Source organism: Rhizobium sp. LjRoot30, from assembly GCF_964253915.1.
GTDB lineage: Bacteria > Pseudomonadota > Alphaproteobacteria > Rhizobiales > Rhizobiaceae > Metarhizobium.
Map to the genome: position 1 here is coordinate 56,578 of NZ_CAXUSG020000004.1, position 225,434 is coordinate 282,011.

The following is a 225,434-nucleotide window of genomic DNA, read 5'->3' on the forward strand; positions in this document are numbered from 1 at the left end:
TTCGCTGCAGCCTTCGCTGTCGGCGGCGCAATGCGGCTTGACGCTCAGCTGCAGCGCGCCTGCGCCAGTGCGCTTGACTGCACTCTGGAAGACCACCGTTCCGGCGCTCTGTTCGCTGTTTTCGCGGTAATAAAGACCGCCTTCGGGCGAAAAAGTGCCGCCGTCAAACCCGTCCACTAGATTCTGCTGGAGCGGATCCGCCAGGGCCGACCCGCTGGTCACAAGTGCAAAAGCAAGAAGCAGAGCTCGGCCCGGGTGTGCGATCATTGAAGCAGTGTCTCCAGCATGTCGTTCGATTTCTGTTTGCGGCTGTCGCGATACAGCAGCATGACGCGCTCTGCTTCCGACTGCAAGTCGCGGCTGTCCTTTTCTATCGCCTCGGCCGGATCCACCTTCAGGTTGCCTTCACCAGGCAATAGCACGGTTACCTTCTGCCGCAGGCCGCGCAGCCGTTCCTGGCCAAGCGTCACCCAGTCGCCGCCGCAATAGGTGGCAAAGGCCTGGCTGGCGATGACCGGCTGGCTGAATTTTTTGGTCAGGCCCTGCAGGCGTTCGACTTCGTTGACGGCGCCGCCGAAAGCGGAGAAGGTCAGGCGGTCCCTGAGGCCGACATTGCCGAACATGACGTTGCCGATATGCAGGCCGACGCCGTAGCGGATTTCGCCGACACCGGCTCTCTTGCGCTCTATGTTCAATTCCTGCATGCGCAGCGAGGCCTGGCGTACGGCGGCCATGGCCGCACGCGTCGCCTTCTGCGACGGCTCGCGGTGACGCCCGCAGGGGTAGACCGCCAAAAAGCCGTCGCCGATGAAGCTGAGGATCTCGCCGCCATTGCGATTGAAGGGCGTGGCGATGGCATCGAAGAACTGGTTGAGCGTGTCGATATAGACCTGCCGGCCTTCCTTCTCCGCGAGCAGGGTCGACTGGCGCATGTCGGCCATCACCAGGGCGGCGCGGATGGTTTCGCCATCGCCGCGGCGGATCTGGCCGGAGAGCACGCGTTTGCCGGCATTGCCGCCGAGATAGGTGGTCAGCATGTTGTCGGCGAGCTTGCCAAGCACCGCCATCTTGGCGGCCACGGCGAGGCTGTTCTGGATCTTCAGCAGAGCCTCGATGACATCGTCGTTGAAGCCGCCTGGAATGTCGGTCGTCCAGGAGCCCAGCATGCCCTGGCCGGTGCCGTCGCCGAAGGATTGCACGAAGGCAAGATAATCGGTGGCGCCGAGCTGCTTGAGGTCGTCGAAAACAGGAAATTCCGAAGGGGTCGCCACATCGATGCGGCGGCGGAGATATTCGAGATTGTTGCTCAGCAGATAAAAATAAGGGCTGCGCAGGATGCGCTCGGAATCCGGACCTTCGAGAACCTTGCGAAAACCCTCGACCGTCACGCCCTTGCCGCGCTGCCATGTGAAGCCCAGGGCATCGTAGAGCGGATGTAGCATCGAAAAACTCAGGTGGACACGCACCAGCGGCAGGCCGGCGGCGGCGAGGCGTTCACAGAAACCCTTGATCAGCGGTTCGAGATTTTCACCATCCAGAGCGGCCTTCTTCAGCCATGCGCTGACGCGGTCGATGAGAGTGGTGGATACGTTTGCGCGATACATGTTCATCGCATGTCCTTGTCGTGCCGGCTGAAAGCCATCCTGGCTGAGGCGCCGGCGGTAGGAGAAGATCTGTGCGGACTCGATGATCGACCCGGGCTCCCAATATATGCACGGCGACGCACAAAACCAGATTGCCAAAGCGACAAATTTGACGACAGCGGATTTCCGATCCTGCCGTCCGCATGGTTTCGAGATCCTTGACAGCCGGCTTTTTTGCCCCCAACTGGACGGCCATTCCTTTCGAAGGGCAGATATGTTGGATACCGTGACACGAGCGAACGCTCTCCGAGACGACCTCCTTTCCCGTATAACGCAACGGTCCGCCACGGTCGGTATCATCGGCCTCGGTTATGTCGGGCTGCCGCTGGCGATGACGATTGCGCGCTCCGGCTTTACCGCCACCGGGTTCGATATCGACCCGTCGAAGATCGTCGCGCTGGATGCCGGTCGCTCCTATATCGAGGCCGTACACGATAATGTGTTGTCGGCGGAAAGTGCGGCCGGCCGGTTCCGGTCGACCACCGACTTTGCCCTGCTTGCCGATTGTGACGTCATCATCATCTGCGTGCCGACGCCGCTGACGCGGCATCGCGATCCGGACCTCTCCTTCATCGTCAAGACCTCCCGGCAGATTGCCAAGACGCTTCGGGCCGGACAGCTGGTCGTGCTGGAATCGACGACCTATCCCGGCACCACCGACGATGTCGTGCGGCCGATCCTGCAGGAAACCGGGCTTGTGTCCGGCACGGACTTCTTCCTCGGCTTTTCGCCGGAGCGCGAAGATCCGGGCAATCGCGATTTCTCCACCTCTAGCATTCCCAAGGTGGTTGCCGGCGACGGCGAGGCCGCGTCTGCCGTGATGCGCGCTTTTTACGCGGCGGCGGTGACGACGGTCGTTCCGGTCTCCTCCAATGCGACGGCGGAAGCGGTAAAACTCACCGAAAACATCTTCCGTGCCGTCAATATCGCCCTCGTCAACGAGTTGAAGGTCGTCTACGAGGCGATGGGCATCGATATCTGGGAAGTGATCGAAGCGGCCAAGACCAAGCCTTTCGGCTACATGCCGTTTTATCCCGGTCCCGGCCTCGGCGGCCACTGCATCCCGATCGATCCCTTCTATCTCACCTGGAAGTCGCGCGAATACGAACTGCCGACCCGGTTCATCGAGCTTGCCGGCGAAATCAACTCGGCCATGCCGCGCCATGTCGTCGGCCGGCTTGCGGAAGCGCTGGACAGGCGGGCCGGCAAGGCGCTCAGCCGCTCGAAGATCCTGGTGATCGGGCTTGCCTACAAGAAAAACGTGCCGGATACCCGCGAAAGCCCGTCGCTGAAACTGATCGAGCTGATCGAGGAGCGTGGCGGCGAGACGGGTTACCACGACCCGCATGTCGACGAAATTCCGCCAACGCGGGAATACGCCTTCCTGCGGGGGCGTAAATCGGTCGCGCTCAGCGAAGAAGCGGTCAAGGGCTTCGATGCGGTTTTGATCGCCACCGATCATGACGGTGTCGATTATGCAGCGCTTGCCCGCTGGTCGCCGCTGATCGTCGATACCCGCAACGTTTTTCACAAACGCGGCCTGGGTGGCCCGAACATCGTCAAGGCGTAAGCGCTGCCTTCGGCTGTGACTTGCTCTTGAGGGCGCTGGCGGCTGCGGCATAACCGCCTGCAGCGCCGTCGATGAAGTGCATGTGGTCGCGCTGCAGCGGGGTCGGCACCAGGCAAGTCATCAAGGCCGATTCCTGCTGGTGTAGTCCATAACGGCAGATGCCGGCCTGCGATGCCGCCTCCAGCCGGTCGGTGATGCGCCGAAGCCGGTCGGCATCGACATCGATCGTCATCTTCAGCCCGTCGTCGAACTTGCGGAAATCGCTGTTGTCGGCGAGGTCGCGCTTGTAGCGGGCGGCGTTGAAGCGGCCGAGGCTGAGGCCGGTGCGGTAAAGGACGACCATCAAAAGGTGCTCCACCAGAATGCGCAGGCGCCGCTTCAATGTCATGCTACCCGGCACAGCCGCCTTGATTTCCGCCCGGACGCCGGCGCGCGACAGGCCGATCTGCGGTCCATCCTCCGGAACGGGGTGACCGTCACGCTCCTCGCCGGCGGCCAGCGCAATGATGTCGGTGACCAGGGCACGAAAGGCCGGGCCATCTTCGGTTGCGCCGGGGATGGCGATGATCGAGACGATGTGGCCGTGGCGGGAGCGGATCGGGTTCCAGCGGCAGGAGAGGCCGCTGAGGTCGGGGCGGGTGCCGGCCGGTGCCGGTGCGATGGCGAAAAGCCCTTCCTTCATGCGGGTTTCCGCCCAGCTGGCGCCGCCGCCGGCAAACATAGCGTAGGTCACGTGTTCGCTGGCCTGGAAGCGGGCGACCCGAACATCCTGGCCGGCCTCGCGGATATCGGCGACGGCGATGATGGCGGCGCGCATCGTCAGGTCGAGTTCGTCGCCGACCCAGCGCTGCGTGGCGGCCAGCGCTTCGGTGGCGGTCGCAACCCCCGAGGGCGGCACGGCAACCATGGCGCCATCGCCGCCGAAGACGAAGGGCAGATCGTGGCGGTCGAGTGCATTGAGGATGGCCGAAATCACGGCGGCGCCGGCCATGTTGACGTCCTTGTACCGACCGGCGGCGATGGCGCCGGTGGAATCGACGATATCGGCTACCGCCAACGCCCAGCCGGAGGGCAGCGGCACATAGTTGCCGATGTCCGCAACACCTTCGAATTGCGTGAGGATCGGTGCGTCGAATGCGTCTGTCGCGGATGCCTGGATCATGCCGTCAGGCTTATCATAGTCCGCTTGCCGGTGCGATGGCCAATCAGCTGAGGCCGGCCGGCGGCAGCAGCAGGATATCGGCCTGCCTTTCGATCGAGACGAGGTCGCCGATGGCGACCGGCCGGCCGCCATCCTCGTCGAACAGCATGCAATCGCCATAGAAGCGCGAGAGCAGGCTGACGAACTCTTCCGTCCCCTGCCTGCCGTAGAAAACCGGCGAAAACTCCATGTAGAGCGGCACCTGCCGCGCCATCAAAAAGCTCATCGAGCGGCAGGCGACGGGTTCGTACCCTTCGATATCCATCCAGACGAGGCCGATATCTTCGGCGGCGACATTCGCCATGGCGAGGATCTCGTCCACCGGCCGCACCGGCACGCTGATCTGGATGTCCTTGGCGCTCTGGCGCAGGGCGCTGCTCTTGCCGTGGTTGTTGCGGTGCTGGAAGAAATCGATCTCGCCGTGCCGTTCGCCGACGGCGAATTGCAGCGGTGTGATCCGGTCTTCGAGCCCGTTCTGGGTGATGTTGGTCTGCAGCAGGCGATAGTTGCGCGGATCGGGCTCGACGGCGACGATATGGCGAAAGGCGCGCGCGAGGCTGAAATAGACTGTCTGGGTGCCGATGTTGGCGCCGAGTTCCAGCATCGCCCGACCCTCGATGGATAGGCCGCGTTGCCGCAGCACCGCCAGCAGGCGCTCGACATTCGGTCGCTCGAAATGCCCCTTGCGAAAAATCTTGGTGCCGATGTAGTCGCCCGGATCGAAGGTCATCGCATGGTCGCCGCAGTCGACGGTCATCGTCCGGACGCGACCACCGATGGCGCTGATCAGCAGTTCGCGGCCGTAGCGGGTGTCGAAAAAACGCCGCGCCAGAGCGTTCCGGAGTTTTTTCAGCCGGCGTCGCAACGTTCGGGTGGCCGCCGACAGGCGATTCTCGTGTGTATGGTTCATTGCCTGCGCCATAGCATGCCGGCGACATGGCGTCTTCCCCCGGGAAGCGGAGGCCGGCGGAGCGACTTTTCCCCATATGATGCTGCAATGCACCATTGCCGGACAAAAACGGTCTTGCGGGCGAGGTGTGGTGTTTTTTGTGATGCCTTTCTTCGGCGAGGGTATATGCAGCAGCATCATGTCTCTTAAAACCCGCGGCTATATCTTCGCCTTCGTGGCGATCGTGATCTTTGCGATGCAGGACGGCATTTCGAAGCATCTCGGCGGCGCCTATCCGCCGATCTTCATCACCATGCTGCGGTTCTGGGCCTTCGCGGTGTTCGCCGTCGTGCTGGCCACGCGCGCCTCCGGCAGCCTCAGGAAGGCGGCAGCGACGAAACGGCCGTTGCTGCAGATTTCGCGCGGCGTCCTGCTCGCGGTACAGATCGTCATCGCCATCACCTCCTTTGCCGTCGTCGGGCTTGCCTATACGCAGGCGATCTTTGCCTCCGGGCCGCTGATGGTCGCGCTGCTTTCCATGCCGTTGCTCGGCGAAAGGGTCGGCTGGCGGCGCTGGACGGCGATTTGTGTCGGGCTGATCGGCGTGCTGATCATCCTGGCGCCGCAAGACGGCGTTCCGCGCCTGACGGTGTTCATTCCGCTCGTCGCGGCGCTGATTTTCGCGCTCTACGTGATCACCACCCGCATGGCGAGCCGTGACGATCCGGCGATGACCAGCTTTTTCTACACCGGCGTCGGCGGGGCGGCGGTGATGACGCTGATCGGACCGTTCTTCTGGACGTGGATGTCGCCCGGCGACTGGCTGTGGATGCTGCTTCTGTGCATGACCGGCATTTCCAGCCATTATTTCCTGATCCGCGCCTACGACATCCTCGACGCGGCCGAAGCGCAGCCGCTGATGTATCTGCAGCTCGTCTTCGCGTCGATCATGGGCACGACGGTCTTCGGCGAAACGTTGACGATCAATATGGTTGCCGGATCGATCGTCGTGGTCGCGGCCGGTATCTTCACCGTATGGCGCGAGAGCGTCGTCGCACGCCGCAAGGCCGCCGAAGCCAGGCGCGGCTGAGCCGAGGGGCCTTCCGGCCCCCGGCTTGCAGCCTCAACTCATCCTTCCGAAAATTTTACGCACATCGGCGTGCCGATCTCGATTGCCTTGCCCGTATCCGTCAGCTTTCCGGTTTCCGCATCGCGGGCAAAAATCGAAATGCGGTCGGCATTCTGGTTGGCGGAAAACAGGTGGCGGCCGGAAGGCGTCAGCGCCAGGTTGCGCGGCGTCGCGCCACCGCAGGGGAAGAAGCCGACCGTGGTCAGTTTTCCGGTTTCGCCATCGACGGCAAACACCGAAATGCTGTCGTGTCCGCGGTTGGAACCGTAGAGGAACCGTCCATCCGGCGAGATCTGGATATCGGCGCAATGGTTCGAGGCGCGGGCCTCCGCGGGCACGGCCGGCTGTTCGTCGATCGCGGTCAAAACGCCGGTCTGCGGATCGAGGCCGAAACTTGCGACGGTCGAATTCAGCTCGTTCATGAGGAACAGCAGGTGGCCGTTCGGATGCAGCGCCACATGGCGCGGGCCGGCGCCGGCGGCCGTGCTGGTCCTGGCGACTTCGGCCAGGGAGCCATCGGCGTTCATGCGATAGGTGGTCAGCGTGTCGGTGCCGAGGTCGGCAACGACCGCGAGATTGCCGGACAGAAGCTCGGTAACGCTGTGGGCGTGGCTGCGCTCCTGCCGGTTTGCGTCCGGGCCGGTGCCGTGCTGGGCGATGCTGCCAATCGGTGGCGTCAACCCGCCATCGGCGCGGATGCCGTAGACGACGACAGACCGGTCCGGCCCGCCTTCGCCCATGCCGTAATTGGCGACCAGAAGTTTTGTGCCGTCACGGCTCACCATGCTGTGGGCGGTGATGCTGCCGAGCGACGGCTGCATATTGATGTAATCGAGCCGGCCGGCTTCCCGGTCGAAACGAAAGGCTGAGACGAGACCTTCCTTCCAGCCGAAGATTTCGGAGTTGGCATAGACAACAGTGCCCGCCGCATTCACCGAAAGGAAGGTCGGGTTTTCGATCTCCGGCGCTTCGGCCAGCCTATTTACCGAAAGTGTCTCTTCATCAAAGCTGAAGACGGCAAGGCCGTTGCCGCGTGCGCCCTGAAAATAGGGGGCCTCACGGTTCAGCGTGCCGACAAAGGCAAGATAAGTCGCGCCCATTTTTCCTCCCAATCGAACCGGCCGAATCAAGCTGGCCGCGGAACCGTTTCTCCCCCGCCGCGGCGCATTTGAACAGCCACATATTCATGGAGAGGTCTTGCAAATGCAATCCATATGTGAAAATAATCTTCACATAAAAAGATTTCAGGAGGAGAGGAAGCATGGAAAGCCATCGGGCGACCGTATGGCGGAAGCGGCATATATCCCGTCTTTCGCAAGTGGCCGGAGTTGCGGCATGAGTGCGTCCGTGCCGACCGTCGGCGTTTCCTCCACGCATCCGAAGAATATGCCGGCCGAGCATGCTGCCTTGCCGGTGTGGAATGCCGAGAACTGGTTTTACGAGGATTGGCCGGTCGGCCAGAAGATCCGTTCCCTGCGCCGCACCATGGCGGAAGGCGACAGCCACCTGTTCAACACGCTGGTGACGGATATCCATCCCTATGTTCAGGATCAGATGTTTGCCGAAAGCGAAGGCATCTTCGGCCGGCGGCTGATCGCCGGCGCCTTCGTCTTCTCCGCCGGCCTCGGCCTCGTCGCCACCAATTGCATCAATGCCTTTTCCTACGGCTACGACAGGCTGCGTTTCATCAAGCCGGTGTTTATCGGCGACACGATCTACGCGATCCGCACCAACCTCGACAAGCAGCCGAAATACAAGGAGATGGGCCTGATCCGGGCCAGCTACGAAGTCTTCAAGGGCGAGGGTGAACTCGTCCTCTACTGCGAGCACCTGCAGACGGTGAAGTACAAGAATCCGGCCGATTTCATCGGCAAAACCGAGAAGTAAGAGATTATGACTGCCGAGAATGAATTGCCGTTGTCCGGCCTTGTCGTCGTCGACATGAGCCAGTTCCTGTCCGGGCCCTATTGTTCGCTGCGGCTGATGGACCTGGGTGCCCGCGTCATCAAGATCGAGCGCCCCGATGGCGGCGACCTGTCGCGTCGGCTGTATCTGAGCGACACCGAGATCGGCGGTGACTCGACGATCTTCCACGCCATCAACCGCGCCAAGGAAAGCCTGGCGATCGACCTGAAGAATCCCGATGATCTCAAGGCTTTGCGGACGCTGATCACCAAGGCGGACGTGCTGATCCAGAATTTCCGCCCCGGCGTCATCGAGCGCCTCGGCCTGCATTACGAGGCGGTCAAGGAGATCAATCCGAAGATCGTTTATGCCTCGATCAGCGGTTACGGCGAGGATGGTCCCTGGGTCAAGCGTCCCGGCCAGGATCTCCTGGCGCAGTCCCGCTCCGGCGTCATGTGGCTGAATGGCGATGAGAGCCAGGGTCCGGTGCCGTTCGGCCTGGCGATCGGTGACATGCTGGCGGGTGCTGCCGCCTGCCAGGGCATCCTGGCGGCACTGGTTCGCCGCGGCATCAATGGCAAGGGCAGCCATGTGGAGACCAGCCTGCTGGAGGCGCTGGTCGACTTCCAGTTCGAAGTGCTGACGACCCACCTGAACGACGGCCGGCGTTTGCCGAAGCGGTCGAACGTCCGCAGCGCCCACGCCTACCTTTCGGCGCCTTACGGTGTCTATCATGCGGCCGACGGTTACCTGGCGATTGCCATGACGCCGATCCCGAAACTCGCCGCCCTGCTCGATATGGAGGAGGCGCTGGCTGCCTATAGCGACCAGCCGTCCACCTGGTTCACCGCCCGCGACGAAATCAAGGCGCTGATTGCGGCGCGCATCGCGATGAAGACCATCGACGAATGGCTGGCGATCCTCGAACCCGCGGATATCTGGTGCGCCAAGGTCTTGAATTGGAACGAGCTTCTGGAAAGCGACGGTTTCCAGATCCTCGACATGCTGCAGACAGTCACCCGCGAGGACAATGTCTCGATCCTCACCACCCGCTCGCCGATCCGCGTCGATGGCCAGCGCCCGAAATTCGATCGTGCCGCTCCCCGTGTCGGTGAGCAGAGTGCGGCCATTCGCGAGGAGTTCGGCCTGTGAGCAAAGTAACGCTGAAAGGCATGACCTGGAGCCATCCGCGCGGTTACGATCCCATGGTCGCCTGCTCGAAACTCTGGCTGGAAAAGACCGGCGTCACCGTGGAGTGGGACAAGCGCTCGCTGCAGGATTTCGAGACCTATCCGGTCGAGGAGCTGGCCCGCGCCTACGACATGATCATCATCGATCATCCACATGTCGGCCAGATCACCAATGAAAAATGCCTGATGCCGCTGGATGTCGAAGGCCGTGAGGCCGAACGCAAGGCGCTGGCCGATGCCAGCGTCGGCGCGTCCTATCCGAGCTACAACTGGCAGGGCCGGCAGTGGGCGTTCCCCGTCGATGCCGCCACCCAGGTGCAGGCCTTCCGGCCGGACCTGATCGATGCCGCGCCGGCATCCTGGAACGACATGCTGGCGCTTGCCCGGCAAGGCAAGGTGCTTTTGCCGCTGCGCCCGCCGCACACGCTGATGACATTCTATACGCTGAGCGGCAATCTCGGCAAAGCCTGCGCCACCGAAGGGCCGGGCGATCTCATCGATCTCGAAACCGGCACGACCGTCTTCGAGATGATGCGCGAGATTGCGGCATTGATCGATCCGGCCTGCTTCGAGATGGACCCGATCGCCGTGTTCGAGGCAATGGCCGAGCCGGGCTCGAGCATCGCCTGCTCGCCGCTGATCTACGGCTATCTATCCTATTCGATCGCAGGTTTCCGGCCGAAACTGATCAAGTTTGCCGATATCCCGGTTGCCGGTACGCTCGGCCCCGCGGGCTCTGCACTTGGCGGTACCGGCCTTGCGGTTTCCGCCTTCAGCAAGTCGCCGAAGGAAGCCCTGGATTTCACCTACTGGATCGCCAGCGGTGACGTGCAGAAAGGCCCCTATGCCGCAGCCGGCGGACAGCCCGGCCATGCCGCGGCCTGGGAGGAGGATACCGTCAACGCCGCGACCAACGATTTCTACCGCGGCACGCGGGCGACGCTGGAAGCGTCCTGGGTTCGTCCGCGCCATGACGGCTACATGGAATTCCAGCAGGCGGCATCGGACCGCATCAATGCCGGTCTTCTCGGCAAGGAGAAGGCGGGGGATGTGGTGACGGATCTGAACCGGCTGTTCGGCGAAAGTTTTGCAGCAAAGTAATCCCGGCGGAGGCCCGGATAAAGTGGAGGAGAAAAACATGAAGACGTTGATGCGCGGCCTTTTGGCCGCGACAGCCATCCTGACGATGGCACCATTTGCGCAGGCGCAGGATGTGAACGCGGTGATCCAGGGTCTGCCGGATCTCCTGAAGGCGCAATATGACGGCGCGCCGCAGAAGGTTCTGCCGTCGGCCTGGGGAAGCTTCACGCCGCCGGCCAAGCCGTGGAAATGGTGCCATTCGGAATCCTACCAGGGCAATCCCTGGCGCGTGACCGTGACGGCGGAACTCAAGCGCCTGGTCGACGGCCTGATCGCCGACGGTACGGTCGCAAGCTTCGAGGTGTCCGATTCCAACAACGATGCCAGCCAGCAGATCAACCAGATCCGCGCCTTCATCGACAAGGGTTGCTCGATCATCACCTCGATCCCGGGTTCGGCGACGGCGCTTGACGATGCCGTCGATGCCGCGGCGAAAGCCGGCATTCCGTTCATCACGGCCGCCGGTTCGGTCACCAGCCCGAACGCCATCAACGTCGATTCCAACTATGCCCGCTGGGGCTACGACATGATGACGGCGATCGGCAAGGAGCTGCCTGACGGCGGCAACGTGCTGCTGGTCGAAGGCATTGCCGGACACCCGATCGTCGTGCAGGAGCGTGAGGGCGGCGACAAGGCATTGGCCGAAAACGACAAGCTCAAGGTTTCCCGGAGCGTCAACGGCAACTGGACGGCCAACGTCACCAAGACCGTCGTGCTGCAGGCGATCGCCACCAACCCGGCGCAGATCGATGCCGTCTGGACGACGGGCAGCGAAAGCCGCGTCGTGGCCGAAGCCTTTGCCGAAGCCGGTCGTCCGGCGCCGGTGATCACCGGTTCGTTGACCGGCGACGCGCTCGGCTACTGGAAGGCCAATCCGGACAAGTACCGCTTCGAGGGCCATGCGCTTCTGCCGCACTGGACCGCCCAGACGCTGTTCCGCGTCGGCGCCCGCCTGCTCGACGGCCAGAAGCCGAAGCTGAATACCCTGTTGATCCCGATCCCGGCGGTTCACAATGCCGATCTCGGCAACTGGTACAAGGACTGCATGACGCCGGACGCCGTATCGGTATTCCCGGTCCCGCCGCAGGACCCGATGCCGGAAGAGCTGATGGACGCCTATTTCGACGGCGCCAAGCCGACGATCGGCTGGGATTATTCCAAGACGCCGGACGCCTGCGCCAAGTAAGCTGACGAGGGCCTCCTTCTCATGGAAGGAGGCTGAAATGAAAGGCTTCCGCCTGCCCCTTCTCTCCAGCGGGGAGAAGGGGTAACGGCGACGCCTGGAAGACAATGTGAGGACCGACCGTACACACGGCCGCCTCCAGACTGGAACTGCGATGCTAGAAATCAAAGATCTGTCGAAGCGCTACGGCGAGACGGTGGCCCTTTCGGGGGCGACGATCGCTTTTCGCGCCGGCACCGTTCATACGATCCTCGGAGAGAATGGTTCGGGCAAGAGCACGCTGGTGAAGCTGCTCTCCGGCATCGTCCAGCCTGATGGCGGAACCGTCACGCTCGACGGACGCGCTTTTTCCGGTCGCGGCCCTTCCGATTTCCAGGCGGCCGGTTTTGCCACCGTGTTTCAGGAGGTGCTGATTGCGCCGGACCGCACGGTCACCGACAATATTCTCCTTGGCCTCGATGGCCTTGTGCATCGCAAGGTGCCGCGTGAAAAACGCCGTGAAACGGCGGCTGCGGCGCTATCCCGTTTTGCTGTCACCGATGTGCCGCTCGACGCACTGGCAGGCCAGGTGCCGCTGGCTGCGCAGCAGCTGATCGTGCTCGCCCGCGCCGTCGTCCGCCGCCCGCGCATCCTGATCCTCGACGAGGTTACCGCAGCGCTCGATTATGCCGACCGTGAATCCGTCTTCAAGCTGATGCGGCAGCTGGCGGCGGAAGGATCGTTGCTGCTGTTCATCACCCACCGCATGGACGAGGTCATGAGCCTCTCCGACCGCATCTCGATCCTGCGCGGCGGCAAGGTCGTGCGCAGCGAGGACAAGGGTGTCTCCACGCCTGCCGAACTGCTGAAAGCCATGGCGCCGCAGACTGCCGCGGAGCTTTCCCATGCCTGATGCATTGACGCTTGATGTCCGCAATCTTTCGCTTCACAAGGGCGCTTCCGCCTTTTCCCAGGCCATCCGACCCGGAGAAATTGTTGGCCTTGCCGGCCTCGACGGCCATGGGCAGGAGCGTTTCCTGGAAGTGCTGGCCGGGTTGAAGACGCCGGTCGCAGGTGACGTCCTGCTCGACCGCGCTGGCCGGCAAACGAAGATCGATGCGTTTCGCACGGCGGTTGCCAATGGCATCGCCTATCTGCCGCGCGACCGGCGCGCCACCGGCATTTTCCCGACGCAATCCGTGCTCGACAATTTCGCCATCTCGACGGTGGAACGTGATGCGCGTTTCGGCCTGATCAGCGCGCAGAGCCGCAAGCAGCGGTATGAAGTTTATCGGCAGCGGCTGTCCATCGTCGCGCCGCGGCCGGATGCGGCGATCACCACGCTCTCCGGCGGTAACCAGCAGAAGGTGCTTCTGGCCCGCGCTCTGGCGCTGGAACCGGGCGTGCTGCTGCTCAACGATCCGACGCGCGGCGTCGATGTCGCGACGCGGCATGTTCTTTACGATGTGTTTCGCGATCTGGCCCGGGAGGGCATGGCGCTGGTCATCCTGTCGAGCGAAATCGAGGAGATCCTGCTGCTGTGCGGCCGGGTGCTGGTGTTCCGCGACTATGAAATCGCGGCGGAAATGACAGGAGAGGCGATGACCACCGACAGCGTGATCGCGGCAATGTTCGGGCGGGCGGCATGAGTACGGGCGGTTTTTCTTCCAGGTCGGCGGCGCTCTGGCGCAGCATGGGTTTTGCCGCGCTGCTGCTGGTCGTGTTGCTGGCGATCAATCTGGTGCTCAATCCGGCGCGGTTCCATCCGGCTGCCTGGGGAGCATTGATCGGGCTTGCGGCACCGCTGATTGGCGCGGCGCTGGCTTCGGCGCCCGTCATTCTCGGCGGCCGTGGCGGTATCGACATTTCGGTCGGTCCGACCATGGGTTTCGTCAATGCCATCGTCATCCAGGTGATATTTCTGAAAGCCGGGATTTCTTCGCCCTTCGTGCTGGTGCCGGCTGCACTGCTGACAGGTGCGGCGATCGGGGCGATCAACGGCTTTCTCACGACCATCGTGCGCATCCAGCCGATCGTTGCAACGCTCGGCACCTATCTTGTGCTGACCGGTATAACGCTGACGATCCTGCCGGCACCCATCGGGCCGGCGCCGGCCTGGCTGAAATCCATGTCAGGCCCCTTGTCGATCCTGCCGCTGGCGGCGATCTTCCTCGCCTGGTGGGGCATCCGGCGTCTGCCTTATTACGACCAGCTGATGGCGATCGGCAGCGATGACCGCGCCGCCTATACGGCCGGCGTTCCGGTCACCAAGGTTCGTTTCATTGCCTATGTCATCACCGGCACCTTTGCCGGCGTTGCCGGCCTGATGCTGACAGCGCTGATCGGTTCGGCTGATCCGAATATCGGCGCGACCTACACGCTGATTGCGGTTGCCGCCGTGGCGCTTGGCGGTGTCAGCCTTGCCGGCGGGCGGGGAGGGCTGCTCGGCGCGGCAATCGGCGCGATCGATATCTTCCTGCTGCAGAGCGTGCTGACCTCCTTCAACGTCTCCACCTATGTATTGCAGATCGCCTACGGCGCCATCCTGGTTGCCGCCGTCATCCTGACGGCCGTGCAGGAACGGGCCGCCAAGCGGGAGAGGGCATGATGGCCAAACTCAAGACATTTCTCGGCAGCACCAATGGCCGCGTCTTCGGCGCCTTTCTCATCGCCGCACTCCTGCATCTGATCGGCACGCTTGCCATTCCCGGCTATTCGTCGCCCTTTGCAATCCGTGCCATGCTGGTGATTGCCGCGCTTTTGGCGGTCGCCTCCATCGGCCAGACGCTGGTGGTCATCCTCGGCGGCATCGACCTCTCCATTCCCTTCGTCATCGGTTTTGCCAATGTCGTGGCGGCGCAGCTTTATGGCGACGGTTGGAATTTTGTCCTCGTCTGCCTGCTGGTTTCGGTAATGGCGGCGCTGATCGGCGCCTTCAACGGCTATGTGTCGAGGAAACTCGATATCCATCCGCTGATCGTGACGCTCGGAGCCGGCATGGTGGTGCAGGGCTGCGTGCTTTTGTGGACCAAGGGTTTCCCTTCCGGTTCGGCGCCATCGGCCGTTTCCGCCTTCGTCTCCATCGGCGGGTCGGCCGGGCCGTTGCCCGTTCCGTGGCTGGTGCCGAGCCTTGTCGTGCTGGCAACCCTGATCATATTGATGATGGCACGCTCGCCTTACGGCCGCAGGCTGTATGCGCTCGGCAGCAATCCGGGTGCCGCACCGCTGGCGCTGATTGATCCCGTCAGGATGTGGGTGATCACCTTTGCGCTCAGCGCCTTCTTTGCCGCCGTTGCCGGCGTGCTGCTGCTCGGCTTTACCGGCTCTGCCTATGGCGATGTCGGCCAGCCCTACCTGTTCCAGACGATTGCAGCCGTCGTTGTCGGCGGTGCGGCGCTGGTGGGCGGGCGTGGCAGCTATCTCGGCACCATTGCCGGCGTGCTGGTGCTGACGGAGATCAATACGCTGCTGATCGGCCTGGGTTTCCAGCCGGCGATGGTGCAGGCGGCGCTTGGCCTTATCATCATCTTGCTCGTCTCGCTCTATGGGCGCGAGCGGCACGTCAGCGCGACGATCTGAATGGACGGCGGCTCCATCATTGAGAGCCGCCCGCCTTCGTCAAAAATTAGCCGAGCGACCAGATCCGCCGGGCATTGCCGGAGAGCAGTTTTTCCCGCTCGTCGGCACTTGCGCCGGCGATCAGCGCATGCGTCGTCGCCACCCATGTGGAAAGCCCGCCACCCAGCGTGCACACCGGCCAGTCGCTGCCCCAGACGACACGATCCCAGCCGAAGGCGCCGATGGTGTACTCCACATAGGGGCGCAGCGTTTCGGCAACCCAGTTTTCCGCATCCGCATAAGCGACGACACCGGAGATTTTTGCCGTGACGTTCGGACGCCGGGCGATGTCCGTGATGTTTTCGCGCCATGGATGCTGCGCTTCGGCACGAATGTCCGGCACGCCGCAATGGTCGAGGATGAACTGCACGTCGGGCATCAGATCGGCAAGGGCGGCGGCAAGCGGCAATTGTCGCGGCAGGACACAGAGATCGAAGGTCAGGCCGGTGCCGGAAAGTCGCTTCAGGTTTTCGCGAAACAGCGGCTGCTCGGAAAGCTCGTCCGGCATCACATGCAGCACGCGGCGAAAGCCCTTGACGAAGGGATTGGCCTGCTGGCGTTCGAGGAAAGCGACGAAGCCGTCCCCCTCCGGCCGGCAGGCGGAAATGGCGCCCTTGATCAGGCTGCCGTCTTCGGCGGCCACGCCCCGGACATAATCCGTCTCCTTCTCCTGTTCCGCCGGATCGACATCGACCTCCATATGCAGGGTGGTCGAAATGCCGACGCGTTTGGCTTCAGCCGCGTAGGTCCGGTAGAGGAAATCGCGATCGAGCGGCGGCGCGGATGACAGCCATGGATAGGTGAGAGCTGCCTTGTCGATGATGTGCAGATGCGTGTCGATGATCATGGCAACTCCTCCCAGCGTTTCCAGGTCGTTATCTCACATAGGAATGATTTATTCAAATAAGAGTTTTTTTCGCGAGGGCGCAATTTTTCAGCAATTTGCCGCTTGAAATTGCAGGTCTTTTCCCTCGCGCCCAAATATGAAGTTCATTTTTCAGCCGGTGTCGGCACGTCCGAACCGGCGAGCAACGACAGCTGCGACGCGGTTTCCTGCAGCAGGGAAATGGTGCGGCTGATGTCCGGCGCGCCGGGAGCGTTGACCAGCGTGATATAGGGCACGGTCAGCGCGGCGATGCCGCGTCCATCCGGGCCGAGGATCGGCGCCGAGAGGTTGTAGACGCCGGCGGTCTGGGCGCTGGCCATCATTTCGTAGCCGCGTTCGCGGATCTGGTCGAGCCGGGCGTAAAATTCCGGCGTCAGTTTTACGTCCTCGCGGCTGCGCACATGTTCGGAGATCATCATTTCGCGCTCTTCCGGAGAGCGGAATGCCAGGAGGACATGGCCGGAACCGGTATCGAAAAGGCTGATATGCGAGCCGACACGGATGGAAATGCCCCAATAATCCGGCGCTTCCTGCTGCGCAATGACAACGGCGGCGCCGCGGTCGAAGACGGCGAGCTGGTTGGCCTGCTTCGATTTCTGCGCCAGGTCGCGCATCAGCGGCGTGGCATAGGAGGCAAGCCGCCGCACCGGGGCATGCAACTGCGCCAGGCCGAACAGTTTCAGCGTCAGCGAATAACGGTCGCCATCGATTCGGGTGACGTAGCCGCGGCGCACCAGCCGGTCGAGCATGCGGTAGAACTCGTTGGGGCTGCGGCCGAGGCGCTTGGAAATCTCCGCCTGCGTCAGGCCGCCGTCCACGCCGGCAAGGAGTTCAAGGATGTCGAGGCCCTTGTCCAGCGCCGGTGCGCGGTAGCGGTCGTCATCGTTCTCCATGCTCGTTCCTCCTCCTATGTGAATATTCATTTCCATATACGCATAATTTCTCGCCGGGAAGCGAAAGTTCAGGCTTGACGCAAACGGCATTTCTTGTTTTGTATATAAATGAAGTTCTCACAAATGAGAATATGGGAGCTGACCCGTGCAATCACGCACGGTGGGATGAGGAGGAGCCAGATGAAGAAGTTGCTATCCGGCGTTGCTGCCGGCGCTGTTCTGTTGGCCTGCGGTATTCAGGCGGCCTTTGCCGCGGATTTGCCCGGGAAATTCGACGGCGTCACGATCGATGCCAAGCTGATCGGTGGTCAGCAGTATGAGCCGCTTTACGCGCGCATCGCCGAGTGGGAAAAAGCCACGGGCGCCAAGGTCAACGTTCTCTCGAAGAAGAACCACTTCGAGCTGGACAAGGAAATCAAGTCGGACATCGCTTCCGGCACGATCAGCTGGTGCGTTGGTTCCAACCACTCATCCTTCGCGCCGCAGTATCCGGATCTCTATGCAGACCTGAATGGCCTGCTGCCGGCTGAGGTTATCGGCGAGTTCGTCGACGCCAACATCAAGTCCTCGACGATCGACGGCAAGCTCGTCATGCTGCCGCGCGCGCAGTTCGACGTTTCGGCTCTTTATTACCAGAAGAGCCTCTATGCCGACGAAGCCAAGAAGACGGCATTCAAGGCCAAGTATGGCTATGACCTGACGCCGCCGGACACCTGGAAGCAGGTTGCCGATCAGGCCGAGTTCTTCTCCGATCCGCCGAACTTCTACGGCACACAGTTTGCTGGCAAGGAAGAGGCGATCAACGGCCGCTTCTACGAAATGCTGCTCGCTGAAGGCGGCGAATACCTCGATGCAGATGGCAAGCCGGCCTTCAATTCCGAAGCTGGCGTGCGCGCGCTCGACTGGTTCGTGAACCTCTACAAGGCCAAGGCCGTTCCGGCCGGCACGACCAACTACCTCTGGGATGAACTTGGCGCAGGCTTTGCCTCCGGCACCATCGCCGTCAACCTCGACTGGCCTGGCTGGGCGACCTACTTCAACGACCCGAAGTCGTCCAAGGTTGCCGGCAATGTCGGCGTGAAGGTTGCTCCGGCCGGTTCGTCCGGCAAGCGCACCGGCTGGTCCGGTCACCACGGCTTCTCGGTTACCGAAAGCTGCGCCAACAAGGAAGCTGCCGCTTCGCTCGTCTGGTTCCTGACCAACGACGACTCGCAGAAGATCGAAGCTGCCAACGGCACGCTGCCGACCCGCAAGGCTGTCTGGGAGTGGGATCTGCAGCAGGCAGAATCCGATCCTTACAAGAAGGAAGCCCTGACGGCCTTCCAGGAAACGGCAAAGGGTGCTTTCGCCGTTCCGCAGACGCCGTCGTGGATCGAGATTTCCAACGTCGTCTATCCTGAGCTCCAGGCCGCCATCCTCGGCGACAAGACCTCGAAGGAAGCGCTCGACGCTGCCGCCGAAAAGGCGCTGCAGGTGCTGCAGGACGCCGGCGAACTCTAAATCGCTGCTTTCCATGGATGCCCGCGGCCTTGCCGGCCGCGGGCATCTGCCGATGAACAGGAACGAGCATTCCCGTCGCAGCCGTCCCCCGGGATAGAGCTGTGCATCCTTGGTTGCTCCGGCCAGAGCCGCAGCCCAAGATCTGATTGCCATCAGAACACGTCGGGATGGGTGTCAAACATGTTTCGAAAAATATCTCCACCGGTCCTGCTGCTGCTTCCGGCCATCATGGTGCTGGTGGCAGTCGTGCTGTTCCCGCTGCTTTTGTCGCTTTATTCCAGTTTTACGCCGTTCCGGCTGACAAAACCCGCCTCGCTGTTCATCTGGGCCGGTTTCCGCAATTATGAGCGGATCCTGACGGACTGGGTTTTCTGGGCGGCGTTCCTGCGCACCGTCGTGCTGTTGACCATCGCACTGAACCTCGAAATGCTGCTTGGCCTCGGCCTTGCCATGCTGGTCAACAAGGCCACCTACGGCAAGCGGGCGCTGCGCACGGCGATGATGTTCCCGATGATGTTTTCGCCGGTGCTGGTCGGTTTCCAGTTCAAGTTCATGTTCAACGACAATGTCGGCCTGATCAACAACGCGCTGCAGTCTCTTGGCCTGACGGATCAGGCGATCCCGTGGCTGATCGACGGCAACCTGGCACTGTTTGCGATCTCGGTCGCCGAAATCTGGTCGTCGACCTCGGTCTTCGCCATCCTCATCCTCGCCGGCCTGCTCGCCATGCCGCAGGAGCCGGTGGAAGCGGCGCGTGTCGATGGCTGCACGCCGTGGCAGACCTTCCGGTATGTCACCTGGCCGTTCCTGATGCCCTTCGCCTATATCGCCATGACCATCCGCTCGCTCGACATCGCGCGCGCCTACGACATCGTCAAGATCATGACGGATGGCGGCCCGGCGCGGCGTACCGAGCTGATCTGGACGCTGGTCGGCCGCACCGCCTATGCCGATGCGCAAATGGGGCTTGCCACCGCCATGGCCTACATTTCGATCATCCTGTCGATCGTTTTCACCATCTATTTCTTCCGGAAGCTTGCCGCAGCCCGGACCCAGATCGGAGCGGAGTGGTAAGATGGACCGCAATTCCAAACAGCGCCTGAAGCGCCGTGTCCTCAAGGTCTTCTATCTCGTCGGCCTGTTCCTGGCGATGCTGGTCATCTGCCTTCCCGGTTTCTGGATCGTGCTCAGTTCGCTGCGCCCGACCGTCGAGATCATGGCGAAGCCGCCGGTGTGGATCCCCAACGAAATCACCTTCGAAGCCTATACCGCCATGTTCAGCGGCGTCGGCAAGGGTGGTATCCCGGTCTGGGATTATTTCCGCAACTCGCTGATCATCTCGGTCACCTCCACGGTCATCGCGCTCGCCATCGGCATGTCCGGCGGCTACGCCTTCGCGCGCTTCCGCTTCAAGGGCAAGTCCGGCGCCTTCCTCGGCCTGATGCTGACGCGTTCGGTGCCCGGTATCGCGCTGTCGCTGCCGCTGTTCATCGTCTATTCGCGCCTCGGCATCATCGATACGCATTTCGGCCTGATCCTCACCTATGTCGCGCTCAACGTGCCCTTCACCATCTGGCTGATCGACGGTTTCTTCCGCCAGGTGCCGAAGGATCTCGCCGAGGCGGCGCAGATCGACGGCTGCACCCGCTGGCAGGCCTTCTGGCAGGTGGAATTCCCGCTGGCCGGCCCGGGCATCGCGTCCGCAGGCATCTTCTCGTTCCTCACCTGCTGGAACGAATATGCGCTGGCCTCGCAGCTGACCCGCTCGATCAATTCGAAGACGCTGCCGGTCGGCCTGCTCGACTACACGGCCGAGTTCACCATCGACTGGCGCGGCATGTGCGCGCTGGCCGTCGTGATGATCGCACCGGCGCTCGCACTCACTTTCATCATTCAGAAGCACCTCGTCTCCGGTTTGACGTTCGGTGCGGTCAAGGGTTGATCCGTCATGGCTCAGGTTTCTCTCAAAAAACTCGTCAAGCGTTACGGCGCGCTGGAAATCGTCCACGGCATCGACCTCGACATCAAGGACAAGGAATTCATCGCGCTGGTTGGCCCGTCCGGTTGTGGCAAGTCGACGACGCTGCGCATGATTGCCGGCCTGGAAGACATTTCCGGCGGCGAGATCTTCATCGGCGATACCGTCGTCAACGACCTGCCGCCGCGTGACCGCAACATCTCGATGGTCTTCCAGTCCTACGCGCTGTATCCGCACATGACCGTGCGTGAAAACATGGGGTTTTCGCTGAAGATCGCCAAGAAGTCGCAGGCGGAGATCGACGAGCGCGTCAACGAGGCGTCGAAGATCCTCAGCCTCGAAGCCTTGATGGATCGTCGCCCGGCACAGTTGTCCGGCGGCCAGCGCCAGCGTGTTGCCATGGGGCGCGCCATCGTCCGCCAGCCGGATGTCTTCCTCTTCGACGAACCTTTGTCGAACCTCGATGCCAAGCTGCGCACCCAGGTGCGCACCGAGATCAAGCGGCTGCATGCCAAGGTGCAGTCGACGATGATCTACGTCACCCACGATCAGGTGGAGGCGATGACGCTTGCCGACCGCATCGTCATCATGCGTGACGGCCATATCGAACAGGTCGGCACGCCGGACGAGGTGTTCAAGAAGCCCGCGACGCGCTTTGTTGCCGGCTTCATCGGCTCGCCGCCGATGAATATCGAGGAGGCCAAGGTCGAGGCGGGCAAGCTCGTCTTCAAGAACGGCGACAGCCTGCCCTTGCCGACCCAATTCAAGGATCGCGTCAAGGATGGCCAGCAGGTCGTCTTCGGCTTGCGTCCCGATGACATCTTTCCGACGGGCCACGGCCTGCACTCCGGTGAAGACGCGGCCGTGCACCACAACGAGGTCTCGGTGGTCATCACCGAGCCGCTCGGCAACGAGACGCTGGTCTTCGTCGAGTTCGCCGGTCGCGAATGGGTGTCGCGCATGCTGAACCCGCGGCCATTGAAGACTGGTGAACGGCTGCAGATGAGCTTCGACTTGTCGCAGGCGCATCTGTTCTCCGCCGAGACCGGCACGTCGCTGGCGCTTTGATTAGGGAGGAACGATCATGGCCCGTATTGAAAAAATCGAATTGCGGATGGTGGACCTGCCGCCGAAGGTGAAGCGCACGGATGCCATCCAGAGCTTCGTCAGCCAGGAAACGCCGATCGTCACCATCACCGATTCCGACGGCGCCGTCGGCATCGGTTACTCCTACACCATCGGCACCGGCGGTTCCTCCGTCATGCGGCTCCTGTCGGATCACCTCGTGCCGCTGCTGATCGGCGAGGATGCCGACCGCATCGAGGCCTTGTGGCACAAGATGGAATTCGCCACCCACGCCACCACCATCGGCGCGATCACCGCCTTGGCGCTGGCCGCCGTCGATACCGCACTCTGGGACCTGCGCGCCAAGAAGCAGAATCTGCCGTTGTGGAAGCTTGCCGGCGGCGCCAAGGACAGCTGCCCGCTCTACACCACCGAAGGCGGATGGCTGCATATCTCCAAGGAAGCGCTGGTCGAGGATGCGCTGCAGGCCAAGGCCAAGGGTTTTTCCGGCTCCAAGGTCAAGATCGGCAAGCCGCACGGCTCCGAGGACTACGACCGCCTGTCGGCGATGCGCAAGGCGCTCGGCGACGGCTTCGAGATCATGACCGACGGCAACCAGGGTTTTACTGTCGACGAGGCGATCCGACGCGCCGCGCGGCTGGCCGAACTCGACCTCGCCTGGATCGAGGAGCCGCTGCCGGCCGACGATCTCGACGGCCATATCCGCCTGACGCGCTCGACGGCAACGCCGATCGCCGTTGGCGAATCGATGTATTCGATCCGGCATTTCCGCGAATATATGCAGAAGGGCGCCTGCTCGATCGTGCAGGTCGATGTCGCCCGCATCGGCGGCATCACGCCGTGGCTGAAGGTGGCGAACACCGCTGAAGCCTTCGACATTCCGGTCTGCCCGCACTTCCTGATGGAACTGCATGTCAGCCTTGTCTGCGCCGTGCAGAACGGCAAATATGTCGAATACATCCCGCAGCTCGACGACCTCACCACTAAGGGCATGGAAATCCGCGACGGCCGAGCAATCGCGCCTTCCGAACCGGGTATCGGCATCGCGTGGGATTGGGATGCGGTGAAGGCACGCAGCATTGCCGAATTCACCCGCGAATTCACCGGTAACTGAGGAGCAGAACGATGCAGCGCATGGGCATGGTGATCGGCCTGCAGCCGGAGAAGATTGCGGAATACAAGGCGCTGCATGCGGTGGTCTGGCCGGAGATCCTGGCGCTGATCTCCGAATGCAACATCACCAACTATTCCATCTTCCTCAAGGAGCCGGAAAACCTGCTGTTCGGTTATTGGGAGTATCTCGGCAGCGATTTCGAGGCCGACATGGCCAAGATGGCGGCCAGCCCGAAGAACCAGGAATGGTGGTCGGTCTGCATGCCGTGCCAGAAGCCGCTTGAGACTCGCAAAGAGGGCGAGTGGTGGGCGATGATGGAAGAGGTTTTTCATCATGGCTGAAATGCTGGCATTCCCTTCTCCCCAGCGGGGAGAAGGTGGCCCGAAGGGTCGGATGAGGGGGTGTCGGCTCCTCAGATTGCGCCCGTCGTTGGCGCTCCGGTCGTTCGCGGCCTGCGCCGCTCACCCCCTCATCGCCTCGCAGGCTCGGCACTTCTCCCCGCTGGGGAGAAGAGGGAGAAAAATGCATGATCTTTGACCCAAAATCCCTGCAGCAGTGGTGGCCGAAGCCTGAGACGCCGCGGCCGATCGTGATTTTCGGTGCCGGTTCGATCGTGGGTGACGCGCACCTGCCGGCTTACAAAAAGGCCGGGTTCCCCGTCGCCGGCATCTACGATCCGAACCGTGAAAAGGCGGAAGCCTTGGCGAACCAGTGGGGCATTCGCGCCTTCCCCTCGCAGGAAGAAGCCGTTGCCGTCGAAAATGCGGTCTTCGACCTGGCGACGCCACCGGCCGCGCATGTGTCCATCCTGAAACTGTTGCCGAAGGGCTCCTTCGCGCTGATCCAGAAGCCTATGGGAAGTGATCTGGCCGGTGCAACCGAGATCCTGAACGTTTGCCGCGAACGCGACATCAAGGCCGCCGTCAATTTCCAGCTGCGCTTTGCGCCGATGATGCTGGCGCTGAAGGATGCCGTGGCAAAAGGCCTGCTCGGCGAGGTCGTCGATTTCGACGCATGGCTGGCGCTGGCGACACCGTGGGGGCTCTGGCCGTTCCTGAAAGGCCTGCCGCGTATCGAGATCGCCATGCACTCGATCCACTATCTCGATTTCATCCGTGGCCTGCTCGGCAATCCGCTTGGCGTACATGCCAAGACCCTCGGCCATCCGAACCACGACGTGGCGCAAACGCGCACCGCCGCGATCCTCGATTACGGTGACAAGGTCCGTTGCGTCGTCTCGGTCAACCACGACCATGATTTCGGCCGAAAATTCCAGGCCTGCGAATTCCGCATCAGCGGCACCGAGGGGGCCGCCTACGTCAAGCTCGGCGTCAACCTCGACTATCCGCGCGGCGAACCGGACGAACTCTGGATACGCCCGGCCGGCGGCGAGGACTGGGTGCCGGTGCCGCTCGAAGGCGCCTGGTTCCCGGATGCCTTCGAAAACCGCATGGCGAACCTGCAGCGATTTGCCACCGGCGAGGACAGCGAACTGGTCGGCTCCGTCGAAGACGCCTGGCAGACCATGGCCCTTGTCGAGGCCGCTTATGAATCCAGCGCCAGCCCGGCAACGCCGCTGGCCAAACTTCCGGAGGCCTGAGGCATGGCGGAACAGACCATTCACTACGAAGACTACGAACTCGGTCACGAGCGCATCACCACCGGCCGCACCATCACCGAGACGGATTTTGTCGTGCATGCCGGCCATACCGGCGATTTTTTCCCGCATCACATGGATGCCGAATTCGCCAAGACGCTGCCCGGCGGCCAGCGCATAGCCCACGGGACGATGATCTTTTCGATCGGCGTCGGCCTGACGGCGTCGCTGATCAACCCGGTGGCATTTTCTTATGGGTACGACCGGCTTCGCTTCATCCGTCCCGTCCACATCGGTGATACGATCCGCACCCGCGTGACCATCTCGGCCAAGGAAGACGATCCGAAACGGGCGGAGATGGGTCGCGTCATCGAACGTTGCGAAGTGCTCAATCAGCGAAATGAAGTCGTTCTGGCAGCGGATCACATCCTGCTCGTCGAGCGCAAACAGAAGTGAAGGATGAAACCATGACGGACTATCTGGTAGGCAAGACCGTACTGATCACCGCGGCCGCACAGGGTATCGGCCGGGCCTCGGTGCTGGCTTTTGCCAAGGCGGGCGCGAAGGTTGTCGCGACCGACATCAACATGGACCTGCTCAATGAGCTGGCGAGCGACAACATCGCCGTCAAGAAGCTCAACGTGCTGGATGATGACGCCGTCAAGGCACTGGTCGCCGAAATCGGCGCCGTCGACGTCCTTTTCAATTGCGCCGGCGTCGTTCACGGCGGCAACATCATGGAAATGCCGGACAAGGATCTCGAATTCGCCTTCGATCTCAACGTCAAGGCGCAGATCCGCCTGATCCGCGCCGTGCTGCCGGGCATGCTGGAGCGCAAGGATGGCGCCATCGTCAACATGGCTTCCGTCGCGTCCAGCGTGAAGGGCGTGGCGAACCGCTTTGCTTACGGCGTCACCAAGGCGGCCGTCATCGGCCTCACCAAGGCGATTGCCGCCGATTACGTTGCGCAGGGCATTCGCTGCAACGCGATTTGCCCCGGCACGGTCGAAAGCCCGTCGCTGCAGGAGCGTCTGCGCGCCCAGGGTGACTACGAGACAACGCGTGCCGCCTTCGTCGCCCGCCAGCCGATTGGCCGCATCGGTACGCCGGAGGAAATCGCCGATCTCGCCGTCTACCTTGCCGGCGCCACCTACACGACCGGTCAGGCCTACGCCATCGACGGCGGCTGGACCATCTGACCGAGACTATCACCACATCCGCGGCCGTTTGCAGGGAGCGACGGCGATAGGCCGCCGTCACTCCGATTTTTAGAGGTTACCATGACCCGTATTACCGACCTTCGCGTCTTCGACCTGCGCTTTCCCACATCCCAGAGCCTTGATGGCTCGGATGCCATGAATCCGGATCCGGATTATTCGGCCGCCTATGTCATTCTCGATACCGACAAGCCGGGCCTTGCCGGCCACGGCCTGACCTTCACCATCGGCCGCGGCAACGACATCTGCTGCATGGCGATCGAGGCGATGCGCCATCTGGTGGTCGGCACCGAGCTTTCCACGGTGCTGGAGAACCCCGGCAAATACTGGCGCCATCTCACCAGCGACAGCCAGTTGCGCTGGATCGGCCCGGACAAGGGCGCCATGCACCTGGCCACCGGCGCTGTCGTCAACGCCGTCTGGGATCTGCTCGCCAAGGAAGCCGGCAAGCCGGTCTGGCGCCTGGTGGGCGACATGACCCCGGAACAGATCGCCGATATCGTCGATTACCGTTACCTCACCGACGTGCTGACCCGCGACGATGCTCTTGCCATCCTGAAAAAGGCCGAGGCCGGCAAGGCGGAGCGCATCGCCACGCTCGAGAAGGACGGTTACGCCTGCTACACGACGTCTGCCGGCTGGCTCGGTTACGACGACGACAAGCTGCGCCGCCTCTGCCAGGAAGCCATCGATGCCGGCTTCAACCATGTCAAGATGAAGGTCGGCCGTGATCTCGAAGACGATATTCGCCGCCTGACCATCGCCCGCGAGGTCATCGGTCCGGATCGTTACCTGATGATCGATGCCAACCAGGTCTGGGAAGTCGACCAGGCGATCGACTGGGTGAAGAAGCTTGCCTTCTGCAAGCCGTTCTTCATCGAGGAGCCAACCAGCCCGGACGACGTCGCCGGCCATCGCAAGATCCGTCAGGCGATCGGCCCGGTGAAGGTCGCAACCGGCGAGATGTGCCAGAACCGCATCATGTTCAAGCAGTTCATCGCCGAAGGCGCCATCGACGTGGTGCAGATCGATTCGTGCCGCATGGGCGGCCTGAACGAGGTGCTGGCGGTGCTTTTGATTGCCGCGAAGTACAACCTGCCTGTCTGGCCGCATGCCGGCGGCGTCGGCCTCTGCGAATATGTGCAGCATCTGTCGATGATCGATTACATCGCCGTGTCCGGCACCAAGGAGGGCAGGGTCATCGAGTTCGTCGACCATCTGCACGAACACTTCATCGATCCCTGCGTCATCCAGGACGCGGCCTACATGCCGCCGTCGCTGCCGGGCTTTTCCATCGAGATGAAGCCGCAGTCGATTGCGGATTATACCTTCAAGGGGTGAGGGTTGCCTGAGAAGGTCAGCGGCATGTTGCGCGGTTTGCCTTCAGGCTGCTGGAAAATCGGAAGACCTCTCCTTCGTCATGCTCGGTCTTGTGCCGAGCATCCAAGCACGCCAGACATCGCCGTTACCGTCAACGACTTGGTAGGCGTCGGCAGATTCTCGGGACAAGCCCGAGAATGACGTATTGGGGCATGGCGGTTGTCGCCAACTTAAAGGCCCGCTGCAGAGTATGCAGCGGGCCTTTCAATTTTCCGGAAAGTGGCGCCGAGGCTGCTCAGATCGGCTGCATCTTGCGGATGTCGCTCAACTGACGCTTCATGCGATGGATACGAGCCTGCTCCTCCGGCGGGCGGCGCATCGAGACGCTGGTGGACAGAATGTCGATGACGACGAGGGCGGCGATGCGCGAGATCGTCGGCGTATACATGTTGGTGTTTTCCAACGTCTCGACGACCAGCGGCACGTCGCAATAGGAGGCGAGCGGCGAATCCGAGCCGGTCAGCCCGATGACAGAGGCGCCGTTCTCGCGGGCGATGCGGGCGATTTCGATGATCGAGCGTGTCGTTCCCGTATTGGAGATCAGGAAGGCGACGTCGCCGGGGTTCATCATCGTCGCAACCATCACCTGCTGGTGCGAATCAAGTTGCGCGCCGCAGGGCACGCCGAACAACGGAAATTTCTGCTGCGCGTCACGCGCAACGATGCCGGAGGCGCCGAAGCCGAAGAATTCGATCGAACGGGCGGCGGCGAGGATATCGATCGCCTTGTGCAGCGCCGCCTTGTCGAGGCGCGAGCGCGCCCAGTCGAGGCTGGTCATGGTGTAGTCGAAGATCTTTTCCGCCACGACTTCCGGCTCGTCGGTGTCGAGCAGCACGGAATGGGTCGCCGGCGTGCCGAGCGCCAGGCTCTGGGCCAGCCGGATCTTGAAATCCTGAAAGCCGTTGCAGCCGATGGCGGTCGAAAATCGCAGGACGGTCGGCTGGCTGACTTCGGCCAGCGCCGCGGTCTCGCCCACCGTGGCGTTGAGGATGCGGCGCGGGTCTTCCAGCACGACATCGGCGACCTTGCGGTCGGACTTGCGCAGGTCCGGCCGCAGAGTCCGGATGACCTCGATGATGTTGCGGTTGGGATTTCGGATATCCGCTCGCGTATCCGTGTCCATGCTCATGCCTTGCTGTTCCCCGTCGTGCCGACGCTTTTGCGCTCAACCTAGAGGCCGGCCCATTCGAAAGCAATCGCTTCCCGGGCGCGGTACACAACCGGAGAGACGCTTGACCGGGCCGCAGCGTCGATCTCTTCCGGCGCGGCGGTGTTGAAGTCGAAAAGCCCGTAGTGATGGGCGATCATCGCCGAGGCACCGATGGCGCCGGCAAGCGCTATCGCCTCGCCGAGATCAAAATTGCCGGGCACGCCGTTTTGCGAAAGCTCCGGCCGGCGGCCGTTGACCGGCAGCAGGGCGATGGCGGATTTCAGCGCGGCAACCTCCTGTTCAAGGCCATCGAAAGGAATGCAGTCGCCGGAATGCCAGATGCGGCAATCGCCTGACGCAATGACATAGCCGAGAAACCTGTTGTCGCCCTGGTCGTCCGTTTCCAGTGTTTCATGCGCGGCGCGGGTGGCGGTGACCTTGAGATCGGCGCTGACATCAAGCGTTTCGCCGGCGCCAAGCAGGTCGAGCCGGTCTTCTGCGACACCGCTGCGCTCCAGCGCCTGGGTCCGCATCGCCCGCGGGGCGACCAGTCGGGCTTGCGGGTTGGCGGCAAGCAGCGGTTTCAGCGTTCCCGGGTCCATATGGTCGGTATGGGCGTGGGTGCAAAGCACACGGTCGATGGGGCCGAGTTCAGCGACCGTGACCGGCGGCGGCATCATGCGTACATGCGGCCGTGCCGTGCCCTTGTATTTTTCAGCCAGACTGTCGGAAAGATAGGGGTCGATCACCAGCCGCCGGCCGGCGATGTCGAGGACAAAACCGGCCTGGCCGAGCCAGTAGAGCGTCGGCCGTTCGGCGATGCCCGCCTGAAGCCGGCGGGCAAGGGAACCCTCGAAGGGCGTTTCGATGAGGCCGCGCATGGCCTTCCTCACGCCTGCAGGGCGGCAAGCAGGTTGTTGGCGGCGATCTTCGTGGCGCGATCGACGCTTTCGGCGGTAAAGCCGCCGATATGGCTGGTGGCGATCACCCGGCGGTTGGTCGCAAGCCGAAGGTCGACCGGCGGCTCCGGCTCGAAGACATCGGTGGCGTAGCAGGCGATCTGGCCGGCATCCAGCGCTTCAAGCAGTGCTTCCTCGTCGATGAGGCGGGCGCGGGCAGTATTGATCAGCACCAGGCCCGGCTTTGCGGCAAACAGCCGCTCGCGGGTGAACAGCGCCGAGCCGTCGCGCGGCATCGGGCAATGCAGCGATACCACTTCTGCCTCGGCAATGATCTCGTCGATCTCGGCATAGGAGAAAGAGGCGCCGGGCAGGTCGAGGTTCGGCCGCATCGGGTCGTAAGCGATGACTTTCGCACCGAGGGCAACGACCATGCGGGCGACCTCGCGGCCGATGGCGCCGCAGCCGATGATGCCGACGGTGCGGCCGTGGATTTCCAGGCCGCGGGTGCGCGGCCAGCCGCCGGCCTTGATGCCGGCATCGGCGGCCGGGATGGCGCGCATGGCGCTGAACAGCAGGCCGATCGTCAGCTCGGCGACGCCCATGGAATTGGCGCCCTCGGCAATCATGATCTTGACGCCACGCTGCTGCAGGATCTCGACCGGCAGGTTATCGACGCCGACACCGTTGCGGCTGATGACCTTGAGGTTGCTGGCCGCTTCGACGATCTTCGGCGTCACCGGCTCGACGCCGGCAAGCCAGCCGACGCAGCCGGGAACGAGCGACAGGAGTTCGTCTTCCGTCGGCATGGCGCCGGGTGTCGAATAGACGATTTCGAAGCCACTGTCCTTCAGGCGCTCGACATCCGGATGTGGTTCGGCGGTCAGCGAGCGGGGCGTGACGAGGATGCGCTGGTTCATCGTGTTTATCTCCCGGCTGCCTTCAGGGCGATTTCGGAAATCTGGTCGAAGGACGGGCCCGAGGTCGGGATATCGATATGGAAGACTTCGGCGATCACCTGCGTCCAGCCGTGCAGGAAGTAGGTCCAGCCATCGACGATCTTGAGATCTCGTTTCGCTTCCTGGCTGCGGGCCTGGTCGAGAAAGATCAGGTCGCCGCGATAGTTGAGGTCCCAGGCGACCGCCTTCTTCGGGAAAACGCAGGCGTTGGAGAGCGGCGAACCCGGCGCATCCTTGCCGAGGCCGGTGGCGTTGATCACCAGCGAACCGGGCTTCAACGTCGGCAGCACGGCATCGTTGTCCTCCGGCTTCGGTGCCAGCACGTATTCGATCGGCACGTCGGTCTCGACCTGCGCGTGAATACGGCGGATCTCGTCGAGGCGATGCTGGCTGCGATTGGAAACGATGATGCGGCCCGGCACGTTCGTGCCGCGCGAGCGGCGCATCAGATGCCAGGTGAGCGCGATGGTCGATCCGCCGGCGCCCATGGAAAACAGGTCGGCGCCGGTTTCGGCGAAATAGTTTTCACCGAGGAAACCGTCGATGGAGAGGCCCGACGAAATCGGGTCCTTGGCATGGCAGATCAGCTTGCCGTCGATCTTCGAGATGCAGCTCGTCTCGTCCATCAGCCTTGCATGCGGGTCGATGACGTCGAACATGTCCTTGCAGGCGGCGAAGAGGTCGATCTTGTGGGTCGTCACCAGGGCGCCCATCGACATCGGATCGTCGCGGATGAAGGCGACGGCTTCGCGATAGGCGACCGGATCGTCATGCAGCTTGAAATCCATGCCCTTGATGACCGCGTCCTTGAGGCCGAGATATTCGGCCCAGGCCGGAAACACCTTCATGATCGAGCTTTTGCTGGTGGTGACGCCGATGAAATAGAGGGTCGGCCGAGTTGCCGGTTCGTACTTGCTCACGCGCGTTTCTCCAGCGCTTCCTTCGCGGCCTTGACGGCACCTGCGGCATTCTTGGCTATCTCGGCGAAACGGCCTTCGCGAATATCCTCGGTCTTGGCGATCCAGGTGCCGCCGACAGCAACAACTTGTTTGATCGACAGCCATTCGCCGATGGTGCCTTCGGTGACGCCGCCGGTGGGGATGAAGCGCACGCCGAGATGGGCGAAGGGAGCGGCGATGCCGGAAAGCGCCTTCGGGCCGCCGGCAACGCCGGCGGGGAAGAATTTCGCCAGCCGCACGCCACGCGCCGTCGCCTGCGTCAGGTCGGTCGGCGTCATGATGCCGGGGCAGAAGGGAAGGCCGGCGGCCTTGGCGGCGTCGACGATGTCAGGATCGTAACCCGGCGCCAGGCCGAAGCGGGCGCCGGAGTCGATGGCGCGCTTCAGGTTGTCCTTGTCGAGGATGGTGCCGGCGCCGATGCACAGTTCCGGCCGGGCATCGCGGATGGCGGCCAGCACATCGGCTGCGGCGGCCGTGCGAAACGTGATTTCGGCGACCGGCAGGCCGCCTTCCAGCAGCGCATCGGCCAGCGGCACGGCGTCGGAGGCTTTTTCGATGGCGATGACGGGCACGACGCCCAGGCTGGCGATAAGGTCGATCGGATTGTCCATGATCCCTTGTCCTTCGATTTGGAGCGGTGCTTCGATCAGGCGTATTGTTTCATGAGGGCCGCCACCGTTTCCGGCTGGCGCGGCGTGTAAGCAGGATTGTCGATCAGCTCCCAGCCGCCGCAATCCTTGGCGACGACGCGGTGACGCATACCGTTGGAGGCTTCGATGATGCCGTAGTCCTGGCCGCTGTCGGAGGGGTAGGCGAAAACCATCACAAGATCTTCGTCGCCGACATTGATCGAGCGGTGGATCCAGAAGGGCGGCACGTAACAGATGGTCTGCGGGCCGATTTCGACGATGCGCGTTTCGCCATCAGGCGATTCGAGCTGCATCAGGCCCTGGCCCTTCTGGCCGTAGTAGATCTCGGGACGGTCGGCCTTGGCGTGGATGTGGCCGCGGGTCAGGAAAAATTCACGGCCGACGCGGCCGGGATTCATGCGGGTGACACCGTAGATAAGGTCGCCGCTGTGGGCGCCTGGCCGAAAATCCTCGACATCGTAGACAACAGGATCGGCAAGCTCTTCAACAAGCGCCTGATGGGCGGCAGCGTCTTCATAGAGGCCGGCAAGATCGCTCAACCGCTTCTCGTAACGCCCTGTGTTTCCACTCATGCCGCCGGTCTCGGGGCTGACGAGGCTGGTAACGGGTTCTCGCAACATTGGATCCTCCATGCTTGTAGTGAAATTACATAAATAATCGTCGAAATACAATCAAGTGGAAAATTTAGGCGCAAAATTACGAAAACGAGCATGGTTTTGATGAAAAATTATGTTGACGTGGAAAAATTCGGTAATTACGCTACATATCAGCCATACAGAAGCTGGCTTGGATGACGCATTCCCCTGTGGAGGAGAAAATCATGACTTTCGTAAAGCGCACTGCCCTGAAGCTTGGCCTCGCCGCCGCCGTTTCGCTCGCAGCCCTTTCGGCTGCCCAGGCCGCCGATTGCAAGATCGGCATCTCCATGAAGACGCTCGATGCGCCCTATTTTGCCGCTCAGGAAGTTTCCGCCAAGAAGCAGGCTGAATCGCTCGGTTGCGAAGTTCTTTCGTCCGATGCCCAGAACGACCTGAACAAGCAGATCGCCGACGTCGAAGACATGGTTGCCCAGGGCATCGGCGCCCTGATCATCAACCCGCGCGACAGCAAGGGCCTGGTCGGCGCCGTCAACGCTGCGACCGCCGCTGGCGTCAAGGTGTTCGTGATCGACTCCACCATTGACCCGCAGGCGAACTTCGTGACGCTCGTGCAGTCTTCCAACAGCCAGAACGGCCTGCTCGTCGGCCAGTATCTCGCCGACATCACCAAGGGCAAGGATCTGAAGATCGCCCTGCTGTCCGGCGACAAGGGCAACGAAGTCGGCCAGGAGCGTCGCCTCGGCGTTCTCGCCGGTCTGCTCGAAGGCCAGCTGCGCAACGAAGGCCGTGCCCGTTTCGAAGTCGTCGGTCAGGGCTGGGGCCTCTGGGGTCATGAAGGCGGCCTGAAGGCCATGGAAGACCTGCTGGTCGCCAATCCGGATATCAACGTCGTGCTCGGCGAGAACGACTCCATGGTTCTCGGCGCCAAGATGGCTCTGGAACAGGCCGGTCGCCTCGAAGGCGTCACGCTGATCGCCGCCGCCGACGGCCAGAAGGAAGCGCTGGCGATGATCAAGGAAGGCTCTTACGCCGCAACCGGCCTGAACGATCCGGCGCTGGTTGCCGCAACCGCCGTCGATCTCGCCAAGAAGGCGATCGACGGCTCGCTGCCGGCCGATATCTCCAAGATCACCTACACGACGCCGACCGTGATCAACAAGGACAACGTCGAGACCTACTACAAGGCTGACGCCGTATTCTAAGACCGGTTCCTCCCTGCGGCCGGCATCGCCTCAGGGCATGCCGGCCGTTCACCGGATCGATACGGAATGACGGGCGCCGGACGGTTGACGCAACTGTCTGGCCGTCCGCGTTGAAACGGTCCGTCATGCTTTTCCAGGACGTCGCCTCATGGATCAACTCGTAGAACTGACAGGCATCCGCAAGAATTTCGGTGGCGTGAAGGCGCTGCAGGGCGTCGATTTCGCGCTTCGACCGGGTGAAGTGCATGCGCTGCTCGGCGAAAACGGCGCCGGCAAGTCGACGCTGATGCGTGTGCTCGGCGGTGAATACGTACCGGAGGCCGGCACGGTGAAAGTCGGCGGCGAGGTCCAGCAGTTCCGCCGCCCGTCCGATGCGCTCGAAAAAGGCATTGCCATCATCCACCAGGAAATGGCGCTGGCGACCGACCTGACGGTGGCCGAGAACATCTTCCTCTCCGAAATTCCCTCGATCATCTCCTGGTCGGACCTCAACCGCCGGGCTCGCGAGCTGATCACCAGCCTCGGCTTCAACATCAATCCGGGTGAGACCGTCTCCGACCTGTCGGTCGCCCACCAGCAGGTGGTCGAGATCGCCAAGGCGCTGTCGCGCAACGCCCGCGTCATGGTGTTCGACGAGCCTACCGCAGTGCTTTCCGTGCAGGATGCGGAGCGGCTGCTCGGCATCATCCGTTCGCTGCGCGATCGCGGCGTCGGTGTCATCTACATCTCCCACCGCCTCGATGAAGTGTTCCGCATCGCCGATCGCATCACCGTCATGAAGGACGGCGCTTCGGTGCAGACGGTCGAGCGCTCCGAGGTGGAGATCGACGACGTCATCCGCATGATGGTCGGCCGCTCCCTGAAGGCACTGTTCGGCGAGGATGTCGTCCGCACGCCGGGCGAGGAAGTGCTGCGCGTCGAAAAACTGTCCGACTGCAACCGCGTCAAGGGCGTGTCGCTTGCCGTGCGCGCCGGTGAGATCATCGGGCTCGGCGGCCTCGTCGGCGCCGGACGCACCGAACTGGTGCGGCTGATCTTCGGTGCCGAGCAGGCGAAGTCGGGCCAGATCTTCATTCACGGCAAGCCAGTCAAGATCCGCACGCCGGTGGATGCCGTCAATGCCGGTATCGGCCTGGTACCGGAAAGCCGCAAGGAGCAGGGGCTGATTCTCGACTTCCCCATCCGCGTCAACGCGACGATGGCGAAGCTGGCGCCGCTGGTGAACATGTTCGGCTTCATCCGCCGCGCGGCGGAAAAGGCGACCGTTTCCGATCTCGCCGCCAAGCTGCGCCTGAAGGCCGGCAGCCTCAACGACCCGGCCTCCAGCCTGTCGGGCGGCAACCAGCAGAAGGTGGTGCTGGCCAAGTGGTTCCACGCCAATGGCGACATCCTGATCTTCGACGAGCCGACCCGCGGCGTCGATGTCGGCGCCAAGACGGAGATCTATTCGCTGATCAAGTCGCTGGCTGCCGAGGGTCGCGCCGTGCTGGTCATCTCCTCCGAGCACCTGGAACTGTTCGGCCTCTGCGACCGGATCCTCGTGATGCGTGAAGGCCAGCTGACGGGTTCGCTGGAGCCTGAAGACTATACCGAAGAAAAACTGTTGAAGCTGGCCATGGTCGCGCCCAAGGCCCAGCCCCTCTCCAACCATTGATCGGGTTATCGCCGTGACCGAATTGACCGAAACACCCCGCCGCTCCCTGAATGTTGGCCAGATCCTGCAGCGTTACGGCACCATCGCCATCCTCGTTGCACTGGTGATCGTCGCAACCTCGATGTCGAACGTCTTCCTGACCGAGCGCAACCTGCTCAACGTGCTGCGCCAGATTTCCGGTACCAGCCTGATGGCGGTCGGCATGCTGTTCGTCATTTTGACGCGCGGCATCGATCTCTCCGTCGGTTCGGTCGCTGCTCTCGGCAGCGTGCTCTCGGCCCTGCTGGTGGCACAGTACGGACCGGGCGTGTCGATGCTGGCGGCACTTGTGGTCGGCGGCATCTGTGGTCTCGTTTCCGGCGTGCTGATCGCCTTCCTGAAACTGCCACCTTTTGTCACAACGCTGGCGATGATGACGGTGGCGCGTGGCCTCGCCTTCATCGTTTCGGCCGGCCAGCCGATCATGGTCGGTGAGCCGGGTGCGATCATCACCGCTTTCGGCGCCGGCTTCCTGTTCGGCATTCCTTATCCGGTCGTCCTGATGGCCGTCGTCTTCCTGGTCGCCGGTGCGGTCCTGGTGTTCACCCGCTATGGACGCCTCGTCAAGGCGATCGGCTCGAATGTCGAGGCGGTGCGGCTGTCGGGTATTCCGGTCGCCTGGTACACCATGTCGGTCTACGTCATCTCCGGCGTTCTGGCTGCCGGTGCGGGCATCGTCTCCACCAGCCGCACGGGTGTCGGCTCTGCCAATATCGGCGTTGGTGCCGAGCTTGATGCCATCGCGGCGGTCGTTATCGGCGGCGCCAGCCTGATGGGCGGCCGCGGCGGGGTGTTCAACACCTTCATCGGTGTGATTGTGCTTGGCATTATCGCCAATATGATGAACCTTGCGCGCGTTCCGGGTTACCACCAGCAGGTCTTCATGGGCTGCATCATTGTCGGCGCCATGCTGCTGCAATATGCATCCAACTGGTTCCGGAAGTAACCGAACGCAACGTCTAGACAGGGCATGACCATGGCCGACGATCTTTTCCTGGCAATCGATGTGGGCACCGGCAGCGTTCGCGCTGCACTGGTGGACGTGAAGGGGAAGATCCTGTCGATCGCTGCCCGCGAGCACGAGCAGATCGTGCCGCAGTTCGGCTGGTCGGAGCAGCGGCCCGCGGACTGGTGGCAAGGCGTTGCGGCGGCGATCCGCGAGATCCTGGACACGGTGGCGGATGCCCGGTCGCGTATTTCAGCTGTTTCCGCCTGCGGCCAGATGCATGGCACGGTGCTGGTCGATGGTAACGGCGTGCTGACGCGCGAGACGGCGCCGCTGTGGAACGACAAGCGCACGGTCGATTACGTCACGGCTTTCGAGCGCGCCCATGCACCGGCGGAATATCTGGCCGAAAGCGCCAATCCGCCGACGCCGGCCTGGCCGGGCTTCAAGCTGCAATGGCTGCGCGACAACGACCCGTCCGCTTATGCGCGCACCGCCGCGGTGCTGATGCCGAAGGATTACATCAATCTGAAGCTGACCGGCGAGATCGCCATGGACCGCACCGACGGCGGTGCGAGCTTCCTGATGAACCCGCAGACCGGCGAATGGTCGGACAAGATGGTCGGCCTGCTCGGCCTCGACAAGAGCAAGCTTGCGCCGCTGCGCAATCCGGTCGAAATTCTCGGACATGTGACGGAGGCTACCGCCCTGGAGACGGGGCTGCGCGCCGGCACGCCGGTGCTGGTCGGCGGTGCCGACTATCCCGTGGCTCTGCTCGGCTCCGGCGTCTGCCGTCCGGGCATCGGTTCGGAAGTGATGGGAACCTCGGCGATCATCACCGCGATTGCCGAAAAGCCGCTGCTCGATCCGTCCGTATCCAACGTCGGCACGGTGGAAGGCAATTGGGGGGCCTTCATGCTGCTGGAATCCGGTGGCGATGCGATGCGCTGGGCGCGCCGCGCCTTCCACGAAAAGCAGCTGTCTTATGCCGATATCGTCGCGAAGGCGGCGGAGGCGCCTGCCGGCTCCGACCGGCTGTTCTTCATGCCCTACCTTGTCGGCGAGCGGCTGGGCGACCATCGCAACGCGCGGGCGCAGTTCTTCGGTATCGGCGCTGGCCATGGCCTCGCCCATATGCACCGCGCCGTGCTCGAAGGTGTGGCCTTCGCGGTGAAGAGGCATATCAACATTCTTGATGGTATCTCGGGTTCGAAGCTGGAGCGCGTCATCGCGTCCGGCGGCGGTGCCAAGACGAAACTCTGGATGACGATCAAGGCGAGCGTCTACAACATCCCGATCCTCGTTCCTGATGAGGCGGAATGCGGCCTCGTCGGCTGCGCCGCCATGGCGGCTGCGGCGACCGGCCGTTTCTCCAGGGTCGAAGATGCAGCCGACGCTTACGTTTCCTTTGCCGAAGAAATCCGTCCCGACCCGCGCTGGGTGGACGTTTATGCCAAGATGCAGCCTTTCTTCGAGAAGCTTTATGCGCATAGTCAGGCGCTCTACAACGATCTCGATGGAATGGCATCATGACACGCAAGGCAGTCCTGTTCGACATGGACGGAACCCTCGTCGACAGCGAGGAAACGCATTACGAGACCATGGCAGCAGCCGTGGCCGAACACGGTTATTCCGTGCCGCCGGGTTTTGCCAAGGCGATCACCGGCATGACGATGGCCGATTGCCACACCTATCTCGTCAAGCTCATCGGTCTGCATCTCAGCCTCGATGAGTTCGTGGCGGCGAAATATGCCCACTACCTGCGCCAGGCGCCGGGCCTGAAGATGCGCCCGGGGGCACGGGCGGCCATCGACCTATTGCGGGCGCGCGGTGCGGAGATGGCGATTGTTTCCAATTCCGACCGCATGCTGGCCGATGCCAATCTGCGTGCCGTCAGCCTGCAATGGCCCGACCTGATCACCGTCACACGCAACGACGTGCGCTTGGGCAAGCCGCATGCGGAACCTTATCTGCGCGCCGCCTATCTGCTCGATTTGAAACCCGAGGACTGCATCGTCGTCGAAGACAGCGCGCCGGGCGCCAAGGCCGGCCTTGCGGCCGGCATGCGCGTCATCGCCTGGCCGGAAAAGCACCGGCCGGACATCGTTTTCCCCGAGGGCGTGGTGATGGCCGATCCGGACGATATTGCGCCGGTACTTGCCGCCTGCCTTTCCGAAACATTCGTGCCGCAACTTTAAACCATCCAAGGAGGAGGCCGTTTCCATGTATCTCGATCGTTTCAAACTCACCGGCAGGATTGCCGTGGTGACGGGAGCCGCGCAGGGCATCGGCCTTGCGACCGTCGAGGCTTTGGCCGAAGCCGGCGCCACCGTCGTGCTCACCGACATGAAGGCCGAGCAGCTGAAAGCATCCACCGATGCCATGCGCGAAAAGGGGTATGCCGTCGATAGCGAAGTGCTCGACGTTACCAACCCCGCCGCCGTACAGGCCGCGCACGATGCGATCGTCGCCCGCCACGGCCGCGTCGATATCCTCGTCAACAATGCCGGCATCGCCATCTCCAACCGTCCGGCCGAAACCATGGACGACGAGGTCTGGAACAAGGTCATCGACGTCAACCTCAACGGCGTCTTCTGGTGCTGCCGCTCCTTTGGCAAGGGCATGCTGGAGCGCGGTTCCGGCTCGATCGTCAATGTCGGCTCGATGTCCGGCGTCATCGTCAACCGGCCGCAGGAGCAGGCGAACTACAACGCCTCGAAGGCGGCCGTGCACCACCTCACCAAGTCGCTGGCCGCCGAATGGGCTGCGCGCGGCGTGCGCGTCAACTCCGTGGCGCCGACCTACATCGAGACCGAACTGACGAAATACGTCTACGACGATCCGGAAATGTTCAAATACTGGGTTGGCAGCACGCCGATGCAGCGCATGGGCCGCACCGATGAAATCGCCTCGGTCATCCTGTTCCTCGCCAGCGATGCCGCCAGCCTGATGACCGGCTCGATCGTCCTGGCCGACGGGGGTTACATATGCTGGTGAATGCGATTTCTGCCGGCACCATGCGCGGTGCACGTTTCCCCGGCCGGTACATCCAGGGCGCGGGCGTCATTTCGGTGCTGGGCAAGGAAGCCGGCGGATACGGTCGCAAGGCGACCGTTCTGCTGGACAACGGCGTCTTCGATTTCCTCAAGCCGGATATCGAAAAATCCTTTGCGGGCGGCATCGATGCCGAGATCATCCGCCATGGCGGCGAATGCTCGCGTGATGCGGTCGATGCGCTGGTAGCAGCTGCAAAAGCTTTTGGCGCCGAAGTGATGGTCAGCGCTGGCGGCGGCAAGGCGCTGGATACGGCGAAGGCGGCGGCTTTCGAACTGAAGCTGCCGATCATCGTCGTGCCGACGATTGCCGCCTCGGATGCGCCCTGCAGCGCGCTCGCTGTCATCTACAAGCCGGACGGCAAGGTCGATTACGATCTGTTCCTGCCGAGCAATCCCGACCTCGTGCTGGTCGATACGGCACTGATCGCCAAGGCGCCGGCACGGTTCCTCGCTGCCGGCATTGGCGATGCGCTGGCGACCTATTACGAGGCAGAGTCCTGCCGTCGCAGTGGCGCTTTCAACTGCATGAAGATGCCAGGCGTCAGCCTCGCCTTCGAGGTTGCCCGCTTCTGCCGCGACACGATTTTTGAATTCGGCACTGCCGCCCTTTCGGAGAATGACGCGAAGACGGCTGGCAATGCCTTCGAACGGGTGGTGGAAGCCAATATCCTGCTCTCCGGCATCGGTTTCGAATCCGGCGGCGTGGCGGCGGCGCATGCCATCCATCACGGCCTGTGCGAACTGGATGACGTTCATCATCACCTGCATGGCGAGAAGGTGGCGATCGGTGTGCTGGCCGGCCTGAAGCTGCATGGACTGGACGACGAGTTCGAGAAGGTCAGGGCCTTCTGCGCTTCCGTTCGCCTGCCGACGAAGCTTGCCGACATCGGCATTGCCGAGGTGACGGAAGAGAAGCTGGCGATTATCGCCAGGCGCGCCTGCCGCCCCGGCGAAATCATTCACAACGAGCCGATGCCGATCACCGAAGACATGGTGATCAAGGCTTTGCGGACACTCATCTGAGTGTCCCTTTCCCGAGCGCTTCCGGACGAACCGGCGGCGCTCCCCATTTTTGTTTTACCAATCCATTCGGGAGGAAAAGATGAAGGAAGTCGAGGCTTTCAAGTCCGGTCTTTTTGCGGGAAAAACGGTCGTCGTTTCCGGCGGCACCAGCGGCATCGGCCTGTCGCTTGCCAAGGGTTTTGCCGAAGCCGGCGCCACGGTGATCGCCACCGGCAGTTCCGAGGCGCGGCTTTCGGCAGCCAAGGGTTCCGAGGCAGCCAATCTCAGCTTTCGCCGGCTTGACGTCCGCGGCGGCGCCGCCGTCTCTGCCTTCTTCGACGAACTGGATCGCCTCGACGTGCTGGTCAATTGCCAGGGCGTGGCGCGGCCGGATGCGGAGTGGGAGGAAGAGACGTTCCTGGATGTCATGGACATCAACCTCAACAGCGCCATGCGCCTGTCGCGCGCCGCTTTTCCGCTGTTGAAGGTTAGCCGCGGCAGCATCGTCAACCTCGCCTCGATGTTGAGCTACCTCGCCGACGAGACCGTGCCGTCCTACACCGCCAGCAAGACCGGCATCGTCGGCCTGACGCGGGCGCTTGCCCATAAATACGGCCGTGACGGCGTGCGCGTGAATGCCATCGCGCCGGGATACCACCGCACCGAAATGACCAAGGCCCTCTGGTCGGTGCCGGAAAGCGAAGCGAAGATTTCCGAACGTTCCGCCGTCAAGCGCTGGGGCACGACGGAAGATCTGGTCGGCCCGGTGCTGTTCCTGGCATCGCCTGCCGCGGAATTCGTCACCGGCATCACGCTGCCGGTCGATGGTGGTTATCACATCGGCTGACAGCTGTTTTACAGCATTCGATTCCTGTAAATATGATTACAAACTTATTTGCAGGAATCGAAACTGAAAGAATATTGACATCGCCTCAGGGCAGGCACTAGGCTCCGATGGAATGGTCGACGGCGAAATTTTGGTCATGCCCAATCCGTCGGCACATCGCCCCACGGATGCGAGGAGAGAGCCATGTCCGATGCCGTCATCAAAACCGTTCAGGATGAGATCGAGAAGGATCGCGACTGGGTCATCGACCTGACGCAGAAGATGGTGCGGACGCCGTCGGTCAATCCGAAGTTCCATGTTGACGCGGCGCAGAACCGCGAAGCCGACGTGCAGGCGCTGCTGGATCCTATCCTCCGGGAGGAAGGGTTCAAGACCGAGCAGTGGGATGTCTTTCCCGGTCGTCCGAACCTCGTGGCCGACAAGGCCGGCGACGAGGAGCGCAGCCTGATCCTGTGCGGCCATATCGACGTCGTGCCGGTGGGCGATCCGCGCCGCTGGAATGTCGATCCCTTCGGCGGCGAAATCAAGGATGGCCGGCTTTACGGCCGCGGGGCCATCGACATGAAGAGCGGTGTCGCTGCCTGCATCGCCGCCTCCCGGGCGATCCGACGCGCCGGCATCGATCTTGTCGGCCGCCTGTCGATCCATACGGTCGTCGATGAAGAAGCTGGTGGTTTCGGCGCCATGGATGCGGTAAAGCGCGGCAAGCTCGCCAAGGCCGTGCTGGTGGCGGAGCCCACCTGGGGCGATGTGCTGCCGGCCGAAGGTGGCCTCGAATGGGCGCGCGTGACAATCCGTGGCCGCAACGCCCACTCCGCCTGGCGCTACAACGAGATCTATCCGCAGCGCCATGAACCGGGCCGCCTGGAGCCGGGCATGAACGCCATCGAACTCGCCGCCCGCTTCATCCAGGCACTGCGCAACTACGAACTTGATCGCACCCGCGCCCGCTCGCATCCGCTCTTGCCGGTCGGCATGAACACGATCAACATCGGCGTCATCCATGGCGGCGCCGGCCTCGGTACCAATGGCCTGCCGATCACCATGACCAACCCGGCGATCATTCCCGATACCGCCGTCATCGACCTCGACATGAAGTTCCTGCCGTCTGAAACCTCTGCCGAATACCGCAAGGATTTCGAGGCCTTCGTCCATCATTTCGCCCAGACGGACGCCTGGCTGCGCGCCCATCCGCCGACGATCGAATGGGAACTGGGCGGCCTGTATTTCCCGCCACTCAACACCTCCGTCGAGCATCCGCTGGTGCAGTCGCTGGTCAGGCAGAAATCGAAGATCGGCAAGGCGCCCGACATCAAGGGTTTCGTCGCCGTCTGCGACGCTGCCCATTATGCCGGCGCCGGCATGGACGGCGTGATCTACGGTCCCGCCGGAGACGGTTTCCACGGTGAAGACGAGTATGTCGACATCGAGTCTCTGGTCGAGACCACCAAGGTCATCGCCGCCAGCATCATCGAATGGTGCGGGGTGCGGTAAGCGACAATTTCCATACAAACGGAAATGGCGGGCAGTGCCCGCCATTTTTGTATTCAGTTTGCGCTTTTCGCCCTGCGGAACACCCCGTTCCAGCTCGACTGGATGAACCCCGCAAGCCCCGTGGGGTAGACCAGCATCACGCCGATGATCAGCAGCGCCGTGATGATCGGTCGCCAGGCACCGAGATCAGCCATGGCTTCGGCGAAGATCGTCAGCACGAAGGAGGCGAGGATGGCACCGTAGATCGTGCTGGTGCCGCCGAGCAGCACCATGGAGAGGATGATGGTCGCCAGGCTCATGCCGAAGACGTCGATGGAGGCGTTGCGCTGGTAGGCGGCGTAGAAGGCGCCGGCGACGCCGGTGAAGAAGGCGCTGGCAGCGAGCGTGACGATGCGCTGGCGGACGATCGAGACGCCACGGCTGACGGCATATTCCTCGTTGTCGCGCAACGCGACGATGCCGGCGCCGATGCGCGAGCGCACCAGCGCCCGCAGGAACACGGTGGAGAGGAACAGCATGGCGAGCGCGATGTAGAAATAGGCGAACTTGCCGTCGCGGATCATGTTGTGCTCGCCGAGATACAGCGTCTGGATGCGCACCATGCCCTGCGTGCCGCCGGTATAGTCGGACTGGCTGAGGATCACCTGCATCACCAGCTGCGCGAAGCCGAAGGTGACGAGGATGATGTAGATGCCTTTCAGCCGCAGGATCGGGATCGTCACGACGATGGCCGCGATGGTGGCGATGATGCCGCTTAGCGCCATGGCGACCCAGGGGTCGATGCCGGCGAATTTGGTCAGAAGCCCGTAGGCATAGACGCCGATGCCGAACAAAGCGAGGTGACCGAAGTTGAAGACGCCGCCGTATCCCAGGCTCAGGTCCCAGTTGGAGGCGACCACCGCATAGATGAAGGCCATGATCAGCACGTGGCGGCTGTAGCTGTCGGTGACGACGAAGGGCAGCAGTGCCAGAACGGCGAAGGCGATGAGGACGGCAACCGCTTCCTTCTGCCAGGAGGCTCGGCCCGGGGATGCTGGAATGGCAGAAGCGGGAATGGGAGCGGTCATGCAAGGCCCCTCGACTTGGATCCGAAAATCCCTTCCGGACGGATCATGAGCGTCACGATCAGCACCGCGAAGAGCAAGGCGGGCGTCCAGTAGAGACCGAAATAATAGCTGCAGATGGCTTCGAAGAAGCCGATGAGATAGGCGGCGAAGATCGGCCCGGAGACGCTCGACAGCCCGCCGAAGACGACGACGATCAGCGCCTTCAACAGCGGATCGGCGCCCATGACCGGCGACATGAAGCGGTAGCCGCCCATGAAGATGCCGGCGAGCGCAGCCAATGCCGCCGAGATCGCGAAGGCGAGGCCGTAGAGCGCCTTGACGTTGAGGCCGACAAGCAGGCTGGCATCCTCGTTTTGTGCGACGGCGCGCAGCGCGAGGCCGAGCCGCGTGCGGTTGAGGAAGAACCAGAGTGCTCCCAGCACCACCGGGGCGATGACGATGATGGCGATCTGGTGCAGCGAGACGCCGACGCCAAGGATCGTCGTGTTGCCGGCGATCAGCGGCGGCAGCTGCTTCGAACGCGGTCCCCAGAGTTCCAGCGTGGCGTTCTCGATCAGCGAGGCGGCGGCAAGCGTGGTGATGACAACCACGAGCACGATGTTTGGCCGGCCGATCAGCGGCCGCACGACGCTTGCCTGCAGCGCCCAGCCGACACCGGCCATCACCACGATGACCAGCGGCAACACGAGCGCGAAGGGCAGGCCGGTTTCGGCAAGCGTCCAGGCTATGTAGGCGCCGAGCATCATCATCACGCCGTGGGTGAAGTTGAAAACGCCGATGGTGGTCCAGATCAGCGCCAGGCCGACCGCCATCATGGCGTAGAGCGAGCCCTGGAACAGGCCGCCGAAGAGGATTTGCGCGGTTGCGTCCATGTCAGTTCGCCCTTTGCTTGGCTGTCAGGCGCGGGGAGGGGAAGGGTGTCATCGCCTTGCCTCCTATTGGCCGAAATAGAGGGCCATGATTTCCGCATGGTCCATGGTTTCGCCGGGCTTGATCTCGGTCGCGACTTCGCCGTGGTTGATGAGGTAGAGGTGCTGCGACAACTCCAGCAGGAATTCGACGTCCTGCTCGACGACGATCAGCGGCACGCCGCCCTTCGAGATGTCGAGCACGGAGGCGCACAGCTCTTCCTTGATCTTCGGCGCCAGGCCGAGCGTCGGCTCGTCGAGGATCAGCAGTTTCGGGCTGCCCATCAGCGCCGTGCCGATCGACACCATCTGCCGCTCGCCGCCGGAGAGCGTGCGCACCTTCTGGCGCCAGCGCTCGGCAAGCTTCGGGAAGATCTTGACGACCTTTTCGCGGTTGGCGGCCTCGTCGGCGCGGGCGCGCTTGGTATAGGCGCCGAGCGTCAGGCATTCGGCAATCGTCAGATCGGGAAACAGCCGGTTGCCCTGCGGCACGTGGATCAGCCCCATGTCGACGATCGAGCGCGGGCTGGCATTGGCGATCGATTTGCCGTCGAAGGTGATCGAACCGCTCTTCGTCTTCAACAGGCCGGAAATGGTGCGCAGCAGCGTCGTCTTGCCGTGGCCGTTCGGGCCGAACAGGCCGACATTGCCGTGGTTGCCGACGGAGATGCTGAGGTCGTGCAGCACGTCGATGCGGCCGTAACCGGCGGTCAGCGACCGGACTTCGAGAAGCGCACTCATAGGTCGGGCTTCCTTGTTCCAAGATAAGCTTCGACGACGCGCGGATCTGATATCACCGTCTTCGGATCGCCCATGGCCAGCATCTGGCCCTGGTTGAGCACCAGCAGGTGCTGCGACAGCGTCATCAGGAAGGTCAGCACGTGCTCGATCAGCACGATGGTGATGCCGCGGGCGGCGATCTTGCGGATCAGGCCGATGGAGGTCTCGATTTCCGGCTTGGTGAGGCCGGAGGCCGGCTCGTCGAGCAGCAGGATGCGCGGCCCCATGGAAACGGCCGTCGCCAGCATCAGGCACTTGCGGTCGAAGACCGACAGCTCTTCCGCCAGGCGACCGAAATCCTTCGGCGCGATGCCGACGACATCGAGGGCTTGCGCCGCGTTTTCGCGCTGCGCCTTCGGCGTTGCCTGCCGGCCGCCATAGGTGGCGCCGATCATGGCGTTTTCGAAAACGGTCAGCTTGTCGAAGCTGGTTTCGCGCTGGAAGGTGCGCGCCAGGCCCATGCGGGCGATGTCGTTGCCGGATTTTCCCTGGATCTCGGTGCCGTCGAGCAGCACCGTGCCGCGATCGGGACCGAAAGGAATGCCGGTGATGGTGTTGAACAGCGTGCTCTTGCCGCTGCCGTTCGGGCCGGCAATGCCGAAGATCTCTCCGGCATTGACGCTGAAGGAGACGTCGTCCAAGGCCTTCAGCGAACCGAAGGCCTTGCCGACATTCCGGACGTCCAGAAGCGCCATGGCGACTTACTGCATCCAGGGCTGGGTCTTGAAGTCGCCGACCTTGTAGGCCTCGGGCGAAATCAGGGTGCGCTGGCCATCCCAGATCTGGAAGAAGGTGATCGGGATGAAATCGTCGCCCTGCATGGCGAGGTGGGTCGCCGGGTCGAACTTCAGGCGGCCGGCAACGACCTGCTTGTCGGTCTCGCCGATGGCCTTCATGATCGCCTTGTGATCGGCAGCGTCGCCGACCTTCTTCAGCGCGTCGGCATAGAGATAGACGATCTCATACAGCGCCAGGCCGTAGGTGCCGCTCTCGACGCCATACTTGTCCTTGAACTTCTTGGCGACCTCGTCGGCGCGCGGGTTCTTCGGTGAAACCAGCGGGCCGCCGAGCAGGTTGTAGATCACGCCGTTCGACTTTTCGCCGGTCAGCTGCACGAATTCCGGAACGCTGGGGGCGTATTGCAGGAAGACGAGGCTCTTGGTCGGCTGTTCCAGGAACTGGTTGAGGAACGAGGCGGAGTTGCCCGGCAGGTAGTCGGTGTTGATGACCAGGTCCGGCGGGTTTTCACGCACCTTGGCCAGGATCGAGCGCCAGTCGGTGACTTCGCCGAAGGGCACGAGCTCGTCGACGGTGATCGTCCAGCCCTTTTCGGTGAAGGTCTTCTTCATGCCTTCGGAAATGGTCTTGGAATAGGCGTTGTCGGAGGAGATGATCGCCACCTTCTTGGTCGGCAGCGTCACCTTGCCTTCGGCTGCGAGCTTTTCGACGAACGAGGTCACGTCGGTGTTGTAGGCGTCGAAGGACGGCGTCCACGACCAGCAGCAGTCATACTTGGACGGATCGGGCGCGATGATGTCCTTGGTCTGCTGCGAGGTGGCGGCGAGCACGTAAGGCATTTCCGCCTCGGCCATGGCGTCGATCTCGAAGTTGGTCAGGCTGGCGTAGCCGGTCAGCATAAAATGCACGTCGGTGTCGCCGATCAGGCGCTCGACGGCAGAGGTAACGTTCCCAGCCGACATGTCCTTGACGTCGCCGACCGAGAGTTCCAGCGTGTTGCCGTCGATGCCGCCGGCGGCGTTGATCTCGTCGATGGCGAGCTGTGCGCCGCGCTGGTATTCCTGGCCATCGGCGCTGGCCGGGCCGGTCAGCGGTGCGAGAAGGCCAATCTTGACGGTGTCGGCATGCGCGGCAGCGGCGGCGCTCAGCGACAGGGCGGCCAGCATGGTCGCCGTTTTTGCATAGCGTGTCAGGCGCTTGGTCAGTGATGTCGGGCTCATCCCGTATCCCCCTTAATTTTAGTGGTTATGGAAAAGTGGAATTTCTTACAATTTAGGCACACTCCGCATCTTTTGAAAAGAACATTTCATTGACGAGTCGTAAAAAAGGGCTAGTTTGTGAGCATGCAAATTATTTAAGCATCTGCTTTTACAGCGGCCTTTCGCTTAAAGCGGCGTGCGGAGAGGGAGATCGGAATGAGCGTCAAGGAATATAGCCTGGAAACCAGCCATGGCACGATCGCGGTGCGCGAGAGCGAAGGCGCGGGCATTCCCGTCCTGCTCGTGCATGGCAATTCCAGCGCCGGCGCGGTGTTTCGCAACCAGCTCGAAGGCGAACTCGGCAAGACCTTTCGCCTGATTGCGCCGGATCTCCCCGGCCACGGCAATTCCTCCGATGCCATCGACCCGGAACGCAGCTACTGCATGGAAGGGTATGCCGATGCCATGGCGGAGGTGCTGCGGCTGCTGAATGTCGAGAAGGCCGTGGTCTTCGGCTGGTCGCTCGGCGGCCATATCGGCCTCGAGATGATCAAGCGTTTCCCCGGCATGCTCGGCCTGATGATCACCGGCACGCCACCAGTTGCCGCCGACGAGGTCGGCCAGGGGTTCAAGCCGAGCAAGCACATGGGGCTTGCCGGCAAGGAACAGTTCACCGGCGAGGATGTCGAAAACTATGCCCGCAGCACCTGCGGCGAGCCGTTCGAAGCCTTTTTCCTCGATGTCGTCGGCCGCACCGACGGCCGGGCGCGGCGCATCATGTTCGAGAAATTCGCTGGCGGCACGGGGGATAACCAGAAGGATATCGTTGCTACCGCCAAGGTGCCGCTCGCCGTGGTCAACGGCATCGACGAACCCTTCGTCAACCTCGATTTCGTCTCGAAGGTGAAATACGCCAACCTGTGGGAAGGCAAGACCTACGGCATCGCCAATTCCGGCCACGCGCCCTTCTGGGACAAGCCGGCCGAATTCGATCCTTACCTGAAGCGTTTCATCACCGACGTTTCAGCCTGATCGTTCAGGCCCTCAACGCTGCGGCCGGTGATTGCCGATAGGCGAGAACGGCCGGCAGCGTCGCCAGCAAGGCGGCGAAGCCCATGAGCAGGCCAAGCGTCGCCAGATCGCCGCGCGCGAACGAGACCGGCAGAGTGATGCCGCTCTCGGCGGTGAACAGCCCCGACAGGACCTGCGCGGCGGCATAACCGATCAAGAATCCCAGTCCAATGCCGATGGCGATCAGCACGAAAAGCTCGCTCCAGACGATGGCGAAGACAGACAGCCGCGGCGCGCCAAAAGCCCGCAAGGCGCCGATCTGCCGCCGCCGCTGGCCGACATGGATGACCGTCACCAGGATCAATGAGGCGGCGACCAGCCCCTGCGCGCCGCTGGCGACGGCGATGAGGATCCGCTTGGCATCGCCGAGCGTGGCGTAAAGATTGGTCAGGACCTCGCCGGGGAAGACGGCGAGCGTATTGCCCTGCCGGTATTCCTGGCGCAGGCGATAGGCATCGGCAATCGTCTTCGGCTTGACGAGTATGGCCGGCAGGCCGGGTGTGCCGGCACCGAATGTTTCATCAAGCGCCGCGTGGGCGTCGGCATGATGGCCATGATCGTGGTCGTGGCCGGCATGATCGGCTTCCCCAGGCTCGCCCGCTGGCTTCTCGCCCCCGGCATGCGCTTCCGTTTCCGCCGCATGATCGTGATCCGCGTGCTCTTTCGCGCCTTCGCCGAGGCCGTGGATATGCCAGACGGCCTGGATCGGTACCAGGATGGCGCGGTCCCAGGCGGTGCCGGTCGGCTGCAGCTTGCCGGTGACGCGGTAGGCAAGTTCTGTGTGCGTATGGCCGCCCTCCAGCGGGCCGCCATGCATCGGCTTGACTTCGTCGCCGACGGAGAGTGCCACGGCGGAACCGATCACGGCTTCGCCCTCGGCATCGAACATCTGTCCTTCGGCAAAACCGCCGGCCGTATTGGCGATCAGCGCCGTCGTCGTACCGACGATCGGATAGCCCTGAAAAGAATCGCCGAACCCGATCGGCGCAGCCCAGGCGACGCGTGGATCGGCGGCGAGCTTGGCAAGCACCTCGCCCGGCATTAGCGGCAAAGGCGAGGCCTGCAGGAAAACGGAGGAGAGGACAAGCTGCGTTTCGCTGCCGGCCGCGCCGATGACGAGGTCGAACTTGTCGGCGGCACGGGCGCTGCCGAGGCGCAGCGATCGCTCCTGCAGCGTCACGGCGATGCCGAGCGCGGTTGCCAGCGCCACCAGCAGGATGACTACCATCGATCCGAGCCACAGACGTTTCAGGTCGGCAATAATGAAGCGGATCATGCCGGCACTCCATCCCTTGCCATTGCCGATGCAGCCTGCGTATCGCCGATGATGCGGCCGTTCGCCAGTTCGATGCGGCGCGTCAGCCGCTGCGTCAGCCGCGGGTCGTGCGAGACGACGATCAGCGTGCTGCCTTCGGCCTCCGACAGTTCGAGCAGCAGACGGCCGACGATCTCGCCGCTTTCCGGATCAAGGCTTGCAGTCGGTTCGTCGGCGACGATCAGGCCCGGCCGTCGCAGCAGGGCGCGGGCAACGGCGACGCGCTGCATTTCACCACGCGACATGGTCTCGATCTTCTGCTCGGGCCGCGAAAGGCCGGTGCGCTGCATCAGTTCGCGGGCGCGGCCGACATGGTCTGCGGTTGCGACCCGCGCCAGCCGGGCTGGCAGCAGGATATTGTCGAGCGCCGAAAGGCCGGGAAACAGATGAAAATCCTGCATGACGAGGCCGACATTTATCCCGCGCCAACGGTCGCGGGCACTTTCGGAGAGTTTTGTGAGATCGGTGCCGCTCCAGTCGATCCGGCCGCTGCGGACAGCTTCCAGGCCGGTAACGATGTTGACGAAGGTGCTTTTGCCCGAGCCGGAAGCCCCGGTCACGGCGACGCGTTCGCCGGCGGCAATCCCGAGCCGGTCGATGACGAGCACCGGAGACAGCAGGCCGGGATAAGAAATGGCGATCTGGCCGAGGTCAAGTGCCAGCATCGGGATCAGACTGTCGCATAGCTTGCCTGCCGCAGGCGCAGCAGGCTGAGGAAACCGGTCTCCGGATCGGTCCAGGAACCCATTTCAAGTGTGCCGCGCACCTCGATCGGGGCGCTGGGCTGCACGAAGGTCTGCTTTTCTCCAAGGTAGACGACAATGATGTTATCCGGCCAGTCGGCATCGGTGGAGCAGAACGGGCAGATCGACATCGGGATTTCGGTCAGCACGAAAAAGGCGGCCTCCGCCTTCAGCGGCGGGGCCATGAAGCCGCGGATGGCAACGTCCTTGCCGGTGAGCTGCTTGACCTTGTCGGAAAATTCGAGGCCGAGCACGCCGAACTTGCTGTAGAGTTCGTTGAAGCCGAGCGTGTCGGCGGCACGAGCGGCCGACGATCCGAACAGCGCGGCTGCGCTGGCGAGCACAAGCGTCTGGCGGCGGGTGAGAAGCGGAATGGTCCGGTCTGGGGTGCGCATGACGACCTCCGGTCTGGCAGCGTTTCCTCGAAAACGCCTTGAAACGGAAACGATCCGGGCAGGGTGAACCGCCCGGATCGCGATGTCCAGAAGAGCTTACTGCGTCTGCTTTACGCCGAGGGCGAAAGTGTCGGCGAGGACGCGGTAAACGTCGCTCTGCTCCATGTAACCCTTGAAGCCTTCCGAGCCCGGGCCGGTCGACTGAAGGACGATGTCGTCGACGGCGTGTACGCCGGTGTCGCCTTCCTTCGGAATATTGCCCTGAACGAACACGGCGCCGGGAACATCCTTGTAGGCTTCGTTGGCGACATATTCCTTCTTTTCGTTCTGAACGGCCGGAACGAACGGGCCGTCAAGCTTCGGGCGGAAGGTCTCGTAGTGGTCCGGACCGTTGTTGGCGCTGAGGAACAGGCGGCGGGTCACGTCGATCTTGTCCGGAAAGCCGTCACCGTTTTCGTCGGTGTAGTTCGGGAAGCCGGCAGAGGCGTAGGTGCCGACCTTCTCGCGCATCTCGGTGCCTTCCTTCTCGTCATCGACGGTGCCGATGATCGAGACGCCGTGGGTGTGGTCGCCGGTGACGACGATCAGCGTGTCGGGGTTCTTGGCAGCGAATTCGCGGGCAACGCCGATGGCCTGGTCGAATTCGATGGTGTCGACGACGGCGCGATCCCAATCGAGCGGATGGGACATCTTGTCGATGTTGGCGGCTTCGACCATCAGGAAGAAGCCTTCCGGGTTCTTCGACAGTTCGCCGAGCGCGGCCTTGGTCATGTCGACGAGGCCCGGCTGGTTCGGGAATTTCTCGACGGTGCCCTTCTTCAGGAACTCGCGGTCGAGCGTCGAATCCATGTTGCCGGTGTGGAACAGGCCGAGGATCTTGCCGGTGTTGGTGCCGGCTGCCGTCTCAAGCTCGGCCTTGTCGGTCGCCAGCGTGTAACCCGCGTCCTGGAAGAGCTTGATGTAGTCCTTGTCGTCCTTGCGCTTCGAGCCGGGTGTGTCCTTGCCCAGGAAGTAGGCGGAGCCGCCGCCGAGCAGCACGTCCGGCTTGACGCCGAGCAGCATGCCGACGATCTCTGCCTTGTCGCCGCGCTTGCGGGTATGGGAAACGACGGCGGCCGGGGTGGCGTCTTCGACTTCGGCCGGCGAAACGATGCCGATCGACTTCTTCGTCTGGCGGCGCAGGGCTTCGGCAAAGGTCTCGACCTTCGGGTCGTCGAGGCTGTCCGGCGTGCGGTCGGCGTAAACGCCCAGCGCGTTCACGGCCGTCTTGTGGCCGGTCATGTAGGCGGACATGGTGTTGGCGCTGTCGGTGGCGACGGCATCGGTGGCCGAGGTGCCGACGAAGGCCATGCGGTCCATCTCGTCCATGTTCAGGCGGCCGTTCGCCTTGCCTTCGGTCATGCCCTTGGACATGATGCGGGCGGCGGTGCGGTGGGCAACGGAGAGGCCGTCACCGATCAGGAAGATGATGTTCTTGGCCTTCGGGGTTTCCGAGGTGCCGTAGACGTCCCAGGTCACCGACTTGGTTTCCGAACCGGCCGAAACTTCGACCGTGTAGGCGCCGGCATTGGCGATGGTCAGGCCGCGGAGGACGAGGGCGGAACCGAGGACCTTGTCCTCCTTGCCCTTTTCTTCGGCAACGAATTCCGGCTCGGAACCGAAGACGGTCTTGTAGTCTTCACCGTTGACGGTGACCTTGACGTCTTCCGGCTTGACCACCGACTTGAATTCGACCTTGAAATCGAAGGGCGAGCCGGTCAGGACCGTGGCGCGGTCGAGCGGATAGATGGTCGTCGCCTGGGCGGCGCCGGCGAGAAAGGTCGTGGCGATGAGAGTCGCGAACAGATTGCGCATGAGAGCCTCGCTGTTGGAGCAGAGTGAAAAGGCGAGGTCTCGATAGCCCCGGGGTATGACACAGGCATGACGGCGGTGGCAGCAGCGCATGCTTGCCGCTTGCGCGCGATATTGCTAGAGAAGCCGCGTGCGGAGGCGTTTCCCGAGGCCGAAAGACGGCTGCGTATGGATGTCTGTCCACCGGTGATGCGCGCTCGAAATGGCGGCATCTTCGCACACTGGTTTCGATCATGCAGCCGCGTCCGGGCCTATCCGGCGCGCCGAGGTTCCGGAGTTCAATTGAAACGCCTCTTCGATTTTACGGTGGCATTGTTCGCGACCGTCATCCTTGTTGTGCCTGTCGTCGTTGTCGCGCTTGTCGTGCGCTTCACGTCACCGGGACCGGTGCTCTACTGGTCCGAGCGGGTCGGGCGCAACAACCGCATCTTCCGCATGCCGAAATTCCGCAGCATGCGCATCGACACGCCGCAGGTCGCGACGCATCTTCTGGCCGATCCGGCAACCTATCTGACACCCGTCGGTTCTTTCCTGCGCCGCTCCAGCCTCGACGAGTTGCCACAACTCTGGTCGATCCTGACCGGCGACATGAGTTTTGTCGGGCCGCGGCCGGCGCTGTTCAACCAGCATGACCTGGTTGCGCTCAGGACCGAACGCGGCGTTCACGTCCTGACGCCCGGCCTGACCGGATGGGCGCAGATCAACGGCCGCGACGAACTGTCGATCCCGGAGAAAGTGCGGCTGGATGAGGACTATCTGCGCCGCCGCTCCTTCATGTTCGACCTGCAGATCCTGTTCATGACGTTCTTTCGCGTCGCGGGCCGGTACGGTGTGGCGCATTGACGAGGTCGCTGCGGCTTTTCGGTCGCTTCGGTGAAAATTCGGCGGAGTTCATCTTGGATTCAGCCGCGCCGACGCAATTTAAACGGGATGGCGGCGTTGTGTCGCTTGCTGGAACCGCAGGAAAGGCCGATAAAGGCCGCTTGTCGGTGGGGGGCAGGCCGGGCATTGCCTTTGTTTTCAGCGGTTCCGGCTTGGCCGAACAGTCATACGAGTAGAATTGCATGCCTGCGGAGATCTATGTTGCGCCGTTCCTGGCTTTGCCGCGCTTTATAAAGCGCCTGCTCGCCGTTTCCGTCGATGCCAGCCTGTGCGTGATCACGGTGTGGCTGGCCTATTGCTTCCGGCTGGACGGCTGGGTGGCGCTGAGTGGCATCCAGTGGCTGCCGGTCGCCGTGTCGCTGATGCTGGCGTTGCCGATCTTCGTAGTCATGGGGCTGTATCGGGCGATCTTCCGCTATGCCGGCTGGTCGGCCTTCATGACCGTCATCAAGGCGGTCGCCATCTACGGGCTGATCTTCATCACCCTGTTCACGGCGATCAGCGTTCCCGGCGTGCCGCGCACCGTCGGCCTGTTGCAGCCGCTCCTGCTTTTGATCGCCATCGGCCTGTCGCGCATGTTCACCCGCTATTGGCTGGGCGACGCCTATCATCGGCTGCTGCGTCGCAATTCCATGTCGAAGGTGCTGATCTACGGGGCTGGCAATGCCGGCCGCCAGCTGGCAGGCGCTCTTGCCAACAGCCTGGAGTTGAAGGTTGTCGGTTACCTCGACGACGACCGCAAGCTGCAGGGCTCGATCATGGGCGGGCTGCCGATCTACAATCCCGACGATTTGCCCAGCCTGGTGCCCGCCTTCGATATCGGCGACATCCTGCTCGCCGTTCCCTCGGCCAACCGCAACCGGCGCAACGATATTCTCGACAATATCCGCAAGGCCAAGGTCAACGTCCGTACCCTGCCGGACCTGACGGCGCTGGCGCAGGGCCTCGTGACGGTCTCGAACCTGCGCGAGCTCGATATCGAGGACCTGCTGGGCCGCGATACGGTGGAGCCCCGCCGGGATCTCCTGGAGAAGAATATCCACGGCAAGACGGTTCTCGTTACCGGCGCAGGCGGGTCCATCGGCAGCGAGTTGTGCCGACAGATCATGAAGATCGGCCCGGCGACCCTGCTTCTGGTGGAGCAGAGCGAATTCGCGCTCTACGAGATCCAGGCGGAACTGACGAAGATCTGCGACGGCCGCGATATCCGCATCGTTCCCGTCCTCGCCTCGGTGCGCGACGGGGTGCGTTTCCGGCAGATTCTCGAGGCCTGGCGCCCCGAAACCATCTATCATACCGCCGCCTACAAGCATGTGCCGCTGGTGGAATACAATCCGGCCGAAGGCATCCGCAACAACGTCATGGGCACGGTCACCGCAGCGCTTGCAGCGCGCGAGGCCGGCGTTTCCGATTTCGTGCTGATCAGCACTGACAAGGCCGTGCGCCCGACCAACATCATGGGCGCCAGCAAGCGGCTGGCCGAGATGGCGCTGCAGGCGCTTGCCGCCGAACGGGTCGAAAGCGGCAAGGCGACGACGTTCACCATCGTCCGTTTCGGCAACGTGCTGGGTTCGTCGGGATCGGTGGTGCCGCTTTTCCGCCAGCAGGTGCGCGAAGGTGGGCCGGTGACGCTGACGCATCCGGATATCACCCGCTATTTCATGACCATTCCGGAGGCTTCCCAGCTGGTGATCCAGGCTGGCGCCATGTCCGAAGGCGGCGATCTCTTCATCCTCGATATGGGTGAGCCGGTAAAAATCCTCGATCTCGCCCACCGGATCATCGAACTGTCCGGCTTCACCGTACGCGATGACGACAATCCGCAAGGCGATATCGAACTGGCGATCACCGGGTTGCGGCCGGGCGAAAAACTCTATGAAGAACTGTTGATCGGCGACAATCCGATGGGGACGCAGCATCCCCGTATCATGAAGGCGCGAGAGGATTTCCTGCCCTGGAGCGAGTTCCAGCGACGGCTTTCGATGCTGGAGTCCATCCTCGACCAGAACGATATCCTGGCGGCCCGTTCGTTCCTCGAAACCCTGGTGTCCGGTTATGTGCCGAACGGCGAGGTGGTGGATCTCGTTTATGTCGAGAACAGCACCCATGTCCCCGCCGGGCAGGGACACGCCGCCTGAAGCCGCAAGCGATGACGGTCGCCATGCCCTGCCGGCCTCGGGATGTTTCTAAACCGTCTGCTGAAGCGGCAGAACGCTTTCCTGGGGCAGGCTTGAGCGGTCCGGGCTCATCCCCTGTGCCCCCAGCTGCTTCCTGAGCAGGTCGGCGGCAATCAGGCTGGAGATGGCGACGGCGCCGACGAGCAGGAAGAACATCTCGCCGATCGCCAACCGGTTGTTGGAATTGCTGAGCAGCGTCACGCAGAAGAAGATGATCGTCGCGTAGTAGCAGTGCAAGGCCGGCAGGGAAATCAGCGATAGCTTTTGCGCGTTGCGCACAGCCGAAAGGAAGCCTGCCAGCAGCACGAAGAAGACGGTAAGGCCGAAGATGCCGTGGCGGATGGCGATTTCCATGTAGCCGTTGTGGATCAGCGTATAACCGACCTTTGAATAACGCGTCAGTTTCCAGCTGTCGAGCCAGTGGTTGCCCTGTCCGAACAGCGGCGCGGCGCTGAACACTTCCCACGCGTTCGACCAGAGCTGCAGACGCTCGTTCATCGAGAGCGGCGTCTGGTCGGACGCGATGGTATCGTTCATCATCTTCGAAATGTCGCCGCCGGCGGCGTATTCGTTCCAGCCGGCGCCGATGGCCGACAGGGTCGGCCCTGTCGTCGCGATCAGGTTTTGCCAGAACAGGGCGATCCCGCCGATCAGCACGGCAAGGATCGCCAGCGACAGACATCGCGCCGAAAAGGCGCGCATGTAACTCTGCGCCAGCAGGAAGATCACCGGAAAGGTGACGGCCGTCGCCAGCCAGACACCCTTCGATTTCGAACCGTAGATGTTGAGCAGCGCCAGGGTGATGATCACCGGTGCCGCAGCCATCGCGAATTTTGCGATGGCTCCCGAGCGCATCTCACCGCGGGTATAATGCATCAGCCAGAAGAAGGCGCAGATCATGATCAGGCCGCAGGCGACGGCGCCGTGGATACGGTTCTTCTGGATCAGCGGCGTGATCGCTTCTCCAGCGAGAATGGGAAGATACTGGGTGGTGGCCAGCAGGAAGACGAGGACGATGGCAAAATAGATGGCAACGATCTTTTCCACATGCGGCCGGAAGATAAACAGCGTGATGCCAAGCAGGGGGAAGAAGATCGGGAAGATGTAAAGCCACTCGGAGGCACCTTTCTGGTGCACCGGTCCATCGAAATAGAGGATGAGGAAGCGGGCCGTGGCATAGAGGCCCCAGGCGATGCACAGCCATCCCGCCCAGTGCAGGCGGACGAAAGACCGGTATTTCCAGAAATAGAAGAGCCCGGCGGCGACGAGAATCATCGTCACATACCGATAGGCGTCCGATTCGATCATCGTCGGCGTCAGCAGGACGAGCCAGAGGAACGAGCCGATGATGGCGACGAAAAATCCCGGTCGCGGCGCCTCGCCAACACGCATCAGGTCCGGCACAACGCGTCTCCCTGGCCAGGAAGGCAAGCAGGATCCAGTAAAAAAAGGCGCAGATACTTCAATGCCGAATCATCCAGCGAATATTTGTCCAAGGCGATCATGTCTTGTCGCACCGCGAAACGGCGCTTGTCCCACCACCGTTCGATCCCAAATCATCAGAAATTGGTTTCGACAGGTCAATACGTGCAGAAGAGCACGATCAAACGGCTATCACAGGCTTTTGACAGGGTAAACACCGTAAGGGTTAACAAAGAATTAGCTTCCACCCGGTAGAGCTTCCAACAGAGCGGCCGGGCGACGATTCGAGAGGTTTCGGCCCATGGTGCCGCAGGTTCGAGGCTGCGGAGCAAGACCGTGCGAATTGCGACGACGGAAACGCTGAAGGACAGGTTCATCATCGCCGCCGTCCTGCTGTCGGTGGTCTACAATGCCGTGCTTGCCATCATCAATGCCCATGTGATGCGCCTGGGGTTTGCGCATGTCGCGATGAGCGAAGTGCTGATCCTTGCGTTGGCGCTGTTCTACCTTCTGCGCCACGGCCTGCGGCAGGAGGATTTTTCGCTTCTCTGTTTCCTGATGTTCACGCTGCTTCTGGCGCTTTACGTCTCGGCGCTCAACGGCAAGGTCTATATCGATTATTTCCGCAACATCCTGATCATCTTCTGCTTTGCGGCGCTCGGCACCCGCGCCAACGACAAGACCGTCAGGACGGCCTTTCATCTGGCTTGCCTGGCGGTCATGCTGGTGCTGGTCTGCGAGATCGTGTCGCTGCAGCTTTACGCCGGCATCTTCAGGCCCGGCTCCTATTTCGAAGCCACCCGCGGGCTGAAGCAGCCGGACTATGACGGTTCCGGCCTGTTCGGCAATGCGCTCGGTTTCAAGGGGCGCCTGACCTTCGGCCTCATCGGTCACCGCGCCTCCTCGCTTTTCCTCGAGCAGGTGTCGCTGTCGAACTTCGCCGGCGTGATGATGATGTATTGCCTGTTTTTTTGGCCGGAGCTGAAGCGCCGGATACGGCTTCTGCTGCTCTTGAGCATCGTGCTCATTCTCCTGACCACCGCGTCGCGGACGATGCTGATCTTTTCCGCCGTCTGCCTCTGCGGATATTTCGTCTTTCCTTATATACCAAAGATCCTCAACCTGCTGGTCATGCCGCTGATCCTCCTGGCCGCGCTCGTGATCTTCATGCTGAAGCCGGAGGCGACGGGTGACAATTTCATCGGCCGCGTGGTGCTGACCATGCGGCATATGTCCGGTATCGACCTGCCGGCGATCCTCGGCCTGTCCATCGGCGAAGCGGCCGGTTTCGTCGACAGCGGTTACGTCTACATCGTTTATGCCGGAACCATTTTCAGCCTGGTCGCCTTCTGGCTGTTCGTGACCTTGTATCCTTCCGGCGAAACGCCGCGGCAGCGGCGGCTGGCGCATGCGCTGCCGGTCTTTCTCTTCCTCAACCTTATGATCGGCGCGACGCCGATCTTCACCGCCAAGATCGCCGGCTTGCTGTGGCTGCTGGTGGGGCATGCGAAATTCAACGATCGTCCCGGCCGGCAGCCCGCCCGGACGCGCCCTTCGATGCGATCTGTGGACGGTCGCCGGCGGATGGGCGCGGGGCAGGCAACGCCCGGTTCGGTTCTGGCGCGCAACACCGGGCAGGAGGTCTTTTGATGCACAACACCCTTCGAACGGCGCTGGCTGCCCTTCTTCTCGCTATGACCGGCTCGCCAGCGGCCGAGGCGGCGCCGCTGTGTTTCCGGGGCGTCAACCTTGCCGGCGCCGAATACGGGGAAGGAATCGGCACCTACGGCAAGGATTACATCTATCCTTCCGAAAAGACGGTTGCCTATTTCGCCGCAAAAGGCATGGACACGATCCGTCTGCCGTTCAAATGGGAAAGATTGCAGCCGCAGCTGGGCGCCCGGCTCAACGGCGCTGAATTGCAGCGTCTCAAGGATGCGGTCACCCTGATCCGCAAACACGGCATGCGCATCGTTCTCGATCCGCACAATTACGCCTATTACGGCGGCAAGCAGATCGGCAGCCGCGACGTGCCGTCTTTTGCCTTCGCCGAATTCTGGGCGCGCCTGTCCGTCGAGTTTGCCGGCGAAAAGGATGTGGTGTTCGGTCTGATGAACGAGCCGCACGACATTGCTGCTTCCGATTGGCTGGTTGCCGCCAACGCGGCGATCCGGGCGATCCGCACGGTGGGTGCGAACAATCTTGTCCTGGTGCCGGGCACGGCGTGGACGGGGGCGCACAGCTGGGCGGCGGACCGGCCGGGCGGCTCGAACGCGACGGTGATGCTCGGCATCGAGGATCCGGCCGACAATCATGCCTACGAGTTTCATCAGTATCTCGACAGCGATTATTCGGGCACCCATACCGCCTGCGACAAGGCCGAGAATGCGGCCGCAGCCCTACTGCAGGTGACGGACTGGCTGAAGACCAACCGTAAGCGCGGCTTCCTTGGCGAATTCGGGGCGGCTGCCAATCCGCAGTGCCTCAAGGGCCTGGAAAATATGCTCGACGTCGTCTCGGCCAACGGCGACGTCTGGCTCGGCTGGACCTATTGGGCGGCCGGTGACTGGTGGCCGGCCGACGAACCGATGAACGTGCAGCCAACGGCGGACGGCGATCGCAGACAGCTGCAGGTCCTGACGAAAGCCATCCACGCTTCGGGTGGCGATGCCGCCTGCACGGGCGGCTGAGCGTTGGCGACGCTCGGAAAGACTACATTAACCAAGAGATCATAGAATTTCGCCACTGGTCGCTGAATGCCACGGCCATCGAAGGCAGGCGTGTGTCATGAGCTGGTTCAAAACCGACAAGGAGAGGGTGGTTCACGCCCGGCGTGATGCCGCCGCCGCAAAGGCAAACCCTGCCGTGTCCCGGGGGCCGGTGATCCGCGCTTCCGATTTCTCGCCCCGTCCAGCCAGCCTGCTCGATGCCGAATTTTTCCCGCAGGAGCCGGTGCAACTGCGCCGCCCGAACCAACGGCGCGAAGAGCCGGTACCGGAGGCGAAGCCGGTCGTGTTTCGTGAGCCGCCGGCGCAGTCCTTCGTCGAAGAACCGCTGGAGGACGACACACCGCTCCTCGATACCCGTTCCGTCGTGCGCGCCATCTGGCACAATGGCAAGCTGGTCATCGCGCTGGCCGTGCTCGGGGCGTTGCTGGGTGGTGCGGCAACGGTGATGTTGCCGCGCAAATATTCCGCCACCGCCAGCCTCTACTTCGACCCGCGGCAAATCCAGCTGAACGACAATCCGGCGACGCCGACTTCGTTCAGCCGCGATGCCTTTCTGGCCGTCATCGACAGCCAGACGCATATTCTCCTTTCCAAGCAGGTGCTGGAAAAGGCGGCCGTTTCCCTGCAACTGGACAGAAACCCGGCTTTCAGCGAGGGCATGGTGCCGCCGATGCCGACGGTGATCGCCAACCTGCAGAAGGCGGCGGCGATTTCGCGCGAGGACAATGCCTACGTCGTCAATCTCACCGTCGTCAGCAAGAGCGCGGTGCAATCCGCCGAAATCGCCAACCAGATCGTTTCCACCTTCCTGCGGGAGGAAGACACGGCTTCGGCCGGCATCTACCGCGATACGAGTTCGCTGCTCGACGGCCGGCTGGACGAACTCGGCCAGCGGCTGCAGGAGGCGGAAAAATCCGTCGAAACCTACAAGGCTGACAACGACATGGTCAGTGCCGACGGCAGCCTGATCGCCGACAAGCGGCTGGTGTCGCTCAATGAGTTGCTGGTGACCGCCCAGACCAAGACCATCGAGGCCAAGGCGAAGGCGGATGCCGTTTCGAAACTTCGCTTCGAGGACATGCTGGCCGGCTCGCTGCCGGACGACGTCACCTCGGCGGCGCTGGCCGACCTGCGGCGGCAATACGGTGCGACGGCTGCCAATGTCAAAAGCCTCGAAAGCCAGCTCGGAAGCCGGCATCCGCAACTGTTGGCGGCAAAGGCCTCGCTCGACGGGCTGAGCGGCGAAATCCGTCGCGAACTGCAGCGGTTCGTATCGTTGGCCAAGGCCGATCTGGAACAGGCGCAGAAGGCCGAGGCGGATGTCGCCAAGGAACTGGCGGTCCAGAAGGCGACGCAGAACAATTCCTCGATCCGCCAGGTGGAGCTCAAGGAACTGGAGCGCCGCGCCGCCGCCGCCCGCGACATCTACGAGACGATGCTCAAGCGCACCCGCCAGACCAGCGAGGAGGAGAACCTGACACGGAGCAACATCCGGGTGATCTCTGCCGCCGAGCCGCCGTTGAAGGCGGATGGCCCAGGCAACACGACGTTGCTGGTTGCCGGTATCTTCGGCGGTTTCCTCTTTGGCGCAGGCCTTGCCGTCACCTATGCCGTCCTCCGCATGATGTCGGCGCATCCCGGCTTGCGCGGCTATCTTTCCGAGCCGCCACGAACCCGGCGGGATATCGCCTGACAATCTTCGCACCCGAACAGGTCGCTTGACATCCCGCCCCGATCGTTTTCAACAATCCCGACGGATTGGAAAGGGGTGGGCGATGGCGGATGCGGCGGTAAAACTGGAGGAAAGCTGGAAACATGCCCTGGATGGCGAATTTGCCAGCCGGTACATGCAGGATCTGCGCGCCTTCCTGGTGGAGGAGAAGTCGCAGGGCAAGACGATCTTTCCGAAAGGCAGCGAGTATTTTCGCGCCATGGACCTGACCCCACTCGACGAGGTGCGGGTCGTCATTCTTGGCCAGGATCCCTATCACGGCGCCGGCCAGGCGCATGGATTGTGTTTCAGCGTTCGTCCCGGCGTGCGCATTCCGCCGTCACTCGTCAATATCTACAAGGAAATGGAGACCGATCTCGGCATTCCGCCGGCGCGCCACGGTTTCCTGGAAAGCTGGGCGCGCCAGGGCGTGCTTTTGCTCAACAGCGTCCTCACCGTTGAAGAGGGCAGGGCGGCGGCGCATCAGGGGCGCGGCTGGGAGCGCTTCACCGATGCCGTCATCCGCGCCGTCAACGAACAGCCGCATCCTGTCGTCTTCATGCTTTGGGGTTCCTACGCGCAGAAGAAGGCGGCGTTCGTCGATACCAAGCGCCATCTCGTCTTGAAATCCGTCCATCCATCGCCGCTTTCGGCCCATTCCGGCTTTTTCGGCAGCCGGCATTTTTCCAAGGCCAATGCCTTCCTCGAAGCCCATGGCCGGAAGCCGATCGATTGGCGGCTTCCCGAGCTGTGATGCAGGCAAACCACGCTGTGGGAAAAATGCGCTTTCGCTCTGCCATTGAGCATTTGCAAAGAGTGGGTCGATTGTATATCTAAAACTTGACTTTTCGAAGATAGTTTTAGCAGACTGTCGCCGACCGCGGATGCACCTGGAGACGAGACATGACCTTTCTGCCGCAGATGCAGAACAGGATATCCGGATTTTCGGTAAAGAAGGGGCCGCGGCGTCTTTCCTGGAACGGTATCGTTGCGGATCTCTGGGACGTGGAATGCGCGCCGGGCGCGGGCGGTTATTATGTCGGGCGCGATCCGCGCCTGTTCATCGCGCTCGAGGCCGAAGGCGATCGCTCCGCGAAATTCACCCTCTCTGAACGCTCCGATCATGTGCCCACGGCCTACCTGCCGCCGTGCATATCCTACATCCCCGCCGACATGGAACTGTGGGGTTATGCCGACAACATCCGTTTCGTCCGCCATCTCGACCTGCATATCAATGTGGAGACGCTGCAGCGCCGATTGATGGAAGATCTCGACCGGTCGAGCCTCGACGATCCGCGCCTGATGTTCAAGGATGAGCGCATCCTCAGCCTCGCCCGGCTGATCGCGGCCGAATGCGACAATCCCGATCCGCTGCATGAACTTTACGGCGACGGGCTGGCGATGGCGATGATCATCGATCTGCTGAAGCTTGGCCGCAAGAAGGAGCGCAAGCGCACCCAGCTTGCCGCCTGGCAGCTGAAGCGGGCGGTGGATTTTATCGAGGCGCATTGCCTGCAGCGCATTCGCCTCGGCGAGTTGGCCGAACTGACCAACCTGTCGCAATCGCATTTCAGCCACGCTTTCAAGGCCTCGACCGGCATGCCGCCGCATCAGTGGCAGATGCAGGCGCGTATCGAGCGGGTGAAGACGCTGCTGCAGCGTCCGGACCTGTCCTTGACGGCGGTGGCGATGATGGCGGGTTTTTCCGACCAGGCGCATTTTACCCGTGTTTTCCGCAAGATGGTCGGCGTCACGCCGCTTGCGTTTCAGCGCCGGCTTGCCGACTGAGCCTTGCCGGCACAGAAACCAAAAACAAACAATTCGTCGCAGGATCGAACAATCGCAGCTGGTTAACATGATATAAACAGTCATCTTAATTGCAGCAAATATACGGCGGAAAAATCCCTGACCGCCGGTGAGTGCGGGGGCGCAGTGTAGTGATCAAAACGAATGTCTTGCTAAAGAAGGCGCTGCTCGGCAGCGTCGCCATCGCGGCCCTTGTGTCGCCGTCGCTCGGTTTCGCCCAGAGTGCCAATGGCACGACGGAACTGAAACCGATCGTCGTCGAAGGCCAGCGTGATGCCCAGGCGACGACCAGCGACGAGACTGCCAAGCAGGATACTGCGACCGGCCCGATCGATGGCTACGTGCCGAAGGTGACTGCCAGCGGCTCGAAGACGGCGACGCCGATCACCGAAATTCCACAGTCGGTTTCCGTCGTCGGCCGTGACCGGCTCGACGATCTCGCCGCCAGCAAGATCGACGACGCGTTGTTCTATTCTTCGGGCGTGCAGTCCGGCCTGTTCGGCAACGATGCACGTTTCAACTGGTTCTCGATCCGTGGCGTGCGCGCCGATGCGCAGGGCATCTTCCTGAACGGCCTGCCGCTCTATCAGTATGGTTTCGGCGGTTTCTACATCGATTCCTACATGCTGGAGCGTATCGAGGTCATCAAGGGACCGTCCGGCGCGCTCTACGGTGGCGCTGCCATCGGCGGTATCGTCAACCAGGTCACCAAGCGCCCGACGGGCGAGCGCCTGCGTGAGGTCGAGGCCGGCGTCAACAGCTGGGGCAACGGCTACTTCGCCTTCGACATCGGCGATGTCGCCTCGGCCAACAATGCCATCAGCTACCGGGTGACCGGCAAGACCTCCGGCGGCGGCTGGGAAACCGACGATGCCAAGGATTGGCGCGGCTTCATCGCTCCGAGCGTCACCTGGTCGCCGGATGCGGACACCAATGTCACGCTGCTAACCTCCTTCACCAAGTTGTCGGCCAACCATACTGGCGGCTTCTGGCCCTATGTCGGCACCGTCGAGGATGCGCCAGCCTTCGGCAAGATCCCGAAAGACCTGTTTTACGGCGACAAGGACCTCGACGACGTCACTGCCGAACAGGCGATGCTGGGCTACGAACTCGACCACAAGTTCGACAACGGCATCACCTTCCGCCAGAACCTGCGCTTCAACCACCTGAGCTCGACGGAGCGCGGCCCGTATCCCTACGGTTATGCCAGCGATACCGAACTGTTCCGTATCGGCTTCGGCGTCGACAGCAATGTCAACCTGTTCACGGTCGACAACCAGCTCGAAGGCCAGTTCGATACGGGTGGCGCGGAGCACACGCTGCTCGGCGGCGTCGATTACAAGCGTTACCATATTGACCACGAGCAGTGGACCTACAGTGCCTCGCCGCTCGACGTGACCAACCCGAACCATACCGGCGGGCGTCTGGGACCGAACAACGTCTATCTCAACGAAGACCTGTCGATGAGCCAGGTCGGCGTCTACCTGCAGGACCAGATCAAGTTCGGCAACGGTTTCATCGCGACGCTTAACGGTCGTTACGACCGCGTCTCCACCGATGTCTGGAGCGGTCCGACCGCCTATTCGACGACCTCGTCGTCGCAGGACAAGGAGTATGGACGCTTCAGCGGCCGTGCCGGTCTCGCCTATGAATTCTCCAATGGCATGACGCCTTATGTCAGCTATACGAGCTCCTTCGACCCGTCGATCGGTACGGACGGCATCACCGGTGCGCTGTTCAAGCCGGTGACAGGCGAACAGTTCGAAGTCGGCGTCAAATATGCGCCGGAGTTCTTCGACGGCCTGATCACCGCTTCCTACTTCGACATGACACGCCAGAACGTGCCGGTGGCACTGGTTTCCAACCCGTTCCTGAAGCAGCAGCTTGGTGAAGTCGGTTACAAGGGCTTTGAACTCGAAGCGCAGGCCGACCTGACGCAGGGCCTGAAACTCACCGGCGCCCTGACCCTGATGGATGTCGAGATCACCGAGGACGACAATGCCACGCTGATCGGTAACGTGCCGACACTGACGCCGGAACGGACGGCCTCGCTGTGGCTCGACTACAGCTTCCAGAACGAGACGCTGGCCGGCTGGAGCCTGGGTGCGGGCGTCCGCCACACCGGCAGCAGCTGGGCCGATGCCGCCAACTCGTTGAAGGTGCCGAGCTTCACGCTGTTCGATGCCGCTGTCCGCTACGATGCCGAGACCTGGGGGGCGTCGCTGAACGTCTCCAACATCTTCGACAAGACCTATGTTTCCGGTTGCAGCGAACCTTTCACCTGCGGTTATGGCGAAGGCCGGACCTTCACCTTGAAGGTCAACGCGAAGTTCTGATCTCGCACGGTTTGAACAACAAATTGAGGGGGCCGTCAGGCCCCCTTTTTGTTTCTGGGTATGAACAAAGTCTTTTATCGTCTACATCTAGAGAACAATCCGTTGTGAAGTGCGGCTCTAGCGGCAAAGCGTCGAACGTATCAATTATTGCTCCAGACAGAGGGCCGGTCGCCGGCCAGAAAGAGGATTGCAATGATTACTCAGATCAAGGGTCTGCACCACGTTACCTCGATGGCGGCGGACGCCCGTATCAACAACGACTTCTTCACCAAGGCACTCGGCCTGCGCCGCGTCAAGAAGACGGTCAACTTCGATGCGCCGGATGTTTATCATCTCTATTATGGCGACGAAGTCGGCACGCCGGGTTCGGTGATGACCTATTTCCCGTTCCCGCATATTTCCCGCGGCCGTCCCGGCACCGGCGAAGTCGGCACCACGCTGTTTTCGGTTCCGGAAGGCTCGCTCGGTTACTGGCAGGAGCGGCTGGCCGGCCTCGAGATCGACGGCCTGAAGGCCGACGAGGCATTCGGTGAGAAGCGGCTGCATTTTGCCGGTCCCGATGGCGACGGTTTTGCACTGGTCGAAGTCAAGGACGACGATCGCGCTCCGTGGACACATGGCGGCATCGATGCCGATCACGCCATCCGCGGTTTCCATTCCGTGTCGATGCGGCTGCGTGACGAAGGCGCCACCAAGGAACTGCTGACCTTCATGGGGTACCAGGCGGTCGAGAGCAAGGACGGCGTCACCCGCCTGATCGTGCCCGGCGGCAATACTGCGCATACGATCGATCTGGAAACGCTGCCGAGCATCAATCGTGCCGCGCTTGGCGCCGGCTCGGTGCATCACGTCGCCTTTGCCGTCGAGAACCGCGAAAAGCAGCTCGAAGTCCGCAAGGCACTGATGGATACCGGTTACCAGGTCACTCCGGTCATCGACCGCGACTACTTCTGGGCGATCTATTTCCGCACACCGGGCGGCGTGTTGTTCGAAATCGCCACCAACGAACCCGGTTTCGATCGCGACGAAGACACGGCACATCTGGGCGAAGCTTTGAAGCTGCCGACGCAGCACGAACACCTGCGGGCCTTGCTCAACAAGCACCTGCAGCCGCTGGAAGAAACCGTCCAGGCATAAGCAAGGAAAGCGATCATGAGCAAAGACAGCTATGTGCACCGGGTGCGTCCCGGTGCACCCGGTGCACCGATCCTGTTTGCCTTTCACGGCACGGGTGGCGACGAAAACCAGTTCTTCGATTTTTCTGCCCGGCTTCTGCCGCAGGCGACCATCGTTGCCCCGCGCGGTGACGTTTCGGAATATGGCGCAGCACGCTTCTTTCGCCGCACCGGCGAAGGTGTCTACGACATGGCCGATCTGGCGCGGGCAACCGACAAGATGGCGGCCTTCATCGAGGCCTATCGCAACGAAAGCGGGGCAGGGGCCGTGCTTGGCCTCGGTTTCTCGAACGGGGCGAACATCCTTGCCAACATCCTGATCGAGCAGGGTCTTTTCGATGCCGCGGCCCTGCTGCATCCGCTGATCCCGTTTGCGCCGCGCGACAATGCCGGGCTTGCCGGCCGCAAGGTGCTGATCACGGCGGGCCAGCGCGATCCGATCTGCCCTCCTGATCTGACCACCGCGCTGGCGGACTATTTTACCCGCCAGAATGCCGTGCTGGATCTCGAATGGCATGCGGGCGGCCATGACATAAGGCCGAACGAAATCGATGCCATCGGCCGTCTGGTCGAAGCCTACCGGTAAGGGCGATCGCAGCCGGGGTGCCCGGCAGTTTATGCGCAGTTGGAAGCGCTTTTGTCACAAGAGGCAAAAAGCGCTTCCACGGCGCTGTCCGTCGCCTTGCTTTGCCGGACGTTTCGCGAAACAAGTGCTCCATGAGCATTCCGACGACACATCCCTTCGCCTTCGATCCCACCTATGGCATGACGCTTGCCGACCTGCAGAGGATCGTTCCGCCGGAAGCGCCGGCGGGTTTCGATGATTTCTGGCAGCAGCGCTACCGGCGGGCGATCACCGTCGATCCAAAGCCGGAACTGAAGGCGAGCGACAGCAAGCATCCGGATTGGCAGGTGCTGGATATCGTCTACGCCTCGACGGACGATGTCAGGATCGGCGGCTGGCTGTTGCTGCCGAAGGACGGGCCGGTGCGCCGGGGGCTCGTCGTCGGACATGGCTATGGTGGCCGCGACCAACCGGATTTCGACTTGCCGTTGACAGAGACGGCGATCCTCTTTCCGTGCTTTCGCGGCCTGTCGCGCAGCCCGCATCCGCCGATCTCTCAGGATGCGTTTTTCCATGTGCTGCACGATATCGACAAGCCGGAACGTTACGTCATCGGCGGCTGCGTCGAAGACCTTTGGCTCGCCGTCTCGGCCCTGCTTGCCCTGTATCCGGGACTCGACGGCCATGTGGGCTACAGCGGCATCAGTTTCGGCGGCGGCATCGGCGCGCTTGCCATACCGTTTGACCAGCGCATCCGGCGCGGCCAGCTGACCGTCCCGACCTTCGGCGACCGCAAGCGCTGGCTCGCCCTGCCGACCACCGGCAGCGCCGCGGCGGTGCAGGCCTACCAGAAGCACCATGGAAGCGTCTTTGAGACGCTGCGTTTCTACGATGCGGCCTGTGCGGCGCGGCGGATCACCGTGCCGATGCTGGCAGCCGTCGCTCTCTTCGATCCGGCAGTGGCCCCGCCCTGCCAGTTCGCCGTCGCCAACGCATTTCCGCAATCAAAATTTAATGAAATCTTCATCCTGGACGCCGGGCATTTCGACTATCCTGCGGCAGTGCAGCAAAATGCTGCGCTTCTCGACAGGCTCGGTCATTTCTTCAAGGCGTTATGAATCGCGAATATTTTCGTTGGTACAGCCATCGTTTGCACCGGGACATGGAGTTGCTCGTGTTCGGTCACGCCGGCGCGAAGGTATTGATGTTCCCGACGAGAGACGGGCGTTTCTGGGAATACGAACAGCTTGGAATTGTCGCGAGCCTTGCGGACAAGCTGCGGGCCGGCCAGTTGCAGCTCTATTGCATCGAGGGACTGGCGAACGAGAGTTTTTACGGCCGCCACAGCCATCCGGCCGATCGCATCCGCCGCCATGCGGCGCTGGAAGACTACATCCTCCATGAAGTCCTGCCGTTGATGGCCGAGAAGAATGCGCATGACTGCACCATCGTCCAGGGTTGCAGCCTCGGGGCGTTCCAGGCGGCAAGCCTCGTCTTCCGCCACCCGCATCTGTTCCGCAAGCTCGTCGCCTTTTCCGGCCGCTACGACCTGACGATGAAGGTTGAAAGTTTTGGCGATCTGTTCGATGGTTATTACGACGATACGGTCTATTACCATACGCCGGCGCATTTCCTGCCCGGTCTGCAATGCGAGCAGCGCCTCCGGCACCTGCGCCAGGTGGACATCGTCCTGACGATCGGCAATGGCGATCCGTTCCTCGACAACAATCATCATCTGAGCCGTATCCTGGCGGAAAAGCAGGTCGACCATCGTCTGCATCTCTGGGATGGCCGCGCCCATCGCGGCAGCGCCTGGCGGCAGATGGCGCCGCTCTATATCTGAGCGCTGTTTTGGGGCGACGACGGGTCGCGGAGGAAAAACGTGCTCCTTGGCTTGCGGCGCGCCAGCACCTGCACGATAGTGCCGCCCGAAATCAGAAGCCGAGGATATTCGGCCAAACGGGAGTGTACGATGAATCATCACCAGAAATTCTTCATCAATGGCGAGTGGGTCGACCCGGTGATCCCGGCAACGCTCGACGTGATCAATCCGGCGACCGAAGAAGCCTATACGCAGATTTCCGTCGGCTCGAAGGGTGATGTCGACAAGGCCGTCGCTGCGGCAAAAGCCGCCTTCGAGACGTTTTCCCGCACGACGCAGGCCGAGCGGCTGGCGCTGCTGAAGCGTATCCTCGAGGTCTATAACGAGCGTTTCGAAGACATCGCCCAGGCCGTTTCCGACGAAATGGGCGCACCGCTGTCCTTCGCCCGTGATGCCCAGGCCTGGGCCGGCCGCGCCCACATGGAATCGACCATCGAGGCGTTGGAAAACTACGAGTTCAGCCACCAGCGCGGCAAGACCATGGTGGTCAAGGAGCCGATCGGCGTCTGCGCGCTGATCACGCCGTGGAACTGGCCGCTCAACCAGATCGTCTGCAAGGTCGCGCCCGCCATTGCAGCCGGCTGCACGGTCGTGCTCAAGCCGTCGGAAATCGCCCCGATCAGCGGCATCGTCTTCGCCGAGGTCATGGAAGCCGCCGGCGTGCCGAAGGGCGTCTTCAACCTCGTCAACGGCACCGGCCCGGATGTCGGCCAGGTGATGTCCGGCCATCCCGACGTCGACATGGTCTCCTTCACCGGCTCGACCCGCGCCGGCATCATCGTCGCCAAGACGGCGGCCGATACGGTCAAGCGCGTGGCGCAGGAACTCGGCGGCAAGTCGGCCAACATCATCCTGCCGGACGCCGATCTCGAAACGGCGGTCACCAAGGGCGTCGAAGGCTGCTTTGGCAATACCGGGCAGTCCTGCGATGCGCCGACGCGCATGCTGGTGCCGGCTGATCGCCACGACGAAGCGCTCGAAATCGCCAAAAAGGCAGCCGTACCCTTCAAGGTCGGCGATCCGAAGTCGGAAGACACCGTGCTCGGCCCGGTCGTCAGCCAGTTGCAGTTCGACAAGGTGCAGCGCCTGATCGAAAGCGGCATCAAGGAAGGCGCCACCGTCGTTGCCGGCGGTCTCGGCCGGCCGGAAGGCCTGAACCGCGGTTATTACATCCGCCCGACTGTCTTCGGCCATGTCACGCCTGACATGACCATCGCCCGCGAGGAAATCTTCGGGCCGGTGCTGTCGATCATCTCCTATAAGGACGAAGAGGATGCCATCCGCATCGCCAACGACACGGTGTATGGCCTTGCCGCCTACATCCAGTCTGGGGATATCGCGCACGCCCGCAAGGTCGCCTCGCGCATGCGCGCCGGTTCGGTTTACCTGAACTATCCGGATTGGGACACCAACTCCTCCTTCGGCGGTTACAAGCAGTCGGGCAACGGCCGTGAATACGCTGATTTCGGCATCCACGACTTCCTCGAAATCAAGAGTGTCGTCGGTTACGAGTCGTAATCGTAGCCAATCGGTGGCGCCGGCTTCGGCCGGCGCCACCTGCTCCTCTTTCCGATTTGCTGCAACTTCCGGGTTGCACTATGATCCTCATGTTTCACCGTGGAGGGACGGGACATGAAGCTGATCGTCGGATATTTCACCGCCAAGCCAGGCAGGCGCAATGATTTTCTGGCTGCGGTCGCCGAGCACGCGCGGCTCAGCCGCGAGGAGCCGGGTTGCCTCTATTTCGATCTCGTGGCCGTGCCAGACCATCCGGACCGGATGCTGCTGGCCGAGGCTTTCGTCAGCGACGAGGCGCACCGGATTCATGAAGATACCGATCATATGCGCGCCGTCTGGAAGGTGATGCCGGAACTGCTGGTGCACGCCTCGCTCGACATCGCCATTTCCGACGACATCCAGCATATCGAGGACGATTTCAGCACGCCGCCCGGCCCGAGCCACTGACGCCTAAGCGTTGCTGCAAAAGCCACACCCGAACGCAATTCATCCGGCAAGCCCGTCGACGGCTTGCCGCAACCGTGCGGTGCGGCTAACACGTTCAAGCCTCAAATAATTCGAAAGCCTTATCATGACGCTGACCGAGCAGAAGCAATATCGCCTGGGCTTGACCTATGTGGCGTTGTCGGCGCTTGCCTGGTCGTCGTCCGGGCTGTTCATGCGGGCGATCAATGCCGACCTGATGACCATCGTCGCCACCCGCGGCATCGTCTCCGGCCTCGCCACCTTTCTGTTCTTCATCTATCTTGAGCGCAGCCGGGCGTGGTCCATCCTGCGGGCCATCCGCTGGCCGACCATTGCCGCCACGGTGTTTTCCGCCGCCAGCATGATTTCCGGCCTCGGTTCGATCTATTACACCTCGGTGGCCGATGCGATGGTCATCTATGCGACCGTGCCCTTCGTCACCGCCGGTGTCGCCTATCTCTATATCGGCGAAAAACCGAGCCGTTCAACGCTGATCGCCGCCTCCGTTGCCATGGGCGGCGTGCTCGTCATGCTGATGGACGAGGGCGGCGGCGGCAGTATGCTCGGCAAGGGGCTGGCGCTGATCATGACGCTGACGGTTGCGGCACTCGCCACCATCATGCGCAAGCACCGCGACGTGCACATGCTGCCGGCGATGTTTTCCTCCGCCTGGCTTTGCTCGCTCTGCACCATCTGGTTCGCCACGCCACTCGGTCTCAGCGGCCATGATATCGGCCTGGTCGTGCTGTTTGCCGTGGTGCAGAACTCCCTCGGCCTCATCCTCTATACTTTCGGTTCCCGCTGGATTCCCGCTGCCGATGCCAGCCTGCTGACGGCGCTCGAAGTGCCGCTGACACCGCTCTGGGTCTGGATTTTCATGGACGAAGTGCCGTCGCGCGCAACGATGATCGGCGGGCCGATCGTGCTGCTTGCACTCTTCGGCCACATCTTCGCGGAGATCCGCCGGAACAAGTCGACGGAGGTGGCGGTTCACGCCTGAGGCGAGCGAATATTTTCAGTCATATGGCTGAAAAATTTTCCGTTTGACTAAATTTTTTCAATGCGTCACTTCTTCTGCAGCAACAGGGGAGCGTGACCGGCGTGGCATTGACCATCCGCGAACTGATACAGCAGGCGACGGACAATCTGACCGCCAGCGAACGCAAGATCGCCGGTGCGATCCTTGCGGATTATCCGTTCACCGCGCTGCAGACCATCCAGGATCTGGCGGCCAAGACCGGCGTCAGCGCGCCGTCGATCACCCGTTTCGTCGCCAAGCTCGGCTGCGGCGGTTTCCAGGATTTCCAGCGTCAGCTGATCGCCGAACTGAAAGAGGGCAAGCGTTCGCCGCTCGACCTCAAGTCCAGCCAGGTTCCCGTCGGCCACTCGCAGTTCCTGGGGGACTATGCCGCCCGGCTGTCCCTGGTGATAGCCGACATGGCCGAGACGGTGTCGCAGGAGCAGTTCGATGCCGTGGCGGCATTGCTGTCCGATCCAACGCGGCAGGTTTTCCTGCTCGGTGGGCGCGTCAGCGATAGTCTTGCCGGCTATCTTTCCATCCATCTCCGGCAGATCCGCGCCCGCGTCCAGCACATCCCCGCCAATCCGCAAATCTGGCCGGACGCGATGCTGCAGATGCGCAAGAAAGACGTGGTGGTGCTGTTCGATTTCCGGCGCTACCAGCCCGATCTTGCCGAACTGGCACATCGCATCGCAACGCATGCGCAGGCGACGATCATCCTCATCACCGACCGCTGGCTCTCGCCGATTGCCCGCGACAGCAGCCATGTCATCGCCCTGCCGATCGATTCGGGCACGGCGTGGGACACGGTGGTGGCGGCGATCGCCTTCCTGGAAGCGCTGATCGTAAAAGTTTCGGAAGCGGATTGGGAGGCGACGCAAAAACGCCTCCGCCAGTGGGACGGCCTACGCCTCGACCGGCCGGCCGAAGATGATATTTAAAAAGGGGAATTTTCGATGCACCGTGAAGAACTGATGGTGGCCTGCACCAACGACCTGGCCGGAAAGACGCGCGGCAAGGCGTTTCCCGCCTCCCAGCTGGAAAAGCGCCAGCATCGCGGTGTCGGCTGGACGCCCACCAATGTCCAGATCACCTGCTTCGACTCGATTTCCGACAGCCCCTTCGGTTCATTGGGTGATCTCGTGCTCATCCCCGATCCGGCCACCAGGGTGGCGATTGCCACCGAAGGAGAGGGTGCGCCGCCGGAACAGTTCGTTCTCGGCAACATCCGCTATACCGATGGCCGGCCGTGGGAATTCTGCACCCGGTCGCTGCTGGAGGCAGCGCTCGACCGCCTGAAGCGGGTTACCGGGCTGACGCTGCTCGGCGCCTTCGAGCACGAATTCCAGTTCGGCGGGCCGGTGATGGCGCCGGGCAATTCCTTTTCTCTCGCCGGTTTCCGTGTACGGCGGGCATTCGGCGAGGCACTGATCGCGGCGATGCGTGCCGCCGGAATAAACCCCGACACCTTCATGAAGGAACATGGTGCCGATCAGTACGAAGTGACGATCGGTCCGAAGGCCGGCATTCGTTTCGCCGACGAGGCCGTCATTTTGCGCGAAGTGGTGCGCAGCACGGCGCTCGCCCACAACGAAACGGTGACGTTCACGCCGATCCGGGATCCGGCCGGTGTCGGCAATGGCGTGCATATCCACATGAGTTTCCTGGATAGCGACGGCAAGCCGGCGACCTGGGACCCGGCCGGCAAGCACGAATTGTCGCCGGTCGCCGGCCAGTTCGTGGCCGGCGTGCTGAAATATCTCGATGCGATCACGGCGATTACGGCGCCGAGCGTCGTTTCCTACCTGCGGCTGACGCCGCATCGCTGGAGTGCCGCCTTCAACAATCTCGGTTTCCGCGACCGCGAGGCCTCGGTGCGCATCTGCCCGGTCTCCGATCTCTCCGATATCGCCAAGGCGTCGCAGTTCAACTTCGAATTCCGTGCCGCCGATGCCAGCGCCAGCCCCTATCTGCAGCTTGCCGCCATCGTCCATGCCGGTGTGCAGGGTATCGAGGAGGGGCTGCAGGTACCGGAAGCGACGCAGGAGGACTTGTCGCTGCTCGATACGGCCGCTCTGACCGAACGCGGCTACAAGCGCCTGCCGACGACGCTTGAAGAGGCGCTGAAGCGGTTCGGGGCAAACGACACCGTTACCGGCTGGTTCCCAGAGGGGTTTGCCGACGTCTACGTCAAGCACAAGCTGGGCGAGATCGATCATCTCAAGGGCCGCGAGTTGAAAGATGTCTGCGCCGCCTACGAAGAGGTCTATTGACCGCCGCGCCGCCGGTCAGAAGGTCGGCGGCGTGTTGATCCACAGGAGCACGGTTTCGCCGTCATGGCGGTTGCGCCAGGAGTGCTGCCGCTGGCTGGCGAAATAGAGGGAATCGCCGGGGCCGAGATCGAAGAACTGGTCGCCATCGAGCACCATCTCGATCCGCCCCGACAGAACATGGACGAATTCTTCGCCCTCATGCTTGTAGGCGCCGTCGCTGGAGGCGCCGGGGGCGAGCACGAAGCGATGGCAATCCATCATCAGCTGGCCTTCGGCCAGGAGCTGCACCGTGACCCCCGGCGACGTCGCCGGCCAGGCGCGCCACTCGCCGCTGCGCACCACCTCGCGGGCCTCGTGGCTTTCTTCGCCGGAAAGGCGGGAGACGGTGGTGCCGTAATATTCGGCGAGATCGTGCAGCACCTTGAAGGTGACGCCCTGGGAGGTCCGCTCCAGCGTCGAGAGGATGGAGGGCGCGATGCCGACTTCGCCGGCGACGTCGTCCAGCGTCTTGCCGAGGCCGTGGCGCAAGCTGCGCAGCTTGCGGCCGAGATCGTGCTGCGGCGTGTCAGTGTCGGTTACGCCGTTGTCGGATTTCGCCGGCGGATCCTCCGCCTCCAAGGCTTCACGGATGGCGGCGGGGTTGAGGCCGCGTTCGCTGCGCAGCCAGGAAATCCGCTTCAGGCGGGCGACGTCGTCGGCGCTGTATTGCCGGTGGCCGGTTTCGGAGCGGTCGGGCACGACGAGACCCTGGCTTTCCCAGAGCCGCAGCGTCGAGGCAGAAACGCCCGCCAGCCGTGCGGCTTCCGCCACCTTGTAGCGCACACTCTGCATGCTTCTCATCCGCAACCTTTCGCACCGCGTCAAAATCCTGCTTAACACAGGTTTTGCCGGAAACGGAATTGTGTTGGCGAAACGATCGGGATTTGGCTGGCTGCGATGCGGGGCGCGGACCGGGTATCTCTCCCGATCCGCATTCTTTCGGGTGTCAGATGTTGGCAAATACGCTGTCGATTGCCGCCGCGGCGGCCTTGACGACGATGTCTGCTTCTTCGCGCGTCAGGCAGAGCGGCGGCGCGAAACCGAGGATGTCGCCCTGCGGCATGGCCCGGCCGATAACGCCGCGTTCCAGCAGGGCGGTTGCGACCTGCGGGCCGATCTTTTTGCCTGGATCGAAGAAGGCACGATCGTCCTTGTCCTCGACGAATTCGACGGCGGCCAGCATGCCGTCACCGCGGACGTCGCCGACATGTTTGTGGCCGGCAAGCGCCTTCGTCAGCTCGGAGCGGAAATAGGCGCCGGTCGCGCCGGCATTGTCCACCAGGCCGAGTTCGTCGATCACTTCGAGATTGGCGACGCCGGCGGCGGCGCAGATCGGATGGGCGGCATAGGTCCAGCCATGGCCGATGGCGCCGAGCTGGTCGGACCCCTGCACCAGCACCTGCCAGACCTTGTCGGAGACGATGACGCCGGAGAGCGGCGCATAGGCCGACGTCAGCCCCTTGGCGATGGTGATCAGGTCGGGCTTCATGCCGTAATGGTCGGAGCCGAACATGGTGCCGAGACGGCCGAAACCAGTGACGACCTCGTCGGCGACGAGCAGGATGTCGTACTTGTCGAGAACCGCCTGGATCTTCTGCCAGTAACCCGCCGGCGGCGGCACGATGCCGCCTGTGCCAAGGATCGGCTCACCGATGAAGGCGGCGATGGTATCGGCGCCTTCCGCGAGGATCATTTCCTCCAGTTTGTCGGCGCAATGTTGCGAGAATTGTTCCTCACTCATCGAACGGTCCGGCCGGCGGAAATAATAGGGTGCCTCGGTGTGCAGGATCGGCGCGCGCGGCAGGTCGAAGGCATTGTGGAACAGCGTAAGGCCGGTCAGCGATCCGGTCATGACGCCGGAGCCGTGGTAGCCGCGCCAGCGCGAAATGATCTTCTTCTTTTCCGGACGGCCGAGAATGTTGTTGTAGTACCAGATGAGCTTGATGTTGGTCTCGTTGGCATCCGAACCGGAAAGCCCGAAGTAAACACGGCTCATGCCTTGCGGCGCGCGGTCGATGATCATCTTGGAGAGCGTGATCGAGGCTTCCGTGCCGTGGCCGACATAGGCATGGTAATAAGCGAGGTTCTTGGCCTGCGCGGCGATGGCATCGGCGATCTTCTGGCGGCCGTAACCGACATTGACGCAATAGAGGCCGGCGAACGCGTCGAGGCTGGTCTTGCCGCTCGTATCGGTGATGTACACACCTTCGCCGCCTGCAATTACCCGTGTCGGCGTCTCGCCGCGGGCATGCATGCCCATATGCGTCGAGGGGTGGAAGAAGTGGTCGCGGTCCCAGGCGGTGAGTTCGTTGCTTCTGTCGAGCATCGTCGTCCTCTCGGTGTCTTCGAATCGTGTTTCAGCCGGTGGCTGTGCCTGGAAAAGTCTGGCAGACCCTAAGGAGATATTGGGTCCAATCGCAGCTGTGCAACGAGAGAAATCGACCAAATTCAGCTGCTGAAAAAGAGAAAGTCTCTATGTCGGCTGGCCAGGCCCGATCAGGCTGGCAAGCGGCAGAACCGTTTCCTCCTTGACTGTCTTGGTGACGATGTAGGTGAAATAGCGGTCGATACCGAGCTGCCGGTCAAGCAGGCTGTCGACGAGGCGCTGGTAGGCGTCTATGTCGGAGGTCATGATTTTCAGGATGTAGTCGACGCCGCCGCCAAGGGACCAGCAGGCGGTTATCTCCGGAATCGCCATGATGGCGCGCTCGAACCTGTCGAAATCCGCCTGGCGGTGATTGCCGAGGGTGACTTCCATCATCACGCTGGCCACCGGCGCCAGGCGCCGCACGGCGATGGCCGCGTGATAACCGACGATGACGCCTGCCTTTTCCAGCTTGCGCAGCCGCATCCAGCAGGGTGTCGGCGACAACCCCACCTGTTCCGCCAGCGCCAGCTTGGTGATGCGGCCGTCGCGCTGGATGACGTCGAGAATGCGCAGGTCGATGGCGTCGAGTTTCATACAGGGACACTCGTGTCCGCCATGCCGCCGCCACAAAGCCGGCGTGATGCGGCAAGACCGATTTTGACCGGTGAAAAAATCATGACGCGTCGTTTTTCCTATCCATTCCCGGCCGTTGCCAGGCTTGCTACTGCCTCCAGACCAGATTGCATGTGTCGCCCGGGACGGCAAGCGTGCAACGGGCAGCGATCGGCCGGGCACCGTAAATGGTGGTCGCTCTGACGGTCGCGGCTATGCTGCCGGCCCTTTCCAGTTGCCGTTGCGGCAGGCGGTGTTTAAACAGCAAGCGTGCCGTTTTCTTTCGGAGTGTCGAGCGTCGCATGAGACCGAATATTCTTCTGATCACCGCCGATCAGTGGCGGGGTGACTGTCTGTCCGCCGTCGGCCATGCCGTCGTCAAAACCCCGAATGTCGATGCATTGGCCCGCGAGGGAACCCTGTTTCGGCGCCATTATGCCGGTGCGGCGCCCTGTTCGCCGGCGCGCGCCAGCCTCTATACCGGGCTTTACCAGATGAACCATCGCGTCTGCCGCAACGGTTCGCCGCTCGATGCCCGTTTCGACAATATCGCCTTGATGGCGCGGCGGGCGGGCTACGATCCGACGCTCTTCGGCTACACCGACACCGCTCCGGACCCGCGCCGCCTCGCCCCCGGCGATCCGCATCTCACCAGCTACGAAGGCGTGCTTCCCGGCTTCACGGCGCGGCAGTTGCTGCCGGAGCATGAAAAGCAATGGCTTTCCTGGCTGCGCGACCGCGGCCATGCGGATGCGGCGGACCGCAGCGTCCACAAGCCCTCCGCCGACCTGCCCGAGGTCAATGCCGGTGCTCCGGCCTATACGCAGGACGAAACGCAGACGGCGTTTCTTACCGGCGAGTTCATCCGCTGGCTCGGCGAACAGGAAGCGCCGTGGTTTGCGCATATCTCCTTTCTCCGGCCGCATCCGCCCTTCGTCGTGCCGGCGCCCTACAACACGATGTACGAGCCGCCGCAGGACGATGCCTTCGTCCGCCATGCCGACCGGGAGCGTGAAAAAGCGCAGCACCCCTATCTTGCCTACGATCTCGACCGCCAGCCCAAGGGTGCCTTCGTTTTCGACGCCAAGGGTGGGGTGGGCGATTGGAGCGCGCAGGAGTTTGCGACGCTGCGCGCGGTCTATTACGGCATGGTTTCGGAAGTGGACGCACAGCTCGGCCGCATCTGGCAGGCGCTGCGGGATGGGGATGCCTGGGAAAACACCATCATCGTCTTCACCTCGGACCATGCCGAGATGGCGGGTGACCACTGGTCCTTCGGCAAGAGCGGTTTCTTCGACGGCTCCTATCATATCCCGCTGGTGATCCGAGATCCTGCTTCGAAGGCGCGGGGCGGGCAGGTCGAGCATTTCACCTCCGCCACCGATATTTTTCCGACACTCTGCGAACGGCTGGGTGAAAGCCCCGCGGGACACTTTGACGGTGCCTCATTGACCGGCTTCCTCGCCGGTGAAACGCCAGCTGTCTGGCGCGACGGCGCATTCTGGGAGTTCGATTTCCGCGATATCGCCCGCGGGCGGCAAGAGGCGCATTTCGGCCTGCCGTCGAATGCCTGCAACCTCGCGGTCTATCGCGATGCGGCGTTCAAGTACGTGCATTTCGCCGGCATGCGGCCAATGCTGTTCGATCTTGGCCAGGATCCCGGCGAGTTGCACAATGTCGCCGATGAGCCGGCTTATCTTGGCACGCGGCTCGCTTATGCCGAAAAGCTCTTGTCCTTGCGGGCGCGGCACCTCGACCAGACGCTGGCTTATACGGAATTGACGGAAAAGGGGCCGGTGCAGGGGCGCCGGTAAACGCCTCGCAGGGCGAATAAAGGGGGAAAAGCATGGCAGGCATCGATATCGCCGAATTGACCGTGAGCGCGGCGCAGCAGGCTTTCGCAAGCGGTGACTTGACCGCCGAAAGCCTTGCGCGGGCCTGCCTCGACCGGATCGCCGAATTCAATCCGCATTACAATGCCATCATCTTCCTCAACGAAAAGGCGCTGGACGAGGCGCGCGACATCGATCGCCGTCGCGCGGCGGGCGAGGCGCTTGGACCGCTTGCCGGTATTCCCGTCGTCGTCAAGGACACCATGGATATGGTCGGTTTCCCGACCACCGGCGGCTGGTCGCTGCTGTCCAGCCGTGCCGGCGGCGTCGATCTTTTTCCCGAACAAGACAGCGATGTCGTCGCGCGTGTCCGCGCCGCCGGCTGCGTCGTTCTCGGCAAGACCAATGTGCCGGTGCTGAGTGCCACCGGCACCCATGCCGACGACAGCTGGGTAGGCCCGACGCTGAATGCCGTCGATGCGACGCTTGTTCCGGGCGGCAGCAGTGCCGGAACAGCCACCGCCGTCGCCGCCGGCTTCGCCATCATCGGCCTTGCCGAGGAGACGGGCGGCTCGATCCAGAATCCGGCCTCGGCGCAAGCTCTGGTCGGCGTCAAGCCGACATTCGGGTTGATCTCCAACACCGGCATCATGCCGCTCGGCGGCAGCACCCTCGATGTTGCCGGCCCCATTGCCCGCACGGTGACGGATGCTGCACTGGCGCTGGACGTCATGGCGGGTTTTTCGCCGAACGATCCGAAGACGGTCGCAGGCCTCGGCAGCAAGCCGGTAGATGGTTACGCCGCCGTTCTCAATGCGCAGGCCCTGCAGGGCAAGCGGCTCGGCCTTTTCGGTCCCGGCTGGCGCCGCCCCGGCGACAGTTTTCGCAGGTGGCCACTGCATCCGGAAATCGAGGAGAGCTATCGCCGCGCGCAGGACGAATTGCGCGGGCGGGGGGCGACGCTTGTCGAGGATCCGTTTGCCGGAAGCGGTTTTGCCGATCTGATGCGCACCTCCGCCAGCGCCGAAGATTTCGACATCCGCGGCATGGAAGGCCTTCCCCACGACCTGGAAAAATATCTGCGCCATCTCGGTCCGAATGCTGCCTTGCAAAGCTTCGCGGACTTTGCCGAGGCGACGAAGGCGGAAGATCCTTTCGCGCCCGGCGGCGTGCTCGCCTATATGCACGATCTGCCGGAATTCGTTGCCATCCTTGCCGATCCGCTGTCGCGGCCGTCGCTTGAAACATTCTTCCTGCTGCGTGATGCCTATCTGAGGATCTTCAACGCGGTGATGCAGGACAAAACGCTCGATGGCCTCGTCTTTCCGCAGATGATGGATCCGGCGCCGAAACGCGGCGCGGGCATCTCCATCCGCGAGACGACGGTGGCAGAGATCAATATTGCCGGGCTGCCCGGTGTCACCGTCCCCGCCGGCTATCTGGAGGGCGGCGAACCGTTCAACCTGATCTTCGTCGGGCGCGCCTGCAGCGAGGCTGCGCTGTTGTCCATGGCGTATGACTACGAACAGGCGACGAGGCATCGCCGGCCTGCCGCGCTTCGCCAGCATGACCTTTAAACCGCCGTCATGCTGCGCTCGTAGACAACAGGGCATAAGATAGTGAAGATGGAAGCGCCGTTTCATGGACAATGACGACGCCACCGCCGCTGGCGATACGGCAGAAAAAACCCAGGGCCGCAGGACAGGGCGCCATCTTTCGCAGATCCTTGAGGCGATTGCTGCGGATGAGAGCCGCCTGCGCATTTCGGTCGGCGATCTGTTTCACGCCCTGGGCGACCGCGCTTTCGGCGCGCTGATGCTGATCTTCGCCTTGCCGAACGTCGTGCCGACACCGCCCGGAACCTCGGCCTTGCTGGGCACGCCGCTGGTGTTCCTGGCGGCGCAGCTGATGCTCGGCTATTCACCGTGGCTGCCGCAATTCATCGCCAAACGCTCGATGACGCGCGAGGATTTCGCCGCGATCGTGCGGCGGATCGCACCCTGGCTGGCCAGGGCCGAGCGGATGCTGAGGCCGCGGCTGACCGTGCTCGTCTATCCGCCGGCGGAATATCTGGTCGGGTTTGCCTGTTTCTGCCTCGCCGTCATCCTGGCACTGCCCATTCCGCTTGGGAACATCCTGCCGGCGCTTGCCATATGCATGTTTTCCTTCGGTATTCTGGAAAGGGACGGGCTCTGTACGGTCATCGGCTGGCTGCTTTCCGTCGTGTCGGTCGTGGTTGTTGCCGGTGTCCTCTACGCCCTGTTCAAGCTTGCGGTGTTGCTGGTGGTGACGGCTTTTGCCTGAGCGCGGCCGGGCGATTTCGCGCCTGCTCATTTGACAGACCGGCATGAAGATGGCAGCAAACGGCAAGGGGACAATCTCGGACCGGGATCATGGCAAAACGATCGGATAGTGGCGGACGGCTTGACGAAGCGGCGCGGGCCGGCTGGCTGTATTACGTCGCCGGCCGTACCCAGGACGAGATTGCGGCGACCATGGGCATTTCCCGCCAGTCGGCGCAGCGCCTGGTGTCGCTTGCCGTCGCCGAGCGGCTGATCAAGGTCCGGCTCGACCATCCGATCGCCGCCTGCCTGGAGCTTGCCCGCGACCTTTCGGAAAAATTCGACCTGAAATATGTTGATATCGTCCCCAGCGATCCGGCATCGACCTCGACCACGGTCGGTATTGCCGAAGCGGGTGCTGCGGAAATCGAACGCTGGCTGAAGAAGCCGGAACCGATCGTCATGGCTGTCGGTACCGGCCGGACGTTGAAGGCCGCCGTCGACCAGCTGCCGGTGATCGACTGTCCGCAGCACCGCGTCGTCTCGTTGACCGGCAATATCGGGCCGGACGGTGCGGCCGCCTATTACAACGTCGTCTTCAGCATGGCCGATGCCATCAAGGCGCGGCATTTTCCAATGCCGCTTCCGGTGCTGGTTTCGTCCGCCGCCGAGCGGGAGCTGCTGCATGAGCAGGCGCTGGTGCGCTCGACGCTGGCACTGGGCGCACAGGCGGACGTCACCTTCGTCGGTGTCGGCGAAATGGGCCAGGAGGCGCCGCTCTGCGTCGACGGTTTCCTGGCGAAGGATGAGATGGCGAGCCTCGTTTCCGCCGGCGCCACCGGGGAAATCTGCGGCTGGATCTTCGACCGCAACGGCCAGCTGCTCGACAACCCCGTCAACGAGCGGGTGGCGAGCGTTCCCGTGCCCTCGCGGGAGACATCGGTGGTCATCGGCATCGCCAAGGGCAAGCGCAAGTTCCAGGCCATCTGCTCCGCCCTGAAGGGGCGCATGCTGAACGGAATCATCACCGACGAGATGACGGCTGAGTATTTGCTCAAATCGTGAGCATAAATTATTCCATTTGAAATCATCGACTTACCTGTTCTTTGCGGCGCTGCAGCAACGAATCCGCATTGACTTTTTTTGCGCAAAGATGAGTAATTGCCCATGAGCAAAGCGAATGCTCACTCTTTTTTCTTCTGGGAGGAAGATATGACATTGAAGACAATTCTGCTCGGCGCCTGCTCGGCGCTGGCATTTGCCGGCCTGGCTTCCGCTGAAACGCTGACCATCGCGACCGTGAACAACGGCGACATGATCCGCATGCAGAAGCTGACGGACGATTTCACCGCCAAGAACCCCGGCATCGAGCTGGAATGGGTAACGCTGGAAGAAAACGTTCTGCGCCAGAAGGTGACGACCGACATCGCCACCAAGGGCGGCCAGTTCGACATCATGACCATCGGCACCTATGAAGTTCCGATCTGGGCGAAGCAGGGCTGGCTCTTGCCGCTCGACAATCTTGGCGCCGACTATGACGTCGACGACCTGCTGCCGGCTATCCGTTCGGGCCTGACCGGCGAGGACGGCAAGCTCTATGCCGCACCGTTCTACGGCGAAAGCTCAATGGTGATGTACCGCAAGGATCTCATGGAAAAGGCCGGGCTGACCATGCCCGACGCGCCCACGTGGGAATTCATTGCCGATGCGGCACGCAAGATGACCGACAAGAGCAACGAGGTCTACGGCATCTGCCTGCGCGGCAAGGCCGGCTGGGGCGAGAACATGGCTTTCCTGACGGCTACCGCGAACGCCTTCGGCGCCCGCTGGTTCGACGAGAAGTGGACGCCGCAGTTCGACCAGCCGGAATGGAAGAACGCGCTTGAATTCTACGTCAAGCTGCTGAACGACGCCGGCCCTCCGGGCGCATCCTCGAACGGCTTCAACGAAAACCTCGCTCTGTTCCAGACCGGCAAGTGCGGCATGTGGATCGACGCGACGGTGGCTGCGTCCTTCGTCACCAACCCGAAGGAATCCAAGGTTGCCGACCAGGTGGGCTTTGCGCTCGCCCCGGATACCGGCCTCGGCAAGCGTGGCAACTGGCTCTGGGCCTGGAACCTCGCCATCCCGGCCGGCACGCAGAAGCAGGAAGCGGCCGAAAAGTTCGTCTCCTGGGCAACCAGCAAGGCTTACCTCGACCTCGTCGCTTCCAAGGAAGGCTGGGCCAACGTTCCTCCGGGCACGCGCACCTCGCTCTACAACAACCCGGAATACCAGAAGGCGGCGCCGTTTGCGAAGATGACGCTCGACTCCATCAACGCGGCTGACCCGAAGAACCCGGCCGTCAAGCCGGTGCCTTATGTCGGCGTGCAGTTCGTGGCCATTCCGGAATTCCAGGGTCTCGGTACGGCGGTCGGCCAGCAGTTCTCGGCAGCCCTTGCCGGCCAGGTGACGGTTGACCAGGCGCTGCAGAGCGCTCAGCAGCTGACCACCCGCGAAATGACCAAGGCCGGCTACATCAAGTAATAGCTCCCAAGGACTGGAACGGGGCGTTCTTCACGCGCACCGTTCCAGAGTGGGCCGCCGAGTGCCTGAGCGGCTTCGGCGGCCTTTTTTTCACGCGCGAGCGCGTGTTGCCCTCCAAGAATTTCAGATCGGGACTAGCTATGGCGACGTTACACACCCGTTCAGCCGCGCGCCTGATGATGGCGCCTTCCGTGCTGCTTCTGCTGGCCTGGATGATCATTCCGCTGGCCATGACGATTTATTTCTCCTTCCTGCGCTACAATCTGTTGATGCCGGGCATGGAGGAATATGCCGGTTTTTCCAACTACACCTATTTCCTCACCGATCCGGCCTTCTTCACGGCCATCGCCAACACGCTGTTGATCGTGCTCGGCGTGCTGCTGATCACCGTCGTCGGCGGCATCCTGTTCGCGCTCCTGCTCGACCAGCCGATGTTCGGCCAGGGCATTGTGCGCATCCTCGTCATCGCGCCGTTCTTTGTCATGCCGACGGTCTCGGCGCTGGTGTGGAAGAACATGTTCATGAACCCGGTCAACGGGTTGTTCGCCTGGATCGCCAAGTCCTTCGGCTTCCAGCCGATCGACTGGTTCGCCTCCGTGCCGCTGTTCTCGATCATCATCATCGTCGCCTGGCAGTGGCTGCCCTTCGCGACGCTGATCATGCTCACCGCACTGCAATCGCTCGACGAGGAGCAGAAGGAAGCCGCCGAAATGGACGGCGCCGGCCCCCTGTCGAAATTCTTCTACATCATCCTGCCGCATATGGCCCGCGCCATCACCGTGGTGATCCTGATCCAGACGATCTTCCTGCTCTCGGTTTTCGCCGAAATCCTCGTGACCACCAATGGCGGTCCCGGCATCCAGAGCACGAACCTCACCTACCTGGTCTATGCGCAGGCGCTTTTGCAGTTCGATATCGGCGGGGCATCGGCGGGTGGCATCGTCGCGGTGGTGCTGGCCAATATCGTCGCCTTCTTCCTCGTCCGCCTCATCGGCAAGAATCTGGAGGCCTGAGCCATGGCACGCAAGGTTACCACACGCCGCAAACTGGTCATGACCGCCATCGCCTGGGTGCTCGGCATGATGATCTTCTTCCCGATCCTCTGGACCTTCCTGACCAGCTTCAAGACGGAGGCCGATGCGATCGCCTCGCCGCCGCAGTTCCTGTTCTTCCACTGGACATTGGAAAACTATCACGAGGTGCAGTCGCGCTCGGATTATTTCAAGCACTTCTCCAACTCGGTGATCATTTCCTTCGGCTCGACGCTAATCGGCCTGATCATCGCCATCCCATCCGCCTGGGCGATGGCATTCGCGCCGACGAAGAAGACCAAGGACATCCTGATGTGGATGCTCTCCACCAAGATGATGCCGCCGGTCGGCGCGTTGATCCCGATCTACCTGCTGTTCCAGAGCACCGGCCTGCTCGACAGCCGCATCGGCCTCGTCATGGTGCTCACCCTCATCAACCTGCCGATCATCGTCTGGATGCTCTACACCTACTTCAAGGAAATCCCCGGCGAGATCCTCGAAGCGGCGCGCATGGACGGGGCGTCGCTGATGAAGGAAATCGCCTATGTGCTGACACCGATGGCGGTGCCGGGTATTGCCTCGACGCTGCTGCTCAACATCATCCTGGCTTGGAACGAGGCCTTCTGGACCCTCAACCTGACGGCCTCGAAGGCGGCGCCGCTCACCACCTTCATCGCCTCCTATTCCAGCCCGGAAGGTCTGTTCTACGCCAAGCTTTCGGCGGCATCGACCATGGCGATCGCACCGATCCTCATCCTCGGCTGGTTCAGCCAGAAGCAACTCGTTCGCGGCCTCACCTTTGGCGCGGTTAAATAAGGAAGACAGACATGGGCAGCATTTCCCTTCAAAAAGTCTCCAAGGTCTTCGGCGAAGCCAAGGTCATCCCGTCGATCGACCTCGACATCAACAACGGCGAGTTCGTCGTCTTCGTCGGCCCTTCCGGCTGTGGCAAGTCGACGTTGCTGCGGCTGATCGCAGGCCTTGAGGATGTCTCAGGCGGCAAGATCGTCATCGACGGCAAGGATGCCACCGAAACCGCGCCTTCGGAGCGGCGCCTGTCGATGGTGTTCCAGTCCTATGCGCTTTATCCGCATATGAGCGTGCGCGGCAACATCGCCTTCCCGCTGAAGATGGCCGGCATGCCGAAGGAGGAAATCGACAAGAAGGTCAGCGACGCAGCCCGCGTCCTGAACCTCACCGATTACCTCGAACGCAAGCCGCGGCAGCTCTCCGGCGGCCAGCGCCAGCGTGTGGCCATCGGCCGGGCGATCGTCCGCCAGCCCTCCGCCTTCCTGTTCGACGAACCGCTGTCGAACCTCGACGCGGCGCTGCGCGTCAACATGCGCCTGGAGATCAGCGAGTTGCACCAGCAGCTGAAGACAACGATGATCTACGTCACCCACGACCAGGTGGAAGCCATGACCATGGCCGACAAGATCGTCGTGCTCAACCGTGGCAATATCGAGCAGGTCGGCTCGCCGCTGGAGCTCTATCGCAGTCCGCGCAACCTCTTCGTCGCCGGGTTCATCGGTTCGCCGAAGATGAACCTGATCTCCGGTGCTTATGCGAAATCGCTCAATGCCGCCACCATCGGCATCCGCCCTGAACATGTCAGCCTGTCGACGGAAAGCGGCGACTGGCGCGGAACGGTGACCGTCGCCGAACATCTGGGCTCCGATACCTTCCTGCACGTCAATGCCGACAATATCGGCCCGGTGACCGTGCGTGCCGGCGGTGAATTTAATGTCACGCACGGCGATACGGTGTTCATCACGCCTGACAAGAGCCGTATCCACCGCTTCGACGACAAGGGGCTGGCGATACCAGCGACGGCCTGAATGGCGTACCGCTTTTGCCCCTCACCCTAACCCTCTCCCCGCGTGCGGGGAGAGGGGACGTGCCACACCCGACGTCGAGCATGGCGGAGAGCGTGCGGCATACCCCTTCTCCCCGTTGTGACGGGGAGAAGGTGCCGGCAGGCGGATGAGGGGCTTGTCAACAAGCTGAAGGCAACCTCTCGCCGCCTTCTCAACTACGACCAGACGACTCCTGATGAGGACCGTGACATGACCTGTAAACTTTCGCTCGCAACCCTCAAAGAGGCTTCCGCCACTGCCGCCGTGCCGGCTTATGACCGGGCCTCACTCTCCGCCGGCATCGTGCATTTCGGCGTCGGCAACTTCCATCGCGCGCACCAGGCCGTGTATCTCGATGATCTCTTCAATGCTGGAGACGATCACGACTGGGCGATCGTCGGCGCGGGCGTTTTGCCCTCCGACGCGGTGATGCGCGACAAGCTTGCGGCGCAGGACTTTCTGACGACCGTCGTCGAACAGGACAACAACAAGACGGCAGCGCGCATCACCAGCCCCATGGTCGACATCCTGCCGACGGGCGACGCCAAGGCGATCATCGCCAGGCTTGCCGACCCGCAGATCCGTATCGTCTCGATGACCATCACCGAAGGCGGTTATTTCATCGATGCGTCCGGCAAGTTCAATCCCGGTCATCCGTCCATCGTTTCCGATGGCAACAACCCATCGGCGCCGAAAACCGTGTTCGGCCTCGTCGTTGCCGGTCTCAAGGCGCGCCGGGCGGCGGGGATAACGCCGTTCACGGTGATGTCCTGCGATAACATTCCCCACAACGGCAAGGTCACCGCGGCGGCGGTGATCGGCACGGCCCGGCTTTCCGATCCTGCCTTTGCGGACTGGATCGCCGGAAACGTCGCTTTCCCGAACGGCATGGTCGACCGCATCACCCCGGCGACCGGCCAGCGGGAGATCGATTTCCTGCGGAACGAATTCGGCATCGAGGACCAGTGGCCGGTCTTCTGCGAGGAGTTCAAGCAATGGGTGCTGGAGGACAATTTCCCGAGCGGCCGGCCGCGGCTGGAAAAGGTCGGCGTGCAGTTCGTGCCCGACGTGACGCCCTACGAACACATGAAGATCCGCATCCTCAACGGCGGCCATGCGGCGATCGCCTATCCGGCAGCTTTGATGGATATTCATTTCGTGCATGAAGCCATGGAGGAGCCGCTGATCCGCGCCTTCCTCGCCAAGCTGGAGCGCGACGAAATCATCCCGGTCATCCCGCCGGTGCCCGATACCGACCTCGACGCCTATTTCCAGCTGATCGAGCGCCGTTTCCTCAACCCGAAGATCGGCGACACCATTCCGCGTCTGGCGCAGGACGGATCGAATCGCCAGCCGAAATTCATCCTGCCGTCGACTGCCGATCGTTTGGCGCGCGGTGAGGACATCGTCGGCCTGTCGCTGGTTTCGGCGCTCTGGTGCCGCTACTTCGAAGGTACGTCCGACAGCGGCAAGCAGATCGTCTTCAACGATGCCAGTGCCGAGCGGCTGCATGCCGCTGCAGTGAAGGCAAAGGACAACCCCGACGAGTTCCTGGCGCTTGGCGACATCTTCGGCGACGTCGCCAAATCGGATCTTTTCCGCAAACGCTTTGCGCATGCGCTGAAAACGCTGTGGCAGCAAGGCACGCGCAAGACGCTTCAGCTTTACCTCGACGGACAACTGGCTTCATGAGCGGGAGGTTCGATCGGCGCCATGGCGGCATCAGGCAAAAAACTGGTCATCTTCGATTGCGACGGCGTGCTCGTCGATAGCGAGCCCGTGTCCATCAGCGTGCTGGTCGAGGCCATGCGCGAGATCGGCGCCGATATCGACGAGGCCGGCGCCTATGACCGGTTTCTTGGCCGCAGCCTGGCGGCGGTGACCGATTATCTCAAGGACGAGTGCGGGCTGGCCGTCGGCCAGGCCTTTCTCGACCGGATCCGCCACAATCTCTATGACCGCTTCCGGCACGAGTTGAAACCAATACCGGGTATTGCCGAAACGCTGGATACCTTGCCGATCCGGCGCTGCGTCGCCTCTTCCAGCCAGATGGAGCGTATCCGCCTGTCGCTCACCGTCACCGGCCTGATCGACCGGCTCGACCCCGATATCTTTTCGGCGCAGATGGTGGCGCGCGGCAAGCCGGCGCCGGATCTCTTCCTGCATGCCGCCCGGCATATGGAGACGGCGCCGGAGGATTGCATCGTTATCGAGGACAGCCCGGCCGGCGTGGAAGCGGCGCGGGCGGCGGGCATGACCGTCTTTGTTTTCGCAGGCGGGACGCATGCTTCCCAGCTTTCCTACCGCAACCAGATCGAGGCGTTGCAGCCCGAGATCGTGTTTGACGCGATGCCGGATTTGTTACACCTTGTCCAAAAATACCAGATGTAGGGACGGGAATTCATCCTGATGCGTGATCACGTGGTTGCGGTGGACGTGGGCACCGGCAGTGCGCGGGCCGGCGTTTTCGATGCCAGGGGCACGCTGCTTGCCAAGGCCGAACACCCGATCCTGATGAACCGGCCGCAGGAAAACCACGCCGAACATTCGTCCGAAGATATCTGGTCCGCCGTTTGTACAGCGGTTCGTGCCGCCATGCATGTTGCGGGCCTCACTGCGGGGCGTGTTGCCGCCCTCGGGTTCGACGCCACATGCTCGCTGGTGGTGCGTGATGGAGAAGGGCTTCCGGTTGCCGTGTCTACCGGCGGCGAGAGCCGATTCGACACCATCGTCTGGCTCGACCACCGGGCGGTGAAGGAGGCGGATTATTGCACCGCGACCGCGCACCGGGTGATGGAATATTCCGGCCAGTTCATGTCGCCGGAAATGCAGATGCCGAAGCTGATGTGGCTGAAGGCCAACCTGCCGGCAAGCTGGCAGGCTGCTTGCTATTTTTTCGATCTTTCCGATTTCCTCGTCTGGAAAACGACCGGCAGCCTGTTGCGGTCGCGCTGCACGCTGACATCGAAATGGAATTATCTCGCCCACGAGGCCTCCGGCTGGCAGGAAGATTTCCTCGGGCTGATCGGGCTCGAGGATCTTTGCGAACGGGGAAACCTACCGCCGGAAACATTGCCGGTTGGCCAGAGTGCCGGCCATCTCACGGCCGAGGCGGCCGACGCGCTGGGGCTCGATACGGATTGCTGCGTCTCTGCCGGCATGGTGGATGCGTATGCCGGCGCGCTCGGCGTGCTCGGCGCTTTTGCGGGCGACCCTGACGTGCTGGATCGTCAGCTCGGGCTGATCGCCGGCACGTCGAGCTGCCTTGTCAGCCTGTCGGCGACGCGCAAGCCGACCCGTGGTCTTTGGGGGCCTTATTTCGAGGCGGTGTTGCCGGAGCGGTGGCTGGTCGAAGGCGGTCAATCGGCGGCCGGTGCGCTACTCGATCATATCGTCCGCATGCATGCCGCGGGCGGCGAACCGAACACGGCTTTGCATCAACGCATCATTGCGCGCGTGCAGGAACTGCGGCAGTCGGAAGGCGCGGAATTCGCTGGCCGCATCCATATCCTGCCGGATTTTCACGGCAACCGTTCGCCGTCTGCCGATCCGCACGCCGTCGGTGTCATCAGCGGTTTGACGCTCGATGCATCCTTCGACGGGCTTTGCCGCCTCTATTGGCGTGCCTGCGTTTCGATCGTGCTCGGCATCCGCCATATCCTCGAAACGATGAAGGATTACGGATACGAGCCCGAAACGCTGCATGTGACCGGCGGGCAGGCGAGGAACCCGCTGATGACGGAGCTTTATCCCGATGTCACCGGCTGCCGTGTCGTCGTGCCCGACATGAACGAGGCGGTGCTGCTTGGCACGGCCATGGGTGCGGCCGCCGCCAGCGGCCTGCATGCCGATCTCGTTGCTGCGGGGCAGGGCATGATGTCTGCCGGCACCGAACGCCTGCCGGATCCGCAGCGGCAGGCGTTGTATGATCGCGATTATCGCCGCTTCCTCGCCATGCTACGGCACCGCGCCGAGCTGGAAGCGATGGAGTAGCGCCGCCCTCAGGGCTTGATGTACCAGCCCCACGGCTCTTCGCTGTTGAAGCGGGTGATCTGCTTGGTTTCCAGATAGTTGGACAGGCCCCAATGGCCGAGCTCACGGCCGATGCCCGACTGCTTGTAGCCGCCCCAGGGCGCTTCGACGAAGGTCGGCTGCGAGCAGTTGATCCAGACGATGCCGGCCCGGAAGGCACGGGCGACGCGTTCGCAGCGCGCCTCGTCCTTCGACATGACGGCGGCGGCGAGGCCGAAGCGGCTGTCATTGGCGAGCCGGATGGCCTCCGCCTCGTCGCTGAACGGCTTGACGCAGACGACCGGGCCGAAGATCTCCTCCTTCCAGACGAAATTGTCTTCCGTCATGTCGGTCAACACCGTCGGCTCCAGGTAATAGCCGGTGTTGAGATCGGCCGGCCGCGCGCCACCCGTGGCAACCCTGGCACCTTCGGCTTTACCCTTGTCGATGGCGGCGAGGATCTTTTCATACTGGCCTTTCGAAACGATCGGGCCGAGCAGCGTGCCGTCGTCCAGGCCATTGCCGATCCTGATCTTCTTCGCCTCTTCTGTCAGCCGCGTCAGCACTGCATCGTAAATCGGCGCCTCGATCAGCACGCGCGAGGTGGCGGAGCAGACCTGGCCCTGGTTCCAGAAAATGCCGAACATGATCCATTCGACGGCCTTTTCGATGTCGCTGTCGGCAAAGACGACGAAGGGCGACTTGCCGCCGAGTTCGAGACTGACCTTCTTGATGTCCTCGGCGCCCGCCATCATCACCTTGCGGCCGGTCGGCACCGAGCCGGTGAAGGCGAGTTTGTCGACCAGTGGATGCTGCGTCAGCGGTTGGCCGGCTTCCGGGCCTGTGCCGGTGACGATATTGAGCACACCCTTGGGCAAGCCGACCTCTTCGGCGATGACGCCGAGTTCAAGCGAGGTGAGCGGGGTCAGCTCCGACGGTTTCAGCACCATTGTGCAGCCGGCGGCCAGCGCCGGCGCCACCTTCCACGCCACCATCAGCAGCGGATAGTTCCACGGCGTGATGGCGCCGACGACGCCGAGCGGTTCGCGCACCGCCTTGGCCGAAAAGCGCGGTTCGCCAAGCGTGATTGCCTCTTCTGCGCCGTCAAGCTCTTCGGCCAGGCCGGCATAATAGGCAAAGCAACCGGCGACGTCGTCCATGTCCCAGGCGGCTTCCGGCAGCGGCTTGCCGTTGTCCTTCACCTCCAGGCGGGCAAGGAAATCCTTCTTTTCAATGACCTTGTCGGCGATGGCGCGCAGATAGACGGCGCGCTCCTTGCCGGAAAGTTTTGGCCAGGGGCCGGTGTCGAAGGCGGCGCGTGCAGCCTTGACGGCAGCATCGATATCGTCTGCCGTGCCGGCCGGTGCCTTGTGAAACACTTCCTCCGTGGCGGGATTGATGACGTCGAAACTGCCGCCCTTGGCGGGAGCCGTCCATGCGCCATTGATGTAAAGCTTGTCCTGCATCGTCTTCCCCGATTTATGTCAGAATGGCCAGAATTTCGCTGGCGGCGCGTTTTGCGCCTGCTGCCGCCTTCATGCGTGCCGCGTTTTCCCGCAGACGGGTTTTCATGGCATCATCATCCAGAAGCGTCTGAATGGACGCTTTCAATTCGTCTTCGTTCCAGCGATAGCGGTTCAGGCTCTTTCCGACGCCGGTTTCTTCGGCGCGGCGGGCGTTGTCGTGGCCGTCCCAGCAATAGGGCATGACGATTGACGGGACGCCGAAATACAGCGCTTCGCAAAAACTGTTGTTGCCGCCATGGTGGATGAAAAGGCTGGAGCTTTCGACCACGGAAGGCTGCGGAAACCAATCGTCCAGATAGACATTGTCCGGCACAAGGCTGTAATCGTCACGCCATGGTCCGACATTGACGAGGAACCGATAAGGCAGGTCGGAGAAGGTGGCGATCATCCGCTTGATCATCGCCACGTCCATGGCACCCAGGCTGCCGAAGCTGACATAGATCACCGGCTTGTCCTGCCGGGCCGCAAAGGCCGGCATCGCATACGGCGCCTCGTGGCGCACACAGCCGTCGAGATAGACGAAGCGTTGCGGATCGAGCGGTTCGACACGGTCGAAACGGACAATTTCCGGCGACAGCAGCAGGTTGAGATAGGGCGATGCTTCCAAAAATTCGTTAGCCGGCAGGGGCTTGTGGCCGCTTTCGGCAAGGAAGCCGTTCATGCGCTTGTGCGCCGGCGCCGTTGCCTTCGTGTAGCGCTCGGAAAAGCGCTGCCAGTCCGGTCCCGGCGTTGCGGAACAACCGGAAAGGTAAGGCGGAACTTTCCTATCCGGCAGTTCCGTCTCGGCGCAGGAGATGATCCTGACCCATGGCACGCCGGCATTGGCGATCGCCGGAAACATCACGACGTTGTCGAGCACGATGGCGGCGGGTTTCAACTGCCCCAGCAAGTGCCGCAGCGGCTCCTCGACCTCGATGGCGGTATCGACGATGGCTTCCCAGGTCGGGCCGACGTAACTTTCGACCTGCTCCAGCGGGCTCTGGCGAAAGGCGTCCTGATGGCGGTTGATGAAATCCGTCCAATCGGTCGATTTCGCCTTGGCCCCGGTCGCCAGATGATATTCGGCAAAGCCGTATTCGCTGAAGATGCCCTGGAAGCCGGGGTGACAGATGAAGACGGGGCGGGCGCCCAGCCGCCGCAGTTCCTGGGCGATGCCGACGCAATTTAGCGCTGCGCCATAACTTGCTTCCGGAAACAGGGCGATGGTCTTGGACATCAATGAACCGACAAAATCCTAGCCCGCCACCTTGAAGAGCGACGGGACACCACGGCCTGCAAGCCGTGGACGCTGCGAATGGGAAAGCTGGATATGCACGCGCATCAGGTCGCCCGCAAGGTCCATCTGCCCGCGTTCGATCTGCTCGAGGATCTGGATATGCTCGATGTTCGACTGCGCCAGCCGGAAGACGTTGACATGCACGGCCAGCTGGCTGTTGCGCCGGCGGCGGTGATGGTTGAGCAGCGTTTCCGACATGAAGGGGTTGCCGCAGCTTTTCGCCACCAGCATGTGGAAATCGAAATCGGTGCGCTCGAAAAGTTTCTGGTCGAACGCCGCCTCGCCCATGCCGCGCAGGATTTCCATGGATTGCCGGAGCGAGGCAAGGGCGGCGAGATCCTTGCGAAAACCCGGCATGGTCAGCGCCAGCGGTTCGCAGGCCAACCGGAATTCAAGGCTCTTGGCCAGCGCGTCGCTGCTGATCGCAAATTGCTTCATCAGCCATTGCTGACCCGGCGCGCGTTCGACGAGATTTTCCTCGGAAAGTTTTATCAGCGCATTTTGTACCGTGCTGCGCGGTGCATTGTACCGCCGCTGCAAAGCGGCGATGGTCTGCGATTCCGGCAGGCGGCCGGCGGAAAGATCACGCAGGATGGCATTGTAGAGTTCCGCCTCCTCGTTGGAGGCTGCCTCGTCTTCCAGTCCCGGAAACGAGGCGGGGTCGATGGCCAGGACATAACCGCCATCGCTGTCTGCAGTGACGATGGAGCGTTCACCAAGCACTTGAAGTGCCTTGCGGATCGGGGTTCGGGATACATTGCAGCGAGAGGCCAGTGCCTGTTCCGGCAGGCGGTCTCCGCGTGCCATGCCGCGCTCGATGGCGATGTCCAGGATCTTCTGGGCCAGTTCGATATGGCGATGTCGTACCTTCTTGGTCTCTGCTTCCATGATGTGCCTGCCTGCTCTCGAACATGCATGCTGCCTTGTGCCGCAAAGCTCCGCAAGCGGCTCGCAGAAAAATTCTTCTGCCTGCAGAATCGGTATTGACGTATTTTTTTTATAAATAATACTGTCGCCAAAATTCGCGACCACAGACCGGAGGAACCGGCGCCGCGAATGGGAACAGTCGTCTGGTCAATCAGCAGCGGGAGTTACTCGGTGACATCAGCAATCGTATCTACGCATGCCGGCGCGTGGCGCAGGGCAGCCAAATGGGCATCCGTCGCCATGGGCGCCGTCGTGCTGCAGGCCGGCACGGCATTTTCCGCCGATCTGGTGATTTCGAATTGGGCCGGCTACATGGCGCCCGATATCGCCGCAAGCTTCAAGGCCGCCACCGGCCTCGAGATCGAGGTGGTGAACCACGCCACCAACGAAGAAATCATGGGCAAGCTGATGGCGAGCCAGGGCAAGGGTTTCGACGTCGTCTTCGTCTCCTCGCCGTTTGCCGAAATCCTCAATCATCAGGGTCTCGTAGAGCCGCTGGACAAGGCGGCCATTCCGAACCTTTCCAACCTCTACCCGGAAGCGGCGGCACTCGCCTACGATCCGGGCAATGCCTATTCTGTGCCCTATACTTGGGGCACGACCGGCCTTTGCTATCGTTCCGACGTGGTGAAAACGACGCCTGACAGCTGGATGAACCTGCTCGCTCCGTCCGACGACCTCAAGGGCAAGGTGACGATGCTGGCCACCGACCGCTGGCTGATGGCCGCCGGCCTGCTCGCCAAGGGGTATTCGGTCAACGAAGCGGATCCAGCCAAGATCGACGAAGCGAAGAATCTTTTGATCGAGGCGAAGAAAACGCTGCTCGCTTATGACGATACCACCTTCTATTCCAAGCTGGTTTCCGGCGAGGCGTCGCTGGTGCATGCCTGGGATGGCTGGTGCAACTACGGCATCACCGAAAACAAGGACATCAAGTTCGTTGTGCCGAAGGAAGGTTCCGACCTCTGGATCGACACCATCGTCGTCCTGAAGAGCTCGGAAAAGAAAGATGCGGCGATGAAGTTCATCAACTTCATCCTCGATGCCAAGAACCATGCCTGGGCAGCGCAGAACATTCTCTACAAGGTGCCGAACAAGGCGGCGATGGAAAGCCTCGATCCGGCGCTGTCGCAGCAATATCCGAATATGGCGATGAGTGCAGCGGAACTGACGAAGTACGAATTGCTGCGTGACCTTGGTGCAGCACAGCGCGACTATTCCCGCGCCGTCAGCGAGATCAAGGCCGCCAACTGAGCCGATGACGTTCGGGTGAGGGCGCAGGCCATGGCGCTCTCACTCCTTTCTCCTTTTGTTTTTCCCTGAATTTTCTTTTCTTTTCGGTCCGGCTGAGGTTGTGACCGTCATGCGGAGACGTGTCTTTGACCCATCGGGCTTCCCATCCCAATCTGCTGGTTTTGCCGGCGGTGGCATGGCTTGTGGTATTCATGCTGATACCCTGCCTGATGGTGCTGTTTTATGCCTTCCTCACCCGCGGCATCTATGGCGGCGTCGATTACATCTTCACCTTCGAAAATCTGGGCCGTGTCTTCGATCCGCTTTATGCCAAGATTTTTCTGACATCGGCGCGTATTGCCGGCATGGCGACGCTGTTTGCCATTCTGATCGCCTACCCCTCCGCTTATGCCATCTGCCTGGCGCCGAAGAAGTGGCAGCCGGTGCTTCTGTTCTTCGCGGTGCTGCCGTTCTGGAGCAACTATCTCATCCGCACCTATGCCTGGATCGTGCTGCTCAATCGCGAGGGTCTGGTCAACAATCTCTTGAAATCACTGGGGTACACCGGCGAGCCGCTGAGCCTGCTCTATAGCGAAGGCGCCGTCATCACCGGCCTTGTCTACAATTACCTGCCCTTTGTTATCCTGGCGATCTATTCCAGCCTGTCGCGGCTCAATCCGGAGCTTCTGGAGGCTTCGCGCGATCTCGGCGCCAATGCGCTCACCACCTTCTGGCGGGTGACGCTGAGGCTCACCATGCCCGGCATCGCCGCCGGCGGCGTCTTCATCTTCGTGCTGTCGATCGGCAATTTCGTCACGCCGGCGCTGCTTGGCGGTGGCCGGTTCCAGATGATCGGCAATGTCGTCTACGACCAGTTCCTGACGGCGAACGACTGGCCGTTCGGCGCGGCGCTTGGCATGGCGCTGATCGTCATCATGATCGTGCTTCTGCTGCTGCAGGCGCGCCTCACCGCCCATTTTGCCGGCGAGCGGCGGGAGGCAAGCGATGGAGCGTGACGTGAAGACCCGCTGGCCCGGAAGGCTGATCCTGCTTTTGCTGTTCGGCTTCCTCTACCTGCCGATTGCCGTGCTGGTCCTGCTTTCTTTCAACGACAGCGGCCTGCCGACATCGTGGTCGGGTTTCTCGACGCGCTGGTACCGATCGCTGATGGGGAACCAGGATATCCTGCATGCCGCCTGGAATACGCTGGTCGTCGCACTCTTCGCGACATTGATCTCCACGGTGCTCGGCACGCTCCTGGCGCTTGGCATGGAAACGCGCGCCCGCCGTTCGAACGGGCTGGAGGCGCTGGTGTTCTCGCCGATGGTGATCCCGGACATCGTGCTTGCCGTGGCGCTGCTCACCTTCCTGTCACGGCTCAACGTCACCATGGGCCTGCATACGATCATCCTCGCCCATGTGATCTTCGATCTCGCCTTCGTCTGCTCGGTCGTCCGGGCGCGGCTGAAAACCTTCGATTTCTCCATCGTCGAGGCGTCGCGCGATCTCGGGGCCTCACCGTTCCAAACCTTCTGGCGCATCACCTTCCCGGTGCTGCTGCCGGCCATCGTCGCCGGCGCGTTGCTCGCCTTCACGCTGTCGGTGGACGAATTCATCATCGCCTTCTTCACCGCCGGTGCCGGTCGGTCCTCCATCACCCTGCCGATGCAGATCTATTCGATGATCCGTTTCGGCATCACGCCGGAGATCAATGCGCTTGCCACCATCGTCATGGCGGTCAGTGCCGGAGCTTTGGTGCTGTCGCAATGGCTCAACAGAGAAAACAGATCGCAATGACCCCGTCTCCTCGTCCCATCCTGTCGATCGACGGTGCCGTCAAGCGTTTCGGCAAGACCGTTGCCGTCGACGGCATTTCGCTCGATATCCGCGAGAACGAGTTTTTCGCGCTGCTCGGTCCCTCCGGCTGCGGCAAGACCACGCTTTTGCGGATGATCGCCGGTTTCGAGACGCCGAGCGCCGGCCGCATCCTGCTCGATGGCGCTGACATCTCGCCGCTGCCGCCGGAAAAGCGGCCGCTGAACCTGATGTTCCAGTCCTATGCGCTCTTTCCGCATATGAGTGTGCGCCAGAACCTTGGATACGGGCTTGAAATGGAGGGATTGCCGAAAGCCGAGATCGCCCGGCGTGTCGATGCCATGCTGGCGACAACAGACCTTTCGGCACTCGCCGACCGCAAGCCCGACCAGCTCTCCGGCGGCCAGAAGCAGCGCGTGGCGCTGGCGCGTGCTCTTATCAAGCGGCCGAAGGTGCTTTTGCTCGACGAGCCGCTCGGCGCACTCGACAAAAAGCTGCGGGAAAAGATGCAGCTCGAATTGAAGCGGCTGCAGAACGAGGTCGGCACCACTTTCATCATCGTCACCCACGATCAGGAAGAGGCGCTGGTCATGGCCGACCGGCTGGCGATCCTCAAGGATGGCAAGGTGCTGCAATGCGGCGGACCGGAGGAGATCTACGAACGGCCGGCCAACCGTTTCGTCGCCAACTTCATCGGCGTGATGAATTTCATCGAGGGTAGTATCGAAGGCGGTCTATTCCACGCCGGCGGTCAATCGATCGAAGCGGATACGTCCGGCCTCGCCAACGGCCGGCCGACGACGCTGGCGTTAAGGCCGGAAAATATCACCATCCATTCGTCTGATGACGGCTTCGCAGGAGAGGTGGTGGACATCGCCTATCACGGTCTGGACCGGCAGCTTTATGTGAAGACGGGTCTCTGTGAGACACCACTGCAAGTGCGCGTGCCGGCAAGCAACGGCGCTTTCGCTGTCGGCGCGCCGGTATCGCTCGGTTTTGCACCAGCCCACTGCCGGCTGTTTCAGGAATAATCGAAGAATACGATAAGAGGGGAATGCCCATGAGCAAGACAATCGCGTTTTTCCCGGAAGCCGCCTTCGGGCCGGCGCTGAATTCGGTCGGCATCGCCCAGGCCGTCGAAGCGCTCGGCCACAAGGCCGTCTTCCTCTCCGATCCGGGTTTTGTCTCGGTCTATGAGGGTTATGGTTTCGAGGCGCATCCCGTAAACCTCTCCGAACCGATGCCGCCGGAGCAGATGGCGAAATTCTGGGAGGATTTCATCAACGGCCACATCCCGAATTTCCGCAAGTCGCCTTATGACCAGATCGACAACTACGTCAAGGATTGCTGGACGGCGATCGTCGACAGCGCAAAGTGGGCGCAGAAGGACCTGCCGGGCGTTTTGGCCAAGATCAAGCCGGACCTGATCTGCGTCGACAACGTCATCCTCTTCCCGGCGATCAAGCAATACGGCACGCCGTGGGTGCGCATTATCTCCTGCTCGGAAAACGAGATCGAGGACCCGAAGATCCCGCCGCATCTTTCCGGCTGCAGCGAAAGCGATTATGCCGGCCATGCGGCCTATCGCGACAAATTCAACGCGGTGATCAAGCCGATCCACGACGATTTCAACGAGTTCCTGGCGGGCACCGGTGAAGCCGCTTATCCGATCGGCCAGTTCTTTGAAGCATCGCCCTTCATGAACCTGCTGCTTTATCCCGAGCCGGTGAAGTTCACCCGCGAACATGCGCTTTCGCCGTCGCAGTTCCAGTATCTCGAAGGCTGCGTGCGCAAGGAAAAGCCCTACGAGGTGCCGACCTTCGCCGAAAACAACGACAAGCCGCTGCTCTATGTCTCCTTCGGTTCGCTGGGCGCCGGCGATACAGAGCTTCTGAAGCGAATCATCGCCACCGTGGCCAAGCTGCCCTACCGGGCGCTGGTCAATGTCGGCGACTACAAGGCTGAGTATACCGACCTGCCGGGCAACGTCATCATCGACAGCTGGTTCCCGCAGCCTTCGGTCATCCCGCAGGTCGATGCGGTCATCCATCACGGCGGCAACAACTCCTTCACCGAATGCCTCTATTTCGGCAAGCCGGCAATCATCATGCCCTATGTCTGGGACGGCCACGACAATGCCACCCGCGTCGACGAGACCGGCCACGGTTTCAAGATGCCGCGTTACGACTGGACCGACGCCGATCTCGCCGCCAAGCTCGATGCCTGCATCAACGATCCGAAGATGAAGGCAAAGCTCGCCGCCACCAGCGCCCATATGCAGGCCGAGAACGGCCCGCAGAAGGCGGCCGGCATTCTCGATCAACTCGTCAGGACGGGGAAATTCGATGGTTGAGACACTGAAATCATCCGCACCGCATATCCGCAACGCAACCGTGTTTGACGACCTCGTCGATTGGGGTGCGCAGCCGGATATGGTCGAGGGGCAATCGCATTCGACCGGACGCCTCTTGTTCAAGGGGCCGAACAACCAGCCGGAAACCGGCATCTGGGTCTGCACGCCAGGCCGCTGGCGGTTGTCGATCCCGCGTGACGAATTCTGCCATTTCGTTGCCGGTCGCGCCACCTATACGTCTGATAACGGCGAGGTGATCGAGGTCGAGCCGGGCACCGCCGTCACCTTCCTCGCCGGCTGGACCGGCGAATGCGTGGTCCACGAGACCATGCGCAACATTTACATGCTGGCCTGATCGGCTGGTAACAACGATAACGAAAGGAAACATCGATGACTGCGACACCTTTGATGCGCAAGCCGCTGGAACAGACGGAGCTGAAGGACTGGGGCATCATCCCGACGATGATCGAGGGCGAGTCGCATACGTCAGGCAAGCTGATCCACAAGGGGCCGAACGGCGAATCCGAATGCGGCCTGTGGGTCTGCACGCCGGGCAAGTGGAATTGCCATGTGACCCGCGACGAGTTCTGCCACTTTCTCGAAGGCCGCTGCACCTATGTGCACGAAAGCGGCGAGGTGATCGAGATCACCCCGGATACGGCGGCGTTCTTCCCGCAGGACTGGCAGGGTGTGTGCACGGTGCATGAGACGGTGAAGAAGGTCTATATGATCCGCTGACGCCTCCCCTTCTCCCCTAGGGGAGAAGGTGGCCCGAAGGGTCGGATGAGGGGGTGAGATACGGCAGGACTTTCCCCTGCGGCACCCCCTCATCCCGCTGCCGCGACCTTCTCCCCGAGGGGAGAAGGGGGCAAGTGGCACCCTCTCATTCCTTACCTGAAAACTCTCTCGTCTCTCAGGAGAGGTTAGGGTGAGGGGCAGCCGCCACCGCACTCTGCCAACACAAGATTCCCATACCGGAGCAAACCATGTTCGATCCCGCCACACCTTCCTACTACATCCACCCCGCTCACCACGCGGCCGGCGGAGCCAGCAAGGCGGTCATCGACCCGGCGACGATGCAGATCGTCGGCCATATTGCCGACACGACGCCGCAGGAGATCGAACAGGCGCTTTCCGCTGCCACGAGCGCGCAAAAACAATGGAAAAAGCTCGATGCCAAGACGCGGGCGACGATCCTGCATCGCATCGCCAATCGTATCGAGACGACGGACATGCGCCGCTGCGCCGAACTGATGTCGCGGGAGATGGGCAAGCCTTATCCGGAGGCGATCGGCGAAGTGGCCAATTGCGCCGGCGCGTTCCGCTATTTCGCCGAGATGGCGCGGGACGACGGCGGCAAGGTGGCTGGCACAACGCAGACCGGCTCCTTCCAGCATGCGCGCTACGAACCGCTCGGCATCAGCGTGCACATCATGCCGTTCAATTTCCCGATTCTGCTGATGTGCTGGACGGTCGCCGCCTCGCTGGCTTCCGGCAACGGCTGCATCATCAAGCCGGCGCCGGCGACGACGCTGTCGACCCTGGAATTCATGCATATCTTCGAGGCGCTGCCGGACGGGCTGATTGCCTGCCTGCCAGGCGGTGCCGAGGTCGGCGAAGCGCTGATCGCCTCACCGCAGACGCATGCGATCGCCTTTACCGGTTCGGTCGCCGCCGGCAAGGCTGTTGCCGTGGCCGCAGCTTCACGCATGAAACCCGCCGTCATCGAGGCCGGTGGCTCCGATCCGATGATTATTTCAGCCCATGCGCCGATCGATGTCGCCGCAGCCGGCTGCGTCACCGCCGCCTTTCATATGTCGGGTCAGGTCTGCACCTCCGCCGAGCGGTTTTTCGTCGTCGACAGCGTGCATGACGCCTTCATCGCCGCCTTCCTGCGCGAGACGAAAAGGCTGCGCATCGGCAACGGCCTGACGAAAGCCGAGATCGGCCCGCTCGTCAGCGAAGCGGCGCGTATTAAGGTGACCCGCCTGGTGGAGGACGCCAAGGCCAAGGGCGCCACCGTCGTCACGGGCGGCAAGATCCCAGAAAGCCAGCCGGTCGGCTGGTTCTACGAGCCGACCATCCTCACCGGCTGCACGCCCGACATGGCGATCATGCGCGAGGAATGTTTCGGCCCGGTCGCGGCCGTCATGCGTGTCGCCGATTTCGATGCCGCCATCGAAGCGGCAAACGACAGCGAGTTCGGTCTCGGTGCCTCCGTCTTCACCACCTCGCTGGAAGAGGCGATGGAGGCGGCGGACCGGCTGGAAGCCGGCATGGTCTGGGTGAACAACCCGTTGATCGACAACGACGCGCTTCCCTTCGGCGGCTGGAAGAATTCCGGCATCGGCCGCGAACTCTCGCGCCTCGGCCTCGATACCTTCCGGCGCTCGAAGATGGTGATCATCGACCACAAGCCGGTCGTACAGGGCTGGTGGTATCCCTATCCCGACGACTGGTTCTACGACGACGCCACCGGCCGCCGGCATGTTTGATTTTTTGAAAAGACAGGACCTATCATGACCACAATCACTCTTCTCGGCGGCGCCGGATTCATGGGCGCGGGCATTGTCCGCGACCTCGTGTCCGACCGCGCCATCATCGACATCACGACGATCCGCCTCTGCGACGCCTCGCGCCCGCGCATGGAAAGCCTGGCGGCGGAGCTTGCCGATCCGCGCATCGTTCTCGTCGACCTCGATGTCACCGATCCGGCGCAGCTGAACGCCGCCATCGCCGACGCCGATATCTGCATCAACTGCGTGCCGACGCTGCTCGGTTTCCAGATGGCGATCTTCGAGGCGGCTTTTGCAGCGAAGGTGCCCTATATGGATCTCGGCGGCCTCGGCACCTTCACCGTCAAGCAGATCGCCGAGCATGAACGCTTCAAGGCCGCCGGCGTCACGGCGGTCCTCGGCGCCGGTTCCGATCCCGGCATGTCGAACGTCATCTGCCGCGCCGTTGCCGACGAACTCGACGAGATCGATCGCATCAACCTTTATTGGGCGGCGGAGCTGATCGGCGATGAGAACCCCATCCTGGTGCCGCCCTACAGCGTCTCGACGGTGCTGGCGGAATATGCCCATCCGAGCACGCAGTTCCTCGACGGCGCCCATGTTACCTGCGCACCGATGACCGGCGTCGAGATCGTCGACCTGCCGGAACCGTGGGGACGCTGCGAATTCATGTATTCGCCGCATTCCGAGCAGCTGACTGTGCCGCTGGCCGAAGGTATCAGCGAAAAGGGTATCAAGGAGTTTACCTGGAAGCTGCATCTGCCGCACCGCGAGCACGAAGCCTGGGTTGGTCTCGTCAAGGCCGGTTTCGGCGAGTTCGACGATCCGGTCGAGGTGAACGGCGTGAAAGTGAAGCCACTCGACGTGCTGAGCAAGGTGATCCAGCGCAATATCGAGCGCCATGGCGACCGGATTCCGGAGCAGCAGAGCCACGAAATCCATTTCGCCATCGGCCACGGCCGCAAGAACGGCAAGCAGGTCATTGCCCGTTGTGACGTGGTGGTGACGCCGGACGCGATGTATGCGCCTTATGTCGATGCCTGCACCTCGATGAATGCCTCCATCGCCGCGCAGCTGATCCTGAAATATCCGAAGAAGCCCGGCGTCTACGCTCCGGAGAGCTATTTCGACGCCGAGACCTATTTCCCCGAACTGGATAAACGTAAGTTCAAAGTAACGAAAACGGTTGTCGAGGCCTGAGGGTGCCTCAGTTCTTTACTGCCTCGGAATAGTCAACGAGTTCGACGGCGGCGAGGATTTCCGTACCTTCCGGAAAGTCCTCGGCGTCGAAGGCGCCGTTGGGGAAGAAGGCATCGAGGGCAACGACGTCGGACAGCTTGCCGACTTCGAGGTAACGCGGTTCGAAGCTGAGATAACGCTGGCTGTCGGAGTGGATCACCACGCCGCTGACGAGGTCGTTGCCGTGGCTGTTGACCAGCGCATAGGGCTCGACGATGACGCTTGCGCCTTCATAATCGGCTTTGAAGCGCAGGCGATTCTCGATGATCTGGATAATATCGTCCGCGGATGCGTTGCCGCGGTTCTGGTTGCCGAGAAGATCGGAAATATTCAAACGAATCGACATGGCGATGCCCCTTCAATCGGTGTTCAATACGCGGCGCACGGGACCACATCGCCGCTGCTTTGGCAATTGAAACCACTGTCATACTGGCAATAGAGTTACCCGTTTCTTCGACTATTATTGGGTAGGCTGCGGTTAATGAGAAAACATAACCGTTGCAATGTACGAATTTGCTGCCTCGATTTCAGATCACCGCGCAAACCGTCTTCGTTTCCAGGTAGTTTTCCAGCCCCGGAGCGCCATTCTCGTAGCCCCAGCCGGATTCCTTGTGCCCGCCTTTCGGCAATTCCGGCGAAAAATACGAGTGGCAATTGATCCAGACGGTGCCGGAGCGGATGCCGGCGGCGAGGCGATGCGCGGCGCTGAGGTTTTCGGTCCAGACGCTGGCGGCCAGGCCATAGGGGCTGTCATTGGCGAAAGCGAGTGCCTCTTCCGGCTCGTCGAACGGTGTGACGGCAACGACCGGTCCGAAAATCTCCTCGCGCATCAGCCGCATGCCGGCGCGTACACCGGTGATGACTGTTGGCTGGAAGAAGGTGGAAAACTCGCCGTCCTGCCGCCCGCCGGCAACGATTTCCGCGCCATCGGCAGCGCCTTCCGTCACGAAGCCTGCGACCCGATCTGCCTGCTTGCGGTTGACCAGCGGGCCGAGATCGATGTCGGGGTCGAGACCGTGGCCGAGGCGCATGGCGCCTGCTGCCGCGGCAAGGCCTTCCACCACCTGCGCATGGATGGAGCGGTGGGCATAGACACGCGAACCGGCAACGCAGACCTGGCCGGCATTGGCGAAGATGCCGCGCGCCACGCCGGGGATGGCGAGCGCCATGTCGGCATCCGGCATGACGATGGCCGGCGATTTGCCGCCGAGTTCCAAGGTGAGTTTCTTCAGGTTGCCGCGGGCGGCGCCGACGATCAGCTTGCCGACCTCCCTCGAACCGGTGAAGGCGACCTTGGCGACGTCGGGATGGGCCGTCAGCGCCGCGCCGACCGTCTCGCCAAAACCGGTGACGATGTTGACGACGCCGGGCGGCAGTCCGGCTTCCAGCATCAGTTCGCCGAGGCGCAGCGCCGTCAGCGAGGTTTCTTCGGCCGGTTTCAGCACCACGGTGCAGCCGGCGGCGAGCGCCGGCGCAAGCTTCATCGCCGCCATCAGCATCGGCGAGTTCCAGGGGGTGATCGCCGCGACGACGCCGATCGGCTCGCGGGTGGTGTAGGCAAAAATCTTCTTGCCCGGCGGCTGGTAGCCGATCGATGTCGGAATGGTGGTGCCGAGGATCTTTGTCGCAAAACCGCCGAAATAACGGAACTGCTCGGCCGAGGCCGGGATCTCGCCGAAGCGGCCGGTCTTGAAGGATTTGCCCTGGTCCAGCGTTTCCAGCTCGGCCAGTTCGTCGGCATGGGCATCGATCAGGTCGGCGATGCGCCACAGCAGTTTTCCGCGGGCCGATGGCGTCATGCCGCGCCAGGCATCGCTGTCGAAGGCGGTGCGAGCTGCCGCGACGGCGGCATCGACATCCGTTGCCGTGGCTTCGGCGAGATCGGCAAGATGCTGGCCGCTGGCCGGATCGTGGCTGGCAAAGGTACCGCCGCCGCTGGCAGTGAGCCATTGCCCGCCGATCAGCAGTTTTTTGCGCTTTTCTGCCAAAAATGCTTTCGCGCCCGCCGTCTGCGGTTCGAAAAGGCGGATGGACAGGGTCATGTCAGTCTCCCGGCCTCGCGGCCTGTTGGTGTGCCTGCTGCAGCAGGCCGGCGGCGCGCAGGGCGCCACGGATGATCGAATGATAGCCGGTGCAGCGACAGAGGTTGCCTTCGAGGGCGGCGCGGATATCCGCTTCGTCGGCAAGAGGATTGTCACGCAACAGCGCCGTCAGCGCCACGACGAAACCCGGGGCGCAATAACCGCATTGAAAGGCGGCCTCTTCCACCAGCGCCTGCCGGATCGTCCGGGTTTCCGGAAAGACGTCGAGGCCTTCCGGGCTGACGATGTCGCTACCGCCGATCTGCCAGGCCATGACCAGGCAGGCATTCACAGGCACGCCGTCCTTCAGCACTGTACAGGCGCCGCAGCGGCCGATGCCGCAGGCGGTTTTCGAGGCCGACTGACCAAGATGGTCGCGCAGGATTTCGGAAAGCCGCGTTTCGGGTTTTACCACGCAGGCTTGCGCTTCGCCGTTCAGGCGGAATGTCACCGGAATGGTCGGCATCATCGTCAAGGCAAGGCCTCCATGGCATCGAGAACCGCTTCCGGCGAGAAAGGCGAGATTGGCGGCCGGTAGCCGATCGCATCGGCCACGGCATTGGCGATGGCCGGCGTCACCGCGCCGATGCCAAGCTCACCGGCGCCGCGCGGCCCGAAATCGTCGCCGGCATCCAGCCCTTCCAGCGCATGGATGCGCATGATCTGTGGCGTATCGGCAATGCCGGGCAGCATGTAGGTGTCGAGATTGGCGGTGATATAGCGGCCCTCTTTCATCGCCGCATCTTCGGAAAGCGTGAAGCCGAGGCCCTGCACCGCCCCGCCCTCCATCTGGCCGAGATAGGCGGCGACATCCATCACCGGGCCGGCGGCCGTGTGCTGCACCAGGTCGAGCACGCGCACCTGGCCCGTCAGGCGGTTGACCGCCACCCGCGCCAGGCAGGCTCCGAAGGCGAAGATGTAGCGGGCGTTGCCCTCCGTATAATTGTTCTTCGGGAATTCGTAGGCGACGGTGACGCTTGGCCGCTTCTCAGGTGGAAGCACCGCGGCCAATTCCTTGTAGGTCATCAGCAATTCGCCGCTGTTGCTCAACCGTTCGGCGATGCCGCCAGGGACGAGACGCAGGTCGTCTGCCTCTCGGGACAGCAGCCGGGCCGCAGCCTCACAGATTGCCTTTGTAAATTGCGGCGCGGCAATCTGCGCCGATTTCCAGACGACGAAGGTGCCGCGCGAGGCGGTGGTGGAGCCGGATTCGGGCGCCAGCGCCGTGTCGCCGGTCACCGGGCGGATGTCGGCGCGGCCGCAGCCGAGCTCGGTCGACACCGCGGACTGGATGGTGACGAGCAATCCCTGGCCCATCTCGTCGAGCCCGTAGGCCGCCTCGATTGCGCCGTCGCCTGAAAGCGATAGTCGCCCACCGGCCGGATCCGGCACCAGCGAGCCGAGACCGTTGCCCTGGTAGTTCATCGCCATGCCGATGCCGACGATCTCGGTGCCGTCGGCGGAAAGACCGCGCGGCTCTCGCCAGAGCGGGCTGGTTTCGGCGGCCAGCAGCATTTCATTCAGCCGTTCGGAAGGCGCGACGTCCTGGCCGAGATAACCCGGAGCGCCGACCGGCTTGAGGTTGCGGCGGCGGATCTCCACCGGCGTCAGGCCGCAGCGTTCGGCGAGATGGTCCATCTGGCATTCCAGTGCATAGGTCATCTGGTTGGCACCGAAACCGCGAAAGGCGCCGCAGGTACCGTTGTTGGTGTAGGCAAGCCGGCCGCGAGTCGAGACATTGTCGATGACATAGGGGCCGCCGGCATGTTCCAGCGCCGTTTCCAGCACGCCGGGTCCGAGCGAGGCATAGGCGCCGGCGTCAGCCAGCACGTCGACCTCCTGCGCCAGCAGCCGTCCGTCGGCATCGCAGGCGGTGCGCATGCGAATGGTCATCGGGTTGCGCTTGGTGCCGGCAAGCACCGATTCGGCGCGGCTGAGCTGCAGGCGCACCGGCTGGCCGGATTTGATGGCCAAAAGCGCCAGCGCCGGCTGCACCGTCAGTTCGTCCTTGCCGCCGAAAGCGCCGCCCGTTGGGCTTGTCACCACCCGGATCCTGTCTTCCGGCATGGCGAGAATGCGGGAGAGTTGCAACCGGTCGCGCGAGCCGTGCTGGCCACCGACGAAGACGGCGAGCGAACCGTCCGGCTCGACGCGGGCATGACCGCCCTCGGTTTCCATGAAGCCATGCATCTGGCGCGGCGTGACATAGGTGTCCTCGACGACATGCGCCGCCGCGGCAAAACCGGCCGCGAGGTCGCCGCGGGAAAAATGCAGGATGTGCTGCAGGTTGCCGCTCGCATGAATGGCGGGCGCGTCATCCGCCAGCGCCTGCTCCGGCGTGGCGACGACGGGCAAGGCCTCATATTCCACCTTGATCAGCGCCAGCGCCCGTTCTGCCGTGGCGGCATCGATGGCCGCGACCGCGGCAACGGCATCGCCGACATACCGCACCTTGTCGTAGCAGAAGGCCGGCTGATCCTGGACGACGATGCCGAAGGCATTTTCGCCGGGCACGTCGCGATGGGTGACGACGGCGGCAACGCCCGGCAGCGCTTCCGCGGCGCGCGTGTCGATGGCAAGGATCCGGGCATGGGGAATACCGGCGCGCAGGATGCGGCCGACCAGCATGTCCGGAACCCGGTGATCGGTGAGATAGGCGAAACTGCCGTTTACCTTCGGCGGCAGGTCAGGCCGCACGAACCAGCGTGCCTGCTGTTCCCGCCGATCAAGCCGGATCTCGCCAGGGAGCGGAGGAGCAAGGGGAGGAACGGCGGAAGGGAGCCAGCATCCTGGCGTTTGCCCCGATGTCGGCAAGGCGCCGGCAAGACCGTAGGCCAGGGCATTGGCGGCAGCCGTGCGGCGATAGCGGCCGCTGCGGAAATCGTCGTCGGGTGCTTCTATGGCGGAGAACAGATCGTGCCGGAGCTTTTGCCAGTCGCAGGCCGCAAGCGATTGCCCGGCAAGCGATGTTTCAACGGCACGCAGCCGCATTGGGCGGACGATGCCGCCGCCGACCGCAAGGCGCGCCGCCAAAATCCTGTCGCCGTCGATGTCGAGCATGCCGGCCACGCCGATGACGCTGGGCGTGAAGGCGGCCCGCAGCCCGATCTTGCGTTGTGTCCAGCGGCTATCCGCCGTCATCGCCGGCAGGCGGATGGCGGTGATGATCTCCGCCGGATCGACCGCCCGCGCCAGCCAATCGACAAGCTTTTCGCGAAAAGGCCCGGTGCGGCCAAAAATATCCAGCTCGGCATCCAGCGCAAGCAGAGCGGGCAGGAGACAGCCGGTGCGGCCGGCGACATTGCCACCGATGGTGCCGAGATTGCGCACGGCGGGTCCGGCCACCGTACGGGCTGCTGCCGCAAGCAAGGGTGATGCGGTTTGAATCCGGCGGTCGGTGGTCAGAACCGCCAGTGGCGTCGAGGCGCCGATATGGAGATATCCCTGTTCGACGGTGATGCCGGCAAGCCCGGGAATGCGGCCGAGATCGACCAGGGCGGACGGTTTTGCAAGGCCGCGTGCCCATTCCAGCTGAATGGCTGTTGCACCGGCGGCATAACGTCGGGTGCCGGCCGCCTCGTCCCGAACCATCGCCACGGCATCGGCGAGCGAAGCCGGGTGGAGGACGGAAAGCGCCGGCTCCTCCGCCATCAGGCCGCTCCCGCCGTCGTGCCGAAACGCACGCCCTTTTCCTTCAACCAGCGGCGATAGGCGATCGACGAGGAGTCGGCGCGCGTCGGGATTTCCGCCCGCGGTTCGAGCGGCAGCAGCAGCGGCCGCTGGTTCTCGACGATGATGCGGTCCTGCAGGAAGATCACCTGCTCGAAACGCAACAGGCTGGTGTGGCTCGATTCCCGGTCGACCAGATACATCACTGGCTGGGCGCGGCAGAGATCCTCCTCGATCGGCTGGATGAACAGCGCGATGGCATCCAGCCGGTCCGGTGCGGTCGGACAGACGCGGTAGAGCATCACAACAAAGGGCGTGGGCACACGGTAGGTCAGGTGCACGAAGGCGCCTTCGCTTTCGGTGGCGGCGATGCGCGGCTGGAAGAAGGTGCAGTTGGTCGCCCAGACCTCGTCGACATCGCGGCGGATCTCGCTGAGATAAGCCGGCACCTCCGTATGCGGTTCGGAACCGAGGATATCGGTATGCACGAAGGGGAAATGCGCCATGTCGAGGAAATTCTCGACGACGCGCAGGCCGGAGGCGCGCATCTTCACCCAGCCGCAGGGCACGAAACGGCGGTCGCTTTCGGCGGCTTCCGCTATCTCGAAGATATCCTTGTTCGGCGTGCCGAGCGTCGTCCAGATGCAGCCGTATTTTTCCTGTGCCGGCCGGGGAAGACCATACGCGCCATCGGCGAACAATTCACGCACCACCGGCTCGCCGGCCTCGTTGCGGTAAAGCTCGATGTCCTGTCCGAGCAGGCGGGTGCGTACGGGGCGCGCGGTGAGGTCCGCAGCGGTCTCGACCGCATACCATTCGTTGAGCGCCGCCTGATCGGTGGTCTTGGCCATGCTTGTCTCCCTCGTTATGCCTTGGTCCACTGCATCGTGCCGCCCTGGTTTTGTGCAAGCCATTCGGCGCGGCGGGCGAAGAGGCCGGGGGCGACGCGGTGGATCTCGGCGATGATCGCCTTGATGTCGGCGGTCTTCAGCACGCCGTCCTCCACCAGCATCTTGCCGTCGACCATGGTCATGGCGACGTCGCTGCCGCGCACGGCATGCACCAGATTGTGCTGCAGGTTGAAATAGGGACCGTCGGCGAAGAAGGGCGTCATGCGCGGCGTGTCGCACCGCACGGCGATGATGTCCGCCCGCTTGCCGACCTCCAGCGAGCCGATCTCATGGTCGAGGCCGATGGCCCTGGCGCCGAGGATGGTCGCCATGCGCAGCACCTGCCAGCTATCCATGGCGGCGGCGTCGCGATCCTTCAGCTTGCCGAGCAGCGAGGCGACCTTCATCTCCTCGAACATGTCGAAATTGTTGTTTTCCTTCTCGCCGTCCGTGCCGATGCCGACGGCGACGCCGGCCTTGATCAGGTCATCGACGAGTGCAATGCCGCTCGCCAGTTTCATGTTGCTGACGGGGTTGTGGGCCACCGAGACATTGTATTTCGAAATCATCTCGATCTCGGAGGGATCGATCCACACACCGTGAGCGATCATCGCCAGCGGCGTTTCGAAGAAACCCAGATCTTCCAGCGCGAACATCGGCCGCTTGCCGTAGCGTTTCAGGAATTCGGCGACCTCGATGTCCGCTTCGCTGCAATGGGTGTGAAAACCGGTCTTGTGTTTTTTCGCCATGTCGATGGCGCGGCGTTGGCCGGCCTCGTCGGCATAAAACAGGTGTTCCAGGCCGACCCAGACGTTGACGCGGCCATCCGCCTTGCGGTGCCAGTTTTCGATCAGCGCCTCGTTCATGTCGAGGGTGTCGAAATAGTCGTAGTCGGGATGCTCGCCTACATAGGGCACGGCGACGAGCCTGTTGCCGATCGCTTCGGCCACCTTGGCGCTGCCATCCATGTAACGCCACATGTCGACCACGGTCGTGGTGCCCGACAGCAGCGATTCGGCGTAACACAGCCAGGAGGCGGCCTCGGCCTCGTGCGGCTGCAGCATGCGGTGCATCGGGTTGATGTGCAGCGTCAGCCAGTCCCAGACCGGCAGGTGTTCGGCGGTGCCGCGCAGGAAACCGGAATGCGCATGGGCGTTGACGAGGCCCGGCATCAGCACCGTGTCAGCCGTTTTGTGGACGGCAGCGGCGGGATAGGCGGCCTTCAGGTCGGCCAACGTGCCGACGGCGGCGATGCGGCCGGCTTCGACCAGAACGGCGCCGTCGACGATGACGCGGTTGCCGGCATTCATGGTGAGCAGGGCATCGCCGGCGATGATTTTTGTCGTTTCGGTCATGGTCGTTTGCGGTCCTGTGTTTTGTCTTTTGACATGCAATTCTCAGGCCGAACCGAGAAGGAAGGCGGCGGCGCGCTCGCCGATCATGGTGGCCGGCGCATGGGTGTTGCAGGTCGGGATGATCGGGATCACCGAGGCATCGGCGATGGTCAGTCCGCCGATGCCATGAACATTCAACCGGCTGTCGACGACGGCCATCTCGCCCTTGCCCATGGCGCAGGTGCCGCAGGTGTGGAAGAAGGTGGAGCAGCCGTTGCGGATGAACTCGATGGTCTCCTGCCGGCTCAGAGGCCGATCGGGTGCGGCATAACCGGCAAAGAGATCGGCGTAAGCTTTGGTGGCCGCCAGTTCCATCACCGTTTCGACGGCGATGACAAGGGCATCGAGGTCTTCGGTTTCTGCCAAAAAATTCGGCTGGATCTCGACGGAGCCGAGCGGTTCGCCGCTCAGCAGGCGCAGATATCCCGTACTTTTCGAGCGCATCAGCCCGGCGCCGATGGAAAAGACGTCGCCGGACATGTCGTAGAGTTGGCGCAAACGCGGTTCGGCGCTGTTGCCTTGTACCGGGAAGGCATGCAGGTCAGATTGTGGCAGGCAGGCGCTGGATTTCCAGTTGATCATCGTGCCGCCGCCATTGCCGACGATGGGACCGAGCGGTTTTTTGGCGCGGAAGACGCAGGCCTGCACCAGCGGGTGATCCTGCAGGTTCTGCCCGACGCCCGGCAGGGCGCTAATGACCGGCAGGCCGAGCCGCTTCAATTCTTGCGGGTCGCCGATGCCGGAGAGCATCAACAGCCGCGGCGTATCGATGGCGCCGAGGGCGAGAATGATGCCCGAGGCGGCTCGGGTTTCGCGGACAAGACCATCGACCAGATGGCGAACCGCCGTCGCCCGGCCGTTCTCGACCGTCAGGCCGATGGCGAGCGAGCCGGTCAGCACTGTCAGCCGGCCGTTGTCGAGGATGGGATGGAGATACCCCTTTGCCGAACTCCAGCGCTGGCCGGCTGAGATGTTGAAATTGGCGGGCGTGGCACCCTCGTTGGTCTCGCCGTTGGGATCGTCGATGACGGGGATGTCGAGTTCGGCCGAGCCGCCGAGCATGGCTTCCGCCACCGGGTGGAGATCCGGAGGCCGCTCGATGCGCAAGGGTCCGCCCGCTCCGCGGAATTCCGTTTCTCCACCTTCCCAGTCTTCGCAATGCTTGAAATAGGGCAGCACGTCCTTGAAGGACCAGCCGTCGCAACCGGCATCCGCCCAGGCGTCGTAGTCCATCGGATGGCCGCGATACCACATCATGGCATTGATGGCGCTCGATCCGCCCAGCACTTTTCCACGCGGAATGCCGATGGTGCGGCCGTTGACCAATGGCGTCGGCGCGTAGTCGTAACCCCAGTCGTAACGGCTGCGGCCGAGCGGAACCCAGGCGGCGGGATTATCGATCTCGGCGACGTCGATGCCTGCCTCGCCGGCCTCGATGAGAAGGACCGTCGCGTTGCTGCCGTCGATCAGCCGCCGGGCGACGGCCGATCCGCCCGAACCGCTGCCGACGACGATGTAGTCATAGGCCTTTTCGAGCGGTCGCTGGGGGAGGAAGGGGACGGGCATCAGTTATGTTCGCTTGGGCCCATGATGACGATGCCTTCCGTCGCCTCGACATGGCGGACGAAAATATACTTGTCCTCGCGGCCGTCGGAATGCTTGCGCTTGATGTCGGGCTGCACCGTGCCGGCCACCTTGGCGACGACGATGTAAGGAACATCCGCCTTGAGGCCTGCCTCGCAATGTGCCTCGAATTCTTCCAGCGTGCGCGCCGTATAGGCATGCTCGACACCGGCGCCTCTGGCAATGGCGGCGATATCAACGCGGCCGAAGGCGGTATGGGTCGGCGGGCCGCCGATGGACTGGTAACACTCGTTGTCCCAGACGACGGTGAACAGGTTCTTCGGCTGCTCGTTGCCGAGCGTCGCCAGGATGCCGAGGTTGAACATCATGCCGCCATCGGTATCGAGCGAAATAACGCGCCGATGCGGCAGGCCGGCAGCGAGGCCCAAGGCCTGCGGCGTCACACAGCCGAGCTGTTGTTGGAACAGGCTGGCGGCGCGCATATGCGGCGCGGCATTGTACCATTCGTCGACGCTGGCGCCGAGGGAGAGGATCACCAGTTCGTCCTTGAGCCTGGCGGCGAGCTTCGTCATGCAGTCGAAACGTTTCATCGGACGATGCTCCCCCCGAGCGCGATGGCGGAGTGGTAATAGGCGTTGTAGGACCAGTTGTAGGCATCGACGATCGACTGTTCGATTGCCTCTTCCTCGCGCACGATGCGGTAGGGAATGCGCAAGGCATCCAGCACCGGCTCCATGGTGATGCCGTGCGGGATGGCCCACCAGTTGTTTTCGCCGAGTTCGCCGCGATAGCTCATCAGCATGACGACCGGGATGCCGGCGCCGAGGCCCATGCGGGCGAGCGGTTCCACCGAAGCGCGCAGGCCGGAGTTTTCCATCACCAGCGCCGCGCGCTTGCCCGACAGAAAAACGCCGCCGCAGATCGCCGCGCCTTCGCCCTCGTTGGTGACGCGGATAGTGCGTATATCAGGGTCGGCATCGAGCGCCGGATAAAGTTCCTTGAACAGCGAATCGGGCAGGTAGCAGACGATGCTCACCCCCGCCTTCTTCAGCCCGCGAATAACGGCATCGACCGCAGATTGCTTCATGGCAAAATCCTCATTTCGAAGCGAGGATCGCAGGCGCGAGGTGTTCCGAATAGTCCATCATTTCCGATCGACATGTTGCATCCTGGGCAACAACTACCGATCTTCAGCCGCGCCGATACGTTCGATGATCTGCGCCATCAGCTTGCCGAGGGCGGAGGCGGCGTCGGGCATTTCTTTTTCGGAGCGGGAGAGCAGCATCAGCTTGCGCGGATTGAACTTGGAATCGCGCAGAGGCACGAAAATCAGCGAGCCATCGTTGATTTCCTGCTCGATGCCGACACGGGTCTGCAACACCGCGCCCAGCCCGCGTTTCGCCATCTCGATCATCAGGCCGATGGAGTTGGTGCGCGAGCGGCGGTTGAGGTCGGTCAGCGAGCGGGAGAAGGTTTCTTCGACGGAACTCGACAGCATCAGGCTGGTATCGGAAAGGATCACCTTTTCCGCCGCCAGATCGAAAAGCCGCAATTCCTTCTTTTGCGCCAGTTTGCTGCCGGGAACGGCGAGCACGCCGAGCGGTAGCGAGGCCGTGGCGATGCGGCGGATGGTGCGCGGCACGCGGACGTCGAAGACCACGGCGAGATCGCATTCGCCCTCCGCCACCATGTTGGCCGCCTGCTGCGAGCCGACCACCTTGACATTGACGGTGATCGCCGGATGCCGGCCCCAGAATTCCTCCAGCGCCGCCGGCATGATGCCGCGCGCAACACTCTCGATCACCGCGACGGAGACCGTGCCGCGATGCAGGCCGTGCAGATCGTTGATTTCGTTGCAGGCGCGGTTGAGTTCGGAGAGGCTGACGCGGGCATGGTAGAGCATCAGCTCGCCGGCGCTGGTGAGTTTCAGCCGCTGCCGAACGCGTTCGAACAGCGGCGTGCCGAGCTCGTCCTCGAGCTGCCGCAGGATGCGGCTGACCGAGGACGGCGCGACGTTCAAAGCTTGCGATGCCTGCCGGATCGAGCCGAGCCGTGCCACCAGCTGGAAATAATGAATGCGGGTGGCGACCAGTCCGAGCCGGTAGGGATCCATTTACACCGCCTCGAACAGCGGCTGGATCGCCATTTCCGGCACCAGCACGTTGCCCTTGTCGGTGATGCGGATTTCCGGGATCACCGATAGCGGGATGAGGTTGAAGCCCATGTAGGCGATGGTGCAACCGGCCTTTTCCCACTCGACCTTCAGTGCCTTCACCTCGTTGGCCACGTCGTGGACGCGCTTGTCGGACAGGAGACCGGCAATCGGCAGGGCCACATGTGCCGTGACCTTGCCATCGAGCACGACGCAAACGCCGCCCTGGGTCTTGCCGATGGCCTCCAGCGCCACCTGCATGTCGGCCTCGTTGGTGCCGGCGATGATGATGTTGTGGCTGTCATGGCCGACAGACGAGGCAACGGCACCGTTCTTGAGGCCGAAATTGTTGAGCAGGCCATAACCGACATTGCCGCTCGACTTGCCGTGCCGCTCGATGACGGTAACGAAGCACAGGCCATGGCGGTCGAAATGCGTTTGCCAGTCGTTGGCCGGTTCCAGCGTGACCTTGACATGGCCGAGGGTGATGCCCGGAAGCTCGGTCTTGATCGTATGGGCGATCACCTTTTCGGTCGGCAGTTCCGGGGTCAGCTTGATTGCCTTCGGCAGCTTGACGGTGTGGTAGGCCGCTTCCGGATAACGGTACGGCTTTGAAAGTGCTGCGTCGAGAACAGGCGTGATCTTGCCGCCCTCGACCACCAGTTCACCGCCATACCAGGTGTTGACCGGCTTCAGGTCGTCGGAAAGCAGCACGATGTCGGCGCGACGGCCGCCGCCGAGGCCGCCGATCTCGTTTTCCATGCCGAAGCGAGTGGCGCCGTGCAGCGAACCCATCGCCCAGGCCTGTTCCGGCTTCATGCCGTATTTGATCGCCTCGCGGGTGACCCAGTCCATGCCGAACAGCAGCAGGTCGTCGGCGTCGCGGTCGTCGGTGCAGACGGCGATGCGCTTGTGCGAGGAACCGAGCTCGGTGATCGTCTTGATCGCTTCCGGCAGCGAATGCCACGGCGTCGTCGGCGGGCCGCCGCGCAGGAACAGCCAGACGCCGGCTTCGAGCAGGTCGTCGGCGATGTCGCGATCGATGGCTTCATGCGTGTCGCTGACGCCGGAGGCGGCGTAAGCGGCGACGAACTCGCGGCCGTAGACATGGCCCGAGACCGGCCGGCCGCGCGACAGGGCGGCGGCGAGGATGGCGTGGCTGCGCTCGTCGCCCTTGGCGACCGGCACGAAATCCATCTTCTCGCCCAGCGCCACGGCTTCCGGCCATTTGTCGAACAAAGCGGCGATCTTCTCCGGCGTCAGGTCGCCGCCGGCGGTTTCCAGTTCCGGCGAGGTGGCCGGCACGGTGCTCGGCACCGTCAGGAAGATCGACAGCGGCGCTTCGCGGGCATCCTCCAGCATCGCCTCGACGCCGGCGACGTCCATGACGTTGCCGATCTCGTGGCTGTCGCAGAAGATCGTCGTCGTGCCGTTGAGGAGGGCGGCTTCCGCATAGGCGCAGGCCGTCACCATCGAGGATTCGATGTGGATATGCGGATCGACGAGGCCCGGCGCAATGATGCCGCCGCGGGCATCGTAGAGCTTGGCCGAGCCGCCCTTGTAGGTGCCGGCCGGCTTGACAGCGGCGATACGGCCGTTAGCCACCCAGATCTCCTTGCCCGGCAGGATCCGCTCGGAATAGGTGGAGAGCACGCGGGCGTCCTTGATCACCAGGTCCGGCGCGGTACGGCCGGAAGCGACGTCGGCGAGCCGGCGTGTCATGGTCGACAGCGGCGCGACGGAAAAGCGGGTCAAACTGCTCATGGGGTCATCCAATCGGGTCAATGGTAATCGGGAATGCCCGGCATCGTGAAGAAATCGGGCAAGGCGCGAAATTTGCGAATCCACAGGCGAAGCGCCGGGAACTCGTCATGATCGATACCAAAATCCCGGCTCAAGGCGAAGGAGGGGAACAGCGTCAGATCCGCCAAACTCGGCTTGTCCCCGGCAAACCAGTCGGCACCGTCGAAATGCCGTGCGGTCATGTGGTCGTCCATGATGCGGAAGGCTTTTCGCGCCCCGGCCCGGAGGGCCGTCTCGTCGCCCGGCGTGTCGAACAGCGACTGCAGGCGGGCCTGCTTGGCGTCTTCGAGTATAGTTGCGGAAAAATGCAGCCAGCCTGCCACCCGGCCGAACCCGGCGGCATCTTCGGGCAGCCAGGTCCGGGCCGGGTCGTATGCCCTGGCAAGATAGGCGAGGATCGCCTCGGTACCGGCAAGCGTCAGGTCGCCATCGACGAGAACGGGCAGGGTGCCTTGCGGATTGACCGCCAGCATTGCCGGCCTCGTATGCTCCAGGCCGGGGAACATGTCGATGGCCACCGTCTTGTGCTCCAGCTTCAGCATCGCAAGCAACAGCCGGACGCGAAAACTGTTTTCGTCGAGATCATAATTATAGAGGGTGATTGCCGACATCATGCCATCTCCGCGACGGGTGTGGAGGCGGTTTCGAGCAGCAGGCGAAACGTTTCGGCCCAGCGGGCGAAATGTTTCTGCCCGGCGCCGCGATAGGTTTCCGCCGATCCCTGAATGACCAGATGGAGGGCCGTGCGCGTCGCGCTGAAGGGCTGGCAGGCGATCAGCAGGCGGTCGTCGCCGGTTGTGATCGCGACGATCCCGTCGACGATGGCCTCGAAGCGGGGTGCCGCATCGCCGGTGAAGGCAGGGATGTTGGCGTTTCTCAGCGCCGCAAGCATGGCCTCGAAGGGACGGTCGATGTAGATGCTGCGGACGGGCACCGCTTCGCCATCCCCGACCGGTATGTTGGCTTCCGCGGCTTCCGAGGACAGCGCCGCCCAGATGAGGCCGCCCTTTTCCGCTGCCGTGTAGGTCGGCACCTTGATGGTCTTTGGCACGTCGAGGGTGGGGTGCGCCGGGATGTACTGGCACTGGCCGGCGGTGTCATATTGCCAGCCGTGGTAAAGACAGGCGATGTGGTCGCCGCGCACGAAACCGAAGCTCATGCGCATGCCGCGATGCGGACAGCGGTCCTCCCAGACATGGGCGGCGCCTCTGGTGTCGCGCCACACCACCAGCTCGGCGCCGCCGACCAGCGTTCCCGCCGAGGTTCCCGGCTCCAGCGCGGTGGACAAGGCCACCGGTATCCAGCCCTTGTGTTCAGTCATATCAAACGCTCCATAGGCGCCGTCCGGCCGTCAATGGCCGGTGCGCACGACATCCAGAATTATGCAATCATAAGGCCCGAGGCTGCAGGCCATCTCGAAGGCATCGACCAACACCTCGTCGCCGGTGACGGAAAGCTCGATTGCCGCAGCGCTGCAGGCGCCGACCGTCAGGGCGATATCGAGCCGGCGGGCGCGGTGGCGGGCGAATTCGAGAAAGCTCTCTGGTTCGATTCGGCCGAGAAAGGTGAAGCGGGCTTCTTCCATTCTCAACAGTGCCTCAGGCCGAAGCTTCGACAGATCAATTTCATCCCATTCCCCTTGCCGCATTCATGAGCTATAAGCCTAAAAAATAGACATGCTGCTGATTTAGGCATTTTAGGCAATTGCGCGCCTGGAGTTCAAGCGGTTTTTTCGGCGAAGATGTTGCCTTTTGCGCAGCACTCTTCTGCAAGAATTGGCTCTATTGCGAACAACTCATATCTGAAACAGTTTTCCCATCGGCCGCCGACAGGCGTCAGCAAACGAAAATCCAGCGTTTTTTCGGGCGAGGCGCGTAAGCGTTTCTGCCGCCTTTAGACGTGGCCGATGGCTTTCGGTCTCGTTCAAGTTCGCGCGTTCCGGCCTGTATGAACGGTCGGGATGCGGAGTGCCGAGACTGCAGGCAACTGGCACGGTTGTTGCGTCGGAAGAGGACGAGGCTCCCGTGCCGCTTCGCAAAAGTTTTCATGTCTTGGACATCACAATCAAAAGGGGAACACATGATCGACCTGCGTAATCTCTCCCGCCGCGGCTTTCTCAACATGGGCGCTGCCGCCGGCACGTCGCTGTTGCTGCCGAGCGGCCTGATCCGTCCGGCGCGCGCCGCCGAGCCGCTGGCGGCCGTGGCGGAAGAAAACGCCGTGATCGCCTTCGGCCATACCGGCCCGGTGACCGACGAAGGCTGGACCTGGAGCCACGACCAGGGCATGAAGGCGGTGCAGGAGGCCTTCCCGAAGCTGAAGACCCTGTTCGTCGAAAGCATTCCTTATTCTGCCGACGCCACCCGCACCTTTCGCCAGTTCGTCTCCGAAGGCGCCAACATGGTGTTCGCCACCTCGAACTACGGCGATTTCCTCTACGACGTCGCCAAGCGGTCGCCGGAGGTTGCCTTCTATGAGTGCGACGGCCGCAATCCGCTCGACAACCTGTCCACCTACTATCTGTCGCACTGGTATCCGACCTATGTCACCGGTGTCGCCGCCGGCCTGATGAGCAAGACCGGCAAGCTCGGTTACGTCGCTTCCTTCCCGGTTCCTTCGGTGTTCTCCGGCACCAACGCCTTCCTGATGGGCGCCCGCTCTGTCAATCCGAACGCCACGATGCAGGTCGTCGTCATCAACTCGTGGTTCGATCCGCAGGCCGCCACCCAGGCCGGCACGGCGCTGCTCGACAACGGCTGTGACCTCCTGTTCGGCATCATGGACGAGGCCGGTTACCTGCAGGTCGCCGAACAGCGCGGCGCCAAGGCGGTGATGTGGAACACCGACATCCGCCGCTACGGCCCGAAGGCCTATGTCTCCTCCATCGTCATCGACTTCAAGAAATACTATGTCGAGCAGGTGCGTCTGCGTCTCGAAGGCAAGTGGACGCCGTCGCACACGCTGCTGACCATGGGCGCCGGCGTCGACCGCGATGCCTGGGGCGAGACGGTTCCGGAAGAAGCCCGCAAGCAGGCCGATGCCGTCCGCGAAAAGATCCTTGGCGGCTGGAGCCCGTTCACCGGCGAGATCAAGGATTCGAAGGGTAATGTGAAGGTCGCCGCCGGCCAGACCATGACCGAAGAAGAACTCTACAACTGGGATTGGTCGATCGAGGGCGTTGTCGGCCTCTAAGGCCGGCGCGATCGGAAGATCCGGAGAACAGCATGACAGCGTCTGCCGCAACACCTGCCCCCATGGAGATCGCTCCGGGAACGCCGCCGCTCGTGCTGCTCAAGGGTATCTGCAAATATTTCCCCGGCGTCATCGCCAACAAGGACGTCGATCTCGACGTGATGCCGGGGGAAATCCATGCGCTGCTCGGTGAAAACGGTGCCGGCAAATCCACGCTGATGAATATCCTCACCGGCATCTACCAGCCCGATGCCGGCGAGATCATCATCGACGGATACGCAAAGACCTTTGCCTCGCCGGTCGAGGCGATCGCCTCCGGCATCGGCATGGTCCACCAGCACTTCAAGCTGGTGAAAGCCTTCACCGTGGCGGAAAACATCCATCTCGGCTGGGGCGAGACGCCGAAACGCATCAGCGCCCAGGCGCTCGAGGCGCGCACCGCGGAGCTTGCCAAGGCGCTCAATCTCGCCGTCCGGCCGGAAGCGCGTGTCGGCGAGCTTTCGACCGGCGAACAGCAGCGTGTCGAAATCCTTCGCGTCCTCACCCGCAATGCCCGCGTGCTGATCCTCGACGAGCCGACCGCCGTGCTGACACCGGCCGAGGCGCATGAGTTGTTCAAGGCGCTGAAGGAGTTCGTCTCGCGCGGCAACGCCGTCATCTTCATCAGCCACAAGCTGGACGAGGTTCTGGAGATATCCGACCGCATCACCGTGCTGCGCGGCGGCCGCAAGGTGACGACGGAACTGACCAAGGACTGTTCCCAGAAAATGCTGGCCCGGCTGATGGTCGGCCACGACATCGTGCTCAGCAATTTGCGCGCCCGCGGGCCGGATGCGGCTCCGGTCTCGAAGGAACCGGTCATGCGCCTGCGCGCGGTTTCCGCCCGCAATGGCGACGGCAATACCGTGCTGCAGGGCATTTCGCTGGATATCCATGCCGGCGAGATCCTCGGCATCGCCGGCGTCGCCGGCAACGGCCAGAAGGAGTTGAGCCAGGTGCTGACCGGCATGCGGCCGCTGGTATCGGGTGATATCATCGTCGGCGGCAAGGATTTTTCCGGCGCAGGTGCTGCGGAATTCGCCGCCTTTGGCGTCGGCCACATCCCGGAAGATCGACTCTACAGCGGCCTTGCCCCGGCGCTCAGCGTCACCGACAATGCGGTTATCCGCGAATATATGAAGCCGCCGGTCTCCGCCGGCCGCTTTTTTCGCCCGCGCGCCGCCACCGATCTCGCGCGGCAGATCGCCGAGGCAGCCTCGGTGATGGTGCCGGATTTCGGCATGCCGGTGCGCAATCTTTCCGGCGGCAACCAGCAGCGCCTCGTCGCCCGCCGCGAGATGCGCATCGCCGACAAAGTGCTGATCGCCGCCTATCCGAGCCGCGGCCTCGATGTCGGCGCCATCAACACGATGATGCGTTATTTCGTCGAGCTGCGCGATCTCGGCGTCGGCGTCATCCTGATTTCCGAAGAGCTGGAGGAATTGTTGAACCTCTCCGATCGCATCGCCGTGATGTTCCATGGCGAAATCATGGGCATTGTCGAAACCGGCAATGCAAGCATCGAAGACATCGGCCTGATGATGGGCGGCCAGCGCGGCAGTTTCGTCGCCGCCAGCACTGCGGAGGCCTGATCGTGTCCATTCGTTTCCAGCGTTTTCCGTCAGCCCCGCCCTCCGCCGCCCTTGCCGCCCGCCTTGCTGCAATCGTGCTGGCGCTGCTCGTCGCCGGCATCATCCTCGCCGGCACCGGCGCCAGCCCGCTGAAACTGGTGGGCCAGGTGATCAAGGCCACCTTCGGCTCCAGCTTCGGGCTGGAGGATGTCGGTCTCCTGGTGACGCCGTTGATCCTCACAGGCCTTTCCGTCGCCGTCGCTCAGCGCATCGGCGCGTGGAACATCGGCGGCGAGGGCCAGTTTTATGCCGGCGCCTTTGCTGCAACGGGCGTTGCCCTGTTCATCCCCGGGCCGAGCATTGTGATGCTGCCGCTGATGTTTGTCGCCGGCGCCATCGGCGGGGCGCTGTGGATCCTGATCCCGACGCTGGCGCGCGCCTATGCCGACGTCAACGAGCTGATCACCACGCTGCTCCTCAATTTCGTCGCCACCCTGCTGGTCTATTGGGTGGCGACCGGCCCCTGGCTCGATCCGGGCGGCCAGGCGCTGGCGACGACGGCGCGGCTGCCGCACGACATTCCGGAGTTCTGGGGCATCGTCCATTGGGGTTTTCCGCTGGCGGTGGTGATCACCATTCTCGTCGCCGCCGTGCTTGCCTTCACCCGCTGGGGGTATGAGGTGCGCATCGCCGGCTCCAATCCGCAGGCGGCGAAATATGCCGGCATGCCGTTCCGTCGGCACCTGATCCTCGTCATGCTGCTGTCGGGCGCCATCGCCGGCATTGCCGGCATGTTCGAGGTGGCCGGCACCGTGCATCGCCTGCAGGGCGGTATTTCCAACAATTTCGGCTATCTCGGCATCATGGTCGCCGTTCTGGCACGCGGGTCGGCGCTTGGTGTGCTGGCGGGGGCGGCGCTGATGGGCATCATCCTCAATTCCGGCATCATCCTGCAGACGCAGGGGCTGAACGTCTCCACCGTGCTCGCCATCACCGGTCTCATCCTGTTTTTCACCGCCATCGGCGACGAACTGGCGCATTACCGCATCATCCGCACCGAACCGGCCAAGGCCTGAGGATTTTTCGTCATGGATCTTATCGCGGGCCTTATCCAGACCTCCATCCTCGCCGGCGGCGTTCTGGCGCTCGCGGCACTCGGCGAAGTGCTGGCCGAGCGGGTGGGCGTGGTCAATCTCGGCGCGGAAGGCCTGATGGCGCTCGGCGCCATCACCGGCATCGCCACCGTCGTCGCCATTCCCAACCCGGCGCTCGGCTTTCTCTTCGCGCTGCTGGTCGGCCTTTTCGTCGGCTGCATCTTCGCTTTCGTCACCGTCTATATCCGCGCCAACCAGGTGCTGTGCGGCCTCGCCTTGACCTTGATGGGCACCGGCCTTGCCGCCACCATCGGCAAGGCCTATTCCGGCATGCCGGCACCCGCCACCTTCGCGCCGATCGCCATTCCCTATCTCAGTGAGATCCCGGTCATCGGCCGCGGCCTGTTCACCCAGAACATCCTCGTCTACCTGATCTATATCGTCCTGCCGATCGCCCTGCATTACCTGATGTTCCGCACCCGCCACGGGCTGAACATGCGCGCGCTCGGCGAAAATCCGGCCGCCGCCGATGCCGCCGGCATTCCGGTGCAGAAGATCCGCTTCTGGTATGTCGCGGCCGGCTCGGCGCTCGCCGGTGGGGCAGGGGCCTACCTGACGCTCGCCTTCGTGCCGTCCTGGTCGGAGGGCGTGGTCGCGGGGCGCGGCTGGATCGCGGTGTCGCTGGTCATCTTTGCCGGATACCGGCCGCTGAATGCGGTGGGGGCGGCGCTGCTGTTCGGGTTGATCACCTCGCTCGGTTTCGTCGGCCAGGCGCGCAACTGGCCGATTGCGGCGCCGATCCTGTCGATGCTGCCCTATCTCGGCACCATCGCCTTCATCATCGTGCCGGTCGTTGCCTGGCAGCGCATGCGCCGCATCATGGCCGCGCCCGCCGCCCTCGGCGAACCCTATTACCGCGACGTGCGCTGAGGATTTTGCGATGCCGACCCTGCTGGTCAAGAATATCAGCCATCTCGCCACCTTCGACGACGACAAGCGCGAGCTGACGGATGCCGCCATTCTCGTGCGCGACAATGTCATCGAGGCTGTCGGCACCATGGCGGAACTCGGGGAAACGCCGGCCGACGCGGTGCTCGATCTCTTCGGCCACATCGTCATGCCGGGTTTGGTCAACATCCACCACCACATGTACCAGAACCTGACCCGGGTCATGGTGCAGGATGACGAACTGCTGGTTTGGCTGAAGACGCTTTATCCGATCTGGTCGAACCTCGACGATGAGGCCATCGGCGTATCTGCCAGGGTCGCCATGGCGGAACTGATCGCTTCCGGCTGCACGACGAGTTCGGACCATCTCTACATCCTGCCGAACAATTGCACGCTCGATGCTACCATCGATGCGGCACGGGATCTTGGCCTGCGGTTCCACGCCGCGCGTGGCGCCATGTCGCGCGGCCAGAGCCAGGGCGGCCTGCCGCCGGACAGCTGCGTCGAGAAGGAAGAAGACATCCTCAGGGATGCCGAGCGGCTGATCCATCGCTACCACGACAACGACCGCCATTCGATGAGCCGCATCATTCTTGCACCCTGTTCGCCGTTCTCGGTGACGCCGGGGCTGATGAAGGAGACCGCAGCGCTCGCCCGCAGCCATAAGGGCGTGCACCTGCATTCGCATCTGGCCGAAGACCTGTTCGAAGAGGTCTATTGCCATGATATCTACAAGATGCGGCCGGTCGGCTTCGCGGAATCGGTCGGCTGGCTGGGGCCGGATGTCTGGTTCGCCCATTCGATCTTCATGACCTCGGATGAAATCGACCTGTTCGCCTCAACCGGCACCGGCGTCGCCCATTGCCCTTCCGCCAACATGCGTTGCGGCCAGGGCATCGCCAAGATCCGCGAGATGCTGGACAAGGGCGTGGCCGTCGGCCTCGGCGTCGACGGTTCCGCCTCCAACGACACCTCGAACATGTTCATGGAGGCGCGGCTGGCGATGATGCTGCAGCGCGTGGCACCGAATAAATATCTTTCCGAGACGCCCGGCGGGCGCGGCGGCTTTGGCGGCACGCCTTCCGCACTGTCGGCCCGCGAAGCGCTGACCATGGCCACCCGCGGCGGCGCGAAAATCCTCGGGCGAGACGATATCGGTTATCTTGCGCCCGGCATGAGCGCCGATTTCATCGCGGTGAAGCTCAACCAGCTCGGCCTTTCCGGCACCCAGCGCGATCCCCTGGCGGCCCTGGTGATGTGCGGTCCATTCAAGGTCGACTATTCCTATATCAACGGGCGGCAGATCATCGGCTCAGGCGAATTCCGCCACACCGATGTTGAAAGCCTGCTCGCAAAACACCAGACTGTCATGGACAGGATTTACAGCCAGTAGAAAGGCAGAGGCGATGAGCACATGCACCGACAAGGCCGCTCTCGACCAGTGGCACGTCATCGACACCGAAACGCTGATCCCCTACGGCGCCTCGCGCAACCGGTTGCTCGGCACCGATCTCAACGTGATACGCATGGCGGACGGCACGATCACCATCACGCCGGAGGGCGAGGACCGGCAATTGCCGATCATCCGCCAATTCGGTTTCATCTGGACGACGCTCGGCAGTCCGAACCACGATCTCTTTCCTATCCCCGAAGCCCACGAGCCGGATCGGCGCGTCGTCAATTGCGGTGTGGTGTCGGTCAAGGCATCGGCGCTGCGCATCGTCGAGAATTTCCTCGACATGGCGCATTTCCCCTTCGTGCACACCGATATCCTTGGTGCCGAGCCGCATACGGAAGTGCTGCACTACAATGCGGAGATCCGCCGCGATGTCGACGAGGTCTGGGCGACGAACTGCCAGTTCTTCCAGCCGCAGGCGGCATTGTCGGCCACCGGCGGCCTGATGACGCAATATGTCTACCGCGTGATGACACCGTTCACGACGCTGCTCTACAAGACCTGTCCGAATTCCGAGACGCGACAGGACCTGATCTGCCTGTTCGTCCAGCCGCTCGATCCCGACCGCTGCCGGGCGCATCCTGTCATGTTCCTGATCGACGACGTCTCGACGGTGACGGAACTGGTGGGTTTCCAGCAGGTCATCTTCCTGCAGGACCGCATCATCCTCGAAAACCAGCGGCCGGTGCTGTTGCCGATGGAGCCGCGCTCGGAAATCCCGACGCGAGCGGACGCGACCTCGATCGCCTATCGCCGCTGGCTGAAGGAAAAGGGCATCACCTACGGCACGACGGCGCAGGCGGCATGAGCATGACACAGGGTGCGGCGGATATCGCCATCGTCAACGCGGTCATTTTGCCGATGGCAGGGCGACCGAAGATAGAAAACGGCGCGCTGACGATATCAGGCGATGCGATCACTGCCGTCGGTCCTGCCGCCGAGATCGATACGCAGGGCGCGGCAAAGGTGATCGATGCCAGGGGTCGCGTCGTCATGCCCGGCTTCGTCAACTGCCACACGCATATCGCCTCCAACATGCTGCTGCGCGGCCTGCTGGAAGACGTGCAGCTCTTCGAATGGCTGAAGACGATGTGGCAGCTCAAGCGCAATTTCGATCCCGACACGCTCTATTGGGCGAGCCTGATGGGGCTGGTCGAGATGGCAAAGTCGGGCATGACCACCTTCAACGAACATTTCGATGCCTATGCCGTCAGCCCGGAACTGGAGGCGCTGAAGGTCGTGCCGCTTCGGGCGACGCTCGGTTACGGTTTTGCCGACCGCGGCATCTACGAGCCGATCACCGACTGGTCGTGGAAGGCGCTGGAAACCTTTGGCGATCGCGTTTCACAATATCACCGCAGCGGCAATGACCGCATCCACCTCGCCCTGTCGCCGCACGCGCCCTATTCCTGCGGCGCGGACATGTACCGGCTGGTGCGCGAAGTGGCGGATGCCGAGGATGTCGTCATCCACACGCATCTTGCCGAGGGGCCGCAGGAAATCGCCTATGTTGCCGAGACCTACGGCACGACGCCTGTGCAATGGCTGCATTCGCTGGGTTTCCTGAAAGGCGATGTCACGGCTGCCCATTGCACCCAGCTTAACGACGACGATATCCGCATCATGGCGGAGACGGGCACGAAAATCGCCCATTGCCCCTGCTGCAACGCCAAGCTCAATTCCGGCACGATGCGGCTGCGTTGCGTGCAGGAGGCGGGTGTCACCGTCGGCCTGGCAACCGATGGGCCGGCCAGCCACAATTCGCTGGATATGTTCCAGGAAATGAAGTTTGCCGGCATGATCCACAAGGACAAGACCGGTGACGTCGAGTTCCTCAAGACCAACGAGCTTCTGGAACTCTCCACCCATGGCGCCGCCCAGGCGATGAACCGGCCGGAGGTCGGATCGCTGGTCCCGGGCAAGAAGGCGGACGTGATCATTGTCGATCTCGACAAGCCGCATTGCCTGCCGGTCTACGATCACGCAGCTGCTCTCGTCTATTCCGCTCGCGCCGACGATGTCGTCACCACCATCGTCGATGGCCGGGTGATCATGGAGGACCGGGGCCTGCCCGGGATCGACGAAGCCGAAATCCGTGCCAAATTCCGGGAAAAAGCCTTGGCGCTTCGAGACCGTAGCCTTTAACTGGGGCATGTCCCGTCGAGGCGATGCGCGTCGGCGTCGGATGATGCCATGGAAACAGATCCGGGGCGCCGCAAGCAAGCGGATTTCGCAAAAACACCCCGGCTGGCTGTCTTGAGGAAGCATAAATGACCCATCTGCGGAACAAGGCGATCTGCGCCTCCGGATTTCACTCTCCGGAGCGCGGCGTGATCGACGTTCTCGACGACGTGCTGATTTCGGTTGACGAAAACGGAACGATTGCCTCGATCCATCGCCACGGCGATCCGAACTACCGCACCATACGCGAAACCCGTGCCGCCGCCGGCGAACTGGTGACGCTGCCGGAAGGCTCTTATCTCCTGCCCGGCTTCGTCGACCTGCACGTGCATGCGCCGCAATTTCCCCAGCTCGGCAATGCGCTCGACGTGCCGCTGGAAGTCTGGCTGCAGAAATACACCTTTCCGCTGGAAGCACGATACGAGGATCATGCGTTTGCCCGCCGCGCCTATCGGCTTCTCGTCGACGACCTGATCGCCAACGGCACGACGACGGCGCTCTATTTCGCCACCATCCACCAGGACGCGACGCGTATCCTTGCCGACACCTGCCTGGAGCGCGGCCAGCGGGCGTTGATCGGCAAGGTGGCGATGGACAATCCCTTAGAGTGCCCGGACTATTATCGCGACGCCTCGCCCGAGGCGGCACTGTCCGGCACGCGCGATCTCATCGACTATATCCGCAAGCACCCCGACAATGCGGAAAAGCGGGTGCTGCCGGTGGTGACGCCGCGTTTCATTCCTTCCTGCACCGATGCGGCGCTGGAGGGGCTGGGCGCTATCGCCCGCGAATGTGGCTGCCATGTGCAGACGCATTGTTCGGAAAGCGACTGGGCGCATGGTTACGTGCTGTCACGCCATGGCATGACGGATACGGCAAGCCTCGATCGTTTCGGCCTGCTCGGACGGCACAGCGTTCTGGCGCATTCGAATTTCCTGACGGACAAGGATGTGGAGACGCTGAAGATACGACAATCGGCCGTGGCGCATTGCCCGATCTCCAACGCCTATTTCGCCAATGCCGTCTTCCCGCTGCGGGCGGCGCTGGAGAAGGGCATGAATGTCGGCCTCGGCACCGACATTTCCGGCGGCCCGAGCGCCTCGATGTTCGAGAACTGCCGGGCGGCGATCATGGCGTCGCGCATGCTGGAAAGTGGCGTCGATCCGCGGCTCGACGCGGCAACGCGCAGCACCTTCGGCCCGGCGCGCATCGATTTTCGCGATGCGTTCCATGTGGCCACCGCTGGCGGTGCAAAATCCCTCGATCTGCCGGTCGGGCAATTTTCTCCCGGTTACCGATTCGACGCAATGGTGGTCGATGTCTGTGCCGATAAAGGAGCGATTCGCCTGTGGGATGATCTCGATAGCGGTGAAACCATCCTTCAGAAGATCATTTTTGGCGCCTCGCGCGCGAATATCGCTGGTGTTTGGGTCGATGGCCGTAAGGTCGCCTGAGTATATCTGTTTATCGTCGGTGATTTCTCGCAATAGTGATCACACTGCCCGATGCGCTAAACTATCATGTACTCAGAAGTCGTAACACGGATGTAACGTGAGGAAATCAAGTCATGCCAATGGCGACCGGCCTTATTGAAACCAGCAGCGCGCTGCGTTTTTTGCAGCAGCTCTCCAAGGATTTTGGTCAGGAGGCCGCAGACGGTGACCGTGAGGTTTGTGCCGAAGCTGCCATGCCCGGAGGCGGTATCGCGCGGATGAAAGCGGATGCGCAAGGATTGACGGTCACGCTTCTCTCCGACGACCCTGCCGTCATCGCCCTGTCGAAACGCCTGATCGAAGGTTACATCGCCAATTGTCCGTTTCGCGACCAGCTCGACCACGTCGAATGGGTCGATCGTGACGGCCCTGTCGCCAGCTTCAGCGACGCATGAAATCCCCGAAAATATCCTGAAGTTCACTGATCCGCCGGGTGCGTTGGCTGATTGCCTCGCCGCCGGCGACGATGACTGATGTCAGCAGGAAGTCCAGGAGCGCGGTCAGCGGCGTAAAGCTGTCCCATATCCTCGGGCGTGTCGAGGGAAGCACCAGCGTAATGTCGGCGGCTTCCCGCGACCAGTCGCAATGCGGATCGGTGATCAGCAGCACCGTGTGGCCGGCTTTTTTCGCCGTTCGGGCCAGGGTGCGCGATTTTGAGGCAAAGCGGCGGCAGGTGATGACGATCAGCAGGCTGTTGCCGGCATCGCGGCCGAGCAGTTCGGCATAGGTGCCGTTCTGCCCGTCCATGTAGCAAACCTTGTCGCGGGCATAGGTCAGCTGCTCGGTGAAGTAGCGTGCAACGCCGCCGATATTGTGGAAGGAGGCGACAAAAACCTCGTCAGCAGAGATGATTGCCTGAACCGCGCTGGTCCAGACCGGCTGGGCGGTCATGGCATGAAGCTGCTGCAGCGCGTCGATCTGTTTTGCCATGACCTCGGCAAGCAGCTGGCCGTCCTGCATGTCCCTGTGCAGGATTTCGAGGCGATCGTTGACCTGCCATGCGGAGAAGACGGTGTTGTCGTTGCCATCGGGGCGTATCTCCGTGAGGCCCTGATAGCCGAGGGCACGCAGGAAGCGCCCGACGGTCATCGGGCTGAGATCGAGCTGCACGGCGATCGATGCGGCCGTTTCGACGGAGAGTTCGGAGAGGTGATCGGAAAAATACTTGGCAATCTTGCGCTCGGCAGGCGTCCCGCTCCTGACGTACTGCTGCAGTTTTTCGACGAGGTCTTGCACGCCCCTTTGCCTTTCGCCCGGCGTATCGAAGCCTCGGCCGATACGCATACCATCCAGACGGGCAGAAACAGGAAGCATCCCGAAAAGCGCTGGAAAATAAACGGATTACCTTGCCATCCCTGCCGTCCTCCACTTATATTAGAACCATCTTTATTTTCAAGTGTTTGTAGTAGAATATTTCGGCTTGCGGGGGATCTTCTTCCGGCGGGATTGTAGACGCGCCTCCTTGTCCGGAGGAATGCGCTTCCCTACATCTGGGCTACCCTAGAAAAGGACCGCTGCATGATCCTAGACGCCGCCAGGCTCGCCTTCTTCAATCTTTTTGCACCGCAGACGCGGTCGGTATTCTGGAAGGTACTTGGCCTGACCATCCTGGTCCTGGCCGGATTGTGGTTTGCGCTCCGCAGCCTGTTCATCTATTTCGCGTTGCCCTGGATCGACAGTTTCCTGCCGGGGATTCCCGACTGGGCGGGGTGGCTTGCTTTCGTCTTCGGCATTTTCGCCAGTATCGGCCTGGCGTTGGCACTGGGGCTGTTGCTGTCGCCGGTCACCGCCGTCATTGCCGGCCTGTTTCTCGACGACGTGGCCGAGGTGGTGGAAAAACGCGATTATCCGGCCGATGTGCCGGGCAGGCCGCTTCCGCTGGCGGAGGCGATCACCGGTTCGATCAAGTTTCTCGGTGTCGTCATCGTCGGCAACTGCATAGCCCTGCTGCTGCTCTTCATTCCAGGCGTCAACCTGATGGCATTTTTCCTGGTCAACGGTTACCTGCTTGGACGGGAATTCTTCGAGTTCGCCGTCATGCGGTTTCGCTCGCCGGCGGATGCGCGGCTCTTCCGCTCCCGACATGCCGGCACGGTTTTTCTCGCCGGCCTCCTGATCGCGGCATTCCTGGCCGTGCCGCTGCTGAACCTGCTGACACCGCTGTTTGCCGCCGGGCTGATGGTGCATCTGCACAAGCTGCTGTCGAAGCGCGATGTCGTTGCCGCACCGCGCTGACGGCAGCGGTCACTGCGGCAAGGCCGAGGCCTCATAGAGAGCGGCGAATTCCGCGCTGGGCGGGATCGGCTTGATGATGTCGATCAGCACGCCGTTCGGATCGGCGGTGATGAAATGCCGCTGGCCGAAATCCTCGTCACGGATTTCCTTGAGGATCGGCAGGCCGGCATTGCGGCAGGCCGCGTAGATGGCGTCGACGTCCTCCACTTCGAAATTCAGCAGCAGCCCCGAAACCTTGCCGCGGCCTTGTTCCGGAATGGTTTCGTGCGTGCCGTCGAGGACGGCAAGCGTTACATGGTCATCCTCGCTCGATTGCAGGTGAATGTACCAATCGCTTTCGAACAGCGGCCGGAAGCGGAAATGGTTGCAATAGAAGGCAGCCGTGCCGGCAACGTCGCCGGTCATGATGACGGGGTAATAGCTCGTCGATTTCATCTCTTTTCCTCCGGTTCATATTTGCGTACAATCTGTATGTTTTATTAAATAACATGCATACAGTTTGTACGTAAAGAGGAAAAATGAGCCGCAGCAATCGTGAACGCACCGAGGCAACCAGGCAGGCGCTGATCGCGGCCGGTCGAAGACTGTTCGTCGATCGCGGTTATGCCGAAACGCCGACCCCCGATATCGTCACCGCGGCGGGCGTGACGCGGGGTGCTCTCTATCATCACTTCGAGGACAAGAAGGCCCTGTTTCGGGCTGTCATCGAGCAGGAAGCCGCCGCGGTTGCGCTGGCGATCGAGGCGGGTTCGGCGGACGCGACGACGCCCAGGCAGGCACTGCTGGCCGGCGCTGCGGCCTATTTCGATGCCATGGCGGTGGAGGGGCGAACACGGCTTCTGCTGCTGGAGGCGCCGGCGGTGCTCGGCCCGGTCGACATGGCGGCCGTCGACGGCGACAATGCCGAGGCATCGTTGCGGAGTGGCTTGCTGGATGTGGTGAAGGGGTCCAGGTCGGAGGCGCTTCTCGGGCCGCTCACCGCACTGTTTTCCTCTGCCTTCGACCGTGCAGCCCTTGCTATTGCCAGTGGTGGCGATCGCGCCGAATACGAATCGGCGATCGCTTTGCTACTCGACGGCCTCGCCGATGAACTGCGGCGGTAGCTCGACGAGTGGGGCTGGAATATCCACCGTCTTTTCGGGCGATCGACAGAGATCGGCAATGACGCAGCGCTCGCATTCGGGGCGCCTCGCCTTACAGGTATAACGGCCATGCAGGATCAGCCAGTGATGGGCGTGATAGAGATAGTGCTTCGGAATGGTCCGCAGCAGGTTTTCCTCGACTTCATCCGGGTTCTTGCCCGGCGCCAGCAGGATACGGTTGGCGATGCGGAGAATGTGGGTGTCGACGGCCATGGTCGCCTGGCCGAAGGCCATGGACAGTACCACATTCGCCGTCTTGCGCCCCACCCCCGGCAGCATCACCAGTTCGTCACGCGTCTGCGGTACCTCGCTGCCGAACTGTTCGATCAGCATGCGTGACAGCGCGATGACGTTCTTCGCCTTGTTGCGGTAGAGACCGATGGTCTTGATGTAACCGATTACGCCTTCCTCGCCGAGCGCCAGCATTTTTTCGGGCGTATCGGCCACCTTGAACAGGCCGCGTGTCGCCTTGTTGACGCCGACGTCGGTTGCCTGCGCCGACAGTGCGACGGCGACGACCAGCGTGAACGGGTTGCTGTGCTCCAGCTCGCCCTTCGGCTCCGGACGCTGCACCGAAAAACGGCGAAACATCTCCTCCAGTTCCGCCTTCGTATAGGCAGTCTTGGTCAGGCCGGGTTTGCGACGCGGTGCCGCATTTGACTTTTTCAAGCTTTGGGTGCTGGATTGAAGCGCAGTTTTTTTCATGGACAAGCTATATCCATCCGCCATGGCAGAAGGCAACGCCGAGACATTCAACGACCAGCCGGTTTTTGCAGCCGAGCTCGTGCCCTACCGTTCGTTGGGGGGCAAGGGTTTCCGTGTGCTGTTGCTGATCACCGGCGTCATCTGCTTTGCCCACGGGATATTCTTTTGCGTTTCCGGCGCCTGGCCGGTCGGCCTGTTCTTCGGGGCGGATTTCCTGCTCCTCTGGGGTGCCTTCCTGATCAACTACCGGGCGGCGAAGGCGCGGGAAGAGGTGACGGTCTCGCGCACCAACCTATCCGTCCGCAAGTTCGCGCCGTCCGGCCGCATGGTCGAGCATCGTTTCAACCCGTTCTGGGCGCGCTTTCGCGTTCGCCGGCATTCCGAGATTGGTATCGTGGCGATGCATGTCTCCGGCGAGGGGCGGCGCACCGATGTCGGTTCCTTCCTCAATCCGGACGACCGCGAAAGTTTCGCCCGGGCGATGACCGGCGCCCTGGCCACCGTTCGCCAGCGGATCTGAACGCCGGCAAGAATCGGGTGGTTTGTTCCGGTTTTTCGTGGTTTTCTCCGGGCCAAGGAGAAAACCGATGAACATGATCGCGAACCTGAAAACCGATATCGATATCACCCCCGATGGCCCCGATTACGAGACCGTCCGCAAGGTTATCGAGCTCATCTCGGAAGATTACCGCGACCAGCCGTCGCTGGAGACGATTGCAGCAGCACTGAACCAGTCACCGACGCAGCTTCAGAAGACGTTTACGCGCTGGGCCGGGCTATCGCCGAAAGGTTTCCTGCAGGCCGTGACGCTGGATCACGCCAAGCGGCTGCTGCGGCAGGAAGAATTGCCGCTGCTCGAAACATCGCTGGAGGTCGGCCTGTCCGGCCCGGGCCGCCTGCACGACCTTTTCGTCACCCACGAGGCCATGTCGCCGGGCGAATGGAAGGCGAGGGGCGGTGGCCTGACGATCCGTTACGGTTTCCATCCGTCGCCCTTCGGCATCGCGCTGGTCATGGCCACGGATCGTGGTCTCGCCGGGCTTGCCTTTGCCGATGTCGGTGAGGAGCAGCCCTGCCTCGAAGACATGACCTGCCGCTGGCCGAACGCCGACTACATCGAGGACAGCGAGGCGACGCAGCCTTATGCTGCGCGCATCTTCCAGCCCGGGCAATGGTCGTGCGACCAGCCGCTGCGGGTGGTGCTGATTGGCACGGATTTCCAGGTGCGCGTCTGGGAAAGCCTGCTGAAGATCCCGCTCGGCCGCGCCGTGACCTATTCCGACATCGCCCAGGATATCGGCCAGCCGACGGCAAGCCGCGCCGTGGGTGCCGCCGTCGGCCGCAATCCGATTTCGTTCGTCGTGCCATGCCACAGGGCGCTCGGCAAGAACGGTGCCCTCACGGGGTATCATTGGGGGCTGACGCGCAAGCGCGCCATGCTCGGCTGGGAAGCCGGGCAGGTTTAAGCGCCCGTCAGGTCGAGGGTGCGTCAGGGACCAATGGATGCCGGCGGACAGTCCGTCAGTTCCAGCAAGGCCCTTGCGGCGCTTTCGTCGGTGATCAGCGTGTTGCAGCCGATGCGTTTGATCGTCGCTCGGATCGCCACCGCCCGGTGGGCTCCACCGGAGGACAGCACGATGTGCTTGGCCTTTTTCAGCGTATCGAGATCCACCGACATCACCCTTTGATTGATCGAGTGGTCGACGGAATTGCCGTCCTTGTCGAGGAAGTTGAACATCGTATCGCAGACGCAGCCGGCGTCGATCAACTCGTTCAATTCCGCCTTCGAGATCCAGCCTTCGGACAGGGATGTCGAATGCGGGCCGATATCGCCGCAGCTGACGATGGCGAGGTCGAGGGTTTCAGCCAGGCGGTAGATCGTGTCCAGGCCGCATTTTTCGACGAGATTGCGTTTGGTCTGGACGGAATCGACCAGTAGCGGCGCCAGGAACATGTAGCATTCGGCGCCAAGCTGGCTCGCCAGCCGCCAGGAATAATCGATCGGGTTGGTGACGTGCACGGCGACGATGCCGCCGAGAAGCGAGACGACCTTGCAATTGTCGCGCCGTGGCGGCCGGAAGCTGGAAAGCGACGCCGTCATCGTCCGACCCCAGCCGACGCCGATGGTGCTGTCGTCCGTGATCACTTCGGACAGAAATTGGCCGAGCGCCATGCCGACACCCTTGGCCAAGGTATCGACATCACAGGAAACCGGCGCCGGCACGACGATCGCCTCGTCCAGCCCATAGGCGCGCTCCAGCTGCACGGCGAGTTCGACGCAATCATCGATGCCTTCGTTGATGAAGATCTGTACCTCGGAGCGCTTCATCGCCTCGTCGAGCAGGCGGATGACGGTCGTGCGGCTGATGCCGAGTTGTGTCGCGACATCCTTCTGTGTCAGGCCCTGATTGTAATAGAGCCAGGCGGCTCGCAGGCGCAGCGAGGCGGCCTCCGAATAGGCCGTATGCGTGCCGCGTCTGAGCTTGACCACGAAGCCTCCGGGATTTTCTTCTGTCGACCACGATCGCCGATGGCTGAGATATTGAGGAGGATGGTACTTATGTCAACTCCAATGCGCAAATGTCCTTGACTTTTCGCCCCGACACTGGCGATAGTCCGGCCACGAAACCAGCCCCATGGTCGCGCGTTTATCTTATGCGCCGCAAGGCGGGTCAGAGGTTCAACAAGGGACAGAGACGATGACTTCCAAGCTTGACCAACTGCGCCAGATGACCACCGTGGTGGCCGATACCGGCGACATCGAGGCGGTTGCCCGGCTGAAGCCGGTCGATTGCACCACCAACCCAACCATCGTCCTCAAGGCGCTGGGCACCCCGATGTTTGCCGATGCAGTCAAGGAAGCCGTTGCTTGGGGCAAGTCGCAGACCGGCTCCAGCGACGCCGTGGTTGCCGCCGTTGCCGACCGCCTGGCGATCTCCGTCGGCGCCGCCCTCGTCGGCCTCGTGCCCGGCCGTGTCTCGACCGAAGTCGATGCCGACCTGTCCTTCGATACCGAAGCCTCGATCGCCAAGGCGCGCCAGATCGTCGCCGCCTACAAGGAGCGTGGCATCGGCCAGGATCGCATCCTGATCAAGCTCGCCTCCACCTGGGAAGGCATCCGTGCTGCCGAAGTGCTGCAGAAGGAAGGCGTCGACTGCAACCTGACCCTGCTGTTCAGCAAGGCCCAGGCCATTGCCTGCGCCGACGCCAAGGTATTCCTGATTTCGCCCTTCGTCGGCCGCATCATGGACTGGTTCGCCAAGTCCACCGGCAAGACCTACACCTCGGAAGACGATCCGGGCGTGCTGTCGGTCCGCTCGATCTATGACTACTACAAGACCAACGGCATCAACACGATCGTCATGGGCGCCTCGTTCCGCAACGTCGGCGAAATCGAAGCGCTGGCCGGTTGCGACCGCCTGACGATCAGCCCGGCGCTGCTCGAAGAACTCTCCAAGGCCGAAGGCACGCTGGAGCGCAAGCTCTCGCCGAAGAAGGCCGAGAAGCAGGAGCCGGTCAAGGTCGACGAAAAGACCTTCCGCTGGATGATGAACGAAGACGCCATGGCGACCGAAAAGCTGTCGGAAGGCATCCGCCTGTTCGGCAAGGATCTTGGTGCGCTGCGCGCCATGGTCCAGAAAGAACTGGCTGCCGCCTGATTTTTCCGCACGACGATTTGTCCCTTGCCCCTTCCTGCTTGCGCGGGGAGGGGTTTTGTTATGTGATCCCGGCGGAACGGCAGGGAGCGAAGGCATGGCGGACAAGAATGGGATGGAGCGCCGGGGCGGACTGCTCGTCTTCTTCCGTCGGCACCAGAGCCTGACGGTCGGCGCCGCCGGCGGCGTCGCTGTGTTCGCCTTCCTCACCTCGGCGCAGCTGACATCCAACAATCTTCTGCTTGGCTGGGTGGTGGGTGCGCTGATCTATATCGGCCTGACATGGTACCGGATGCTGACCACCGATGTGCACCGGCTTCGCCGCCGTGCCGCGGCGCTCGATTTTTCCGATATGCTCCTGCTTATCCTGGCAAGTGGTGCGGCGCTCGCGAGCATGGCGGGCATCGCGGTGGAGCTTCACGGGCTGAAGGATACCGTGCCTTCGGATATCTGGATTCGCGCCGGTGTGGCGGTGTCGACGATCCTGATCTCATGGGTGTTCCTGCATACCTTGTTCACCGTCCACTATGCGCACCACTATTATGCCGGCGCGCATGGCGGCGAGGGGCTGAAGTTTCCCGAAAATCCGCAGGAGCCGGTCTTCTGGGATTTCCTGTATTTCGCTTTCACCATCGGTGTGGCGGCACAGACGGCGGATGTCTCGATCAGCTCCATGCCGATGCGCCGGCTGGCGCTGCTGCACTCGGTGCTGTCGTTCTTCTTCAACACCACGGTGCTGGCGCTGGCGGTGAATGTCGGCGCCAGCTTCGTGTAGGACCTTATTTGCAGAGGCGCACCTTCTTCACCACCGGATTGCCGTAGGCATCGTAGCTGCGCACCTTCTTGACCCAGCAGGTGGGTACCCGGCCATAACCATCCGAAACCTGCTGGTAGGAGGCGACCGAAGAACAGTCCTGGTAGGCAGCAAGGCTGGGCGAGATGGTGGCGAGAAGGGCGACAGCAGCAAGGGCAAAAGAGGGCAGAAGACGCGACAATGATGTTCTCCTTGCGCCGTATCGGATCGGCCGGCGCTGCTCAGGTGGAGCGGATGGGCCTGTCCCATCCGTTGAGAACATAATCTCACAGGTCTGCCGCCCGGTCTGTTCCGGCCGGAACAGGCGCCGTCACGCCATATGGAAGACGGTCTTCAGCGGCACGGCCACCGGCTCGTTGTCGGCCTTGGTTTCCATGATATCGGCCATATGTGCCCACCAGCGCTGCATCACGGCGTGCGAGGGCAGATCGGCCATACGGTGATCGTCGGTGCGCCAGAGCACGCCGAACAGCAGGCCATATTCCTCATCGAGATGGATGGAATAGTCGGAAATGCCGGCTTCCTTCAGGAGGTCGACCAGCTCCGGCCAGATGGCGTCGTGGCGCGCCTTGTATTCCTCCGCCATGCCGGGATTGAGCCGCATGCGGAACGCGTATTTTTCCATGGTGGATTTCCTCATTCGATGCGAATGCCCCTCATCTGCCTGCCGGCATCTTCTCCCCGTAAAACGGGAAGAAGAGACTTTGCCGCAACGCCTGTAACTCTCTCTAACGTCGGGCGGGGCAAGTCCCCTCTCCCGTTTACGGGGAGAGGGTTAGGGTGAGGGGCAAACACCAACCCCCATCAAGCCCGCGAAATCTCGTCGAGATACCAGTTGATATACCGCAACTCGTTCTGCTCCATCGGCGCGATCGGGCCGGGTTCGTAGAAATGCGAACGGACGCCGCGGGATGTATGCTCGATGATCGCCTTGTCCTCGTCGGTGGTCACCGTCCAGAGCCAGGTCAGCTTGTCGAAATCATAGTCGACGCCGGCCTCGGCCTTTTCGTCCACCAGCCAGATCAGTTCCATCTCGCAGGCTTCGACGCCGCGCGGGATGAAGCGGTAGATCATGCCGTGGTCGGCGTAGCAGACGAGGAAGGAGGTGCCGCCGAGATGGATGGAGGTGACGCCGCCATCGAAATCGCTGAAACGACCCATCAGGGTCGAGAGCGGCGAACCATCCTTGCTGCCGGTCTTGACGCCGTCATACAGCGCATAGCGGAAGGCGTGGATCGCTTCCTTGTTGTTGTTGGAATTCTGCCAGTGGTCGCCGGAGCCGACGTCGATGCCGAGCGCGCAGGTGCGGGCTTCCATCTTGGCGTTCAGCTCCTCGATCATGTGCAGCGGCTGTTCCAGGGCGTGCGTCTCGGAATATTCCGGATGCGCCGGGCCGCAATGGTAACACTCGACATAGTTCTCGACGGCGAGTTTCCAGTTGGCATCGACCGGGTAGGTCTGGCGATGGGCGACCTTGGCCTTGCCCCAGCCATACTGGCCGGCGGTGGCATGCAGCAGGTTTTCCACCTCGGAGAAATCCAGCGGCTCCTTGGCGAAGGAGATGAAGACCAGGCCTTCGACGACGCGTACATGCAGCTTCTTCAGCCCATGGTCCTCGCGCTTGAAATCCTTCGGCATCAGCCGGGCGGCCTTCAGCGCGCCGTCATTGCCGTAGGTCCAGGCGTGGTAGGGGCAGACGAAGGCCTTGGCATTGCCCTTCGGCTTGGTGCAGACCTCGGCGCCGCGGTGGCGGCAGAGGTTGAGCATGGCATGTACCGTGCCGTCCTTGGCGCGCGTCAGAATCACCGCTTCCGAGGCGAGCTTGAAGACCTCGAAATCTCCAGGATTGGGAATGATGCTTTCATGGGCGAGACAGTGCCAGTGGCGGAAGAATACCCGCTCCAGGTCACGCTCGTAGATCTCCGGATCCATGTAGAAGGGGCGGGTGAGCGCATATCCCGGACGATGGGCGGCGACCAGCTGGTCGATGCGGTCGAGGGGCTTTTCCTGGGTTTTGATTTCGGGCGCGAGCATGATGTTCATCTCCTTGAAGACAAACCGGAAAATCCGCGTTCCGGCGCGCGTATGGTGTCTGTTGCGGGAGCCTCTTGCTCCCTCTTCTCCCCAGCGGGGAGAAGGTGGCCCGAAGGGTCGGATGAGGGGGGGCGGTTCGGCATATTCCGCCCTTCGCTTGCGCTCGGGCGTTCGCGGCTTTCGCCGCTCACCCCCTCATCTGCCCTGACGGGCATCTTCTCCCCGCTGGGGAGAAGAGGTTACATCCGCACCCGTTCCGCCTTCGGATCGTACATTGGCGCCAGCGAGGCCTCGGCCTTCACCCGCGTTCCGGCGATCTCGATCTCGTAGGCCGAACCCAGCACGTCCGCCTCGCCTTCGCCCTTGCACGGCACATAGCCGAGGCCGATGGCGCCGCCGAGGTGGTGGCCGTAATTGCCCGAGGTGATGATCGAGACGATCTTGCCGTCGCGCACCAGCGCCTCGTTGTGGAAGAGCAGCGGCTGCGGATCGGTGAGCTTGAACTGCACCAGCCGGCGGTCGAGCCCGGCCTCCTTCTTGCGCAGCACCGCATCGCGGCCGATGAAATCACCCTTGCCGGTTCTGACGGCAAAACCGAGGCCGGCTTCGAGGACATGGTCCTCGTCGGTGATATCGTGGCCGAAATGGCGGAAGGCCTTTTCGATGCGGCACGAATCGAGCGTGTGGATACCGCAGAGTTTCAGGCCGAGATCGCGGCCGGCATCCTCCAGCGTTTCGAACACATGCGCCGTCTGGTCGGAGGAGACGTAAAGCTCCCAGCCGAGTTCGCCGACATAGGTGACGCGATGGGCCCGGGCGAGACCCATGCCGATCTCGATCTCGCGCGCCGAACCGAAGGGATGGGCAGTGTTGGAAAAATCGTTCGGGCTGACCTTCTGCATCAATTCGCGGGCTTTCGGCCCCATGATGCACAGCACGGATTCCGCCGCCGTCACATCCGTGATGACGACGAATTCTTCCGGCGCAAGGTTGCGGCGCAGCCAGGAGAGGTCGCGCTGCAGCGTCGCGCCGGGCACGACGAGGAGATAAGCGGTTTCGGAAAGGCGGGTCACCGTCAGGTCGCATTCGATGCCGCCGCGATGGTTAAGCATCTGGGTGTAGACGATCTTGCCCGGCTCGACGTCCATCTGGTTGGCGCAAAGCCGCTGCAGGAAGGCCAGCGCATCGCGGCCCTCCACGCGGATCTTGCCAAAGGAGGTCATGTCGATGAAGCCGACGCCATTGCGGATCGCCAGGTGCTCGGCCTTCTGGTTCTCGAACCAGTTCTGCCGCTGCCAGCTATAGCGGTATTCCTGCTCCTGCCCCGGATTGGCATACCAGTTGGCACGCTCCCATCCGGCGACTTCGCCGAAGACGGCGCCGCGGGCTTTCAGATGTTCATGCAGCGGCGTGCGGCGCACGCCGCGGGCTGTCGCCATCTGGCGATAGGGGAAATGGTCGGCGTAGAGCAGGCCGAGCGTTTCCGTCACGCGCTCCTTCAGGTAGGTGCGGTTCTTCTGGAAGGGCTGGGCGCGGCGGATATCCACTTCCCAGAGGTCGAAGGGCGGCTCGCCGTCGTTCATCCACTGCGCCAGCGCCATGCCGGCGCCGCCCGATGAAACGATGCCGATGGAATTGTAGCCGGCGGCAACCCAGTATCCCTTCAGTTCCGGCGCTTCGCCGAGATAATAGCGGTCGTCGGGGGTAAAGCTTTCCGGGCCGTTGAAGAAGGTGTGGATGCCGGCGGTTTCCAGTATCGGCATGCGGTTGATGGCGTTTTCGAGGATCGGCTGGAAGTGGTCGAAATCTTCCGGCAGCTGATCGAAGCAGAAATCTTCCGAGATGCCGTCCATGCCCCAGGGCTTGGCTTTCAGCTCGAAGGCGCCGATCAGCATCTTGCCGGCGTCCTCCTTGTAATAGGTGCATTCGTCCGGCACGCGCAGCACCGGCAGCTGCTTCAGGCCTGATATCGGTTCGGTGACGATATAGAAATGCTCGCAGGCATGCAGCGGCACGGTGACGCCCGAGAGGTTGCCGAGTTCGCGGCCCCACATGCCGGCGGCGTTGACGACGTTTTCGGTTTCGATCGTGTAGGTTTCGCCGTTCTGCTCGCAGGTGACGCCGGTCACCCGGCCATCCTTCTTGAGTACGGCCGTCACCTTGACGTTCTCGATAACAGTCGCGCCGTTCTGCCGCGCGCCTTTTGCCAAGGCCATGGCGATGTTGGCGGGGTCGCACTGGCCGTCGAGCGGCAGGTGCACCGCCGCCTTGACGTCCGCCGTGTTGAGGTGCGGATACAGCCCCTTCACTTCATCGACGGTGATCTCACGCACGTCGACGCCGAAGGCGCGGGCAAGCGAAGCCTGACGATAAATCTCTTCCTTGCGTTCTTCCGTCAGCGCCACGGTCATCGAACCGCATTGGCGCATGCCGGTGCCGATGCCGGTTTCGGCTTCCAGCTTGACGTAGAGGTCAGCGGAATATTTCGCCAGCCGCGTCATGTTCTGCGAGGCGCGCAGCTGGCCGATCAGGCCGGCGGCATGCCATGTGGTGCCTGACGTCAGCTGCTTGCGCTCCAGCAGCACCACGTCCGTCCAGCCGAGCTTGGCCAGGTGATAGGCGACGGAACAGCCCGATACGCCACCGCCGATGATAACGGCTCTCGCCTTGTTGGGGATCGCCTTCATCTTTACGCCCTCAGCCTTTCATTTTTCGGATCCCACAGTGGCTGGTCTTCCTGCACCACCGCCGCCCGGCGTTCGCCGTAGATTTCCACGTCCACTTGTGTGCCCGGCACGGCCAGATCGGCGCGCAGCATGCCAAGCGCCACCGATTTGCCGATTCGGAAACCCCAGTTGCCCGAGGTCGTCTCGCCGACCACCTGTCCGTCATGCCAGAGCGTCGACATGTAGGGCGCATCGCAATCGCCGGCATCGACGGTGAGCGTCACGAAACGTTTCGTCACACCCTGCTGCTTTTCCCGCTCCAGCGCCGCCTTGCCCTTGAAGTCGGGCTTGGCCCAGTCGACGAAACGCTCCAGCCCGCCCTGCAGCACGGTGTAATCGGTGGAAAGATCGCCCTTCCAGGCGCGATACCCCTTTTCGATGCGCAGGCTGTCGAGCGCCTCCATGCCGAAGGGTTTCAGGCCGTGCTTCTGGCCGGCGGCCCAGACGGCGTCGAAAATCGCGGGTGTATCCTCGACCTTCGAATGGATTTCCCAGCCGAGTTCGCCGGCAAAGGAGACACGCACCAGCTGGCACCAGCGGCCGGCGATCTGCGCCGATTGATGCGTCAGCCAGCCCTTGGACAGATCCGCGTCGGTGACCTCGGCGAAGATATCGCGGGCCTTCGGGCCGGAGAGGATCTGGCAAGAGAAACCGGTGGGGACGTCGTCGATGGTGAACTTTGCGCCAACGGGAATGTGCTTCTTCAGCCATTCGAGATCGTGCCACTGGGCGGTGGCGGCGGTGATCAGGAAGAAGAAATCCTCGTCCAGCATCATGACCGACATTTCGGTGACGATGCGGCCCTTGTCGTCGGCGAAATAGGCGAGGCCGATGCGGCCGGGTTTCGGCACCTTGCCTGTTATCAGCGACGACAGCCATTCCGTGGCGCCTTCGCCCTTGACGCGGTAGCGCGAAAAGCCGGGCAGGTCGAGAATGCCGGCGGCATCGCGCACGGCCAGACATTCCTCCTCGATGCGCGGCGACCACGGCCCCTGGCGATCCCAGGTCTGCGTTGCCTCTTCGGAAGTGTCGTCGCCGGGCTTGGCGTACCACATGGCGCGCTCCCAGCCGTTATAGGGCTTGAACTGGGCGCCGAGGGCGGCGATGCGGTCGTGGATCGGCGACAGTTTCTTGCCGCGGCCGGCCGGCCAGTAATGTTTCGGGAAATGCATCGCATATTCATGGCCGTAGATTTCCATGCCCTTGGCGATGCAATAGTCCTGGTCTGTATAGTCGGTGTAGCGGCGCGGATCGCAGGACCACATGTCCCACTCCGTCTGGCCTTGCGTCACCCATTCGGCGAGTACCTTGCCGGCGCCGCCGGCCTGACAGATGCCGAAGGTGAAGACGCAGGCCTCGAAGGCATTCGGCACGCCGGGCATCGGGCCGATCAGCGGGTTGCCGTCGGGTGCGTAGGGGATCGGGCCGTTGATCATCTTCGACAGGCCGGCGGTGCCGAGGATCGGCACCCGCTCGATGGCGTCGTTGAGATACCATTCCAGCCGCTCCAGGTCGTCCGGGAAGAGCTGGAAGGAAAAATCCTCCGGCATCGGATCGTCCGGGGTGATCCAGTGCGCCTTGCAGTTCTTTTCGTACGGGCCGAGGTTCATGCCCGTCTTTTCCTGGCGCAAATAATAAGAGCTATCGACGTCGCGCAGCAGCGGCAGCTTGTGGCCGACTTCCCTGGTCCAGGCGGCGAGTTCGGGGATCTCCTCGAACAGCATGTATTGATGGCTCATCACCATCATCGGCACGTCACGGCCGAACATTTTTCCGACCTCGCGGGCATAATAGCCGGCGGCGTTGACGACATATTCGCAGCGGATGTCACCCTTCGGCGTGGAGATGACCCACTCGTCGTTTTCCCGGCGGGCGCCGGTGACGGGACAGAAGCGAATGACTTTCGCGCCCATGTCGCGCGCGCCCTTGGCCAGCGCCTGGGTCAGCTGCGCCGGGTCGATATCGCCGTCATAGGGGTCGTAGAGGGCGCCGGTCAGGTCGTGGGTTTCGAGGAAAGGATAGCGGCTCTTGATCTCGTCGGGGGTGAGGATGTCGAGATCCATGCCCTGGTAGCGGCCCATGCCGACGACACGCTTGAACTCCTGCAGTCGCTCTTTCGAATGGGCGAGGCGGATCGAGCCGGTGACGTGGTAGTTCATGGGATAATCGACCAGCGCGCCGAGATCGCGGTAAAGCGAGGCCGAATAGCGCTGCATGTTCATGATCGACCAGGAGGACGAAAAGGTCGGCACGTTGCCGGCGGCATGCCAGGTGGAGCCGGCCGTCAGCTCGTTCTTTTCCAGCAGCACGCAATCCGTCCAGCCGGCCTTGGCCAGATGATAGAGCGCCGATGCGCCGACGGCGCCGCCGCCGATGATCACGACACGGGTGGTTGATGGCAATTCCGACATGCAGCGTTCCCTCGTTTTGGCTTCAAGTCTTGGCGGGGAAATTGACGCTCATCAAGCGGCGGGATTTTGTTTTATTGATCGAAAATTTCGATTAGATTTGGGAGGACTGGGTGGGCCTCACGGAAATACGCGTCAAAAATGCAGATCGAACTCATCGAAACCTTCCTCGACCTGATGGAAACCCGCAGCTTCAACCGCACCGCCGAGCGGATGAACCTGACGCAATCGACCGTTTCCCACCGCATCAAGGCGCTGGAGGCGTCCTTCGACCGCAAGCTCTTCACCCGCAACAAGGGCGGCACGGTGCCGACGGCCTCCGGCCTGCGTTTCCTCGATCACGCCAAGGCATTGCAGCGCCAGTGGCACGAGGCGACACGGGCGGTGGAAAGCGCCGGCGCCTACGAGCGCTCCATGCGCATCGGCGTGCAGCACGACGTCGCCGAAAGCCTGGCCGGGCGGTGGATGCAGACGATCCGCCAGGACCTGCAGGCGACGTCCATCTACATGGAGGCCGATTATTCCATCCAGATGAACCGCGACCTCGCCGCCGGCGACCTCGATCTCGCTGTCCTCTACACGCCGCATTACCTGCCTGATCTCAACTATGAACGTATCGGCGAGATGACCTACCTGCTGGTTGCCACAGACGCGGAGAGCGTGGCCGAACTGAAGGCCGAGACCTATATCCAGGCGGTCTACTCGCCGGCCTTCGACCGGGCGCACCGGTTGGCTCTGCCGCATCTTTCGGCGGCGCCGCTCGCCTCCGGCCAGAACGCCGCGATCACCGGCCTGCTGCGCACGCTCGGCGGCGCGGCCTATGTGACCGCCGGAACGGCCTCCGCCCTGGTTGCCGAAAAGGTGGCGCGACCGATCGCGGATGCGCCGCCGATCGCCCAGACGGTTTATGCCGCAACCAGCGTCCGCACCCGCCACGCCCACCAACACCGCCGTATCATCGGCGTGATGGCGGAGCTTTTGGAGCGCGATGCTTTTCCCGCGAAATGACCAGTATCACGCCGCTCGCGGCGAGGGGCGGCGCGGGATATTCCACGGCATGCGCTGCAACAGCAGGGCGAGCCCACACCAGCCGCTGAGCCCGGCGATCGCCAGCATCGTGCCGGCAAGCCCGGCGACGGCGAAACCGGCGGGATATCCCGCAAAACCCGCGAGGGTGGCGAGAAGCACCAGCGTCCCGACGACGATCTGCACCTGGCGGAAGATCGAGATGCCGGTCGAAGCCGTGGGCGCCGCGCCAGCGACGGGCAGGCCCGCCCCCTTCCACGCCTCGATGCCGCCGGCAAGATTGTAGACCGGCCGGTTGCCACGCTCGGCCGATGCGATGTCGCAGGCCGCAGCACCCCGGCCGCCTTTCTGACATTGAAAGATGATCGGCCTGTCGTCCGGCAGCCCACCGAGCAGGCCCGCAACGGAGGCGAGCGGCATCGACATCGCCAGCGCTATATGTTCGGCCCGGAACTCGTCCGGCTCCCGCACGTCGATCAGCACGGCCTTGCCGGCCCTTAGCCATTCGGCCGCAGTTTCGGGCGTTATCGTTTCAATGGCGGGCATCAGCTTTGATCCTTTGCGCAGAAGTGGCGATAAAGCACGGCCATGATTTCCATCACGGCCGGATGGGCGATGAAATAATAGAGCGTGCGGTGATCGCGGCGGTAGTCGACCAGCCCCTCGGTTTTAAGCTTGGCGAGGTGCTGGGACATCGAGGTCTGGGCAAGGCCGGTCGCTTCGATCAGCTCGCCGACGCTCGCTTCGCCCTCCGACAATTTGCACAGGATCATCAGGCGGTGACCGCTGGCGAGCCCCTTGAGGAAGGCCGACACGTCATCCGCCTTGTCAGCCATGTCCGTGAGGTCGGCCGGAAAATTCATGCCCGCTCCTTTACAACTCATAAAAACATAATATCATAAAAATATAAATTGTAAAGGAGAATTCCATGCCCAAGGACTACGCTGCCATAACCCGCGACATTTCTGCCTACACCGGCGAGATGCGCAAGATCGTGCCGGAGACCATGCAGGCCTTCTACAGCCTGTCGAAATCGGCGTCTGCGGCCGGTCATGTCGATGCGAAGACGAAAGAGCTGATCGCGCTGGCGATCGGTGTCACGCAGCGATGCGATGGCTGCATCGGCTTCCATGCCAAGGCGCTGACCCAGATGGGCGCGACGCGCGAGGAAGTGGCCGAAGTGCTGGGCATGTGCGTCTACATGGGCGGCGGCCCGGCCCTGATGTATGCGGCGGATGCACTGCGCGCCTTCGACCAGTTCGCCGCGGCGCAGGCGGCCTGATTCTCCGGGTGCCGGGGTACGCTTGTTTCGGCGGCGGCCCCGTGCTCTAACCTCGTCCCATGGCCTTCACCTTCCGACAGCTCCAGTATTTCGTTGCCGTTGCCGAGCAGGGATCAGTGACGCGGGCGGCGCAGAACCTGTCGATCTCGCAATCCTCTGTCACCGAAGCCTTGAAGGAACTGGAGGGCGATCTCGGCGTCACCCTGTTCGAGCGCCACCCGCGCGGCCTGTCGATCACCCACAATGGCCATCAGTTCCTGCGGCATGCGACGAAGATCCTCGCCACCGTTTCGGATGCGCGCAACAGCTTTTCCGGCGGCCTCGCCACCCGGGGCGGCAAGCTGAACATCGGCGTCACCTCGCTGGTTGCCGGCTATGTCCTCTCGGATCTGCTCGCCCGCTTCCGCCGCGCCTGCCCGGAAGTCGACGTTTCGGCCATCGAGGACAATGGCGGTTACCTCGAGCACCTGCTGATCGGCGGCGAACTCGACGTCGCCGTCATGGTCATCTCCAACCTGCGCGACCGGATGGCGCTGCAGGCAGAAATCCTCGAGACCTCGCCCTATCGCCTCTGGCTGCCGATGGGGCATCCGCTTGTCTCGGCCGACATCATCTCGGTGGCCGACGTGGCGCGCGAGCCGCTGATCATGCTCACCGTCGACGAAATCGAGGAAAACACCGGCAAGCTCTTGTCGGCGCTCGGCGCCCGGCCACATGTCGCCTTTCGTACCCGCTCCGTCGAGGCGGTGCGCAGCCTGGTTGCTACCGGGGCGGGCGTGGCATTGTTGCCCGATCTCGTCTACCGCCCGTGGTCGCTGGAAGGCGACCGCATCGAAAGCCGCGATGTCTCCGGTTCGTTGCCGGTTGTGCAGGTCGGCATGGTCTGGCGCAAGGGGTCGAGCCTGCCGCAGTCGGCACGCGATTTCATCGGCATTGCCGAGGCTTTGCGATCGGCTCGGCCACGGTAACTCCCTCGATATCGGAAATTCCGATTTCAACTTTCTGATAAATGAATTTGCGAATACGGCGAAATCGCGTCACTCTCTATTCGGGAACAAACGCCACGAATGTGGACCAAAAGGGAGACTGTCGATGACGACGTTCATGCGATCCTGCACAGCGCTTGTCGCAACTTTAAGCTTTGCCACGCAGGTCATTGCAGCCGAGCCGCTCAAGGAGCTGGGCAAGGGCGAAGGTGCGCTCAGCATCGTGGCCTGGGCCGGCTACATCGAGCGCGGTGAGACCGACAAGAATTACGACTGGGTGACGAAGTTCGAAGCCGACACCGGCTGCAAGGTTACCGTCAAGACCGCCGCCACCTCGGATGAAATGGTGGCGCTGATGAACGAAGGCGGCTTCGACCTGGTCACCGCCTCGGGTGATGCCTCGCTGCGCCTCGTTGCCGGCAAGCGCGTCCAGCCGATCAACACCGACCTTATCCCCAGCTGGAAGACCATCGACGAGCGGCTGCAGAACGCCCCCTGGCACACCCAGGACGGCGTGCACTACGGCACGCCTTACGTCTGGGGCGCCAACGTGCTGATGTACAACACCGATGCCTTCAAGGATAAGGCGCCGGACAGCTGGAACGTCGTCTTCGAAGAGCAGACATTGCCCGACGGCAAGTCGAATTCCGGCCGTGTCCAGGCCTATGACGGCCCGATCTACATCGCCGATGCGGCGCTCTATTTGATGACCCACAAGCCGGAACTCGGCATCAAGGATCCCTACGAACTGAACGAGGACCAGTACAAGGCCGCTCTCGATCTGCTGCGCGGCCAGCGCAAGCTGGTCGGCCGTTACTGGCACGACGCGATGATCCAGATCGACGACTTCAAGAACGAAGGTGTCGTCGCCTCCGGTTCCTGGCCGTTCCAGGTCAACCTGCTGACTGCCGAAAAGGCCAAGATCGCCTCCACCTTCCCGAAGGAAGGCATCACCGGCTGGGCCGACACCACCATGCTGCACGCCGATAGCGAGCATCCGAACTGCGCTTACATGTGGATGGAGCATTCGCTTTCGCCCAAGGTTCAGGGCGACGTTTCGGCCTGGTTCGGCACTGTTCCTTCCGTTCCGGCGGCCTGCAAGGGCAATGAACTCCTGACCGACAGCGGTTGCGCCACCAACGGTTACGAACACTTCGACCAGATCCGGTTCTGGAAGACGCCGCGTGCGAAATGCGAAAGCCAGGGCGAATGCGTTCCTTATCACCGCTGGGTTTCTGACTACATCGGTGTAATCGGCGGTCGTTGATCGTCGACAGAATACAAGAACTTTACCGCCAACCCTTGCCCTCTCCCCGCATGCGGGGAGAGGGGACGTGCCCCGCTTTGACCTTTCCTGCGAAAAATTACGCTCAAAGGTCGGGAAACATCTGCCGCATGGATCCTCGCCCGCGTGCGGGATGGAGGATCCGCAGGACGCAGGCGGATGAGGGGCGGCCTAACGGCACAACCACTCGGAGCCCCCCATGACAGCCGCAGTCGAATTCCAGAATGTCGCCCGCCATTTCGGCCAGGTCCGGGCGGTCGATGGCGTCAATCTGACGATTGCGCCCGGCGAGTTCTTCGCCATGCTCGGCCCATCCGGTTCGGGCAAGACCACCTGCCTGCGCCTGATTGCCGGCTTCGAGCAGCCGACCGGCGGGCATATCGAAATTTTCGGCGAGACGGCCGAAGGCGTGCCGCCCTATCGGCGCAACGTCAACACCGTCTTCCAGGATTATGCGCTCTTTCCGCATCTCAGCATCCTCGACAACGTTGCCTACGGGCTGATGGTCAAGGGTGTCGACAAGGTGACGCGGTATCGCGAGGCGGAAGCGGCCCTCGAGCTGGTAAAATTGCCGGGTTACGGCGCCCGCCGCCCCGGCCAGCTTTCCGGCGGCCAGCGGCAGCGCGTCGCGCTTGCCCGTGCGCTCGTCAACAAACCGCGGGTACTGCTGCTCGACGAACCGCTCGGCGCGCTTGACCTCAAGCTGCGCGAGCAGATGCAGGAAGAACTGAAGAGCCTGCAGCGGGCGCTCGGCATCACCTTCGTCTTCGTCACCCACGATCAGGGCGAGGCGCTGTCGATGGCCGATCGCGTCGCCGTTTTCAACAACGGCAACATCGTACAGGAAGGTACGCCGGAAGAGATCTACAAGCGGCCGAAGGTACGGTTTGTCGCCGATTTCGTCGGCTCCTCGAATGTGCTGGCACCCGACGTCATGAAGCGGCTGGGTGGCGAGGCGCGCTGGGCGAGCCTCAGGCCGGAGGCGATCCGCCTGAAGTCGGGCGGCGAGGGCGTGGCAGCCAAGGTGCTGCAGGTCAGCTTCCTCGGCGCCTCGAACCGGCTGCTGGTCGAAACCGCCGGCGCCAAGCTGCATGTCATGTTGCCAGCCGATCATGCCGTTCCGGCTGTCGGTTCCGAAATCGCGCTTGGCTGGGCGCCGGCCGACGCTCATTACATGGATGATGCGGCATGATGAGCGCGGCCACCACCTCCATCCTGCCCGGCCGCGGCGGCGTCTTCGGCGCCCTGTCGGATGCCTTCTGGCGCCGGCCGAAACTCCTGCTGTTCCTGATGTTGACGCCGCCGCTGCTCTGGCTCGGCATCATCTATATCGGCTCGCTGCTGGCGCTTTTGCTCCAGAGTTTCTTCTCGGTCGATGAGTTCTCCGGGCTGATCAACTACGAATTCACGCTCGCCACCTATGCGGAGCTGCTGCGGCCGGCGAATTTCGACATCATCCTGCGCACGGTGATCATGGCAGCCAGCGTCACGCTGTTTTCCGCCGCCATCGGTTTCCCGATAGCCTACTATGCAGCGCGTTACGCCAAGGGCAAATGGAAGGCGGTCTTCTATCTCGGCATCATGCTGCCTCTGTGGTCGAGCTACCTCGTCAAGATCTATGCTTGGAAACTTATCCTCGCCAAGGAAGGCATCCTCACCTGGGTCTTCACCAAACTGCATCTGCTCTGGCTGCTGGACGGCATCCTCGCCCTGCCGGTTATCGGTGGCAACTCGCTGTCGATCAGTTACCTCGGCACCTTCCTCGTCTTCGTCTATGTCTGGCTGCCCTACATGATCCTGCCCACCCAGGCGGCACTGGAGCGCGTGCCCGGCAACCTTCTGGAAGCCTCGTCGGATCTCGGCGCCACGCCGCGCCAGACGTTCCGCACCGTGCTTTTGCCGCTGGCCCTGCCCGGTATCATCGCCGGCTCGATCTTCACCTTCTCGCTGACGCTCGGTGATTACATCATCCCGCAGATCATCGGCTCGTCGCGGCTGTTCATCGGTCAGGCAGTCTATAGCCAGCAAGGCACGGCCGGCAACGTGCCGCTTGCCGCCGCCTTCTCGGTGGTTCCGATCGTCATCATGGCCATCTACCTCTGGATCGCCAAACGCCAGGGAGCTTTCGATGCGCTCTGATCGCGGCCAACGCGCCCCACTTGCCCTGAAAATCGCCGCCGGCGTCGGATTGCTGTTCCTGCACCTGCCGATCCTGCTGATCTTCGTCTACGCCTTCACCACGGAGGAAAAATCCTACCAATGGCCACCGCCGGGCTTTACGACGCAATGGTTTGCCGTCACCTGGAACCGTCCGGATGTCTGGCAGGCGCTCGGCCTGTCGGTGCAGGTCGCCACCATTGCCACCGCCGTCGCGCTGCTGCTCGGCACGCTGTGCGCCGCCGCCGTCAGCCAGACGAAGTTTTTCGGCCGCGAGGCGATCTCGCTGCTGGTCATCCTGCCGATCGCGCTGCCCGGCATCATCACCGGCATCGCGCTACGCTCCGCCTTCAGCCTGTTCGACATTCCGTTTTCGGTCTGGACCATCATTCTCGGCCACGCCACCTTCTGCGTTGTGGTGGTCTATAACAATGCGGTCGCCCGCTTCCGCCGCACCTCGGGATCGTTGATCGAGGCCTCGATGGATCTTGGCGCCGACGGTTTCCAGACCTTCCGTCATGTGGTGCTGCCGAACATCGGCACGGCGCTTCTGGCCGGCGGCATGCTCGCCTTCGCGTTGTCCTTCGACGAGGTCATCGTCACCACCTTCACCGGCGGCCAGCAGTCGACGCTGCCGATCTGGATGCTGGAGGAACTCATCCGGCCGCGTCAGCGCCCGGTTACCAATGTCGTCGCCATGGTTGTCGTGCTTGTCACCTTCCTGCCGATCCTGGCGGCCTACTACCTCACCCGCGACGGCGACCAGGTCGCCGGCGGCGGCAAGTAACGACCATATCAAGGGAGAAAGCCATGGATACTGAGATGCTGATCGGTTCCCGCTTCGAGGCGGGCACGGAGGCCGACGAGCACGTCCTCAACCCCAAGACCGGCGAAACCGTCCTGGATCTGCCGGAAGCCTCGCTCGGTCAGGTCGATGCCGCGGTCGAGGCAGCCGAAAAAGCCTTCCTCTCCTGGTCGCAGACGACGCCGGGTCAGCGTTCGGCCTATCTCCTGAAGATTGCCGATGCCATCGAGGCGGATGCAGCCGCTTTCGCGGCTCTGGAATCGCTGAATTGCGGCAAGCCGATCAATGCCGTGCTCAACGACGAACTGCCGGCCATCGTCGATTGCTGGCGTTTCTTTGCCGGCGCCGTCCGGTCGCTGACGACACCGGCCGCCGGCGAATACCTGCCCGGCCACACCTCGATGCTGCGCCGTGATGCCATCGGCATCGTCGGCTCGATTGCGCCGTGGAACTATCCCTTGATGATGATGGCGTGGAAGCTCGCTCCGGCGATTGCCGGCGGCAACACCGTCGTCTTCAAGCCGTCGGAACAGACGCCGCTGACGGCGCTCAAGCTCGCCAAGGTTTTGGCTGACGTGCTGCCGGAAGGCGTCGTCAACGTCGTGCTCGGTCGCGGCGAGACGGTCGGCAACGCGCTGATCAACCATCCGAAGATCTCCATGGTGTCGATCACCGGCGATATCGCCACCGGCAAGAAGGTGCTGGCGGCGGCGGCGAAGACCGTCAAGCGCACCCATCTGGAACTCGGCGGCAAGGCACCGGTCATCGTTTATGACGACGCCGACCTCGAAGCCGTCGTCAACGGCATCCGCACCTTCGGTTATTACAATGCCGGCCAGGATTGCACCGCCGCCTGCCGCATCTATGCCGATGCGAAGATCTACGACGGGCTGGTCGCAGACCTCTCCTCTGCCGTCTCGACCATCAGGCTGAACCAGGCGGACGATACCGAAAACGAGATCGGCCCGCTGATCTCCCGCCGCCAGCGCGACCGCGTTGAAAGTTTCGTCACGCGTGCCCGCGAGCATAAGCATATCGAGGTGACGGCGGGCGGCAGCGTGCTCGGCGACAAGGGTTTCTTCTTCCAGCCGACGGTCATCGCCGGCGCCACCCAGGACGACGAGATCGTCCGCCGCGAGGTGTTCGGCCCGGTGGTTTCGGTGACGCGTTTCGACGAAGCCGAGCAGGCGATCGCCTGGGCGAACGACAGCGACTACGGTCTCGCTTCCTCCGTCTGGACCAAGGATGTTTCCCGGGCACTGAAGACTGCAGCGCGTCTGCAATACGGCTGCACCTGGATCAACACCCACTTCATGCTCTGCAACGAAATGCCCCACGGCGGCGTCAAGCAATCCGGCTACGGCAAGGACATGTCGGTCTACGCCCTGGAGGATTACACCGCCGTGCGCCATGTGATGATCGCGCACGGGTAAGGAAGATACGCCTTTGGCCCACCCCCTCCTGCATTTGGAGGGGGTGGGAAGATTTCAGCCTGCAGTCACCCGGTCCGTCCGCCGCGCGGCAATCGTCACGCGGATGAAAGCGACGATGAAGAGGGCGGACATCAGCAGCACGATGGTCGGCGCAGGCGCACTGTCGATGAAGAAGCTGAGGTAGATGCCGAGGATCGACGTTACTGCGGCGATGATCACCGCAACGATCTGCATGGAGCGGAACGTCCGCGTCAGCAGATAGGCGATAGAGCCGGGGGCAACCAGCAATGCCACCGAGAGGATGATGCCCACCGCCTTCAAGGCACCGACCACCGCCAGCGACAGAACCGCCAGCAGGCCGTAGTGCAGGAGCCGCACTGGCAGGCCGATGGCGCGGGCATGCTGCGGGTCGAAGGCATGCACGAGCAAGTCCTTGCGTTTTACGATCAGGAAGGCAGTCGCGGCCAGCGCGATGAGGCCGGTCTCGATCAGGTCGGCGGCGGAAATGCCGAGCATGTCGCCGAACAGGATATGGTCGAGGTGCACGTCGCTCTGCACCTTCACATAAAGCACGACGCCGAGGCCGAACATGCCGGAAAAGACGATGCCGAGCACCGTGTCTTCCTTGATGCGGCTGTTTTCCTTCAGGTAACCGGTGGCGATGGCGCAGAACATGCCGGCGACGAAGGCGCCGATCGACAGCGGAATGGCCAGGATATAGGCGATGACGACGCCCGGCAGCACCGCATGCGAGACGGCATCCCCCATCAGCGACCAGCCCTTGAGCACCAGGATGCAGGATAGGAGCGCCATCGGCACGGCAATCGCCAGCGTGATGGCGAAGGCATACAGCATGAAGGGCAGCTGGAACGGCAGGATGGCGAATTCGATGGTTTCGCTCATGCCGTTTCCTCCAGGGCAAGCCGCGCCCGGCGGCGATTGGCGAGAATGCCGTGTTTCGGCGCGAAGACGAAGGCAAGCAGGAAAAGCGCGGTCTGCATGACGACGATCACCCCGCCGGTCGCCCCGTCGAGGAAGTAGCTGATATAGGCGCCGAGCGCGCTGGTCACCGCGCCGATCAGAAGGCTGAGAGCGATGACGCGGCCGAACCGGTCGCTGAGCAGGTAGGCCGTGGCGCCGGGCGTGACGACCAGGGCGATGACGAGGAAGGCGCCGACCGTCTGCAGCGCCGCCACGGTCGAGGCGCTGAGCAGGGTGAAGAACAGGATTTTCAGAAAGGTTGGGCGCAGGCCGATGGTGCGGGCATGGCTCTCGTCGAAGAAGGTGACCATGAAATCCTTCCATTTCAGCGCCAGCACGGCAAGGCTGACGCCGCCGATGATGGCGAGCTGCAGCGTATCCTCCGGGGTGATGGCGAGGATATTGCCGAGCACGATGGTCTGGATGTTCACCGAGGTCGGCGACAGCGACACCATGAACAGGCCGAGGCCGAAGAAGGAGGTGAAGATCAGGCCGATGATCGCGTCTTCCTTCAGCCGGGTCTTCTGGTTGAGGAACAGCATGGCGCCGGCCGCAAGCCCGCCGGAAATGAAGGCACCGAGCGCGAAGGGCAGGCCGAGCATGTAGGCCCCGGCAACGCCCGGCACGATCGAGTGAGACAGCGCGTCGCCGATCAAGGACCAGCCTTTCAGCATCAGGTAGGCCGAAAGAAAACCGCAGACACCGCCGACAAGCGCGCTGACCCAGATGGCGTTGACCATATAATCATAAGAGAAGGGTTCAAGAAGCGTGTTCATCGCTTTCCTTCTCCTTGCCGCCATTGCCATAGATGACGAAGGGCCGCTCGTCGTCGCTGATCACCTTGAGGCGGCGCGGGTCTTCATCGTCGTGCAGGTCGGTGCCGCCGAGGATGAAGTGCCGAAGCACGCCGCCGAAGGCACGTTCGAGGTTGGCTTCGGTGAAGGTCTCGTCGGTCAGGCCGGCGGCGATCACCGTACCCTTGACGAAGACGGTGCGATCGCAGAATTCCGGCACGCTGCCGAGATTGTGGGTGGATACCAGCATCACACGCCCCTCGTCACGCAGCGCTTTCAAGAGTTCGATGATCTGCTCCTCGGTGGTGACATCGACGCCGGTAAAGGGTTCGTCGAGCAGGATGATCTGGCCTTCCTGTGCCAAAGCGCGGGCGAGGAAGACCCGCTTGCGCTGACCGCCGGAGAGTTCACCGATCTGCCGCTTGCGAAACTCCTCCATCCCGACACGTTTCAGCGCGTCGGTCACCATGTCGCGGTCGCGCCGGGAGGGGATGCGCAGCCAGTTCATGTGGCCGTAGCGGCCCATCATCACCACGTCTTCCACCAGCACCGGAAAATTCCAGTCGACTTCCTCGCTTTGCGGCACGTAGGCGACGAGGTTTTGTTTCAGCGCCTCACGAGCCGGCAGGCCGAGGATGGTGACCGTGCCCTCGGCCAGCGGCACGAAACCCATGATAGACTTGAAAAGCGTCGACTTGCCGCTGCCATTGACGCCGACAAGCGCGGTGATGGTGCCGCGCGGCACCGAAAAGCTCGCCTTGCGCAAGGCCGTGTGGCCGTTGCGATAGGTCACGGATACGTTCTGAACTTCCAGGCCCGGCTGGTTATTCTTGGATTTGCCCATCCTCATTGCGAAAGACCTTTGACAATGGTCCCGGTCGTAACCCGCAGCAAATCGAGATAGGTGGGAACGGGGCCGCTCTCATCACTCAGCGAATCGACGTAGAGAAGGCCGCCATAGCTCGCGCCGGTCTCGGATGCCACCTGCCTGGCCGGCTTGTCGGAAACGGTGCTTTCGCTGAAGATCGCCTTGATATTGTTGGCGCGCATCGCGTCGATCACGGCACGAACCTGTTGCGGCGTGCCCTGCTGGTCGGCATTCACCGGCCAGAGAAAAAGCTCCTTCAGGTTGAAATCTCTGGCGAGGTACGAAAAGGCGCCTTCACTCGTTACAAGCCAGCGTTGATTGTCATGCAGCTTGGAGAGTTCCAGCCGCATCGGTTCGATCTCGGCCTTGATCTTGTCGGAATAGGCCTTGGCATTGGCAGCATAGGTTTCGGCATTGGCCGGGTCGATCTGCGTCAGGCCCTTGCGGATGTTCTCGACATAGATGAGCGCGTTGTCCGGCGACATCCAGGCGTGCGGATTGGGCTTGCCCTCATAAGGACCGCCGCCGATGCCGAGCGGTTCTACGCCGTCGCTGATGACAACACTCGGAATGTCCCCGAGATTGACCAGAAACTTTTCAAACCAGCGTTCGAGGTTCAACCCGTTCCAGAGAACGAGATTGGCGTCCCGCGCCTTGAGGATGTCGCGCGGCGTCGGCTGGTAATTGTGAATTTCCGCGCCCGGCTTGGTGATGCTTTCGACATCGGCCGCCTCGCCGGCGACGTTTCGGGCCATGTCGGCGATAATCGTAAAGGTCGTAATTACTTTCGGTTTTTCAGCGGCTTGCGCGGCGCCGACAAAGGTCGAAATGACGAAAAAAAGCACTGATAGGCAACGGTTTCGAAAAAACATGGTTCATCCTGTCATTGCAGATGCGAATGATTTGCATTTTGAATATATGCCGCTTTCGGGCGCTGTCAACGCTATTGCAAATCATTCGCAAAAATGGGAGGCCGAACCGGCAAAAGACCCCAATCATTTTCTTCAGGTTGCCATGAAGAATAAGAGTTTAGCTGTCGTTTTAAGTATTCAGAAACGTCGTTCCACTAACGTCGGTTCGACCAAGTAATAGGTTTGGAGCAGGTCAATGACGGAGCAGTCGGCGTGAAAGCCAAGCTGCGCATCCTCCGGTTACCCCGGAAACTGGTGTTTTTCATCGGCGGCATCCTGCTGCTCGGTGGAGCCACGGGTGCGTTTGCGCTTTACGCCGGCAAGGATGGGCTGCTTGGATTCGGGCCTTCGGAGAAGGTCGCCGATCTTGCCTGCACGACCGTCAAGACCTTCAAGATCAAGAAGAAAGACCGTTTCTGGGTTCGCAAGTTCATCAAGACCGAGCCGGCTGAGGGCTTGGCGCGGGTGATGACCGCGTTGCGGGTCGCCGAGGCTGTTTATGCCGAACAGAAGCCGGATCTCGTCCAGGTCGTGGTTCTCGACCAGAACGGGCCTGAAATGCGTGCCGCGATGCGCGGTCGCGCCGTCGGCGCCGATGTGGTTTACGTGCCGCATCCGGAAAAGATTGCCGAACTGGAAGGCACGCCCATCTACACCGCCAAATATGTCGATGGCGCCGCCACGGCTGACGGGCAGTTCTATGGCGAAAAGATCCAGCTGCCGCTCGAGCATATTGAAAGTCTGGTAAAGCTTTTGGGCGATCGCGCCGATTGCCAGGAAGCGCCAGGCGTTGAAGTCAAGTCGGGCGATCACGGCAAGAAGGAAGAAAAGGGTCACGGCGCGGCGGCTGAAACCCACGGCGAATCACCGGAGGGGCATGGGGCCGAGGCTGAGCAGAAGGACGGCAGCGGCCATGGCGAAGAGCCGGCGGCGGACGTACCGGTCGCCGAAAATGGCCATGACGCAGCTCCAGCGGGTGAGGCGGAAGCCACGCAGCAGGAAAACGCCGTGGTCGAAAACAATCATGCCGCTGAGAGCGCCGGTGAAGAGCCGCCTGCCGAAGAAGACCACGTTGCCGCAGGCACGGATGAAAGCGCTGTGACGGCCGCGACGGGCGATCATGCCGCGCCGGCCGAAGATGTCGAGGGCGCAAAGGCGGAGAAGCCGCACGCCGACAAGGCGGCGGACAACAAGTCACTGTCCGTCGAGGCACATGCCGCCGTGCCGGGTGCGGAAGAAAACAACGCTGTAAAACACGAGGAAAAGCCGGCAGAAGACCACAGCTCGGCAAAACCGGTGAAAAAGCACGGCGACAAGGCGAAAGACGAACACGCAGCCGAGCCTTCGAACAAGGCCGCGGAAGAGCATAGCGCCGTCGCCGAAGAAGAGATGCCCGCCGAAAGCGAAGAGCAGGCGTCGGCCAGCGATGAATTCATCGACGAGCCTTTCATCAACGAAACCAACTGAGATTGTTTGCGGGCATGCCCCAAATAAAAAACCGGAGACGATGATGATCGTCTCCGGTTTTTATTTGGTCGATGTCCGCGCATCGCAAATGAAGCGCGGACTCTCTGAACCCGTCAGCCTCAGTCGTTCTTGCTGCGGCGTGCCGGGAAGAGGATGACGTCGCGGATCGACGGCGAGTTGGTCAGCAGCATCACCAGACGGTCGACGCCGATGCCGAGGCCGCCGGCGGGCGGCATGCCCTGGTCCATGGCGTCCAAAAATTCGTCGTCGAGTTGTTTTTCTTTCTCGCCGCGGGCGTGCGCCTGGTCGAGCTGTTCCATCATACGGCGGCGCTGCTCTTCCGGATCGTTGAGTTCGGAGAAGGCGTTGCCGAGTTCCCAGGTGTTGCAATAGGTCTCGAAGCGCTCGACGAGGCGCGGTTCACCCGGCACTTCCTTGGCGAAGGGCGAGATGTCCTTCGGGAAGTGGGTGACATGGCTCGGCTGGATCAGCGTCGGCTCGACCTTCTCTTCGAAGATGAAGGCCAGGCATTCGCCCCAGGTCCAATCCTTCTCGACTTCGAAGCCGGCGGCCTTGGCAGCGGCGCGGGCTTCTTCGTCGGTCTTGATCGACAGGAAGTCGATGCCGGTCGCTTCCTTGACGGCATCGGGCATCGGCACCCGCTTGAACGGACCCTTGAAGGACAACTGCTTGTCGCCGAACGCAAATTCCGTCGTACCGTGGATCTTCATCGCCAGTTCGGCGAACATCCGCTCGACGAGGTCCATGATGTCCTCGTAATCGGCATAGGCCCAGTAGCACTCCATCATCGTGAATTCCGGGTTATGCCGGGTGGAGACGCCTTCGTTGCGGAAGTTGCGGTTGATCTCGAACACCTTGTCGGTGAGGCCGGAAACCAGCGTGCGCTTGAGGTAAAGCTCCGGCGCGATGCGCAGGAACATGTCGAGCTTCAGCGTGTTGTGGTGCGTCTTGAACGGCTCGGCGGTGGCGCCGCCATAGACCGAATGCAGCATCGGCGTCTCGACTTCCATGAAACCGTCGTTTTCCATGAAACGACGGATGCCGGAGACGATCTTCGAACGCTGCTGGAAACGCAGCTTCGACTCGTCGTTGGTCATGATGTCGAGGTGGCGCTTGCGGTAGCGCAGCTCGATGTCGGAGAGGCCGTGCCACTTTTCCGGCATCGGCAACAGCGACTTGGTGAGCATGGTGATCGCCTGGGCGTTGATCGTCAGCTCACCGCGCTTGGTGCGGCGCACGAGGCCGGTGACACCGACGATGTCGCCGATATCGATCATCGGCAGCAGGGCGCGGGCATCCTCCGGCGTGGTATCCTTGTGGCTGAAGATCTGGATCTTGCCGCCGGCGTCATGGATATCCATGAACATGCCGGAATTGCGCGAGGAATAGACGCGACCGGCGACGGTGACGACGTCCTGCGTCTCGGTGTCCGGCTCCAGCCCTTCGTATTTCGCAGCCAGCTCGGCATTGGTCAGCGTGCGATGGAAATGCGCCGGATAGACGTCGCCGATCTGCTCGCGCAAAAGCTTCAGCTTCTGGGCGCGAACTTCCGTCGCGTCGGAGGAGAGGGCGGGGGCGGTCTTGGTTTCGGTCATTCTGCGATCTTTCTGATTACTTGGCGCCGACCATCGACGCGACGACGGTCGCGGCGGTCTTGAGGCGCTGGCGCACGACGGAGCGGCCGAGCAGCGCCATCGAGTCAAACAGCGGCAGCGAGCGGGACGAGCCGGAGACGGCGACGAACAGCGGCGGCGTGACGACGCGGAGTTTCTTGCCGAGCCTGTCGGCGACGGCGCGCAGTTCCGCATCGATCGACTCGACGTTCCATTCGAGCATCTTTTCCAGGTCGACCTGCACGGCGTTGAGGATTTCCAGCGTTTCCTCCGGGCTGGTCTTCAGACCGGCAAACGAGGCCGGCGTCAGGCCGACGTCGCTCGACAGCAGGAAGCCGGCGAGAGAAGGCAGTTCGCCGAGCTTGGAGACGCGGCTCTGCGACAGCTTCAGGCCTTCGGTCAGGCGGCTGTTTTCCGAGGCCCAGAGAAGGGTGCGGGCGATAAAATCCTCTGGCGACAGCTGCTCGCGCAGCCAGCGGCCGTTCAGCCAGTCGAGCTTCTGGATATCGAAGATCGCGCCGGCCTTCGACAGGTTGTCCGGGTCGAACTTCTCGGCAAGCTGATCCATGGTCAGCAGTTCCTCGCCCTCGGCGATCTGGATGAAGAACAGGCCGAGGAAGTTCATCAACGCTTCCGGCAGGTAGCCGAGCGCCGAATAATAGGAGATCGAGGTCGGGTTCTTGCGTTTCGACAGTTTCGATTTGTCAGCATTGCGCATCAAGGACAGGTGCATGAAGACGGGCGCATCCCAGCCGAAATAGCGGTAGAGCAGGATGTGCTTCGGCACCGAGGCCAGCCATTCCTCGCCGCGCGCGACATGGGTGATCTTCATCAGGTGGTCGTCGATGACGTTGGCCATATGATAGGTCGGCATGCCGTCGGCCTTGATCAACACCTGCATGTCGACCGAATCCCACGGGATCGACACGTCGCCGTAGACGCCGTCGTTGAAATCGCAGGAGCCTTCCGCCGGGATCTTCATGCGGATGACCGAAGCCTCGCCGGACGCGACGCGTGCGGTGACTTCCTCGGCCTTGATGTTGAGGCAGAGGCCATCATATTTCGGCGGCTTGCCGGCGGCGCGCTGCGCCTCGCGCATCTGGTCCAGGCGCTCGGGCGTGCAGAAACAGCGGAAGGCATGGCCCTTGTCGAGCAGGTCCTGGCCGTAGGGCGTGTACATCGCCTTGCGGTCGCTCTGGCGATAGGGGCCGTAGTCGCCGCCGATATCGGGGCCTTCCGACCATTCCAGGCCGCACCATTTCAGCGCATCCAGCACCTTCTGCTCGAACTCGGGGGTCGAGCGGGTGGCATCGGTATCTTCGATGCGCAGGATGAAGGTGCCGCCGTGTTTTTTCGCGAAGAGATAGTTGAACAGCGCGATGTAGGCGGTGCCGACATGCGGCTCACCGGTCGGGGAAGGGGCAATGCGTACGCGGACGCCGGAAGTGGTCATAATCGTTGCCTGTGGTGACATGCGGGGGCGCGCATACCGGACGGCAGCGCTCGAAACGGGCTTGCCGGAAGTATGCGGGTTTCATGGCCGGATGATGACGCGGAAAGGAAGGCAGAAGCGCCGTTTTCCGGGGCGTTATCCGTTCGATGGCCTTAGGCCACAATCGCCGCGGAACGTCAAGGAAAACCGCACGCGGACCGGCGCCTTTGCCGTCGCGCCACGGATATCGGAACGCGGTATCTTCGTGCCACCGATCTTTTCGCGGGAACATTCTTCCGGCAAGGCCGTTTTATCGGCAGGGATGGCGAACTGTGCCAACCGGACATGATGGAGAAGGAGAACACGGATATTTTTCCGGTTTCTTTCCGTGGCCAACGAAACGGCAGGCGAGCTTCTTACCCATCCGGTTCCCATCCTCATTCCCTGCCCAACAAAAAAGGCCCGCATCGCCGATGCGGGCCTTCCTTTTTGTGCAAATCAACGGCGCGTCAGTGCACCGTGCCGCCCGACGCATTTCGTTTGCGTCGGTTTCGGGCGACCATGTTGAGCACCTCGACGAGGCCGGAGAAGGCCATGGCGGCGTAGACGTAGCCCTTCGGCACGTGGAAGCCCATGCCTTCGGCGATCAGCGTCGTGCCGATCATCATGAGGAAGGCGAGCGCCAGCATGACGATAGTCGGGTTCTTCTCGATGAAATTGGCAAGCGGCGTGGCGGCGAGCAGCATGACGGCGACGGCGACGACGACGGCGACGATCATGACCGGCAGGTGCGGCGTCATGCCGACGGCGGTGATGATGCTGTCGACCGAGAAGACCAGGTCGAGCAGCAGGATCTGGCCGATCGCGGCGGCGAAGCTGGTGGTCACGGCGCCGCCGACCATGTCTTCCTTGTGGTCAACCGGATCGACGTTGTGATGGATTTCTTTTGTCGCCTTCCAGACGAGGAAGAGACCGCCGGCGATCAGGATCATGTCCTTCCAGGAATAGCCGTGGCCGAAGAGTTCGAAGACCGGCTGGGTGAGCTGCACGATCCAGGCCACGGTGCCGAGCAGGCCAAGGCGCATGACGAGGGCAAGGCCGATGCCGATGCGGCGCGCCTTTTCGCGCATTTCCTGCGGCAGCTTGTTGGTGAGGATGGAGATGAAGATCAGGTTGTCGATCCCGAGCACGACCTCCATGACCACCAGGGTGATCAAAGCGACCCATACGGCGGGATCCGCTGCCAAAATAGCAATGTCCTGCATCCAGTTCTCATCCTTTCTAGAGGTAATACAATGCGGATAGCACACGCGCATGTAAGGATAAAGACTGCAAGGACAAGCGGCCGCCATCTTGATGGCGGCGATTTGCGGTAAATCGTTTTCGCGTTACTTCGCCGCGGGGGCGCGATAGGCCGACATGAAGACAAAGACAGCGCTGTTGATCACGCGTTGTATTTCTTCGATCGGCGGCATTTCCTTCATGTCGCCGAACAGGCGCAGCTTGAAATAAGTGCCGCTCGACAGCTCGATGAACTGCCGGGCCGCCAGGTCGGTATCGTCGATTCTGAGTGTGCCTGCGGCAACCTGACGGTCCAGATATTCCTGGAGCACGGCGCGGACGTTGGACGGCGACGAAAAGAAGCGGTGCGCTAGCCCTGGCATGCGGTCGATGACCCCGAGCACGCTACGCATGGAACAGATGACGTCGCCGCTGGTCAGATGCCGGCAGAAGGTCATGCCGAAATGGAAAAGCGCGTCCTCGACATCATCGCGCTCGGTCAAGGCATCACGGATCGAGGCGACGAAGCGGCTGCGCTGGCGCTCGATCAGGGCAGCAAAAAGGTCTTCCTTGTTCTGGAAGTAGACGTAGAGGGTGCCTTTGGAGACCCCTGCCTCGCGGGCGACATCGCTCATGCTCGCCGCATCGAAGTTGGTGCCCATGAAAATGACCTTGGCGCCGTCGAGGATCTGTTCGCGCTTGACCGGATCTTCGCCCGCAACCCGCCGGCCGCCGCCAGACGGCGTCGTTTCCATTTCTGCAACCGTTGCAGCGGTATGCTCCGCATTCGTCGACATCGGTGACCCAACTTGTTAACCCATATCGAACCGGGTGGTTCGATTTGCTCTTGATATGCACGCAAAAACGCTCTATGTCAAATCGAACTGAACCGTTCGGTTCGATTTCATCCGCTTCATGAACTGGTGTGAATATGTCAGGCTCGCAGAAATCCAGTGTCGCCCGCGTGGTCGATGTTTCCGAAAATGCCGATGCAAACGCTGCCGCCCAGAAGGCCGGCGCGACAGAGCAGCGCGATACCTCTGCGGAAGCCAAGGTCGAGCAGGTGCCCGTTGCCATCGCGCCGCCGCCGCAGAAGAAGCGCCGCAGCTTCCTGCTGCCCGTCGTCGTTCTCGCGGCGTTGGGCGCTGCCGGCTGGTACGGTTACAACTGGTGGATTGATGGCCGCTTCATGGTGTCCACCGACGATGCCTATATCGAAGGCGACATCGCGATGATTTCGCCCAAGGTATCCGGTTATGTCGAGAGCGTGCAGGTTGTCGCCAACCAGGCGGTCAAGGCCGGCGATCCGCTGGTGACGCTCGACACCGGCGACTATACGATCGCCGTCGAACAGGCCAAGGCGCAGATCGTCACCGAACAATTGTCGCTGCAACGCATCGATGCGCAGATCGTCGGCGCCGAGGCGGCCCAGAAGCAGGCGGAAGCCCAGCTCGGTGCGCTGCAGGCGGCGTTGCGTGGCGCCGAGATCAACCAGAAACGTGCCAGTGACCTGCAGCAGAAGGACGTCGGCACGGTTGCTTCGCTGGACAATGCCCAGGTGGCGCTCGATCAGGCCAAGGCAAACCTCGCCGCCGGCGATGCCGCCGTCGCCTCCGCCAAGGCGAACATCATCCTGCTGCAGGCGCAGCGCAAGGAAGCCGAAAGCACGATCCGCTCCTCGGAACTGACCCGCGACAAGGCTGCGCGCGACCTCAGCTTCACGACCCTTCGTGCCCCTTACGACGGCATTATCGGCAACGTCTCGGTGCAGACCGGCGACCTGGTTTCGCCCGGCCAGCGGCTGGCGGCGCTCGTGCCGGTGAAGGAGCTGTATATCGAGGCGAACTTCAAGGAAACGCAGATCGGCCACCTGAAGACCGGCGAAAAGGTCCGCATCCACGTCGATGCCTTCGAGGACGAAATGATCGAAGGCACCGTGCAGTCGATCGCCCCGGCGTCCGGCTCGGTCTTCTCGATGCTGCCGCCGGAAAATGCCACTGGCAACTTCACCAAGGTCATCCAGCGTGTGCCGGTCCGCATCGCTCTGCCGAAGGACGTGCTGGACAGCGGCCGCCTGCGCGCCGGCCTGAGTGTGGTCGTCGACGTCGACACGCGCACCGCTCCGGGCGCTGCCGTCGCCGAGGCAAAGTAACCCCTACACAAGGCGCACGGCCATGGCCACTGCAACGGTGAATGCGGCAACGGCGCCCCAGGCGCCGGCACAGGATAGTATGGACCCGAAACGGCTGATCGCTTTCTTTGCGATGGTCTTCGGCATGTTCATGTCGATCCTCGACATCCAGATCGTCTCGGCCTCGCTCGCCGAAATCCAGGCCGGCCTCAGCGCCGGCTCGGACGAAGTGGCCTGGGTGCAGACGGCTTATCTGATCGCCGAGGTGGTGATGATCCCGTTGTCGGGCACCTTGGCACGCATCGTTTCCACTCGTATTCTGTTCTCGGTTTCGGCTGCCGGCTTCACTATCGCCAGCGCCCTGGCGGCGACGGCGACGAACATCGACCAGATGATCATCTACCGCGCGCTACAGGGCTTTATCGGCGGTGGCATGATCCCTTCCGTCTTCGCGGCGGCCTTCACCATCTTCCCGCCGTCGAAGCGCAGCATCGTTTCTCCGATCATCGGCCTCGTCGCCACGCTGGCGCCGACCATCGGCCCGACGGTCGGCGGCTATCTCAGCCATGCCTTTTCCTGGCACTGGCTGTTCCTCATCAACGTCATTCCGGGCATCATCGTCACCGTCGTCACCTGGAAGCTGATCGATTTCGACAAGCCGGAACTCAGCCTGTTCAAGAAGTTCGACTGGTGGGGGCTGATTTCCATGGCCGTCTTCCTCGGCGCGCTCGAATATGTGCTCGAAGAAGGCAATGCTAACGACTGGTTCAGCGACGAGGCGATCCGTTATGGTGCCGTCGCCAGTGCCATCGGTGCCGTCGTTTTCTTCTACCGGGCCTTCAAGGTGGAGTTCCCGGTGGTGGATTTGCGCGCCTTTTCAGACCGCAACTTCGCTTTCGGTTCGCTGTTCTCCTTCGTGATGGGCATCGGGCTCTACGGCCTGACCTATCTCTATCCGCTCTATCTCGGCCGTATCCGTGGCTATGACAGTCTGATGATCGGCGAGACGATGTTCGTTTCGGGTCTGGCGATGTTCTGCACCGCGCCGATCGCCGGCAAGCTGTCGACCAAGCTTGATCCGCGGGTGATGATGATGATCGGTTTCGGCAGTTTTGCGGCCGGTACCTGGATCATGAGTTCGATGACGGCCGACTGGGATTTCTACGAGTTGCTGATCCCGCAGATCCTGCGCGGTTGCGGCCTGATGCTCTGCATGGTGCCGATCAACAACGTCGCGCTCGGCACGTTGCCGCCGGCCAAGATCCGCGGCGCTTCGGGTCTCTTCAACCTGACGCGCAACCTCGGCGGCGCCGTCGGTCTCGCCGCCATCAACACCCTGATCACCCAGCGCGAGCAAGAGCACTATGCCCGCCTCTCGGAGCATGTTCAATGGGGCAATCCGGAAGCGATGGACAAGCTGAATGCCATAAGCTCGAACTATCAGACCTACGGGCTCGACGGCACGGCGATCGCCATCAAGAAAATTGCAGGAATGGTGACGCAGCAGGCGACGATCATGTCCTTCATCGACATCTTCCTGATCCTGACGGTGCTGTTCACCAGTCTGATCTTCTTTGCCATGCTGATCAAAAAGCCCCAATCGGGCGTCGGCGGGGGTGGCGGCGGGCATTGACCGCCGCTTGCCATTCTCCCGGCTTCCAGCCGGTCACGAATTTCTGATTTACGTACATCAAAAATTCGGCTAACACTCCCCGTCAGGAGGAGTGATGAGACCGACCGTGCATGACATTGCCGCGAGCGCGGGCGTCAGCCTGGCCACCGTCGACCGGGTTCTGAACCGTCGGCCGGGCGTGCGGGCGGCGACGCGCGCCAAGGTGGAGGCGGCGATCGACCGGCTGGGCTATGTCCGTGATGTCGCGGCCGCCAATCTCGCCAAGGGGCGGGTCTATCCGCTTGTCTTCATCCTGCCCGACAGCAACAATTCTTTCATGCATGGCCTGCACGCGGAGGTCCGCGAGGCGATGGCGCGCGCTGCCGCCGAACGCACCGATATCCGGGTGATCGAAATTCCGGCCTTCGATCCGGGCGCCCTGGTCGTGGCGCTGGATGCCGCGCGGGCCGAAAGGCCCTCGGGCGTGGCGCTGGTGGCGATCGATGCCGATGAGGTTCGTGATGCCGTTGCGCGGTTGGCCGAGGACGGTATTCCCGTCGTCACCCTCGTCTCCGACCTGCCGGGCTCGCGGCGGGACCATTATGCCGGTGTCGATAACATCGCGGCCGGGCGCACGGCTGCAAGCCTGCTCGGTCGCTTTCTCGGGGCACGGTCGGGACCGGTCGCCGTTCTGGCCGGATCGATGCTGGTGCGCGACCATCGCGAGCGGCTTGAAGGTTTTGCCGCCGTGCTGCGGGCGGAGTTTCCCGACATCACCATCCTGCCGGTGCTCGAAGGCCGCGACGAACCGCAACGCGCCGAGGCGCTGGTTGCCGGCACGCTGCAGGCACATGCCGGCCTTCTCGGTGTCTACAGCCTGGGCGCCGGCAATCGCGGCCTGATCGCTGCCCTGCAGGCACAGGGCGGCGGGCGGTCGCTGACGGTGATTGCCCATGAACTGACGGTTCATACGCGGGCGGCGCTGCAGGAGGGCATCATCGATGCCGTGCTCAACCAGGATGCGGGTCATGAGGTGCGCAGCGCCATCCGCATCTTGAAGGCGAAGGCCGATGGCCTTGCGGTGGTGGAGGCGCAGGAGCGCATCCGTATCGACATATTCTTGCGAGACAACCTGCCATGACAAAAGGGCAGGCAGAGGAGAAACACCATGTATCTAGGGCTTGATCTCGGCACATCCGGCGTCAAGGCGATGCTGATCGACGGCGACCAGCGTGTCATCGGTTCGGCCAATGGCGCGCTTGAAGTGTCACGGCCGCATCACGGCTGGTCGGAACAGGCGCCGGCCGACTGGATCCGCGCCACGGAAGAGGCGATCGGCGGTCTCAAGGCGTTGCATCCCGCCGAGCTTGCGGCGGTGCGCGGCATCGGCCTGTCCGGCCAGATGCACGGCGCGACGCTGGTGGATGCGGACGACAAGGTGCTGCGTCCCTGCATCCTCTGGAACGACACCCGCAGCCATGTCGAAGCCGCAGCGCTTGATGCCGATCCGCGCTTCCGGGCGCTGACGGGCAACATCGTTTTCCCCGGCTTCACCGCGCCAAAACTCGCCTGGGTCGCCAGGCATGAGCCGGATATTTTTGCGAAGGTCGCCAAGGTGCTGCTGCCGAAGGACTTTTTGCGCCTCTGGCTGACCGGGGAGCATATTTCGGAAATGTCCGACGCCGCCGGCACCTCCTGGCTCGATACAGGCAAGCGCGCCTGGTCGGCGGAGCTTCTGGCGGCAACCGGCCTCAACGAACGGCAGATGCCGGCGCTGGTCGAAGGCACCGATCCCGCCGGTACGTTGCGCAGCGAGCTGGCCGGCAAGTGGGGCATGGGCGGCGGCGTTATCGTGGCGGGCGGAGCAGGTGACAATGCCGCCTCGGCCTGCGGTATGGGCACGGTGTCGGAAGGTGCTGCCTTCGTTTCGCTCGGCACCTCGGGTGTGCTGTTTGCCGCCAACGGCTCCTATCTGCCGAAGCCGGAAAGCGCCGTGCATGCCTTTTGCCACGCGCTGCCGAACACCTGGCATCAGATGGGTGTGATCCTCTCGGCCACGGATGCCCTCAACTGGCATTCGCATGTGACGAGCAAGTCCGCGGCCGAGCTGACGACCGAACTGGGCGAAGCCTTGCGCGCCCCGACCGGCGTCACCTTCCTGCCCTATCTCTCCGGCGAGCGCACGCCGCACAACGATGCCGCCATCCGCGGCGCCTTCATCGGCCTTGGCCACGACACCGGCCGCGTGGTGCTGACGCAGGCGGTGCTGGAGGGCGTGAGCTTCGCCATCCGCGACAGTTTCGAGGCGCTGCGCTCGGCCGGCACGACAATCTCCCGCGTCACGGCGATCGGCGGCGGTTCGCGCTCGCGCTACTGGCTGGCCTCGATCGCCACGGCGCTCGGCGTGCCCGTCGATATTCCGGCCGATGGCGATTTCGGGGCGGCCTTCGGCGCCGCCCGCCTCGGCCTGATCGCGGCGACGGGCGCTGACCCGGTGGCCGTCTGCTCGGCGCCGGAAACGGCCGAGACGATCGATCCGGTTGCGGAATTTTCCGGCGCCTATGCCGATGCCTATAGCCGTTACCGGGCGCTGTATCCGGCGATCAAGCCGCTTTCGGCACTGTAGCGGCTTGCGGTTTTGCCCCTCACCCTAACCCTCTCACCGCATGCGGGGAGGGGTGCCGGCAGGCGGATGAGGGGCCTCATGCCAACATTCAATACAAAGAAACACACCCAAGGAGACCCACCCATGAGCACCGGATTTTTCGGCGACATCCAAAAAATCAAATATGAAGGCCCCGACAGCACCAACCCGCTCGCCTTCCGTTATTACCAGCCCGACGAGATCGTGCTGGGCAAGCGCATGGAAGACCATCTGCGTTTTGCCGTCGCCTACTGGCACACTTTCACCTGGCCGGGCGGCGACCCGTTCGGCGGCCAGACCTTCCTGCGCCCGTGGTTTACGGACGGCATGCAGGCGGCGAAGCTGAAGGCCGACGTCGCCTTCGAATTCTTCTCGCTGCTCGGCGCACCCTATTATTGCTTCCATGATGCCGACGTTCGGCCGGAAGGCGCGAACTTCGTCGAGAACACCAAAAATCTCAACGAGATCGTCGACTATTTTGCCGAGAAGCAAGCCGCGACCGGCGTCAAGCTCTTGTGGGGCACCGCCAACCTGTTCTCGCACCGCCGCTATATGGCGGGTGCGGCCACCAATCCGGACCCGGACGTCTTTGCTTTCGCCGCGGCGACCGTAAAAACCTGCCTCGATGCCACGCACCGCCTGGGTGGTGAAAACTACGTGCTCTGGGGCGGCCGTGAAGGCTACGAGACGTTGCTCAACACCGATATGGGCCGCGAACTCGACCATATGGGCCGCTTCCTCAACCTCGTCGTCGAATACAAGCACAAGATCGGCTTCAAGGGCACGATTCTCATCGAGCCGAAGCCGCAGGAGCCGACCAAGCACCAGTACGACTACGATGTCGCGACGGTCTACGGCTTCCTGAAAAAGCACGGTCTCGAAAACGAGGTAAAGCTCAACATCGAGCAGGGCCACGCCATCCTGGCCGGCCACACCTTCGAGCACGAGCTGGCGCTTGCCAGGGCGCTCGGCATCTTCGGTTCGATCGACATGAACCGCAACGACTACCAGTCCGGCTGGGATACCGACCAGTTCCCCAACAACGTGCCGGAAATGGCGCTTGCCTATTACCAGGTGTTGCAGGCCGGCGGCTTCACCAGCGGCGGCACCAATTTCGACGCCAAGCTGCGTCGCCAGTCGCTGGATCCGGACGATCTGCTGATCGGCCATATCGGCGGCATGGATTGCTGCGCCCGCGGTTTGAAGGCGGCAGCGCGGATGGTCGAGGACGGCGCGCTGTCGAAGCCGCTGGAAGCCCGTTATGCCGGCTGGGATTCACCGGAGGCGCAGAAGATGCTGCGCGGCGAATATTCGCTGGACCAGATCGCCGCCAACGTCGAGGGCGCCGACATCAATCCGGAACCGAAGTCCGGCCGCCAGGAGCTTCTGGAAAACGTCGTCAACCGCTACGTCTGAGCGGCAATTGCGAAAATCGTTCCCGGCCGGGTTTGACCGGCCGGGAACTCATGCTAAACCGCAGACCTGCAACGTTACAGGAAATGTCATCGGAGGAGATTTCATGAAAACCATTAAAGGCCCCGCTCTGTTTCTCGGTCAATTCGCGGGGGATCAGGCTCCTTTCGATTCCTGGGACGGCATTACCAAGTGGGCTGCGGACAAAGGTTACATCGGCGTGCAGGTGCCGACATGGGCAAGCCAGCTGATCGATCTGAAGAAGGCTGCCGCATCCAAGGATTATTGCGACGAATTTGCCGGCAAGGCGCGGGAAAACGGCGTCGAGGTCACCGAACTTTCCACCCATCTCCAGGGCCAGCTGGTCGCCGTCAATCCGGTCTATGACGAAGCCTTCGACGGTTTTGCAGCACCTGAGGTGCGCGGCAATCCCAAGGCGCGGCAGGAGTGGGCCGTCGAGCAGGTGAAAATGGCACTGACAGCCTCGCGGCATCTCGGCATCAAGGCGCATGCGACCTTCTCCGGCGCGCTCGCCTGGCCGTTCATCTATCCCTGGCCGCAGCGGCCGGCGGGGCTGGTGGAAGCCGCCTTCGACGAGCTTGCCCGCCGCTGGCGGCCGATCCTCGATCATGCCGAAGAGAACGGCGTCGACATCTGCTACGAAATCCATCCGGGCGAAGACCTGCACGACGGCATCACCTACGAGATGTTCCTCGAACGCGTCGGCAACCATCCGCGCGCCAACATGCTCTACGATCCGTCGCATTACGTGCTGCAGTGCCTCGACTATCTCGATAACCTCGACATCTACAAGGACCGCATCAAGATGTTCCACGTCAAGGATGCGGAGTTCAATCCGACCGGACGGCAGGGCGTCTATGGCGGCTACCAGGGCTGGGTCAACCGCGCCGGCCGCTTCCGCTCGCCGGGCGACGGCCAGGTGGATTTTGGGGCGGTCTTCTCCAAGCTCACCGCCAATGATTTCGACGGCTGGGCCGTGGTGGAATGGGAATGCGCCCTCAAGCATCCGGAAGACGGTGCCCGTGAAGGCGCCGAATTCGTCCGCGCCCACATCATCCGCGTGACGGAAAAAGCCTTCGACGACTTCGCCAGCGCCGGCACGGATGACGCCGCCAACCGGCGGATGCTGGGGATCTAAATATGATTGTTTCCGCTGTCGTAAATGGCAGTTATAGGGAAGCTTGCTGGGTTGCTGGAAGCCGGCCTGGATTTCATTGCCTGCCGCCGTCAAACAACAAAGTAGAGGATGCTCAGGTATTCTCAACAATTGAGGCGGCGGCTGATTTTCTTTCGCAGAATAGAAGCTGGGGAATTCGGATGCGTTCCGTTCCAAATATTCCGCGCGGCACTTCCAATGCTATTTACAGAAACATCGTAATCGACGGCAAACCACGCTGATTTTGAATTGGTACTTAGGAGGAAATACATGGCTATCGAAGGTTCCAAGGAAGAAGGCCGGGCGCCGCGCATCCGGTTGGGCATGGTCGGCGGCGGGGCGGGGGCTTTCATCGGTGCGGTGCACCGCATGGCCGCACGGCTCGACGACCAGTTCGATCTGATCGCCGGCGCCTTGTCGTCGACGCCGGAAAAGGCGATCGCGTCGGGTCGTGATCTCGGGCTCGATCCGTCGCGCACCTATTCCAGCTACAAGGAGATGGCGATCCGTGAGGCGAAGCTGAAGAACGGCATCGAAGCCGTCTCCATCGTCACGCCCAACCATGTGCATTACGAGGCGGCGAAGGAATTCCTCAAGCGCGGCATCCATGTCATCTGCGACAAGCCGCTGACCTCCAATCTCGCCGATGCCAAGAAGCTGAAGAAGGCGGCGGACGAGAGCGGCGCGCTCTTCATCCTCACCCACAATTACACCGGCTATCCGATGGTGCGCCAGGCGCGCGAAATGGTGGCGAATGGCGAGCTTGGCGATATTCGCATCGTCCAGGCGGAATACCCGCAGGACTGGCTGACCGAAGCCGTGGAACAGACCGGCCAGAAGCAGGCCGCCTGGCGCACCGATCCGGCGCAATCCGGTGTCGGCGGCTCGACAGGCGATATCGGCACGCATGCCTACAATCTCGCCTCCTTCATCTCCGGGCTCGAACTCGACAGCCTGGCGGCTGACCTCGATAGCTTCGTCGAAGGCCGGCGGCTGGACGACAATGCCCATGTGATGCTGCGTTTCAAGGCGAAGGGCTCGGAAAAGCCAGCCAAGGGCATGTTGTGGTGCAGCCAGGTGGCGCCGGGCCATGAAAATGGCCTCAAGGTGCGCGTCTACGGCACCAAGGGCGGCCTCGAATGGGTGCAGGCCGATCCGAACTATCTGTGGTTCACGCCCTTCGGCGGCGAAAAGCGGCTGATCACCCGCGGCGGCGTCGGTGCCGGTGCTGCTGCCGCGCGCGTCACCCGCGTGCCCTCCGGCCATCCGGAAGGTTATCTCGAAGCCTTTGCGACCATCTATTCGGAAGCGGCGCGGGCGATCAATGCCCGCAAGGCGGGCGAAGCGGTGGACCCTGCCGTGATTTATCCGACGGTTGACGATGGCGTGAAGGGCGTTGCCTTTGTCGAGGCCTGCGTTGTTTCGTCCAAGAAGAATGGCGGCTGGGTGAAGCTTTAAGCCGTTCAGCCTCCTCTAAGCGAAGGCCATGCCTCTCTGCTGCAGAGGCATGGCATAAAATGCCGAATGATGGCTGCTGCCTTGAATGCGCCGCAGCCGTCGCGTAAATTGTCCCCATCTGCAATACCGACAGGACGTGTGCACCATGGATTTTGACCCGATCGCAATGCCCCACCGCTTTGCCTTCCGGGAGTTTTCTATTCATGCCTGCCTCGATAACCTTGTCCGATCTCACGTGGTCCACGCCTGACGGCCGACCGCTTTTTTCCCATCTCGATCTGAGCTTCGGCGCTGAACGCACCGGTCTTGTCGGCCGCAACGGCGTCGGCAAGTCGACGATCCTGCGGCTGGTCACCGGCGTGTTGCAGCCGCAATCCGGCGCGATCTCCGTCGAGGGCCGGATCGGTTTGTTGCGCCAAAGCGTGCAGGTGGAAACGGACGAAACCATTGCCGATCTCTTCGAGATCGCCGAACCGCTTGCTGTTCTTGCCCGAGCTGAACGGGGTGAGGCATCGGCCGAAGACCTCGCCGTCGCCGACTGGACGCTGGAGGTGCGTCTGGCTTCCGCCCTTGCCGATGTCGGCCTCGATGCGGCTGCGGATACGCGGCTGGCGGCGCTTTCCGGTGGCCAGCGCACCCGGGCAGCGCTTGCCGCACTGGTGTTCAGCGAACCCGACATGCTCCTCCTCGACGAGCCGACCAACAATCTCGACCGCTCAGGCCGGGCGGCGGTGATCGATCTGCTGTCTCGCTGGCGCGGCGGGGCGCTCGTCGTCAGCCATGATCGCGAGCTTCTGGAAATGATGGATGCGATCGTTGAACTCACCTCTATCGGCGCCAAACGGTACGGCGGCGGCTGGAGCCAGTTCCAGGAGCGCCGGCGCATCGAGCTGTCGGCAGCCGAACATGACCTGGCAAGCGCTGAAAAGCGGCTCGTGGAACTGGCCCAGACGACCCAGCAGCAGGTCGAGCGCCAGGCACGGCGCGACGGGGTCGGCAAGCGAAAGGCGGCGCGCGGCGACATGCCCCGCATCATTGCCGACGGTCTCAAGCGGCGCGCCGAAGAGACCGGTGCGGACAAGGCGCGCCTTGCCGAACGGCGACGCCAACAGGCGATGGAGGATGCGGCGGCGGCTCGCGAACGCATCGAAATCCTGCAGCCGTTTTCGGCGCAGATCGGCTCGGTATTGTTGCCGCCAGGCAAGCCGGTGTTGCGTGTCGATGATGTCACGGTCGGTTATCTGCCCGACCAACCCATTTTGAGCGGTTTTTCCTGCAGCATCACCGGGCCGGAGCGGGTGGCGGTCAGCGGGCCGAACGGCTCGGGCAAGACGACGCTGCTGGCGCTTGTCACCGGCGCTTTGCAGCCGTGGAGCGGTTCGGTGACGGTGGGCGTTCCGTTCGCGCTGCTCGACCAGACGGTGAGCCTGCTCGATCCGGCGGTGTCCATCCGCGACAATTTTCGCCGGATCAACCCGCAAGCCGATGAAAATGCCTGCCGGGCGGCGCTGGCGCGTTTCATGTTCCGGGCCGATGCCGCGCTGCAGCAGGTGTCGACACTCAGCGGCGGCCAGTTGTTGCGTGCCGGTCTCGCTTGCGTGCTCGGCGGGCCGCGCCCGCCACAACTCCTGGTCCTCGATGAGCCGACCAACCATCTCGACATCGATTCCATCGGTGTGGTCGAGCGCGGCCTGCGTGCCTATGACGGCGCCCTGCTGGTGGTCAGCCACGACGCGTTCTTTCTCGAAGAAATCGCCATTTCACGCCGGCTGCAACTGGGCGGGCCTGATTGCTGAGCATCCGGCCGCCTTTTCGTGTCCGTCGCGATACAGGGGTGCAATTTCGCTCCTGCAACGTTGCAGATTTGCGCGAAACGCCCTGTACAAGCGTATTCCCCTTCGTTACATCGCCTGTCCAGATCAAGAGCAGTATTTGAAAAGGCGAAACATCATGATCGATCCGAAGACCTTGGCCGCCCGTTTCCCCGGTGATTTCCTGTTTGGCGTGGCAACGGCGGCGTTCCAGATTGAAGGGGCATCCAAGGCCGATGGACGCAAGCCCTCGATCTGGGATGCGTTTTCCAACATGCCGGGCCGCGTCCACAACCGCGATAACGGCGATGTGGCCTGCGATCACTACAACCGGCTGGAACAGGATCTCGATCTGATCAAGGAGATGGGCGTTTCCGCCTATCGTTTCTCCATCGCCTGGCCGCGTATCGTGCCTGAGGGCACTGGTCCGATCAACGAAAGCGGCCTCGATTTCTACGACCGGCTCGTCGATGGCTGCAAGGCGCGCGGCATCAAGACCTTCGCGACACTGTATCACTGGGACCTGCCGCTGGCGCTGATGGGCGACGGCGGCTGGACGGCGCGTTCGACGGCTTACGCCTTCCAGCGTTATGCCAAGATCGTCATGGGTCGTCTCGGCGACCGGCTGGATGCGGTCGCGACCTTCAACGAACCCTGGTGTTCGGTCTGGCTCAGCCATCTCTATGGCATCCACGCTCCGGGTGAGCGCAATATGCAGGCCGCCCTGCATGCGATGCATTACACCAATCTGGCGCATGGCCTCGGCGTCGAGGCGATCCGAGATGTCGCGCCGAAGGTGCCGGTCGGGCTGGTGCTGAACGCCCATTCCGTCTTGCCGGCCAGCGAAAGCGCGGCGGATCGCGCCGCAATGCAGCGGGCCTTCGATTTCCACAACGGCGCCTTCTTCGGTCCGGTGTTCAAGGGTGCCTATCCCGCTTCCCTGCTCGATGCCCTGGGCGACCGGATGCCGGCCATCGAGGCGAACGACCTGCAGATCATCAGCCAGAAACTCGACTGGTGGGGCCTCAACTACTACACGCCGATGCGTGTCGCCGACGATCCGACACCCGGTGCGGAATTTCCGGCTACGGTCAATGCCGCGCCGGTCAGCGATGTCAAGACCGATATCGGCTGGGAGGTCTATTCGCCGGCGCTGAAGTCGCTGGTGGAGGAACTGTATGCTCGCTACGATCTGCCGGTCATGTACGTCACCGAAAACGGTGCGGCCTATAACATGGGTGTGGAGAATGGCGAGGTCGATGACCAGCCGCGGCTGGACTATTATGCCGATCATCTGTCGGTCTGCGCCGGGCTGATTTCCGAAGGTTATCCCGTTCACGGCTATTTCGCCTGGAGCCTCATGGACAATTTCGAGTGGGCCGAAGGCTACACCATGCGTTTCGGCCTCGTGCATGTCGATTACGAGACGCAGGTGCGGACCGTGAAGAAGAGCGGCAAGTGGTATGGCGAACTCGCCGGCGCGTTCCCGCATGGCAATCACCGGGCCGGATGAGGCCCGGCAAAGACGGTTGCGGCCTCGACGTCCTCAACGGGCATCGCGCCGCCGGCTTCGTCTCATGCGTGAATATTACCGGTGGATGACAGCGCCATTTAACGGAATTTGAAGCTTTTTCGAGAAGGCTAGGGAATGGCTCCTGGAGTGTTCGATGCGTTTTTCCTCCCGGCTTATTCCGCAGACAAGCGAAGGGCGGCGGCAGTTGGCCGTTGCCGGCGTGCTGCTGGCATTTGCCTTCGTCGTCATGGTGGTGACGTCCATCGTGCTTGCTGCGATCGGCGAGGTTGCGCGGCATGCCAACATTCTCGATGACGGCCGTTCGCGCGAAACCACAAATGGCGCTCTGAAGACGTTCCGTTTCCAGCTGAAGGCCACCTTGACCGATTATGCGGCATGGGACGATGCGACGCGATACGTCTATGCGCCTGATGGGGCGGAATGGATCGTCAGCAATTTTGGTGACATGACGCTGGACAGCGATCTTTTCGATACGGCGGTGATCATCGATTCCCAAAGAAACGTGCAGATGGCCTACCACGACGGCAAGCCGATGCAGATTCCCGTCAACGACTATTTCGGCCCGGCCATCTGGACCCTGCTCGACGAGGCCCGCAAGCCCGATACCGGCAGCGACCCGGATGCTACCGGTTTCGTGCGGACGCAGGACGGCATCGCGGCCGTCGGCATATCGCTGATCCGCAAGAAGAGCGGCGAAATCCTGGTCAAGGAAGACGAGTACCGTTACCTGATCTTCGCCCGGCACCTGAACAACAAGGTGGCGCAACTGTCGCGGGTCTATGTCATCGACGGACTGCATCTGGCGCCGCCGGAAGCCGAAAGCGCCTTCTCCGTGCCGATCGTCGATCCGGACGGCCGAACGCTTGCCAAGATGTTGTGGACGTCGCGGGGACCGGGGGATGCGAGCTTTGCACAGGTTCGGCCGATGGTTCTGGTCGCGGTCGGTATCGTCGGCTGTTTCTTTCTTGCCTTGCTGTTGATCGGCGTCGTCGCCATGCGCCGGCTCAAGGAAGACGAAACGCGCGCCAGCCAGCTTGCCATGCAGGATCGCCTCAGCGGGCTTCTCAACCGTGCCGGTCTTTATGCCGGCCTTGAACAACTGGTCGAAAAGGCACGGCGCGACAAGAGCGACGTCCTGTTGCTCTATCTCGATCTCGACGGTTTCAAGGAGGTCAACGATGCGTATGGCCACGGTATCGGCGACCAGTTGATCCGTGGCGTGGCCGCCGGGTTGAAGATGCTCATCCCCCAGGGCGCCATGCTGGCACGATTGGGTGGCGACGAGTTCGCCGTGGCGCTTGCGACCCGGCGGATCGACCGGGTCGCCGAAAGTCTGGCTCAAAACATCCTTGAGTTCTTCTCGGAACCTTTTGTCATCGGCGAGCGGGTTGCGATCGTCGGGGCGAGCATCGGTGCGTCGTCTTCGCCGATGGGTCTGATCGCCAGCGAGGAAGCGCTGCGTCGCGCCGATCTTGCCATGTACAAGGCTAAGGAAAACGGTCGAGGCCGTTTCGTCCGCTACGACCCGGACATGGACATCGACCGGGAAGAGCGCAACGACATGGAAGTCGACCTGCGCCGTGCAATCGAACTGGAGGCACTCTACGTCGTCTACCAGCCGGTGATTGCCGCGGGCGGGCGCCGGACCATCGGCGTCGAAGCGCTGGTGCGCTGGGATCGGCCGGGCCATGGGTCGGTGTCTCCGGATCGGTTCATCCCGATTGCCGAAACCACCGGGTTGATCGACAGCCTGGGGCTGTTCGTCCTGCGCAAGGCCTGCCTGCAGGTTCTCAACTGGCCCGGCATCAATATTGCCGTCAACATTTCGCCCGGCCAGTTCCGCAACCCCGCCTTCACCTCGAATGTCCAGCGCGTCATCCGCGAAACCGGCATCGATCCGTCACGCATCGTTCTGGAGGTAACCGAGGGTTACTTCATCCAGAACCCGGCCCGCGCGCGGTGGACGATCGCCAAACTCAAGCAGCTGGGCGTGAAGATCGCACTGGACGATTTCGGTTCGGGTTTCTCGAGCGTCGGCTACCTGCGCCAGTTCGGTTTCGACCGGATGAAGATCGACCGTTCGCTGGTGGCGGCGCTGGGCGAAAGCCCGAGGGCCGGCGAGTTGCTGCAGGCAACGGTCTCGATTGCGCGGGCGCTCGGCATTCCCGTTACCGCTGAAGGTATCGAGAAGGAGGAGCAGGCGATCGCGCTGGAGCTATGCGGCTGCGACGAGTTGCAAGGCTTCTATTTCGGCCGCCCGACGTCGCCGGAGCAAATTCTAGCCCGCCTTGAAAACGAAGGCGGCAACGACGATCGCACCGCCGCTGCTTGATAGGCCTCAACTGCCGAGATGCCGCTGGCCGCGCTTCTTGGCGAGTTCGATCTGCTGCTGCCGGTCGCGGTAACGCTGTCGATCGGCGTCGCTGCGCCGTTCGTAACAATGCGGACAGGAGACGCCTTCCTCGAAGTGCCGCGATTGCAGATCCTTGCGCTCCAGCGGTTCGCGGCAGGCGTGGCACAAGATGTGCTCGCCTTCCTTCAAGCCGTGCGTGACGGAAACGCGCTCGTCGAAGACGAAGCAGGCGCCTTCCCACAGGCTCTCTTCCTCGGGAACTTCCTCAAGGTATTTCAGGATGCCGCCCTTGAGGTGGTAGACCTCGTCGAAGCCCTGTTCCTTCATGAAGGCGGTGGCCTTTTCGCAGCGGATGCCGCCGGTGCAATACATGGCGATCTTCGGCTTGTTGTGCAGGCCGGGATTTTGCCGAACCCACTCCGGAAACTCGCGAAAGGTGCGGGTGTTCGGATCGACGGCGCCGCGGAAGATGCCGATGGCGGTCTCGTAATCGTTGCGCGTGTCGATGACCAGCGTATCGGGGTCGCTGATCAGCGCGTTCCAATCCTGCGGCGAAACATAGGTGCCGACCACCTTGTTGGGATCGATGTCCTCGACACCCATGGTGACGATCTCTTTCTTCAGCCGCACTTTCATGCGCAGGAAGGGCATCTTCGAGGCGCGGCTTTCCTTGTGCTCGAGACCGGAAAATTCCGGCTGGGCGCGCAGGAAGGCGAGCAGGCGGGCGATGGCGGCATCCGTGCCGGCCACGGTGCCGTTGATGCCTTCGTGGGCGATCAGCAGCGTGCCCTTGATACCGTTTTCATTGCAGAGGTCCTGCAGCGGCGCGCGAAAACTCTCGAAACGCGGAAATGCCGCGAAATGATAAAGAGCCGCAACGCAGAATGTGCCCTCTGTTTCAGGGCTGAATGTCGTCGATGTGTCCATGGGCAGTGAAATACAGTTTTCGCCGATCCCGCGCAATCCGCTTTGCAACGGCGCGCGGCGGCACTCTGTCGCGTGTTATCTCGCGGCTCTTGCCCAGAGGTGACCGACGAGTTCGGCTTCCCGCTCCGAGACGTCGGCATAGACGTCCTCCGCTTCGGCAAGGCCGTCCTTGCGGAGTTGTGCCAGCCGCCGCTGGACCGCAGCCTTGACCGGCCCTGTCGCAACGGACGCCGCGAAGTCCTCGTCCGTCTCCAGCAGGTCGACGAGAACACTCAGGTCGTTGCCGTCGCCGAGCAGGTCCGTCAGGGTTTTTGCCGCTTGCTTCTTGGCCAGCATCGCCGATGGCCAGAGCGGTTTCAGCAGCTGGTTGTACATCCAGTAATCCTGGCTGCGTTTGCGCAGATCGTGGAAGTCGGCAGAAACGCCGCCGTCGCGACAGCCGGAAAGGGCGGCGAGTGCCCGCGCATGCGTCTTACGCCAGCCCTTGGCCAGCCGTTTGGCCGTCACCCGCCGGCGATTGTCGAAATCGAGCTCTTCCAGCGCTTCCATGCCTTGCCGGCAGCTGTCGATGGCAGCCTCGGCGCGGCTTTCCAGTTCGGCATCGTTCCGAGCCATCGCATCGCGCCGTTTGCCCAAAGCCTGGATAAGACCATCCAGTGCTTGCCGTTCCTTCCGGTTCTCGGCAAGGCCGACGAGTTTGCCGGCCGCCTCGATCAGCGCCGTTGCGTCGCGCAGGCCGGAAAGGCTTCTGGCCGTGTCGCGCAGCCGGTCGTTTTCTTGCTTGCGAAAACCCTTGGCGTCGGCGGAAATGAGACGGTAGAGGCCCCGCAGTCGCTTGAAATTCTTGCGGGCGTCGTGGATTGCCTCGTGCAATCCGTCCGGTCGCTCAGTAAGCGCGATGATGGCGTCCCCGAACTGTTCCCTGCCGACACGGCGGATCTCGGCGGTAAACGACCGGTCAGGCAGTATGCGATACGCCATAACCGATCTCCTCGCGCAGGTCCTCGGTCGCCAGCGACTGGTTGGAGTAGCGGTGATCGCCCGTCACCTCCGGGCCGAGCCAGTCGGGGAGCGCGGGATCGTCGGCCTCGTCCTTCAACTCCACCTCGGCGACGGTCAGGCCGCGGTAGATTCCGTCATAGACGTCGATTTCCCAGGTAAAGCCGTGGTGCATTACCTTGTAGCGGGTCTTCTCGATGACGATGCCGATGGCTTGCTTGATCATGTCGCAGGCATCCGCAAGCGGGATCTCGTATTCGAATTCCTCGCGAGCCAGCGCATTGCGGCCGATCTTGATGGTCAGCAGCGCTTTTTGGCCTTCGATCACCCGGACCCGCACGGAACGGTCGTCCATCGAGGCGATATAGGCTTGCTGGAACGTCGCGCCGGCGGAGGCGAATTCACGCCAATGGGTGTCAAGGACGAGAAATTTCCGCTCGATTTCTTTTGCCATGGGGTCCGTCAGATCCGTTGCGCAATCGGCCGCACCCTAGCGCAGCGATGCCGGTTGATAAAGCGGCAGACAGGCCCCGGCCCTTGCTTTTATCTCGACATCGCGGCGCGGGCGCGGTATTCGAGGGGCAATTCAATCGTTTTAAAGGACGTGCGGTCATGGGTGAAAAAACCGAAAAACTTCTTTCCATCCTCAAGCTGCAACCGGTCGTTCCGGTGCTGATCGTCGAGGATGTCGCATCCGCCGTGCCGCTCGCCCGGGCGCTTGTTGCCGGTGGCCTCAAGGCGATCGAAATCACCATGCGCACGCCGGCGGCACTGGATGCCGTCCGCGCTGTCGCAGCCGAGGTGGAGGGGGCCGCAGTCGGCGCCGGCACGATCCTGAACGCGGCGCATTTCGAGGCGGCCGTCGCTGCCGGTTCCACCTTCATCGTCAGCCCCGGCACGACGCAGGAGTTGCTGGATGTGGCGCGCCATTCCGACGTACCGCTGCTGCCGGGTGCTGCCACCGCCAGCGAGGTCATGGCGTTGCGGGAGGAAGGCTACAAGGTGCTAAAATTCTTCCCGGCCGAGCAGGCAGGCGGTGCCGCTTACCTCAAGTCGCTGTCCTCGCCGCTCGCCGGCACCTTCTTCTGCCCGACGGGTGGCATTTCCCTGAAGAACGCCATGGACTATCTGTCGCTGCCGAACGTCGTCTGCGTCGGCGGCTCCTGGGTTGCACCGAAAGAACTGGTTGCCGCCGGCGACTGGGCGGGCATCACCCGGCTTGCGGCGGAAGCGGCCGCCCTCAAGGGCTGACTTTTTACGGTTTATCGCCGCTGCGGAGTGCTTTTCCGCAGCCTCTCCCTTTGTATTCGCCGGCATCACTTCCTATCTTGCCGGCGAAGACTTCAACCACGGAGACGACAGGCATGTTCGACGCGCGCAAGATTTTGGATCAGTTCCTCGGCTCCCAGATCCCCGGTGTCGGCGGTTCGGTTCGCGACCGGGCCGGGCAGGCGACGCAGATGGCCAAGGATAATCCGCTGGCCGCCGGTGCGCTCGCCGCCGCGATCTTCGGCACCAAGACCGGTCGCAACATTGCCGGCAATGCGCTGACGATCGGCGGGCTTGCCGCCATCGCCGGCCTTGGTTACCAGGCCTACAAGAATTACCAGGCCGGCAAGGAGCCGCAGACCGGCACCACGACCGCCGCCACGGAGACCGGACCGGTGTTCCTGCCGCCGCCGACCGATTCCGGCTTCAGCACCGAACCGGAAGTCTTGCGCAACGATTTCGTGCTGGTGCTGATCCAGGCGATGATCGCCGCCGCCAAGGCCGATGGCCATATCGACGATACCGAACGCGCCCGGATCATCGACAAGGTCAAGCTTTCCGGTTTCGGCAGCGAGGCGGAAGCCTTTTTCCAGAAGGAACTGAACGAGCCGACCGATCTCGATGCCTTGATTGCCGCCGCGCGGACGGAAGAGCAGCGCGTCGAACTCTACACCGCCTCGCGGCTTGCCATCGAGCCGGACAGCCGCGCCGAGCGCGGTTATCTCGACCTGCTCGCCGGCCGCCTCGGCCTGCCGGATGCGCTGGTCGACCATATCGAGGCAACGGTATCGACCGCCAAGGTCTGATCGCCGCGTCGTTCTGGGTGATTGCCTTTCCGCAACGGCTGGCCTAAGCGTCTGGGCGAGACGAAAAGGAAGGCCATGCGCGATCTATCCCAGTTCAAGGGCTGCCCGGCGCCGCAGCCGGTGACGTTGCGGGGACGCACCGTCACCGTCGAACCTTATAACAGGGCCGTGCATCTGCATGCCCTGTGGGATGCGTTGGGCGGCATGGGCACGAACGAGCGCCTACGCTATTTCGCAGCGCCCGATTTCGGCGGAGTCGATGATTTTGCCGCCTGGCTGGAGGGTGTGCAGCAGGGTAAGGCCAGCTGGGTCGCTCATGTTTTCCGAGATAATTCCACTGGCCGCATCGTCGGGATGGCGAACTACATGCGCGCCGACCTGGCAAACGGCGTCGTCGAGGTCGGCGGCGTGGCGCATGGCGAGGCGATGGCGCGTTCGCCGTTGTCGACGGAAGCGCATTACCTGATGGCGAAGCATGTCTTCGAAGATCTCGGCTATCTGCGCTACGAATGGAAATGCCACAGCCTGAACCAGGCAAGCCGGGCCGCCGCCGCCCGCTATGGCTTTTCTTTCGAAGGTATTTTCCGCCAGCACATGATTTCCCGCGGCAAGCTGCGCGACACCGCCTGGTTCTCTATGATTGACCTGGACTGGCCGCTGCTCGATGCGGCCTTCAAGGCCTGGCTGGCGCCGGAAAATTTCGATGCGGACGGCAAACAGAAACGTCGCCTGGAGAATATCCGGCGCGAACTCGGCAAGGAGCAGACGGCATGAGCACGCCGCAGAAAAAAGAACGATCGCCGGCTTTTGCCGCCGCCATCATCCTGCTGGGTGCCGGCCTCTTGTTTTTCGCCATGCCGAAAATCATGCTGTGGCTCGGCGACATTTCCCCATGGCTCGCGGCCATCTTCGGCACGGCCGCCGTCCTGGCGTTTTTCCTGATCTTCTGGCTGCGGGCGCGCTACCAGCGCCGTCACCTGCCTTAAGGCTTACGCCTGGAGGGCCGCGCCGAGCAAAAGCAGGCCCATCAGCATCACGAACACCGCGCCGAGGATCTCTATACCGTTGCCGACCCAGGCCGCCGTCGGCGAACCGTGGCCGGCGAAGCGCAGGGCGACGCTCTTGGCGGTGACGGCGAGCGTCGCCAGCACCGAGACGGTGATCGCCGTGCCGATCGACATCGCCAGCACCGACAGGATGCCGCCGAGATAAAGCCCGTTCAGCAGCGAAAAAGTCATTACCAGCAGCGCGCCGGAGCACGGGCGCAAACCGACGGCGACGATTGCCGACCATGCTTCCCGGACGTTAAACCGTTCGGCGCGCAGCATTTCCGGGTCGGGTGCATGGGCGTGGCCGCAGGTTTCGCAGGCGACGCCCGGGGCGTGATGATGGTCGTGATGGCCGTGGTGATGGTGGTGATCGTGAGTGTGCCCGTGGCTGTGATGGGCGGTGCGGAGGCTGGCTGCCTCTGGCGTTCCCAGGGCAAACATCGTGTTGCCAGCGCCGGCGAGCTGCAGTTCCGGCTGCGGCATTGGCAGCCGCAAGGAGCGGATCTTCTTGAACAGCAGCCAGGCGCCAAATAGGGCGATCATCGCGAAGCTTGAGATTTCCAGCGCCTGGGTCGCCTGCGTCATCGATACCGACGAGCCGCGCAACACCAGATAGGCGGCGCCGACCAGCAGGATGGCGACGAAACCCTGCATAAAGGCCGAGAGGAACGAGATCAGCACGCCGCGCTTCAGCTCCGTCTCGTTGGCGATCATGTAGGAGGAGATGACCGCCTTGCCGTGGCCGGGGCCGGCGGCGTGGAACACGCCGTAAGCAAAGGAGAGGCCGATCAGCGCGCCGAGCTGCCAGGGATCTTCCCGCATCGCCTTCAGGGCGCCGGTCAGGGCGCGATAAAACGCCTGCTGGTAGCCGTTCACCCAGGCAAACAGGCCGGCAAAGGGGCCGGAGACCTGGATGCCCGGTTCGGCGCTGCCGATGCCGAGCGGCGATTGCGCATGGGCGAGATCGAGGCCGGCTGTCGCCGCAAACAGCGCGATGGTGCAGAGCATCCAGAGAATGCGGCGGTTCAGCATGTCAGTTCCAATCTCGTCGCGAAGAGTTTCGACATATTGGTCCCGGTGGGATCGCTAAAGAAGGCGTCGGTCAGCGTCGACTGGTTGTCGGCCAGCACCTGATCGGGGTCGGGGCGGACGACGGCGCGCTTGCAGGCTTTCATGCTGTCACCGACTGTCGCCATGTCCTCGTCGCTGTTGAAATCGATGGAGGTGTAGAAGGTCGGGTCGTAGACGCCGAAAGCGAGCTTGCCCTTCAGCGGCATCGGCTCGGTCGGCTTGACCGAGAAGAACATCAGGAGCTGCCCGTCCTTGTAGTCGACGTTGATGGCATCGGGCTTGGCGACGGGAATGGTTTTGCCGTTTTCGCTGACCGCCATGTAGTAATTGAAGTCGGCAAGCGAATCGCGAACCGTCTTGCCCACTTCGGCCAGCTCGTCCGGATCGAGCTTCAGGTTGGTGTTCTTGTCGAAATCCATCAGCACGCTGGAGGAAAAGATCTCGTCAAATCGCCAGACATTGCGCAGTTCCGTCACGGCGCCGCTGTCATCGGAAACGACCTCCAGCCGTGCTTCGGCGAAGATATGCGGATGGGCCGCGGCCTGGCCGGCGAGGAGCGCCAGCGGAGCGGCGATGATGATGGAAAGTCGTTTCATGCGGCGGCCATGGCTCTGCAAATCGTTGAGGTCTTTTCGGCGTAAACTAAGACGGAATTTCGGCACCCGGGCCGCGACGAAATGTCAGTCCCGCTTGCGGAACCAGTTGGACAGGAAATCGACGAAGGTCCGTACCTTGGCCGGCAGGTAGCGGCGGTGCGGATAGACGGCGTAGATACCGCGGTCGGCCGGCAGGTACTCGTCGAACAGGCTCAGCATTTCGCCGGACTCGATGACGCTCCGGGCGACGAAATCCGGCACCGCGGCAACCCCCAGCCCGGCGCGGGCCGCCCGCAGCGTTGCCAGCGGGCTGTTCACTTCGATCGGCCCGGTGACGGGAACGGAGAACGCCGAGCCGTCGCGCTCGACGAAACGGATGTTGTTGTGCGAACGCGTGTTGGTGTCGATGATGAAAGGAACATTGGAGAGGTCGTTCGGGTGGTTCAACGGACCATACTTCTCAATGAATTCCGGCGTGGCGCAGACATAGATGCGGAAATCGGCAAGCTTTCGGGCGATCATGCCGGAATCTTCCAGCTTGGTGATGCGGATCGCCACGTCGAAACCTTCCTCGATCAGGTCAACGAAACGGTCTTCCGAAAGGATTTCCAGCGAGAGGTCCGGATGTGCCTTGGCGAAATCGATCAGCGAATGGCCGATATCGTCGTCCATATAGGTGCGCGGCGCCGAGATGCGCAGCCGGCCCTTGAGGTCGGCATTGTTCTCGCGCACGAGGTCGGCGAGGTTGTCGATTTCCTTGAGGATGTCGGAGGCGGTGCGGTAATAGGTGTGGCCGGCCTCGGTCAGCGAGAACTGCCGGGTGGTGCGGTTGAGCAGCAGCGCGCCAAGCTCGTCTTCCAGTTCCCGCACATATTTCGACAGGAGCGCCTTCGAGCGGCCCATCTTGCGCGCCGCTGCAGAAAAGCCCTCCGCCTCGACGACATCGATGAAGGCGCGGATGCGGGTCAGGGTGTCCATGCGATTCCTCCGATTGGTTAAGGAATAGTGAACAGGAGCGCCGCTTCGTTCAATAAAAAATCTGTCCGCTGCTTAAAAAAATTCTTGATTATGACGGCGAATATTCTTATCTCCCTCTCAGCCCAAAGTCGCACGTGCCCGTGGGTGTCCGCCGATCCTCGATGTGGTGAGGAAATCGGTAAGGTACCTGGAATTAACCCCTCCAGTCGCTATTCCGGCCAACCGGGAAATGCGAGGACATCTGAAGCAACGACGGTGCGGGCCTTTCTGGTGTCTTCCGGCTTTCCAACAGCCGGGGTTACTGAAGAGGCACACCTTCATTGCCGGAAGTGCGGTTGGGAATCCCCCTCCAATCCATGGCAGACAAAAACCGAACAATGCCGTTTCTGCGGCGTTTGTTCATTATCTGCGCTATCCAGCGCTTGCAAAGGTTCCGGGGTCTCCACCGGCTGGTTCCTATGCGGGGCGTTGGCTGCATTTTGTCCTCTGGCCGCGCGCCGGAGCTTGAGAACTTGTAGGGGATTACGACCATGACCACTGCCCGCATCCGCGATTTCATCAACACCCGCCGTCCGGAAGGTCCCTGCCTCGTGGTTGACCTCGACGTCGTGCGCGACAATTTCAAGGCTTTCCGTCACGCCATGCCGGACAGCGCGATCTACTACGCCGTCAAGGCAAACCCGGCGCCGGAAATCCTGTCGCTGCTCGCCGCCCACGGCTCGAGCTTCGATTGCGCTTCCGTTGCCGAAATCCAGATGGCGCTCGACGCCGGTGCGACGGCCGACCGTATTTCGTTCGGCAACACCATCAAGAAGGAACGCGACGTTGCCCGCGCTTTTGCGCTCGGCGTCGATCTCTTTGCCGTCGACAGCCATGAGGAAGTCGAGAAGATTTCCCGTGCCGCTCCGGGTGCAAAGGTATTCTGCCGCGTCCTGACCGATGGCGAAGGCGCCGAATGGCCGCTGTCGCGCAAGTTCGGTTGCGTGCCGCAGATGGCCGTCGACGTTCTCGTCTACGCGCACCAGCTCGGCCTGGAGTCCTATGGCGTTTCTTTCCACGTCGGCTCGCAGATGACGAAGCTCGACGCCTGGGATGCAGCGCTTGCCGATGCAAAGCGTGTCTTCGGCTCGCTTGCCAAGCAGGGCATCCACCTGAAGATGGTCAACATGGGCGGTGGTTTCCCGACCAAGTACCTGCGCGACGTGCCGTCTGCGGAAGCTTACGGCAAGGCGATCTTCGCGGCGCTGCGCAAGCACTTCGGCAACAACATCCCGAAGACGATCATCGAGCCGGGCCGCGGCATGGTCGGCAATGCCGGCGTGATCAAGGCGGAAGTCGTGCTGATCTCCAAGAAGTCGGACAATGACGATGCACGTTGGGTCTTCCTCGACATCGGCAAGTTCGGCGGTCTTGCCGAAACGATGGACGAAGCCATCCGTTACCCGATCCGCACCGAGCGCGACGGCGACGAGATGGAGCCCTGCATCATTGCCGGCCCGACCTGCGATTCGGCCGACGTGCTGTACGAAAAGAACCTCTATCCGCTGCCGATCTCCCTTTCGATCGGCGACGAGGTCCTGATCGAAGGCACCGGCGCCTACACGACGACCTACTCGGCCGTCGCCTTCAACGGCTTCGAGCCGCTCAAGGCCTACGTGATCTAAGGATCGCCCGACGGTTGCCGCCCGGTCTTACGGGCGGCGGATCGTCCTTCACCGCTCCGCAGGCGCCGGGGCGGTTTCACCTATCATGTCCGATGTCCGCTTGTGGCGGCACCTTTTGTTGCAGGAGGCCAAGATGGCCGCTGTTATCGATTCCGTGCGCGCATTCTTTGCGCAGTCCACCTTCACGATCGACCTCGAAAATGCAGGCGATGTCGTTGCGCGCGAAAACCTTCTGGATCGCGCCATGGGCGTCGACCGCCGCAAGAAGTCGTCGGAAAAGATCCGTCGCGGCCGTGTGCCGGCTGAAGGCCTGGCACTCGTTGCCCGCAATGCGGCCGGCCGTCTGATCGGCACAGTGCGTCTCTGGAACGTCGAAGCCGGCGTCAATGCCGAAGGCCGTCCGGTCGATGCGCTGCTGCTCGGCCCGCTGGCGGTCGATGCCGACCACGAGGGCAAGGGGATCGGCTCGGCGCTGATGCGTGCGGCCATCGCCGAAGCCAAGAAGCGCGAGCATGGCGCCATCCTTCTGGTCGGCGATGCGCCCTACTACGAGCGTTTCGGCTTCTTCACCGCCAAGGCGCAGCACCTGGTCATGCCCGGTCCCTTCGACCGGCAGCGGTTTCTGGCGCTGGAACTGAAGGAGGGCTGGCTCGAGGGTGCTGCCGGCCTTCTGGTGGCGAGCGGCCGGAAGCTTGGCAAGACGACGATGCGGCGGGCAGCCTGACGGCGAAAAGCCGGCAAGGGCACGGCGGGTTCTCCGGAACCCGCCGTTTTTGTTAGGCCGGCTTCAGAATTTGCCAAAAAGCCGCAATGCGATCTCATGCCCGTCGAAATTCAGGCTGCTGTCGGCCTCGTCGCGGCGGATATGGGCGTATTCGAGTTCGAAGGCCGGCCCCTTCGATGGCGTGAAGGCGAGTTTGCCGGTCAAGCGCTGTGTTCGGGTGTCGTAGAGATAATAATAATATTCGTTCTTCGCCAATTCGTAGGCGAGCGTCGCCTTGACCGTTTCCGTCAGTGGCGCGGAGATGGCCACGGAGTGGGTACGGACCCATTCGGCCACAGCGTCGTCGATATCGTCAATGACGAGGTTCTGCCGGTAACCCGCGGCCAGCGTCAGGCCTCTGTCGGATTTCCATTCTGCCTGCGCGCGCAGGTAAGGTTCGACCGGCACCTTGCCGGTGCCGAGCCTGTCGGAAAAAAGCGCCTGGGCGCCGGCATCGGCGACAAAGGTGAAACCGGAGCCGACGCTCCGTCCAAAGGCGGCGGACCCGCGCAGCGAGCGTGCGGGGTAACGGACGAAACGCTGCTGTTCGTCCTGCGGAACAAATGTCTGGGCGTATTCCATGTATGCGCCGGCTTCACCACCGAGCAGCGGCCGGACGTGATTGGCCGCCAGCACCATCTGCCCGACATCCGCCTCGAGCCTTGATGGCAAGAGCAGGTCGATGTTGAAATGCGCCCTGCCTTTGTAGACGCGCCCGTATCTGCCGGAAAAACTGGTCGTGCCGCCCAGCATGGCAAAGCTTGCTTCGCCGCCGCCCTGAACCCCGTAGCTCGTCTCGCGATAACCGATCACCTGCTGCGGCAGCACAAGGAAGACATCGCCGGTGGCGCTGCGTGTCACGGCGCCCTCGAGCTTCAGCGCGACGCTTTCCGATAGCTGCTTTCGATAGCCGAGCTTGAGCGCCGTATCATGGCTGTTGCCGAATGTGTAGGTCTTCACCACGCGCTCCGTCTGCGTGAGTTCGTAGGTGAGAGCCGAGCCGTCGAGATCCAGGCTGCCGCGTAGCGACAACGTCGCTTCGGAAAAAGCGCCGGAAAGCCGATTGGGATCCTGAAACAGGTTGGAACTATAGCCTTGACGGATGGAAAATTCGACGGGCGGCCGGGCGCTTGCCGGCGTGACGGTTGCCGCGGAAGCAAGGCATAGGCCCATAACCAAGAATTGCTTCATGAATATATTCCCGGTCTAATTTCATTAGGTAATTATTATATTAAGATGGTTAACAAGATATTTTGAGATTGTCCCTGGATTGTTGATGCATCCCTGGATTGAATTTGCGACTGCGAATTGGGAGAGAGGATAAATTTAATAGAATTGTAGATGTTATTGTTAATGGTTCATTATAACATTAGCATATGCTTGATTAAATGGGATTAAAACATATCCTTCTGGTTGTGCATAAATGATGCACTTAACCACAGGAGGAAATGACATGATGAAACTCAAGTTCGTTGCCATTGCTGCCGCAGTCGTCTTTGCGGGTGTATCGCAGGCTTCCGCAGGCGGCCTTTCTCTCAACGTTCTCAATGGCAACGGCGTGAAGACCGGAAGCATCGTCGTGGCACCGAGCGTCGGCATCGGCAATGGCAGCAACATCCTCAGCGGCAACGGTGTCCTCAACAACACGCTTCAGGGCGGCCTCAACGGCATCCTGAACAACAACACCACCAACCTCCTCGGCATTCTGTCGGGCGGTGACGGCGGCCGCAAGCCGCGTCACCACTAACCTCCCGAGCCGGCAGGGGAGGCGACGGCAACCGTCTCCCCTGTCCCCGACCGCGCCCGGCAGATGGCGGCGGATGCCGATATCCCCTCGGCATCCGCCGTTCTCTTGTCCCGGTATGTCAGCGGCGGCGTGCGAGCAGGGTGGTGAAGACAAGCAGGACCGCTCCAGTCCCCAGCGGCATGGCATGCGGCGAAAGGGCCTCCATGACGAAGCCCGAGGAGACGGATCCCAGGCCGCTGCCGGCGGCATAAGCGAGTGCAAAGGCGGCACTTCCGGCAATCAGCAGTCCGCCCGAAAAGCCGGCGCCGAGCAAAGTCAGGGCGCAGGTATAGAGCGCAAAGCTCGCCGCGCCGAGAACGGCGAAAGCAACGAGGATAAGCGCTTCCGATTGCAGGAAAGGAATGGCGAGGTAGCTGAGGGCTGCGGCAAAGCAGGCGCCGATTGCAACTTTGTAGCGTGACACCTTGTCGAGCAGCATGCCGACGAAAGGCTGGGCGACGGCGGTGGGCAAGGCGAGGATGCTGACGCTGAAGGCAGCGAAGGCTTCACTATGGCCGGTGCGGGTAAAATAGACCGGCATGCCGGAAATGGCGGTGATGTCGCCGAAGCCGAAAGCGAAGACCATCATGATCAGCAGCGGCGCAGCGGCGAAGAACCGTAGAATGCCGCCGGGAGGGGCTTGTTCCGGCTGGGTGCGGGCGAAACGGCAGATGACCAGCGTCGCGCAGGCGACGAAAGAAAGGTAGCCTGCAAGCGCGAAAAACGCCAGGCCGTTGGCGCCGCCGAAAAGCGGGATGAACAGCGGTCCGGCCGCGAAGCCGGCGCACATTCCCGCGCCGTAGAGGCCGGAGATGCGGCCGCGCAGATGATCCGGGCAGGCGGCGCTCAGCCACGCTTCGCTGAGGATGAAGACGAGGCTGACGAAAATGCCGAGCAGGAAGCGCGCCAGGAACCAGACGGGGATCGAGCCGGACCAGGCAAAGGTCAGCAGGCAGGCGGCACAGCCGAAGAGGCTGAGGATGATCAGCCGGTCGCCACGGATGACCGCGCCGAGGCGGCCGATCAGCAGCGTCGCAACGGCCTGCCCGATGGCAAAGGTACCGGCATTCAGGCCGTTGATGCTGGACGGCACATGACGGCTTTCGAGCAGCAGCGAGATCAGCGGATAGGTCAGCCCCTGGGCAACGGAAAAGGCGGTCACGGAGAGGATCACGGCAGCGATCGCCGGCCAATCGGGCGAAAACCCGTCCGCGGCCTGTGTGCCACTGGTCGTTACGGACATCTGCTTCCACCCCGTCATTGTCGGGCCTGCCGTCGCCGCCCCTTTTTCCTCCGTCCTTAGCCGACCTTCGCGACAAAACCAACAATCGTCATCGCCGATCTGGAGACTGTTCGCACCGCGGGCGGCGGATTTTGCTCTCTTCCAAGAAAATCGATGGAACTGTAAGGGTCTTCAACGCGTTGATAGCAATCAAACTGCGTTCATCGATCGGGCAAACGGGTTCAGTCTACACATGCAGAGTTCGCCGCGGCGCTTCCAACTCAGGGAGCGCACCTCTCAATCCCACGCCACGGTCGATTCCCTGGTAGGCTCACTCGGTTCCCTCGCGGAATACCGGCGTTATTTGGATGGCATGCAGGCCTTCAGGTTGCCGCTGGAGCAGATGTTGCTGAGCGCGCCCTTGCCCGTCCGTCTCTCCACCTGGCATCCGCAAGCCGTCGGCGCGGAGCTTCTGCGCGATCTTGCGGATCTGCACGTGCCCATGCGGCATTCGGTAGTACCCCGCATCGAGCACGATATCTCCCGGTTGTGCGGGATCGGCTACGTGCTCGAAGGCTCCGCCCTTGGCGCGAAGGTGCTCTATCGGCGGGCGCAGGCGCTCGGTTTTGATTCCCGGTTTGGCGCCCGGCACCTGGCGCGGCAATCGGACGATAACGGAAACTGGCGCGGTTTTCTCGCTATTCTCGAAGAACTCGATGGTTTCGACATCGAAGTCGCAGTCGAGGCGGCAAATGCCACCTTCAAAGCTGCGGAACATGCCTTTGCGGGGCCTAAGATCGATGCAGCCTGACGTCAAGGTCGACCTGACCAATTGCGATCGCGAGCCGATCCACATTCCGGGCAGTATCCAGCCGCATGGTTGCTTGCTGGCCTGCGACAACAACGCGGCGACCGTGCTGCGCCATTCCGAAAATGCCGCGGTCATGCTGGGTTTCGAGGGCCAGATCAACGGCACAATCCTCGACCAGATCGTCGGTCCCAAGAATGTTCACGATTTGCGCAATGCAATGGCGGCGATGAAGCATCCGGAGCGACCGGCACTGCTGTTTGGGATGGCGTTGCCGCAGGGCGGCACCTTCGATGTCTCCATCCATCGCTTCAAGTCGACAATCATCATTGAATTCGAGCCCAGCGATCCCGATGCCGGCCAGCCACTGACCCTTGCCCGCGAATTGATCGGGCGGATCAGCAGCGTCCCGGATATTGACCAACTGTTGAGCGTCACCGCCCGCCTGACCCGCGGCATGCTTGGCTACGATCGTGTCATGATCTATCGTTTCATGCATGATGGAGCCGGCCAGGTCGTCAGCGAGGCAAAACGCAGCGATCTCGAAAGTTTCTTCGGCCAGTATTTTCCCGCAAGCGACATCCCGCAGCAGGCGCGGGCACTTTATTTGCGCAATACGATTCGCATCATCTCGGATGTGAACTTCCAGCGCATCGCCGTAGTTCCCGAGCGCGATGCCTCCGGTGAGCCGCTTGATCTTTCCTTTGCGCATCTGCGCAGCGTTTCGCCGATCCATTGCGAATATCTGCGCAATATGGGCGTCTCCGCCTCGATGTCGATTTCGATCATCGTCGATGGCGCCCTGTGGGGGCTGATCGCCTGCCATCACTATGCTCCGCGCCGGCTGCTGATGGCCGTTCGTGTCGCTGCCGAAATGTTCGGTGAATTCTTTTCGCTCAATCTCAACGTCCTGCAACAGAAGCGCAAGCTGGATACGGCACAGCATGCCCGCCGTGCCCTGGACCGCTTTCTGCAGATGGCATCCCATCATGCCGAGATCGACGATCTGCTGCGGGAACATCTGCGCGATATTGCCGATATCCTGCCCTGCGACGGTGTCGGCCTGTGGATGAACGGCACCTGGAGCGGATATGGGCATACACCGCCGCCGACCGCGATCCCGGCGCTGGCGCGCTTTTCCGGCTCGGTTGCGGAAGGGCGCATCTGGGCCACGCATGCTCTGACGCAACGCCTGCCGGATGCCGAAACCTATCATGCCGATGTATCCGGCCTGCTGGTCGTGCCGCTGTCGCAGATCCCGCGCGACTATCTTTTCTTCTTCCGCAAAGAAATGGTGCAGACGCTCAACTGGGCCGGCAATCCGGAAAAATCCTACGAAAGCGGCCCGCTCGGCGACCGGCTGACGCCACGCAAGAGTTTCGCCATCTGGAAGGAACTGGTGCACATGCAGGCGCATCCCTGGAGCGATGCGGACCGCGACATTGCCGAGGCCATCCGCTCGGCCCTGGTGGAGATCGTGCTGCGCCACAACGAACTGCTGACCGAAGAACGCAGCAAGGCGGATGTTCGCCAGCGCATGCTGAACGAGGAGCTCAATCATCGGGTCAAGAACATCCTGGCGGTGATCAAGTCGCTGGTAGGTCATCCGGTCCAGGAACAACGCAGCATCAAGGAATACGTCGCCTCCCTCAAGGGCCGTATTCAAGCGCTGGCTTTTGCCCATGATCAGGTGGTGCGCGGGGACGGCGGCGGAGCGCTGGTCGATCTCCTCAACGCCGAGCTTCTGCCCTATCGCAACCAGTCGGGCATGATCACCCTCGGCGGTCCGGCTGTCTGGCTCGATGCACGCGCCTTTTCAGTGATGGCGCTGGTGCTGCATGAGTTATCGACCAATGCGGCCAAATATGGCGCATTGTCGATCCGCGGCGGCCGGCTCGACGTGACCTGGAGCATGACCTCGGCTCGCGATTGCGAGTTGTATTGGCGCGAAAGCGGCGGCCCGCCGGTATCGCCTCCGTCGCGGCAGGGATTCGGCACCGTGCTGGTCGATCGCAGCGTGCCGTATGATCTCGGTGGCCGTAGCGAGGTGGTCTATGCGCCGGAGGGCTTGCAGGCGCGTTTCCTGCTCCCGGCCAAACACGCCTCCGAAGTGACGGCGAAACCGGTACCGGGCACGGCTGCCGGCCATGCACCGGAGGCCGAAACGCCGCATTCGCGGCTTGCCGGTCTGACGGTGCTGCTGGTCGAAGACCAGATGCTGATCGCCATGGATGTCGAGGCGATGCTGATCGGCGCGGGCGTTGCCTATGTGGCGACGACCGGATCGGCGGCGGATGCCTTGCACCGGTTGGACAAGCTTGCGCCGGATGTCGCCGTTCTTGACGTCAATCTCGGCACCGGTACGTCGCTGCCGGTCGCTGAGGAATTGCGTCGTCGCGGCATCCCCTTCGTATTTGCCACCGGTTACGGCGAGAGCACCCTGATCCCGGCCAGCCTGGCGGGCACGCCGATCATCCGCAAACCCTACGATGCGGAAGGCCTACTTCCGTCTCTGGCCCGCTTGCTGGAGAGCGCCGATCAACCGCAGCAGACGGAGTGATACGCCTGCTGCGCTTGCGCGTTTGCTTGAACTGCGAACCGTCCCGAACGGGATCAGGCGCTGATATCGACGACGCCACAATCGCCGGCTTCGGATGCGAAGGCCAGAAGCTTGCCATTGCCGCTCCAGCCCATCGAGGTGATGGCACCCTTGCCGGGGCGGCGCAGCAGGGCTTCCTTGCCGTCGGCCATCCGGGCGCCGAGGATCATGCCGTCGACGAAGCCGATCGCCAGGATTTCTTCGACTGGATGGAAAGCGACGCTGGTGACCATGATGTTGGCGCGGGTGCCGAGTTCCTCCGGCGCCTTGCCCATCGGGCCGTCCTTGCTGGAAAACGGCCAGACGATGGCTGCCGGCGCGCCTGAAGAGGCAAGCCATTTGCCCTTCGGCGACCAGGACAGCGACTTCACCTTGGCGGGGTAGCCGGTCATGCGCATGTGGCGCGTCTCGGAGCCGGACTTGACGTCGAGCTTCCAGCCGTGCAGGGCGCTTTCCTGCATGGTGGTGACGATGAAGCGATTGTCGGGGGAGAAGGTAACGGAGGTATGCGCGCCCTTCCACTCCAGGTCCACAGGCTGGCCCGGCGTCGCCACCCAGTGCAGCGAGACGCCGTTGTAGCGCGCCGCGGCGATCCGCAATCCTTTCGGTGCAAAGGCGATGCCTTCCACCGTGCGGCTTTCGACGAATTCTTTCGTGCTGCCATCGGCGAGCACGACGACGGTGCTCTTGCCATGGGCGTAAGCCACGGCGTTCTGCGGCCCGGCGGCAATCTGGGTGATCCACTTGCGCGGCGCTTCGGCGATGGTGGTGACGCTGCCGTTGGCGTCGATGCGCAGAACCTTGCCGTCTTCGCCGCCGGACAACAGGCTCGGGCTGTGCGGATCGCGGATGCAGGTCAGCAGGCCTTCATGGGCCTCTGTAACCTTCTCGCCACCGTCGAGGCGGTGGATCGTGCCGTTGGCATTGGCGAAGAACGGGGTATCGCCGAGAAAGGCGGCGGTGACGATGTGGCCGGTCAGATCGAGGGGTGCGACGGTGGGCATCAGGCCTTGCCCTCGATGGTCCGCTTGTCCCAGGCAAAAATCTGGGCTTCGTTGATGTCGATCACGCGCATGTCGTCCCCATGTTCATAGCAGAACCAGCGGTCCCAATTGTTCTTCAGCCAGCCGATATCCAGCGCCCGCGTGCCACTGAGCAACGAAGATAGCGGCAGCAGCGCATAGATCAGTCCCGCCTTGTAGCCGGAGATCACCAGGAGGCCCAGACCGCATTCCTCGTCATTCGGTTCGTAGACGATCAAATCCACAGGCGGAGAGCCCGGCCCGAGGTCGTAATTCTCCGGGAGACGGAGAATGTCACCGATCCAGAGGGCCTCCGCCGCGGTTTCCGTCAGGCGGACCATGGTCTCAGGCGGTCGCCTCGCAGGCGTGGAAGCTGCGCTCCAGCTTTTCGCGGTCGAGATTGCGGCCGATGAACACCAGGCGGCTTTCGCGCTTCTCGCCCTCTTTCCAGGCCCGCTGGTGATCGCCTTCGACGATCATGTGTACGCCCTGGACGACATACCGTTCCTCGTCGCCCTTGAAGGCGATGATGCCCTTGAGGCGAAGAATGTTCGGGCCGTCCGTCTGCGTGATCTTCTGGATCCACGGGAAGAAGCGGTCCGGGTTCATCTCGCCGCCGCGCAGCGAAACGGACTGCACCGTCACGTCATGGATCGGCGAGGGGGCATGATGGTGATGGTCGTGATCGTGATGATCATGGTGATGGTGGTCATGATCATGGTGGTGATCGTGGCCGCAGTCCGGGCCGCAGACATGGTCGTGATCGTGATGATCGTGATCGAGGAAATGCGGATCGTTTTCCAGGGCGCGTTCGAGGTTGAAGGCACCCTGGTCCAGCACGCGGGCCAGGTCGACGCCGGAACGGGTCGTCTTGTAGATGCGTGCAGACGGATTGATGGCGCGGACGACATCCTCGATGCGGGCAATTTCTTCCGGCGAGACGAGGTCGGTCTTGTTAATGACGACCACGTCGGCAAAGGCGATCTGGTCTTCCGCCTCGCGGCTGTCCTTCAGGCGCAGCGGCAGGTGCTTGGCATCGACGAGGGCGACGACGGCGTCGAGTTCGGTTTTGGCGCGGACATCGTCATCCATGAAGAAGGTCTGGGCGACGGGAACCGGATCGGCCAGGCCGGTGGTCTCGACGATGATGCCGTCGAAGCGGCCGGGGCGGCGCATCAGGCCTTCGACGACACGGATCAGGTCGCCGCGCACGGTGCAGCAGACGCAGCCGTTGTTCATTTCGTAGATTTCTTCGTCCGACTCGACGATCAGGTCGTTGTCGATGCCGATCTCACCGAATTCGTTGACGATGACCGCGTATTTCTTGCCGTGGTTTTCGGACAGGATGCGGTTGAGCAGCGTCGTCTTGCCGGCGCCGAGATAGCCGGTGAGGACGGTGACGGGAATGGGCTTGGCGGTGGCTGTTTCGGTCATGGGAGCCTCGAATGGGAGCTTGGGCCTTGTGGGCGTCGCTCTCCATATAAGGATGAGGGCCAGCCAGTTCAAAGCCTTTGTTGCGTTATGCGATAACGTTTCGTGGCGTCGTCAATCCCGTTCCAGCGCCGAAGCAATGTCCGTCGCAGAAAAATCGTTGCCGACATAGAGAAGCGGGCATTCGAATTCCTTGGCAACGGCATAGGAAAAGCAATCGCCGAAGTTCAGGCCTGCGGGGTGGTTTCCCTTGCCCCATCGTTCATAGGCGTCGGCGGCATGGCGGGCGCGGTCGGATGTTATGGCAACGATCTGCAGGGCAGGCGATGAAAGCAATTCCTTCATCTGCGGGCCGATCTGCCTTCGCGTGGCGACGATCAGTGCTTCGGTGACGGTCGCTGCGGATATGAGAATCGGCTCTTCGCGCTCGAAGACAGAAAGGCAGGCCGCGGCTGCCGGCTCTCCAAGCAGCATTGCCATCAAAGCGGACGTATCCGCTGCGATCATTCGGGCAAGCCGTGGTCGTCGTAGAGGAAATCCTGGCTGCGCGCCGCATCCGGGCCGGGCGGCACGTTCTTGAAGCGCACTTCGCCTTGCAGCTTCAGGATCATCGCCCGCTTTTCTTCGGGGCTGAGCGGCTTGCGGACAGGTTCCAGCCGCACCGCGGCACGGCCGTCCTGTGTCAGGACCACTTCCTCGCCCTGCTTGGCGAGGCGTACGAGTTCGGTCAATTGTCCTTCGGCGTCGCTGACAGATATGCGCATCTGCGGTTCTTTCCGCGTTGCTACTCCCTGCAATATGCGGGAAGAGCGCGGTGGCGACAAGTCTCAACGCAACGTGGTTGCATCGAACGCATGCACATCCGACAACAGTTCGACGATGCCTTTCACCGCATGGGCAACCAGTTCTTCCCCGCGGACAGCGGTGGCGTCTGCGGCGTTGCCGGCGACGCCGTCGGGGTTGAGGTCGGACATCTTCCAGCCGAAGGCGTGCGGGCCGTAGGCGCGAAGATGCCGGAAGCGTTGCGCGAAGTCCGTCTGCCGGGAGGAGAAGGCGGCGGCTTTCGACATGTCGACACGGTCGGGATGAAGCGCCAGCATCACCGAGGTTTCGATGTCGCCGCCGTGGATGTCGATTGCCTTGTCCTCGGCAGAAATCCAGCCGTCGGGCTGGCCGAAGCGGGTCCAGCTCGTCGCCACCGCCAGCATGCCGAAACGCACCCGCGCCTCGGTGGCGACGATGGTCATCAGCGGTGCGTTGCCGCCATGGGCATTCAGCATCACCAGTTTGCGGATGCCCTGGCGGTTCAAATGTTCGGCTATGCCGAGCCAGCGATGGACGGCTTCGTCGAAGGTCAGCGTGCGGGTGCCGGCGACGTCCATGTGTTCAATCGAGTATCCAACCGGCTCCACCGGCAGGAAGGTCGCGGGCAGTCCGGCGGGTAGCGCTGCGGCGACGCGGGCGGCGATACCGGCGGCAATCAGGCTGTCGGTTTCGAACGGCAGATGCGGTCCGTGCTGCTCGTGGGCGCCGAGCGGCAGGACGGCGATCCAGTCCTTGCGCTCCTCCGGTTTCAGCTTCGGATCGTTCTCGGTAAAACTCGGGACCGGCTGCGGCATCTGGCGAATATCTCTGTCTTTCTATATGGATGGACCAGGGAAACATAACGTGGCTTTTGAACCGCGAAAAGGAAGGCCGGAAGGCATGGGCAAGAAGAAAGACGCCAAGAAGCACAAATCCGGCAAGAAAAAAGATCATCCCGAAATCGGCGCGGCGGATCTGGCGCAGGCGATCACCCAGGCGGCACGCTCCATGCGCACCACCTTGTCGCGCAATCTTCTCGAAGGCGGACTTTACGCCGGCCAGGATGGCGTGATCACCACGCTGGCGGAAGCGGACGGCCTGACCGCGGGCGCTCTGGCGCAACGCCTCGGCGTCAAGGCGCCGACCATGACGCGCACCATCGGCCGCATGGAAGTGCAGGGTTTCGTCGAACGCCGCCCGGACGAAACGGATCAGCGCCTGACCAAGGTCTATCTCACCGAAAACGGCAAAAACAGCACCGAGCTGATCGCCCGCGCCGTGACCGCCTGCGACGAGCTTGCCCTTAAGGGTTTTTCCGACAAGGAGGTGCGCACGCTGGTGCGGCTGCTCCGGACACTGGATGCCAACCTGCAGGGCGAAGAGATCGAAACCGAGGATGCGGAAGAGTAGCCGTTTTATGACGCTTTTTTGAAAGCAGGCGATTGCGGAGAGGGACTAAACCGTTTAATTAAAATTTTTAATTCGGCACCCAGCGATGGTGCCGGTTGAGCGTGCGTGAGGCGGGGGGAGAACGGTGGCTCAAAAGATCAAACTGTCGACCATTGCGGAAACGCTCGGGATCTCCACCGCAACCGTATCCCTTGCCTTACGCGACAGCCCGCTGGTGGCCACCACCACCCGCGACCGGATCAAGGAACAGGCCCGCGCCCTCGGCTACATCTACAACCGCCGCGCCGCCAGCCTGCGCACCTCGCGCTCGGGCATCATCGGCGTCGTCGTGCACGACATCATGAACCCGTTCTACGGCGAAATCCTCAAGGCGATCGAAAGCGAGCTGGACCGCAGCCAGCACACGTTCATCCTCTCCAACCACTACGATTCGGTGGAAAAGCAACGCAGCTTCGTCGAGACGCTGCTGCAGCTTGGCGGCGACGGCGTAATCATGTCGCCGGCCATCGGCACGCCCATCGAGGACATGAAGCTGGCCGAGGACAACGGCATGCCGGCCATCCTCGTCGCCCGATCGATGGAGGGCGTCGACATGCCCACCTATCGCGGCGACGACAGCTACGGCATTTCGCTGGCCACCAATCACCTGATCAGCCTCGGCCACCGCACCATCGCGATGATCGGCGGCACCGACCAGACGTCGACCGGGCGCGACCGTTACCAGGGCTATGTCAATGCGCTGCGCAAGGCCGGCATGGAGGTCGATCCCAACCTGCGCATCCCCGGACCGCGTTCGAAACAGGGTGGTTTCGAGGCTGCCGTGCATTTCCTCTCCCTGCCGCAGAAACCGACGGCCGCCGTCTGCTGGAACGATCTCGTCGCCATCGGCCTGATGAACGGTATCGCCCGCGCTGGCCTCGTGCCCGGACGGGATATTTCGGTCACCGGTTACGACGATCTGGAGGAGGCGGCCATCGCCACGCCAGCGCTGACCACCGTCTGGAACGGTCAGGCGGAGGTCGGACGGCTTGCGGCGCGGGCATTGCTCGACAAGCTCATCGGCAGCCACGAGCCTGACGGCATCCACCTCATCAAGCCGGAGATGCGCATCCGCCAGTCCACCGGTCCCATCAGCAATCGCCTGTAGGATATGTTCGCCTCTCGCCGAGACGTGTGCATGCTCCATATCATTTGTTTCCTGCCATTCCGGAAGCAGACCGTCTTGTGTTGCCGCCGGAAAAGCTCCTGCCCCTTGGATAGATCCCATGCCGCAATCCGATATCGCCATCCTTATCCCCGGACAGATCAACCGCCGCGTCACCGAACGTCTGGAGGCGCGCTACAAAGTGATTGCCGTTGAGCGCGGGGCAAGCTTGCAGCTGGATGCGGCAACGGCGGCCACTGTTCGCGGCGCGGCGGTGTCGGGCAGTTTTCCGGCGGCCTGGATCGAAGCGCTGCCCAATCTCGAAATCATCGGCAATTTCGGCGTCGGCTATGATGGCATCGATGTGCGCGCTGCCGCCGATAGAAAGATCGTCGTTACCAATACCCCCGATGTCCTGAACGACGAGGTGGCCGATACCACCATCGGCTTGCTGCTCAACACGCTGCGGCGGCTGCCGCAGGCGGAAAACTACCTCAGGGCAGGGCGCTGGGTGGCGGAGGGGGCGTTTCCCCTGTCGCCGCTGTCGTTGCGTGGCAGACATGTCGGGCTTTTCGGTCTGGGGCGGATCGGCCTCGAGATCGCCCACAGGCTGGAAGCCTTCAAGGTCAAGGTGAGCTACCACACCCGCACGCCGCGCACCGACGTCGGCTACGATCATTTTCCGACGCTCGCCGCGCTGGCTGAGGCGGTCGATACGCTGATCTGCATCGTCCCGAAGACGGCGGAAACGCACAAGGCGGTGGATGCCGGCATTTTCCGGGCACTCGGTGCCAATGGTGTTTTCATCAATGTCGGCCGCGGCTGGAGCGTTGACGAGGAGGCGCTGGTCGCAGCGCTTGCCGACAAGACCATCGCCGCCGCCGGCCTCGATGTCTTCTATGACGAGCCGAATGTGCCGGAGGGGCTGCTCGGCTTCGACAATGTCAGCCTGCTGCCGCATGTCGCCTCGGCATCGGTGCCGACGCGGCAGGCGATGGCGGATCTGGTGGCTGACAATATCCTCGACTGGTTCGACAAGGGCGTAGCGCGCACGCCGGTGCCGGAGACGCCGTTCCGGCGCGGCTGACACTGGTGATCCGATGACGGACGCCCGGTTGCAAGGTTTCCCGTCCATCGAGGCGTTGCAATCGTTTCTCCCGGTCTGTATCCTCGCCTGTATGTAAGCGAGGACGGCCTCCCCCTTCACCGGGTTAAGTTCGCCTGGGACGACCCGGGCACCCTGGAGGAAAAGTGCGTTCCGTTCCTGATCGTATCCGTCACGCCGTCAGCTTCGAAATCGTCGGTCTGGTGCTCATTACGCCGCTGGGCGCTCTGGCGTTCAATATACCGATGCATGACATCGGTGTCGTCAGCATCGTCAGTGCCACCATCGCGACGGCCTGGAATTTTGCCTACAACTGGTTGTTCGATTGTGTGTTGCTGCGCATGGCAGGCACGACCGCCAAGACCGGCTTGGCGCGCGTCTATCACGCAGTGCTGTTCGAACTGGGGCTGCTGGCCGTGCTGATGCCGTTCATCGCATGGTATCTCGGCGTTTCGCTCTGGCGGGCGCTCCTGATGGATATCTCGTTCGCGCTTTTCTACATGCTGTATGCTTTCGTCTTCAACTGGGCCTATGACCACGTCTTTCCGCTGCCGGAGTGGAAGGCACAATCCTCCGACGCGCAATGAGCAATCACCACGATATATCCGTCGGGGGTTCCGGCAGCCCTTCGGCCGATGGCTCTTCCAGCCGGTGGCCGCTGCTGCGCTGGTTTGCCTGCTCTGCAACCTTGAACGTGCCGCAGGCGGCAGGCCCGGTGGCATTCTCGTTGCTGGCGCTTGGCCTGACTGGTGAAACCAGCGGCGGCGCAGCGATGATCCTGGCGATGACGCTTGCCCAGGTGGCCGGCGCCATTCCGTTGACGCGGTTCGGCAAGTCTTTGCCTTCGGCGATCATGGTGAAGCTGCTGGTGGCATTTCGCACCCTGGCACTGGGTGCAATCGTGGTCTGTGCCGCCTATGAGGTGGCCTTTCCGTGGCTCATTCTGCTCTCCGCCATCGCGGGATCGGTCAATGGAGCCGCTTTCGGTTACCTGCGCTCCGTTCTGAACCAGCTTGCGCCGGAATCGAAATTGCCGCGAGCGCTCGGCATCGCGGCGACGTTGAACGAGGCAACCTTCGTGCTGGCTCCGGTGGCAGCATCAGGCCTGGGTACGATCTCGCCGGTGTTTGCCCTTTTGGCCATCACACTTCTCGGCGCCTTGCCGGCTTTTCTCGTTCCCCATGTCAGTTCGGCGCATCTGGAAGACCTGCCGCATGCTGGAGGTTCCATCCTCACACCGGCAATCATGCTGTGGCTGATGTGCGCCGCGGCAGGCGGTGCCGCCGTCGCGGCCATCGAGATCGGTGCGGTGGCGCTGGCCTTGAATTTCGGTTACGCGCCGGCCCTGGCGATCCTGTTCACCGTTCCCTTGTGTTTGGCCTCGGTGAGTGGCGGCATATGGGTCAGCGTGCGCAACCGCAGGGCAACACGCAACGCCGTGCTGGCGCAGCTGTCGGTCATGACGATTGGCTCCGTGATGGCCGCGCTCAACCATTCGATCGGCCTGACTGTCGCCGGTGCCGTGCTGATCGGTTTCGTGCTTGCACCGCTGGCAACCCACTATTCGCTCAGCCTCGATGCGCTGGCGCCGCCGCAGAGGCGGCCGGAAGTCTTCGCCTTGTTGCGCACCGCCAATGCAGTGGGCGTCATTTCCGCAAGCGCATTGCTGACGGTGGCGTCCTTGCCGGTGGCCTTGATGGCGATCATGCTCATGATGATGATCGTGACGCTGGCGGTTGCCATCGCCCGGCCATCATGACGCATTAATAAACCATTTAGCAAGTTTCCCGAGGCATTCTGTCAGCAGTCCCAGTGATTCCAGGAGACGGCAGATGAGGATTTTCACAGTTGCGGCAGCGGCCGTCATGGTCGGCGCCATCAGCTGGGTGCTCTTGCCCCAGACCTCCCCGAGCGTCGACCCGATCGTTTCGGGCTCCATCCAGCGCGATGCGCCGCAGCGGTTTGCGGTGACGAACAATGCCGGCCAGAGCGCCTGCACGGCAGAGCGTGGCGCGCCCGTCTCGCGCCGCAGCCGCGAATTCAGCGCGCCTGCGGATTGCAATACCGTCTGGCCGGGTCTGGCTTCGGCGAAAACCTGGACGGAAAACGAGGACGGCACCGTCATCCTGGCCGATGCCAGCGGCGAAGCCGTGCTGATGATCGTGGCGGGCGACGGCCCCGGTTACGAGGCCATCGAACCGGCCGAAGCCGACATCGCCCTGCGCACGGCCGATTGAGCCGGCGCCGCCTTTTCGGCGGCATAAGCGCGAACCGCATCGCCAAAAGCCTCGAACAGCTTGCGCGACGGCTGGTCGCTCTCGGCCCAATATTCCGGATGCCATTGCACGCCGATGGCAAAACCCTTGGCGTCGATCACCGAAACCGCTTCGACCGTACCGTCTTCGGCGATGGCTTCCACCTGCAGCCGCGGCGCTGTCTTGGAGATGGCCTGCCGGTGCAGCGAGTTTACCTGGATCTCGCCGGTGCCGAGATAGTTCGCGATGCAGGAGCCTTCCTTGATGTGCACGCCCTGGCGGATGGCATAGGCCGTTTCACGCGGCACGCCGTCCGGTTTGCGATGGTCCCACATGCCGGGCATGTCCTGGATCTCGGTGGCCAGCGTGCCGCCCAGCGCGACATTGAGTTCCTGGATGCCGCGGCAGATGGCGAGCATCGGAATGCCGCGCTCCAGCGCCCGGCGGATCAGCGGCAGCGACGTCGCATCGCGCGCCGGATCGAAAGGTCCGTCGCTCTCGCGAACTTCGGCGCCGTAAAGAGCCGGATAGACGTTGGTGGCCGAACCCGAGACGAGCAGGCCGTCGACGCGATCGAGCAGGGCGTCGGGGTCGTTGCCGGTTTCAAGCGCCGGCACGATCATCGCCATGACGCCGGACACATTGTGGATTGCCCGTACGTATTGCGTCTGGACCGCGTGCCAGGTCGTGCTGTCGAATTCCCTGATATCGGCGGGAACGGCCACGAAAGGCTTGGACATGGAAACTCCGTGCGAGAATAAAATATCTTATCCGTTGTGAGAAACCAGAAATGGGGGCAAGTCAACGGATTTTCATCCGGTTTCGCAAAGGTCCTGACGGAAAATTGCGGCAAGGCCACGGCCGGCCGGCCTTCTTGTGCTCCATTGCTGCAAAATACCGTCAGACGTGTCGGATTCGTGCCGCCCGTGCGCCAAAAGAATAACAGTTTCAACGCTTGAAACCGGCAGGGCAACATGTTTAGCTCCGGCCATTGCTGCGTGTCTTCAGAGGAAAAAGGGCAGGCGGCGCCACAAGAGGGAGGCATGTTTATGGATCGTCGTTCATTCATCAAAAAGGCGGGTGTGGCGGGCGCAGGTGCTGCTGCGGCATCGGTTCTGGCAGCACCTGCGATCGCCCAGGAAAACCCGAAAATCACCTGGCGCTTGACGTCATCGTTCCCGAAGAGCCTCGATACGATCTTCGGCGGTGCTGTCGATATCGCCAAGCATGTGTCGGATGCCACGGGCGGCAATTTCACGATCCAACCTTTTGCGGCCGGCGAAATCGTCCCGGGCCTGCAGGCGGCCGATGCCGTCAGCGAAGGCTCGGTCGAGATGTGCCATACGTGCTCCTATTATTATGTCGGCAAGGACCCGACCTTTGCCATCGGCACCGCCATTCCCTTCGGCCTCAATGCGCGCCTGACGAACTCCTGGTACTACGAGGGTAATGGCAATACGCTGATGAACGAATTCTATGCCGGGCATAACCTGTACGGCATGATCTCCGGCAACACCGGTGCGCAGATGGGTGGCTGGTTCCGCAAGGAGATCAACACTGTCGAGGATCTCAAGGGTCTCAAGATGCGCATTGCCGGCCTTGCCGGCAAGGTGGTCGAGAAGCTCGGCGTCATCCCGCAGCAGATCGCCGGCGGCGACATCTACCCCGCGCTGGAAAAGGGTACCATCGACGCCGCCGAGTGGGTCGGCCCTTATGACGACCACAAGCTCGGCTTCAACAAGGTGGCGAAATATTATTATTACCCGGCCTTCTGGGAAGGCGGCCCGGTCATCCATTCCTTCGTCAACCTCGCCAAGTGGAACTCCCTGCCGAAGAATTACCAGACGGTGCTGATCGACGCCTGCGCCTTTGCCAATACCAGCATGATGGCGAAATACGACAAGAAGAACCCGCTGGCCGTCAAGCAGCTGGTTTCCGAAGGCACGGTGCTGCGCCCGTTCAGCCAGGAAATCCTGGAAGCGGCTTATGGCGCTGCCCAGACCGTCTACGCCGAAATTACCGCCAGCAATGCCGCCTTCAAGAAGATCTACGACGACCAGGTTGCCTTCAAGAAGGAAGGTTACCTCTGGATGCAGCTGTCGGAATACACGTTCGATACCTTCATGATGATCCAGCAGCGCGCCGGCAAGCTCTGATCGGGGCCTTGCGCCGTCACATCACTGCAGAAAAAAAAGACCCCGGATCGATGATCCGGGGTCTTTTGATTCCTTGAAACCGGTCCTTACTGGATGACCGGCGGCTGGCTGAGGTCGACCGCGGGCTTCTGTTCCGGTTTCTGTTCGCCACTGGCCGGTTTTTCACCCGGCAGGCCGTCCAGCGCCGGCAGGCTGAGGCCGGGCAGTTGCGTATTGCCCTTGTCGTCAGTGCTGATCGGCGGCAGGCCGAAATTCGGCATCTGGTCGCCGGTGTTTTCGCCGAAGCCGGGCACGATGATGTTGATCGAGTTCGGATCGACCTGCGGCCCCTTGTCCAGCCAATGCGTCACCGATTGCGGCCAGAAGATCACCACCGCCACCAGGATCAGCTGCATCGCCAGCCAGGGAAGGGCACCCATGTAGATATCGGTCGTCTTCACCTCCTTGGGGGCGATGGAGCGCAGGTAGAAGAGGGCGAAGCCGAAGGGCGGATGCATGAAGCTGGTCTGCATGTTGATGCAGATCAGCACGCCGAACCAGATGAGGTCGATGCCGAGCGCCTGGGCCACGGGCGCCAGCATCGGCACGACGATGAAGGCGATCTCGAAGAAATCCAGGAAGAAGGCGAGGATGAAGATGAAGATGTTGACGAAGATCAGGAAGCCGACCGGCCCGCCGGGCAGGCCGGTCAGAAGGTGCTCGATCCACAGTGAACCATCCATGCCCTGGAAGACCAGGCTGAAGCAGGTGGAGCCGATGAGGATGAACACCACCATCGACGTGATGTGCATCGTCGAGCTCATGCCCTGGCGGATCAGCGGCCAGGTCAGGCGGCGATGCATGGCGGCAAGCCCCATGGCGCCGACGACCCCGAGCGCGCCGGCCTCCGTCGGCGTGGCAAGTCCCATGAAGATCGTTCCGAGCACCAGGAAGATCAGCACGATCGACGGGATCATGCCGGCCAGAACCTTGAACAGCAGCTTCATGTCCAGCTCGCCGCGCACCTCCAGCGGCAGCGGCGGCATGTCTTTCGGCCGGATGATCGACAGCACGAGGATGAAGACCAGGAAGATCGCCACCTGCAGAAGCGACGGGCCGATGGCGCCGAGATACATGTCGCCGACCGAACGGCCAAGCTGGTCGGCGAGAACGACGAGCACCAGCGATGGCGGGATGAGCTGGGTGATGGTGCCCGAGGCGGCGATGACGCCGGTTGCGAGCCTCGTATTATAGCCGTAGCGCAGCATGATCGGCAGCGAGATCACCCCCATGGTGATGACCGAGGCGGCGACCGTGCCGGTGATGGCGCCGAGGATGGCGCCGACCACGATCACCGCATAAGCGAGGCCGCCGGGGACCGCGCCGAACAGCTTGCCGGTGCCCTCAAGCAGGTCTTCGGCCAGGCCGCAGCGTTCGAGGATCGCTCCCATGAAGGTGAAGAAGGGGATGGCGAGCAGCAGGTCATTGGAGATGATGCCGAAAAAACGGTGCGGCAGCGCCTGCAGGAAGACCGGATCGAAATGTCCGGTCACGATGCCGAGGACACCGAAAAACAGCCCGACGGCGGCCAGCGAGAAGGCCACCGGGAAGCCGTAGAGCATGAAGGCGATCATGCCCACGAACATCAGGGGCGGCATAATTCCATAGGTAAACAAGGGTGGTTTCCTCCCGATCCCGGCGAGCGCTTACTGCAGCGGCTTTTCGTATTTGGTGTCGAGCTTGATCCAGCCGCCGAGGGCGGCGATGCGCTTGATCAACTCGGACAAGCCCTGCATCGCAAGGAACAGGAAGCCGAGCACGAGCACCAGCTTGACCGGCCAGCGGATCAGGCCGCCGGCATTCGACGACATTTCGCCCTGCGCGAACGACGTGGCGAATACCGGCCAGCAGGACCAGGCAAGATACAGGCAGGCGGGAATAAGAACGGTGATAATGCCGATGATGTCGACGATCATCCGCCCGCGCTCGGAAAGCGCGCCGTAGATGAGGTCGACGCGGACATGCTCGTTCTTGCAGAGCGTGTAGGACGCGCCCATCAGCACGATGAAGGCAAACATGTACCACTGGATTTCCAGCCAGGCATTCGAGCTGTAACTGAATGTGTAGCGAATAATCGCGTTCGCAGCGCTGATCAGGCAGCAAAACAGAACGGCATATTCACAGAGATGACCAATTGCCTTGTTGAATGCGTCGATGCCGCTGCTGATCTTGAGCAGTATCATCTTGTCCTCCTTCCCCATTTTTATGCCTGCGGTGGGACAGAACCGGCGGCATTTTTTATGTGATGCCAAAGCGCTTTGGCATCACGATCTCCTCGCTCCAATGCATAGAGGAAAAACAAAGGCTCGCGCAACACGCCTTTTGGCGAAGACCCGCGGCAGCGCCCTCCCGTCCGGCGGCTCGAAACCGGCTTTCAAAGGGGGAAAAACGGGAGGTGTATCGTTTCAGTCTGAAATCAAATCTTAAAACGTTTCACCTATGGTCCGCGGCGCGCATAGGGAACTCATGATGAAGACTCGAAGCCCGGACGGCGTTCCGACAGAGGTGTATCTGTCGTTCGTCGCTTCTTTGTTCGGCAACCGCAAGACTTTGTTTACCGGCATGATCGTTCATGTCGTGACCTATGCTGCCGTCTACGCAAAAAGCGGCGATGCGTTTTACATATATCTCACCGGGATCTTTGCCTGCGTCTGCCTGTTCCGCATCTACTGGTTCGGCCGTTTCGACCGCACCGACAAGAATGCGCTGAGCCGCAGCGATATCGCCGAATGGGAGCTCCGTTATCTCTATGGTGGCGTGGCCACCACCACCATTCTCGGTATCGGCAGCGGTTACTCCATCTATTTCCTGCGCGATTCGTTCTGCGAGCTTGCCTGCATCTCGGTAACCCTGGCCTCGATGGTTTCGGTCGTTGGGCGCAATTACGGGTCCAGCAAGGCCGTCAACCTGCAGACGCTCAGCGCCTGCGTGCCGATCATGATCGGTTTCCTGCTGGTCGGCGATCCGTACATGGCCGTGCTGGCCGTTCTTCTCGTTCCCTTCCTGCTGACGACGCGGATGATGGCGAACGGCGTGCGCGAATTCCTCTACAACTACGTCATTGCCTCGCGCGAGGTCTCGCTGATCGCCGACCGGTTCGACACGGCGCTCAACAACATGCCGCACGGCCTGTTCATGGTCGATGGCAACAACCGCATCCAGGTCGCCAACCGCAAGGCCTGTGAATTGCTGCATCTTGGCAACCAGGAAAGCCTGAAGGATTGCGACCTCGACGTCGTGCTGCGCTACGGCTCGCGGCACACCTTCGTCGACGGATCGCTGCCGTCGCTGATCCAGCGCCAGCTGACGCAGCTGACGGATGGCTCTTTGTCGCGCACGCTGGTCGAATTCTCCGAGAACCTGTTCCTGGAATTCACGGCAAGCCGACGGCCGGATGGTGTCGTCGTGCTGATCTTCGAGGATGTGACGCCACGCATCCGCGCCGAGCGGCGCATCCTCCACATGGTGCGCTACGATCCGTTGACCGGCCTTCCCAACCGCGAATTTTTCGTGGAAAGCGTGCAGGACTGGTTCAGGCGGCATGGCGGCGGCGGCAGGGTCGGTTTCCTGATCCTTGATGTCGATGAATTCAAGCATGTCAATGACATGAAGGGCCATGTCACCGGCGACCGCCTGCTCTGCCGCGTTGCCGACGAACTGCAGCGCATCGTCGGCGACGAGACGATCGTCGGCCGGTTGATGGGCGACCAGTTCGTGCTGTTCTTCCCCGATGAGAAGGGGCTCGACCTTGGCGAGCGCATCCGGGCGACGCACGCGGCGATCTGTGGTTCCTATGAAGTCGACGGCACGACCTTCCGCGTCAACTTCAGTGCCGGCTACGTCATCCTCGGCAGCGACGAATTCCGGCAGGAGGAATGGCAGATCAAGGTCGATCTGGCGCTCTTCGAAGCCAAGTCGCGCGCCAAGGGAAGCTGCGTCGCTTTCGAGCAGGAGATGGACGCACGATACGTCGAGCGCCAGAAGCTCAAGGTCGATCTCCGCGAAGCCGTGGAAAAGGGCGGCCTGCATGTGGTCTACCAGCCGATGTACCGGCCGGACGGCACCCATATCGAATGCTGCGAGGCGCTGGTGCGCTGGGTGCACCCCGAACGTGGCTCCATTCCGCCGAATGTCTTCATCCAGATCGCCGAGGAGATGGGGATCGTCTCCGAGATCACCCGCTTCGTCCTGCAGCAGGCCTGCGCCGACTGCGCCTCCTGGCCCGACGATATCGGCGTTTCCGTCAACCTGTCGGTTCAGGATCTTCGCAACGAAAACATCCTGAGCGTGGTAGCGGATGCGCTGGGCCGGGCAGGGCTACCGGCCTCGCGCCTGCATCTCGAAGTCACCGAAGGGTCTCTTCTGGACGAACTGGGCGTCGCGCGCAGCGTCCTGACGCATTTGCGCGGCCGCGGCGTCACCATCGCCATCGACGATTTCGGAACGGGTTTCTCGAGCCTCAGCTATCTCGACAACCTGCCGGTGGACGTCATCAAGATCGACCGGTCTTTCGTGCGCAACATCAGCGAGGAGGCGCGGGGCTTCAAGCTGCTTCGCGGCATCGTCCACCTGTCGCGCGAACTCGACCTGCGCATCGTCGTCGAAGGCGTCGAGACCGAAGACCAGCTCATGCTGCTGAACAAGTATCAGTGCGCCGATCTCATCCAGGGATATGTCTTCTCGGTTCCATTGCCCTCCAGGAGCCTGCTCGGGCTGATGGAAGCCTTGGCGAACAAGTCTGCTGCCACGCAGCGCCAGAAGATGATCGTCTGAAATCCCCGCCCTCGAAGGCTGTTTCGTTAACATGCGCCCGGCGTTAATCATGTCGTTTAAGCTATTGTTAACCTTAATAAATGGTATTTAGTTCAATTTGTAGATACACGTTGTGTCTTGCCACTCACCCGTATCATTAAGTGTTTATTAACGCTGATGGGGATGTGTGATGAGTCAAGCGATCGAGACGGCAGCGGAGACTTCCGGCGGCTTCAAAGACAAACTGATGCGGCTTCTCGATGGGGTCGAGTATCGCCGGGTCGAGACCTCCGAGGACATGGAGGACATCGCCCGCATCCGCTACAAGGCCTACAAGATGGCCGATATCCTGCCGCTCAAGGGATCGACGCTGATCGACGACATCGATTTCGACCCGCATGCCTTCGTTTTCGGTGTCTATTACCAGGAGCGGCTTATCAGCACGGTGCGGGTGCATCATGTGACGCCGGAGCATCGCGTCAGTTCCTCCGGCAGCGTTTTCCCGGAAGAGATCAATGGCTTCCTCGATGCCGGCATGTCGCTGATCGACCCGGTGCGGTTTGCCGCCGATCCTCTGGTGATGCGCGAAATGCCGGCCATTCCCTACCTGACCCTGCGCATTGCCACCATGGCCTCGGACTATTTCGGCACGGATCGCGTGCTGCAACTGGTCAGCCCGCAGCACGCCGCGTTCTACCGCCGGGTCTTCCAGGCGGACGTGCTCGTCGAGCCGCAGAAGAACAGGGGCAAATACAATATCGAACTCACCCTGATGGCAACGCGCGTCAAGGAAGTGTTGCCGAAACTGTACGTCCGTTATCCGTTCTTCAAGTCGGAAGCGTTCGAGCGGCGCATGATGTTTTCCCGCGTTTCCGATACCGGCATTACCCCGCTCACCATCCTGCCGACGGCGCGGTTCGTCAGCGCACATTGATTGCTCACCGGCAGGAACGAAACATCGGTCTGTGCGTTTGTTCCGGGTGATATTTAGTCATTTCCGGAGGATTTCATGGAAGACGCACAGGTCGGGTGGATTGCAGCAATCATCATCGGCGGTATTGCCGGCTGGCTTGCAGAGAAGTTCATGAACAGCAACATGGGTTTGCTGATGAACATCCTGCTCGGCATCGTCGGGGCGATCGTCGCCAATGCCTTGCTGTCGGTTTTCGGTATCGCGCTCGGCGGCTGGTTGGGTTATCTCGTCGCCGGTTTCGTCGGCGCCTGCATCCTGATCGCGCTTGGGCGGGTCATCCGACGATAGCGATGTGATGTACAATTCATGAGCTTGCAGGCGAGGCCGGTTTCTTTGGAACCGGCCTTGCTGCGTCATCATCTTCCATTGCGCTTTTCCGCCACTTTGTGTAGGGCTGCATTGGATGTATGTTCGTCGTGGACATGTGTGATCCGAAAGATTCGGCAGGGTGCTGCTGCGGGTCGACGGGGACCCGGCGGACCGGTGGCAGGGAGATTGATTTATGAGCGAACATCACAACGGTCCGGTTGAAACCGGTGCGCCGATGAACTATCCGGAACACGAAAAGACCTACAACATGTTCATCCATGGTGCGAAATACGGCACCATGATCATCGTCGTCCTGCTGATCGCCATGGCCGCAGGCTTCTTCACCACCGCCGGGTTCCTCGGCAGCGTCATTCTCTTCTTTTTCCTCAACATCGCGGGTTTCTTCCTGCTCCGTTGATCCGGCGACAGTAAGCCGGCCTTGACAATGATGCGCGGGCGGCGGCAACGCCGCCGTGCTGTTGTTTGTCGCCACATCAGTCCCGACAAGACCAGCCATTCGGAAGTTGCCCTTGAATGTGCGCCTTGAGCAGCGTCACGGGTGAATTTTGGTCGCGGCATCCCTTTTTCAATTTATTTCGTTTCGGACTGTTTCACTCCAGGCCATGGAGAAAGTCGCGATCCTCCTTGCATCCATAACGTTTGCTGGGAAGTAGATTTTTGATGGAAAAACACGCGATGAGAGATTTTTGTCGAATCATGGTCGGTTTTACTTAGATTTTCGTGTAAGTTTTGCCTTACATCTCGCTAATTTTCACGGTTAACTACCCGTAAATCGTTATATCATAATATACCCACATCAATTTCGGTGGGTGTTACAATGAAGATCTCCTACAAACTGGCGGCCTCGACAATAGGTCTTGTCCTGTTGATCCTTGGTGCGATTGCATCGACATTTTTCGTCATGGCCTCGATGGAAGGATCTATGTCCAGCATCGTGGTGGATCGCCTTGTTCCGGCCAAGGATCTCAAGGAGATTGGCGACCTCTACGCGGTCAATATCGTCGATACCTCCCACAAGATCCGCAGCGGCGCGCTGGACTGGGACAAAGGATATCGGTCGATTGACGAATCGCTTGTCCGTTCGAAGGCGATCTGGACCGCCTACCTTGCGACCTATCTGACCGCCGAGGAAAAACAACTCGCCGAGAGCGCCAGCACCGTCCTGGCGTCCATGGATCGCAGCCTCGACAAGCTCAAGTCGATCGTCGCCGGCCACGACAAGGCCGCTCTCGACGCCTACGTCTCGAACGAGCTTTATCCGACCATCGACCCGTTCTCCGAAAAGATCAGTGCGCTGGTCGACCTGCAGATCCGCATCGGCCAGGAGGAGTTCGTTCGCGCCCAGGCAACAAGGGCGACGAATTCCACCTTGATGCTGGTGTTCTCCCTCGTGGCGCTGGGCGTGTCCGGCCTTGCCTTGTGGATCATCCTCGTCGGCGTTTCGCGTCCGCTGAACACGATCACCGATCGGATGAAGCAATTGGCCGGCGGCACGATCGATATCGACGTTCCCTATGCCGGGCGTCGTGACGAGATCGGGGCGATTGCCGGTGCGCTGGAAATCTTCCGGCAGGCGGCCCACAGCAACCGGCGGCTTGAGCAGGAGGCGGAGGAGAACCGTCGTCGGGCGGAAGCCGACCGGATCGAAACGCAGCGCAAGGCCGAAGCCGATGCTGCCGAACGTCTGCGCATCGCAACTGCCGGGCTTGCCGCCGGGCTGCGGCGCCTGGCCGGTGGCGATCTGACCGTCCAGTTGAACGATGCCTTCGCCCAGGAGTTCGAAGCGCTGCGCAGCGACTTCAATCAATCCGTCCAGCAACTGGCTTCGGTCCTTTCGGAGGTATCCCTGGCGGTCAACGGCATGGACGATGGTTCGCGGGAAATCGCCGATGGTGCTGGCGATCTGTCGAAGCGCACCGAACAGCAGGCCGCGGCTCTGGAAGAGACAGCGGCGGCACTGGATGAGATCACCACGAATGTTTCCAATTCCGCCAAGCTGACGCAGGAAGCCAAGCACGTTGCTGACCGCGCCAACGCCTCGGCGTTGCATTCCGCCGAGGTTGTTTCCAATGCCGAGGAGGCCATGCGGCGGATCGAAGGCAGTTCGCAGCAGATTTCCAACATCATTGGCGTCATCGACGAGATCGCTTTCCAGACGAACCTGCTGGCACTGAATGCCGGTGTCGAAGCCGCTCGTGCCGGCGAGGCGGGCAAGGGTTTTGCCGTCGTTGCCCAAGAGGTGCGCGAGCTTGCCCAGCGTTCGGCGCAGGCGGCAAAGGAGATCAAGGCACTCATCCAGAATTCGACGTCGGAAGTCGAAAGCGGTGTGAAGCTGGTGCGCGATACCGGCGAGGCGCTCGGAAACATCGGCACCTATATCGTCGAGATCAACCAGCATGTCGCGGCCATCGCCATCTCGGCGAAAGAACAGTCGACGGGGCTGTCCGAAGTCAACATTGCCGTCAACCAGATGGACCAGACGACGCAGCAGAATGCTGCCATGGTCGAACAGTCCACCGCGGCGGCGACCTCGCTGTCGCAGGAGGCCGCGCGGTTGCGCGGGCTGATCGCCCAGTTCCAGATCGATGCCGGCGCGGCGCAGGCCAAGTCGCTTCGCAAGGCCGCTTCCGCGATGGACACACATGGTTCGTCCGCGCGGCATCAGCGGACAGCAGCCGCACCGCGCAAGGCGGCGTCGGGTGGCAACTGGCAGGAATTCTGACGGGATTGGTGAACATGATGCCGGCTGGACGTGGCCGGCATCGGGCAGCAGCGCGGTAGCAAACCTGCCGCCGGAATGTGTTTCGCCTCAAGCTGCATGGTCTTGCAGCTTGAGGCGAATTGTTTTTCAGGTGGCGCTGCCGCGCGTCCGGGCAAGGCCGTCCTTGGCCGGGGTGTATTTCGGATCGAGCCGCAGGGCGTGCGAATAGGATTTCGACGCCTTGGCCTTGTCGCCGCGACGCTCGTAGACGAGAGCCTGGTTGGCCCAGGATTCGGCGACGTTGCCGTTCAGCTCGATGGCGTGGTTGAAGTCGGCGAAGGCGTTGTCGTCGTCGTTCAGGGCCAGATAGGAGATGCCGCGGCCGTTATAGGGTTCCGGCGAGTTGGACGACAGGGAAATCGCCTTGGCGAAGTCGTCGATCGCCTTCTCATGCTGGCCGCGCTTCTGCAGGATCAGGCCGCGATTGTGGTAGGCGCGGCCATCCGTCGTATCGAGCTGGATAGCGCGGTTGAAGTCGTTGAACGCCTCGTCCATGCGGCCGGCCTGGCGATAAAGATTGCCGCGGCCGATATAAGCGACGTCATAATTGGCGTTGATCTGCAGTGCCGCATTGTAGTCGGCGGCCGCTTCGCCCAGCTTGCCCATGTTGCGATAGACCAGCGCGCGGTTGGCATAGGCCTGATAGAAGCGCGGGTTGATCTGAATGGCGCGATTGAAATCGTCAAGCGCCCGGCTGAACTGTCCGGCGCGGCCATAAGCGGAGCCGCGGACATTGTAGCCTTCCGGATCGTTCGGATTGCTGTTGATGACGCCGGACAGGGAGGCGATGTTTTCCTCCGACCCCTGTTCCCTCTCGACCTTGATCATGTCGTCCGTGGTTGCCGTCTGGCAGCCGGTCAGGGCGCAGGCGGAAAACAGCATCATGACAGCAGCCGAAACGTAGCCGCTGATGGAAAAACGCACCGGGCTCGCCGTCGTGAAAGAAGCAGATTTGATGGTCATCTCAGCCAATCGTCAGTCTCGCATCGCTACCGGGTGCCAAACATTTTGCCGGTTGCTGTCCCCGCGAGAGAACCAAAAAAAGCGGCGGCGAACACATCGCCCCCGCCAGACATGCAATTGGATTACGTCGAAATGACGACGGTTCACCGAGCCGAGGGGCGGCTGCTGACAAGGCCTTCGCGGATGGCGCGCTTGCGCGCCAGCTTGCGAACGCGGCTCAGAGCTTCCGCCTTTTCACGGACACGCTTTTCGGAGGGCTTCTCGAAGTGGTCCCGCATCTTCATTTCGCGGAAAATGCCCTCGCGCTGCAATTTCTTTTTCAGAACGCGGAGCGCCTGATCGACATTGTTATCGCGGACAAGTACCTGCACGTGAAATCCCGTTCCTTCGTTTGATTTTGGTGTCGGAGTGCAGAAAACTCCAGACAATAAACATAACGCTCGCGCGGGCGGAGCCCGGCGATTTCGGAGCGCATTAACAGATCGAAACCGAAAAGTCCAGTGAGCATGTTGTTTTGCCCGGGATAAAACCCTATGCCGTCACAAGACGGAGCCGCGTGTCGAAAGCCGGGCTTGAATGCGTCGCAAAAGAGCCGTTGTGTCGGGATTGGATTTGCGATTTCTTGTCCCGACCATTTTGGGCCTGATCCACAGGAGTAAGACGCGAATGCGCAAATATTCGGTTTTTGCCGTCGTCCGTGAGGCGATGCGCGGACACAAGGGCTGGGAGGCGCAATGGGCCTCGCCCGAGCCGCGCAAGGAATACGACGCCATCATCGTTGGCGGTGGCGGCCACGGCCTGGGCGCTGCCTATTATCTTGCCAAGGAACACGGCATCACCAATGTCGCGGTTCTGGAAAAGGGCTGGATCGGCGGCGGCAACACCGGCCGCAACACGACGATCATCCGCTCGAACTATCTCTATGAAGAGAGCATGGACATCTACGAACATGCCCTCAAGCTATGGGAAGGCCTGAGCCAGGATCTCAACTACAACGTCATGTATTCGCCGCGCGGCGTCATGATGCTGTCGCATAACATTCACGACCAGCAGTCGTTCAAGCGTCACGTGCACGCCAACCGGCTTTACGGCATCGACAATGAATGGCTGACGCCGGAGCAGGCAAAAGCCTATTGCCCGCCGCTCGACATATCGAAGACTGCCCGTTACCCGATCAACGGTGCTGCCTTGCAGCGCCGCGGCGGCACCGCCCGCCACGATGCGGTTGCCTGGGGATATGCCCGCGGCGCATCCGATCGCGGCGTGCACATCATCCAGAATTGCGAAGTCACCGCCATTCGCCGTGGCCCTGATGGCGCCGTCATCGGCGTCGATACCAATCGCGGTTTCATCGGCGCCAAGAAGATCGGCGTGTCGGCGGCCGGCCACACCTCGGTCATCATGAACATGGCGGATGTGCGCGTGCCGCTGCAGTCGAGCCCGCTGCAGGCGCTGGTGTCCGAGCCGCTGAAGCCGATCTTCCCCTGCGTCGTCATGTCGAACACCGTGCATGCCTATATCTCGCAGTCCGACAAGGGCGAGCTTGTCATCGGCGCCGGCACCGACCAGTATAATTCCTATTCCCAGACCGGCGGCATCCAGATCATCGAGCACACGCTCGATGCCATCTGCGAACTCTTCCCGATGTTCCGCCGCGTCAAGATGATGCGCCAGTGGGGCGGTATCGTCGACAACACGCCGGACCGTTCGGCGATCCAGGACGTCACGCCGGTTCCGGGCCTGTTCGTCAATTGCGGCTGGGGCACCGGCGGCTTCAAGGCGACGCCGGGTTCGGCGCATCTTTTCGCGCATCTGATCGCCCGCGGCGAGCCGCACCGGCTGGCAGCCGGCCTGACGCTCGACCGTTTCCGCACCGGCCGCCTGATCGACGAAGCGGCAGCAGCGGCTGTGGCGCACTGATGATGGCCTCACTCCTGCCGATCGCCGCCCTGTCGGTTCTGCCGGCAAGTCCCGCGGGAGATTATTTCCCGGGCGTGGGCGATTTTCGTGCGCAGGAGATCAAGAAGGTCCAGAGCGAGAAGGACTGGCCGTTTACCGCCGAGGGCGGCCTGCTGATGTGTGCCTACGTGCTCAAGGAGCCGACGGTCTATTTCGTGCCGGACCATCCGGAAGGCGAGACGCCCAGGCCCTACCACATCAGCTACGACGTGGCGGCGATGGCCTTCGTCAACATCGGCCAGACCGATGTGTTGAAGCCTTACGACTCGCTTGAACAATTGCTGGACAGGATGACGCCCTATGTCGCGCTGGGGCGGCGCCTGTGTGAACAACCCGCCGGGACGGTGATCCCGGACACCGAACTTTAGAGACAGGTCAGGACGATGCTTCTCATCTATTGCCCCTATTGCGAAGAAGAGCGCTCCGAGCTCGAATTCCGCGGCGCCGGCGACGCCCATATCGCCCGGTCGGCCAACATCGCCGCGATCTCCGACGAGGAGTTCGAGGCCTATTTCTTCCTGCGCGAGAACCCGAAAGGGATGATCTTCGAGCGCTGGCGCCACATCCATGGCTGCGGCCGCTTCTTCAACGCCGCGCGCGACACGGTCAGCGACCGTTTTGTCAAGACCTACAAGGCCGGCGAGCCGAAGCCGGATCTCTATCCCGCGCCGGCCACAGCCGCCACTGTCGAAACCTACGAGGCCCTGGAAGGAGACGCCCAATGAGCGGCGCCAATCGTATCGCCGGCAAGGGCCGCCTGACGCCCGCCCGCACCGCCCGTTTCACCTTCGACGGCAAGAGCTACACGGCACTGCAGGGCGATACCGTCGCCTCGGCGCTCCTGGCCAATGGCGTGCATCTGCTCGGCCGCTCGTTCAAATACCACCGTCCGCGCGGCATCCTGTCGGCCGGTCCGGAAGAGCCGAATGCCCTGCTCGACGTCTCGCGCGATAGCGCCCGCCGCCAGCCGAACGTCCGCGCCACGGTGCAGGAAGTCTTTGACGGCATGAAGGCTGAATCGCAGAACCGCTGGCCGTCGCTCGCCTTCGATGTCGGCGCGGTCAATGATCTGATGTCGCCGTTCTTCGCCGCCGGTTTCTACTACAAGACCTTCATGTGGCCGAAGAAGGCCTGGCACGGCATCTACGAACCCTTCATCCGCCGCGCGGCCGGTCTCGGTGTCGCGCCGACCGAAGCCGACCCGGATCACTATGCCAGCCGCTACGCCCATTGCGACGTGCTGGTGGTCGGTGCCGGCGTTGCCGGCCTTGCGGCGGCCTTGGCCGCGGCTGAAGCCGGTGCCCGTGTCATCCTCGTCGACGAGCAGCCGGAAGTCGGCGGTGCCTTGCATTTCGACAATGGCCTCACCGTCAACGGCCAGTCCGGTTACGACTGGGCGCAGACGACGGCGGCCCGGCTTGCCACCCTGCCGAATGTGCAGGTGCTGACGCGCACGACGGCCTTCGGCTATTACAACCACAATTTCGTGGCACTTGCCGAACGCGTCACCGATCATATGGCCAAGCTAGGCAAGCAGTTGCCGCGTGAGCGTCTATGGCAGGTCCGCGCCAAGCGCGTCATCCTGGCGACCGGCGCTATCGAGCGCCACATGGTTTTCCCGAACAACGACCGCCCGGGTATCATGCTCGCTTCGGCCGGCCGCACGTTCCTCAACCACTTCGGTGTTGCCGTCGGTGCCAAGGTCGGCGTCTACACCGCCCATGATTCCGCCTATGAAGCGGCCTTCGACCTGAAGAATGCCGGCGTCGCCATCGCGGCCATCGTCGATTCGCGGGACAATCCGGGTGCAGCGGTGCTGGCGGAAGCGCGGCGGCTCGGCATCGAGGTGCTGACCGGCCATTCCGTCGTCAACACCTCCGGCCGGCTGCGCATCTCCTCCATGCAGGTCGCCCGCAACGGTGGCGGCTCGCCGCAGAAGATCGTCGTCGATGCGCTCTTGGTTTCCGCCGGCTGGACGCCGTCTGTGCACCTGTTCTCGCAGTCGCGCGGCAAGCTCTCCTTCGAAGGCGAAAAGCAGCGGTTCCTGCCGGGCACCTATGCCCAGGACAGCCTCTCCGTCGGCGCCTGCAACGGCACTGACGAGCTGCAGGCTGCCATCGAGGAAGCGCTCGCTGCCGGCGAGTTGATGGCCCGCGCCACCGGGGCTGCCGGCGGCAATGCCATATCGCTCTCCGGCGAAGCGGCCTTCGAATGGACCGGCGGCATGATCGGCGCTTCGGAAGGGGCAGGGCCGGACACCACGGTCAAGGCCTTCATCGACTTCCAGCACGATGTCTGCGCCAAGGACATTCGTCTGGCGGTACGCGAAGGCATGCACTCGATCGAGCACATCAAGCGCTTCACCACCAACGGCATGGCTTCCGACCAGGGCAAGCTGTCGAACATGCACGGTCTGGCGATCGCAGCTGAAGCGCTCGACCGCCCGATCCCGCAGGTCGGCCTCACCACCTTCCGCCAGCCCTATACGCCGGTCACCTTCGGCACGATCATCAGCCATTCGCGCGGGGCGCTCTTCGATCCCGCCCGCAAGACGCCGATGCATGCCTGGGAAGAGGCGCACGGCGCCGAATTCGAGGATGTTGGCAACTGGAAGCGTGCGTGGTTCTACCCGAAGGCGGGTGAAACCATGCACGAGGCGGTCAACCGCGAATGCAAGACGGTGCGCACCACCGCCGGCCTGTTCGATGCCTCGACGCTCGGCAAGATCGAGGTCGTCGGCCCGGATGCGGCCACCTTCCTCAACCTGCTCTACACCAACGCATGGGACACCTTGAAGCCCGGCCGCTGCCGCTACGGCATCATGACCCGTGAAGATGGCTATGTGTATGACGATGGCGTCGTCGGCCGTCTTGCCGAAGACCGCTTCCACGTCACCACCACGACGGGCGGTGCGCCGCGCGTGCTGCACCACATGGAAGACTACCTGCAGACGGAATTCCCGCATCTGAAGGTCTGGCTGACCTCGACCACGGAACAGTGGGCGGTCATTGCCGTCCAGGGTCCGAAGGCGCGCGAGATCCTCGCGCCGCTGGTCGAAGGTATCGATCTGTCTGCGGATGCTTTCCCGCATATGAGCGTTGCAGAAGGCAAGATCTGCGGTGTGCCGACCCGGCTCTTCCGCGTTTCCTTCACCGGCGAGCTCGGATTCGAAGTCAACGTGCCGGCCGATTTCGGCCAGGCCGTCTGGGAGGCGATCTGGGCGCAGGCCGAACCGCAGGGTGCCTGTGCCTACGGCACGGAAACCATGCACGTGCTGCGCGCCGAAAAGGGCTACATCATCGTCGGGCAGGACACCGACGGCACGGTAACCCCGGATGATGCCGGCGTCGCCTGGGCTGTCTCGAAGAAGAAGGCCGATTTCGTCGGCATTCGTGGCCTCAAGCGCCCGGACCTGATGCGGGAAGGCCGCAAGCAGCTCGTCGGCCTGATCACCAAGGATCCGTCCGTGGTGCTGGAAGAAGGCGCGCAGATCGTCGCCGATCCCAACCAGCCGAAGCCGATGACCATGCTCGGCCATGTCACCTCGTCCTACTGGTCGGAAAATTGCGGCCGCTCAATCGCCTTTGCGCTCGTCGCCGGCGGTCGCGCCCGTGTCGGCCAGACGCTGTACATCCCGATGCCGGACCGCACCATCGCTGCAGAGGTGACCGACACCGTGTTCTTTGACAAGGAAGGAGCCCGTATCAATGGCTGACCTGACGCAAGCTCTTCGCCGCGCACCGCTTTCGGGCGTCCACGGTGGCTCCTCCACCGTCCGCCTGACGCCTGCTGCCCCGGCAAGCCGTATCGCGCTGCGCGCCGGGCCGGATGCCGTCTTCGCCCTTTCCGGTGCCCTCGGCCTCGACCTGCCGACACGCCCGAAGGGTTCCGCCTCCGCCAACGGCCGCACCGCCATCTGGCTCGGCCCGGACGAATGGCTGGTGATCGACGAGAATGGCGCTGACCTCGTTGCCGCAGCCGGCTCGTCCGGTACGCTGCATGCGGCGACCGACGTTTCGCATCGCAACACGGCCATCATCGTCTCCGGCCCAGGCGCCGGAACGGCGATCAATGCCGGTTGCCCGCAGGACCTGTCGCTCGCCGTCTTCCCGGTGGGCGCCTGCTCGCGCACCATTCTCGGCAAGGCCGAAATCGTGCTCCTGCGTCTCGCCGAGGATACGTTCCGCGTCGAATGCTGGCGGTCTTTCTCGACCTATGTTTTCGGCATGCTGGCGGAAGGTGCGGAAGACGCGGGCGCTTGAGCGCTGAAATGAAAATCGCTGCTTTTGAACTAACCAGCGAAGTTGGATGTCCGGCTTTGGAGGGTTAGTTCAAAGCGATGATTTCATTCGCCCGGCTTGGGCGCATGGCGATGCCGCTTTATGTCCCATTCATGAAGACGCATCGCCATATAGGCGAGGAGAACCACGCTTGCAGGCGTCACAACGAAAGCGAGTGTCCATATGTCCATCATGCCAATCCCGTGAGGGTGCGTCTCGCCATCAAATGTAATGCAATGGCAGCTAAAAACCAACCCGCGATGCCAAAAGCGAAACGAAGCGTCGAGATACTGCTGCCGAAGTTTCCGATATTGTAGAGATATCCCGCCAAGGGCGTCGCGATGCCAACTGTAAAGCATGCGGTCGAAGCGCGGTCGAGCGCATTTGCGAGAAGCTTCGTTTTTTCATTGTCGATCAGTGGCATGCCCCAATCTTTGGTCGTTCACACATTCTCCGGCCGATCCTTCGGGTCGAACTGCACCAGCGTCAGCCAGGTCGCCGTCAGCGCCGGCTTACGTTCCTTTTCGATCTCGACGGAGACGTCGTAGGTGATCATCAAGAGGCCGGCGCCACGGAAACGGGCTTCGGCCAGCGAAAAATGTCCCCGCACCCGCGCGCCACATTTGACGGGCGACATGAAGCGCACCTTGTCGAAGCCGTAGTTGATCCCCATCGTCTGTTCACGGATTTTCGGCGCGCCTTCGTAGCTCATGGTGGAAAGCAGCGACAGCGTCAGGAAACCATGGGCAATGGTGCCGCCAAAAGGCGTTTCCGCGCGGGCTCGCTCGGCATCGACATGGATAAACTGATAGTCGTCGGTCGCCTCGGCGAAGATATCGATCTTTTTCTGGTCGACGGTAATCCAGGAGGAAACGCCCAATTCCTTGCCGACAAGGCCGTTGATATCACACAGCGATATTTCCTGGAGCATATTCGATTTCCGTTCTGGCGGCTGGCGGGGCGTTGAGGGGGGCTAATTCTCGAGGCAGAAGGTCACGGAGCGGGGCGCGGCCTCGATGTCGGCGATGTGGGTCGCAAGGCCGGGCGAGAGCACCTGCCAGCCACCTTCTGTCGGAGGCAGGTGGAAGATGCGGGCTTCGCGATCCCGGTTGATCAGGACAGCGAGACGGCATGGCTGGCCGGTTTCGGCATCCAGGGTTCTGATCACCATGGAAAGCGTCTTGCCTTGGGCGTTTTCCCAGTCGCCAACGGTCATCGGCGTACCGCTTTGCGTCAACCATTCGATGTCGCCATCGGCACCGGAGAAGAAACCTGTCTGCCGCAGCACCGAAAATCGGTTCCTCAGTCCCGACAGAAAAGCCGTGTGATCGATCAGCGCGCCGTCGAGTGTTTTCCAGTCGATCCAGGTGATCTCGTTGTCCTGGCAATAGGCATTGTTGTTGCCGCGCTGGCTGCGGCCGCCTTCATCGCCTGCGGTCAGCATGATGCTGCCGCGGCTGGCAAACAGCGTTCCAAGCAGGGCCGTCACATCCTGCCTGCGGCGGTCGATGACCGCCCAGTCATCCGTGGCGCCTTCCGCGCCGTTGTTCCAGGAGAAATTCTCGTTGTGGCCGTCGCGATTGTCTTCGCCGTTCGCCTCGTTGTGCTTGTGTGCGTGGGAGACCAGGTCCATGAGCGTAAAACCGTCATGGGCTGCGAGGAAATTGACGCTTCGCGTGATCTTGCCGCCTTCGCGGGAAAACGTGTCGGACGAACCGGCAAGCGCCGTCGCCAAGGCGCCTGTCG

The 225,434-nt window shown here is 62.4% G+C and carries 213 protein-coding genes (2 of these 213 only partly in view); 129 read left to right on the forward strand and 84 right to left on the reverse strand.

Going from position 1 to position 225,434, the window contains the following annotated elements:
* Together ACSQ3I_RS10075 and ACSQ3I_RS10080 are read right to left on the reverse strand one after the other, a co-directional pair.
* Positions 1-267, reverse strand: the start of a protein-coding gene (locus ACSQ3I_RS10075; protein WP_435998439.1) for a polysaccharide lyase. It extends 702 nt beyond the left edge of the window; only the first 267 of its 969 coding nucleotides appear in the window; it begins with the start codon at positions 265-267; its stop codon lies off the left edge, out of view.
* A complete protein-coding gene (locus ACSQ3I_RS10080; protein ID WP_435998441.1) occupies positions 264-1,610 on the reverse strand; it encodes an adenylate/guanylate cyclase domain-containing protein in 1,347 nt (448 codons plus the stop codon). Before ACSQ3I_RS10080 ends, ACSQ3I_RS10075 begins: the two co-directional genes overlap by 4 nt.
* 247 nt (positions 1,611-1,857) lie before the next feature.
* Between ACSQ3I_RS10080 and ACSQ3I_RS10085 the strand changes: the two genes are divergently transcribed.
* Positions 1,858-3,213: a nucleotide sugar dehydrogenase gene (locus tag ACSQ3I_RS10085; protein WP_435998443.1), complete on the forward strand. Its 1,356-nt coding sequence runs from the start codon at positions 1,858-1,860 to the stop codon at positions 3,211-3,213.
* On the opposite strand, the gene ACSQ3I_RS10090 is transcribed toward ACSQ3I_RS10085, so the two are convergent.
* Positions 3,203-4,375: a DUF3095 domain-containing protein gene (locus ACSQ3I_RS10090; protein ID WP_435998445.1), complete on the reverse strand. Its 1,173-nt coding sequence runs from the start codon at positions 4,373-4,375 to the stop codon at positions 3,203-3,205. The two genes, ACSQ3I_RS10085 and ACSQ3I_RS10090, sit on opposite strands and share 11 nt — an antisense overlap.
* A gap of 43 nt (positions 4,376-4,418) precedes the next feature.
* A complete protein-coding gene (locus tag ACSQ3I_RS10095) occupies positions 4,419-5,324 on the reverse strand; it encodes an FkbM family methyltransferase (RefSeq protein ID WP_435998447.1) in 906 nt (301 codons plus the stop codon).
* 178 nt (positions 5,325-5,502) lie between these two features.
* On the opposite strand from ACSQ3I_RS10095, the gene ACSQ3I_RS10100 reads away from it, so the two are divergent.
* Positions 5,503-6,393, forward strand: coding sequence for a DMT family transporter (locus ACSQ3I_RS10100; RefSeq protein WP_435998449.1), 891 nt, complete (start codon positions 5,503-5,505; stop codon positions 6,391-6,393).
* A 38-nt stretch (positions 6,394-6,431) separates the two neighbouring features.
* On the opposite strand, the gene ACSQ3I_RS10105 is transcribed toward ACSQ3I_RS10100, so the two are convergent.
* Entirely contained in the window at positions 6,432-7,532 is a 1,101-nt protein-coding gene (locus tag ACSQ3I_RS10105) for a lactonase family protein (protein WP_435998450.1), read from the reverse strand.
* Positions 7,533-7,767: 235 nt separating this feature from the next.
* On the opposite strand from ACSQ3I_RS10105, the gene ACSQ3I_RS10110 reads away from it, so the two are divergent.
* The 8 genes from ACSQ3I_RS10110 (at position 7,768) to ACSQ3I_RS10145 (ending at position 15,408) form a co-directional block, all read left to right on the forward strand.
* Positions 7,768-8,319 (forward strand): MaoC family dehydratase, encoded by a 552-nt coding sequence (locus ACSQ3I_RS10110; protein WP_435998451.1) that lies wholly within the window; start codon positions 7,768-7,770, stop codon positions 8,317-8,319.
* A gap of 6 nt (positions 8,320-8,325) precedes the next feature.
* On the forward strand, positions 8,326-9,489 hold the full coding sequence (locus ACSQ3I_RS10115) for a CaiB/BaiF CoA transferase family protein (protein ID WP_435998452.1): 1,164 nt from the start codon (positions 8,326-8,328) through the stop codon (positions 9,487-9,489).
* A gap of 20 nt (positions 9,490-9,509) precedes the next feature.
* On the forward strand, positions 9,510-10,628 hold the full coding sequence (locus ACSQ3I_RS10120) for an extracellular solute-binding protein (RefSeq protein WP_435998993.1): 1,119 nt from the start codon (positions 9,510-9,512) through the stop codon (positions 10,626-10,628).
* Positions 10,629-10,665: 37 nt separating this feature from the next.
* Positions 10,666-11,853, forward strand: a complete 1,188-nt coding sequence (locus ACSQ3I_RS10125; RefSeq protein ID WP_435998453.1) for an ABC transporter substrate-binding protein — start codon at positions 10,666-10,668, stop codon at positions 11,851-11,853.
* A 151-nt stretch (positions 11,854-12,004) separates the two neighbouring features.
* Positions 12,005-12,742: an ATP-binding cassette domain-containing protein gene (locus ACSQ3I_RS10130; protein ID WP_435998454.1), complete on the forward strand. Its 738-nt coding sequence runs from the start codon at positions 12,005-12,007 to the stop codon at positions 12,740-12,742.
* Entirely contained in the window at positions 12,735-13,478 is a 744-nt protein-coding gene (locus ACSQ3I_RS10135) for an ATP-binding cassette domain-containing protein (protein WP_435998455.1), read from the forward strand. Before ACSQ3I_RS10130 ends, ACSQ3I_RS10135 begins: the two co-directional genes overlap by 8 nt.
* Positions 13,475-14,437, forward strand: coding sequence for an ABC transporter permease (locus ACSQ3I_RS10140; protein WP_435998456.1), 963 nt, complete (start codon positions 13,475-13,477; stop codon positions 14,435-14,437). The genes ACSQ3I_RS10135 and ACSQ3I_RS10140 overlap by 4 nt, the downstream gene beginning before the upstream one ends.
* Positions 14,434-15,408: an ABC transporter permease gene (locus ACSQ3I_RS10145; RefSeq protein ID WP_435998458.1), complete on the forward strand. Its 975-nt coding sequence runs from the start codon at positions 14,434-14,436 to the stop codon at positions 15,406-15,408. The genes ACSQ3I_RS10140 and ACSQ3I_RS10145 overlap by 4 nt, the downstream gene beginning before the upstream one ends.
* A gap of 46 nt (positions 15,409-15,454) precedes the next feature.
* Here ACSQ3I_RS10145 and ACSQ3I_RS10150 read toward each other — a convergent pair whose 3' ends face one another.
* Both ACSQ3I_RS10150 and ACSQ3I_RS10155 read right to left on the reverse strand, forming a co-directional pair.
* On the reverse strand, positions 15,455-16,294 hold the full coding sequence (locus tag ACSQ3I_RS10150; protein WP_435998460.1) for an amidohydrolase family protein: 840 nt from the start codon (positions 16,292-16,294) through the stop codon (positions 15,455-15,457).
* A 143-nt stretch (positions 16,295-16,437) separates the two neighbouring features.
* A complete protein-coding gene (locus ACSQ3I_RS10155) occupies positions 16,438-17,226 on the reverse strand; it encodes an IclR family transcriptional regulator (RefSeq protein WP_435998461.1) in 789 nt (262 codons plus the stop codon).
* 180 nt (positions 17,227-17,406) lie between these two features.
* Between ACSQ3I_RS10155 and ACSQ3I_RS10160 the strand changes: the two genes are divergently transcribed.
* The 10 genes from ACSQ3I_RS10160 to ACSQ3I_RS10205 all read left to right on the forward strand — a co-directional run bounded on the left by ACSQ3I_RS10160 (position 17,407) and on the right by ACSQ3I_RS10205 (position 27,059).
* Entirely contained in the window at positions 17,407-18,726 is a 1,320-nt protein-coding gene (locus ACSQ3I_RS10160; protein WP_435998462.1) for an ABC transporter substrate-binding protein, read from the forward strand.
* A gap of 180 nt (positions 18,727-18,906) precedes the next feature.
* Positions 18,907-19,800, forward strand: a complete 894-nt coding sequence (locus ACSQ3I_RS10165; protein ID WP_435998463.1) for a carbohydrate ABC transporter permease — start codon at positions 18,907-18,909, stop codon at positions 19,798-19,800.
* Position 19,801: 1 nt separating this feature from the next.
* Positions 19,802-20,668, forward strand: a complete 867-nt coding sequence (locus tag ACSQ3I_RS10170; protein ID WP_435998465.1) for a carbohydrate ABC transporter permease — start codon at positions 19,802-19,804, stop codon at positions 20,666-20,668.
* Positions 20,669-20,674: 6 nt separating this feature from the next.
* The gene (locus tag ACSQ3I_RS10175; protein ID WP_435998466.1) at positions 20,675-21,772 is read left to right on the forward strand and encodes an ABC transporter ATP-binding protein; all 1,098 of its coding nucleotides are present in this window, start codon (positions 20,675-20,677) and stop codon (positions 21,770-21,772) included.
* A gap of 16 nt (positions 21,773-21,788) precedes the next feature.
* Positions 21,789-22,904 carry a mandelate racemase/muconate lactonizing enzyme family protein gene (locus ACSQ3I_RS10180; protein ID WP_435998467.1) on the forward strand — a complete coding sequence of 372 codons (1,116 nt, stop codon included), beginning with the start codon at positions 21,789-21,791 and terminating at the stop codon, positions 22,902-22,904.
* A gap of 11 nt (positions 22,905-22,915) precedes the next feature.
* Complete coding sequence (locus tag ACSQ3I_RS10185; RefSeq protein ID WP_435998468.1) at positions 22,916-23,245, forward strand: L-rhamnose mutarotase; 330 nt, start codon at positions 22,916-22,918, stop codon at positions 23,243-23,245.
* Positions 23,246-23,430: 185 nt separating this feature from the next.
* A complete protein-coding gene (locus ACSQ3I_RS10190; RefSeq protein WP_435998469.1) occupies positions 23,431-24,504 on the forward strand; it encodes a Gfo/Idh/MocA family protein in 1,074 nt (357 codons plus the stop codon).
* Positions 24,505-24,507: 3 nt separating this feature from the next.
* Positions 24,508-24,957, forward strand: coding sequence for a MaoC/PaaZ C-terminal domain-containing protein (locus ACSQ3I_RS10195; RefSeq protein ID WP_435998470.1), 450 nt, complete (start codon positions 24,508-24,510; stop codon positions 24,955-24,957).
* A gap of 11 nt (positions 24,958-24,968) precedes the next feature.
* A complete protein-coding gene (locus ACSQ3I_RS10200; RefSeq protein ID WP_435998471.1) occupies positions 24,969-25,700 on the forward strand; it encodes an SDR family oxidoreductase in 732 nt (243 codons plus the stop codon).
* Positions 25,701-25,781: 81 nt separating this feature from the next.
* Positions 25,782-27,059 (forward strand): L-fuconate dehydratase, encoded by a 1,278-nt coding sequence (locus ACSQ3I_RS10205; protein WP_435998473.1) that lies wholly within the window; start codon positions 25,782-25,784, stop codon positions 27,057-27,059.
* A gap of 274 nt (positions 27,060-27,333) precedes the next feature.
* Here the strand turns inward: ACSQ3I_RS10205 and ACSQ3I_RS10210 are convergent, their stop codons facing one another.
* From ACSQ3I_RS10210 to ACSQ3I_RS10235, 6 genes are read right to left on the reverse strand one after another with little or no spacing between them, the layout of a single operon-like run.
* Positions 27,334-28,227 carry an SIS domain-containing protein gene (locus ACSQ3I_RS10210; protein WP_435998474.1) on the reverse strand — a complete coding sequence of 298 codons (894 nt, stop codon included), beginning with the start codon at positions 28,225-28,227 and terminating at the stop codon, positions 27,334-27,336.
* 41 nt (positions 28,228-28,268) lie between these two features.
* Complete coding sequence (locus ACSQ3I_RS10215; protein WP_435998476.1) at positions 28,269-29,129, reverse strand: MBL fold metallo-hydrolase; 861 nt, start codon at positions 29,127-29,129, stop codon at positions 28,269-28,271.
* Positions 29,130-29,137: 8 nt separating this feature from the next.
* Positions 29,138-30,067 carry a phosphoglycerate dehydrogenase gene (locus tag ACSQ3I_RS10220; protein WP_435998477.1) on the reverse strand — a complete coding sequence of 310 codons (930 nt, stop codon included), beginning with the start codon at positions 30,065-30,067 and terminating at the stop codon, positions 29,138-29,140.
* A gap of 5 nt (positions 30,068-30,072) precedes the next feature.
* Positions 30,073-31,026: a shikimate dehydrogenase family protein gene (locus tag ACSQ3I_RS10225; RefSeq protein ID WP_435998478.1), complete on the reverse strand. Its 954-nt coding sequence runs from the start codon at positions 31,024-31,026 to the stop codon at positions 30,073-30,075.
* A complete protein-coding gene (gene eda / locus ACSQ3I_RS10230) occupies positions 31,023-31,676 on the reverse strand; it encodes a bifunctional 4-hydroxy-2-oxoglutarate aldolase/2-dehydro-3-deoxy-phosphogluconate aldolase (protein WP_435998480.1) in 654 nt (217 codons plus the stop codon). The genes ACSQ3I_RS10225 and eda overlap by 4 nt, the downstream gene beginning before the upstream one ends.
* Positions 31,677-31,711: 35 nt before the next feature.
* A complete protein-coding gene (locus tag ACSQ3I_RS10235) occupies positions 31,712-32,335 on the reverse strand; it encodes a glucose-6-phosphate isomerase (RefSeq protein WP_435998481.1) in 624 nt (207 codons plus the stop codon).
* Between the two features lie 200 nt (positions 32,336-32,535).
* Here ACSQ3I_RS10235 and ACSQ3I_RS10240 point away from each other — a divergent pair, with 200 nt between their 5' ends.
* From ACSQ3I_RS10240 to ACSQ3I_RS10280, 9 genes are all read left to right on the forward strand, one after another.
* Entirely contained in the window at positions 32,536-33,516 is a 981-nt protein-coding gene (locus tag ACSQ3I_RS10240; protein WP_435998483.1) for a substrate-binding domain-containing protein, read from the forward strand.
* Positions 33,517-33,664: 148 nt separating this feature from the next.
* On the forward strand, positions 33,665-35,170 hold the full coding sequence (locus ACSQ3I_RS10245; protein WP_435998484.1) for a sugar ABC transporter ATP-binding protein: 1,506 nt from the start codon (positions 33,665-33,667) through the stop codon (positions 35,168-35,170).
* A gap of 22 nt (positions 35,171-35,192) precedes the next feature.
* A complete protein-coding gene (locus ACSQ3I_RS10250) occupies positions 35,193-36,155 on the forward strand; it encodes an ABC transporter permease (protein WP_435998995.1) in 963 nt (320 codons plus the stop codon).
* Between the two features lie 30 nt (positions 36,156-36,185).
* Positions 36,186-37,688, forward strand: a complete 1,503-nt coding sequence (locus ACSQ3I_RS10255; protein WP_435998485.1) for a xylulokinase — start codon at positions 36,186-36,188, stop codon at positions 37,686-37,688.
* A complete protein-coding gene (locus tag ACSQ3I_RS10260; RefSeq protein ID WP_435998486.1) occupies positions 37,685-38,353 on the forward strand; it encodes an HAD family hydrolase in 669 nt (222 codons plus the stop codon). Before ACSQ3I_RS10255 ends, ACSQ3I_RS10260 begins: the two co-directional genes overlap by 4 nt.
* Before the next feature lie 25 nt (positions 38,354-38,378).
* Positions 38,379-39,152: an SDR family NAD(P)-dependent oxidoreductase gene (locus ACSQ3I_RS10265; RefSeq protein WP_435998487.1), complete on the forward strand. Its 774-nt coding sequence runs from the start codon at positions 38,379-38,381 to the stop codon at positions 39,150-39,152.
* Positions 39,143-40,234, forward strand: a complete 1,092-nt coding sequence (locus ACSQ3I_RS10270; protein ID WP_435998488.1) for a glycerol dehydrogenase — start codon at positions 39,143-39,145, stop codon at positions 40,232-40,234. Before ACSQ3I_RS10265 ends, ACSQ3I_RS10270 begins: the two co-directional genes overlap by 10 nt.
* 79 nt (positions 40,235-40,313) lie before the next feature.
* On the forward strand, positions 40,314-41,060 hold the full coding sequence (locus ACSQ3I_RS10275) for an SDR family NAD(P)-dependent oxidoreductase (RefSeq protein ID WP_435998490.1): 747 nt from the start codon (positions 40,314-40,316) through the stop codon (positions 41,058-41,060).
* A gap of 183 nt (positions 41,061-41,243) precedes the next feature.
* Complete coding sequence (locus ACSQ3I_RS10280; protein WP_435998491.1) at positions 41,244-42,554, forward strand: M20 family metallopeptidase; 1,311 nt, start codon at positions 41,244-41,246, stop codon at positions 42,552-42,554.
* A 53-nt stretch (positions 42,555-42,607) separates the two neighbouring features.
* On the opposite strand, the gene ACSQ3I_RS10285 is transcribed toward ACSQ3I_RS10280, so the two are convergent.
* The 5 genes from ACSQ3I_RS10285 to ACSQ3I_RS10305 all read right to left on the reverse strand — a co-directional run bounded on the left by ACSQ3I_RS10285 (position 42,608) and on the right by ACSQ3I_RS10305 (position 47,267).
* Entirely contained in the window at positions 42,608-43,621 is a 1,014-nt protein-coding gene (locus ACSQ3I_RS10285; protein WP_435998493.1) for a branched-chain amino acid ABC transporter permease, read from the reverse strand.
* Positions 43,618-44,493, reverse strand: coding sequence for a branched-chain amino acid ABC transporter permease (locus ACSQ3I_RS10290; RefSeq protein WP_435998494.1), 876 nt, complete (start codon positions 44,491-44,493; stop codon positions 43,618-43,620). The genes ACSQ3I_RS10285 and ACSQ3I_RS10290 overlap by 4 nt, the downstream gene beginning before the upstream one ends.
* Before the next feature lie 63 nt (positions 44,494-44,556).
* Positions 44,557-45,270 carry an ABC transporter ATP-binding protein gene (locus tag ACSQ3I_RS10295; protein ID WP_435998495.1) on the reverse strand — a complete coding sequence of 238 codons (714 nt, stop codon included), beginning with the start codon at positions 45,268-45,270 and terminating at the stop codon, positions 44,557-44,559.
* Complete coding sequence (locus tag ACSQ3I_RS10300) at positions 45,267-46,004, reverse strand: ABC transporter ATP-binding protein (protein ID WP_435998497.1); 738 nt, start codon at positions 46,002-46,004, stop codon at positions 45,267-45,269. The genes ACSQ3I_RS10295 and ACSQ3I_RS10300 overlap by 4 nt, the downstream gene beginning before the upstream one ends.
* Positions 46,005-46,010: 6 nt before the next feature.
* Positions 46,011-47,267, reverse strand: a complete 1,257-nt coding sequence (locus ACSQ3I_RS10305; RefSeq protein WP_435998499.1) for an ABC transporter substrate-binding protein — start codon at positions 47,265-47,267, stop codon at positions 46,011-46,013.
* A 195-nt stretch (positions 47,268-47,462) separates the two neighbouring features.
* Here ACSQ3I_RS10305 and ACSQ3I_RS10310 point away from each other — a divergent pair, with 195 nt between their 5' ends.
* Positions 47,463-48,278, forward strand: coding sequence for an alpha/beta fold hydrolase (locus ACSQ3I_RS10310; RefSeq protein WP_435998501.1), 816 nt, complete (start codon positions 47,463-47,465; stop codon positions 48,276-48,278).
* 4 nt (positions 48,279-48,282) lie between these two features.
* Here ACSQ3I_RS10310 and ACSQ3I_RS10315 read toward each other — a convergent pair whose 3' ends face one another.
* The 4 genes from ACSQ3I_RS10315 to ACSQ3I_RS10330 all read right to left on the reverse strand — a co-directional run bounded on the left by ACSQ3I_RS10315 (position 48,283) and on the right by ACSQ3I_RS10330 (position 52,624).
* On the reverse strand, positions 48,283-49,593 hold the full coding sequence (locus ACSQ3I_RS10315; RefSeq protein WP_435998503.1) for an ABC transporter permease: 1,311 nt from the start codon (positions 49,591-49,593) through the stop codon (positions 48,283-48,285).
* The gene (locus ACSQ3I_RS10320) at positions 49,590-50,297 is read right to left on the reverse strand and encodes an ABC transporter ATP-binding protein (RefSeq protein ID WP_435998505.1); all 708 of its coding nucleotides are present in this window, start codon (positions 50,295-50,297) and stop codon (positions 49,590-49,592) included. Before ACSQ3I_RS10320 ends, ACSQ3I_RS10315 begins: the two co-directional genes overlap by 4 nt.
* 5 nt (positions 50,298-50,302) lie before the next feature.
* Positions 50,303-50,770 (reverse strand): hypothetical protein, encoded by a 468-nt coding sequence (locus tag ACSQ3I_RS10325; RefSeq protein ID WP_435998507.1) that lies wholly within the window; start codon positions 50,768-50,770, stop codon positions 50,303-50,305.
* A 96-nt stretch (positions 50,771-50,866) separates the two neighbouring features.
* A complete protein-coding gene (locus ACSQ3I_RS10330) occupies positions 50,867-52,624 on the reverse strand; it encodes an alkaline phosphatase (RefSeq protein WP_435998509.1) in 1,758 nt (585 codons plus the stop codon).
* A gap of 279 nt (positions 52,625-52,903) precedes the next feature.
* Between ACSQ3I_RS10330 and ACSQ3I_RS10335 the strand changes: the two genes are divergently transcribed.
* Both ACSQ3I_RS10335 and ACSQ3I_RS10340 read left to right on the forward strand, forming a co-directional pair.
* The gene (locus tag ACSQ3I_RS10335; RefSeq protein ID WP_435998510.1) at positions 52,904-53,464 is read left to right on the forward strand and encodes a sugar transferase; all 561 of its coding nucleotides are present in this window, start codon (positions 52,904-52,906) and stop codon (positions 53,462-53,464) included.
* Between the two features lie 221 nt (positions 53,465-53,685).
* The gene (locus ACSQ3I_RS10340; RefSeq protein WP_435998512.1) at positions 53,686-55,641 is read left to right on the forward strand and encodes a polysaccharide biosynthesis protein; all 1,956 of its coding nucleotides are present in this window, start codon (positions 53,686-53,688) and stop codon (positions 55,639-55,641) included.
* Positions 55,642-55,689: 48 nt separating this feature from the next.
* On the opposite strand, the gene ACSQ3I_RS10345 is transcribed toward ACSQ3I_RS10340, so the two are convergent.
* Entirely contained in the window at positions 55,690-57,084 is a 1,395-nt protein-coding gene (locus tag ACSQ3I_RS10345) for an O-antigen ligase family protein (protein WP_435998513.1), read from the reverse strand.
* 354 nt (positions 57,085-57,438) lie between these two features.
* On the opposite strand from ACSQ3I_RS10345, the gene ACSQ3I_RS10350 reads away from it, so the two are divergent.
* The 15 genes from ACSQ3I_RS10350 (at position 57,439) to ACSQ3I_RS10420 (ending at position 74,583) form a co-directional block, all read left to right on the forward strand.
* Complete coding sequence (locus ACSQ3I_RS10350; protein WP_435998515.1) at positions 57,439-58,752, forward strand: hypothetical protein; 1,314 nt, start codon at positions 57,439-57,441, stop codon at positions 58,750-58,752.
* Positions 58,752-59,792, forward strand: coding sequence for a glycoside hydrolase family 5 protein (locus ACSQ3I_RS10355; protein WP_435998517.1), 1,041 nt, complete (start codon positions 58,752-58,754; stop codon positions 59,790-59,792). The genes ACSQ3I_RS10350 and ACSQ3I_RS10355 overlap by 1 nt, the downstream gene beginning before the upstream one ends.
* Before the next feature lie 97 nt (positions 59,793-59,889).
* On the forward strand, positions 59,890-61,524 hold the full coding sequence (locus tag ACSQ3I_RS10360; RefSeq protein WP_435998519.1) for a GumC family protein: 1,635 nt from the start codon (positions 59,890-59,892) through the stop codon (positions 61,522-61,524).
* A gap of 82 nt (positions 61,525-61,606) precedes the next feature.
* The gene (gene ung / locus ACSQ3I_RS10365; RefSeq protein ID WP_435998521.1) at positions 61,607-62,296 is read left to right on the forward strand and encodes a uracil-DNA glycosylase; all 690 of its coding nucleotides are present in this window, start codon (positions 61,607-61,609) and stop codon (positions 62,294-62,296) included.
* Between the two features lie 149 nt (positions 62,297-62,445).
* A complete protein-coding gene (locus ACSQ3I_RS10370) occupies positions 62,446-63,330 on the forward strand; it encodes a helix-turn-helix domain-containing protein (RefSeq protein WP_435998523.1) in 885 nt (294 codons plus the stop codon).
* Between the two features lie 149 nt (positions 63,331-63,479).
* Positions 63,480-65,684, forward strand: a complete 2,205-nt coding sequence (locus ACSQ3I_RS10375; RefSeq protein ID WP_435998525.1) for a TonB-dependent siderophore receptor — start codon at positions 63,480-63,482, stop codon at positions 65,682-65,684.
* Between the two features lie 192 nt (positions 65,685-65,876).
* Positions 65,877-66,821: a VOC family protein gene (locus ACSQ3I_RS10380; protein ID WP_435998527.1), complete on the forward strand. Its 945-nt coding sequence runs from the start codon at positions 65,877-65,879 to the stop codon at positions 66,819-66,821.
* A 15-nt stretch (positions 66,822-66,836) separates the two neighbouring features.
* Positions 66,837-67,445, forward strand: coding sequence for an alpha/beta hydrolase (locus tag ACSQ3I_RS10385; RefSeq protein ID WP_435998529.1), 609 nt, complete (start codon positions 66,837-66,839; stop codon positions 67,443-67,445).
* A 131-nt stretch (positions 67,446-67,576) separates the two neighbouring features.
* Entirely contained in the window at positions 67,577-68,542 is a 966-nt protein-coding gene (locus ACSQ3I_RS10390; RefSeq protein WP_435998531.1) for an acetylxylan esterase, read from the forward strand.
* Positions 68,539-69,267, forward strand: coding sequence for an esterase family protein (locus ACSQ3I_RS10395; protein ID WP_435998533.1), 729 nt, complete (start codon positions 68,539-68,541; stop codon positions 69,265-69,267). The genes ACSQ3I_RS10390 and ACSQ3I_RS10395 overlap by 4 nt, the downstream gene beginning before the upstream one ends.
* Positions 69,268-69,396: 129 nt before the next feature.
* Positions 69,397-70,824: an aldehyde dehydrogenase family protein gene (locus ACSQ3I_RS10400; protein ID WP_435998535.1), complete on the forward strand. Its 1,428-nt coding sequence runs from the start codon at positions 69,397-69,399 to the stop codon at positions 70,822-70,824.
* A 114-nt stretch (positions 70,825-70,938) separates the two neighbouring features.
* A complete protein-coding gene (locus tag ACSQ3I_RS10405) occupies positions 70,939-71,271 on the forward strand; it encodes a putative quinol monooxygenase (RefSeq protein ID WP_435998537.1) in 333 nt (110 codons plus the stop codon).
* Between the two features lie 124 nt (positions 71,272-71,395).
* Positions 71,396-72,289, forward strand: coding sequence for a DMT family transporter (locus tag ACSQ3I_RS10410; RefSeq protein WP_435998539.1), 894 nt, complete (start codon positions 71,396-71,398; stop codon positions 72,287-72,289).
* A gap of 101 nt (positions 72,290-72,390) precedes the next feature.
* Positions 72,391-73,251, forward strand: coding sequence for a MurR/RpiR family transcriptional regulator (locus tag ACSQ3I_RS10415; RefSeq protein ID WP_435998541.1), 861 nt, complete (start codon positions 72,391-72,393; stop codon positions 73,249-73,251).
* 15 nt (positions 73,252-73,266) lie between these two features.
* Positions 73,267-74,583, forward strand: a complete 1,317-nt coding sequence (locus tag ACSQ3I_RS10420; protein ID WP_435998543.1) for a glutamine synthetase family protein — start codon at positions 73,267-73,269, stop codon at positions 74,581-74,583.
* Positions 74,584-74,598: 15 nt separating this feature from the next.
* Here the strand turns inward: ACSQ3I_RS10420 and ACSQ3I_RS10425 are convergent, their stop codons facing one another.
* The 3 genes from ACSQ3I_RS10425 to ACSQ3I_RS10435 all read right to left on the reverse strand — a co-directional run bounded on the left by ACSQ3I_RS10425 (position 74,599) and on the right by ACSQ3I_RS10435 (position 77,584).
* The gene (locus tag ACSQ3I_RS10425) at positions 74,599-75,423 is read right to left on the reverse strand and encodes a MerR family transcriptional regulator (RefSeq protein WP_435998545.1); all 825 of its coding nucleotides are present in this window, start codon (positions 75,421-75,423) and stop codon (positions 74,599-74,601) included.
* Between the two features lie 145 nt (positions 75,424-75,568).
* Positions 75,569-76,948 (reverse strand): aspartate aminotransferase family protein, encoded by a 1,380-nt coding sequence (locus ACSQ3I_RS10430; protein WP_435998547.1) that lies wholly within the window; start codon positions 76,946-76,948, stop codon positions 75,569-75,571.
* 147 nt (positions 76,949-77,095) lie between these two features.
* A complete protein-coding gene (locus ACSQ3I_RS10435) occupies positions 77,096-77,584 on the reverse strand; it encodes an Lrp/AsnC family transcriptional regulator (protein ID WP_435998549.1) in 489 nt (162 codons plus the stop codon).
* Between the two features lie 320 nt (positions 77,585-77,904).
* Between ACSQ3I_RS10435 and ACSQ3I_RS10440 the strand changes: the two genes are divergently transcribed.
* The 11 genes from ACSQ3I_RS10440 to ACSQ3I_RS10490 all read left to right on the forward strand — a co-directional run bounded on the left by ACSQ3I_RS10440 (position 77,905) and on the right by ACSQ3I_RS10490 (position 91,122).
* Complete coding sequence (locus tag ACSQ3I_RS10440; protein ID WP_435998551.1) at positions 77,905-79,416, forward strand: alkaline phosphatase family protein; 1,512 nt, start codon at positions 77,905-77,907, stop codon at positions 79,414-79,416.
* A 32-nt stretch (positions 79,417-79,448) separates the two neighbouring features.
* Positions 79,449-81,011 (forward strand): amidase, encoded by a 1,563-nt coding sequence (locus tag ACSQ3I_RS10445; RefSeq protein WP_435998553.1) that lies wholly within the window; start codon positions 79,449-79,451, stop codon positions 81,009-81,011.
* 64 nt (positions 81,012-81,075) lie between these two features.
* A complete protein-coding gene (locus ACSQ3I_RS10450; protein WP_435998555.1) occupies positions 81,076-81,738 on the forward strand; it encodes an exopolysaccharide biosynthesis protein in 663 nt (220 codons plus the stop codon).
* An 89-nt stretch (positions 81,739-81,827) separates the two neighbouring features.
* Positions 81,828-82,781 carry a sugar-binding transcriptional regulator gene (locus tag ACSQ3I_RS10455; RefSeq protein ID WP_435998557.1) on the forward strand — a complete coding sequence of 318 codons (954 nt, stop codon included), beginning with the start codon at positions 81,828-81,830 and terminating at the stop codon, positions 82,779-82,781.
* Between the two features lie 147 nt (positions 82,782-82,928).
* Complete coding sequence (locus ACSQ3I_RS10460; RefSeq protein WP_435998559.1) at positions 82,929-84,242, forward strand: ABC transporter substrate-binding protein; 1,314 nt, start codon at positions 82,929-82,931, stop codon at positions 84,240-84,242.
* Between the two features lie 140 nt (positions 84,243-84,382).
* Positions 84,383-85,255, forward strand: coding sequence for a carbohydrate ABC transporter permease (locus ACSQ3I_RS10465; protein ID WP_435998561.1), 873 nt, complete (start codon positions 84,383-84,385; stop codon positions 85,253-85,255).
* Positions 85,256-85,258: 3 nt separating this feature from the next.
* A complete protein-coding gene (locus ACSQ3I_RS10470; protein WP_435998563.1) occupies positions 85,259-86,089 on the forward strand; it encodes a carbohydrate ABC transporter permease in 831 nt (276 codons plus the stop codon).
* Between the two features lie 11 nt (positions 86,090-86,100).
* Positions 86,101-87,111: an ABC transporter ATP-binding protein gene (locus ACSQ3I_RS10475; protein ID WP_435998565.1), complete on the forward strand. Its 1,011-nt coding sequence runs from the start codon at positions 86,101-86,103 to the stop codon at positions 87,109-87,111.
* Between the two features lie 228 nt (positions 87,112-87,339).
* Complete coding sequence (locus ACSQ3I_RS10480) at positions 87,340-88,821, forward strand: mannitol dehydrogenase family protein (RefSeq protein WP_435998567.1); 1,482 nt, start codon at positions 87,340-87,342, stop codon at positions 88,819-88,821.
* Between the two features lie 21 nt (positions 88,822-88,842).
* A complete protein-coding gene (locus ACSQ3I_RS10485) occupies positions 88,843-89,520 on the forward strand; it encodes an HAD family hydrolase (protein ID WP_435998569.1) in 678 nt (225 codons plus the stop codon).
* A gap of 18 nt (positions 89,521-89,538) precedes the next feature.
* Positions 89,539-91,122, forward strand: coding sequence for an FGGY-family carbohydrate kinase (locus tag ACSQ3I_RS10490; RefSeq protein ID WP_435998571.1), 1,584 nt, complete (start codon positions 89,539-89,541; stop codon positions 91,120-91,122).
* Positions 91,123-91,130: 8 nt separating this feature from the next.
* On the opposite strand, the gene ACSQ3I_RS10495 is transcribed toward ACSQ3I_RS10490, so the two are convergent.
* From ACSQ3I_RS10495 to ACSQ3I_RS10505, 3 genes are read right to left on the reverse strand one after another with little or no spacing between them, the layout of a single operon-like run.
* Entirely contained in the window at positions 91,131-92,606 is a 1,476-nt protein-coding gene (locus tag ACSQ3I_RS10495) for an aldehyde dehydrogenase family protein (protein ID WP_435998573.1), read from the reverse strand.
* 13 nt (positions 92,607-92,619) lie between these two features.
* Positions 92,620-93,882: a glycosyltransferase gene (locus tag ACSQ3I_RS10500; protein ID WP_435998575.1), complete on the reverse strand. Its 1,263-nt coding sequence runs from the start codon at positions 93,880-93,882 to the stop codon at positions 92,620-92,622.
* An 18-nt stretch (positions 93,883-93,900) separates the two neighbouring features.
* Positions 93,901-94,830, reverse strand: a complete 930-nt coding sequence (locus ACSQ3I_RS10505; protein ID WP_435998577.1) for a GntR family transcriptional regulator — start codon at positions 94,828-94,830, stop codon at positions 93,901-93,903.
* Positions 94,831-95,040: 210 nt separating this feature from the next.
* On the opposite strand from ACSQ3I_RS10505, the gene ACSQ3I_RS10510 reads away from it, so the two are divergent.
* The 9 genes from ACSQ3I_RS10510 to ACSQ3I_RS10550 all read left to right on the forward strand — a co-directional run bounded on the left by ACSQ3I_RS10510 (position 95,041) and on the right by ACSQ3I_RS10550 (position 103,986).
* Entirely contained in the window at positions 95,041-96,123 is a 1,083-nt protein-coding gene (locus ACSQ3I_RS10510; protein WP_435998579.1) for a polyamine ABC transporter substrate-binding protein, read from the forward strand.
* A 125-nt stretch (positions 96,124-96,248) separates the two neighbouring features.
* Positions 96,249-97,118 (forward strand): ABC transporter permease, encoded by an 870-nt coding sequence (locus ACSQ3I_RS10515; RefSeq protein WP_435998582.1) that lies wholly within the window; start codon positions 96,249-96,251, stop codon positions 97,116-97,118.
* Entirely contained in the window at positions 97,108-97,899 is a 792-nt protein-coding gene (locus ACSQ3I_RS10520) for an ABC transporter permease (RefSeq protein ID WP_435998584.1), read from the forward strand. The genes ACSQ3I_RS10515 and ACSQ3I_RS10520 overlap by 11 nt, the downstream gene beginning before the upstream one ends.
* Entirely contained in the window at positions 97,896-98,948 is a 1,053-nt protein-coding gene (locus ACSQ3I_RS10525) for an ABC transporter ATP-binding protein (RefSeq protein ID WP_435998586.1), read from the forward strand. Before ACSQ3I_RS10520 ends, ACSQ3I_RS10525 begins: the two co-directional genes overlap by 4 nt.
* Positions 98,949-98,971: 23 nt before the next feature.
* Entirely contained in the window at positions 98,972-100,270 is a 1,299-nt protein-coding gene (locus ACSQ3I_RS10530) for a glycosyltransferase (RefSeq protein WP_435998588.1), read from the forward strand.
* Positions 100,263-100,625 carry a cupin domain-containing protein gene (locus ACSQ3I_RS10535; RefSeq protein ID WP_435998590.1) on the forward strand — a complete coding sequence of 121 codons (363 nt, stop codon included), beginning with the start codon at positions 100,263-100,265 and terminating at the stop codon, positions 100,623-100,625. The genes ACSQ3I_RS10530 and ACSQ3I_RS10535 overlap by 8 nt, the downstream gene beginning before the upstream one ends.
* A gap of 35 nt (positions 100,626-100,660) precedes the next feature.
* The gene (locus tag ACSQ3I_RS10540; RefSeq protein WP_435998592.1) at positions 100,661-101,008 is read left to right on the forward strand and encodes a cupin domain-containing protein; all 348 of its coding nucleotides are present in this window, start codon (positions 100,661-100,663) and stop codon (positions 101,006-101,008) included.
* Positions 101,009-101,256: 248 nt separating this feature from the next.
* Complete coding sequence (locus ACSQ3I_RS10545) at positions 101,257-102,765, forward strand: aldehyde dehydrogenase family protein (protein ID WP_435998594.1); 1,509 nt, start codon at positions 101,257-101,259, stop codon at positions 102,763-102,765.
* 24 nt (positions 102,766-102,789) lie between these two features.
* Complete coding sequence (locus tag ACSQ3I_RS10550; protein WP_435998596.1) at positions 102,790-103,986, forward strand: saccharopine dehydrogenase family protein; 1,197 nt, start codon at positions 102,790-102,792, stop codon at positions 103,984-103,986.
* A 7-nt stretch (positions 103,987-103,993) separates the two neighbouring features.
* Here ACSQ3I_RS10550 and ACSQ3I_RS10555 read toward each other — a convergent pair whose 3' ends face one another.
* The 14 genes from ACSQ3I_RS10555 to ACSQ3I_RS10620 form a co-directional block, all read right to left on the reverse strand.
* A complete protein-coding gene (locus ACSQ3I_RS10555) occupies positions 103,994-104,371 on the reverse strand; it encodes a hypothetical protein (RefSeq protein ID WP_435998598.1) in 378 nt (125 codons plus the stop codon).
* A gap of 181 nt (positions 104,372-104,552) precedes the next feature.
* Complete coding sequence (locus ACSQ3I_RS10560; protein ID WP_435998600.1) at positions 104,553-106,067, reverse strand: aldehyde dehydrogenase family protein; 1,515 nt, start codon at positions 106,065-106,067, stop codon at positions 104,553-104,555.
* Between the two features lies 1 nt (position 106,068).
* Positions 106,069-106,575, reverse strand: a complete 507-nt coding sequence (locus ACSQ3I_RS10565) for a (2Fe-2S)-binding protein (protein ID WP_435998996.1) — start codon at positions 106,573-106,575, stop codon at positions 106,069-106,071.
* 2 nt (positions 106,576-106,577) lie between these two features.
* Entirely contained in the window at positions 106,578-109,757 is a 3,180-nt protein-coding gene (locus ACSQ3I_RS10570; RefSeq protein ID WP_435998602.1) for a molybdopterin cofactor-binding domain-containing protein, read from the reverse strand.
* A complete protein-coding gene (locus ACSQ3I_RS10575; protein ID WP_435998604.1) occupies positions 109,757-110,626 on the reverse strand; it encodes an aromatic ring-hydroxylating dioxygenase subunit alpha in 870 nt (289 codons plus the stop codon). Before ACSQ3I_RS10575 ends, ACSQ3I_RS10570 begins: the two co-directional genes overlap by 1 nt.
* Positions 110,627-110,640: 14 nt before the next feature.
* On the reverse strand, positions 110,641-112,020 hold the full coding sequence (locus tag ACSQ3I_RS10580; RefSeq protein ID WP_435998606.1) for an amidohydrolase family protein: 1,380 nt from the start codon (positions 112,018-112,020) through the stop codon (positions 110,641-110,643).
* Between the two features lie 42 nt (positions 112,021-112,062).
* Positions 112,063-113,625: a GMC family oxidoreductase gene (locus ACSQ3I_RS10585; protein ID WP_435998608.1), complete on the reverse strand. Its 1,563-nt coding sequence runs from the start codon at positions 113,623-113,625 to the stop codon at positions 112,063-112,065.
* Positions 113,625-114,233 carry a thiamine pyrophosphate-dependent enzyme gene (locus tag ACSQ3I_RS10590; protein WP_435998610.1) on the reverse strand — a complete coding sequence of 203 codons (609 nt, stop codon included), beginning with the start codon at positions 114,231-114,233 and terminating at the stop codon, positions 113,625-113,627. The genes ACSQ3I_RS10585 and ACSQ3I_RS10590 overlap by 1 nt, the downstream gene beginning before the upstream one ends.
* Entirely contained in the window at positions 114,230-114,730 is a 501-nt protein-coding gene (locus ACSQ3I_RS10595; protein WP_435998612.1) for a thiamine pyrophosphate-binding protein, read from the reverse strand. The genes ACSQ3I_RS10590 and ACSQ3I_RS10595 overlap by 4 nt, the downstream gene beginning before the upstream one ends.
* A gap of 93 nt (positions 114,731-114,823) precedes the next feature.
* Positions 114,824-115,756, reverse strand: a complete 933-nt coding sequence (locus ACSQ3I_RS10600) for a LysR family transcriptional regulator (protein WP_435998614.1) — start codon at positions 115,754-115,756, stop codon at positions 114,824-114,826.
* The gene (locus ACSQ3I_RS10605; RefSeq protein WP_435998616.1) at positions 115,757-117,559 is read right to left on the reverse strand and encodes an adenine deaminase; all 1,803 of its coding nucleotides are present in this window, start codon (positions 117,557-117,559) and stop codon (positions 115,757-115,759) included.
* A 17-nt stretch (positions 117,560-117,576) separates the two neighbouring features.
* On the reverse strand, positions 117,577-118,209 hold the full coding sequence (locus ACSQ3I_RS10610; protein ID WP_435998999.1) for a glutathione S-transferase family protein: 633 nt from the start codon (positions 118,207-118,209) through the stop codon (positions 117,577-117,579).
* Positions 118,209-118,919 carry a Rieske 2Fe-2S domain-containing protein gene (locus ACSQ3I_RS10615; RefSeq protein ID WP_435998618.1) on the reverse strand — a complete coding sequence of 237 codons (711 nt, stop codon included), beginning with the start codon at positions 118,917-118,919 and terminating at the stop codon, positions 118,209-118,211. Before ACSQ3I_RS10615 ends, ACSQ3I_RS10610 begins: the two co-directional genes overlap by 1 nt.
* A 30-nt stretch (positions 118,920-118,949) precedes the next feature.
* Complete coding sequence (locus ACSQ3I_RS10620) at positions 118,950-119,183, reverse strand: hypothetical protein (RefSeq protein ID WP_435999001.1); 234 nt, start codon at positions 119,181-119,183, stop codon at positions 118,950-118,952.
* Between the two features lie 494 nt (positions 119,184-119,677).
* Between ACSQ3I_RS10620 and ACSQ3I_RS10625 the strand changes: the two genes are divergently transcribed.
* The 9 genes from ACSQ3I_RS10625 (at position 119,678) to ACSQ3I_RS10665 (ending at position 129,967) form a co-directional block, all read left to right on the forward strand.
* The gene (locus ACSQ3I_RS10625) at positions 119,678-120,790 is read left to right on the forward strand and encodes a BMP family ABC transporter substrate-binding protein (RefSeq protein WP_435998620.1); all 1,113 of its coding nucleotides are present in this window, start codon (positions 119,678-119,680) and stop codon (positions 120,788-120,790) included.
* A gap of 32 nt (positions 120,791-120,822) precedes the next feature.
* Positions 120,823-122,421 (forward strand): ABC transporter ATP-binding protein, encoded by a 1,599-nt coding sequence (locus ACSQ3I_RS10630; protein ID WP_435998622.1) that lies wholly within the window; start codon positions 120,823-120,825, stop codon positions 122,419-122,421.
* 2 nt (positions 122,422-122,423) lie between these two features.
* The gene (locus tag ACSQ3I_RS10635; protein ID WP_435998624.1) at positions 122,424-123,476 is read left to right on the forward strand and encodes an ABC transporter permease; all 1,053 of its coding nucleotides are present in this window, start codon (positions 122,424-122,426) and stop codon (positions 123,474-123,476) included.
* A gap of 12 nt (positions 123,477-123,488) precedes the next feature.
* Positions 123,489-124,424 (forward strand): ABC transporter permease, encoded by a 936-nt coding sequence (locus ACSQ3I_RS10640; protein ID WP_435998626.1) that lies wholly within the window; start codon positions 123,489-123,491, stop codon positions 124,422-124,424.
* A 10-nt stretch (positions 124,425-124,434) separates the two neighbouring features.
* Positions 124,435-125,835, forward strand: coding sequence for an 8-oxoguanine deaminase (locus ACSQ3I_RS10645; protein WP_435998628.1), 1,401 nt, complete (start codon positions 124,435-124,437; stop codon positions 125,833-125,835).
* 13 nt (positions 125,836-125,848) lie between these two features.
* Positions 125,849-126,706, forward strand: coding sequence for an aromatic ring-hydroxylating dioxygenase subunit alpha (locus tag ACSQ3I_RS10650; protein ID WP_435998630.1), 858 nt, complete (start codon positions 125,849-125,851; stop codon positions 126,704-126,706).
* On the forward strand, positions 126,703-128,043 hold the full coding sequence (locus tag ACSQ3I_RS10655) for an amidohydrolase family protein (protein ID WP_435998632.1): 1,341 nt from the start codon (positions 126,703-126,705) through the stop codon (positions 128,041-128,043). Before ACSQ3I_RS10650 ends, ACSQ3I_RS10655 begins: the two co-directional genes overlap by 4 nt.
* 125 nt (positions 128,044-128,168) lie before the next feature.
* The gene (gene guaD / locus ACSQ3I_RS10660; protein WP_435998634.1) at positions 128,169-129,533 is read left to right on the forward strand and encodes a guanine deaminase; all 1,365 of its coding nucleotides are present in this window, start codon (positions 128,169-128,171) and stop codon (positions 129,531-129,533) included.
* A 113-nt stretch (positions 129,534-129,646) separates the two neighbouring features.
* Complete coding sequence (locus ACSQ3I_RS10665) at positions 129,647-129,967, forward strand: hypothetical protein (RefSeq protein ID WP_435998636.1); 321 nt, start codon at positions 129,647-129,649, stop codon at positions 129,965-129,967.
* Here ACSQ3I_RS10665 and ACSQ3I_RS10670 read toward each other — a convergent pair.
* A complete protein-coding gene (locus ACSQ3I_RS10670; RefSeq protein WP_435998638.1) occupies positions 129,954-130,808 on the reverse strand; it encodes a MurR/RpiR family transcriptional regulator in 855 nt (284 codons plus the stop codon). The two genes, ACSQ3I_RS10665 and ACSQ3I_RS10670, sit on opposite strands and share 14 nt — an antisense overlap.
* Before the next feature lie 282 nt (positions 130,809-131,090).
* Between ACSQ3I_RS10670 and ACSQ3I_RS10675 the strand changes: the two genes are divergently transcribed.
* Positions 131,091-131,807 carry a sulfate transporter family protein gene (locus ACSQ3I_RS10675; protein ID WP_435998640.1) on the forward strand — a complete coding sequence of 239 codons (717 nt, stop codon included), beginning with the start codon at positions 131,091-131,093 and terminating at the stop codon, positions 131,805-131,807.
* Between the two features lie 9 nt (positions 131,808-131,816).
* Here the strand turns inward: ACSQ3I_RS10675 and ACSQ3I_RS10680 are convergent, their stop codons facing one another.
* Complete coding sequence (locus tag ACSQ3I_RS10680; protein WP_435998642.1) at positions 131,817-132,242, reverse strand: VOC family protein; 426 nt, start codon at positions 132,240-132,242, stop codon at positions 131,817-131,819.
* An 83-nt stretch (positions 132,243-132,325) separates the two neighbouring features.
* On the opposite strand from ACSQ3I_RS10680, the gene ACSQ3I_RS10685 reads away from it, so the two are divergent.
* On the forward strand, positions 132,326-132,910 hold the full coding sequence (locus ACSQ3I_RS10685; RefSeq protein WP_435998644.1) for a TetR/AcrR family transcriptional regulator: 585 nt from the start codon (positions 132,326-132,328) through the stop codon (positions 132,908-132,910).
* On the opposite strand, the gene nth is transcribed toward ACSQ3I_RS10685, so the two are convergent.
* Positions 132,875-133,654: an endonuclease III gene (gene nth, locus ACSQ3I_RS10690; protein WP_435998646.1), complete on the reverse strand. Its 780-nt coding sequence runs from the start codon at positions 133,652-133,654 to the stop codon at positions 132,875-132,877. The two genes, ACSQ3I_RS10685 and nth, sit on opposite strands and share 36 nt — an antisense overlap.
* A gap of 22 nt (positions 133,655-133,676) precedes the next feature.
* Between nth and ACSQ3I_RS10695 the strand changes: the two genes are divergently transcribed.
* Complete coding sequence (locus ACSQ3I_RS10695) at positions 133,677-134,174, forward strand: DUF2244 domain-containing protein (protein ID WP_435999003.1); 498 nt, start codon at positions 133,677-133,679, stop codon at positions 134,172-134,174.
* A gap of 67 nt (positions 134,175-134,241) precedes the next feature.
* Entirely contained in the window at positions 134,242-135,120 is an 879-nt protein-coding gene (locus ACSQ3I_RS10700) for a methylated-DNA--[protein]-cysteine S-methyltransferase (protein ID WP_435998648.1), read from the forward strand.
* 23 nt (positions 135,121-135,143) lie between these two features.
* Here ACSQ3I_RS10700 and ACSQ3I_RS10705 read toward each other — a convergent pair whose 3' ends face one another.
* The gene (locus tag ACSQ3I_RS10705; RefSeq protein ID WP_435998650.1) at positions 135,144-136,145 is read right to left on the reverse strand and encodes a sugar-binding transcriptional regulator; all 1,002 of its coding nucleotides are present in this window, start codon (positions 136,143-136,145) and stop codon (positions 135,144-135,146) included.
* Between the two features lie 208 nt (positions 136,146-136,353).
* Here ACSQ3I_RS10705 and tal point away from each other — a divergent pair, with 208 nt between their 5' ends.
* Both tal and ACSQ3I_RS10715 read left to right on the forward strand, forming a co-directional pair.
* Positions 136,354-137,313 (forward strand): transaldolase, encoded by a 960-nt coding sequence (gene tal, locus ACSQ3I_RS10710; RefSeq protein WP_435998652.1) that lies wholly within the window; start codon positions 136,354-136,356, stop codon positions 137,311-137,313.
* A gap of 94 nt (positions 137,314-137,407) precedes the next feature.
* Positions 137,408-138,085, forward strand: coding sequence for a DUF1345 domain-containing protein (locus tag ACSQ3I_RS10715; RefSeq protein ID WP_435998654.1), 678 nt, complete (start codon positions 137,408-137,410; stop codon positions 138,083-138,085).
* Between the two features lie 4 nt (positions 138,086-138,089).
* Here ACSQ3I_RS10715 and ACSQ3I_RS10720 read toward each other — a convergent pair whose 3' ends face one another.
* From ACSQ3I_RS10720 to ACSQ3I_RS10740, 5 genes are all read right to left on the reverse strand, one after another.
* A complete protein-coding gene (locus ACSQ3I_RS10720) occupies positions 138,090-138,305 on the reverse strand; it encodes a hypothetical protein (protein WP_435998656.1) in 216 nt (71 codons plus the stop codon).
* A 129-nt stretch (positions 138,306-138,434) separates the two neighbouring features.
* Complete coding sequence (rhaM, locus tag ACSQ3I_RS10725; protein ID WP_435998658.1) at positions 138,435-138,749, reverse strand: L-rhamnose mutarotase; 315 nt, start codon at positions 138,747-138,749, stop codon at positions 138,435-138,437.
* 179 nt (positions 138,750-138,928) lie between these two features.
* Entirely contained in the window at positions 138,929-140,158 is a 1,230-nt protein-coding gene (locus ACSQ3I_RS10730; RefSeq protein ID WP_435998660.1) for an aromatic ring-hydroxylating oxygenase subunit alpha, read from the reverse strand.
* A gap of 239 nt (positions 140,159-140,397) precedes the next feature.
* Positions 140,398-142,845 carry a GcvT family protein gene (locus ACSQ3I_RS10735; protein WP_435998662.1) on the reverse strand — a complete coding sequence of 816 codons (2,448 nt, stop codon included), beginning with the start codon at positions 142,843-142,845 and terminating at the stop codon, positions 140,398-140,400.
* Positions 142,846-142,847: 2 nt separating this feature from the next.
* Positions 142,848-145,295 (reverse strand): GcvT family protein, encoded by a 2,448-nt coding sequence (locus ACSQ3I_RS10740; protein ID WP_435998664.1) that lies wholly within the window; start codon positions 145,293-145,295, stop codon positions 142,848-142,850.
* A 138-nt stretch (positions 145,296-145,433) separates the two neighbouring features.
* Between ACSQ3I_RS10740 and ACSQ3I_RS10745 the strand changes: the two genes are divergently transcribed.
* Positions 145,434-146,300 (forward strand): LysR family transcriptional regulator, encoded by an 867-nt coding sequence (locus ACSQ3I_RS10745; RefSeq protein ID WP_435998666.1) that lies wholly within the window; start codon positions 145,434-145,436, stop codon positions 146,298-146,300.
* 6 nt (positions 146,301-146,306) lie between these two features.
* On the opposite strand, the gene ACSQ3I_RS10750 is transcribed toward ACSQ3I_RS10745, so the two are convergent.
* On the reverse strand, positions 146,307-146,864 hold the full coding sequence (locus ACSQ3I_RS10750) for a rhodanese-like domain-containing protein (RefSeq protein ID WP_435998668.1): 558 nt from the start codon (positions 146,862-146,864) through the stop codon (positions 146,307-146,309).
* Positions 146,864-147,181 carry an ArsR/SmtB family transcription factor gene (locus ACSQ3I_RS10755; RefSeq protein WP_435998670.1) on the reverse strand — a complete coding sequence of 106 codons (318 nt, stop codon included), beginning with the start codon at positions 147,179-147,181 and terminating at the stop codon, positions 146,864-146,866. The genes ACSQ3I_RS10750 and ACSQ3I_RS10755 overlap by 1 nt, the downstream gene beginning before the upstream one ends.
* A gap of 65 nt (positions 147,182-147,246) precedes the next feature.
* On the opposite strand from ACSQ3I_RS10755, the gene ACSQ3I_RS10760 reads away from it, so the two are divergent.
* The 7 genes from ACSQ3I_RS10760 to ACSQ3I_RS10790 all read left to right on the forward strand — a co-directional run bounded on the left by ACSQ3I_RS10760 (position 147,247) and on the right by ACSQ3I_RS10790 (position 154,266).
* On the forward strand, positions 147,247-147,600 hold the full coding sequence (locus tag ACSQ3I_RS10760) for a carboxymuconolactone decarboxylase family protein (protein ID WP_435998672.1): 354 nt from the start codon (positions 147,247-147,249) through the stop codon (positions 147,598-147,600).
* Positions 147,601-147,659: 59 nt separating this feature from the next.
* Complete coding sequence (locus ACSQ3I_RS10765) at positions 147,660-148,568, forward strand: LysR family transcriptional regulator (RefSeq protein WP_435998674.1); 909 nt, start codon at positions 147,660-147,662, stop codon at positions 148,566-148,568.
* 124 nt (positions 148,569-148,692) lie between these two features.
* Entirely contained in the window at positions 148,693-149,853 is a 1,161-nt protein-coding gene (locus ACSQ3I_RS10770; RefSeq protein WP_435998676.1) for an ABC transporter substrate-binding protein, read from the forward strand.
* Positions 149,854-150,070: 217 nt separating this feature from the next.
* On the forward strand, positions 150,071-151,063 hold the full coding sequence (locus tag ACSQ3I_RS10775) for an ABC transporter ATP-binding protein (protein ID WP_435998678.1): 993 nt from the start codon (positions 150,071-150,073) through the stop codon (positions 151,061-151,063).
* Positions 151,060-152,010 (forward strand): ABC transporter permease, encoded by a 951-nt coding sequence (locus ACSQ3I_RS10780; RefSeq protein ID WP_435998680.1) that lies wholly within the window; start codon positions 151,060-151,062, stop codon positions 152,008-152,010. The genes ACSQ3I_RS10775 and ACSQ3I_RS10780 overlap by 4 nt, the downstream gene beginning before the upstream one ends.
* Positions 152,000-152,815, forward strand: a complete 816-nt coding sequence (locus tag ACSQ3I_RS10785; RefSeq protein ID WP_435998682.1) for an ABC transporter permease — start codon at positions 152,000-152,002, stop codon at positions 152,813-152,815. The genes ACSQ3I_RS10780 and ACSQ3I_RS10785 overlap by 11 nt, the downstream gene beginning before the upstream one ends.
* Before the next feature lie 23 nt (positions 152,816-152,838).
* Positions 152,839-154,266 (forward strand): gamma-aminobutyraldehyde dehydrogenase, encoded by a 1,428-nt coding sequence (locus ACSQ3I_RS10790; protein ID WP_435998684.1) that lies wholly within the window; start codon positions 152,839-152,841, stop codon positions 154,264-154,266.
* 54 nt (positions 154,267-154,320) lie between these two features.
* On the opposite strand, the gene ACSQ3I_RS10795 is transcribed toward ACSQ3I_RS10790, so the two are convergent.
* The 4 genes from ACSQ3I_RS10795 to ACSQ3I_RS10810 are packed head-to-tail and all read right to left on the reverse strand — an operon-like array spanning position 154,321 to position 157,781.
* Positions 154,321-155,169 (reverse strand): metal ABC transporter permease, encoded by an 849-nt coding sequence (locus ACSQ3I_RS10795; protein ID WP_435998686.1) that lies wholly within the window; start codon positions 155,167-155,169, stop codon positions 154,321-154,323.
* Complete coding sequence (locus ACSQ3I_RS10800) at positions 155,166-156,023, reverse strand: metal ABC transporter permease (protein ID WP_435998688.1); 858 nt, start codon at positions 156,021-156,023, stop codon at positions 155,166-155,168. The genes ACSQ3I_RS10795 and ACSQ3I_RS10800 overlap by 4 nt, the downstream gene beginning before the upstream one ends.
* Entirely contained in the window at positions 156,007-156,891 is an 885-nt protein-coding gene (locus ACSQ3I_RS10805) for a manganese/iron ABC transporter ATP-binding protein (protein ID WP_435998691.1), read from the reverse strand. The genes ACSQ3I_RS10800 and ACSQ3I_RS10805 overlap by 17 nt, the downstream gene beginning before the upstream one ends.
* Positions 156,888-157,781 carry a metal ABC transporter substrate-binding protein gene (locus tag ACSQ3I_RS10810; protein ID WP_435998693.1) on the reverse strand — a complete coding sequence of 298 codons (894 nt, stop codon included), beginning with the start codon at positions 157,779-157,781 and terminating at the stop codon, positions 156,888-156,890. Before ACSQ3I_RS10810 ends, ACSQ3I_RS10805 begins: the two co-directional genes overlap by 4 nt.
* Between ACSQ3I_RS10810 and ACSQ3I_RS10815 the strand changes: the two genes are divergently transcribed.
* Complete coding sequence (locus ACSQ3I_RS10815; protein ID WP_435999014.1) at positions 157,663-157,998, forward strand: hypothetical protein; 336 nt, start codon at positions 157,663-157,665, stop codon at positions 157,996-157,998. The genes ACSQ3I_RS10810 and ACSQ3I_RS10815 overlap by 119 nt on opposite strands.
* 35 nt (positions 157,999-158,033) lie before the next feature.
* Positions 158,034-159,287 carry a hypothetical protein gene (locus ACSQ3I_RS10820; RefSeq protein WP_435998695.1) on the forward strand — a complete coding sequence of 418 codons (1,254 nt, stop codon included), beginning with the start codon at positions 158,034-158,036 and terminating at the stop codon, positions 159,285-159,287.
* 119 nt (positions 159,288-159,406) lie between these two features.
* Here the strand turns inward: ACSQ3I_RS10820 and lysS are convergent, their stop codons facing one another.
* From lysS to ACSQ3I_RS10840, 4 genes are all read right to left on the reverse strand, one after another.
* Positions 159,407-160,903, reverse strand: coding sequence for a lysine--tRNA ligase (lysS, locus tag ACSQ3I_RS10825; RefSeq protein ID WP_435998697.1), 1,497 nt, complete (start codon positions 160,901-160,903; stop codon positions 159,407-159,409).
* A gap of 16 nt (positions 160,904-160,919) precedes the next feature.
* Positions 160,920-162,374, reverse strand: a complete 1,455-nt coding sequence (gene gltX, locus ACSQ3I_RS10830) for a glutamate--tRNA ligase (RefSeq protein ID WP_435998699.1) — start codon at positions 162,372-162,374, stop codon at positions 160,920-160,922.
* A 488-nt stretch (positions 162,375-162,862) separates the two neighbouring features.
* Positions 162,863-163,618: a TerC family protein gene (locus ACSQ3I_RS10835; protein WP_435998701.1), complete on the reverse strand. Its 756-nt coding sequence runs from the start codon at positions 163,616-163,618 to the stop codon at positions 162,863-162,865.
* A gap of 123 nt (positions 163,619-163,741) precedes the next feature.
* Positions 163,742-164,431, reverse strand: coding sequence for a TetR/AcrR family transcriptional regulator (locus ACSQ3I_RS10840; protein ID WP_435998703.1), 690 nt, complete (start codon positions 164,429-164,431; stop codon positions 163,742-163,744).
* Between the two features lie 134 nt (positions 164,432-164,565).
* Here ACSQ3I_RS10840 and ACSQ3I_RS10845 point away from each other — a divergent pair, with 134 nt between their 5' ends.
* The 11 genes from ACSQ3I_RS10845 to ACSQ3I_RS10895 all read left to right on the forward strand — a co-directional run bounded on the left by ACSQ3I_RS10845 (position 164,566) and on the right by ACSQ3I_RS10895 (position 179,746).
* On the forward strand, positions 164,566-165,786 hold the full coding sequence (locus ACSQ3I_RS10845; protein ID WP_435998705.1) for an HlyD family secretion protein: 1,221 nt from the start codon (positions 164,566-164,568) through the stop codon (positions 165,784-165,786).
* A gap of 22 nt (positions 165,787-165,808) precedes the next feature.
* Positions 165,809-167,398, forward strand: coding sequence for a DHA2 family efflux MFS transporter permease subunit (locus tag ACSQ3I_RS10850; RefSeq protein WP_435998707.1), 1,590 nt, complete (start codon positions 165,809-165,811; stop codon positions 167,396-167,398).
* Between the two features lie 94 nt (positions 167,399-167,492).
* Positions 167,493-168,518: a LacI family DNA-binding transcriptional regulator gene (locus ACSQ3I_RS10855; protein ID WP_435998709.1), complete on the forward strand. Its 1,026-nt coding sequence runs from the start codon at positions 167,493-167,495 to the stop codon at positions 168,516-168,518.
* A 27-nt stretch (positions 168,519-168,545) separates the two neighbouring features.
* Positions 168,546-170,003, forward strand: a complete 1,458-nt coding sequence (xylB, locus tag ACSQ3I_RS10860; protein WP_435998711.1) for a xylulokinase — start codon at positions 168,546-168,548, stop codon at positions 170,001-170,003.
* A gap of 123 nt (positions 170,004-170,126) precedes the next feature.
* Complete coding sequence (xylA, locus tag ACSQ3I_RS10865) at positions 170,127-171,437, forward strand: xylose isomerase (RefSeq protein WP_435998713.1); 1,311 nt, start codon at positions 170,127-170,129, stop codon at positions 171,435-171,437.
* 103 nt (positions 171,438-171,540) lie between these two features.
* Positions 171,541-172,593: a sugar phosphate isomerase/epimerase family protein gene (locus ACSQ3I_RS10870; protein ID WP_435998715.1), complete on the forward strand. Its 1,053-nt coding sequence runs from the start codon at positions 171,541-171,543 to the stop codon at positions 172,591-172,593.
* 2 nt (positions 172,594-172,595) lie between these two features.
* Complete coding sequence (locus tag ACSQ3I_RS10875; RefSeq protein WP_435998717.1) at positions 172,596-172,853, forward strand: hypothetical protein; 258 nt, start codon at positions 172,596-172,598, stop codon at positions 172,851-172,853.
* A 28-nt stretch (positions 172,854-172,881) separates the two neighbouring features.
* On the forward strand, positions 172,882-174,069 hold the full coding sequence (locus ACSQ3I_RS10880; RefSeq protein WP_435998719.1) for a Gfo/Idh/MocA family protein: 1,188 nt from the start codon (positions 172,882-172,884) through the stop codon (positions 174,067-174,069).
* Between the two features lie 203 nt (positions 174,070-174,272).
* On the forward strand, positions 174,273-175,865 hold the full coding sequence (locus ACSQ3I_RS10885; protein WP_435998720.1) for an ABC-F family ATP-binding cassette domain-containing protein: 1,593 nt from the start codon (positions 174,273-174,275) through the stop codon (positions 175,863-175,865).
* A gap of 154 nt (positions 175,866-176,019) precedes the next feature.
* On the forward strand, positions 176,020-177,393 hold the full coding sequence (locus tag ACSQ3I_RS10890; protein WP_435998722.1) for a GH1 family beta-glucosidase: 1,374 nt from the start codon (positions 176,020-176,022) through the stop codon (positions 177,391-177,393).
* A 154-nt stretch (positions 177,394-177,547) separates the two neighbouring features.
* On the forward strand, positions 177,548-179,746 hold the full coding sequence (locus ACSQ3I_RS10895) for a bifunctional diguanylate cyclase/phosphodiesterase (protein ID WP_435998724.1): 2,199 nt from the start codon (positions 177,548-177,550) through the stop codon (positions 179,744-179,746).
* Between the two features lie 6 nt (positions 179,747-179,752).
* Here the strand turns inward: ACSQ3I_RS10895 and trhO are convergent, their stop codons facing one another.
* The 3 genes from trhO to ACSQ3I_RS10910 all read right to left on the reverse strand — a co-directional run bounded on the left by trhO (position 179,753) and on the right by ACSQ3I_RS10910 (position 182,147).
* Positions 179,753-180,694, reverse strand: coding sequence for an oxygen-dependent tRNA uridine(34) hydroxylase TrhO (gene trhO / locus ACSQ3I_RS10900; protein ID WP_435998726.1), 942 nt, complete (start codon positions 180,692-180,694; stop codon positions 179,753-179,755).
* A gap of 75 nt (positions 180,695-180,769) precedes the next feature.
* Positions 180,770-181,675, reverse strand: coding sequence for a CHAD domain-containing protein (locus tag ACSQ3I_RS10905; RefSeq protein ID WP_435998728.1), 906 nt, complete (start codon positions 181,673-181,675; stop codon positions 180,770-180,772).
* The gene (locus ACSQ3I_RS10910) at positions 181,653-182,147 is read right to left on the reverse strand and encodes a CYTH domain-containing protein (RefSeq protein WP_435998729.1); all 495 of its coding nucleotides are present in this window, start codon (positions 182,145-182,147) and stop codon (positions 181,653-181,655) included. The genes ACSQ3I_RS10905 and ACSQ3I_RS10910 overlap by 23 nt, the downstream gene beginning before the upstream one ends.
* Before the next feature lie 158 nt (positions 182,148-182,305).
* Here ACSQ3I_RS10910 and ACSQ3I_RS10915 point away from each other — a divergent pair, with 158 nt between their 5' ends.
* The 4 genes from ACSQ3I_RS10915 (at position 182,306) to ACSQ3I_RS10930 (ending at position 184,754) form a co-directional block, all read left to right on the forward strand.
* Entirely contained in the window at positions 182,306-182,944 is a 639-nt protein-coding gene (locus ACSQ3I_RS10915) for a 2-dehydro-3-deoxy-phosphogluconate aldolase (protein WP_435998731.1), read from the forward strand.
* Between the two features lie 113 nt (positions 182,945-183,057).
* Positions 183,058-183,768, forward strand: coding sequence for a tellurite resistance TerB family protein (locus ACSQ3I_RS10920; RefSeq protein ID WP_435998733.1), 711 nt, complete (start codon positions 183,058-183,060; stop codon positions 183,766-183,768).
* 75 nt (positions 183,769-183,843) lie between these two features.
* Entirely contained in the window at positions 183,844-184,542 is a 699-nt protein-coding gene (locus ACSQ3I_RS10925) for a GNAT family N-acetyltransferase (protein ID WP_435998735.1), read from the forward strand.
* Positions 184,539-184,754, forward strand: coding sequence for a hypothetical protein (locus tag ACSQ3I_RS10930; RefSeq protein ID WP_435998736.1), 216 nt, complete (start codon positions 184,539-184,541; stop codon positions 184,752-184,754). The genes ACSQ3I_RS10925 and ACSQ3I_RS10930 overlap by 4 nt, the downstream gene beginning before the upstream one ends.
* Positions 184,755-184,757: 3 nt before the next feature.
* Here ACSQ3I_RS10930 and ACSQ3I_RS10935 read toward each other — a convergent pair whose 3' ends face one another.
* The 3 genes from ACSQ3I_RS10935 to ACSQ3I_RS10945 form a co-directional block, all read right to left on the reverse strand.
* On the reverse strand, positions 184,758-185,849 hold the full coding sequence (locus tag ACSQ3I_RS10935) for a nickel/cobalt transporter (protein ID WP_435998738.1): 1,092 nt from the start codon (positions 185,847-185,849) through the stop codon (positions 184,758-184,760).
* Complete coding sequence (locus ACSQ3I_RS10940; protein ID WP_435998740.1) at positions 185,843-186,484, reverse strand: DUF1007 family protein; 642 nt, start codon at positions 186,482-186,484, stop codon at positions 185,843-185,845. Before ACSQ3I_RS10940 ends, ACSQ3I_RS10935 begins: the two co-directional genes overlap by 7 nt.
* Positions 186,485-186,568: 84 nt before the next feature.
* Positions 186,569-187,462, reverse strand: coding sequence for a LysR family transcriptional regulator (locus ACSQ3I_RS10945; RefSeq protein WP_435998742.1), 894 nt, complete (start codon positions 187,460-187,462; stop codon positions 186,569-186,571).
* Between the two features lie 530 nt (positions 187,463-187,992).
* Here ACSQ3I_RS10945 and odc2 point away from each other — a divergent pair.
* Together odc2 and ACSQ3I_RS10955 are read left to right on the forward strand one after the other, a co-directional pair.
* The gene (gene odc2, locus ACSQ3I_RS10950) at positions 187,993-189,126 is read left to right on the forward strand and encodes an ornithine/lysine decarboxylase (protein ID WP_435998744.1); all 1,134 of its coding nucleotides are present in this window, start codon (positions 187,993-187,995) and stop codon (positions 189,124-189,126) included.
* A 133-nt stretch (positions 189,127-189,259) separates the two neighbouring features.
* Positions 189,260-189,850 (forward strand): GNAT family N-acetyltransferase, encoded by a 591-nt coding sequence (locus ACSQ3I_RS10955; protein WP_435998746.1) that lies wholly within the window; start codon positions 189,260-189,262, stop codon positions 189,848-189,850.
* Positions 189,851-189,913: 63 nt separating this feature from the next.
* Here the strand turns inward: ACSQ3I_RS10955 and ACSQ3I_RS10960 are convergent, their stop codons facing one another.
* Positions 189,914-191,080, reverse strand: a complete 1,167-nt coding sequence (locus tag ACSQ3I_RS10960) for a hypothetical protein (RefSeq protein WP_435998748.1) — start codon at positions 191,078-191,080, stop codon at positions 189,914-189,916.
* 262 nt (positions 191,081-191,342) lie between these two features.
* On the opposite strand from ACSQ3I_RS10960, the gene ACSQ3I_RS10965 reads away from it, so the two are divergent.
* Complete coding sequence (locus tag ACSQ3I_RS10965; RefSeq protein WP_435998750.1) at positions 191,343-191,636, forward strand: hypothetical protein; 294 nt, start codon at positions 191,343-191,345, stop codon at positions 191,634-191,636.
* Between the two features lie 118 nt (positions 191,637-191,754).
* Here the strand turns inward: ACSQ3I_RS10965 and ACSQ3I_RS10970 are convergent, their stop codons facing one another.
* Positions 191,755-192,918: an MFS transporter gene (locus ACSQ3I_RS10970; protein ID WP_435998751.1), complete on the reverse strand. Its 1,164-nt coding sequence runs from the start codon at positions 192,916-192,918 to the stop codon at positions 191,755-191,757.
* A 232-nt stretch (positions 192,919-193,150) separates the two neighbouring features.
* Here ACSQ3I_RS10970 and ACSQ3I_RS10975 point away from each other — a divergent pair, with 232 nt between their 5' ends.
* Positions 193,151-193,708, forward strand: a complete 558-nt coding sequence (locus tag ACSQ3I_RS10975; protein ID WP_435998752.1) for a biliverdin-producing heme oxygenase — start codon at positions 193,151-193,153, stop codon at positions 193,706-193,708.
* On the forward strand, positions 193,698-196,265 hold the full coding sequence (locus tag ACSQ3I_RS10980; protein ID WP_435998754.1) for an HWE histidine kinase domain-containing protein: 2,568 nt from the start codon (positions 193,698-193,700) through the stop codon (positions 196,263-196,265). The genes ACSQ3I_RS10975 and ACSQ3I_RS10980 overlap by 11 nt, the downstream gene beginning before the upstream one ends.
* Positions 196,266-196,318: 53 nt before the next feature.
* Here ACSQ3I_RS10980 and ACSQ3I_RS10985 read toward each other — a convergent pair whose 3' ends face one another.
* From ACSQ3I_RS10985 to ACSQ3I_RS11010, 6 genes are all read right to left on the reverse strand, one after another.
* On the reverse strand, positions 196,319-197,308 hold the full coding sequence (locus ACSQ3I_RS10985) for a WD40 repeat domain-containing protein (RefSeq protein WP_435998756.1): 990 nt from the start codon (positions 197,306-197,308) through the stop codon (positions 196,319-196,321).
* Positions 197,308-197,667, reverse strand: a complete 360-nt coding sequence (imm45, locus tag ACSQ3I_RS10990; RefSeq protein WP_435998758.1) for an Imm45 family immunity protein — start codon at positions 197,665-197,667, stop codon at positions 197,308-197,310. The genes ACSQ3I_RS10985 and imm45 overlap by 1 nt, the downstream gene beginning before the upstream one ends.
* Before the next feature lie 4 nt (positions 197,668-197,671).
* Positions 197,672-198,760 (reverse strand): CobW family GTP-binding protein, encoded by a 1,089-nt coding sequence (locus ACSQ3I_RS10995; protein WP_435998760.1) that lies wholly within the window; start codon positions 198,758-198,760, stop codon positions 197,672-197,674.
* Positions 198,761-198,871: 111 nt separating this feature from the next.
* A complete protein-coding gene (locus tag ACSQ3I_RS11000; protein ID WP_435998762.1) occupies positions 198,872-199,264 on the reverse strand; it encodes a type II toxin-antitoxin system VapC family toxin in 393 nt (130 codons plus the stop codon).
* Entirely contained in the window at positions 199,261-199,521 is a 261-nt protein-coding gene (locus ACSQ3I_RS11005; protein WP_435998764.1) for a type II toxin-antitoxin system Phd/YefM family antitoxin, read from the reverse strand. The genes ACSQ3I_RS11000 and ACSQ3I_RS11005 overlap by 4 nt, the downstream gene beginning before the upstream one ends.
* Before the next feature lie 63 nt (positions 199,522-199,584).
* The gene (locus tag ACSQ3I_RS11010) at positions 199,585-200,376 is read right to left on the reverse strand and encodes a creatininase family protein (RefSeq protein WP_435998766.1); all 792 of its coding nucleotides are present in this window, start codon (positions 200,374-200,376) and stop codon (positions 199,585-199,587) included.
* A gap of 85 nt (positions 200,377-200,461) precedes the next feature.
* On the opposite strand from ACSQ3I_RS11010, the gene ACSQ3I_RS11015 reads away from it, so the two are divergent.
* The 6 genes from ACSQ3I_RS11015 (at position 200,462) to ACSQ3I_RS11040 (ending at position 205,457) form a co-directional block, all read left to right on the forward strand.
* Positions 200,462-200,971 (forward strand): MarR family winged helix-turn-helix transcriptional regulator, encoded by a 510-nt coding sequence (locus ACSQ3I_RS11015; protein WP_435998768.1) that lies wholly within the window; start codon positions 200,462-200,464, stop codon positions 200,969-200,971.
* Positions 200,972-201,095: 124 nt separating this feature from the next.
* On the forward strand, positions 201,096-202,118 hold the full coding sequence (locus ACSQ3I_RS11020; RefSeq protein ID WP_435998770.1) for a LacI family DNA-binding transcriptional regulator: 1,023 nt from the start codon (positions 201,096-201,098) through the stop codon (positions 202,116-202,118).
* Between the two features lie 118 nt (positions 202,119-202,236).
* A complete protein-coding gene (locus ACSQ3I_RS11025; protein WP_435998772.1) occupies positions 202,237-203,202 on the forward strand; it encodes a 2-hydroxyacid dehydrogenase in 966 nt (321 codons plus the stop codon).
* A gap of 164 nt (positions 203,203-203,366) precedes the next feature.
* Positions 203,367-203,807: a PACE efflux transporter gene (locus tag ACSQ3I_RS11030; protein WP_435998774.1), complete on the forward strand. Its 441-nt coding sequence runs from the start codon at positions 203,367-203,369 to the stop codon at positions 203,805-203,807.
* Entirely contained in the window at positions 203,804-204,979 is a 1,176-nt protein-coding gene (locus ACSQ3I_RS11035; protein WP_435998776.1) for an MFS transporter, read from the forward strand. Before ACSQ3I_RS11030 ends, ACSQ3I_RS11035 begins: the two co-directional genes overlap by 4 nt.
* A 73-nt stretch (positions 204,980-205,052) precedes the next feature.
* Positions 205,053-205,457 carry a hypothetical protein gene (locus ACSQ3I_RS11040; protein ID WP_435998777.1) on the forward strand — a complete coding sequence of 135 codons (405 nt, stop codon included), beginning with the start codon at positions 205,053-205,055 and terminating at the stop codon, positions 205,455-205,457.
* Here the strand turns inward: ACSQ3I_RS11040 and ACSQ3I_RS11045 are convergent.
* Complete coding sequence (locus ACSQ3I_RS11045) at positions 205,403-206,215, reverse strand: gamma-glutamyl-gamma-aminobutyrate hydrolase family protein (RefSeq protein ID WP_435998779.1); 813 nt, start codon at positions 206,213-206,215, stop codon at positions 205,403-205,405. The genes ACSQ3I_RS11040 and ACSQ3I_RS11045 overlap by 55 nt on opposite strands.
* 309 nt (positions 206,216-206,524) lie before the next feature.
* Between ACSQ3I_RS11045 and ACSQ3I_RS11050 the strand changes: the two genes are divergently transcribed.
* Complete coding sequence (locus ACSQ3I_RS11050; RefSeq protein ID WP_435998780.1) at positions 206,525-207,631, forward strand: TRAP transporter substrate-binding protein; 1,107 nt, start codon at positions 206,525-206,527, stop codon at positions 207,629-207,631.
* 86 nt (positions 207,632-207,717) lie between these two features.
* Here ACSQ3I_RS11050 and ACSQ3I_RS11055 read toward each other — a convergent pair whose 3' ends face one another.
* Positions 207,718-209,286 (reverse strand): TRAP transporter large permease, encoded by a 1,569-nt coding sequence (locus ACSQ3I_RS11055; protein ID WP_435998781.1) that lies wholly within the window; start codon positions 209,284-209,286, stop codon positions 207,718-207,720.
* Between the two features lie 30 nt (positions 209,287-209,316).
* Complete coding sequence (locus ACSQ3I_RS11060) at positions 209,317-209,853, reverse strand: TRAP transporter small permease subunit (RefSeq protein WP_435998783.1); 537 nt, start codon at positions 209,851-209,853, stop codon at positions 209,317-209,319.
* A gap of 286 nt (positions 209,854-210,139) precedes the next feature.
* Between ACSQ3I_RS11060 and ACSQ3I_RS11065 the strand changes: the two genes are divergently transcribed.
* From ACSQ3I_RS11065 to ACSQ3I_RS11085, 5 genes are all read left to right on the forward strand, one after another.
* Positions 210,140-212,443, forward strand: a complete 2,304-nt coding sequence (locus tag ACSQ3I_RS11065) for a putative bifunctional diguanylate cyclase/phosphodiesterase (RefSeq protein ID WP_435999005.1) — start codon at positions 210,140-210,142, stop codon at positions 212,441-212,443.
* Between the two features lie 169 nt (positions 212,444-212,612).
* Positions 212,613-213,356 (forward strand): N-acyl amino acid synthase FeeM domain-containing protein, encoded by a 744-nt coding sequence (locus ACSQ3I_RS11070; RefSeq protein ID WP_435998785.1) that lies wholly within the window; start codon positions 212,613-212,615, stop codon positions 213,354-213,356.
* A gap of 75 nt (positions 213,357-213,431) precedes the next feature.
* The gene (locus tag ACSQ3I_RS11075) at positions 213,432-213,683 is read left to right on the forward strand and encodes a GlsB/YeaQ/YmgE family stress response membrane protein (RefSeq protein ID WP_435998787.1); all 252 of its coding nucleotides are present in this window, start codon (positions 213,432-213,434) and stop codon (positions 213,681-213,683) included.
* A 214-nt stretch (positions 213,684-213,897) separates the two neighbouring features.
* Positions 213,898-214,122, forward strand: a complete 225-nt coding sequence (locus ACSQ3I_RS11080) for an aa3-type cytochrome c oxidase subunit IV (RefSeq protein ID WP_435998789.1) — start codon at positions 213,898-213,900, stop codon at positions 214,120-214,122.
* 420 nt (positions 214,123-214,542) lie between these two features.
* Complete coding sequence (locus tag ACSQ3I_RS11085; protein ID WP_435998790.1) at positions 214,543-216,447, forward strand: methyl-accepting chemotaxis protein; 1,905 nt, start codon at positions 214,543-214,545, stop codon at positions 216,445-216,447.
* A 126-nt stretch (positions 216,448-216,573) separates the two neighbouring features.
* Here the strand turns inward: ACSQ3I_RS11085 and ACSQ3I_RS11090 are convergent, their stop codons facing one another.
* Together ACSQ3I_RS11090 and rpsU are read right to left on the reverse strand one after the other, a co-directional pair.
* Positions 216,574-217,371 carry a tetratricopeptide repeat protein gene (locus tag ACSQ3I_RS11090; protein ID WP_435999007.1) on the reverse strand — a complete coding sequence of 266 codons (798 nt, stop codon included), beginning with the start codon at positions 217,369-217,371 and terminating at the stop codon, positions 216,574-216,576.
* 221 nt (positions 217,372-217,592) lie between these two features.
* Positions 217,593-217,820: a 30S ribosomal protein S21 gene (gene rpsU, locus ACSQ3I_RS11095; protein ID WP_435998792.1), complete on the reverse strand. Its 228-nt coding sequence runs from the start codon at positions 217,818-217,820 to the stop codon at positions 217,593-217,595.
* A 295-nt stretch (positions 217,821-218,115) separates the two neighbouring features.
* Here rpsU and ACSQ3I_RS11100 point away from each other — a divergent pair, with 295 nt between their 5' ends.
* Genes ACSQ3I_RS11100 through ACSQ3I_RS11120 form a run of 5 tightly spaced genes read left to right on the forward strand, consistent with a single transcriptional unit; the run spans position 218,116 to position 223,670 of the window.
* Positions 218,116-219,369, forward strand: a complete 1,254-nt coding sequence (locus tag ACSQ3I_RS11100; protein ID WP_435998793.1) for a sarcosine oxidase subunit beta family protein — start codon at positions 218,116-218,118, stop codon at positions 219,367-219,369.
* Positions 219,369-219,776, forward strand: coding sequence for a hypothetical protein (locus ACSQ3I_RS11105; RefSeq protein WP_435998795.1), 408 nt, complete (start codon positions 219,369-219,371; stop codon positions 219,774-219,776). Before ACSQ3I_RS11100 ends, ACSQ3I_RS11105 begins: the two co-directional genes overlap by 1 nt.
* Before the next feature lie 15 nt (positions 219,777-219,791).
* Positions 219,792-220,133, forward strand: coding sequence for a sarcosine oxidase subunit delta (locus ACSQ3I_RS11110; protein ID WP_435998796.1), 342 nt, complete (start codon positions 219,792-219,794; stop codon positions 220,131-220,133).
* Complete coding sequence (locus ACSQ3I_RS11115; RefSeq protein ID WP_435998798.1) at positions 220,130-223,123, forward strand: sarcosine oxidase subunit alpha; 2,994 nt, start codon at positions 220,130-220,132, stop codon at positions 223,121-223,123. The genes ACSQ3I_RS11110 and ACSQ3I_RS11115 overlap by 4 nt, the downstream gene beginning before the upstream one ends.
* A complete protein-coding gene (locus ACSQ3I_RS11120) occupies positions 223,116-223,670 on the forward strand; it encodes a sarcosine oxidase subunit gamma (protein ID WP_435998799.1) in 555 nt (184 codons plus the stop codon). Before ACSQ3I_RS11115 ends, ACSQ3I_RS11120 begins: the two co-directional genes overlap by 8 nt.
* 208 nt (positions 223,671-223,878) lie before the next feature.
* Here the strand turns inward: ACSQ3I_RS11120 and ACSQ3I_RS11125 are convergent, their stop codons facing one another.
* The 3 genes in view from ACSQ3I_RS11125 to glgX are tightly spaced (at most 42 nt apart) and all read right to left on the reverse strand, a layout consistent with a single transcriptional unit that may run on beyond the window.
* Positions 223,879-224,112 (reverse strand): hypothetical protein, encoded by a 234-nt coding sequence (locus ACSQ3I_RS11125; RefSeq protein WP_435998800.1) that lies wholly within the window; start codon positions 224,110-224,112, stop codon positions 223,879-223,881.
* Positions 224,113-224,130: 18 nt separating this feature from the next.
* The gene (locus ACSQ3I_RS11130; RefSeq protein WP_435998801.1) at positions 224,131-224,619 is read right to left on the reverse strand and encodes a MaoC family dehydratase; all 489 of its coding nucleotides are present in this window, start codon (positions 224,617-224,619) and stop codon (positions 224,131-224,133) included.
* A 42-nt stretch (positions 224,620-224,661) separates the two neighbouring features.
* A protein-coding gene (glgX, locus tag ACSQ3I_RS11135; protein WP_435998802.1) for a glycogen debranching protein GlgX crosses the window boundary here: on the reverse strand, positions 224,662-225,434 show its end. 1,192 nt of this gene lie beyond the right edge of the window; the window shows 773 of its 1,965 coding nt (coding positions 1,193-1,965); its start codon lies beyond the right edge, outside the window; it ends in the stop codon at positions 224,662-224,664.

Excerpts from the sequence above, each read along its gene's own strand:
- ACSQ3I_RS10995 (WP_435998760.1), bottom strand. The coding sequence starts at position 198,760 with ATGACCGAAACAGCCACCGCCAAGCCCATTCCCGTCACCGTCCTCACC.
- ACSQ3I_RS10355 (WP_435998517.1), top strand. The coding sequence starts at position 58,752 with ATGCACAACACCCTTCGAACGGCGCTGGCTGCCCTTCTTCTCGCTATG.
- ACSQ3I_RS10585 (WP_435998608.1), bottom strand. The coding sequence starts at position 113,625 with ATGCCCGTCCCCTTCCTCCCCCAGCGACCGCTCGAAAAGGCCTATGAC.
- ACSQ3I_RS10785 (WP_435998682.1), top strand. The coding sequence starts at position 152,000 with ATGCGCTCTGATCGCGGCCAACGCGCCCCACTTGCCCTGAAAATCGCC.
- ACSQ3I_RS10420 (WP_435998543.1), top strand. The coding sequence starts at position 73,267 with ATGCACCGTGAAGAACTGATGGTGGCCTGCACCAACGACCTGGCCGGA.
- ACSQ3I_RS10760 (WP_435998672.1), top strand. The coding sequence starts at position 147,247 with ATGCCCAAGGACTACGCTGCCATAACCCGCGACATTTCTGCCTACACC.
- ACSQ3I_RS10655 (WP_435998632.1), top strand. The coding sequence starts at position 126,703 with ATGAGCATGACACAGGGTGCGGCGGATATCGCCATCGTCAACGCGGTC.
- ACSQ3I_RS10470 (WP_435998563.1), top strand. The coding sequence starts at position 85,259 with ATGGCACGCAAGGTTACCACACGCCGCAAACTGGTCATGACCGCCATC.
- ACSQ3I_RS10840 (WP_435998703.1), bottom strand. The coding sequence starts at position 164,431 with ATGTCGACGAATGCGGAGCATACCGCTGCAACGGTTGCAGAAATGGAA.
- ACSQ3I_RS10815 (WP_435999014.1), top strand. The coding sequence starts at position 157,663 with ATGTCGGCGATAATCGTAAAGGTCGTAATTACTTTCGGTTTTTCAGCG.
- ACSQ3I_RS11130 (WP_435998801.1), bottom strand. The coding sequence starts at position 224,619 with ATGCTCCAGGAAATATCGCTGTGTGATATCAACGGCCTTGTCGGCAAG.
- ACSQ3I_RS10140 (WP_435998456.1), top strand. The coding sequence starts at position 13,475 with ATGAGTACGGGCGGTTTTTCTTCCAGGTCGGCGGCGCTCTGGCGCAGC.
- ACSQ3I_RS10215 (WP_435998476.1), bottom strand. The coding sequence starts at position 29,129 with ATGCGCGGCCTCATCGAAACGCCCTTCGAGGGTTCCCTTGCCCGCCGG.
- ACSQ3I_RS10235 (WP_435998481.1), bottom strand. The coding sequence starts at position 32,335 with ATGTTGCGAGAACCCGTTACCAGCCTCGTCAGCCCCGAGACCGGCGGC.
- ACSQ3I_RS11080 (WP_435998789.1), top strand. The coding sequence starts at position 213,898 with ATGAGCGAACATCACAACGGTCCGGTTGAAACCGGTGCGCCGATGAAC.
- ACSQ3I_RS10765 (WP_435998674.1), top strand. The coding sequence starts at position 147,660 with ATGGCCTTCACCTTCCGACAGCTCCAGTATTTCGTTGCCGTTGCCGAG.
- ACSQ3I_RS10935 (WP_435998738.1), bottom strand. The coding sequence starts at position 185,849 with ATGCTGAACCGCCGCATTCTCTGGATGCTCTGCACCATCGCGCTGTTT.
- ACSQ3I_RS11115 (WP_435998798.1), top strand. The coding sequence starts at position 220,130 with ATGAGCGGCGCCAATCGTATCGCCGGCAAGGGCCGCCTGACGCCCGCC.
- ACSQ3I_RS10435 (WP_435998549.1), bottom strand. The coding sequence starts at position 77,584 with ATGAAACTCGACGCCATCGACCTGCGCATTCTCGACGTCATCCAGCGC.
- ACSQ3I_RS10210 (WP_435998474.1), bottom strand. The coding sequence starts at position 28,227 with ATGAGCATGGACACGGATACGCGAGCGGATATCCGAAATCCCAACCGC.
- ACSQ3I_RS10495 (WP_435998573.1), bottom strand. The coding sequence starts at position 92,606 with ATGCAGGACAAGCTTTACATCAATGGCGCATGGACGGCTCCCGCCAAG.
- ACSQ3I_RS10110 (WP_435998451.1), top strand. The coding sequence starts at position 7,768 with ATGAGTGCGTCCGTGCCGACCGTCGGCGTTTCCTCCACGCATCCGAAG.
- imm45 (WP_435998758.1), bottom strand. The coding sequence starts at position 197,667 with ATGGTCCGCCTGACGGAAACCGCGGCGGAGGCCCTCTGGATCGGTGAC.
- ACSQ3I_RS11120 (WP_435998799.1), top strand. The coding sequence starts at position 223,116 with ATGGCTGACCTGACGCAAGCTCTTCGCCGCGCACCGCTTTCGGGCGTC.
- ACSQ3I_RS10505 (WP_435998577.1), bottom strand. The coding sequence starts at position 94,830 with ATGGAAGCAGAGACCAAGAAGGTACGACATCGCCATATCGAACTGGCC.
- ACSQ3I_RS10570 (WP_435998602.1), bottom strand. The coding sequence starts at position 109,757 with ATGGCGGAGGAGCCGGCGCTTTCCGTCCTCCACCCGGCTTCGCTCGCC.
- ACSQ3I_RS10445 (WP_435998553.1), top strand. The coding sequence starts at position 79,449 with ATGGCAGGCATCGATATCGCCGAATTGACCGTGAGCGCGGCGCAGCAG.
- ACSQ3I_RS10145 (WP_435998458.1), top strand. The coding sequence starts at position 14,434 with ATGATGGCCAAACTCAAGACATTTCTCGGCAGCACCAATGGCCGCGTC.
- ACSQ3I_RS10320 (WP_435998505.1), bottom strand. The coding sequence starts at position 50,297 with ATGCTGGCACTTGACCTCGGCCAGATCGCCATTTCTTATCCCGGCCTG.
- ACSQ3I_RS10965 (WP_435998750.1), top strand. The coding sequence starts at position 191,343 with ATGATGAAACTCAAGTTCGTTGCCATTGCTGCCGCAGTCGTCTTTGCG.
- ACSQ3I_RS10185 (WP_435998468.1), top strand. The coding sequence starts at position 22,916 with ATGCAGCGCATGGGCATGGTGATCGGCCTGCAGCCGGAGAAGATTGCG.
- ACSQ3I_RS10180 (WP_435998467.1), top strand. The coding sequence starts at position 21,789 with ATGGCCCGTATTGAAAAAATCGAATTGCGGATGGTGGACCTGCCGCCG.
- ACSQ3I_RS10450 (WP_435998555.1), top strand. The coding sequence starts at position 81,076 with ATGGACAATGACGACGCCACCGCCGCTGGCGATACGGCAGAAAAAACC.
- ACSQ3I_RS10190 (WP_435998469.1), top strand. The coding sequence starts at position 23,431 with ATGATCTTTGACCCAAAATCCCTGCAGCAGTGGTGGCCGAAGCCTGAG.
- ACSQ3I_RS10975 (WP_435998752.1), top strand. The coding sequence starts at position 193,151 with ATGCAGAGTTCGCCGCGGCGCTTCCAACTCAGGGAGCGCACCTCTCAA.
- ACSQ3I_RS11065 (WP_435999005.1), top strand. The coding sequence starts at position 210,140 with ATGAAGACTCGAAGCCCGGACGGCGTTCCGACAGAGGTGTATCTGTCG.
- ACSQ3I_RS10800 (WP_435998688.1), bottom strand. The coding sequence starts at position 156,023 with ATGAACACGCTTCTTGAACCCTTCTCTTATGATTATATGGTCAACGCC.
- ACSQ3I_RS10520 (WP_435998584.1), top strand. The coding sequence starts at position 97,108 with ATGGAGCGTGACGTGAAGACCCGCTGGCCCGGAAGGCTGATCCTGCTT.
- ACSQ3I_RS10835 (WP_435998701.1), bottom strand. The coding sequence starts at position 163,618 with ATGCAGGACATTGCTATTTTGGCAGCGGATCCCGCCGTATGGGTCGCT.
- ACSQ3I_RS10535 (WP_435998590.1), top strand. The coding sequence starts at position 100,263 with ATGGTTGAGACACTGAAATCATCCGCACCGCATATCCGCAACGCAACC.
- ACSQ3I_RS10095 (WP_435998447.1), bottom strand. The coding sequence starts at position 5,324 with ATGAACCATACACACGAGAATCGCCTGTCGGCGGCCACCCGAACGTTG.
- ACSQ3I_RS10910 (WP_435998729.1), bottom strand. The coding sequence starts at position 182,147 with ATGGCAAAAGAAATCGAGCGGAAATTTCTCGTCCTTGACACCCATTGG.
- ACSQ3I_RS11110 (WP_435998796.1), top strand. The coding sequence starts at position 219,792 with ATGCTTCTCATCTATTGCCCCTATTGCGAAGAAGAGCGCTCCGAGCTC.
- rhaM (WP_435998658.1), bottom strand. The coding sequence starts at position 138,749 with ATGGAAAAATACGCGTTCCGCATGCGGCTCAATCCCGGCATGGCGGAG.
- ACSQ3I_RS11045 (WP_435998779.1), bottom strand. The coding sequence starts at position 206,215 with ATGTCCAAGCCTTTCGTGGCCGTTCCCGCCGATATCAGGGAATTCGAC.
- ACSQ3I_RS10665 (WP_435998636.1), top strand. The coding sequence starts at position 129,647 with ATGCCAATGGCGACCGGCCTTATTGAAACCAGCAGCGCGCTGCGTTTT.
- ACSQ3I_RS11070 (WP_435998785.1), top strand. The coding sequence starts at position 212,613 with ATGAGTCAAGCGATCGAGACGGCAGCGGAGACTTCCGGCGGCTTCAAA.
- ACSQ3I_RS10795 (WP_435998686.1), bottom strand. The coding sequence starts at position 155,169 with ATGAGCGAAACCATCGAATTCGCCATCCTGCCGTTCCAGCTGCCCTTC.
- ACSQ3I_RS10155 (WP_435998461.1), bottom strand. The coding sequence starts at position 17,226 with ATGGAGAACGATGACGACCGCTACCGCGCACCGGCGCTGGACAAGGGC.
- ACSQ3I_RS10650 (WP_435998630.1), top strand. The coding sequence starts at position 125,849 with ATGAGCACATGCACCGACAAGGCCGCTCTCGACCAGTGGCACGTCATC.
- ACSQ3I_RS10150 (WP_435998460.1), bottom strand. The coding sequence starts at position 16,294 with ATGATCATCGACACGCATCTGCACATCATCGACAAGGCAGCTCTCACC.
- ACSQ3I_RS10525 (WP_435998586.1), top strand. The coding sequence starts at position 97,896 with ATGACCCCGTCTCCTCGTCCCATCCTGTCGATCGACGGTGCCGTCAAG.
- ACSQ3I_RS10775 (WP_435998678.1), top strand. The coding sequence starts at position 150,071 with ATGACAGCCGCAGTCGAATTCCAGAATGTCGCCCGCCATTTCGGCCAG.
- ACSQ3I_RS10380 (WP_435998527.1), top strand. The coding sequence starts at position 65,877 with ATGATTACTCAGATCAAGGGTCTGCACCACGTTACCTCGATGGCGGCG.
- ACSQ3I_RS10600 (WP_435998614.1), bottom strand. The coding sequence starts at position 115,756 with ATGGATCCCTACCGGCTCGGACTGGTCGCCACCCGCATTCATTATTTC.
- ACSQ3I_RS10275 (WP_435998490.1), top strand. The coding sequence starts at position 40,314 with ATGAAGGAAGTCGAGGCTTTCAAGTCCGGTCTTTTTGCGGGAAAAACG.
- ACSQ3I_RS10890 (WP_435998722.1), top strand. The coding sequence starts at position 176,020 with ATGATCGATCCGAAGACCTTGGCCGCCCGTTTCCCCGGTGATTTCCTG.
- ACSQ3I_RS10455 (WP_435998557.1), top strand. The coding sequence starts at position 81,828 with ATGGCAAAACGATCGGATAGTGGCGGACGGCTTGACGAAGCGGCGCGG.
- ACSQ3I_RS11060 (WP_435998783.1), bottom strand. The coding sequence starts at position 209,853 with ATGATACTGCTCAAGATCAGCAGCGGCATCGACGCATTCAACAAGGCA.
- ACSQ3I_RS10980 (WP_435998754.1), top strand. The coding sequence starts at position 193,698 with ATGCAGCCTGACGTCAAGGTCGACCTGACCAATTGCGATCGCGAGCCG.
- ACSQ3I_RS10305 (WP_435998499.1), bottom strand. The coding sequence starts at position 47,267 with ATGAGCCCGACATCACTGACCAAGCGCCTGACACGCTATGCAAAAACG.
- ACSQ3I_RS10560 (WP_435998600.1), bottom strand. The coding sequence starts at position 106,067 with ATGACCCTGTCCATCCGCCTTTTCGAACCGCAGACGGCGGGCGCGAAA.
- ACSQ3I_RS11000 (WP_435998762.1), bottom strand. The coding sequence starts at position 199,264 with ATGATCGCAGCGGATACGTCCGCTTTGATGGCAATGCTGCTTGGAGAG.
- ACSQ3I_RS10340 (WP_435998512.1), top strand. The coding sequence starts at position 53,686 with ATGCCTGCGGAGATCTATGTTGCGCCGTTCCTGGCTTTGCCGCGCTTT.
- ACSQ3I_RS10615 (WP_435998618.1), bottom strand. The coding sequence starts at position 118,919 with ATGACTGAACACAAGGGCTGGATACCGGTGGCCTTGTCCACCGCGCTG.
- ACSQ3I_RS10310 (WP_435998501.1), top strand. The coding sequence starts at position 47,463 with ATGAGCGTCAAGGAATATAGCCTGGAAACCAGCCATGGCACGATCGCG.
- ACSQ3I_RS10905 (WP_435998728.1), bottom strand. The coding sequence starts at position 181,675 with ATGGCGTATCGCATACTGCCTGACCGGTCGTTTACCGCCGAGATCCGC.
- ACSQ3I_RS11005 (WP_435998764.1), bottom strand. The coding sequence starts at position 199,521 with ATGCGCATATCTGTCAGCGACGCCGAAGGACAATTGACCGAACTCGTA.
- ACSQ3I_RS10750 (WP_435998668.1), bottom strand. The coding sequence starts at position 146,864 with ATGCCCGCCATTGAAACGATAACGCCCGAAACTGCGGCCGAATGGCTA.
- ACSQ3I_RS10875 (WP_435998717.1), top strand. The coding sequence starts at position 172,596 with ATGATTGTTTCCGCTGTCGTAAATGGCAGTTATAGGGAAGCTTGCTGG.
- ACSQ3I_RS11090 (WP_435999007.1), bottom strand. The coding sequence starts at position 217,371 with ATGATGCTGTTTTCCGCCTGCGCCCTGACCGGCTGCCAGACGGCAACC.
- ACSQ3I_RS10645 (WP_435998628.1), top strand. The coding sequence starts at position 124,435 with ATGCCGACCCTGCTGGTCAAGAATATCAGCCATCTCGCCACCTTCGAC.
- ACSQ3I_RS10575 (WP_435998604.1), bottom strand. The coding sequence starts at position 110,626 with ATGGCCAAGACCACCGATCAGGCGGCGCTCAACGAATGGTATGCGGTC.
- ACSQ3I_RS11050 (WP_435998780.1), top strand. The coding sequence starts at position 206,525 with ATGGATCGTCGTTCATTCATCAAAAAGGCGGGTGTGGCGGGCGCAGGT.
- ACSQ3I_RS10285 (WP_435998493.1), bottom strand. The coding sequence starts at position 43,621 with ATGACCGCTCCCATTCCCGCTTCTGCCATTCCAGCATCCCCGGGCCGA.
- ACSQ3I_RS10805 (WP_435998691.1), bottom strand. The coding sequence starts at position 156,891 with ATGAGGATGGGCAAATCCAAGAATAACCAGCCGGGCCTGGAAGTTCAG.
- ACSQ3I_RS10090 (WP_435998445.1), bottom strand. The coding sequence starts at position 4,375 with ATGATCCAGGCATCCGCGACAGACGCATTCGACGCACCGATCCTCACG.
- ACSQ3I_RS11105 (WP_435998795.1), top strand. The coding sequence starts at position 219,369 with ATGATGGCCTCACTCCTGCCGATCGCCGCCCTGTCGGTTCTGCCGGCA.
- ACSQ3I_RS10125 (WP_435998453.1), top strand. The coding sequence starts at position 10,666 with ATGAAGACGTTGATGCGCGGCCTTTTGGCCGCGACAGCCATCCTGACG.
- ACSQ3I_RS10245 (WP_435998484.1), top strand. The coding sequence starts at position 33,665 with ATGGATCAACTCGTAGAACTGACAGGCATCCGCAAGAATTTCGGTGGC.
- ACSQ3I_RS10280 (WP_435998491.1), top strand. The coding sequence starts at position 41,244 with ATGTCCGATGCCGTCATCAAAACCGTTCAGGATGAGATCGAGAAGGAT.
- ACSQ3I_RS11040 (WP_435998777.1), top strand. The coding sequence starts at position 205,053 with ATGAGGATTTTCACAGTTGCGGCAGCGGCCGTCATGGTCGGCGCCATC.
- ACSQ3I_RS10395 (WP_435998533.1), top strand. The coding sequence starts at position 68,539 with ATGAATCGCGAATATTTTCGTTGGTACAGCCATCGTTTGCACCGGGAC.
- ACSQ3I_RS11100 (WP_435998793.1), top strand. The coding sequence starts at position 218,116 with ATGCGCAAATATTCGGTTTTTGCCGTCGTCCGTGAGGCGATGCGCGGA.
- ACSQ3I_RS10715 (WP_435998654.1), top strand. The coding sequence starts at position 137,408 with ATGGCGGACAAGAATGGGATGGAGCGCCGGGGCGGACTGCTCGTCTTC.
- ACSQ3I_RS11075 (WP_435998787.1), top strand. The coding sequence starts at position 213,432 with ATGGAAGACGCACAGGTCGGGTGGATTGCAGCAATCATCATCGGCGGT.
- ACSQ3I_RS10460 (WP_435998559.1), top strand. The coding sequence starts at position 82,929 with ATGACATTGAAGACAATTCTGCTCGGCGCCTGCTCGGCGCTGGCATTT.
- ACSQ3I_RS10120 (WP_435998993.1), top strand. The coding sequence starts at position 9,510 with ATGACCTGGAGCCATCCGCGCGGTTACGATCCCATGGTCGCCTGCTCG.
- ACSQ3I_RS10295 (WP_435998495.1), bottom strand. The coding sequence starts at position 45,270 with ATGAGTGCGCTTCTCGAAGTCCGGTCGCTGACCGCCGGTTACGGCCGC.
- ACSQ3I_RS10790 (WP_435998684.1), top strand. The coding sequence starts at position 152,839 with ATGGATACTGAGATGCTGATCGGTTCCCGCTTCGAGGCGGGCACGGAG.
- ACSQ3I_RS10925 (WP_435998735.1), top strand. The coding sequence starts at position 183,844 with ATGCGCGATCTATCCCAGTTCAAGGGCTGCCCGGCGCCGCAGCCGGTG.
- ACSQ3I_RS10850 (WP_435998707.1), top strand. The coding sequence starts at position 165,809 with ATGGCCACTGCAACGGTGAATGCGGCAACGGCGCCCCAGGCGCCGGCA.
- ACSQ3I_RS10500 (WP_435998575.1), bottom strand. The coding sequence starts at position 93,882 with ATGTCCAAGACCATCGCCCTGTTTCCGGAAGCAAGTTATGGCGCAGCG.
- ACSQ3I_RS10955 (WP_435998746.1), top strand. The coding sequence starts at position 189,260 with ATGGCCGCTGTTATCGATTCCGTGCGCGCATTCTTTGCGCAGTCCACC.
- ACSQ3I_RS10855 (WP_435998709.1), top strand. The coding sequence starts at position 167,493 with ATGAGACCGACCGTGCATGACATTGCCGCGAGCGCGGGCGTCAGCCTG.
- lysS (WP_435998697.1), bottom strand. The coding sequence starts at position 160,903 with ATGACCGAAACCAAGACCGCCCCCGCCCTCTCCTCCGACGCGACGGAA.
- ACSQ3I_RS10135 (WP_435998455.1), top strand. The coding sequence starts at position 12,735 with ATGCCTGATGCATTGACGCTTGATGTCCGCAATCTTTCGCTTCACAAG.
- ACSQ3I_RS10205 (WP_435998473.1), top strand. The coding sequence starts at position 25,782 with ATGACCCGTATTACCGACCTTCGCGTCTTCGACCTGCGCTTTCCCACA.
- ACSQ3I_RS10475 (WP_435998565.1), top strand. The coding sequence starts at position 86,101 with ATGGGCAGCATTTCCCTTCAAAAAGTCTCCAAGGTCTTCGGCGAAGCC.
- ACSQ3I_RS10620 (WP_435999001.1), bottom strand. The coding sequence starts at position 119,183 with ATGGAAGAAGCCCGCTTCACCTTTCTCGGCCGAATCGAACCAGAGAGC.
- ACSQ3I_RS10740 (WP_435998664.1), bottom strand. The coding sequence starts at position 145,295 with ATGTCGGAATTGCCATCAACCACCCGTGTCGTGATCATCGGCGGCGGC.
- ACSQ3I_RS10685 (WP_435998644.1), top strand. The coding sequence starts at position 132,326 with ATGAGCCGCAGCAATCGTGAACGCACCGAGGCAACCAGGCAGGCGCTG.
- ACSQ3I_RS10195 (WP_435998470.1), top strand. The coding sequence starts at position 24,508 with ATGGCGGAACAGACCATTCACTACGAAGACTACGAACTCGGTCACGAG.
- ACSQ3I_RS10930 (WP_435998736.1), top strand. The coding sequence starts at position 184,539 with ATGAGCACGCCGCAGAAAAAAGAACGATCGCCGGCTTTTGCCGCCGCC.
- ACSQ3I_RS10540 (WP_435998592.1), top strand. The coding sequence starts at position 100,661 with ATGACTGCGACACCTTTGATGCGCAAGCCGCTGGAACAGACGGAGCTG.
- ACSQ3I_RS10845 (WP_435998705.1), top strand. The coding sequence starts at position 164,566 with ATGTCAGGCTCGCAGAAATCCAGTGTCGCCCGCGTGGTCGATGTTTCC.
- guaD (WP_435998634.1), top strand. The coding sequence starts at position 128,169 with ATGACCCATCTGCGGAACAAGGCGATCTGCGCCTCCGGATTTCACTCT.
- ACSQ3I_RS10410 (WP_435998539.1), top strand. The coding sequence starts at position 71,396 with ATGACGCTGACCGAGCAGAAGCAATATCGCCTGGGCTTGACCTATGTG.
- ACSQ3I_RS10770 (WP_435998676.1), top strand. The coding sequence starts at position 148,693 with ATGACGACGTTCATGCGATCCTGCACAGCGCTTGTCGCAACTTTAAGC.
- ACSQ3I_RS10270 (WP_435998488.1), top strand. The coding sequence starts at position 39,143 with ATGCTGGTGAATGCGATTTCTGCCGGCACCATGCGCGGTGCACGTTTC.
- nth (WP_435998646.1), bottom strand. The coding sequence starts at position 133,654 with ATGAAAAAAACTGCGCTTCAATCCAGCACCCAAAGCTTGAAAAAGTCA.
- ACSQ3I_RS10430 (WP_435998547.1), bottom strand. The coding sequence starts at position 76,948 with ATGCTCGACAGAAGCAACGAACTCACCGCCTGGGACCGCGACCACTTC.
- ACSQ3I_RS10625 (WP_435998620.1), top strand. The coding sequence starts at position 119,678 with ATGATCGACCTGCGTAATCTCTCCCGCCGCGGCTTTCTCAACATGGGC.
- ACSQ3I_RS10565 (WP_435998996.1), bottom strand. The coding sequence starts at position 106,575 with ATGATGCCGACCATTCCGGTGACATTCCGCCTGAACGGCGAAGCGCAA.
- ACSQ3I_RS10755 (WP_435998670.1), bottom strand. The coding sequence starts at position 147,181 with ATGAATTTTCCGGCCGACCTCACGGACATGGCTGACAAGGCGGATGAC.
- ACSQ3I_RS10255 (WP_435998485.1), top strand. The coding sequence starts at position 36,186 with ATGGCCGACGATCTTTTCCTGGCAATCGATGTGGGCACCGGCAGCGTT.
- ACSQ3I_RS10745 (WP_435998666.1), top strand. The coding sequence starts at position 145,434 with ATGCAGATCGAACTCATCGAAACCTTCCTCGACCTGATGGAAACCCGC.
- ACSQ3I_RS11025 (WP_435998772.1), top strand. The coding sequence starts at position 202,237 with ATGCCGCAATCCGATATCGCCATCCTTATCCCCGGACAGATCAACCGC.
- ACSQ3I_RS10085 (WP_435998443.1), top strand. The coding sequence starts at position 1,858 with ATGTTGGATACCGTGACACGAGCGAACGCTCTCCGAGACGACCTCCTT.
- ACSQ3I_RS10425 (WP_435998545.1), bottom strand. The coding sequence starts at position 75,423 with ATGAGAAGCATGCAGAGTGTGCGCTACAAGGTGGCGGAAGCCGCACGG.
- ACSQ3I_RS10870 (WP_435998715.1), top strand. The coding sequence starts at position 171,541 with ATGAAAACCATTAAAGGCCCCGCTCTGTTTCTCGGTCAATTCGCGGGG.
- ACSQ3I_RS10915 (WP_435998731.1), top strand. The coding sequence starts at position 182,306 with ATGGGTGAAAAAACCGAAAAACTTCTTTCCATCCTCAAGCTGCAACCG.
- ACSQ3I_RS10605 (WP_435998616.1), bottom strand. The coding sequence starts at position 117,559 with ATGAGCAGTTTGACCCGCTTTTCCGTCGCGCCGCTGTCGACCATGACA.
- xylA (WP_435998713.1), top strand. The coding sequence starts at position 170,127 with ATGAGCACCGGATTTTTCGGCGACATCCAAAAAATCAAATATGAAGGC.
- ACSQ3I_RS11085 (WP_435998790.1), top strand. The coding sequence starts at position 214,543 with ATGAAGATCTCCTACAAACTGGCGGCCTCGACAATAGGTCTTGTCCTG.
- ACSQ3I_RS10260 (WP_435998486.1), top strand. The coding sequence starts at position 37,685 with ATGACACGCAAGGCAGTCCTGTTCGACATGGACGGAACCCTCGTCGAC.
- tal (WP_435998652.1), top strand. The coding sequence starts at position 136,354 with ATGACTTCCAAGCTTGACCAACTGCGCCAGATGACCACCGTGGTGGCC.
- ACSQ3I_RS10610 (WP_435998999.1), bottom strand. The coding sequence starts at position 118,209 with ATGTCGGCAATCACCCTCTATAATTATGATCTCGACGAAAACAGTTTT.
- ACSQ3I_RS10590 (WP_435998610.1), bottom strand. The coding sequence starts at position 114,233 with ATGAAACGTTTCGACTGCATGACGAAGCTCGCCGCCAGGCTCAAGGAC.
- ACSQ3I_RS11125 (WP_435998800.1), bottom strand. The coding sequence starts at position 224,112 with ATGCCACTGATCGACAATGAAAAAACGAAGCTTCTCGCAAATGCGCTC.
- ACSQ3I_RS10530 (WP_435998588.1), top strand. The coding sequence starts at position 98,972 with ATGCCCATGAGCAAGACAATCGCGTTTTTCCCGGAAGCCGCCTTCGGG.
- ACSQ3I_RS10550 (WP_435998596.1), top strand. The coding sequence starts at position 102,790 with ATGACCACAATCACTCTTCTCGGCGGCGCCGGATTCATGGGCGCGGGC.
- ACSQ3I_RS10960 (WP_435998748.1), bottom strand. The coding sequence starts at position 191,080 with ATGAAGCAATTCTTGGTTATGGGCCTATGCCTTGCTTCCGCGGCAACC.
- ACSQ3I_RS10160 (WP_435998462.1), top strand. The coding sequence starts at position 17,407 with ATGAAGAAGTTGCTATCCGGCGTTGCTGCCGGCGCTGTTCTGTTGGCC.
- ACSQ3I_RS10480 (WP_435998567.1), top strand. The coding sequence starts at position 87,340 with ATGACCTGTAAACTTTCGCTCGCAACCCTCAAAGAGGCTTCCGCCACT.
- ung (WP_435998521.1), top strand. The coding sequence starts at position 61,607 with ATGGCGGATGCGGCGGTAAAACTGGAGGAAAGCTGGAAACATGCCCTG.
- ACSQ3I_RS10885 (WP_435998720.1), top strand. The coding sequence starts at position 174,273 with ATGCCTGCCTCGATAACCTTGTCCGATCTCACGTGGTCCACGCCTGAC.
- ACSQ3I_RS10330 (WP_435998509.1), bottom strand. The coding sequence starts at position 52,624 with ATGCGCAATCTGTTCGCGACTCTCATCGCCACGACCTTTCTCGCCGGC.
- eda (WP_435998480.1), bottom strand. The coding sequence starts at position 31,676 with ATGGACAATCCGATCGACCTTATCGCCAGCCTGGGCGTCGTGCCCGTC.
- ACSQ3I_RS10490 (WP_435998571.1), top strand. The coding sequence starts at position 89,539 with ATGCGTGATCACGTGGTTGCGGTGGACGTGGGCACCGGCAGTGCGCGG.
- ACSQ3I_RS10810 (WP_435998693.1), bottom strand. The coding sequence starts at position 157,781 with ATGTTTTTTCGAAACCGTTGCCTATCAGTGCTTTTTTTCGTCATTTCG.
- ACSQ3I_RS10545 (WP_435998594.1), top strand. The coding sequence starts at position 101,257 with ATGTTCGATCCCGCCACACCTTCCTACTACATCCACCCCGCTCACCAC.
- ACSQ3I_RS10945 (WP_435998742.1), bottom strand. The coding sequence starts at position 187,462 with ATGGACACCCTGACCCGCATCCGCGCCTTCATCGATGTCGTCGAGGCG.
- ACSQ3I_RS10385 (WP_435998529.1), top strand. The coding sequence starts at position 66,837 with ATGAGCAAAGACAGCTATGTGCACCGGGTGCGTCCCGGTGCACCCGGT.
- ACSQ3I_RS10485 (WP_435998569.1), top strand. The coding sequence starts at position 88,843 with ATGGCGGCATCAGGCAAAAAACTGGTCATCTTCGATTGCGACGGCGTG.
- ACSQ3I_RS10080 (WP_435998441.1), bottom strand. The coding sequence starts at position 1,610 with ATGAACATGTATCGCGCAAACGTATCCACCACTCTCATCGACCGCGTC.
- ACSQ3I_RS10315 (WP_435998503.1), bottom strand. The coding sequence starts at position 49,593 with ATGATCCGCTTCATTATTGCCGACCTGAAACGTCTGTGGCTCGGATCG.
- ACSQ3I_RS10735 (WP_435998662.1), bottom strand. The coding sequence starts at position 142,845 with ATGAAGGCGATCCCCAACAAGGCGAGAGCCGTTATCATCGGCGGTGGC.
- ACSQ3I_RS10300 (WP_435998497.1), bottom strand. The coding sequence starts at position 46,004 with ATGGCGCTTCTGGACGTCCGGAATGTCGGCAAGGCCTTCGGTTCGCTG.
- ACSQ3I_RS10700 (WP_435998648.1), top strand. The coding sequence starts at position 134,242 with ATGAACATGATCGCGAACCTGAAAACCGATATCGATATCACCCCCGAT.
- ACSQ3I_RS10730 (WP_435998660.1), bottom strand. The coding sequence starts at position 140,158 with ATGCTCGCGCCCGAAATCAAAACCCAGGAAAAGCCCCTCGACCGCATC.
- ACSQ3I_RS10555 (WP_435998598.1), bottom strand. The coding sequence starts at position 104,371 with ATGTCGATTCGTTTGAATATTTCCGATCTTCTCGGCAACCAGAACCGC.
- ACSQ3I_RS10165 (WP_435998463.1), top strand. The coding sequence starts at position 18,907 with ATGTTTCGAAAAATATCTCCACCGGTCCTGCTGCTGCTTCCGGCCATC.
- ACSQ3I_RS11010 (WP_435998766.1), bottom strand. The coding sequence starts at position 200,376 with ATGCCGCAGCCGGTCCCGAGTTTTACCGAGAACGATCCGAAGCTGAAA.
- ACSQ3I_RS10970 (WP_435998751.1), bottom strand. The coding sequence starts at position 192,918 with ATGTCCGTAACGACCAGTGGCACACAGGCCGCGGACGGGTTTTCGCCC.
- ACSQ3I_RS10920 (WP_435998733.1), top strand. The coding sequence starts at position 183,058 with ATGTTCGACGCGCGCAAGATTTTGGATCAGTTCCTCGGCTCCCAGATC.
- ACSQ3I_RS10200 (WP_435998471.1), top strand. The coding sequence starts at position 24,969 with ATGACGGACTATCTGGTAGGCAAGACCGTACTGATCACCGCGGCCGCA.
- ACSQ3I_RS10370 (WP_435998523.1), top strand. The coding sequence starts at position 62,446 with ATGACCTTTCTGCCGCAGATGCAGAACAGGATATCCGGATTTTCGGTA.
- ACSQ3I_RS10105 (WP_435998450.1), bottom strand. The coding sequence starts at position 7,532 with ATGGGCGCGACTTATCTTGCCTTTGTCGGCACGCTGAACCGTGAGGCC.
- ACSQ3I_RS10985 (WP_435998756.1), bottom strand. The coding sequence starts at position 197,308 with ATGCCCACCGTCGCACCCCTCGATCTGACCGGCCACATCGTCACCGCC.
- ACSQ3I_RS10630 (WP_435998622.1), top strand. The coding sequence starts at position 120,823 with ATGACAGCGTCTGCCGCAACACCTGCCCCCATGGAGATCGCTCCGGGA.
- ACSQ3I_RS10240 (WP_435998483.1), top strand. The coding sequence starts at position 32,536 with ATGACTTTCGTAAAGCGCACTGCCCTGAAGCTTGGCCTCGCCGCCGCC.
- ACSQ3I_RS10170 (WP_435998465.1), top strand. The coding sequence starts at position 19,802 with ATGGACCGCAATTCCAAACAGCGCCTGAAGCGCCGTGTCCTCAAGGTC.
- gltX (WP_435998699.1), bottom strand. The coding sequence starts at position 162,374 with ATGACCACTTCCGGCGTCCGCGTACGCATTGCCCCTTCCCCGACCGGT.
- odc2 (WP_435998744.1), top strand. The coding sequence starts at position 187,993 with ATGACCACTGCCCGCATCCGCGATTTCATCAACACCCGCCGTCCGGAA.
- ACSQ3I_RS10675 (WP_435998640.1), top strand. The coding sequence starts at position 131,091 with ATGATCCTAGACGCCGCCAGGCTCGCCTTCTTCAATCTTTTTGCACCG.
- ACSQ3I_RS10390 (WP_435998531.1), top strand. The coding sequence starts at position 67,577 with ATGAGCATTCCGACGACACATCCCTTCGCCTTCGATCCCACCTATGGC.
- ACSQ3I_RS10940 (WP_435998740.1), bottom strand. The coding sequence starts at position 186,484 with ATGAAACGACTTTCCATCATCATCGCCGCTCCGCTGGCGCTCCTCGCC.
- ACSQ3I_RS10400 (WP_435998535.1), top strand. The coding sequence starts at position 69,397 with ATGAATCATCACCAGAAATTCTTCATCAATGGCGAGTGGGTCGACCCG.
- ACSQ3I_RS10595 (WP_435998612.1), bottom strand. The coding sequence starts at position 114,730 with ATGAAGCAATCTGCGGTCGATGCCGTTATTCGCGGGCTGAAGAAGGCG.
- ACSQ3I_RS10265 (WP_435998487.1), top strand. The coding sequence starts at position 38,379 with ATGTATCTCGATCGTTTCAAACTCACCGGCAGGATTGCCGTGGTGACG.
- ACSQ3I_RS11035 (WP_435998776.1), top strand. The coding sequence starts at position 203,804 with ATGAGCAATCACCACGATATATCCGTCGGGGGTTCCGGCAGCCCTTCG.
- ACSQ3I_RS10360 (WP_435998519.1), top strand. The coding sequence starts at position 59,890 with ATGAGCTGGTTCAAAACCGACAAGGAGAGGGTGGTTCACGCCCGGCGT.
- ACSQ3I_RS10465 (WP_435998561.1), top strand. The coding sequence starts at position 84,383 with ATGGCGACGTTACACACCCGTTCAGCCGCGCGCCTGATGATGGCGCCT.
- ACSQ3I_RS10130 (WP_435998454.1), top strand. The coding sequence starts at position 12,005 with ATGCTAGAAATCAAAGATCTGTCGAAGCGCTACGGCGAGACGGTGGCC.
- ACSQ3I_RS10115 (WP_435998452.1), top strand. The coding sequence starts at position 8,326 with ATGACTGCCGAGAATGAATTGCCGTTGTCCGGCCTTGTCGTCGTCGAC.
- xylB (WP_435998711.1), top strand. The coding sequence starts at position 168,546 with ATGTATCTAGGGCTTGATCTCGGCACATCCGGCGTCAAGGCGATGCTG.
- ACSQ3I_RS10580 (WP_435998606.1), bottom strand. The coding sequence starts at position 112,020 with ATGACCGAAACGACAAAAATCATCGCCGGCGATGCCCTGCTCACCATG.
- ACSQ3I_RS10440 (WP_435998551.1), top strand. The coding sequence starts at position 77,905 with ATGAGACCGAATATTCTTCTGATCACCGCCGATCAGTGGCGGGGTGAC.
- ACSQ3I_RS10895 (WP_435998724.1), top strand. The coding sequence starts at position 177,548 with ATGCGTTTTTCCTCCCGGCTTATTCCGCAGACAAGCGAAGGGCGGCGG.
- ACSQ3I_RS10780 (WP_435998680.1), top strand. The coding sequence starts at position 151,060 with ATGATGAGCGCGGCCACCACCTCCATCCTGCCCGGCCGCGGCGGCGTC.
- ACSQ3I_RS10640 (WP_435998626.1), top strand. The coding sequence starts at position 123,489 with ATGGATCTTATCGCGGGCCTTATCCAGACCTCCATCCTCGCCGGCGGC.
- ACSQ3I_RS10220 (WP_435998477.1), bottom strand. The coding sequence starts at position 30,067 with ATGAACCAGCGCATCCTCGTCACGCCCCGCTCGCTGACCGCCGAACCA.
- ACSQ3I_RS10405 (WP_435998537.1), top strand. The coding sequence starts at position 70,939 with ATGAAGCTGATCGTCGGATATTTCACCGCCAAGCCAGGCAGGCGCAAT.
- ACSQ3I_RS10680 (WP_435998642.1), bottom strand. The coding sequence starts at position 132,242 with ATGAAATCGACGAGCTATTACCCCGTCATCATGACCGGCGACGTTGCC.
- ACSQ3I_RS10325 (WP_435998507.1), bottom strand. The coding sequence starts at position 50,770 with ATGCGCACCCCAGACCGGACCATTCCGCTTCTCACCCGCCGCCAGACG.
- trhO (WP_435998726.1), bottom strand. The coding sequence starts at position 180,694 with ATGGACACATCGACGACATTCAGCCCTGAAACAGAGGGCACATTCTGC.
- ACSQ3I_RS10175 (WP_435998466.1), top strand. The coding sequence starts at position 20,675 with ATGGCTCAGGTTTCTCTCAAAAAACTCGTCAAGCGTTACGGCGCGCTG.
- ACSQ3I_RS11015 (WP_435998768.1), top strand. The coding sequence starts at position 200,462 with ATGGGCAAGAAGAAAGACGCCAAGAAGCACAAATCCGGCAAGAAAAAA.
- ACSQ3I_RS10100 (WP_435998449.1), top strand. The coding sequence starts at position 5,503 with ATGTCTCTTAAAACCCGCGGCTATATCTTCGCCTTCGTGGCGATCGTG.
- ACSQ3I_RS10880 (WP_435998719.1), top strand. The coding sequence starts at position 172,882 with ATGGCTATCGAAGGTTCCAAGGAAGAAGGCCGGGCGCCGCGCATCCGG.
- ACSQ3I_RS10695 (WP_435999003.1), top strand. The coding sequence starts at position 133,677 with ATGGCAGAAGGCAACGCCGAGACATTCAACGACCAGCCGGTTTTTGCA.
- ACSQ3I_RS10290 (WP_435998494.1), bottom strand. The coding sequence starts at position 44,493 with ATGGACGCAACCGCGCAAATCCTCTTCGGCGGCCTGTTCCAGGGCTCG.